Source organism: Rhodococcus sp. SB1D, assembly GCF_048573875.1.
In the GTDB taxonomy this organism is placed as follows: Bacteria; Actinomycetota; Actinomycetes; order Mycobacteriales; family Mycobacteriaceae; genus Rhodococcus_F; species Rhodococcus_F qingshengii.
In genome coordinates, this window is sequence record NZ_JBMAIQ010000012.1 from 1 (window position 1) to 230686 (window position 230686).

Consider the following 230686-nt stretch of genomic DNA (forward strand, 5'->3'; position numbering starts at 1 on the left):
AATCCGCATCGGAGTCGACAACAAACCCTGGTTCATTCCCCCGCCCTCGATCGACCCCGGGCAGCAACCGCGCCCAGCGAACACCACATTCAAAACCTGAGAACGAACCTCAGGCACAACAGAACACGGCCGAGCACCGCATCGAAGGGATCCCCCCGATGCGGTGCCAACAGGCCGTGGCGAACCCGTCAGACGGCCTGCGCAACCTTGGCGGCTCGCGGGAATCGCTCCCGAATCTCCGCTGGCGTGACAACTCTCGGGTCCAGGGGTTGCTCGTCACGCAGGTGGCGCTCCAACACCTTGCCCGTCATCGGCGCAATGACTTTCAGAGCAGTGGTCATGTTCTTCGGTGAACTACCCAACCGGACTGCCGTTCGCACCGCGGGCGCAATTGCTCTGTCCAACAACGCTGGCTGATCGAACCCACCCATCGTTCGCATCCAGCCGGGCAAAGTCGCGATAGTGGCCGGCGCGACCAATCGGCTGAATGTCGCGAACTTCGTCTTCCCCTGTGCTCTCGGTGTTCTCAACAAGTAGTGCATCGCCCGGTTGGCACGCTCGGAGGTACACAATCTGGGCCTGACTTCAGCGAAGTACTCACGTACCTCGTCTCGGGAGCGTGGAACGTCGGAGGTCTTGCATGTCTGTAGTTCGGCAGCGATCACGCATTCTTCCCAGTACCGCTGCTCTTCGACAGCTGAAAGCGGGCCCGGCCCATACATCTCGTAGCACTTGAGCACCGAATGCCAACCCGTCACGTGGATCCAGAGTTGTGACGCCGGATTGTTTGCGCTGTAACGAGTTCCGGTGATCGGTTCAATGCCCGTGGCCTGAGCATGAACTGTCATGAGGTGGTCGGACAAGGCCAATGCCGTCCGCCCGTCGGCAGTGGCGACGGTCAGGAAGTACGCCAAGGTTCGGTCGAGTCGCCCGGCCGGATCGCTGTAAATCCCGCTCATGTCTGCCACTGCGGCAGCCAAGAAGGGGTCGAAGTGCTCGAGCACCACCGACCGCTGGAACCCGATCAGCGCTGTCGGCGCGGCCCAGATCTTCCAACTGGGTGATCCTGGGCCGAAGAAGCCGTAATCCTCACGCGGTCGATTCATCGTCAGTTCAGACATTTCATTCCTCCCCGTTCGTTGAGCCGGCACCGTTCATTTCGTAGGCACCAGACAAGGCGACTACTTGCTGCCAGACGTACTCGAATCGCTCCGCCGCGAACGTGGGGCGCCGAATAGATGCGAGTGCCAACCGTTGCTGATCTTCACTGGCGCTGGGTTTTCCGTACAACTCCACCGCTGCAGCACTGAAGTCGCGGACCAGGACATCGAAGATCTGATCCAGCACCCCACCGTTCCGCTGCTCCTCGTCCAATCCCAAGATCTCGGCTTGTTCGAGGATCAACTGGCCGTAGACGACGAGGGTGAAGAGTTCGGTGATCGCAAGGCCGAAGTCCAAGTCGACCTGCTGCGCCGCATCCGGTGCAGCTTCGGCTAGAAGGGTCACGAGCGCTTCTGCCTGGTCCACGAACAGTGCAACGTTGGGAACATCCGCAAACTTCGCGTACACCGCTCGCCAGTCGTCGAATCGAACTTTCGACAACCCCCGTGCCGGACCCTGACGGAACAGGAACTCGTCGTCGGCTGCGTCGTTGCGCGTCGGAATCGCCGGAAATGACTCGGGGGCAAAGAGGTACGCCGGCATGAACTTGGCGATCAGGGCGAGATTGACGGCGACGGTCCCCTCGAGCTTGGGCAGCCCGTCGACATCCATCTTGGCCACCGCGAGGTAGCTGTCCTTCTCGAAGCCCTTTGCCGCAGCGATGTCGGAGAGCAGTCCGATCACCTTCTGTGCCTCGGTTGTCACCTTCATCTTGGTGACGGGATTGAACAAGAGGTAGCGGCGGTCCTCGGGCGATGCGGTGCGGAAGTAGTCCACCGCACGATCCGAGAAGAGCCTCATCGCCAGCAGGCGCGCGTACGCGTCGACGAATTCACGTCGTACGTGTGGGAACGCCGTGACGGGATTGCCGAACAGGATTCGATTGTGCGCGTGGGTAATCGTCTCGTACAAGGCATGAGTCGACATACCGATTCCGCCGAAGCACAGGTTGAATTTTCCGATGTTCACGGTGTTGAGTGCGGCACTGAATGCTGCCTCGCCGGTATGCAGGATATCCTCTGCCGCAACGGGATAGTCGACGAGTGAGAACTCCGCTACGTACATCTGGGCCGGAACGATGTTCTTCACCACGGTGAATGCCGGATGGTCCGAGTCGGCGTAAAAGAAGACGTACTGATCAGTGCCCTCCACTCCGTCGACACGGCCGAAGACAGAGACCGTGTTGGCGCAGTTGCCATTTCCGATGTAGTACTTCGAACCGCTGGCCAGGTACCCGCCGCTGCCGTTGGGCGTCAAGACCATGTCCGTGGAGTAGACGTCCGCGCCATGCTCTTTCTCGGACAGTCCGAATGCCGCAACGCCTCCGGAAGCCAAAGCGGAAGCTGCTCGCGCCCTTGCCGTCTCGTTGTCGCTCTGCCACACCGGCCCGAGACCGAGGATGGTCACCTGCCACGGGTACCAGTAGTTGAGTCCGTAGAAGCCGAGGATCTCGGACAGCGCGGCGATACGACTGGTATCCCAGCGCTTGTCAGAGTCGCCACCACTGTCGCGGGCGGGCGTCAGAAATGTGGCGAACAGACCTTCCTTCGCCGCGAAGTCGAGGAAGTCGGAGTAAAAGGTCTTGTCGTGATAGTCGGCCAGGAGTCGGTTCTTTCCACGCGCCTCGAACCAGTCGACGGTCGCGCCCAGCAGTCTCCGCGTGGTCGCGTCGAACTCCGGCCGATCGTACGTGGAGGGATGGAGCAGCAGATCATTCGGCACTAAAGAGGTCGACGCTGTCATAGCGGTTGTTCTCCTCGAGATCTCGGCAGAGGCGCCTCACTGAGCACCATTCGAATACAACGCCACCGTAACAATTGCAGACGATGAATACAACGGTTGCGTATTATTCACGAAGAAGTGGCAGGCAGATTAGGGTGAGACCGGAGGTGATGCACACGATGACCAGGTCACAAGCTGACGCAACGGATACACCGCGGCGCAAGTACGCCCCTCGCATGGCGCCGGAGCAACGTCGCGAGCAGCTCCTCGACGCAGCATTCGAGGTCACCGGCCGCGTTGGCCTGCACAACCTCAGCATGGAATCCGTCGCTGCCGAAGCCGGTGTCGGCAAGCCCGTCCTCTACACGATTTTCGATACCAGGACCGATCTCGTCGCTGCACTGCTGCGCCGCGAGCACGAGCGAGCCATCGCTCAGGTGCTCGAAACCATGCCGACAGATCTGAGCGAACTCGGCCCAGCGGCGTCGTACACCGGGACCGTCGGCGCCTTCGTCGACGCCGTACTGGAGAACCCGACGCGCTGGCGCCTGATTCTGACGTCTGTCGAGAACGCCCCCAGCGAGTATCACGGCTTGTTGAAGCTCTCTCGCGGAGCTGTCTTCGCCCGCGCCGAAGAACTGGCCCGCGCCGGGATTGCCCTCGAGTCGAAGCTCGAAGGCCTTGATCCGGTTCTCCTCGCACACACCATGATGTCGTTCGCCGAAATGCTCGGACGACTGGCCGTCAGTGATCCCGAAACCTATACCCGAGAACGACTTTCCAGTTTTGCCGTGGCTCTCGCACAATCGGTCGGGCGTTAGCGGCCGACTGAAACCTGTCGGTCGGATCTGCTTCAATACACGCATGACATCACCATCGATCGAACCGCTACAGCTTTTCGAAACGTCTCCGGGCAACTGGTCACTGATGCTCACCGACCAGCATTTCGGCAAGGTGGCATCGACATTCGAGCAGGTAGAGGGTTTCGAAGGCTCCGGTTACGACTGGGCGTCGGTCGCCCACGCAGTGGTAGGCCGCGATGCACCGCATCTGGAGGGCCGCTTCGGCACCGATCCCGAAGCGGGCATGTTTGTTGCGTACGGCAGCGACACCGAAGCTCTCGGTGAGCTCGGAGTGCTACTCGCCAAAGCGTATTCGGATGCCGAGTACCTCGGTGGCCTGGTCGCCATTTCCGAACTCGACTAGAGCGCCGGTCGAAACGACACCGGCCCCACACCTAGGTGCGGGGCCGGTACCGAACGAAAGATCTAGCCGACCAACAACTCGGCAATCTGAATCGTGTTGAGCGCGGCACCCTTACGCAGATTGTCGCCCGAAACGAAGAGCGCGAGTCCGCGTCCCTCCGGGACACCCGGATCCTGACGGATACGACCGACCAGCGACGCGTTGCCACCGGCAGCGGCCAGCGGCGTCGGAACCTCGACAAGCTCGACGCCCGGAGCGTCGGCGAGGATCTCCTTGGCGCGAGCAACCGAGAGCGGGTTGGCGAACTCTGCGTTGATCGCGAGCGAGTGCCCGGTCACGACGGGAACGCGCACGCACGTACCCGAAACCAACAGATCGGGAAGTCCGAGGATCTTGCGGCTCTCGTTGCGGAGCTTCTGATCCTCGTCGGTCTCGCCGCTTCCGTCGTCGACCAGCGAACCTGCGAGAGGCAGGACGTTGAACGCGATGGGGGCGACGTAGTTGTTCGGGGCCGGGAAGTCGACGGCACTGCCGTCGTGAACCAGCTTCTCCGCGTCTCCGACTACGGCGCGCACCTGGCCGAGGAGTTCCTCGACGCCGGCGATGCCGCTACCGGACACGGCCTGGTAGCTGGAGACGATCAGACGCTGCAGACCCGCTTCGTCGTGCAGAACCTTCAGCACCGGCATCGCTGCCATGGTGGTGCAGTTGGGGTTCGCGATAATGCCCTTGACCAGGTTCTTCGTGTCCTGCGGGTTGACCTCGCTGACCACGAGGGGAACCTCGGGATCCTTGCGCCATGCCGAAGAGTTGTCGACAACGGTCGCGCCGGCAGCAGCGAAGCGCGGAGCCTGGGCGCGCGAGAGCGTCGCACCGGCTGAGAACAGGGCGATGTCGATGCCCTTCAGGTCCTCATCCGATGTGGCGGCCGCATCCTCGACGATGATCTCTTCGCCGCGGAAGGGCAGCTTCTTACCGGCGGAGCGTGCAGATGCGAAGAACCGCACCTTGTCCGCGGGGAAGTTCCGCTCTTCGAGCAAAGTGCGCATGACGATGCCGACCTGACCGGTCGCACCGACAACAGCGATAGTCGTCATGAGAAATTACCGTCCCGTTCCAGCGTGTACTACTGCTTCTTCTTCGCCACCGAGCCCGAAAGCGTCGTGGATGACACGTACAGCGTCGTCCAATTCGGTGTCCTTGACCAGCACTGAGATGCGGATCTCAGAGGTCGAGATGAGGTCGATGTTGATGTCTGCCTTGGCCAGCGCCTCGCAGAACGTGGCGGTGACGCCCGGGTGGCTCCGCATTCCGGCGCCGACCAGGGAAACCTTGCCGATGTGGTCGTCGAACAAGATCTGCGTGAAGCCGATGTCTTCCTGACGCTTGGTCAGGATCTCGACGGCGCGGGGGCCGTCGGCCGTCGGAAGCGTGAAGGTGATGTCCGTCTTGTTGGTCTCCACCTTGGAGATGTTCTGCAGCACCATGTCGATGTTGATCTCGGCATCGGAGACTGCGCGGAACACCTTGGCAGCGTGTCCCGGTGTGTCCGGCAATCCGACAACGGTGATCTTGGCTTCGCCGCGATCGTGCGCGACTCCGGTGATCAGGGCCTCTTCCACAGGAATGTCCTCCATCGATCCGGACACGATTGTTCCGGGCTTGGTGGTGTATGACGAACGGACGTGCACAGGCACGTTGTAACGACGGGCGTACTCGACGCACCGGAGCATGAGCACCTTCGCACCACACGCTGCGAGTTCGAGCATTTCCTCGAAGGAAACCGTCTCGAGGCGGTGAGCGTCGGGGACGATGCGCGGATCGGCGGAGAAAACGCCGTCGACGTCGGTGTAGATCTCGCAGACGTCAGCGTTGAGTGCAGCTGCCAACGCCACGGCAGTGGTGTCCGAGCCACCGCGTCCGAGCGTCGTGATGTCCTTGCTGTCCTGGCTGACGCCTTGGAATCCGGCGACCAGAACGATCGAGCCTTCGTCCAGCGCAGTGCGAACACGGCCCGGCGTGACGTCGATGATCTTGGCGTTTCCGTGGCTGCCGGTCGTGATGACTCCGGCTTGTGAGCCCGAGAACGAACGAGCTTCGGCGCCGAGGGAGTGAATTGCCATCGCTACCAAGGAGTTGGAGATGCGCTCACCCGAGGTCAGCAGCATGTCCATTTCACGGGCCGGCGGGGAAGGGCACACCTGCTGAGCCAGATCGAGCAGCTCATCGGTGGTATCGCCCATCGCTGACACCACGACGACGACATCATTGCCGGCCTTCTTGGTCTCGACGATCCGTTCAGCGACTCGTCGGATGCGCTCGGCGGTTGCCACCGAGGATCCGCCGTACTTCTGGACGACGAGAGCCACGCGTTTCTACCTCCAGGTCGAAATTGTTTACAGATACCAGAGGTCGAGCTTACCGAGGTGGTCCTGGGACTTCCCGATGCGTACTGCTGTTCGCCTCAGATCCGCGCGGGATCAGTTGCGAGATCCGCGATCGCATCAACGTCGCAGAACGCGAGCCACCGGCAACGTAACCGACCACCGTGACGGCAACTCCGCAGGCGAGAAGCACGCGGATACTGCTGACCAGCGAAACTGCCAGCGCGTCGTACACCGCGACTGCCGCCTCAGATGACGGTATGTCTGAATTCTGTAAATAGACTCGCCGCACGACGGCCAGCGCCACCAACAGGGCGATCATCGCCACCGCCGTCGCCAGCCCGACCAGGGACAGTGCGCGCATTCGCCTCGGCGCAACTGCGACGGCCGCGATCGCACAGGCCAGCGATACCCACGGCAGCCAGGCCGCTGCCCGGTCGAGAGTGTTCGAGAGGTCCTGGGCCCGCACCAGCTCGTCGGACTGCAGGATCTCGAACTGCGGATCGAACGTCGGAAGACGATCGACGACGGTGAATCCGCGATCGCGGAGGTTCGTCCGCAGTTCTGTCATGATCGGCTCGAGGGACAAGGTGACTGTTCCGCTGTCGTCGGACCGAACGATGCCGTCGGTGGCTCTGCCGGTCACCATCGCAGCAAGTTGCGCGTGCGCCTGACGGTTGGCCGCGGTCCAGAGCGTCGCGAACTGGTCGCTGGAGACCAACGACTGAGCCGCCTCCCGAACAAGTTTCTCGGCTTGTCTCGTCACCACCTGCGGAAACCGGTCCAACCGCTGCGTCAGTTCCTCGGTCAGCCGATCAACGACAGCCGCTTGGACAGCAGGTTCGGAAGCCAACGGGGCAACCGTCTCGACGTAACTGTCGGTGTCGTTCACCTGGGTGTGGACGAACAGCGCGAGCACCGAGCCGGCAGCACCGAGACCAGCGAGAACGATCAGCAGTGAACAGACGATCCAGCGGTCGAGCGCATCACGTGTGCTTGGCGCGCGCCGGTCGAATCTTCGCGGTGATGTGGTGAATGCGGTGATCGTCAGCGGGTATCCGGAAGGTCTCGGTAACCCGAACGGTCATCAGGTTCCGCCCGAACAACCCGGCGTCGAGGAGGTAGTCAGCCGTCAGGTCGTCCCCGTCGACCGTCCACTCCACCTCACGAATGTCGCGGATCACGCGATACTGAGGACCTCCGGAAAGGCTGCGCCGCAAATGATTCCCCGAAAATCCGGTCTTGAGCCCGACCTCGTGGCGTACCGCGTCCGGAGCCAGCGGTACGGAACTGCCATCGTGACTGCGGAGCGCGTCGAGGTACGTGCTCGCCACGGCGATTCGGGGATCCATGGACGACAGTCCACCATTTTCGGGGCCGAAACGGCAGCACAATTCGGCGACAAATTGGACATGAGGGCGAACCCCACCGATTTCTCGCGAAATCCAGGAGTAGAGTGCTGTGCATGCAGCGCGCACTCCTTCTTGGTTGCCGCGACGGGGTCTGATCCAGACTGGCCTCCCGCCGCGGGGTTTTTGTGCGCCGGTCGACCAAGCCTTCCGGACTCATGGTCTTGACCAACAGGTCAACAGGCCGGGTCCACAATCCTGGAGATCACACCCATGTCCCCCGCTGACGCATTCACCACCGGCACTCGCACCATCACCCCGCCCACGAAGCCGGCACCGTCCGACCAGCCTGCGTGGAACACGCAGAAGAACTCGTCGATGCCGACGTTCCGCTACCGCCCGTTCGCCGAAGAGGTCGAGACGGTCACGCTGCCCGACCGCACCTGGCCGGACAAGATCATCGACCGAGCACCCCAGTGGTGTGCCGTTGACCTGCGCGACGGCAACCAGGCGCTGATCGATCCGATGAGCCCGGCGCGCAAGCGTCGTATGTTCGATCTCCTGGTTCGTATGGGCTACAAGGAGATCGAGGTCGGCTTCCCGTCCGCGAGCCAGACGGACTTCGATTTCGTTCGCGAGATCATCGAGGACGGCGCCATCCCGTCCGACGTCACCATCCAGGTGCTGACGCAGTCGCGTCCCGAGCTGATCAAGCGCACGTTCGAGGCCTGTGAAGGTGCCGAGAACGCGATCGTGCACTTCTACAACTCCACCTCGATTCTGCAGCGCCGCGTCGTGTTCCGCGCCGACAAGGACACGATCAAGAAGATCGCCACCGACGCCGCCGAACTGGTCCTCGCCGAGTCGAAGAAGTACCCGGACACGAACTGGCGCTGGGAATACTCGCCCGAGTCCTACACCGGCACCGAGCTCGAGTACGCCAAGGAAGTATGTGACGCCGTCACCGAAACCCTGGGTGCGACGCCGGCCAACCCGGTCATCCTGAACCTGCCCGCCACCGTCGAGATGGCTACACCCAACGTGTATGCCGACTCCATCGAGTGGATGCACCGCAACCTGGCCCGCCGCGATTCGGTCATCCTGTCGCTGCACCCCCACAACGACCGCGGCACGGGTGTCGCTGCAGCCGAGCTGGGCTACCAGGCCGGCGCGGACCGCATCGAAGGCTGCCTGTTCGGCAACGGTGAGCGCACCGGCAACGTCTGCCTGGTCACTCTCGCTCTGAACATGTTCACGCGCGGCGTCGACCCGCAGATCGATTTCTCGAACATCGACGAGATCCGTCGCACGGTCGAGTACTGCAACCAGCTGCCCGTCCACGAGCGTCATCCGTACGGCGGCGACCTGGTCTACACCGCGTTCTCCGGCAGCCACCAGGACGCGATCAACAAGGGCCTCGACGCCATGAAGGTCGACGCCGACAGCCAGAACTCCGACGTCGACGACATTCTCTGGCAGGTCCCCTACCTGCCGATCGACCCGAAGGACGTCGGCCGCAGCTACGAGGCCGTCATCCGTGTGAACTCGCAGTCCGGCAAGGGCGGCGTCGCATACATCATGAAGGCCGATCACGGTCTGGTGCTGCCGCGTCGTCTGCAGGTCGAGTTCTCGCAGTCGGTCCAGAAGATCACCGACGGCGAGGGTGGCGAGGTCTCGCCGAAGGAAATGTGGGACGTCTTCCACGAGGAGTACCTCGCTCCCATCACCCCGCTCGAGCGCATGAAGCAGAAGGTCACCGCGTCCGAGGAGGACGGCGGCACCGATGCGATCACCGCGATCGTCAAGGTGAACGGCAAGGAGCAGGAGATCTCGGGTACCGGCAACGGCCCACTCGCTGCCTTCGTCGACGCGCTGGGAAGCATCAACTTCGACGTTCGTGTCCTCGACTACTCCGAGCACGCGATGTCCGCCGGTGACGACGCCCAGGCCGCGGCCTACGTCGAGTGCGCCGTGACGGGCCCGGAGGGTCAGAGCACCGTCGTCTGGGGTGTGGGTATCGCCACGTCGATCACGACGGCCTCGCTGCGCGCTGTGGTCTCGGCAGTGAACCGCGCCAGCTGACACTCAGCTCCCGACTCGTGAACAATCCCTGGTCTCACCCGATTTTCGGGTGGGGCCAGGGTCGTTTTCAGAGCACTGAAGATTTTCGGTCGATGTTTTCGATTCGGCATGACATTGGTCCCGAAAGAGTCGGTTAGCGAAGTTAACAAAAAGAATTCACCCATCGAGGATGATGCAGACGCCACGTGCGCGTGAGATAGTCAGCTCAGACAAATCCGACTTGTGAAATGGAGCTCGACAATGGATTCCTTTTGGGACTTCCTCTGGCTGATCATCATCAGCTTCGCGTTCATCGCGTACTTGATCCTGCTCTTCTCGATCATCACCGACCTGTTCCGCGATCACAAGACCTCCGGCTGGGTGAAGGCAATCTGGATCGTCTTCCTGTTCTTCATTCCGCTGCTCACCTCGCTCGTCTACCTGATCGTTCGCAGTGACGGAATGGCACAGCGGTCCCTCGAGGCTGCGCAGCAGGTCAAGAACGCACAGGACAGCTACATCCGTGAGGTTGCCGGAAAGTCCCCGGCCGAATCCATCGCAGATGCAAAGGCACTTCTCGACGCCGGCACCATCAGTGAAGAAGAATTCGCAGCACTGAAGGCCAAGGCTCTCGCCTGATACCGGCCCTCACTAAGCGACCCTCACTAAACCGTGAGGATTGCACTACCGAAACGGGAGCGACACTAATCGTGTCGCTCCCGTTTTGTGTTCATTCACCAACAGCTGCCCATTCACCGACAGCCGTTCATTCACCAACGGCCCTTCATTCACCGACAGCACGCGCGACGTCACGAAAGGCGTCGAGCACGACTCCGATAGCCGGACTGCGGTTGGCGTGTAACCGAGTTGCCAATTCATAAACTCGTGCAGCGCGCACTCCCGCCACCGGTTTCCTCGACACTCCGGGATGCGTGATCGCGTATCGCGGCATCAAAGCCACGCCGTGGCCCGCCGCCACCAGTTCTTCGATGACGCGGAAATCGTTGATCCGATGAGCGACGCGAGGCTGGACGCCGGTTACCGACGCAACCGACAGCAGAACGTCGTCGACCGGAAACCCGCCGCGCACGCTTATCCAGTTCTCGTCGGCCAATTGTTCCAGCCGGACCGAATCCTGCTCGGCGAGTGGATGATCAGGCCGCAGCACCAGATCGATCGGTTCACGCATCAGCGGTTGCACGCTGACCCGGGGAAACGACGTCTCGGCTCCGCGTTCGTCACGGTGGGTGAGGATCACATCGTGATCGGCCAACAGTCCAGGGACGGCGGACGCCGGTTTGTCGACGTCGTAGGCGTCGATGTCCACGTCCGAGTTCTTCAGCGCCGTCAGGACACCGGGCAGCAGGAGCGCCGCGCCGGAGGGAAAGAACGCGACTCGCACCTTTCCCCGCGGCGAGCCTCGGTACGACGCCATCTCGTCCGCCGCCCGGTCTAGCGCCGCCACCACGTCGTCGGCGCGAAGCACCAGCGCTCGACCCGCGTCGGTGAGGCGCAGCGTGCGCCCGTCCGGTTCGAGGAGCGAGACCCCCGCTTCTCGTCCGAGGATCTTGAGTTGTTGCGAGACGGCGGACGGCGTCATCGAGAGGGCGAGAGCAGTAGCGCCGACGGTTCCTCGGTCGGCGAGCTCGCGGAGGATTCGCAGGCGCGTGGCATCCATACGGTGACGAATATCCATGTAGCAAAACTACATGGATAGTGCATCTATATTCGCTTGTTCTGATGCTTCGTAAGGCTCACGATTAACGCATGACCCCCCGCGACCGTCTCCTCGGCCTGACCGTGATCGTCTTGTGGGGTCTGAACTTCCTGGCCATTCGCGTCGGCCTGGATCATTTCCCGCCATTCTTCTTCGCAGCGCTGCGGTTTCTGATCATCGCGATTCCGGTGGTCATCTTCGTGCCGCGTCCACAGGTGCCGCTCCGTTGGCTGCTGCTCTACGGATTCGGTTTCGGATTCGGCCAGTTCGTCTTCCTCTTCTGGGCGATGCATTCGGGGATGCCGACGGGTCTCGCATCACTGGTCCTGCAGTCGTCAGCACCGTTCACCGTCCTACTCGGCGCGTTCCTGCTCCGCGAGAAGCTCAGCGTCTGGCAGGTCTCCGGTATCGCCGTCGCCGTTGGCGGGATGTCCTTGATCGGCTGGGACCGCTCGCACCACGCGGCACTGCTGCCCGTCGTCCTCACACTCCTCGGCGGCCTGTCCTGGGCGTTCGGCAATCTCGGCAGCCGCTTGGCTGCGGCGAACACCGTCGGCGAGCCTGCACCGATGCGCTTGATGTTGTGGATGTGTGTCATCCCGCCGTTACCGATGCTCGCACTGTCAGCCGTGGTCGAAGGCCCGACAGTCGGCTGGCACGCACTCGGCACCGCATTCAGCGCCGACGCCTGGCCGTCGCTGGTCGGACTGGCCTACATCATTCTGCTCGGCACCATCGCCGGATCCGGGCTCTGGACGATGCTCATGGGCCGCTATCCCGCCGGCATGGTGGCGCCGCTCTCCTTGCTGGTGCCAGTCGTGGGAATCGGCGCGTCCTGGCTGTTCCTGCACGAGGATCCGAGCCCGTTGTCACTGGTCGGGGCGGTCATCGTGATCGCCGGAGCGAGTGCCGCACAGATGAGGCGTAAGCCCGCGAACACTGTTTTCTCGGACACACCTGCAGCCTCACCACCGGCGCGACTCGGCGTCTGACGACGCCCTGTGCCAAACTCGGGCCGTGGGAACTGGACTATCGATCACAGCGCGCGGAAAGCTCGCCATGCGAGCTGCCGCAGCAGCATCTTGGGCATCGCAGAAGGCCGGTCGCGGCAAGGGTTCGATGATCGGCGGGCTGATCGCCCTCAAGATCGACCCGACGCTCATGACTCAGCTCGGACGCGGCAAGCGCACCGTCGTGGTCACCGGCACCAACGGCAAGTCGACGACCACACGTATGACCGCCGCAGCGCTCGCGACACTCGGTGACGTCGCCACGCAGGCCGACGGCGCCAACATGGATGCCGGGATCGTGGCCGCCCTGGCCGCGCGTACCGATGCGACGCTGGCGGCACTCGAGGTCGACGAACTGCACGTCCCCCACGTAGCCGACGCCGTGAACCCGGAAGTGATCGTGCTGCTGAATCTCAGCCGCGATCAGCTCGACCGGGTCGGCGAGATCAACATGATCGAACGGAAACTGCGCGCGTGCGTCAACGCGCATCCGAATGCGGTGATCGTCGCCAACTGCGACGACGTACTGGTCACCTCCGTGGCATACGACGCCACCAACGTCGTGTGGGTTGCTGCCGGCGGCGGTTGGGCCGGCGATTCCGTCAGCTGCCCGCGCACCGGCGAACCCATCGTGTGGGAGGGAAAGCACTGGCGCAGTACCGGTTCCGACTTCGCGCGGCCCGAGCCGACCTGGTGGCTCGACGACGACAATCTCTACGGCCCCGACGGCCTGAAGATTCCGATGACGTTGACCCTCCCCGGAAAAGCCAACCGCGGCAACGCAGCTCAGGCCGTAGCGGCTGCAGCGGCTTTGGGTGCAGATCCGGTCGGGGCAGTTGCCGCCGCATCGACGGTTCAAGAAGTCGCAGGTCGATACAGCACCGTCGAGGTCGGACCGCACTCCGTTCACATGCTGCTCGCGAAGAATCCCGCCGGCTGGCAGGAAGCGCTGTCGATGATCGATCCCACGGTGGACGGTCTGGTCATCGCGGTGAACGGTCAGGTGCCGGACGGCGAGGACCTCTCCTGGCTGTGGGACGTGAAGTTCGAGCACTTCGAAGGTGTCAAGGTAGTGGCCGCCGGTGAACGCGGAACAGATCTGGCAGTTCGCCTCACGTACGCGGGCGTCGAGCACACTCTCGACCCGGACCCGTTGCGCGCCATCGCTTCCTGCCCTCCCGGACGTGTGGAGGTACTGGCGAACTACACGGCCTTCCGTGACCTCAACACTGCCATCGCGAAGGAGTCTCGCAATGTCTGACTCGACAGTTCGCATCGGTCTGGTACTCCCCGACGTCATGGGCACCTACGGCGACGGCGGCAATGCCCTGATCCTGCGTCAGCGTCTGCGGATGCGCGGCTACGACGCCGAAATCGTGGACATCACCCTCAGCGATCCGGTCCCCGATTCGCTCGACGTGTACACGTTGGGTGGCGCCGAGGATTCCGCTCAGCGCCTCGCAACGCGTCACCTCGCGAAATACCCTGGTCTGCAACGCGCCGCAGAGCGTGGCGCACCGGTTCTGGCGATCTGCGCTGCCATTCAGGTGCTCGGCAACTGGTACGAAACCTCCAGCGGCGAACGCGTCGACGGTGTCTCGATGCTCGACGTCACAACCTCGCCGCAGGAGAAGCGTTCCATCGGCGAAGTCATCACGAAGCCGCTGATCGACGGACTCACCGCGCCCCTCTCAGGTTTCGAGAATCACCGCGGCGGAACAACTCTGGGTAGCTCAGCCTCTGGATTCGCACGTGTCACCCATGGTGTCGGAAACGGCGTCGGCGACGGATTCGAAGGCGTCGTGCAGGGTTCGGTGATCGGGACGTACATGCACGGACCCGCTTTGGCTCGCAACCCCGAACTCGCGGACCTCCTGCTCATGCGCGCCTTGGGTGTGAACGAGCTTGAACCCCTGCATCTGCCCGAGGTCGACAAGCTCCGCAAGGAGCGACTCGCGATTCGCTGAGCCAGTGTCGTCCGTTCGGACGACTGTTGACCGGCCACGTCAGCTCGTAGCCTCGTTCCATGCGTCTTCGTGTGGCGATCTGTATTGCGGCGACTGCGATCATTGCCGTCGGGTGTTCGACGCAGGGCAGTGGCGGGCCCAAAGAAGCAGGCGGGACCCAGCAGGTAAGTGTCACTGCTGATCCGGCTTCAGAAGCGAGCGCAACGGCGCCTACCGTCATCGTGCTGGACGCCTCGGGGTCGATGAAGCAGGACGACGCTCCCGGTCCTCGAATCGATGCCGCCAAGAACGCGATTCACACTCTCGTCAGTGGCCTCCCAGACGATGCTGCGCTCGGTCTGATCGCGTACGGCACCGCCACGGGTAGCAGCGACGCCGAGAAGGTCGCGGGTTGCCGCGACATCAAGACCGTCGTGCCACTCGGACCACTCGATCGAAATGCATTCGCAGCGGGAATCGACGGGCTGTCCGCGTCGGGATACACGCCGATCATGGCTGCGCTTCAACAAGCCGCCGCCGCACTCCCCGCCGATGGTGAGCGCACGATCATCCTCGTCTCCGACGGGGAGGACACCTGCTCGACCGAACCTCCGTGTGAGTCCACCCAAGCGATGCCCCACGATCCTGACCTGACCATCCACACCATCGGATTCAAGCTCGACGCCGCTGCGTCCGCCCAGCTGAAGTGCATCGCCGACGCAACCGGGGGCATGGCGATCGACGCTGCCAACGCGGCGCAACTCACCGCACGACTGGCGGTTGCCTCGGATCCCGAATCCGCACGGGAGCGACTCTCCACCAGCGGCTTCCGCAACCTTCGGATCGGCATGACGGAGGAGGAAACGCGGAAAGCCGCCGGCGACCTTGCGCCGGTATCGAAGACCGGAACAGTGGTCGTCCAGTGGCAGGACTGCGAATTGACCTTCACCGACGGCGTTCTCGTCGAAATCGCGCCCCGGACCGGCGCTGCCACACTGGACGGACTGACCGTCGGCCAGAAGATGCAGCGTGCCGCCGAACTTTACGGTCCCTTCACTGCCACAACCAATTCCGACGGGGAATCCGTCGCAGTCTTTCCGGCCGACACCGAAGCGGGAACCGGCTATCGCATCACCTTCACACCCGAAGGCAAGAAGGCGGATGAGGGAACGATCACCCGCATAGTCCTCTGCCGATGCTTGCCTGCGACTGCGGGATCATCGGCAGGCGGTACCCCGACCGAGATCGTGAATCTTGTTGCCGTCGACGGTTCCGGCAAACCCAAATCCGGTTGGAGCGTCCAAACGCCGGCCATGAAGATCAGCGAGTGCTACGCAGCATCACAGTCGGCTGTCACGCCGGGAGTCATCACCTGCGGAAGCACCGCAGACGGGGCGGACGCGTGTTGGCCCGGTCCGGAGCCCGATTCGATTCTCTGCCTGCAATTTCCCTGGGGAACAGAACTGATCACCGCTCGGGGAGTCGACGGCGTCGAGGCCTATCCGCCGCCCGCCGACCCGACTCCCTTCGGGCTCGAACTCGAGAACGGTCTTCTCTGCCGCGTCCGACACGGCGGTTCGTGGCCCTCTACCGAATCCGACCCCCGTCTGGCGGGCGCCTACTCCTGCCGAGGGCAAGGGGCGGATACCCCCATCGTGTGGGCCGAAAACACCTATCCGATCGATCGTTCCGAAGATCGGTGGACCGTGCTGGTCGGACCGTCGAAGGGACCGTTGGAAACCGTCGCCGTCACCAAGGCGATATTCCTTGCCGCCGAATGAGCGCTCAGACGGTTTCGGATTTGCCCTCGGTCAGAATCAGTTCCACGGCCAACAGCGCGGCGCAGGCCAGTCCCGCGACCAGTTCGGGCACCGCGGTGTAGGTACCACCGAGCACGACGACTATCGCGACCGAGAACGGCACGAGGGTGCGTACCGAGGAGTCGTGTAGTCGAATGTGGATGAACCACAAGGCGGCAAGGATGACCGCGACCGGAACGGTGACGGCAGCACCCGTCACCAACGCGCTGCCGTCACCGTGATGAGTCCAGAAGTCGACGCGCGAGGCCAACCCCGCACCGATGGCGGCAGCGGCGGCGAAGATGAAGTAGTGACCGAACCCCCAGACGAAGGGTGAGACGTTGTCACCGCCGATCACTTCGCCTGCATTGCGTTGGAAGTACAACCACCACAGGCTGAAGACAATCAGAATGCCGCCGATCACGACGTAGGTGACCTGCGCTGCCGGATGCTCACCGTCGACCGCGTCCTGAATCGCGATGGTGGTCGAAAGGATCGTCTCGCCCAGAACGATGATGAAGAACAACGAGTACCGCTCCGCGATGTGATGCGGGTGCCACGGCGTCATGCCCGGCTTCTCCGACCAGATCGGTACCGCGAATTCGCACAGAACCAACACCAGGAACGTCGGGACGTAAACGGCGGACGGCACGAAGTAGAAACCGATCCAACCGATCTGGACCAACACGATTCCGAGAGCGTATCGACGCGCCGTGAGCGCATGCTCGGGGTCGTTCCGCGAGACCCTGAGCCATTGGATGACCAGTGCTATTCGCATGATGACGTAGCCGACGATGATCAGCAGGGCGTCGTCGTTGAAGAAGCGGACGATGCCGGCTGCAAGGACCAGCGATCCGAGGATCTGGAATATGGTCAGCAGCCGGGCGATTCCGTCGTCGTTGTCGTACGCCGAGGTGAACCACGTGAAATTCAGCCACGTCCACCAGATCGCGAAAAACGCCATCGCGAAGTGCCCGACGCCCGAAGCCGCGTGCCCTTCGCTGATCGCGTGGTGCAGGCCGGTGGCCGCTTGAGCGACCGCCACGACGAAGCAGAGGTCGGTGAGCAGTTCGAGCGGCGTCGCCACCCGGTGCGGCTCGTGCGGGTCCCGCGGAACCAACGGCCTGATGAACGAACTGGTGCGATTCACGAAGGGCAGAGTAGCGCGATGATTGCCGGCGCGCTGCCCGTGACTGGAACCTGTCGTCTCAGATATTCACGCCGACGCCCCGATCTGGGCTCGGATCTCCAACTGATCGGCGAGTTCGGCGCCTATCGCCCCCGCGCTCCCCAAAGTGAAGGCGATCTGCCGTCCCCACAGGAAATAGCGGTGAATCGGATAGTCGACATCCGCGCCGATTCCGCCGTGCATGTGCTGGGTCGCGTGCACCACGCACAAACCGCCGCGCGACGCCCACCATTTGGCGACCAGCGCAGCCGCTTCCGCTTCACTCTCGACTCCGCTGTCCATCAGCCAGGCAGCGCGGTGGGTGGTCAATCTTGTGCTCTCGGTGTCGAGGTACGCGTCGGCGGCCCGGACGGCAACTGCCTGGTTGGTCGAGAGTGGACGTCCGAATTGCACTCGCTCGGAGGTGTATTTCGCCGTCATCGCCAGCGCTTCCTCGCAGACGCCGGTAGCCAGGGCCGCCAGAGCGACCCGCGCACGTCGTAACGTCCAGTCTCGAACCACCGCGCCGTCCGCGGGAAGTGCGTCAGCTGCAGTAACCGCAACCCCGTCGAACTGCACAGCGCTGTTGCTCTCGCGGTTCGTCACCGCAAGCGGTGTACGCACCAGCGCGTCCCGGTCCGTCGGCACGATCATCACGGTGACACTGCCGTCCGGCATCGTCACCGGAACCACCAGTGCGGCAGCGAACTCGGCGGCCGGTACGGAGTCGACGTGGCCCGACAGAACCCAGCCGTCAGGAGCCGGCTCGGCGCGAACTGCCGTCTCGGCGTTGTAGCCGGTGTCGAAGGCGCCGGTGACGATCACCGAGCCGTCGAGCAGTCCCGGAAGCCACGACGCTTTCTGCTCCGTACTGCCGAACTCGGCAATCGGCAGCGCTGCCGTCGAAATCACCGACCAGAGCGGCACCTGGGCGACCCGGCGGCCTTGTTGTTCGAGCACCGCTGCCAGGCCTAGCATTCCGAGTCCCGCTCCCCCGACTTCCTCTGGCAGAGGAATTCCCAGAACGTCGGAGTCGGCGAGGAGCTTCCACAGTTCGGCGTCGAAACCGCCGGCGCCCTCCACTTCCCGCAGGCGGTCCACTCCGGACTTCGCCGAGAAGATCGATTCACTCAGATCCCGCACGGCGGACAAGTTGTCGTCGAATTCGAATTCCATGTCAGCTCTTTTCGTTCTGTGCAGCGGGCCGGCGACGCGCAGCAAGCGCCATGCCCAGACATTTTGCGGCGACAATTTCACGCATCACTTCGTTGGTACCACCGCCGAAGGTGTTGTTCTGGGCGCGTCGACCCAGGTTCTCGACCCGCCCTTCCAATACCGCTCCGGGTGTGCCGGGGCGCAGTAAGCCCTTGGCGCCCAGCACTTCCTGCAGCATGCCGTACGCACTGACGACGGCTTCGGTACCGAAGATCTTGGCCGCGGCCGAATCCCCGCCGCCCAAGGTGTTGGCGGCGACGTCCGCCACCAGTCGCAGGTTCATCAGGTCGGCAGCACTGAGCAGCGCGTAGACTTCCGCCAATTTCTCACGTACCCAGCCGATGTCGTAGACGTGGCCGTCACCGGCGGGCTCCGTCTTTGCCCACTCGACCACCTCGGCGAAGAGTTCGTTGGCGATGCCACCGCGTGCGGCCAGGGCAACACGTTCGTGGTTGAGCTGGTTGGTGATGAGCTTCCACCCTTGATTGAGCTCACCGACGACATTGGTGATCGGTACCCGAACATCTTCGTAATAGGTGGCCGAAGTGCTGATTCCACCCACGGTGTGAATTTCGGTGACCGAGAAACCCGGCGAGCTGGTCGGCACCAGGACCACGGAAATACCCTGATGCGTCGGCGCGTCAGGATCAGTACGAACGGCAAGCCAGACCCAGTCGGCAAACACACCGGCACTGGTGAAGATCTTGTTGCCGTTGATGACAAGCTCGTCACCCTCGATGCGGGCGCGTGTTTCGAGTGCCGCGAGGTCGGTGCCCGCATTGGGTTCGGTGTAGCCAATGGCAAAGATCAACTCGCCCGCCAGGATCGGACGCAGGAAGAAGTCCTTCTGAGCTTGCGTCCCGTGCTTGATCAGAGCGGGTCCGACGGTGTTCAGCGTGACCAGCGACAGCGGCGCATTGGCGCGAATCACCTCGTCGTAGAACACGTACAGAGCTTCGGGGTTCTCGCCCCGACCGCCGAATTCCTCCGGCCACCCCAAGCCCAGCCAACCGTCTTTACCCATCCGGCGCAGGATGCGATCGAAGACGGGGCCGCCTTCGGTCTGATCCACGAGAGCACGGCGGTCTTCGTCGTTGATGATCTCCGCGAAGTACGCCCGCAATTCCTTGCGCAGAGTCTTCGACTCCTCCGACAAATCCAAGTACATGGTGAAACTCCTAAGATCTACGAACGCGGCAGGCCGAGTACGCGCTGCGCGATGACGTTGAGTTGAATTTCGACGGTTCCGCCGCCGAACAGAATCGAGGGAAGTCCGATGTGGTCTATCGCGTAATTCGCCGACGGGTCGACAACGGCGGCACGAGGTCCGAGCAGTCGCAACAGATCCCGCGAGCCCTCACGCTGCGCCAGGGCGTTGTACACCTTCGACACGCTGATCTCGGAGCCCGGTTCCTGACCCGCCAGTCGCGCCGACACCCCGCGTAGATTCATCGCGGACAGTGCCAACTCACGAGAGATACTGCGGCCGAGGCCCTCCACTGCGTCTTCGCGAGGGCAGTCGTGGCTCGCGTCGGCAATAACCTGACGGAACAGCCGACTCGAACCGTGGTGCAGCGTGCTGCCCATACTCAGGCGTTCGTTGGACAGCGTTGTCGCAGCAAGCTTCCACCCTTGCCCCGGCTCCGCCACCAGGCAGTCGTCCGGGACGAAGACGTCGTCGAGGAATACCTCGTTGAACTCCGACTTACCGGTGGCTTGTTTCAGCGGACGTACGTCGATGCCTTTCGAGGTCATGTCGACCAGGAAGTACGACAGCCCACGATGTTTCGGAGCGTCGGCGTCCGAACGCGCCAGGCATACTCCCCAATCGGCCTCGTGCGCGCCCGAGTTCCACACTTTCTGACCCGACAGGACCCAGCCACCGTCGACCTTGCGCGCTTTCGTGCTCAGACCGGCCAGGTCTGATCCCGCGCCCGGCTCACTGAACAGCTGGCACCAGATGATGTCGGCGCGCAGCGAAGGCTCGACGAACCTGTCCTGCTGCTCGGCGTTGCCGTGTTCGAGAATCGTGGGCAGCACCCATTCCCCGATCACCGTGGAGGGTTGAGCCCAACCTCGCATCGCGAATTCGTGTGCGATGACGGCCTGTTCTCTCGGTCCTGCTCCCAGCCCGTACGGCGCCCGATAGTGCGGGGCTACCAGTTTGGCGTCGGCAAATCGGGCGCGTCGAGCGCTCCCCTTGGCCGGCGCCCAACTGGCGCTGGTGGTTCCGTCGTCGGGCAGCAGCGCAACCTCGTCCAGAACCCTGCGAACCTGCTCTCGTAATTCAGGCAGCATGTCCGGGTCTACAAAGGAGAAATCCCGTTCCGAATCGGCGGACCGGTCTCCCAACGTGTGTGCCCACTTCACCTCGGAACCCGCCACCGCAGCGATACTGATTGCCCGGCGCCAGTACAGATGCGCGTCATGTTCCCAGGTGAATCCGATTCCGCCGAGCAACGTGACACATTCGAGGGCGTTCTCGATGCCGACCGGCAAAGCGGCCAACGCTGCTTGAGCCGAGACAAGTCTGTGCTGATCCTCGCCGTGCTCTTCGGACCGAGCCGCGTCCCACGCTGCGGCACAGGCAATCTCGGAGCGGACCAGCATCATGGCCGCCTTGTGCTGAACTGCCTGGAAGCTTCCGACCGGACGGCCGAACTGCTGCCGGGACTTCACGTAGTTGACCGCGGTGCGTAGCGCCCACCCGGCGATACCGCTCGCCTCCGCAGCCAACACCGTGTTGACGATCAGTTCGACTCGGTGCGCCTGGAGACCTTCGACGATCAGCCCAGCGTCGACCTTGTGGTCGGTCAACGTCAGTGTCCCGATCGAGCGTGTCAGATCCACTCCGTCTTCGACCTCCACCGCAGCGGAAGACGACTGCTCGAGCCGGAACCACAACTCGCCGTCTTCGCTGTTCGCTTGCACGAGAACGACATCAGCTCCGGGTAGACCTAGAGCCGGGTCGGCAGAACCGCTCACGGTCCACCCTGCATCGCTGCGAGCCGCGCGCAATCCCACGCCGGTGCAGACTGCTCCGGTTGCACCGGCAGCCAATTCGGTCAGCATTGATTCCGCAGCCGGGCCGGCAGCTTTTGCGAGGATCCCACTGGCGATGACCGTCGGAACGTACGGTCCCGGGTAAAGCGCATCACCCAATTGCTCGACTACCACCGCCAGTTCGGCAAGACCTGCCCCGTCACCGCCGTACTGCTCCGGCAGGTGCACTGCGTGCAGTCCCTGACGGACCAATCCATCCCACGAGTCCGGCCGATCACCGGCGGCGTACCGCTTGACGTTGCTGCGCGTGTCGGCGATTCCACCGAAGCGGTTCGCGAATGCGGCTACCGCTTCCGCCAGGTCACGGTGATCTTCGAGCAGGGGCAGTGCCATGGCAGGTTCCTCAATCTTCGGTTCTTGTCAGATGCGTTCGAGAATCAGGCAGGTGGTTGCGGCGGACGCGCAGATCGCGATCAGTGCGATGGACTTGTCCCGGCGCTCCAGTTCGTCGATGACATTGGCCAACAGTCTGATTCCGGTTGCACCGGCCGGATGGCCCAGTGCGATTGCACCACCGTTGACGTTCAGCAATTCGGGATCGACGCCGTGAACCTGCGCGAACGACATCGGTACCGAAGCAAATGCCTCGTTGACCTCGAACAGGTCGATGTCGTCGATCGTCAGACCGGTGCGGCCGAGCACGATGTTTGCCGCGTCCACGGGACCGTCGAGCATGAACTCGATGTCTCCGCCGATGACGCACTGCGCCAATATCTTTGCCCGCGGCCGCACGCCGAGCATCCTGGCTCGATCCTCGGACATCAGCAGAGCGGCACTCGCACCGTCCGAGACCTGCGAAGACGTTCCAGCGGTGTGCAATCCGCCCTCTTGAACGGTCCGCAGTTTCGCGAGTCCTTCGAGACTCGATTCGCGCAGACCCTGATCCCGATGAACCGGAGCGTCAGAGCCCGGAGCGACCACATCGATGATGTGCGAGTCGAAGCGTCCTGCCTCCCATGCTGCTGCGGCTCGCTGCTGCGAGCGCAGCCCGAAGGAGTCGAGATCCTCGCGGCTGAAACCGCGCTTGACAGCAATCCGATCGGCCGCGGTGTACTGGTCGACGGTATCGAGTGACCACGACTCCGGACGCGGTGTTCCGAGGCCGGTACCCACCTTGTAGGTGAGTGGTGCCCGCGACATCAACTCGACACCACACGCCACACCCACGTCGACTGCACCGATGGCAATCTGCCCGGCAATCAACTGCACCGATTGCTGCGCGGTTCCGCACTGCGCGTCGATCGTGGTGCAGCCCGCCTCCAACGGAAGGCCCGCATGCATCCAGGACGTACGCACGATGTTTCCGAACTGCTCACCGAGAGGCGTCACACAGCCGCCGATGACCTGGTCGACCGCGTCAGGATCCACGCCCACCCGATCCAGCACGCCTTTCTGCGCATAACCCAACAGTTCCGCCGCGTGGACTCCGGACAGCCAACCCTCACGCTTGCCGAACGGCGTTCGTGCTGCGTCCACGATGACGGGCTTCATGCCAACTCCTCGGTTCGTAATGCTGGGTTCTCCGGTAATGCTGCGCCGTCCAGACCACGCACGGTCAGGGACCACTCGTCGATCAGGTCCAAGCTGACGCTCGAGCGCGCGGTGAACTCGGTGTCGCAATCACACAGCGCTGTGACCGCTTCCACCATTTCTTCCATAGATTCGACCTGATCCGGCCGGATAGTCTCACCGACCAGGACTCTGGCGCCCTCACTGAGCACCGCTGCCCGCGGTTGAACCGTGTTGACGCGAACCCCCTGGCCGTAGAGTTCCACGCCCATGCCGTTGCTCATCCTGTTGAGCGCTGCTTTGGAGGCGCCGTACACGGTCATGGCAGTTCCCGGTTCGACCCACGTGAACGGCGGGCCATGCCACGGTTTGACGGTGCCACTGGACACGTTCACGATCCAGCCGTGTCCGTTTGCCACCATCCCCGGCACCACGGCTTGCATCAGATCGAGCGGTGCATGGACATTTGCCTCGAACATCAACCGTCGCCGCCGCAGTGGGTAATCCGAGAGCGGCTGATAGATCGCCGCTGCCGCGTTGTTCACCAGGATGTCGATCGTCCCGCCAAGCTTCTCGATCGCCAGCGGCACAACGGTGTCGCGCTGCTGCTCGTCCGTCAGATCTGCGACAACTATCTCGACTTTGTTTCCGTACTTGGCAATTCGAGCCGCAGTCTCTTCGAGACTGCCCGGCAGGGTTGCATGCGTGCCGAGCGTCCGGGCCACGAGAGCGACGTCAGCGCCTTCCGCTGCCAGCCTCTCTGCGACGCCTGCACCGATTCCGCGGCTGGAACCGGTGACAAGCGCTCGGCGTCCTTCGAAGCGATCGGTCATGCTACTTCCACTTCGCAGCGAAGCGATTGATGCTCTCCGCAATCCGAGCAACTTCGTCGTCACGCAAACCGTGGCTCATGCCGAGTGTCATGCCGCGGGCAAAAACTGCGTCCGCTTCCGGCAAACCTTCGGCCGGCTGGCGAAATTCGATGTTGTTCATCATGGGGTGACGAGTGACGTTGCCGCTCCACACAGTTCGGGTGTCGATGCCGTCGGCCTCGATGGCTTCCTGCAGGTCGCTGCGCGTGAAGGGGGCGTTCTCGTTGATCATCACCGGGTAACACAGCCACGCCGTGTCGAGACCGTCGAGTTCTACCGGCGTCGTGAAGAATTCAGGATGGGCGCCGTATGCCGCCGAGAAGGCCGCAAATGTTGCCTTACGCGTCTTGTAGTTCTGTTCCAGCTTGTCGAGCTGCACGACGCCGTATGCTGCGCCGAGTTCGGAGGGCTCGAAGTTCCACGACATGAGCTCGAAGATGAAGTCGTTGTCGTAGTCGACGCCGTCGAGTTCTTCACGGAAGACTCGGCCGGACTTGGTACTGCCGAACAGGTTCGGCTCGCTACGACGGCCCCAGCGGCGAAGCAGCAAAGCCTTGTCACGGCTGGCTTCGTCGTCGACGCACACCATTCCACCGGTTCCCGCGCACGTGATGATGTGTGCCATCGAGAAACTGGTGACGACGATGTCCGCCCGAGACCCGGTGGGAGTACCGCGGAGCGTGGCCCCGATCGCGTCACACGAATCCTCGATCACCTTGAGTCCATGGCGATCAGCGATATCACGAATGACGTCCCAGTCCGGGCAGTTGCCGGCGAGGTTCGGCATCAGGATGGCTCCGGTCTTTTCGGTGACCATTGCCTCGATCTTGGTGACGTCGACGTTGAACGTGTTGGGTTCCACGTCCACGAACACCGGCACCAGACCGGCACGCACGATCGGTGCGATATCGGTGGAGAACGTCAACGGCGACGTGATGATCTCGCTTCCCGCAGGCAGTCCGAGCAGCTCGACTGCCAAGTACAAACCCGAGGATCCCGAGTTGCACATGACGCCGAACTTCTTGCCGGCCAAGGCCGCGATACGTTCTTCCATCTCGAAGACGTTCTTGCCGATGCGCAATCCTTGATGCCCGCTGCGCAAGACGTCGACAACAGCCTGTATTTCTTCCTCGCCGTGGGTGGCCCTGGCGTAGGTGATCCGCTCGCTCATCTTGTTCCTGCTTTCTCGAATAGGCGGCAGATTCAGCGATCTGCCGAGAGGACGAGCGCACTGTGCGGGACGGGAGAGCCGCCGGTCACGAGCACGTTGTCCAGAGTTTGGGTCGGTTGATTGGTGGAGGTGCCGCGGATCAGGCGAACACCTTCGGCAATACCGTTGACGCCGTGGATGTATCCCTCACCGAGTTGACCGCCGTGGGTGTTGATCGGCAGGCGACCGTCCAGCTCGAGATTGCCGTCGGCGATGAAGTCTTTTGCCTCGCCCCGACCGCAGAATCCGTACTCCTCGAGTTGAAGCAGAACCATCGGGGTGAACGCGTCGTAGAGAATTGCGGCATCGATGTCGTCCGGCCCGATACCGGCCTGGTCCCACAGTTGGCGCGCCACGAGTTCGACTTCCGGCATGCTGTCGATGTCGTCTCGGTAGTAGCTGCTCATCGAAATCTGTTGCGGACCTACACCTTGCGCAGCGCCACTGATGACCACAGGTTTGTGCGGCAGGTCGCGGGCGCGCTCCGCACTGACGATCACCAGCGCCTGTCCGCCGTCACTTTCCTGGCAGCAGTCGAGCAGGCGGATGGGATCGGCGATCATGCGTGAGTTCTGATGGTCCTCGATAGTGATCGGGCGTTCGTAGAACCAGGCCTTGGGGTTGTTCGCCGCATGCTTGCGTGAGAGGACCGAGATCTGACCGAAGTCGGCGCTTGTTGCCCCGTACTTGTGCATGTACAGCTTGGCGAGGAAGGCTTCCTGCTGCGCCGGGGTCAGAAGCCCGTACGGGTTGATCCAGTTCCGATACTCCTGGTCCGTCGACGCGTTGTACGCAAAAGGTGGTGGCCCGGCGCCGAATCGGTGGCCGGATCTTTCGTTGAAGGCGCGGTAGACGACCACAACGTCTGCAACTCCGCTGGAGACGGCAAGCGCTGCTTGTTGAACCGGTGCACAGGCACCGCCGCCGCCGTGTGGAATACGACTGAAAAACGTCAGTTCCGGGATCCCGAGGGCACGTGCGACCGCAATCTCGGGATTGTTCTCCATGGTGAACAGCGCAAATCCGTTCACCTCTTCTGCCTCGATGTGCGCGTCGTCGAGTGCGGCGATCACAGATTCGCACGCCAACTGCCATTCGCTACGGCCGGAGTTCTTGGAGAACTCGGTGGCGCCGATTCCGGCGATGGCTGCTTGCCTCGAAAATCCTCGTGTCATGCGATTACCCTTTCCACCGGTTCGAGAGTCACGTCGGCCGTCACGTGTGTTCCGCGGGCGTTTTTCCCGAGAACCGTCACGGTGAGAGCCCGGCCGTCTGTGGCGGTGACCTCGCCGGTGAATGTCATGGTGTCTCCGGGAAAGTTCGGAACACCAAGCCGTAGTGATGTTTTGACGATCCGTGATGCCGGGCCGGACCAGTCGGTGATGTAGCGGTCGATGAGCCCGTTGGTGGTGTTGATGCTCATGAAGATGTCGGGAGTTCCGCGCTCCTGTGCCTTGCCCGGATCGTGATGCACGTCCTCGAAATCCTGAGAAGAGATCGCGGTGGCGACGATCAGCGTTCGATCCAACGGCAATTCGAGGCTGGGGAGGACCGAACCCACTTCGCAGTCAATCAGTTTCGTCATTGCACCGAACCCCGTCGCCTCAGTTGCGGCAGCATCTCGCCGTGAGCGTGCTCGGAGAAGGTCACTTCGAGTTCCATGCCGAAGTCGAGTTCCTCGTGATCGATCCCCGCGATGTCGGCAACCAGACGCGTGCCTTCTTCGAGATCGACGAGTCCGACGGCGAGTGGGTACTCGAAAGCAGGATCCTTCGGGTGATGGATGACCGTGAAGCTGTGCAACGTGCATCGCCGCGTGGATTCGACTGTGTCCCAACTGAACGAGCGGCATTCCGGGCACGCGGGTGCGGGTGGATGGCGCAGCGTCTTGCAATCCGCACACCGTTGGATCTCGAGGCGGCCCTCTTTGGCCGCGGAGAAGAAGAAATCGTTGTCGTCGGTGACGGTGAGTCTCGGAACAGCGGTGTTGCGGGAGCCAGTCTCGCTCATGCGATTACCTCCTGGACTTCGAGTTGGGTACCTGTCTGGGCATCTGGTTTGAACCTGAGCAATCGAAAACGCTCTTCGACCAGTGTCTTTCCGCCCTGGTCGACGTACTTCTTGAACAGAGTGATGAAGCACCCGTGACCGAGAGCCGTCTGTTTGAACGGCGAGATCGCTTCGATGGTGAAATGCGCGGTGACGTGGTCACCGGGGCTCAGCTCCGCGAAATACTCCTGCTCGACGTTGGTCGCGACAACGGAGGTGTATCCGGCCTCGTCCAACAGCGCCAGCAGTCGTGAATAGGCGAAGTCCTCGGAGACTCCGTCGGCACGAAGTTGCTGGACCTGCCGATAACGTCGGTAACCCGCCATCACCCAGGTCGAGATCATGGCGGGCGGACAGACGACGTCTCGACGACCGGTACTGCGGGCGGCCTCGGCGTCGACGTAGATCGGGTTGCGGTCGTCGTGCGCCTCGACCCAGTGGCGGATCATCGCCTCGTTGACGGCGTAGCGGGCGACGCGGGGTGGTTCGGCCTCTGCGCCGATGAAATTCGGAAACTGCGTCTGCAGGCTCTGCACTGAAATCCTCCGTGAACGAAAGTTGAGCAAGCGCTTGATTTTGAAGCTAGCATAGGAATCCGGAAGTGGAAACACGCGATCTCACCGACGAATTGGTTCGAGCCGGAGCTATCAGGCAGGATTGCGCTACGTTCGACGCCGGCAGCCCGGCACCCCCGAAACCCTGCCCTGAGCAGGACCGACAACCAGTGGAGATTTCAGTGGCATCACCAGATCGTCGGGAGAAGATCCTGGAGAGCTCAGCCGAGCTGTTTGCCAGAAAGGGTGTCGCCACCACGACCGTTCGCGAGATCGGCGACGCCGCCGGTGTGTTCTCGGGCAGCCTTTACCACTACTTCAAGTCGAAGAATGCGATAGTTGCCGAGCTCATGCGCGGCTTCATCACCGACATTCAGCTCCGCTTCGATCAGGTGGAGAAGACGGCAAACGACCCCGAGGAAGTCCTGCGCGGCTTGATCCGCGAGACGCTGGTCGTCATCGAACTACACCCGCACCCGACGGCGATCTACCAGAACGATCGGGCTTATCTTCGCGACAACGATCTCCTGCAATCCGTCGACGGGCCTTCCCGCCAAGTCCGCGAGCATTGGATGAAAGCGATTGCCGAAGGCGTCGATCAGGGAATCTTCCGCAAAGACGTGGCACCGGAAATTTTCTATCGATCGGTACGAGACACCTTGTGGTCGACAACGCATTGGCCGGATCGCCAGAAGTACACCACCGACGAGTTCGCGGATCTGATGATCACGCTCTTCCTCTCGGGATTCAGGGTCGCCTGACCAGATCCGGCAAATCCAGATGTTTCGGGGTTCGTCCCTGCGGCAACAGGATCGACACCGCGAACACGACCACCGCGCAGCCCGCGCACACCAGGTAGGCGACGGAGAATCCGGTCCACGATGTGGAATGTTCCGAACCGCTGATCACGAATGCAGCGAGAATGGTTGCCACCGTCGCACTGCAGATCGTGCTTCCGGACGTCCGCAGAAGTGAGTTCACCCCGTTGGCTGCCGCCAGTCGCTGACGAGGCACGGCAACCAGAATCAGCAGCGAGAGCGTGCTGTAGACGATGGCGGTCCCGACTGCTGTGATGCCCAGTGCTGCAACCACTCCCCACAGCGGCTTACCGGCAACGGCGTGAATCCCGTACCCGCCGGCGAGGAACACGGCACCGGTCAACATCGCGGTCCGTGAACCGAAGCGGTCGGTGATCCGCACCGCAACCGGTGAGAACAGCACCATCGCGATACTCGCCGGAATCTGGCAGAGCGCTGCTGCGATGATCGACAGGCCGTACCCGGCGCCCGGCCCCTTCATCCCCTGGAGGAGTTGTGTAGTGATCAGTGTGTTCCCGAAAAATGCGAACCCGACCAGCAGAGCCGCCAGATGCGGGATCAACACCGCACGTTTCACGAGAGCGCGGACGTCGACCAGCGGATTGACGTTGCGCCGCTGTTGAATTACCCAGAGCGTGAACAGCACCGCCGACGCGGCCAGCATGGAGATCACCGCTCCACTGGTCCACCCCCAACTCGACCCCTGAGTGATCGGCACAAGCAGAGCAATCATCGCGGCGCTCAGACCAACCGCCCCGACGCCGTCGAATCTTCCCGACGGATTCGGCTCGGACTCTCGAATGAACAGCACCGCAGCAAGAGTCACGGACAGCCCGATGGCGGTGGTTACCCAGAACAGGACGTGCCAGTTCGAGTACTGCGCGATCATCGCGGAAAACGGTATGCCCAAAGCGGTTCCGACGCCGAGCGTCGAACTCATCATGGCCACTGCGCCGTTGACCTTGTTGCGTGGCAATTCGTCACGGAGCATGGAGATTCCGATGGGGATGACTGCCGACCCGGCCCCCTGCAACGCTCTCGCGAAGATGAGGACAGCGATGTCCGACGACAGCGCACACAACATCGAGCCGAGAGTCATCATCGAGAAAGCAACCAGAAGCATCTTCTTCTTGCCGAACATGTCGGCGAGTCGACCGAAGATGGGAGTGACGACAGCGCCGACCAGCAGCGTGACGGTCACCAGCCAGGACACGGCCGTGCGTCCAGCGCCGGTGAAGTGCGGCAACTCCGGCAGCAGTGGAACGATGACCGTCTGCAGAACAGCCTGGAACACTGCGGCGGCGACAACGATGGGGAACAGGAAGCGGGAGCGCGGCTGCGCGAGTCCCGCATCGGAGGTGGTGACTGCAGGCGTGCCCGGCGGACGGTCGAGCGTCGTCACCCCACACCGCCTGTTCTCACTAGGTAAATATCCGTTCACCTACATTAGGTGAACGGATATTTACCTAGCAAGAATTGTGACGCCGCTCACCCGTCGAGCAGCTTTTGCACCAGCGGTGCGTACAGCGCAACCACCTCGTCCTGGGTGCCGGTGGCATGGCCGGCCATCATCCGTCGGCGCATGATCGCCACTCCGACCACCATCGACATCGCCAGTTCCGCGCGCAATCTCGCGTCGGGGCCGGACAGGCGAGCGGCGAGGGTGTCGATCATCTGCGTCGAATAGTTCTCGCGCAGCTTGCGGTTGCTCTCTTCACTGACGCCGCTCATGAACAACAAGCTCATGGACAGCGGCTTGTACGACTCCAACGGCTTGGTGAACAGCGAGACCATGCGCTCGCCGAGCGAGTCGTTCGGGGCATCGAAGACCGTGACCGCCGCTGCCCGGAAGTCGACCAACTCGTCGTACAACTGCTCTTTGGAACCGAAGTACTTGATGATCAGAGGCGCGCTGACGCCTGCGTCTTCGGCGATGTCCTTGAGCGTGATTTCGCGGTACGGCCGAGTCGCGAATGCTTTCCCGGCCGACGCGATGATCTGCGCACGCGTCTGCTCGGACGTACGACGCACCTGCTGACCTTGCTCCGTGCCGCTCATCAAGCGTTCCGCGACAATTCACGACGGCCGGACAATGCCCGACCCAGCGTCAACTCGTCTGCGAATTCGAGATCGCCACCCATCGGAAGACCCGAAGCCAACCGAGACACCGTCAGCCCCGGAATGTCTCGCATCATGCGAACGAGATAGGTAGCTGTCGCCTCACCCTCCGTGTTGGGGTCGGTGGCGATGATGACCTCGGACACGTCGACGCCGTCCTCCTGATTTGCGATGCGAGCCAACAACTCCCGGATACGCAACTGGTCAGGCCCGATCCCCGAGAGCGGATTGAGCGCACCGCCGAGCACGTGATAGCGACCCTTGAACTCACGGGTGCGCTCGACGGCCTGGACGTCCTTCGGTTCCTCCACGACGCAGATCACCGTGCGATCGCGACGTGCGTCGGCGCAGATGCGGCACTTCTCCTGATCGGAGACAGTTCCGCACACCGTGCAGAACTGAACGCCGTCACGGATGCGCTGCAATGCATTTTTCAAACGGTCGATCTCGGGAGGCTCCACGGAGAGCAGGTGAAAAGCGATGCGTTGAGCGCTCTTCGGCCCGACTCCGGGAAGCTTCCCGAGTTCGTCGATCAGATCCTGAACCGGACCTTCGTACACGCGTTCTCGTTTCTAGAAGCCGGGGAGACCGGGAAGGCCTCCGCCGAGTCCGCCGGCCAACGGGCCGAGCTTCTCAGCAGCGACTTCCTGTGCCTTGCGCGAAGCGTCCTCGATCGCGCCGATCACCAGATCCTGCAGCGTCTCGACATCTTCGGGGTCGACGACCTTGGGATCGATCTGCAGACCGACAACCTCGCCGGTGCCCTTGACAGTGGCGACAACCAGTCCGCCACCGGCCTGACCGGTCACTTCGGCCTGAGCCATTTCCTGCTGCGCCGCCATCAATTGCTGCTGCATCTGCTGAGCCTGAGCCAACAGAGCAGACATGTCGGGTGCTCCACCTGGTTGCACGAGCGGTCCTTTCTACAGAGTTATCCCCACCAGCGTAGTCGGTGCGCGCTACCGTGAGCGGGTGCGCCGGAACCAGTCAGACACCGTAAAACCGTCAAGAGGGTCAAACATGGCATCACGTGTGTTCCGCTCCACTGCCCTGATCGCCATGGTCGGGGCCGGGCTTCTGAGCGCTGCGTGCACGATTCCGACCGAGACTGCCGAGGCCACGACTTCGGTCGAGGTGTCTCCGCTGAGCACTGTCGCCGCTGACGTCCCCGCTGCGCTCACCGGCAAGGTCGTCTTCCTCGATCCCGGGCACAGCGGGGCGAACGACGACAGCATCAACACCCAGGTCCCCACGGGCCGCGGCGGCACCAAGAACTGCCAGACCACCGGCACCAACACCGATGCCGGGTTCCCCGAGCACACCTTCAACTGGGAAGTCGCGAGCCTGGTCAAGAGCGAACTCGAAGGCCAAGGCGCCACAGTGGTCCTGAGTCGACCGGACGACATCAGCGTCGGATCTTGCGTCGACGCACGCGCCGAAGCTGCCAATTCCTCCGGCGCCGACGTAGTGGTGAGCATTCACGCGGACGGCGCAGCAGCCGGAGCCGAGGGCTTCCACGTCTGCTACTCCGCGCCCCCGCTGAACACGGTGCAGGCCGGCCCGTCCGTCGCCTTTGCCGAAACCATGCGCGACTCACTCGTCACCGCCGGGCTCACCCCGTCGACCTACATCGGTGACGACGGGCTGGCACCACGCGCCGATCTGACGGGACTCAATCTGTCGCAGCGGCCGTCGATTCTGGTCGAACTCGGCAACATGCGAAATGCCGACGAGGCAGCGCGCATGACGAGCCCGGACGGTCAGCAGGAATATGCGTCCGCCGTCACCAGCGGAGTCACCGCCTTCCTCACAACCCCCTGACCTGTCTTCTGTGGAGAAATTCCACTTGTCCACAGGTATGTCGGCACCGCCGAGGTAGCCCGCTCACCTGGATACGGTTCTGCCATGGGGCCGATACTTCAGGTAGATTTCGCTGCTCTGCAGCAACTTTCAGCTGATCTGTCTCGAATTGCGGATCAGATCTCGGGGATCGATTCCGCCGGCCCGATTTTCGAAGCCGCGGCGGCCCTGAACTCGTCCGCTGTCGCGGCTGTGTCGACTGGGAATGCCGGCATCATCGCCGACGCGTACCGGCACCTGGCTACGCAATTGGGACTCATGGCGTCGGGAACCGCTGCCGCAGCACGTCTGTACGACGCTGCCGAGGGCGAAGTGGTGTCCGAACTGCGCGGAGCCTACTGATGCAGCCCACCGTCTCTCAGCTTCGAACGTGGTCACCGGAGAAATTGCGCACAAGCGCTTCGGAACTGATCGACATCGACCGGCAGATCGAAGTCCTCAGCAATGACGCCGGACGCAGCATCGACGCCGTCCGCGAATTCTGGCAGGGACAAGCGTCGAGCGCAGCCGCAGTGCAGTGGTCTGGCATCTCGCTTTCCTCGTCGCGGCTGTCGATTGCAGTTCGCGTAGTTGCGGATCTGTATGGCGGAGCGTCCAATACGATCGGTGCGGCGCGAAAATCAGTTCTGGACCTGGTCGAGGAGGCGACTCTCGAACACGGCTTGACGGTGTCAGACAGTGGAGCGGTATCGGCACCTGAGACGAAGCAGCCATGGAATCTGGCCGACGCCATGCAAGATTCCGAAAACGCCACGGCTGCAAAGGTTTTTCAGCAGAAGATCTCCACTGCATTGACGGCACTCGACGACGAAGACAACCGGGCCGCGACTGCTCTGCGTGCGGCCTTCCGAGAGATCGGATCACACCTTGGCAATCAGCCTGATCGCCTCGACCGCACTGTCGTCGACATCCTCGACGGGAGGTCGACACTCCCCGGGACACCAACGGAGCTACACCGACTCTGGGAATCGCTCACGCCCAACGAGAAAGACGCGTTGGCGAGGTGGGATCCGTCCATCGGTAGCCGCGACGGCCTTCCCGCCCTCGACCGGGACTACTACAACCGGCGGTACCTCTCTGCGCTCGAGCAGTTGCCGGATCGAACGGTAGCTGCCGGATACACGGCCGTGCGCGGCGAACTTCGACCGGACACGTTCCTTCTCTCGGTCACGGATGGGCATGCCGTCGTGGCAGTCGGTAATCCCGATGCCGCCGGCAACGTCGCAACACTGGTTCCCGGAACCGGCTCCGGGCTGTCGGGCGTCGGCGGAGACCTGCAACGAACCAAGGCCATGTACGACGCGTCCGTAAGGGCAGCACCGACGGAAGCCACATCAGTGATCCTGTGGTCCGGATACGACGCTCCCCCAGGCATTCCCGACGCAGCATCGGATCGGTACGCCACCTCCGCAGCGCCGAGGCTCGACAGCTTCCAGGACGGGTTACGAACCTCGCATGACGGTCCGCCTTCGCACAACGTGGTGATCGGTCATTCCTACGGCAGCACCGTCGTCGGTGCCGCGACTACCCGTGGCGCTTCTCTCGACGTCGACGAACTGGTTTTTGTCGCAAGCCCCGGCGTCGATGCCGAGCGCGTGAACGAACTGAGCCTGGACGGCGTCGACTCGGACGAGGTGGCGCGCCATGTTCATTCGACGACGGCCTTCTGGGATCCGGTCCAATTGATCCCCACGATCCTCGGAGTCCACGGGTTCGACCCGTCGGATCCGGAATTCGGCGCGCAGGTATTCACCGGATCTCCCGGGGAGCCTGGGTTCGGAGTTCACAGCGATTACTGGGAAAGCGGAAACCCCGCACTCACCGAATTCGGACGGATCATTACCGGCCCATGAAAGAAGGCGCCGTACCGGTGAAGGTACGACGCCATCTCGGTGATGCAGGATCGGTTAGACGAGTTCGCGCTTGAGGTTGTCCAGGACCTGGGCCTGGATGCGCTGCAGACCCTTCGGAGCGAACGTGCGCTCGAAGAAGCCGCCGATACCGGTGGCACCCTGCCACTGGGTGAGCGTCGTCACCGTCGTTCCCGTGCCGTTGGGGGCAACGGTCCAGGTGGTGACGAGGCTGGAGTTCGCGTCCTTCTCGGTGATGACGTTGCCGTCGACCGTCACTGTCGCCTTGACGTTGCGCGAGCGCTTTTCCGTCGCCTTGAGCGTCCACTGCGCGACGGTTCCGTCACCCTGGCCACCTTCGACGACCTTGTAGTCGAGGTACTGCTCGGACAGGATTCGCGGGCGAACCGTCTCGTAGTCCGAGAGCGCCGTGAGCACCTTGTCGGGTGCTGCTGTGACGACTGTCGAACTCATTGCATTGACCTGACCCATATGCCCTACGTCTCCTTGCTCGACCAACGCGGCTCGATACCGCGAATGACTACCCGAATCCGCACCTCGAACTGCGCAGATATTCCTTTCCATACTGCCTGCTGCGCCCGGGTATCTCGACCATCTACCCATTCCGTGTGAGCTGGTTCACCACTCGGAGCATTTACCGAGTTCGATTGCAACAACTCGATCAAATTCGGGCATTAATACCCCTCCGGATAGCTTGCACACGCAACTACCGATAGCGTCAGGGTGTGACTCTCTCGTTCAATGGGGTAGTTCAGAAGTTAGATCGAATCCGGACAAAGCAAGGCCCGGGTTCCGATGCTGCGCGTGAAATGGGGTTCGAGCAGCACAGAGAAGGCGTCGAACGCCTACTCGCGTCATACCGCGCCATTCCCGCCGATGCTTCTGTACGCCTGGCAAAGAAGACATCCAATCTGTTCCGCGCTCGCGCCAAGACGTCGGCCCCCGGCCTCGACGTCAGCGGTCTGGCAGGTGTCATCGCCGTCGATGCGCCGGCGCGCACAGCCGACGTCGCCGGCATGTGCACGTACGAGGACCTCGTCGACGCGACGCTGCCCTACGGGCTGGCGCCCCTGGTCGTGCCTCAACTCAAGACCATCACCCTGGGCGGTGCGGTGACCGGCCTGGGCATCGAGTCCACCTCGTTCCGTAACGGCCTGCCGCACGAGTCGGTACTCGAAATCGACGTACTGACCGGAAGCGGCGAGATCATCACCGCAACACCGGACGGCGAACACGCCGAACTGTTCTTCGGTTTCCCCAATTCCTACGGCACCCTTGGCTATTCGACGCGATTGAAGATCGCACTCGAACCCGTCAAGAAGTACGTCGCCTTGCGCCACGTGCGCTTCGATTCGTTGAAGAAACTCGAAGAAACGATGGATCGCATCGTCACCGAGCGCGAGTACGACGGGATCGCCGTCGACTATCTCGACGGGGTGGTCTTCACCGATTCCGAGAGCTACCTCACACTCGGCGTGCAAACCGACGAGGAAGGCCCGGTCAGCGATTACACCGACCAGGACATCTTCTACCGGTCGATCCAGCATTCGTCACTCACCCAGCCCAAGACGGATCGCTTGACCATTCGCGACTACCTGTGGCGCTGGGACACCGACTGGTTCTGGTGCTCACGAGCTTTCGGTGCACAGAACCCGAAGATCCGGCGCTTCTGGCCCAAGCAGTACCTGCGCAGCAGCTTCTACTGGAAGCTGATCGCCCTCGACCACAAGTACGACATCGGAGATCGCCTCGAAAAGCGCAAGGGCAAGCCCCCGCGCGAACGCGTCGTCCAGGACGTCGAGGTACCCATCGAACGAACCGCGGACTTCGTCTCGTGGTTCCTCGAGGAAATCCCGATCGAACCACTGTGGTTGTGCCCGTTGCGTCTTCGTGAGCCAAGCCCGGCCGCCGCTTCTGCATCACGGCCGTGGCCCCTCTACCCCCTCGAACCCAAGCGCACCTACGTCAACATCGGCTTCTGGTCTTCGGTGCCGATCGTTCCCGGTGAGCGCGAGGGGGCAGCAAATCGACTGATCGAAGAAAAGGTCAGCGATTTCGACGGACACAAATCGCTCTACTCCGACTCCTACTACTCGAAGGAAGACTTCGAGGAGCTGTACTACGGCGGCGACCGGTACATCGGACTCAAGGAACGCTACGACCCGAAATCCCGTTTATTGGATCTATTCTCTAAGGCGGTGCAACGTAAATGACCACGTTCAAAGACTCCAAAAGCCAGGACAAGCTCTCTATTGCCGAGATTCTCGAGACGCTTTCCGACGGCATGCTGCCGCTTCGATTCACCGCGTACGACGGCAGCACCGCCGGCCCCGAAGATGCCGACTACGGACTGCACCTCAAGTCGACTCGCGGAACCACTTATCTCGCAACAGCTCCCGGTGACCTCGGCATGGCCCGCGCGTACGTCTCCGGCGATCTCGAAGCCGAGGGTGTCCACCCCGGTGATCCGTACGAGATCCTGCGCATCATGGGTGACGAACTCCACCTCAAGCGCCCGTCCGCACTGACGCTCGCCAGCATCACGCGCTCCCTGGGCTGGGATCTGTTGCGGCCCATCGCCCCGCCGCCCCAGGAACATCTCCCTCGCTGGCGTCGCGTCGCAGAAGGACTGCGTCACTCCAAGACTCGTGACGCCGAAGTCATCCATCACCACTACGACGTCTCCAACACCTTCTACGAGTACGTCCTCGGCCCGTCCATGACGTACACCTGTGCCGCTTACGACAATGCGGAACAGACGCTCGAAGAAGCCCAGGAGAACAAGTACCGCCTGGTGTTCGAGAAGCTCGGACTCCAGAAGGGTGATCGACTTCTCGACATCGGCTGCGGCTGGGGCTCGATGGTCCGCTACGCGGCCAGGCGCGGCGTCAAGGTGATCGGCGTGACTCTCTCTCGCGAGCAAGCGGATTGGGCACAGAAGGCCATCGAGGACGAGGGCCTCGCCGATCTCGCCCAGGTCCGTTTCTCCGACTACCGCGACGTGGCCGAGACCGGATTCGACGCAGTGTCCTCCATCGGCCTGACCGAGCACATCGGCGTCGGAAACTACCCGGCGTACTTCGAGTTTCTCAAGGGCAAGCTGCGTGAGGGTGGGCGTCTGCTCAACCACTGCATCACCCGTCCGGACAATCGAAGCAGCGCCAAGGCAGGCGGATTCATCGACCGGTACGTATTCCCTGACGGGGAGCTCACCGGTTCGGGTCGCATCATCTCCGAGATCCAGAACGTCGGCCTCGAGGTGCGTCACGAAGAAAACCTTCGCGAGCACTACGCACTGACGCTCGCCGGATGGTGCCAGAATCTCGTCGACAACTGGGACGCGTGCGTCGCCGAGGTCGGCGAAGGAACCGCCCGCGTCTGGGGCCTGTACATGGCCGGCTCACGACTCGGGTTCGAGCGCAATGTCGTTCAGCTGCACCAGGTTCTGGCCGTAAAGCTCGGCCCCAAGGGTGAGGCGCATGTGCCGCTTCGCCCGTGGTGGAAGGCCTAGGGGCAAAGCCCCTGTGCGCCTTTTTGGTAGTCGGCACTACCAAAAAGGCGCACAGGTGCCGCAGGCACCCGACTGCGTCCTCACCCAACCTCCCCGCCGCAAGACCGTCTCCACCTCGTGCGCAACCTGGCACGGAGTCTTCATCACCTCGTCGAATCCGTAGACCAACCGCGGACGACCTGCCAGCTCTGCCGCATTGTCACGGCGGCGATCACGAAATGCCACTTCTGCCATGGAATGCGCCCACCGACCGTCGAGACGCACGATCAGCGGCACATTGACTTCGCTGTAATCGCAGTCCTCGTACAGCGTGCGGCCGTCGACGCGGACCGGAGACTGGCGTCTGGCCGACGGCAACCCGTGCGCCTGCTCCACGTCGACCGCATAGTGGTATTCGAGCGTTGACTGCACCCCGTCTGCCAGGAGTCGTACCGCATCGGAAAGCGCGCCCTTGAATCGATGTGGTGTTCGTTCGTCAATCCGACGACGCACATCGTTCAACGGAATTCGCGCATTTGTCACCGTGGTGATGAGTGAAACGTAGGCGCTTCGCGCTGTGGATTCGGCGGTCGCAAGATCAATCGCGGTATCCGCCCGCGACGTTCGAGGTATGACTGACGGCACGCCGATGTATCGGTGGGCTCGGGATCGGTGGACGACTACCCCGGGGTGAACCACGCCACCCACTCTGACAAGTGCACCCGACGTTCGCACTGGAACTCGGCGGATTGTCGCGGACTGACAGCGAGCAGACTTGCCGTATGGCACGGTGACATGGACTGGCTTGTCTGCGTCGATGCGACGCATTCCCCATTCCTCAGCTGCAGTGTCGTGGCTCAGAATCGCTTGCGGGCCACCATAAAGCCAAGCGGCGTTCAAGATCATTTCTCTGGTGAGCGGGCCAGCGGTCACTGCATACACGCCTTGTAGAACGCGCTGCCATTCGCCGCGGTCCAGAAAGTTCCGCAGCATCCCTCGGTTGTATCCGAATGACGAGAGTTGCTGTTGCCGTACCAGACCGGATTGCGCATCGAGAATCCGGAGAAACTCGCTTCCACCATGAGACGTAGTCATGGCACCAAGCGTCAGGCCGAACTCCGACAGGACTGACGTGAAATTCGCTGTCGGAGTTCGTCTGTGGATAACTCACAAGCTGGGGATAAACCCCTGTGCGCCTTTTTGGTAGCCGTAACTACCAAAAAGGCGCACGGGGGCTATGCCCCTAGCGAAGCCGGCGGGGTGAACCGCGGGCCGTACTGCGCAGCGAGTTCCTTTGCGCGAGCGACGAAGCCAGCCGTGCCGCCCTCGTAACCGACGATGAACTGGTGAACGCCACCGGTCCAGGCCGGGAATCCGATACCCATGATGGAGCCGATGTTGGCGTCCGCCGTGGTGATCAGGACGTTCTCGTCGAAGCACTTCTGCGTCTCGATCGCCTCGATGAACAGCATGCGGTCGATGAGGTCCTGGATCGGGGCGTCGGAGGTTCCGGAGTTGAAGTTCTCGCGGAGTCCGGACCACAGGCCGGTGCGCTTGCCCTCGGCGTAATCGTAGAAGCCGGCTCCACCGAGCTTGCCCTTACGATCGAACTTCTCGACGAGGGTGTTGATGACCTCGCCGGCCGGATCTGCCGGCAGTTCCTTGCCTTCGGCCTTGGCGGCGTCGGCAGATTCCTTGCGGATCTTCTGCATGAGGGTGAGGTTGAGCTCATCCGAAAGCTGAAGCGGCGCAGCCGGGTAACCGGCCTGCATACCGGCCTGCTCGATGGTGGCGGGCTCGACGCCCTCGGCGAGCATGCCGATGGCCTCGTTGATGAAGGTTCCGATGACACGCGAGGTGAAGAAACCACGCGAGTCGTTGACCACGATCGGCGTCTTGCGGATCGCCTGGACGTAGTCGAACACGCGAGCCAGAGTCTCGTCGGAGGTCTTCTCACCGCGGATGATCTCCACCAGCGGCATCTTGTCGACGGGCGAGAAGAAGTGGATGCCGATGAAGTCTTCCTGACGCTTCACGCCGGTGGCGAGACCCGTGATGGGCAGCGTCGAGGTGTTCGAGCCCAGCAGTGCCTTGGGATCGACGATGTCCTCGATCTCCTGGAACACCTTGTGCTTGAGTTCCTGGCTCTCGAAGACTGCTTCGATGACGAAGTCGACGCCGGCGAAATCTGCCGGGTCAGCCGTCGGGGTGATCTTGGCGAGGAGTGCGTCGGACTTCTCCTGCGTGGTCTTGCCGCGCGAGAGCGCCTTGGCCTCAATGCCTTCGGCGTACGCCTTGCCCTTGTTGGCAGCCTCGATGCTGACGTCCTTGAGCACGACGTCGAAGCCTGCCTTGGCGGAGACGTACGCGATGCCCGCGCCCATCATGCCCGCGCCGAGGACGCCGACCTTCTTGATGGTGGACTTCTCGATGCCTGCCGGACGTGAACCGCCGCCGTTGATCGACTGCAGGTCGAAGAAGAACGCCTGGATCATGTTCTTCGCGACGCGGCCGGTCACCAGCGAGGTGAAGTAGCGAGCCTCGATGAGCAGCGCGTTGTCGATGTCGACCTGCGAACCCTCAACGGCTGCGGCCATGATGGCGCGCGGAGCCGGCATCGGAGCGCCCTTGAGCTGCTTACGCAGGTTCGCGGGGAACGCCGGAAGGTTGGCAGCGAATGCCGGAGTGGACGGAGTTCCGCCAGGGATCTTGTAGCCCTTGACATCCCACGGCTGAACGCCGCCTTCGGGGTTGGCCTTGATCCATGCCTTCGCAGCCGGAACCAGTTCTTCTACCGAGCCGACGACCTCGTCGATGAGGCCGACTTCCTTGGCCTGAACGGGTCCACGCTGCTGCCCCTGGAGCAGGACGCCCATGAGCGCGTTCTGCAGGCCGAGCATCCGCACGGTGCGCACGACGCCGCCGCCGCCGGGCAGCAGGCCGAGGGTGACCTCGGGCAGGCCGATCTTGACGCCCTTGACGTCTGCCGCGATGCGGTGGTGGGTCGCGAGAGCGATCTCGAGACCGCCGCCGAGTGCCGCACCGTTGATGGCGGCGACGACCGGCTTGCCGAGAGTTTCGAGGCGACGCAGGTCTGCCTTGATCTCGACACTGTGGTTGTAGATCTCCTCGGCCTGCTCGGGGCCGACCTTGATCATGTTCTTGAGGTCGCCACCGGCGAAGAAGGTCTTCTTGCCGGAAGTGATGACGGCACCGGTGATGGAGTCCTTCTCGGCGACCAGACGGTCGACGGTGGCCTTCATCGACGCGATGTACGCGTCGTTCATGGTGTTTGCGCCCTGGTTGGGATCGTTGATGGTGAGCACGACGATGCCGTCGGCGTCCTGGTCCCAGTTGATGATGTTCTGATCAGTCACTTTGCTTGACTCCTGGTAAGCCTCGTTGGAAGGACGGACGCCGCGTCAGACGCGCTCGATGATGGTGGCAACGCCCATACCGCCGCCGATGCACAGGGTGATGAGGGCGCGCTTGCCGCCACGACGCTCGAGCTCGTCGACCATCGTTCCGGTGATCATCGCGCCGGTTGCACCGAGGGGGTGGCCCATGGCGATAGCGCCGCCGTTGACGTTGAGCTTCTCGTCCGGGATGTTCAGGTCCTTCTGGAACTTCAGGACGACGGAAGCGAATGCCTCGTTGATCTCGAAGAGGTCGATGTCGTCGACCGTCAGGCCGGCAGCTGCCAGAACCTTCTTCGACGCCGGCGTCGGGCCGGTGAGCATGATGGTGGAGTCGGCGCCGCTGGTGGCGGTGGCGACGACGCGAGCGCGCGGCGTCAGACCCATGTCCTTGCCGGCCTGCTCGCTACCGACGAGCACGAGGGCAGCGCCGTCGACGATTCCCGAGCTGTTACCGCCGTGGTGAACGTGGTTGATCTTCTCGACCCAGTGGTACTTCTGCAGCGACACGGCGTCGAATCCGCCGATTTCACCGATCACACCGAACGCGGGAGCCAAGCCGGCGAGGTTCTCTGCCGTGGTGCCCGGACGCATGTGCTCGTCGTTGTCGAGGATGGTGATGCCGTTGATGTCCTTGACCGGCACTACCGACTTGGCGAAGTATCCGCCGGTCCACGCCTTGGCGGCGAGGTCCTGCGAGCGCACGGCGTATGCGTCGACGTCGTCACGCGAGAAGCCCTCGATGGTGGCGATGAGGTCTGCGCCGACGCCCTGCGGCACGAAGTAGTTGTCGTAATTGGTGGCGGGGTCGAGTGCCCACGGTCCACCGTCGGATCCCATCGGAACGCGGGACATCGACTCGACGCCACCGGCAATCACCAGTTCGTCCCAGCCGGACCGAACCTTCTGAGCAGCCATGTTCACGGCCTCGAGGCCGGAAGCGCAAAAACGGTTGAGCTGAACGCCGCCGACGGTGTCGGGCAGTCCCGCATCGTTGACTGCAACGCGGGCGATGTCCATTCCCTGATCGCCAACGGGGGTGACGACGCCCAGGATGAGGTCGGAGATCCGGTCCTCGTCGAGGTCGGGAAAGCGCACGCGCAGTTCCTGGATCAGACCCGTGACCAGCGAGATCGGCTTGACCGAGTGCAACGACCCGGTCTTCTTGCCGCGGCCTCGCGGGGTACGGATGGCTTCATAAATGAATGCCTCTGTGGTCACTGTGAGGTGTTCCTTCCGTGTAATTCGTCGAACCGGTCTGCAGATCGTCCGCGCCACCGTCGGTGGTGGCGCATGGCCGAGGTACAGACCTCAGCCCTTTCACTGTAGAACGTGTTCCAAATTCATGGGAAGGACCGAAGCGATCCTGCTAGGTGACCGAGGTGATCAGGTGCGCGAACGCCTGCCCGCTTCGGTTCATTTCGGGTGCGCCCCCGGAAGCACTCACGGCACGATGCGATACGGCAACATCATGTCGTGATCTTCGTGATCGAGTAGATGGCAATGCCACACGTATCCCTGGAGTCGACCAGAATCAGCCATATCGTGGCGCCCACCGCCCGTCATCCCACTACCCGTCATCACACCGCTCGGAAGACGATCGAACATCGCGTCGGGATCGAAACCCAGCTCATCCGCGGTGGGGAATCGCACGATGATCCGGGTGACAGTGCCGCCGTCCACCCTGACGGTGTCCTTCATCCCCGCTTCCCACGGCGCCGGCGCGATCATCGGCCCCGCCTCGAACCCGTCGGGCGACGGAGTCCACTTGTTGCCGATCACCGGCTGAGGATGGCGGATCAAGTACTCCAGCGTCCGCATCGGTGTTCTGCCGAGAATCCGGAAATTCACCAAGTGCAGGTGTATCGGATGCGGGTCCGGCGTGGTGTTGACGATGTTCCACTGCTCGACGGTGCCTTGCCGCGGCCTCTCGACGTCCGTGGTGCTGAACGTCAGGTTGTTCAACGTCATCTGAGCCGGTGGATTCCGCAGTTCCAGTTGCTGGCTCACCGTCACCGTGCGAATTACCGTCGGCTGCTCCAACGGGGCGAGAACGTCACGTTGCCGGCGCCCACCGCGCAGTTGCGACGGAACACCACCGGTGAATCCGCGCCTGGCGTCACCGCGGAACCGGCAGAACAGCGGCATAGTCACTTCACCGATGACAGCGGCGGGTAGCGGGGGCGCCTCGTCGTTGCGAAGCTCCACCGTCGAACCCTCCGACAGTCCGGTGAAATCGACGAGGAGGTCGTACCGCTCCCCCGGTGCGCAGCGGAAGGCATTGACCGCGACGGGTGCGTCGAGCATTCCGGCGTCGTTGCCGATGACCCAGAACGTCATCATGTTCGAGAAGTGAAGATTCCACACACTTGCCGACGACGCATTGACGATGCGGAGGCGGTAAAGGCCCCGAGCCACGGACAGTTCCGGCCACACCTTGCCGTTGACCAAGCCGACGTCGCCCACCGCGCCGCCTTCCCACGATCCTTCCGGGATCAAGATGGTGGATCGGCCGTTCTGGGCGCCTGTCGGCGTGAATATCTTCTCCTGCAGGATCAACGGGATCTCGAATTCCTCGGCCGGCAGCCCCAACGGGTTTCCCAGTTCGCCGGTGTCGAATTCATCCCTGATCAGGTAGTTCCCGATCAGACCGGCGTAGACGTTGAGCCGGGTGATGCCCATCGCATGATCGTGATACCAGAGGTGGGCGGCTTCCTGACCGTGCAAAAAGTGATGCATCGCAGCCTGTCCCGGCATCACCAGCAGTTCCGGGTGGCCGTCGCTCTCAGGTGAAGTGACTCCACCGTGCAAGTGCAACGACGTCGGCGGGTGCGCACGAAAGTCGGCATGCATTCCGTGCAGCGTCATATCCATGTCCGCTGCCAACGGATGTCCGGTCAGATCGTTCTCGAACGTCAACATGATCGGCTCGCCGGAATGCGCCTCGACGGTAGGGCCCAGATAACCGCCACCGATCTCTCCGCTGCGGTACGACAGTGCTGGGGACGGGGGAAAATCCCGATGAAAGGCATGTTGCCCCACTTGCGCTGTCAGTGTGATCTCGTTTCCGGAAAGCGTTGACAACGAATGTAGTTCGTCACAGAACGGCTCGAACTCCGGCGAATGAAAAATCAACGGAGACTCGATATCCACACTCCCCGCCGGAGCAGCACCTGCCTTTGCGCCCAAAGCAACAGCCGCTGTGCCGACTACCGACCCTTTCAGAACCGATCTTCTGGAAACCCCGATACCCATACATTCCCCTCCCCATCGAAACGGGTTGCGTTCTCCCGCAAGGAAAACGCAACCCGTCTCTCCACTTCGATCTCGGAAAATCCCCCGCCTACTTTCCGTCGATCGCCTCCAGCACCGAATCGATCAGCGACTGTGGAAGTTTCGACGGCGGAGAGATTTCCAGTTCTCCCGGAGCGCCCGGCATCGTCCAGACAGTTCTGTGCCGAGCGATCGCGAGCTTCTCCCGTGATCCGTCCTCATTGACCTTGAAGTACTCGAACTCGAGGTCGATCCCCCTCTCGTAGAGGGCAGACAAGGACATCGTGACCAGGACGTCGTCGAACGGCATGACCTCGCGCAGATGCTCAACCCTGGTGTGCACACAACGAAGTTCCCCGAGAGCGCCTCTGGCCGCCATGGCCTCACGCTGAGAACGGACCAGGAACTTGTCCCGAACCCTCGACTGCCAGATGTAATAGTTGCCGAAGTAGATGTTGCCCACGACGTTTCCGTCCTGCAACGTCGTCGAGAACACCTCGGATTCGAGCAGGTACGGATTGCGCGGCACCATCGGAGCCGAGCGGATCACGGAACCACGATCGACGTTCTTCGGTTCGGTGGGAACAGCGATGTTCTTCGTCCCCGTCGGAATCGTCATCGGCTCGATGAAATCGTGGAAGTACTGCGGCATCGGCCGTGCCGCCACCACACCGTGGGAGAGGATTTCCACCCACGTCGTCTGCATCGCACTCCACCCGATGTGAGTGCGCGTCTCGCCGTCGACCCGGCACCATTCGACATGCAGATTGGTGGTTGCCCGATCCGGACCGGTGAGTTCGGTGATCCAGATCGTCCCCTCGACAATGTCGTCGGTATACAGGTTCGCATCGATGAACACCTCGGAGTTGTTGGTCACCATGCCCCAACGACCCGTCGCCATGTCCTCCACGATCTGCTTCGAGATCGGTCCGGTTCCCCTCTCTCGCAAAGCGCCCAACCACAGCGCGAAGCTCGCGAACCCCACTGATCCACCCACGTTGCACGCGTCCCGGAACCCGACGGGGAACCGGATCGTCACCGCCGGATAGCCGCTCCGGGCCACCACATGCACGTCGGAGCCGTAGGCCATCGGATCGAACTGCGCGAGAGACTTCGCCGACAACGGGCCGGAGTCGAACTGTGGTGCCGAGTCCTGCGCCGGGTCCTCCGCATCCTCCTCATGAGTCACAAACGCGAGAATCCGCTCCTCGTTGTCCGTCAACAGAGCTGGAAAAGTCAGAACCACCACGCTTCCGTCTGCGCCGCCGCGGAAGGTCACTGCGTCGTCCTCCCTGGCGCCCATCGCCAGAGAAACCGACCTCTGCCCCGTGGCCTTTCGGATCGCCTCGGCCGCCGCCCACAGCCTGGTTCCCGCACGATCGAGTGATTCGCCGCCCGCGATCAACTCGTCCAGCAGCGGAATCCGCGCCGAACCCAGAAGCGCCTTCCACTGCATGACGGTTCGGGCGCGAATCGGTTCGATGTCACATCCCTGAGGCCAGTCGCCGGCCGAACTGAGTGACTTACTGCCGTCGTGCGAGAGCGAGACATCCACAGAGGGTGGAATATCACCGACGACGACGGGCTTTCCGGTTTCCTGCCATTCGATGGCAAAGGCATTACTCATTTGATCACCACATCCTCATCGAGATGAATGTTCACGGCCGCCTCGGCGATCGGTTTCTCCTGCTCGTGGCGTTCCGACTTGGTCAACTCGTGAATCCCCGGGGTATGCGCGACCACAACCCGCGGGCTCTTCACTCCCAACGCCCGGCTGTGTTGCGCGAGCTTGTCGAGAATGATCTGTGCGTCGCGCGCAGTCGGATCCGCGATTTCCTCAGCCGTAGGACGGCTTTCGTCGTGGGAGAGAATCTGGGAGCGATATCCCTCGAGCTGCATCACCACTCGTCCGTCCTTCACCACCGCCACGTCGGCTTGCATGTGGGTCTCGGTCTGCACCTTGTCGTAGGCGTACGCGGTGAACGAACGAGCCTCGAATCGTCCGTCGTACATGTCGATTCGCGCAATGTTGACCGGAAGGCAGATCTCCCGCGGAACCATGATCTGACCCGATTGGAGCAGGGAATCGAGGAAGTAGGGATCACCGAGGAGGTGCTGCTTACGGTCGGCTCGCGAAATAGCGCTGAAGAGAATGTGCTCGGAATCGAGGCTCGAGATCTCTTCGAGTCGGCGGAAATCGCCCTCCTGGAACAGCAACCACGAGTAGAGATCGTCCAACGGATCGATGTCGAGCACCGGTCGCGGCAACTCCTTCTCGAACTCCGGCAGTGTTTCGTCCAGCCCGAAGATGAAGTCGGCCGAGAAATGGGGCCGTCCGTACCCGGTCCGTTCGGTGCCGATCGTGACATGCACCCGCGTTCCTGCAGCATCACGATCCTGCTCCACGACGCTTGCCTTGATCTCGACTCTGGTGCCCTCGACCGTGTCGACGACGATCGGTCGATCCAGCTTGATGTCGTCGATGCGGACGCGGCCCAGAGTCACGCGTCCGGTGACATAGGCCGCCGCCTGCGACATCGCCTCGAGCCCGAACACCGTCGGAAGCAGCGCCGATCCCTTCCAGACATGATCGAGGACAAAGGGATCCGCCGAGGTGGACAACGTCGTCCGGGTCACCAGTTCTACCTGCGGCTCGAATGTCACCACTTGGTCGATGTAGCGCGACACCGCCGGCAGAGCCGGTGCTGCCGGCGCCCAGGTGTCCAGACCGCCGAGTCGACTGGTCACGACGATACGACTCGCCTCGGGTCCGCTGTCGACCAGGCGAAGGAAATGATCCACTCCCGCAGCCGTCGAAATCGGCATGACACCCATCTTCGCGAGGTGGTTGACACTGCCCATGCGGGCGCCCATTCCGGTCTCTCCCCACACGCTGTACGCGAGCGAGAACGTCCGAGTCTTCGGGTGCCCGGCGGCATACCGCACCACCATTTCGTCGAGAAGCTCGTTTCCGTATGCATACCAGCTGTTTCCGGGCATACCTGTGAATCCGATGATGGAGGAGAAGCCCACGAACAGCTTCAAGTCGCGATCAGCGAGCGCTTCGACGAAGTTGGCTGCGCCCAGGACCTTAGGTGCAACCTCCTTGAAAGCCGCAGCGCTGTCGACTCTCTCGAACCGCCGCGGAACATTCGCCCCCGCACCGTGGACAAACCCGGTGATCGGCCCAACCTCGACCTCGATCTGGGCGACGACGCCGGCCACCGCCGCAGCATCCGTGACGTTGCAGCGATAGTAGTGAGCGCTCAATCCGGCAGACGTGAAGTCCGCAAGAGTGGAAGCGATTTCGTCACCCGCTTGTCGCTGAGAGCTTCCGATCAGCACTAGTTCGGCGCCTGTCTTTCGACCGAGAGCCAGAGCGCATTGCGCCATGATGCCTTTCGCGCCACCGGTCACGACCACTACATCCGAACTCCCCAACCCGCTCTCGCGGACGGTGTAGTCGCTCGAGGCGAGAACCCGCGGTTGCAGTGCCGTGCGTCCCATCTCGGTGCCGTAAGTCGCGAACACATAGGATGCAACCGAATCCAACTCGGAGACGACGGTGGTTGCCACCACCGCGTCCGCAGTCGAGCCGTCGAATCCTATGACGCGGACATCCAGTTCGGGGCGCTCGTGATGCACCGAAGCGGCAAAAGCCGCCGCACTCGATACCGGCGCCGGATTGCCCAACTCGACATCGGTGAACTGAATCACTGCCAATGTGGTTCGTGCGCCTCCGCTTTGCTGCGCCGGAACCATCTTGTACATGTGTTCGATCCCACGGCGCAAGCCGATTTCGGTGACGGAATCATCGGTCACACGCGGCATTACGGCAACCACGTGCTGTGCATTCGCAGGAGCGCCGTCGGAGAATGTGCGAATGTCGACCTGAGCACCACGCCCTCGCAGTTCGGATTCCAACCTTCCGACCAAACCGGCGTCGTCACCGATGACGACAAACGTCGTGTCCGTGAGGTCTCGGACTCCGTGCAACGCTGTCTCGCTCCGAACCTTTTCCAGGGTGTAATCGCGAACCCAGGTGAAGCTGTCGGCTGATAGACCCTTTGCCTTCACCGGCAGCGCCCGCGCAACCGGCTGCTGCTGCCCCGACTTCTCTTTCGCGGATCGATCGAGCACTTCGATGAGTTCACCCAGGCTGACGTTGACGAGTTCGGCCGGATCCAGATCACCCTGAACACCCAATCGCGTTGCCACAGTTGCTATCGCATCGGCAGCCTTGATCGAGTCCATGTTCAGGTCGTCGAGCAGGTGGAGATCCACATCGAGAGACTCCACCGGAAATCCGGTGTCCTCCGCGATTACCTCGAGCAGTATTCGCGACACGTCCGACTGCACCGAACTCGCTGCTGGAACGGCAGAACCGGGATTCGGTGATGCCGCAAGGATCAGCGATGCTGCTTCTCCGATCGTGGCATTGGCCAACTCGGCAGGGTCGAGGTCGACAACCTCGAACTGATGCGCAACCTTCGAAATAGCCTCTGCCGCACTGATCGAGTCGAGATTCAGATCATCGAGCAGACGCAGATCCGTCGTGATCGACTCGGCGGGGAATCCCGTCGTATCGGCGAGGATCCTGATCAGCTCACTTTCCACGGACCCAGCGCCCGCGTCAGCCGGCTCTTCGACTACCGGAGCCGAAACCGGCGAAGGAGCTTTCGCTGCCACGGATTCGTGGCCGTTGGTGACTGCCCGCGAAGTCGGAGCAGATGGAGAAGACGGAGAAGTCGCTCCACTGCCTACATCAGCACGAATCACGTCGACGAGGAAGGTCCCGCGTCGGCTCAGGTAATCGGCCAGCGCCGCAGCCGGATCCCCGCCGGACGTACCAAGTGCGAGCGGTTCGGGAGCAGAGGTAACCGTCAGCTTCGCCTCGGCCAGGTTCTCGATGAACACCTTCTGATCGGCAGGAACGAATTCGCGCACGAACCGGCCGTCGAAAAGTTCGTTCCATCGGACCTGAGCGCCGTGGACGTACATCGCGGCCAGTGCGACATTGAAGTCCTCGTCGCGTCCGGACTTGGACGCAACGGGGAAGCAGCGCACGCCGTCGGTCCCATTGATCGCCTTGGTGAGCCCGGTCAGCACACGGCCGGGTCCGACCTCGACGAGCAGGTCCACGTCCTGCGAGATTCCACTTACCGTCTTGACCCAGTCGACCGGTGAGACAACCTGTTTGGTGACCAATTCGCGAAGTGCCAGTGGCGTCTGTACGCGTTTCCCTTCGACGCAGGAATACACGGGGCAAGTCAGCGAATCGACTTGCTCGTCAACGGGCGCAGTGGACTTCAGCTCCCGCTCGGCCTCGTTCATCATCTCGGAGTGGAAAGCATTCGACACGGCAAGCGCCTGAGCCGACACTCCGCGCGTCTTCGCGATGGCAACCACATCGTCGACCGCGTCTTTGGTGCCCGAAACCACGGTCTGTGTAGGCGTATTCAGATTCGCGACGGTCGCGTAACCCTTTGTTTCCGCGATGATCGCCTCAGCCGTCGATCGGTCGCAGGTCAGGCTCGCCATCGCGCCGTTTCCACCACCACTGACAGCCATGGCCGCACCCTTCGCCGCAGCCAAGGTGATCAGCGTCTTCTGGTCGTAAGCTCCTGCCGCGTAGAGCGCGGTCAACTCGCCGAGACTGTGGCCGGCGACAGCACTGGGTGTGACACCCAATCGGCGGAGGTACTCGAACCAGAGCAGCGAAGCCAAAGCGACGGCAGGCTGGGTGAACTGCGTCTGGGTGAGATCCCGCTTCCACTTCGCCAATTCCGCAGCGTCAGCGCTCTTGACCGGGTTCCGCAGAATTCGAGGCGTGATCGCCTCCGCTCCAACTCCCTCCAACCAGCCGTCCGCCTGGGTCGCCAGTTCGCGTGCCCACTCGAAGCGCTCGATCAGCACGCGCGCCATCTCGAGTTGTTGGGATCCCTGTCCCGGGAACAGGAATCCGATGTCATGGTGGACGGCGTTCGAGATCGAGATCTCGTTGCTCACGACCTTCACCTGGCCGGATGCAGGAGCGGAGTTCTCGCAGATCACGGCAAGCTGACGCATGCGTTCGGCCAACTGCGCGGGACGTCCGGCCACCACTGCAGCACGGAAGGGCGCGGTCGGCGAGATCACGCGAGAGAGCTTCGCCGAAAAGTCCAGCAGCTCGGCAACACTCAACGGAACCGCCAGATCTGCAACATCCCGCGCTCGGGTCGCCAAGTCCATCGCAGAATCTGCAGAAAGTACGAAAACCTCGGTGTCCTGATACGACGCCATCATCGTGCGGACGTCTTGCGAGGGTGTCAGCTTGCTGGATGGTGCATCAGCCGATTCGATCGCGACGTGGCAGTTGATACCGCCGAAACCCATGGCTTGCGCACCGGCACGCATCTTCTCGGACGGATCTCTGATCTCACCGTTGACGAGCGGAAAGAGTGCCGGCGCTTCGGTTCCGAACGCCGGGTTCGGGTCGGTGCAACCGGCGAGCGGCGGAAGGATTCGTTGATTGACGGCCATGGTCGCCTTGATCAGCGCAAGGATGCCCGACGCCGCCTTCGTGTGCCCGATCAACGACTTCAGTGACGTCATGCCGATGCTACGAGCCTCGACGGGCCCGTCCGTCTGAGCGGCCTGCTGGACGCCGGCCAGTTCGACGGGGTCTCCGACGGGAGTACCAGTTCCGTGTCCTTCGACGAAGGCAACCTCGCTGGCCGCGAATCCCGCTCGCGAGTATGCGCGACGGATCATCTCGGCCTGAGTTTCGGCGCGGGGCTTGGTGATTCCACCCTTGCCATCGGTGGAGATGCCCCAGCCGCGAATCGTCGCGTACACGTAGTCGCCGTCCGCCCTGGCGTCCTCGAGTCGTTTCAAGGCCACGAATCCGCAACCTTCACCCGGGATGAATCCGCTTCGGCTTGCGTCGTACACGTTCATGTCGCCACGGGTCAGTGCACCCAAACGGGCGAATCCCACCAGTTCCAAAGGATCCAAGCTGACGTCGACTCCCCCTGCCAAGACGAAGTCGGCCGCGCCGGACGCCAGCTTTTCGGCTGCAGTCGCCACCGCGAGCATTCCGGACGCGCACGCACCGTCCACGACGTACCCGCCGCCGTTGAAGTCGAGATAATTGCAGATCCGGCCGGCAATCGTATTCGACAACATGCCGGCGAGAGTGTCTTCACTCGGCTCCACCAATGGGCCCTTGTAGACCTCTTCCATCGTCTCGGCGAGAGCATCGGCGACGGAACTGTCCAACTGGCGCGCTTCGGCTGCGACAGCGAGTGCGCGCTTGACGTAAGGCCAACGCAAACGCATCGACCACATCCGGGATTCTTCACCGGTGAGGGAGTTGCCGACGATTGCGGCGCTGCGTCCAGTGGGTACCGATCCTCGGCTGTAGCCCGCGTCGGTCAAAGCCCCGAGTGCTGTTTCCAGAGCCAACCAGTGTGTGAGATCTGTCGACTTGAAGGTCCGCTCCGGTATCCGGCGACCGACCCAGTCGAATTCGAAACCATCCATGAACGCGCCGCGATCGGCGTATGTCTTGTCGACGTCGTCAGGGCTCGCGCTCCAGTAGTCGTCGAGGGACATCCGTGACTCCGGAAACTTTCGGAATTGCATCCGACGCGCGAGGACGTTCTCCCAAAATCCTTGCAGATCATGTGCACCGGGGGACCACATGCTCATCCCGACTATCGCAATCGCAGGATTAGTTGAATCTTCAGTCATCTTACACTTCCTATTTTCGCGCGCATCCACGGGAGACTCAATCGACCGAAGACTAACCACGCCCTCATCGGTGTGTAAAACGCAGATTCACCTCAAGGCATAAACAAATAACAAGGGTTGTTCGGCGCAATGAACGTGTTTCAGCAATTTGACAGCAATCGAGAGTTAGCTGTAACTCGGAGTTACTTATTTGCTTCGCAACCGGTCATGCTCCTGCTTGAACATCCGTACCGGATCCCGGTTTCACGGCCGCCATTTTCTCGCGATCGGCAAATATTCAGTTGAATATGCACCGAAATGCCGCAATGCCGAATATGTGGCCAATTCGCCGAATGTCCCAAATTGGTCGATCCCCGCAAATCAAACATCCGACAACTATCAATCTGAACATTCGTGACACACCGAAATTTAACAGCAGCACTCGAATGCCCATCAGACAACGAGAAATTCCAGATATTCTTCGGCGACCATCGTCCGAATCGACGTTTCGTTACACCGGAACTGAGCGAACGAATGTGCCAGCAAACCAGCCACATACAATTCAGCTTTGCGAGGCCGAGCCGGCGCGCTTTCGAGACGCGCGCGCACAAAGGGAACGGCACTTATAACAATTCGATCACACAGTGGTGCAGCTGGATTCCGACCGCTGTTTCACGCACACGGACCGACTCGGCAACTCAGCTTTCGAGGCGGCGAGCTCCGAGGACGTCCTTGAGGAGTTCCTTTGCAACATCCTCGGGATCACGTCTGGCAGTCGGATCAGCGGGCTCCGCCGCCTCCGCAAACATCTCGTCCTCATCCTCCGGCGTTGCAGGCGGAGGAGTTGCCTCGTAGTCGACCTCAGGAGCAGGGGCCGGTCCAGGGTCTTCCGGATAGTCGGGGGCCTCGGGCGGCGGAATGTCGTCCGAATCTCCGCGCTGGGGCTGCGGGGCCTTGGGCTGCTGCGCTGCGCGCTCCTGACTGGGGCGAGAGAAGCGGGGCGCAGCGGCAGGGCGGCTCGGAGCTTCCGTCGCCTTGGTTGCGCTCGATACTGTCGGCGCTGTAGGCGCACCTTCTTGATACTCGACCTGCCAAGTGCCACCGAACATTTCGGCAAGGACCTCGCAAATGACCGCCGCGTTGTGCGGTTGCGTCACACGAGCACCCAGGACCGGTGAGCCGTGAGCGATGACAACGACATGTCCACGCACGTCGTGAACCGTCGCAGCGGACAGCATGGCCGGAAGAACCTTGTTTCGTTCACCGACCTTGTTGCGCAAGGTGTTCCACGATTCACGGAGAGTCTCGACTGTGGGGCCTGCCGAGACCGGCGCAGCTTCGGCAACCGCCGGCTCGTCGAACTCGGGCTCGGGCTCGTAGTCGGGTTCCGGCTCGGCAAGCCCGATCAGCTCTTCCGCCTCGACAGGAGCAGTAACCGGTGGTTCAACCACAGGAGCTTCAACTATTGGAGCTTCGGCAACCGGAGCTTCAACCACCGGAGCTTCGGCAACCGGCGGTTCCACGATCTCGACAGTGGGAGTCTCGACGACGGGAACTGCCGCTACCGGAGGTTCGACGACAGGAGCCTCCACAACCGGCGGCGCCGCAGCTGGAGCAGGCGCGGCTGGTTCCGGCCGTGCCTCAGGCTCGGCCTTGCGTTGAGAGGGCCGTTGGAACTTGGAAGCAATCTCCGGTTCGAGCGGCGGCACGGTGGGTGCCGGCGTTGCTGCCGCGCGAGGAGCAGCCGCGACTCCGGCAGCCGGAATACCTTGTTCCAGGCGCTCCAGCCGCTGCAATACAGCTGACTCGGTGTCGGAGGCCGACGGCAGCAGCATTCGCGCGCACATCACTTCGAGCAGTAGCCGCGGCGCCGTCGCACCACGCATTTCGCTGAGTCCGGCATGGACAGTCTCGGCGAAGCGGGTGAGCGTGGCCGGGCCGACTCGTTGAATCTGCTCACGCATCGTGACCAGCTCCGCTTCCGGAGCGTCGACCAATCCTCGTTCGCTGGCGTCGGAAACAGCCTGCATCAAGATGAGATCACGCAGGCGCTCGAGAAGATCGAGCGCGAATCGGCGTGGATCGTGACCGGCGTCCATCACGCGATCGACAGTGCCGAACAACGCGGCCCCGTCACTGGCAGACAGGGCGTCTACTGCTTCGTCGATGAGCGCGACGTCGGTGACTCCGAGAAGAGAGAGCGCGCGCGGATACGTGACACCTTCTTCTCCTGCGCCCGCGAGCAGCTGATCGAGGACACTCAACGAGTCACGAGGGGAACCGCCGCCGGCCTTGATGACCAGTGGATACACCGCAGGCTCGACCGGTACGCCCTCCTGGGCGCAGATCTTTTCCAGGAGTCCGCGCATGGTCGACGGCGCCAACAGGCGGAACGGGTAATGGTGTGTACGCGAACGGATGGTCGGGAGAACCTTTTCCGGTTCCGTCGTCGCAAAGATGAAGATGAGGTGTTCCGGCGGCTCTTCGACGATCTTGAGCAACGCATTGAAACCCGCCGCCGTCACCATATGTGCCTCGTCGATGATGAAGACGCGGTAGCGAGAAGCAGCGGGTGCGTGGAACGCCTTGTCTCGGAGTTCTCGGGTGTCGTCGACGCCACCGTGACTTGCGGCGTCGAGTTCCGTCACATCCAGGTTGCCTGTGCCGCCCGGGCCCAGCGAAACGCACGAGTCGCACACGTTGCACGGCGTCGACGTCGGTCCCTGCTCACAGTTCAGCGAACGCGCCAGGATTCGCGCCGACGACGTCTTTCCGCAGCCGCGCGGGCCGGAAAACAGGTAGGCATGGTTGATGCGTCCGGTGTCGAGGGCCGTGCTGAGCGGTGCGGTGACATGCTCCTGCCCCACCACCTCGGCGAAGGACGCGGGTCGATACTTCCGGTACAGGGCCACGCGCAAAGACTACCGGCGACCCACGACAGGTGGTCCGGTGCGGGTGCAACGCCGACTTCTCCCGAAACATGTTCGCAACACAATCGCAGTGCGGAGGAAACCGCACGCACTCATCGTGGGTTCCGTGCACGCGGGCTGGTCCGCGTGCGTGAGGAGAAAACTGTGCCCGCCACCATCGATGCCGGAGCAACTGCCTGGTTGCTCGTCAGTACTGCACTCGTACTTCTGATGACGCCAGGACTCGCACTGTTCTACGGCGGCATGGTCCGCTCGACGGGCGTACTCAACATGATCATGATGAGTTTCGTCTCGATCGCACTCGTCACGGTTGCGTGGTTGTTCGTGGGCTACAGCCTCGTGTTCGGCGACGATCACGGTGGCATCATCGGCGGACTCGAGCACATCGGCATGGCGGGCATCGACCCGTCGACGGTGCACGGGAATGTCCCGGAAGTGTTGTTCGCAACCTTCCAATTGACGTTCGCAATCCTTACTGCAGCGCTCATCAGTGGTGCGATCGCCGACCGCGCGAAGTTCTCCGCCTGGATGATCTTCGTCCCCATCTGGTCCTTGCTCGTCTATGTCCCCGTCGCTCACTGGGTGTGGAATCCGCAGGGATGGCTCGCCCAGATGGGCGCACTCGACTACGCCGGTGGCCTCGTGGTCGAAATCGTGTCCGGAGCGTCGGGTCTGGCATTGGCACTGGTCCTCGGCCAGCGGATGGGTTTCAAGGCCGAGTCGATGCGTCCGCACAATCTGCCGTTCGTCCTGCTCGGCGTAGGCCTGCTCTGGTTCGGTTGGTTCGGATTCAACGCCGGCTCGGCCCTTGCGGCCGACGGTATGGCCTCGCAGATCTTCCTCAACACACTCGTCGCCGGTTGCACCGGACTACTCGGCTGGCTGTTCGTCGAGCAGAATCGTGACGGACACCCCACCACGTTCGGCGCAGCTTCGGGCGTCGTCGCCGGTCTGGTCGCGATCACCCCGTCGTGCGGAACGGTGAACATGTTCGGTGCGCTCGTCATCGGTCTGATCGCCGGCATCGTCTGCTCGTACGCCGTGGGATGGAAGCACAAGCTCGGCTACGACGACTCCCTCGACGTCGTCGGCGTGCACCTCGTCGGCGGAATCGTCGGCTCGTTGTTGATCGGACTCCTCGCGACGGCCGTGATGACAGGCGGTCCGGAAGGTTTGTTCTTCGGCGGTGGATTCGCGCAGTTGGGCAAGCAGTTCGTCGGCGTCGTCGTGGTCGCGCTCTATGCCTTCGGTGTGACCTACGGTCTCGGAAAGCTCATCGACAAGACCTTCGGCTTCCGCATCTCGCGTGAAGACGAGGCCCGCGGAATCGACGTTGCCCTGCACGCGGAGTCGGCCTACGAGCACGGAGTCCTCGGCCACGGTCCGATCGGCGGACAGAACCCGAGCCCGTTCCTCCAGCGTCAGCGGGAGGAACGGGAGAACCGCGAGCGGGACTGACCGCCCTCACCGGTTCGCGATTTCCTCCATCAGGATCGGAACGCCGACATTGCAGGAATGAATCCCGACGACGGTGGTCAGTTTCAGCACCTCGAGAATCTCCTTCGGGGTCACTCCCATGTCGAGCGCGGCGCGAATATGGCGTCGTACGCCGGGTGCGTACATGTGTGTGCTCGCCGCATCGACGGCTATGCACAGCAACTGGATCACCTGAGGTGACAGCACCCCACTGTTCCAGGGCTGCATTGCTGTCTTCATGTACAGCTCGGTCCACTCGGGATCCAGCTCCGAAAGGCCGTCCCACAACGGATTCCAGCCACCCGAATCCTTCATGGCCTGGGTCACGGGAAAAGCTTCACTTGCTCGAACGTCAGTCATCGATCTCCTCAGACCATCGAAAATGCTTGATTCAGTTCACGTTTGAGAATCTTTCCGGTTGCCGTCATCGGCAGCGACGGCACGAACTCGATGCGACGCGGATATTTGTAGGCGGCCATCTGTTCCCGCGTCCATTCCACGAGATCCGATTCGGAGATCTCTTCACTCGGCTCTCGGATCACGAACGCGACAACTTCTTCGCCGAGGCTCGAGTCCGGCACCCCGACGACGGCGACGAGTGAGACGGCTGGGTGAGTGAGCAGAACCTCTTCGATTTCGCGTGGGTAGACGTTGAATCCGCCCCGCACGATCATGTCCTTCGCGCGATCGACGATGTAGTAATTTCCGTCGGTATCGACCCGTGCCAAATCCCCGGTGCGAAACCATCCGTCGCGCATGACTTCCGCCGTCGCCTCTGGTCGGTTGAAATAGCCCTTCATGACGTTGTGCCCGCGAATGGCCAACTCTCCCACTTCATCGGGGCCGGCGATCGTGTGCCAAGAGTCGTCGACAAGCCGCGCTTCGACGCCCCAGATCGGCACGCCGATCGAACCGGGCCGGGGGTCGCTCTCCGGGGCACTGAACAAGGCCAGCGGAGAGGTCTCGGACAACCCGTACCCTTCGAGGATCTGAACACCGAAGCGTTCCCTGAACTGTGTCAATATTTCCACGGGAAGCGCTGCGCCACCGGAGATCGCGCACCGCATGTTCTGTGCAACGGTCTCGATATCCACCCCGGATTTCACTACCTCGTCCAGCACGCCGAGCAGTCCCCAATACATGGTCGGGACGCCCGCGAAGACCGAGATCTTTTCGCGTTCCATGATCTCGAGTGCCGCGGTCGCGTCGAAGCGCGGCATCAACACCAAGGTGGCACCGACGCAGATTCCCGCATTCATGGTCACTGTCTGGCCGAACGAGTGGAACAACGGCAAAGTCAGGAGATAACGCTCATGCATGGACGGAACGCTCTCGAACAACCGGTTGGTCGACAGTGCATTCAAGACCATGTTGCAGTGAGTGAGTTCGGCGCCCTTGGGCTTTCCGGTCGTGCCGCTGGTGTAGAGGATGACCGCGGTGTCCGTCGGTTCACGAACAACCGCGACTGCAGGCGTTTCCGTGCCGGACACGGACGCCAGTGCTTCGCCTAGAGTCTCGACTCCGAGGATCGACGACGGTGCACCCGACTCGGCGCTGATCACGATCAGGGCCGAACAGGTCTCGCTCTGCTCGAACCCGGCGATGGCGTACTCGGCGATCGGCAATTCGGGACTTCCCTCGAAACAGAAGTACAGCTTTGCTTCCGAATCAGCCAGGTGATAGGCGATTTCGCGCCCCTTGAGCAGAATGTTCAGAGGAACGACGACGCCGCCGGCCTTGAGAATGCCGTAGTAGACGATCGGGAACTCGAGAACGTTCGGGCAGGACAACGCCACCTTGTCACCTGGCTCGACACCCCGCGAGACGAGCAGATGGGCGATGCGATTCGCGTACGCGTCGAACTGCGCATACGTCAGCCTCGCTTCCCCGAGAACCAGCGCATCCCGTTCCGGGTACCGCCGGGCCGAGTCTTCCAGCAGAGCAGCAAGATCAAGCATGACTGTGTTCCTCCTGCGCATCGGAATCCGTGGCATGAGACGAGGCAGCGCGCGACACCGACTCGAGCAGTTCCCGCACCAACGATTCCGCCCGCGGCCAATACCCGTATCCGGACGCCGGATTGAGATGTCCGACCTCACCCAGATCCAGCAACCGACTCCCCCATCCTTCAGCCAGACCCACAACTCGGCGATACCCGGCGAGCGGATCGTTCCGACTCGCCGCGACCGTGCTCGGAAACGGCAGACGCTGACGCGGTATCGGTAGCCACCCGTGACGGTCGAGATCTTCGAGAGACGGATAGGACTCGGGCAGCGGAAGTTCGAGATCCGCCGGCGTGACCAGAAGTGCGCCCGCAACCTCTCGATGATGCGCCCTCGCCCAGTGAGCAACTGTCATGACTCCGGCGCTGTGCCCGACCAGGACCACCGGCCCGCAGACACTTGTCAGCACCTCGTTCAATGCCGCAACCCGCGCATCGCGGCTGAGCTTGTCGGTCTCGAGGGGAGGAACCGTCAGAACGTTGTCGAGCCTGCGCGCGAGGTGAGTCTGCCAATGATCTTCGACATGATCCCGCAGACCGGGAACCATTACTACCGTAGTTGATTCATTCATCATGAGCTCCGAACGTCTGTTACTTCAGTGGCGCCGGGGATCTCGGGCCGATTCTGCAACGTCGCCAGCCGCCTCATCCCGGCGGGATAGGCACGCTTGCCGGCTACCAACGCGAGGGCCGCGACGACATAGACGAAGGGCGAAAGCTGTAGAGCACCGAGAAGACCCAGGTGATCGGCGAGGATGCCGACAACGAAGGGGCCGAGCGCCAGCCCGAGAAGGTTGTTGGCAACGGTGAGCGTCCCCATGGCCGACGCTCGAATCGAGTAATGGGTAAGGTTCGCGACCATAGCTGCCGTCAGCCCCGACGAACCGGCGGAGAAGAATGCACCGATACCGAGCAACACGAGTTGTGCTGTCCCCGTGCCTAACCGGAGCCCGATGCTCAGCGTCACCAACGAGATGGCGCAGTAAACGATGGCGGTGGTCCATTTTCGCGCCGAATCGTCGCGGCTGAATCGATCTGTGATGAAACCGCAGACCACCATCCCGCTTCCGACCAGGAGGACGAATACGGAAGCTGTGACGCCGGCCTTGTCCGGGGCCAAATCGTAGTAGCGATTGAAGAAGCTCGGCAACCACGCCAGAAGTACAGCGGCGGTGAACATCTGGAGACCACCACCGATGTAGGCGAACAACACGGCGGGATTGGTGAACAGCGAGGACACCGGCGCACGAAAACCGTCGTGTCTCACCGCTTCCCCGGCGGCATCCGGCGCGGCCTCGACGGCGTAAGCGGTGAGCTTCTTCTCGGTGACGAGGGCACGGAAGAGCGCGACCAGAATCAGACCGAAGATTGCCATGGCGGCAAAAGACCACCGCCAACTGAACTGGACTGCGATGAACCCACCGATTGCCACACCGATGACCGAACCGAACGATCCACCGGCCATGAAGGCACCGGCAAGAGCTGCGTGCACGCGGGGCGCAAACACACTGAGGACCACGGCGATACCCACGCTGCCGTACGCCGCTTCACCGACACCGACCAGGAACCGGGCGCCCAACATCTGTTCGTAGGTCTGAGCGATTGCGCACAGCAACGTCGCGACACTCCACAACACCGCCATCAAGATCAAGCTCTTGACGCGGCCCCAGCGGTCCGCGAGCAGCGACAACGGGAACGTCAACAGCCCGACCATCAATGCCACCACGCTGCTCAGGGAGGCGAGGTGCGAATCGGAGAGATCCCAGTCCGCTTTCAGGATCGGGAAGACTGCACTGAGCACCTGCCTCGACATGTAGTCCGAGAGCAGAAGACCGAAAGCCAGGGCGAAAACGATCCACGGGTATAACTTTCGTCGTCCGCCGATTCCGAGCGCGGTGTCCACACGTGGCGTGGCGGGAGCTTGCAGTCCCATGACTCTCCTAGGAAGTACTCGAGGTAGACGGGGGGATTCGGGGGTACGAACCGTCGCGGTTCGTACCCCCCCGGATACGAGAGGGTGCGGACTCAGGCGTGCTGCGTGAATCCCAGCTGGCCGATCCGGCGGTTGGGCGCGTAACCCAGCTTCGCCAACGTCTCGTCGGTGTCGGCATACGTCTCACCGATCCGGTAGATGTCCCGAGCTTCCTTCGCGGTAGCCACCTCGCGGCCCAATTCGCCTGCAATGCGCACCAACTGCTCGATCTGCTGCACCGACGTCATCTTCTCGCCCTTGCGGCCCCAGATGGTGTCCTCGTTGCCGCAGCGAGCGTGCAAGCCCATCGCGATGGCCATCGTGTTCACCGGCAGGACGCTACGCATCAGCGTTTCCAGCGTCAGGCACGCACCGTCGGGAACACGCTGGACGAAGTTCATCATGTTGTATGGGTTGGGTCCGTCGAAGCCGCCGCCGATTGCGACCCACGTGAGGTTGACCGGACCCGTGTAGATGCCGCGTCGGATCAACCGCTCCACCGTTTCGAGCTGCGGAATACTGGACAACTGGAAATGCGGCTGGATTCCGGCGGCCTGCAACCGGCGCAGGTGCTCTGCCACCCACTCCGGACCGGCGGGCACAGTCATTTCCCGATACGTATCGGCCAATTCCGGACGCTGCATCGACGTACCCGCGATGTCGTCGTCGGTCATCAGTTCCATGATGTTCATCTGGCTGGTATTGATCGCGATCGTCACCTGATCGGGAGCCGGCTCCAATTCCGCCAGCATGTGACGCACGTCGTCGGACAACCACTTCGCATCGGCACCTTCCCCCTCCGGGGCAAACGAAATCGACCCGCCGACCTGCAGAATCATCTCGGGAACGGCCTCACGCAAGCGACCGAGAAGCTCGTTGAACTTCGACAGACGCTTCGAGCCCTTGCCGTCGAGTTCACGCACGTGGATGTGGAGAACTGTGGCACCGGCGTTGAAGCAGTCGACGGCTTGCTGGACGTGCTCGTCCATCGACAGAGGGAGGTCTTCTGCAAAATCGTCCGGCTCCCACTCCGGTCCGTAGGGAGCAACGGTGATGACAAGCTTGTCCTGGGTTTCGGGGAACAGTGAATCGTCGTGGAAATGCATAGCGTGACTCCGATCGAGTGAATGAATTTATCTTCGGGGCTGGGAAGAGAGATCAGAACGGTGCGTCGCCGATGATTCCGGCGCGCTCCATCTTTCGAACCGCGGGCCAGTAGTCCTGCACCGCGTAATGCTGTGTCGAACGGTTGTCCCAGATCGCGACGCTGTTTTCGGTCCAACGCCACCGAACCTGGTACTCGGGAATCTGAGCCTGGCTCGCCAGGTAAGTGAGCAGATTCCCGGCGCCGGGGGCGTAATCGATTCCATAGCGGACGTTCTCGGGCGTGTGATAGTTCACGAGGTGTGTGGCGAACGAATTGACGAAGAGAATCTTCTCGCCGGTCTCCGGATGTGTTCGTACCACGGGATGTTCGGCGTCGGGAAAGCGTTCCTTCAGCTGGTGCCGCTGTTCGATCGACATCCGAGCGCCGAAGGTCGACTCGATACTGTGCCTGGCACGCAGATCCTTGATCTGCTCCTTGACCCGCGCCGGCAGATTTTCGTAGGCGAGTGCCATGTTCACCCAAATCGTGTCGCCGCCGACAGGAGGTGTTTCCACACAACGCAATACACATCCCATGGGCGGGTTAACGCGCCAGGTGGCGTCGCAGTGATATGCATTCTCGAAATGCTCCGGCGGGCTGTCCAGATCCTTGTAGATGCGGACCAGGCCCGGGTGGTCGGGGTCGCTGCCCAGAGCCGGATGATCCTCGAGTTCACCGAATCGCTGGGCAAGTTCTACGTGCTCGGCTTTGGAGAAGGTCTGGTCGCGAAAGAACAGAACCTTGTGTTCGAGCAACAATGCCTTGATTTCGGCGAAGAGTGCATCATCTCGCGCGACCTCGCCGAGATCCACCCCGGACAACTCTGCCCCGATCGAACAGGTCAATTTCTCGACGCGGATCGTATTCCTCGACGAGGGAAGGTTTTCTGTGAGCGTTGCGGTGTTGGTCATGACAATTCCTCTGGGAAGTACTGTTTCGGTTCAGACGGAGAAGACGGAGGAACCGATACTGCGACCGGACTCCATGTCGTGGTGCGCACGCACCGCATCTTCGAGGGGGTATCGCTGGTTGATCTCGATCTTGATTCGCCCGGACTCGACGTGTGAGAACAGTTCGCCCGCCAGTTCGGCACGTTCTTCGGGATCCGCGATGTAATCGGCGAGAGCCGGACGTGTGAGGAAGAGTGATCCCTTGACTGCCAACTGCATTGCCTGAATCGGCGGAGTCGGTCCGGACGCCGTTCCGAAGCACACCAGCAGCCCCCGCCTGGCAAGGCAATCGAGAGAGATGTCGAACGTGGATTGCCCGATACTGTCGTAGACAACCGGCACGCCGACGCCCCCGGTGATCTCCTTGACACGCGCGACGACGTCCTCGCGGGTGTAGATGACGACTTCATCGCAACCGTGAGCTCGGGCAACGCTCGCCTTCTCGTCGCTCGACACCGTTCCGATCACTTTGATTCCCAACAGTTTTGCCCACTGGGTGAAGATCAGTCCAACCCCGCCCGCCGCAGCATGTAGCAACACGGTGTCTCCCGCTTTCAACGGGTAGATGCGACGCAGAAGGTAGGCGGCAGTCAGTCCTCGCATGGTCATGGCGGCCGCGGTGTCGAAGGCGATGCCGTCGGGTAGCGCGATCAGGTCGGACGACGCCATGATCCGCTCGGTGGCGTACGCACCCAGCGGACTGCCGGTGTAGGTCACACGGTCCCCCACTGCAAAATCGACTACTCCCTCGCCGATCTCTTCGACCACACCGGCGCCCTCGACGCCCATCCCGGCAGGCAATTGCGCAGGATAGAGGCCACTTCGAAAGTAGGTGTCGGCGAAGTTCAACCCCACCGCTTCATGACGAACCCGAACCTCTCCGGCGCCCGGTCGTCCTACCTCGATCTCTTCCCAACGCATGACGGACGGTGTGCCGATCTCGTGGAACCGAATGGCGTTTGCCATCAATGCTCTCCAATTCTGTGGGCGGGCTCGACTCGATTACGGTCGAGCTGTATTCGTACGCAACAACTTCCAGAAGTCGGTGCTCGGCTTCGTGGTCGTGCCGAACTGATGTGAACAAACTATGTGAGATCCGGCTCACATGCTTAACTTGACGAGACACACAACACAACATTTCGGGACATCGAGTAAAGGGGGCCCTATGAAGCCACTCGCCCGCTACGCGTCACTGAACCGATACGTCGACCTGTGCCGAACAGTGGATGTGGACGCTGTTGCCCTCATGAGAAGTGTCGGCCTGAGCCCGGCAAGCCTGGCGAACCCCGACCAATGGGTACCGGCCGCCTCCATCGCATCGCTCCTGGAGCGATCGGCAGCGGAGTCCGGACACGAAGACTTCGGGCTTCTACTCGCCGGCCTGCGTCGACTGTCCAATCTCGGCCCCCTCAGCTTGGTCATCAGGGAAGAACCAGACGTCAGGAGCGCACTCGACGTATTGATGCGATACGAGCACACGTACAACGAGTCATTACGCATTCGATTGAACGAGGTCAACGGACTCGCCACCCTGCGAATCTCGCTCGAGGTCGGCGAACCGGTCGACACCAGACAGAGCGTCGAACTCGCAGTCGGCGCGACACTGCAGATCCTGCGGAGTTTCCTGGGTTCTCGATGGCAACCGGTCAGCGTGGGATTCACGCACAATGCCCCGAAAGACACGAGCACGCATCGGCGAATCCTCGGCGAGACGGTGGAATTCGATCACGAGTTCACCGGTATCGTTTTCTTCGCCGCCGACCTGGATGCGGCTAACCAACTTTCCGACGAGTTACTCCGGCCGTACGCTCGCCAGTTCCTCGACTCGCTTCCCGCCTCGGAAACCTCCGATACCCTCAGCCGCACCAAGGAATTGATCGAAGTTCTGCTTCCGACCGGCCGCTGCTCTGTCGAGCAAGTGGCACGCAGTCTCGGATTCGACCGGCGGACACTGCACCGTCATCTCGCCGAATCCGGAGATACGTTCACGGCCGTTCTCAATTCGGTTCGAAGCTCCCTCGCGGAACGATTTGTCTCCAACCCTCGCTATTCGTTGACCGAAGTGGCTGTGCACCTCGGGTTTTCGACGCAGGGTAGTTTCTCGCGCTGGTTTCGCACTCAGTTCTCGATGAGCCCGAGCGCGTGGCGGACTCAGCGCTCGATCAGCTGACCAGCACGACTCCGACGTAGGCGATCGTTGCCACCCACACAGTGGAAATCGCGGCCAGCACGAATGGCCGGGCGCCAACTCCACGAATGACGCTCAACCGCACCCCCAGCCCGAGTGCGAACATCGCGGCGGCCAACAGCGCCGTCTGCACCGTCTTCGCCAGCCCCAGAAGCTCATCCGGCAAGATGCCCGTGGAGCGCAAGCCCGTACAGCCGATGAACGCCACGACGAAAAACGGAACCAACGGAGGACGCTTGGTGGCGGTGCTGTCGACCATCCTGCGTTGCCGGATGCTCAGAAATGCCATGACCGGCGCCAACATCAACACGCGCGCAAGTTTCACCACGGTCGCGACACCCAACGCGGTGGCGCCGAGAGCGCTGCCGGCAGCCACCACTTGCGCCACTTCGTGGATCGACCCACCGGCCCACATGCCTGCACCGACCTCGTTCATACCGAAAGCGTTGGCCAACAGTGGGATTGTCGGAATCATCAGAGTTCCGAAGATCACCACCAACGCAACAGCGGTGAGCAACTCTTCCTCTCGCGCATTCACCACACCGTCCGCAGCAGCCACGGCGGCAGCGCCACAGATCGAGAAGCCGCAGGCAATCAGAATTCTCTGCGACCAACTCAATCCGAGAAATTTTCCGGCATACATGGTCCCGGCGATACCGAGGAACACAATCGCAACCACAACGGCGATCACTCCCCAGCCCAAACCGACGATGTCGGAGAACATCAATTGCAGCCCGAGCAGAGCGATACCCACCCGAAGTAGCCGTTTCGCCGAGAATGCCAGGCCAGGTTGGAATTTCGCCGGCAAAGAGACGGTATTCGCCAACACCGCACCCGCCACGATCGCAATCAGCAACGGACTCACGGCGGAGGTGAACTGACCGGCTATCAGCGCGACCGTGGCCCCCAAGGCGCACAACGCAACTCCGGGCACCAATGCAGCCACACTGGACCACCGTCGTACTTCTGACGAAGGGGCGACTGCGGGTTTCTCGGCCACGGACTTCACATCACGGTTCACTCATCCAGCGTCCTTGAGCCACCATCGCTCCGGTAGGGCGATTTCTACCATCACGGCATATCAAATCGATATGAACGTGAAGTTGGGTATAGCCTGTTTGCATGACCAGACGGTGGCCCGACCTCACCACTCTCGAGCTACTCATCGGCATCGATGATCACGGAAGTCTCAGTGCGGCAAGCCGTTCAGCAAACATTGCGCAGCCGAATGCCAGCCGCGCCGTCAAAGCACTCGAGCGGCAGCTCGGGATGCCACTCATACACCGTAGGTCGACGGGGGCGGCTTTGACTCCGCAGGGGACCGTAATCGTCCACTGGGCGCGCCGCGTCCTCGCCAACTCGAGGCAGCTTCTCGACGTCGCCGAAGGGATGCGGACCGAACGATCCGCGGAATTGACCGTGTGTGCCAGCATGACCGTCGCCGAACATCTGATTCCGGCCTGGCTCGGTATCTTTCGGTCACTACATCCTGGTGTCACCGTCCACCTTCAGGTCTACAACTCGACCCGCGTCCTCGAGGCTGTCGAGGTGGGAATGTGCGACCTCGGATTCGTCGAGTCACCGACCGTTCCGAAGAGCCTGTCCAGCGTCACCGTCGCGCGTGACTCGCTGGTCGTGGTCGTTCATCCGGATCATCCATGGGCGCGTCGACGAAAGCCGCTGACCGTCGCCGAACTGGCAGCGACGCCGCTGCTGGTGCGCGAGCCCGGATCGGGAACCAGAACGACTCTCGACCTGGCGTTACACGAATACGAGCGCGGTGCACCGTTGTTGGAACTGGGTAGTTCGGCCGCGATTCGAACCAGCGTGCTCGGTGGCGTCGGCCCGGCGGTACTGAGCACGCTGGCCGTCGAGGACCAGGTGAAGCAGGGAGAACTTCGGGTCGTAGCCGTCGAAGGCTTGGAACTCGACCGATCCCTGCGTGCAGTGTGGCGCCCGCCGCGTCAGCTCGAGGGCCCCGCAGGCGACCTGATGAAAGTAGTGCGTGCCAGCGGGTCCCGGAAATCCTGAAAGCGGCTTACTTCTTGTCGGCCTTCGCTGCTGCCTTTGCGGCCTTCTTGAACTCGCGGACCTCGAGCAAAGACTGTTCGTCGACCACGTCTGCAATCGAGCGCCTCGAACCTTCGAGCCCGTAGTCGCCGGCCGCTTGGCGCCAACCTTTCGGCTCGACGCCGATCTGTTTTCCGAGCAACGCCAGGAAGATCCGGGCTTTCTGATCCCCGTAACCGGGTAGGGCTTTGAGCCGCTTCAGTACTTCCTTGCCGTCGGGATTTCCCGAAGTCCAGATCGCCGCGGTGTCGCCGTCGTAGTTCTCGACGATGAACTGGCACATGAGCTGGATACGCTCGCCCATCGACTTGGGGAATCGGTGCACAGCCGGAGGCTCGGCACAGACGGCGATGAACTCGTCGGTGTCCATGTCGGCGATACGCCTGACGTCGATACCGCTGAGCCGATCCGCCAGCTTCTTCGGACCGAGGAAGGCCGTTTCCATCGGAACCTGTTGATCGAGAAGCATTCCGATCAACAACGCCAACGGGTCCTCGGCGAGGAGAGCATCAGCTTCGGGGTCACCGACAAGGTTCAGTTGAAGTGCCATGAGTCCGATACTGCCACGTCAGGCGGCAGTTGTGACCGGCGCCGACGCATCCGGGGCCGGAATCTTCCACTTCTTCCAGCCGAACAGAACCACCGTCGAGACCGCGGCAAGCGTGAAGACCCAGAGGTAGACGCCGACGGTCGGAATCCGCAGATACTCGGGCGGCACGAACATGAACAAGCCCATTCCGATGAAGCGATCCGTACCCGGAATGACCGACGGGTCCCACCAGGTGTGAGACCAGTTCAAGACCGGGAGCAGGAAAACGAACGGCGCCACCCACGCCCAGCGCTTCTTCGACACCATCGCGTAGTGCGCGGCGAGGACGACCAGCGGGACGAACCACACCCAGTGATGGCCCCACGAGAACGGCGAGACAGTGGTCGCAGTCAACCCCGTCATGGTGAGGCCGAGCAATTTCTGATCATGGCGGTGAGCGACCCACGCTGCCCCCAGCCCGAGGCACGCGGCGACTGCACTGCACGCGAGAACCAACAGTCGTGACGGAGTCGGTGTGTGGGTTAGTTGAGCGATCAGACCGGACACGGACTGGTTGCTCGGAGCGTCCGTCGGTCCGACGCGTTCGCTGTCGACAAGAGTGCCGGTCCAGTACGTGTACGCATCGTGGTACATGACGATGAAGCCGAGGGCGACGGTCGCTGCAAACGTCACGACTGCAGTCACCAGCGCGCGCCATTGGCGCGTGATGAACAGGTATACCCAGAAGAAGGCCGGAGTCAGCTTCACACCCGCGGCAATGCCGGCTCCGATTCCCCGAAGGCGACTCTTCTCGTCCCGCCCGAGGTCCCACACGATCAAGAGCAGCAGGAAGATGTTGATCTGCCCGAGCCAGAGCGTCGTACGTATCGGTTCCATGAACAGAAAGATCGTCGTCGCCAACGCACTCACGGCGTACGCCTTCACGTCGAGCCGATAACCGAGGTACTTCCAGCACAACAAGATCACTGCGAACAACGCAGCGATGTTCAAACCCGTCCACACGACAATCGCCTGTTTGAACGAGAGCACCGCCCACACCGTGAACAGCAAAGCCGCAAACGGGGTGTACGTGAACATCATTCCGTCCAGGACTGGCCCGTCGTACAACGGAAGGCCCTGAACCACAACGCTGCCGCCGTGGCGGTAGACGTCGAGATCGAGGAAATTTTCGAAGATCCCCCAGTACCGCGTATTCATCGGCACGGCGAAAAGAACCATCAGCACGGACGCGACTGCCAGAACACCGAGTACAGAGAATCCGAGAACACCGACACGGAGGGTGCGTCGCGGTATGTCAGCTTCGATGACCGACTCTGATTTCGCGGTGTGCGCCTCGAAAGAAGGCCCATCCGAAGCGTTGATCGCGCCCGTCACTACAACCTCCGGGATTTACACCCTATGTCGGGAATTGATGCTCCGAACGGTACAAGACAAGACCGAAAAGTACCGACCGGGCACGCCGCTTCGAGAACTCAGATCTCGGAGAGACGCGATTCGGTAGCTGCGAGCAGAACACACGTAGCCACGCCGTCCATGGCAACTTCGAGTTCAGCCTTGGACGGGAAGCTCGGGGCCAACCGGATGTTCCGGTCGTCCGGATCCGTGCTGTACGGGAAAGCCGATCCGGCAGCGGTGAGCGCGATACCCGCGTTCTTCGCCAGTTCGATGACCCGCTTGGCCGTGCCGTCGACCACGTCGAGGCTGATGAAGTATCCGCCCTTCGGCTCGGTCCAAGACGCGACCTTCGATGCACCGAGACGATCCTCGAGGATCCGCAGTACGAGCTCGAACTTGGGCGCGAGGAACGCGCGATGCTTCTCCATGTGCGCACGAACGCCGTCGGCATTGCCGAAGAAACGCAGGTGGCGAAGCTGATTGACCTTGTCCGGTCCGATGCTCTTCTTGCCCAGGAACTTCTGGTACCAGGCAAGGTTTTCCGCCGAGCTACCGAAGAAGCTCACACCAGCGCCGGCGAAAGTGATCTTGGACGTCGACGCGAACACGAGCGGACGGTTGGGGTGTCCGGCCTCCGCTGCCATCGAGAGAATGTCGTAGGAAGGCGCAGTCTCGCCGACAAGCGGATGTACGGCGTACGCGTTGTCCCAGTACAGGCGGAAGTCGGGCGCGGCCGTCGGCATCGACGCGAGCGTACGGACAATTTCTTCGGAGTACACGGCGCCCGTGGGGTTCGCGTAAACCGGAACCGCCCACATGCCCTTGATCTGCGGATCTGACGCAACAAGTTCGGCGATCTTGACGACATCCGGGCCGTCGTGGTTCATCGGCACCGCGATCATCTCGATGCCGAGGGACTCGGTGATCGCGAAGTGGCGGTCGTAGCCCGGCGCGGGGCAGAGAAACTTGATCTTCTCTTCCTGTGCCCACGGCCGGGCCGAATCCGGAGTGCCGTGGAGCAGTGAGAACACGACGTTGTCGTGCATGATCTCGAGGCTCGCGTTGTTGCCGGCGAGAAGGTTCGCAACGGGGATACCCAGCAGCTCACCGAAGATGGCGCGCAGTTCCGGCAGACCGGTGAGTCCGCCGTAGTTACGGCAGTCGGTGCCGCTTCCGTCACGGAAATCACCGTCGCCGGGCAGCGTCAGCAGCTCTGCGGAAAGGTCGAGTTGTTCCGGGGAAGGCTTACCGCGGGTCAGATCGAGTGCGAGCTTCTGCGCCTGGAGCTGCGTGTACTTCGCGCTCTGGCTCTCATGCTCGGAGGTGAGTTCTTCATGGCTCATCAACCCGATCTGGGTTTGGATAGGCATCCGGAGCGGCCTTTCACCGACGAGGCGGGGTCGGGTATGTGAAAAAATAGAGGACCCCGCGCACCCGGCAGAGCCCGTTGACCCTTGCTGCCTTCCGGCCCTGGGGGAGTTCACAGGATGCGCGCCGCGCGGGATCCAATGAACAGTGTAGACGGCTTTCGCCGGCCGCTGCACACCACCTACCGGGGCCGAGATGCAAACCTCGAGTTCCACCGGTTCTTCGCAGGTCAGGTACCCGTTTAACGCTTCGCGCCCGCAATTGGGTATGCTGCTCCACGGAGGATTCGCCTAGTGGCCTATGGCGCTCGCCTGGAACGCGGGTTGGGTTAACGCCCTCAGGGGTTCAAATCCCCTATCCTCCGCCAAAGGAACCCCTGTGAACTGCTGAGAAGCGGTTCACAGGGGTTCTTTTCTGTCCTCATGCAACGAGTAATGCAACAGGGTCTCGGTTCAGCTCGATGTTCTGCGAGCTCAGACGGTCTGCCGACTCGTGGTGGTTTCGATCCCGCAGCGCGCCGAATCGGAATGCTGCTGCGTGATTTCGAGTGGCCCGCCGATGGCCCGAACCCGATTCGGGAAGCTATGGCCACATCTGCTCCTGCAGCCCGCGTTGGTCATGAAATGACACCCGCGCCGCAAGTCTTATTTATCCAGATCCCATTCTGGATAAGATAGGCATGGAAAGCAAGGCGGCAATATAGCGTGGATACGGGGAGAGACCAGATGGCGTACAGGACGTTGAAATCGATCTTTCACCAACGAGATCGTGCTGGTGCCGATGCTGAGGAGCGAGCGCGACGCGATTCTCCCGCCGCCGTCCACTGGGACCTACTGATCGGCGAACACTCGACGTTCGCACTGATGACACCCGAAGTCGCAGCGCTGATCGAACGGATCATGAGCTTCGAGCCGAAGATCCGGGCTGAGTGGAACGGGCTGCCGGCCCTCGCGCGCACCCACTACCTGCATCGCATGGTGATCGACGAGATCCAGGCAACGAACGAGATCGAACAGGTCCGCTCAACCCGGAAGGAGATCAGCGAGGCAATCGAGATGGTGTGGGCGGAGCAACCCCTCGCGAACAAGCGGTTCGCCGAGATGGTGCGGCTCTATCTCAATATCGGCAACGACCAGGCCGAGAGTCCGCAGACGCTCGACGACATCCGAGACGTCTACGACGCGGTAACTCGGGGCGAGATTCGCGACGAGGACGCCCCCGATGGGAAGCGGTTCCGGCAAGGGCCAGTATCGATCACGTCAGGAATCAAGGTCGTGCACACCGGTGTGGTACCCGAGTCAGCGATCGACGACGCGCTGACCCTCATGCTGAGCCAGGGGGGCGACGACTCGATTCCACGACTGATCAGGGCAGTGGTCGCGCACTTCATCTTCGAGTACACGCACCCGTTCTACGACGGCAACGGCCGAACCGGACGCTACCTCCTCGCGCTGGACCTTCGACAGGTGTTGGCTCCGTATGCGAGCCTGGCATTGTCGGCGACCGTCGCCGACAACAAGGATCGTTACTACAAAGCATTCTCTGACGCGGAGAATCCATTGAACCGCGGAGATCTGACGCCCTACCTGATCGATATGCTGGAGATCATCGCCGAGGCGCAACATCGACTGCTGCTCGACCTCTCCGAGAGGCGGCATAAGATCGACACACTCGAGGCGCGTATCCGCGTTCTGGTGGAGGATGAGGAATTTCCGCTGAACTTGGGACTCGATCGCGAGTCGACGCCGCCGGTTGATAGCAACCACATCGGCGCAGTCCTGTTCACCCTGGGTCAGGCCCACTGCTTCGAGGCGAACCGCGCCATCAAGTTGAACACCCTGGTCGAGGTGGTGGGTCGATCCAGCCAGTTCGCCCGCCCGCGACTTCAGCGCCTGGACGATGCCGGGATCATTGAGACGGTTACGAAGAGACCGCTGCGCTTCCGGCTCACGGCACGGGGGGTATCGCTCCTCGATCTGGATGGGGAGTGATTTTCGCCAGGTCGCAGATGGGCTAGGTGGCGATTGGGCGCACGATCGACGTTTCCATTCCCACTCGCGAATGGAGTGCAGTGGCCGCAACATTTGTGGTCTTCGTCGGCGCACTGGTTCTGCCGCCGGGTACCGCACGACGATTGGTTGCAGCGAGCTGGGCCGTCCACCCGATTTTCGACCTACTTCACGAGCGTGGTCCAGAATCACGTCTGCCGGATTGGTACCCCGCAATTTGCGCGGGATACGACCTCGGAGCCGCTGGACTTCTTGCTGCCGAACCACGCAATTTCGTTTGACAGACTCACAAACCCGAGGACAGACTTTCCGTCCAACCCAACCATCGGGAGTACGCGTGATTGCCGGCCAGACCAATCTGCTCGCAGATTGCAGCAGTTGCTTCGGTCTGTGCTGCGTCGCACTCCCCTTTTCCAAGTCCTCCGACTTCGCGACCAACAAGAATGCCGGCGACCCCTGCAAGAACCTGCAGCAGGATTTCCGTTGCGGCATTCACACCGGATTGCGAAAGAAGGGCTTCACCGGTTGCACCGTCTACGACTGTTTCGGTGCGGGACAGAAGGTTTCACAGCAGACCTACGACGGCGTCAGCTGGCGTGATGCCCCGGAGACCGCGTCAGACATGTTCGAAACCTTCCCTGTCATACGCCAGTTGCACGAACTGCTCTGGTATCTCGCCGAAGCCCGCTCGCTGAAGCAAACCCACTCGATACGAAAGGAACTCGACGCTGCACTCGTAGAGACGGAAAGCCTGACCAACGGCACACCTTCGCAGATTCGAGCCGTCGACGTCTCAGCACACCGAGCGGCAGTCAACACACTGCTCTTGCAGACGAGTAACCTTGTGCGCTCACCGATCTCAACCAAGAAGGGTCGAAAACTCGACCACCGCGGCGCAGACCTCATCGGCGCCAAATTTCGTGGTTCCGATCTACGTGGGGCCAACTTTCGCGGGAGTTACCTGATCGGTGCAGACCTCCGCGACTGCGAACTCGATCGAGCCGATCTGATCGGTGCAGACTTACGCGGCACCGACATTCGCGGCACAAAACTCCGCGGCAGTATCTTTCTCACTCAGTTCCAGATCAACGCGGCGATCGGCGATTCGGCTACCACGCTGCCCGATTCACTGACCCGCCCCGGCCACTGGGCCTGAGCCAGACGACTGTTGGCGACTGTCAACTCCGTCGACTGTTGACGACTGTCAACCCCGTCGACGGAGAACGACCTTGTTAGCTTCCGGATCGACAGACACCCACGGCGGGTCACCATCCGTTCCGTCCTCACGATGCATCAATGCGCTCTGACGCTGTTCGAATTCATGATGCTTGGACCCCTGAAACAGGGCAGCAACCTCTTCGAAGCCCGCGGCCGAGACCGGACGAGTCGTACGTCCCCGAGTCCACGGCAGTGCCCGGCCGCCGGTGAGCCGGTTCCAGAGAGTCTCGGCGAAAGCGAACAGGACCAGCAGCACGAGCAAGCCTGGCAGCGTCAACGCGAACAGAGTGCCCATGAAAGAAGTCTAGCGACGAACGCCCCCGGTTCCCTCGACTTCCGATCGGCCGCCCTATGTCTGGTCCCGCGGTCGATGATCTGCCAGAATGCAAGCTGTTACGACTAGTAACACCTTCGGGGGGAGGATTTCACATGAGCTTGATACTTGCAGCTACCGACCGTTCGGAGCTTGCCCAGACACTCGGTACCGAATTAATACATTTCGGGCACCAGATACAGCTCGTCCGCACCGGGCGCCGCCTACTCGATGACCTGGACACCGACAGTTTCGATATCGCCGTGATCGATCTCCTGTTGCCGGACATCGACGGCTACGAGATCGCACGGCAGATCCGCTTGCGCAGTTCGATGCCGATCATGATGCTGGTGGATACCTACGAGGACATCGACGAAGCACCACATCGCGCTGTCTCGGACTTTGTGCTGAACCCGATCGATTCTCACGCGCTCGATCTTCGGGTCACCGAAATCCTTCGTGAAACCGCACATCCCGCCCCCGGCAAACACCAACGTCACGGTGACCTGCTCCTCGATCGACGTGCGATGACGGCGACGATGGGCGGAAAGCTGCTGGTCCTCAGTCGGACCGAATGGCGGGTACTCCTGGAGCTGTCGACCGAGCCTGGGCGCGTGTACTCACGTGATCACCTGATCCGAAACGTGTGGGGTTCCGACCACGAAAGAACGCGTGTGGTCGACGCAACCATTCTCAGCCTGCGGTCCAAACTCGAATCCGATCCCGCGAAACCGAAGTACATCAAAACCATCAGGGGATTCGGATACCGCTTCGGCCCGGTCGACTGAAGTCGCCTTCGTGTCGGTGCCGCTCGATAAGCTCTTGTCATGGGTTGGTACACACCACAATCGGTCGCCCCGGATCTCTCCGACATCCTGGTGTGTGGCTGGACGGCGTGCGCAGAAGGAGAACACCTCCTCGTGCCCGATGCTTGCATGGACGTGCTGTGGATACGCGGCGTCGGCATACGCGTCTGTGGCCCCGAAACCGCTGCATGGTCATTCACTCTTCCGCCCGGAACACGCTCCGTGGGTGTTCGATTCCGCCCTGGATCGGCATCGCCGATGTTGCGAACCTCGGCGTCCGAGCTTCGGGATTCTCGCGCCGATCTCAGCGATGTAACCGACGCACGCACGGAACGAATACTGTTGAACCGCTTGGAAAATTCCGAAGACCACGAACAGGTCTCCATCCTCGAAAGCGCTGTTCGGAGTTGGGTAAGTTCGAGTTTCCGTCACGATCCGGTGATCAACCACGTTCGCACCGCACTGTCCGAACATTCGTGGAATGTCAGCTCTCTCGCCGACGCGGCGGCACTGACTTCGCGCCAACTCCAACGTCGATGCAACGACGCCTTCGGATACGGCCCGGCAACGCTGCGCTCGATCCTGCGCCTCCAGCGCTTCATGGCGCTCGCTCGCAGTCGACCCGCGCTGGGACTCGCTGAATCCGCCGCCCACTGCGGATTCAGCGATCAGGCCCACTTGACCCGTGAATGCCGCCGAATCTCGTCGCTGACCCCGGCGGCTCTACTCCGCACCCAAGCCCCCGACTGGCACGGGTCGGATACCGTTGTCGCGCTGGCGGAGGGAGACGCGGTCGCGTAATCCCGACCGCGCTCCCCCGCCGTCACTTCTGGCTGAAAAGCGTCCTTGCCGACCACAGCCCACCGAGGGAAAGAACTGCGACCGTCATGTAGTAGTAACTGGGGGCGTCGAGCGAGCCTGTTGTACTGATCAACCAGGTCAAGACCAACGGCGCGATTCCGCCGAGCAAAGTCACTCCGAGGTTGTACGACAATGACATTCCGGTAGCCCGGATCTCTGCCGGGAACAGCGAACTCATCAGGGCGGGCAAGGGACCGAAGGCAAACGCCATGATGACACCCAGGACCGAAACAACCAGGACGAGGGTCAGAGTCGACGGGTGATCGACCATCAATTTGAAGAGCGGCCAGGCCAAGACGATTGCCGCAACGGCGGCCCAGGTCATAACTCTCGCCGGTCCGACCCGGTCTGCAAGATGCCCGATCAACGGCACGGTGATCAAGGTGACCAGTCCGGCGACGATGCCGCCGAGATAGCCGGCCGAGGCGGAAACTCCGAGGTTCTTCACGGCAAACGTCGGCATGTACAAGATGAGGTAGATCGAGATAGTCGCGACGCCCACTACTGCGGCACCGGTCAGCACCCGGCCGAGATGCCTGGTCAGCGTCGTCTTCAGCGGAGCCCTTTCCGGGACGCTCGTCTTGAAATCGTCCGTTTCGTCAAGCTTGGCACGGATATAGAGTCCGACCGGCCCGACGATGATGCCGAAGAAGAACGGAACGCGCCAGCCCCACGAGTAGAGCGCTTCATGCGAAAGGTGGGTGTTGAGCACGTATCCGAACAGCGATGCCAGGAAAACCGAGGCACCCTGGCTGGCAACTTGCCAGGAAGAGTAGAACGCCTTCTTGTGTGGCGCAGTCTCCACGAGGAAGGTTGTAGCAGTACCGAATTCACCGCCGGCGGAGAATCCTTGAATGAGACGCGAAACAAGGATGACGACGCCGGCCCACGGTCCGATCATCGAGGTCGTCGGCGCCACGGCCATGATGAGCGTGCCGATCATCATCAGCATCATCGTCAACGTCAAGGCGTTCTTGCGCCCGCGACGATCGGCGTAGCTACCGAGAACCATCCCGCCAAGCGGCCGGATGACGTACGAGATCGCGAACGTCGCGAACGTCAGTATCAAACCGAGCGTGTTGTCGCCGCCGGGAAAGAAATTATGGGCGATCACCACTGCGAATGATGCGTAGACGATGACGTCGAACCATTCGAGCGCAGCGCCGAGCGAACTGCTGATCACCGCCTTGCGAGCAGCGGCCAGGCGTTCCGGGGTGACTGTTCCGGAGGTTGGCGTAGTTGCCGTGGACATGGTTTTCCTTAGGGGGTCAGGGTGGGTCAGGTGCGGGCGTGAGCGATGACGTTCCGAACGAACTGCTCGCACTGTGCCAATTGGTCAAGTGTCACGTACTCGTCAGGTGCATGCGCCTGAGTGATGCTTCCCGGCCCACACACGACAGTGGGGATACCGATAGTCGCGAACATCCCGGCCTCGGTGGCGTACGCGACCTTTTCGTCCGAGGCCCGACCACCCCATTGTTCGACCAGTGCGGCCGCCGAAGCATTCGCATCCGTCTCCAGGGGAGGAACCGAGGCCGACACGTGCATCGTCACGGAGGCTGACGGGTTTTCTTCTTGCATCAGGTTTTCGATCCGATTCGCCTCGGCGGCAAAGCGTTCGAGCAAATCTGCGGCGCCAGCTGAGCTGATGCTCCTGAATTCGAAAGTGATGGAGCAATCCTCGGGGACAGTGTTCACTGCGATCCCGCCGGATACGAGATTGACCGAACACGTCGTCCAGGCCACGTCGAATGCGTCGTCGTACGGGCCGGACGCACGGAGCTCGTCGGCCGCGCTTCTGACGAATCGAATCAACTCCGCGCCGTATTCGATCGCGTTGACTCCTTGCGGAGTGAGCGACGAGTGCGCCGAAACACCATGCAGATCAACACGTATGACGTTCATCGACTTGTGTGCGCGAATGACCCGCATCTCCGACGGCTCTCCGACGACGCACACATCAGGGCGCAGGTTCCGGGAAACAACCTCCTCGACCAACCCGGCCGCACCGATGCAGCCGACTTCCTCGTCGTAGGAGAATGCAAAGTGAATCGGCTTCGCCAGCGGCCGAGCAACGATGTCGGGGATCGCAGCGACGACGATCCCGATGAACGACTTCATGTCGCACGTGCCACGTCCGTACAGGCTTCCGTCGCGAACGTCGGGCGTGAAAGGCTCGCTACTCCAGTCTTGATCGTCGACCGGCACTACGTCTGTATGGCCGGAGAACATCACACCGCCGGCAGTACTTCCGTCAGGAGGAGTGAACGTTGCCAACAAGTTGAGCTTCGTTCCCTCGTCATCGGCAACAAGTACCGGCTCGACCCCATGGCGACGTAGTTCCGCCGCAATGAGATCGATCAACGGTCGATTGCTCACGGCACTCGTCGTATCGATTCCGATGAGGCGTTGCACCCACTCGAGGCTTCTCTCTGTCGGAACAGCGGGCAACGTGGTCGATGACATCTGGTTTCTCCTTTCACAGCATGAACGCAGTGGGCACTCGCCACCGCGTTCTGCCCTTCGAGCATGAATGAAGTGATCCCAGACACAGTGAAGATGCACGATACTTGCACCATGATCGAAGAAACGCAGGATTCCGCCGTACTGGACGACGTCGACCTCGCCCTGATCAATTGCCTGCAACTCGACCCGCGAGCGTCGTGGCGCACGGTTGGCGACGCGCTCAAAGTGGATCCGGTTACCGTGGCTCGCCGCTGGCAGCGGTTACAGGATTCCGGCACCGCCTGGGTCTCTGCCAGGGCAACCGGCCATGGCCGTCCGGAGTCGTGTCTGGCTTTTGTCGAAGTCGACTGCACGACTTCGAACGCGTTGACGATTGCAGAACGACTTGCCCGCTGGCCGCACGTACTGAGCGTCGAACACACAAGCGGCCCAGGCGACTTGACACTTCTCGTCGAGGTCAGAGACATGGCTTTCCTGTCGCGCTTCCTGCTTCGGTCGCTCGCGTCGGTACCCGGGATCGTCAGTTCGCGTGCACACCTCGTCACCGAGGTCTTCGCGATCGGAGACGACTGGAAATTGCAGGTACTCGATGCCGCGCAGCGAGCGACGATGACAGACCGGCCTGTGCGATACAAATACGCGCCGACGGATCAGCGCCATCACGGGAAGACGTTCGACGCTGTCGACCGCCAATTGATATTGAAACTGGGTGAGGACGGTCGATCCTCGATTGCCGAGCTCACGGTCGGTACCGGCCTCAGCGAAAGTACGGTCAGGCGGCGACTTGCCGAATTGACGTCGCGCAACCAGATCGTGTTCCGCTGCGACGTGTCTCTGCCACTGTCCGGCTGGCCCCTCGTGACCTGGGTGTGGGGATATGTCGATCCCACGGACCGGTCGACGATTCGTGCCCTGGTGGAGCGAGTGCCGGGAACGCGGGTGTGCATGCGGATATCCGGTGGACGCGCCAACACACTGCTCGCGATCGCCGCACACTCCCTTCGCGAAACTCCCATTACCGAAGTACAACTCGCACAAGAGGCACCGGGCCTGGTGGTGCTGAACAGGTCAGTGGTGCTGCGATCGATGAAGAGGGTGGGCCGACTTCTCGACGACGAGGGCAAGAGTGCCGGGGTTGTACCGATGGACATCTGGGCGGAAGCCCCGGAGATCGAGTGAATGTCCGAAATAATCAATCACGATGCGCTGTGGCGGTGAAGGATTGTTGTCATGACTTCAACAGAGATCTCCCCCGCCCAGCGTTATCGGGATCTGGCCGCCGGATTCACGGCCCGGATCGACGCCGTACCCGCCGACCGCTGGGACGACGATTCCCCCTGCGAGGGCTGGACCGCCCGCGACGTGGTGAGACACGTGCTCGACAGCGAACGAGACATGGTCAAGGTAGTCGGCCTGGAATTGGCACCCGGTCCGTCGGTCGACGACGACCCGTCGGCAGCCTGGGCGGCCGTCCGCGATTCGATGCAGGAAATTCTGGACGATCCGGCAAAGTCCACCCTGGAATACGACGGACACTTCGGCAGGACCAACCTCGGGGCCACGGTCGAAGGGTTTTTGTGTTTCGATCTGGTCATCCACGGTTGGGACCTCGCGGCCGCAACCGGCACCGATACGACGATGCGAGACGCGGACGTGGAGTGGGTGTCGGAGATCGCCGCGGGCCTGGGCGAGTCGATCCGCATGAGCGGTGTGTGCGGCCCGGAAATACAGGTTCCGGACAACGCTGACAAAGCGACGAAACTCCTTGCCTTCCTCGGCCGGAAGGCGTGAAAAAGCACCCCTGACGTGGGCATTACTTCCATACGCATGTAATGTCGCGGTATGCCGGAACGCCGAAAATCCTCCACGAGTCCAGACCTGCTTGCGGCGGCATTGTTCGATGTCGCCGCGGAATCCGGACTGGAAAATGCCAGCGTTCGCGAGGTCGCAAAACGGGCGGGTGTCTCGATCGGCGCAGTGCAACATCATTTCTCGACCAAGGACGAGATGTTCGCATTCGCACTGCGAACACTCGTCGATCGATTGTTGACGCGACTGGCCGAATCGTCCGCCGACGCGGACCCGCATACCGCCCTGTTCCAGGCACTCTCGCAACTCCTGCCCCTCGACGAGCAACGCACGCGCGAGGCACATGTGCTCGCCGCGTTTGCCGTGCGTGCCGCAACCAGTGAGTCACTCTCCGAAATCCGCCGGACAACCCTGTTCACAATCCGCACCGGCATCTCGACAGTTCTGATCGGCATCGGAACTCCCGAAGCGGAAACCAGAGCGGCACTTCTGCTTTCAACCGTCAATGGATTGGCACTCGACGCACTCGGAAGCCCCGCCATGTATCCGCCGCAGTACCTCGATCACGCTTTGGAAACCCAGATCCGCCTCACCCTGCACGACGCCGAGAACCCGCTCGCCTCCGTCGGGCTCGCCAGCTGACGTGGAAGGAGCAGGACGCTTCGCGCCGAGCCCGTCTGGCGATCTCCATCTGGGAAACCTCCGAACCGCCCTCTTGGCTTGGCTTTTCGCCCGCACCAGCGGGCGCGACTTCCTCATTCGGGTAGAGGATCTCGACCGTGTCCGCCCCGGCGCGATGGAACGACAACTCGACGATCTGCGCAGGCTCGGCCTCACGTGGGACGGCCCAGTCGTATTGCAGTCACACCGTCTTCCCTTGTACCACAAGGCTATCGACCAATTGCGCGAGCGTGACCTGACCTATCCCTGCTTCTGCACACGCAAGGAGATCCTGCAGGCACCGTCAGCGCCCCATGCTCCAGACGGCGCCTACCCCGGCACGTGTCGGAACCTTTCGGAGGCCGAACGCGCCGAGAAATCGGCAAGTGGCCGATCTCCCGCGCTGAGGCTACGGGCCGGCATCGACTCGTTCACCGTCCATGACGAACTGTTCGGCGAGGTGACGGGACCAGTCGACGACGTCGTCCTGCTCCGCGGAGACGGGGTGCCCGCTTACAACCTTGCCGTTGTCGTCGACGACGGTGCACAGAACATCGACCAGGTGGTTCGCGGCGACGACCTCCTGACCTCGGCTCCACGTCAGGCATACCTTGCCCAGCTGCTCGACATCGAACCACCGTCGTACGCCCACGTTCCTCTTGCCTTGAACAGTGAAGGCAAGCGACTCGCGAAGCGCGACGGCGCAGTGACTCTGGCAGATCAACTCGAGGCCGGACGCAGTACCGAGCAGGTTCTGACGATGATCGCGTCGAGCATCGGTCTCGCCGAACCCGGCGAGGTTGTCACACCACCCCAATTGGCGGATCGATTCGACTCTCGCAAGATCCCCCGGACCCCGTGGATTTTCCCGGCGAAGTAAGTGACGTATCAATCGGTGCCTCGTCGGAACAAAACTACGATTGTCCGATATGACAAAGCCGTCCGCAATAGCTATTCGTTGGCAATTCTCGAATAGTGAAGTACGGTCGAGACTGGCGAAGGAAATTCAGGGCGAGTTGTTCCTGCAAAACCACGCCCGGGATCTGAACCTGGAATCCGACCACAGTACCCACTTGCAGCATCCACGCTGACACGCACGTGCGGCACGGGCGACTCAGGACGAAAAGGAATACGCATGGTCCGCGAGCTTCGCGAGGCACTCGACGACCATCAATTCGAGGTGTTGTATCAACCCCAGGTCAATCTGAACTCGTCAGCAATTATCAGCTATGAAGCTCTTTTGCGTTGGCGCCATCCGCTGCGAGGGTTGATCGAACCTCAAGATTTCATGCGCTCCGCCGAATCCTCTGGGCTCATCATTCCCATCGGGCTACAAGCTCTGGAAATGATTTGTGCCCAAACAGCGTCGTGGCCTGAGCACATGATGGTCGCGGTCAACTTTTCGCCTCGCCAACTCGCTACCCCGCACGCCGCTCACGAGATCCTCGGAGCGCTCGACAGTTCACAAACACCACTGAGCAGAATAATCGTGGAAGTCACCGAACTCGGCGTCGTAGGCCGGCATGCCGCCGAGACTCTTCATGTCTTGCACAACGAGGGAATTCGAATCGCGCTGGATGATTTCGGGGCGGGCTTCGCGTCCTTCTCCGCATTGTCGGAATTGCCGCTCGACATTCTCAAGATCGACCAATCCTTGACCTGGGCCGTCAGCGCAGCGGGTCGTGCTGGAGACCGTGCCTTCATGGTCATGGAGTCCATCGCCGACATCGCTCGGAAGCTAGGGCTTGATTCGATCGCAGAGGGCGTCGAAACCGCGGAACACGCAGCCAACGTCTTGCGGGCCGGCTGCGACATGGGCCAGGGCTATTACTTCGGCAAGCCACTTCCTGCGTCGTCCGTCGTCACTCCCGTGTGAGCGCTCGCCACTTCAGCACGACGGCACTTCAGTACGACGACGATGCACTCGCTATGAGTGCGACTACGAGAATCACGGCAAAAATTGCCAAGAAGGCCGCGCCGACCGCAATTCCGGCTATCGCAAGCCCGCGCCCCTGTTGACCTGTCTGCTTGATCTGATTGAGCGCGACAATTCCCAGAATGATTCCGACGATTCCGCCGAGACTGTAGAAGCAACCACCCGCAAGCGATACAACCAGCGATGCAATTGCGAGACCATTGGTGCCGACCGGCTGCATCGGCGGTGCGTACCCACCCGCGAATTGATTCGGTTGACCGTACGGGTTCGGAGGTTGGCCGTACTGAGGCTGTCCGTATTGAGCCTGTCCGTATTGTCCGGGTTGCTGATATTGATTCTGCTGATATTGATTCTGCGGTCCGAAATTCTGCGGCGGCAGGTACGGGTTCGGTTCACCGATTCCGCCCGGCTGGGGGTTATTACCGGGCGGGTTGTACGACGGCGGTGGATAACCCGGGTACTGCTCGTTGGGAGTGGTATATCCGGGAACTTCAGGTGAAGACTGCGTTTCGGACGGGGACACGCCGTACCCCTCAGGAGGCAGGCTCGGAAATTCTCCGTACCCAGGTTTTGCCTGGTAATCGCTCGAAGAATCGTCGTTGTTGCCCCCGGAACTCGTCATACAACGCAGCCTAAACCACAGGTGACCTCCGAATCCAAGTGAGCAGATGTCATCCACATCGCTCTTTGATCCCAGTAGGGTCATATCCACTGTCACACTCGAGCGCGATATTTACGACTGAGGGGAACACATGACAACCGGTGGGTACGACCCCAACCAGAATCCAGAAGGCGGGAAGCAATTCCCACCCCAGGATCCATATGGCCAGCAGGGAACACCTCCTCCCGGAAGTTACCCCCCTCCCGCCGGCCCCCCGCAAGGCGGAAGCTACCCGCCCCCGCAGGGCGGAAACTTCCCGCCCCCTCAGGGTGGCAACTACCCGCCTCCCGGTGGATACCCGCCGCCGCCCCAGGCCGGAAACTTCCCGCCGCCTCCGCAGTTCAACGACCAAGGTGCGTACGGCGGAGGAAACCGGCTGCCTTCGGGTGCTCAGCCGGGCGATCTGTGGATTCGACTCGGTGCCCGCATCATCGACGGCATCATCGTCGGCGTCATCGCCGCGATTCTGGCTCTATTGGTCAGTGACTCCGACAGCTTGATTCTGGTCTCGGGACTGTTCTCGGGAATTCTGACCTTCGCTTACTTCATCGCAATGGAAGTAACGCAGGGTCGGACTTTGGGAAAGATGATTCTGGGCCTTTCAGTACACGGTCCGGGTGGCGCACCTCGCCCCTCCGTCCAGCAGTCTGCGATTCGCAACGCCTTCACGTTGCTCTCGATCATTCCGATCATCGGCGGAATCCTCGCGTTGGTCGCCTACATCGTCATCGCGGTCACGATCAACAACAGCCCCACCAAGCAGGGCAAGCATGACGAGCTCGCTGGTGGAACTCAGGTAGTCAAGGGTTAGGTGCGCATATGACAACCGGTGGGCACGACCCCAACCAGAATCCCGAGGACGGAAAGCAATTCCCGCCCCAGGATCCCTACGGCCAGCAGGGAACGCCTCCTCCTGGGAGCTATCCCCCGCCGGCGGGGCCTCCGCAGGGTGGAAGTTATCCCCCGCCCGGCGGCTACCCGCCGCCCCCACAGGGCAACTTCCCTCCACCCCCGCAGGGTGGAAGCTATCCCCCTCCCGGTGGCAACTACCCACCGCCCGGTGGATACCCGCCACCTCCCGGAGGCGGCAACTTCCCACCGCCGCCCGCCAATGACTACGGCGCAGGATTCGGTGGACCGCAGCTTTCCGTGGGCGCCGCAATTACCTACGGCTGGAACAAGTTCAAAGACAACGCATTGGTTTGGATCGGAATCTCGATCATCGCCTTCTTGATCGCCGGACTGATCCAGGGCGCTTTCAACGGTTTCGACTACACCAATACCGAATTCAGCGCGCTGTCCATTGTGGGTGGATTGGTCACCGCTATCGTCGGCTACATCATCCAAGCCGCATTCCTTCGTGGAGCGTTGAGCGAATTGGATGGAATCAAGCCGGCTTTCGGCACCTTCTTCCAATTCACCAACATCGGCGCAGTTGTTCTCGGCGGTTTCCTGGTAGCAGTGGCAACTTACGTCGGTTTGGCTCTCTGCATCCTTCCCGGCATCATCGCGGCGTTCCTGCTCTACTACACGCTGACCTTCATCGTGGACAAGAATCAGGATGCGATTTCGGGCATCAAATCGAGTTACGCGTTGACCTCGTCGAACGTCGGAACGTTGGTCCTGCTGGCGCTCGCTCTGATCGGTATCAACATCGTCGGTGCGCTGCTGTGTGGAATCGGTCTTCTGGTGACGGCGCCCGTCGCGTTGATCGCCAGCACCTACGCATACCGCGTGCTGACCGGCGGCCATGTAGCTGCCTGATCCGTTCGTTTGCATCACCGAAGGCCCTGCGGTTCCACGTGAAACCGCAGGGCCTTCGGTGTGTTCTGCGCAACTGGACGGTCGCCAACTCGCATCCGAGCGCCTTGTGGTGCTTGGATGACGGACGTGACAGCTCAGGATCAGCAAGACGAATCGACCCACGAAACCAAATTTGCGCACGTCAGCCGGGGTTATTACCCGACGATCGTCGCGCTCTTCACCGCAACGCTGCTGATCTCGAACGTGGCGGCGACCAAGGGGGTCGCCTTCTTTGCGGATTCCGACTTCTCGCTCGGTCCCTTGCAAATTCTGCCCATCATCACCGATGGTGGATTCTTCTTGTTCCCGCTCGCCTACGTCCTCGGTGACGTGCTCAGCGAGGTCTACGGCTTCAAAGCGACCCGACGCGCGATCTACCTGGGCTTCGGCGCACTGATTCTTGCCGCTGCGTGCTTCTGGATTGCAGTGCAACTCCCGTCGGCAGAGTTCTACGAGAACCAGGCCGCCCTCGAAACCGTGGTCGGTGTCATTCCCCGGCTACTGGTCGCGGGCTTGGCCGCCTACCTCGTCGGACAGCTACTGAACTCACTGGTTCTGGTCATGATGAAAAAGCGCATGCAGGAGAAGCATCTGTGGGCGCGGCTGATCGGCTCGACCGTCGTCGGCGAATTCGCCGATACCCTCATCTTCTGTTCCATCGCGGCCGGTGTCATCGGCATCAGCACATGGGAAGACTTCATCAACTACGTGCTGGTCGGCTTCCTGTGGAAGACGCTTGTCGAGGTTCTGGTCATGCCGATCACCTACCGCGTCATCGCATACGTGAAGAAGCGCGAACCGACCTACGCCTGAGGTGCAGGCGTCTTCGCCGCGTAGAACTTTCCGAGCATGTCCGCCTTGAAGTCGTGGAAATACCCACCTTCGATGCTGGCTCGGATATCGTCGACCAACTTCACGGTGAATCGCTCGTTGTGGATGGTGCAGAGCGTCGACGCGAGCATTTCCTTCGCCTTGAACAGGTGATGGATGTACGCGCGGGTGTAATTGGCGCACGTGTAGCAGTCGCACTCGTCGTCGATAGGCGTGAAGTCACGACGGAATCGGCTGGTGTTGATGTTGAACCTGCCGGAGCGGACGTAAATCGCAGCATTGCGAGCAACACGCGACGGGTTGACGCAGTCGAAGGTGTCCGCACCGTTCTCGATTGCGACGAAGAAGTCGTCCGGTTCACTGATGCCGAGCATATGACGCGGCTTGTTCTCGGGTAGTTCCTCGTTACACCAACGCACGATCGTTCCGAGGTTCTGCTTCTCGAGGGCGCCGCCGATGCCGTAGCCGTCGAAGCCGTATCCGTTCTCGCCTTCGATCGACTCGAGTCCGCGGCAGGCTTGACGTCGCAGATCTTCGTACTGCGCGCCTTGGATCACGCCGAAGAGAGCCTGATAGGGCTTGTCAGCGCGTTCGGCGGTGAGCTTCTCGTGTTCATTGATACAGCGGATCGCCCACGCCTGCGTGCGCTCGACCGATCGCTCCTGGTAGCCGCGGGTGTTGAGCAGCGTTGTGAGCTCGTCGAACGCGAACATGATGTCGGCGCCGAGCTGATGCTGGATCTGCATCGACACCTCGGGGGTGAAGCGATGCTTACTGCCGTCGAGGTGCGATTTGAACGTCACGCCCTCGTCGTCGACTGTCGCGAGACGCTCCTTGCCCTTCGCGATGACGTCGTCGGACTGCACACCGACGGCCTCCATCGCGAGCACCTTCTTGAACCCGACACCAAGCGACATGACTTGGAAGCCACCGCTGTCGGTGAAGGTGGGCCCGTCCCAGTTCATGAACTTGCCCAGCCCGCCGGCCTCGTCGACGATGTCGGGTCCCGGCTGCAAGTACAGGTGGTACGCATTGGCGAGCAACGACTGCGCACCGAGTTCCTTCATGGACTCGGGCAGCACGGCCTTGACCGTGGCCTTGGTTCCGACGGCCACGAACGACGGCGTCGCGATATCGCCGTGCGGTGTGTGGATGGTTCCGGTTCGTCCGAGCCGGTCCTCGAGCCTGGTCCCTATCGTGAAAATCGACTCGGGACGCTTGTCGACGACGGGCTCGGGCGGTGTCGGTACTGCAGAAGTCACGGGCTCAATCCTGTCACAGGAGCAAATATCGCCGTGATCACAGCGAAGAAAGTTCCTACGCGATCAGCATCCGCATTGGTCTACTGACCGAACCCGAGCGGTACCGCCGCGTGAGGGTCCCCACCATACTTCCCACTACACATCCCCCGGCTCGACCGGTTTACCCCGCCAACCCGCTGACAGGAGCTCACTTGACGAGACAGACCGGCCAGACCTACAACTTCGTCACCGTCGACGTCACAGACTCGATTGCCACCGTGACTATCGACAAACCTCCAGCCAACGCATTCAACCCCAGCATGATCGCCGAGCTTCTGGAGATACTGCCGGTACTCGCGTCGGACCAGACCGTCCGCGTCATTGTCGTGACGGGCACTGGACGGTTCTTCGTCGCCGGTGCGGACATCACCGTGATGCGCGAGCTGACGGAAGAAACTCAGCGCGCGATGCGCCCGTGGGTCGACGTACAGCGGATCCTCGAGTCGGCTCCCAAACCTGTCGTCGCGAAGATCAACGGGCACGCACTCGGCGGCGGAGCAGAACTGACGTTGGCCTGCGACTTCCGCATCATGGCGCAGTCGGCGACCATCGGCTTCCCCGAGATCGGACTTGGGCTTTTTCCGGGTGCCGGTGGCAGCCAGCGACTTCCACGCCTCATCGGGGCTCACCGAGCCAAAGTGCTCATGATCGAAGGCAAGCGCCTCAGCGCCGAGCATGCACTCGATATCGGCCTGGTCGACACCGTCGTTGCGGACGCCGACCTCGATGCGCATTGCGCTGACCTCGCACGCGAACTCGCGACGAAACCCACTGCCACCATCGGAATGATCAAACGCATTGTCGACGAGGGCATGTCGTTGCCGCTCGATCAAGCGCTGAATCTCGAATTCGAGGCAGTGCTCGACCTGATCAAGACGGACGACGCTGCTGAGGGACTTCAGTCATTCCTCGACAAGCGGTCCCCCACCTTCACGGGACGCTGACAGCTCCCATTTACCGAGAGGCCATCATGCTCAACAAATTTCAGAAGAAATGGGTGGGCGCAGTCGCTTCTCTCGCCGCCCTGACGATCGCGGTCAGCGGATGCACCCGGCCCGCTACCGACAACTCCGCGGAAAGTGGTGGCCTGGTACGGATCGCGGTGGGTGTAGACCCGTCGTACGCCCCGATTTTCCTGGCCGACCACGAGGGCATGTTCGAGGCCGCCGGCCTCGACGTCCAGGTCATCCAGACGGAAGGCGGGGCGGCGGGCGCCCAGAACGTCGTAGCCGGAACTTCGGAACTCTCCGGCAATGCCGACTCGACGGCACTGTCCGTCATGGCCGCCAATCCGAGCCTGCGGGCGCTGGGCGTATTTCAGGAATCCGACCGATACTTCCAGGTTGTACTGAGGAATGGCGTCGAGCCGAAGTCGATCAAGACCATGGGCGTCTTCCCCGGCATCGGCCTCTACTTCACGAACCAGTACCTGGCCAGTCTCGGCATCGACCCCACGACGGTCACACTCGTGAGCACAAGCCCGCCCGAACAGCCTGCTTTGCTGGCGCGCGGTGACATCGACGGCTTCCTGTCCTTCGACCCCTGGGTGACGCAGAGTGTCAATACCGGCGGGCGCGTTGTTGCCACGACCGGCGACTTCGGCGCCAAGTACGCCCAATGGATCATCGCTTCGGACAACTGGTTGTCCGCGAACGAAGAAACCGCAGGCAAGGTGTTCAAGGTGATCTCGGAAGCGTCGGCAATCGTGAACTCGGATCCGGATCGGGCTGCAACCGCAATTGCCGCGTCTATACAGATGGACCCAGCCGAGGCCGCAGACCGGGTGACCCAAATCGATTTCGGTGGACGCGGATTCACCGAGGACGACGTGGAGCGCGCAAACGAACTTGTTGCATTCTTCCGCGAGCAGGGCAAGATCTCCGCGGACATCGATCCGTCCGCTGTCCTCCTCTCGGGATGGTTCGAGCAGAACGCCGCCTGAGCGGAGAGTGAGAACGGGTCCGGTGTGCAGACCGAAATCATGTCGCCCACCGGGCCGCAGAACTACGTTCGACACCAGTCGGTTCGGCGATATCTTTCGATTGAAACGGAGTAGTTGTGGTGCATCCCCCGGTACGGGTCGTAGAGATTTCCAGTCCGTTTGCGCGATTCGCCGGGCGCATCCTGGTCGGGCTGGGTTTCGAAGTCATTCTGGTAGAACCACCCACCGGTGACCCCAGTCGCACCGAGTCCCAGGGTGATTCGTACTTGCATTGGCATGCGGGCAAGAAGTCCGTTGTCCTCGATATCGACGACAGCAACGATCGCCTCGCTTTCGAAGCACTGCTGCGCAGTGCCGACGTCCTGCTCGACGGCAGCGCGACCGGCGCTCTACGCGACAACCGAGGATCTCTCGTTCACGTACGAGTGACACCCTTCGGCACAACCGGACCGCGAAGTGACTGGAAGGCAACAAATCTGACCGTCGCGGCACTCGGCGGGATGATGGCCCAGGTCGGCGATCCCGAGCACCCTCCGCTGCTGCTCCCCGAACTCCAGGCTGAGCAGCTCGCCGGAATCAATGCCGCAATCGGCGTGCTTCTCGGACTGCGTTCGCGATCCAAGGGCCACAACCCGTTGCTGGAGATCAGCGCTCAGGAATGTGTTGCCGCCGCGCTGGAAGCGGGCACTCTTGCCTACATTCACGAGGACCGCGTCCCGCCGCGTCCGGGCCGGGTACATCCGCTCGTTCCGCACGGACTGTTCCAGGCCGCCGACGGTTATGTCGGTGGCGGCCTCGGCGGTAGCCCCCGCATGTGGGACGGCATGTTGGCCTGGCTGATCGACAACGATGCTCAGGACGATCTCGATCAACCGGAGTGGTCCGACGCGGTCTACCGAAAGACGCATCAGGAACACATTTTCGACGTTCTGTCCGCCTTCATCGCGAAGTGGCCGAAGGAAGAATTCGCGGTCAGCGCGCAGTCACGCAAGTTGCCGTGGGCAGCGGTCGACCGGCCCGAAGAACTGCTGCGTAACCCGCAACTCAACGACCGGGACTTCTTCACCGACGTGACCGGAGATCACGGTACCTACCGCGATCTCGGGTTCGGCTTCGCTTTCCCCGAAGGCCGGCGCATCGGAACGCTCGAGGCTGCCCGGTTGGGCCAGCATCAGGAACTCTTGAAGGCCACCTCGCCTGTGGCAGTGAACGAAACCCACGAGTTCAGCGGTGGCAGCACGCCCAGCCTCGAAGGTGTCCGCGTCCTGGATCTCACGTGGGTGTTGGCGGGCCCGTACGGCACCAGAATCCTTGCCGACCACGGTGCCGATGTCATCAAGGTCGAGTCGATCGGACGCCCGGACCCGACTCGCTTTGCACCGTTCATGCATCTCTCGCGAGGACCGCACGACAATCCGAACACCAGCGGGTACTTCAACGACGTCAACCGCAACAAGCGCAGCATCACACTCGATACCCGATCCGCAGAGGGCCTTTCGGTACTGCGCGACCTGATCAGGAACTCCGACGTCGTGGTCGAGAATTTCAGCTCGTCGGTCATGGACAAGATGGGGCTCGGCTACGAACAACTCCGGGAGCTCAACCCGGACATCATCTACGTGTCGATGTCCGGGATGGGTCACACCGGTCCTCGCAAGGACTGGGTGTCGTATGCCGACATCGTTTCGGCAAGTGCCGGTTTGACCGCACTGACCGGCTGGAACGCCGATGACGTTGTCGGAGTCATCTACGGCCATGGCGACATCGTCGCCGGACTGCAAGCCGGCGTCGCGATGCTGGCAGCCCTCGACTACCGCGACCGGACCGGCCGGGGACAGCACGTAGACCTGTCACAACTCGAAGCCATGGCAGCGCACATGGGTACCAGCGTTCTCCGAGCCGCCCGGTCACAGTCCCCCGATCCGATCGGCAACAGCCATCACGAACTGGCACCACACGGCGTGTACCCGTGCCTCGGCAGCGACCGGTGGTGCTCGATTGCCATTCGCGATACCACGGAATGGAATGCATTGTGCCGCATCATCGAAGCAGAGAAATGGATCGGCAATCCTGACTTCGCGAGTGCAGAAAGCCGCCAAGCCGATCACGAACGTATCGACGACGCCATCGCCGACTGGACCAGGACTCTGTCACCCGAAACCGTCATGGAACGCTTGCAATCGGCGGGTATCGCGGCCGGCACCGTCCAGGACGGACGCGACCTGGTCGAGAGCGATCCACATCTTCGGGCACGCAGTTTCTATTCGGCACAGGAACATCCCCTCGCCGGAACATTCCTCCACGAAGGCATCCCCGTTCGCCGGAACTCCGAACCCGGCTCGATCCGACGCGCTGCGCCGGTGCTGGGCGCGGACACCGACGACGTCCTCGAGTCGGTGCTCGGATACAGCGACGAACTGATCGCCGGACTTCGCGACCAGTCGATCCTGTCCTGACCGCACTCATATTCAGTACATCCATTCACAGATCGCTACTAGGAGACACAATGCGCGCGGCCCGACTCCATCAGTTCGGCACTTCACCGGTCATCGACGACATCGACATTCCCACACGTGAATCCGGTCAGACGCTCGTGCGCATCGACGCTGCCGCGCTCGGCCATCTCGACATCACCGTCGCGAGCGGAAACTTCGGAGTCAAGCCGAACCTGCCACATATCGGTGGAACAGACGGAGCGGCGACGGTAATCGAATCCGACACCTATGAGCCTGGCACCCGCCTTCTGGTCCGAGGCGGCGGAGTCGGCCTGTTCAAGAACGGTTGCTGGGCTGAGTATCTGGTAGCGGCAGACAAGGCGTTCACACCCTTTGATCCCGCACTGTCGCCGGCCGTCGCCGCAACCTTCTTCCTGCCCAGCACAACCGGCTATGTTGCCGTCAACGACATTGCAGCCGTCGCTCCCGGCGAACGAGTTGTTGTCGCCGGAGCATCCGGCGCTGTCGGATCGATGGCAGCACAGTTCGCTCTGCTTGCCGGAGCGTCCGAGGTAATCGGTGTTGTACCGCGCGAAGATCAGGCTGCCTTGCTTCCGGAGGGTGTGCGTCCCGTCGTCGGGCAAGGCGACGAACTTGCCGGAGTGGTGGGATCCGAGCCTTCCGTCGACGCCGTGATCGACACGCTTGGCGGCGACGGCTTGCCGCACCTTCTGGCGAGTGTTGTCCCCGGTGGCCGGGCTGCCCTGATCGGATATACCTTGGGTAAGAGCCTCACCCTGGACTTACCGAACTGGTTGCTCAGCGATGTCCGGATCCTGCCCGTCAACATGATTCGCAAGACTGCCCGGCAAGCCGAACTGGCACCTGAAATGATCCGGCTGCTCATCGAAGGCAAGATTTCCGTTGCAGTGCAGGAGTTTCCGCTGGATGACATCGCAACGGCACTGCAGTTGATGGGTGAGGGCAAGGTTGCCGGCCGGGCCGTCGTCGTACCCTGAGGGATACAATTACCCATGTACCACGACGCACATGCCATTCCGCGCTCGCTTCCGGATTTGATCCGGAGGCGAGCTTTGGAGCGTCCGGAGCACCCGGCGCTCGTCGTCGACGGGATCACGGTCACCTACCGCGAATTGCGGGATCGTGCAGCGTCGATGGGGGCGGATCTCCGTAATCACGGTGTCGGCCGTGGGGAGCGCGTGGCGGCACTGTCCGGCAACAGGATCGAACTGGCAGACCTTGTTCTCGGATGCGCGTGGATCGGTGCGGTTGTCGTCCCACTCAATACGGCCCTCCGAGCCGACAGTGTTGCCAGCGCACTCGAACAGGCTGGTGTACAACGGATCCTGGTTTCACCCGAATACTCAGGCGCTGTAGCCGGATTCGACGGCACCGTGTGGGTCATGGGTGAACAGTGCGTCCCCACTGCCGGTTCGCATCCGGGCTGTGAGCCCGAGACCCTCGATCCGCTCGACCTGGCCGCGATACTCTTCACCTCCGGCACCACCGGTCTGCCCCGAGGCGTCCGATGCCCGCACGCGCAGTTCCTGCAGTGGGGCAAAGGCGTCGGCGCCTCACTCGGGCTCACCGGGGACGATGTGCTGTACAACTGCCTGCCGCTGTTTCACACCAATGCTCTCAATGCCTTTGTTCAGTCCCTTTGGGCCGGGTCTACTTTTTTCCTGGGACAACGCTTTTCGGTCCGCAATCATTGGCGCGAAGTTCGCGAGATCGGCGCAACTGTCGACTACCTGCTGGGTGCGATGGTGGCCATGTTGATGAACGCGGACCCATCGCCGCAAGACCGACAGCATAGCGTCCACGTGGCACTTGCCCCCGCAACGCCGGCTCATCTGATCGAACCGTTTGCCCAGAGATTCGGCGTAGAACTCGTGGACGGATTCGGAAGTACCGAAACCAATCTCGTGATCGGCACACTTCCGGGAGATCGGCGGGCCGGGTACATGGGGCGGGTGATGAGTGGCTACGACGCCGCAGTCGTCAACGACGGTACTGCTGCCGCAGACGGGGAGCCCGGCGAACTGGTGGTCCGCAGCACGATCCCCGGCGCCTGTTCACTGGGCTATCTGGGCGAGGAGATTCCGGCGACGGAGAGTTGGATACAGACCGGTGACAGGGTGATTCGGGAAGCAGACGGCTGGTTCCGATTTGTCGATCGCATCAAAGACGTGATTCGGCGCCGCGGTGAAAATATTTCCGGGGCCGAAGTGGAAACCGTTCTGGCGTTGCATCCGTCGGTCGGTCAGGTTGCCGTCTTCCCGGTACCGTCGGATCTGGCCGAGGACGACGTCATGGCAACTGTAATACTGCGCCCCGGAGTATCTTTCGACCCCATTTCGATTCTGGAGTTCTCCCAGCAACAGCTGCCGTACTTTGCACTTCCCCGGTACATCGACGTCGTGGACACGTTGCCACTCACCGAAACCGGCAAGGTACAGAAAGCAGTGCTATGTGAGAGGGGCGTCGGCCCACACACCTGGGACTGCGAGAAGAGCGTGTTCCGCGCCCGGCGATAGACCGCGCCTCGCTACTTGCCGCAACCGTTGAACGAACACATCACCGGACTGCAGATCGTGCGCAGAGCCAGCGGGTCGCTCGGCGAATGTGTGCACTTCATGGCATGAAGTTTTCGGGTGATTCCGGCGCCGGCAGTGCGCAGGGCCCCGGTGATGCGGCTGACGTTGAGGCGAGCCGTCGGCGCTGTCACAGACAACGCGCCGGCCAGAGTGCGCGGGCCGCTGAACACCGGCACTGCGACGCTCATGTACCCGAGCCGTGTCTCCTCGACCTCCACCGCGAGTTGTTCCTTACGCATCCGCTCGGTTTGCTGGCGCAGCACGCTGACGGACATCGTCGTTCGACTGGTCAAGGCGGTGAAACCCTGCTCGACTACCTCGTCGAAGACCGATTGCGGGGAGAAGGCAAGGATGATCTTGCCGGTGGCGGTGCAGTACAGCGGGAGCCGACCGGCCACCCGCGACTGCTGATTGAGCCCGCGGTGTCCGATGATCTTCTCGATGTAGAGGACGTCGATGCCGTCACGAACCGCAAAGTGAACCGTCTCCTGCGTCGCCAGCAGTAGGTCCTCCATGTACGGCAGCGCCGCGTCGCGCAGAATCCGCTGACGCGGCACCAATTGGCCCAGCTCGAACAATCGCAGGCCGAGCCGGTACTTGGTACCCGCGCGCTCGAGCAATCCCCACTCGACCAGCTCGCCGGCCAACCGGTGAACCGTCGCTTTCGCGACCCCACTGCGCCGGGTGAGCTCCGTCAGAGACAGGTCACTGTGGTCGGTATCGAAAGCGTCCAAGATCATTCGAGCCTTGCCCAGGACCGAGGACAGTTCACCTGCAGGCTGCGATGCAGCGGTCGTTTCCGACGCGATGGGTAGTACGGATCCGAACCCGACGGATTGCTGTGGAGCGGCCATGAGTGTCCTCCTGAACGATCTGTGACAGCCTGCCGAGACCGAGTGCCACAACGACCGAGATCGGTCGGGGTCCTCGTTAGGTGCAGGTGCTTCGAGACTGACACTATGGTGACGACACGATGAGACGCACGCCACACGGTCCGCTCAGTGAACCCGTCCCGCAGAGTTTACACGGGGCGCCTACCTGCGTAATTCTCCAGAAACATGCGGACGGCGGATGCAATCTGCGGAGCGTGCTCCTCGACGAGTGCGACGGTCCCCGATTCGACGATCTCCGTTTCCACCACTGCCGCACCCGTCAGGTGTGCACGCAACGGCGCAATGTTAGGCATCGAGAAGGGATCCTTCTGCGCGCCGATCAGCAAAACCGGCGCAGTCACCGAACCGACTCTCGCCTCCATGACGTAGCGGGCGCAGGCTTTGTGCCCCTCCGCCGGATCTACCCGGTAGGCAAGCGCGTCTCGGATGAACCTGTCGAGCAGTGCGGTGCCTGGTTCGGAGTAGTAGGGGCGACGCATCTCCCACAGCCTGGTGAGATGGCTACCGTCTGCGGCCCGGTCGACGCAGTCGATCCCACCGGGTCCCGAGTGCCCCTCGCGGTAGTTGCGGTCGGTCCACGGGCACGACGAGAGCACGGCAGCGTGCACCCTCTCGGGGCGTGATGCCGCCATCTCGAGCGCCACTGCCGCACCGGTGTGGTGACCGATGACCGTGACTCGATCGACGCCCAGGGTGTCGAGCAATTCCCACGCGCCTCGCGCATAGGTCTCGATGGTCTGCGGGCCGGGCACCGGAGCACTGTTGCCGTACCCCGGCATGTCCATCGCGACAACGCGGAAGTCGTCGGCAAGGAGTGGAATGAACTCGCGGAACTCGTCCCACGACCGGGGCGCCTGATGAAGCAGGAGAATCGCCTCACCCGAACCTTGCTGCGCGTAATGCAATTGCCCGAAAGACGAATCAACGTATCCGAGTTGCAGGCCGCCAGCCATCAGAACGCCGCAACCATCGGGGTATCGACGCCGACGATGTCGATCTTTGCCGAACCACCCGGATTTCCGACGGGCTCGCTACGGGTAGGCAAGACCTCGAGGAAGAAGCGCTTGTTGTCTTCCTTGAAATCCGGGTCTGCTTTCCGGTCGACGGTGATCGCCTCCACCGGGCAGGCCAATTCGCAAGCGCCGCAATCGATGCATTCGTTCGGGTTGATGTAGAGCTTGCGATCACCCTCGTAGATGCAATCCACGGGGCATTCTTCCATGCATGATCGGTCCGTGTAGTCGATGCATGCTTCACCGATGACAAATGCCATTGCCTAGCTCTCCTGTTCGGTGGAGTGTCCAGGGAAGATTTCTGCTTCCGGATCCAGCACTGCCGCAGCGTTGTTCACCGCAGTCGCGGCCTCGCCGAAACCGACGGCGATCAAGCGGACCTTGCCGGGATAGTCCGTGATGTCCCCGGCGGCATACACACGCGGAACATTCGTCTCCATCCGTGTGTTCACCGCGATGTGGCGATTGTCGATCTCGATTCCCCACTCCATCATCGGACCGAGGTCGGCCGTGAATCCCAATGCAGCGATGACGGATTGAGCGAGCAGCGTGGACGTGCTCTTGTCTTGTTTGTGGGTGATGTCGACCTCGCCGATCCACCCGTTTCCACGTACCGCCGAGACATCGGCGTTGACGAGAACCTGGACACTGCTTTCCTGCACCTTGGCGACTGTGGATTTGTGCGCGCGGAAACGATCTCGCCGGTGAACCAGGGTGACGGACTTGGCAATCGGTTCCAGGTGAACGGCCCAGTCGAACGCGCTGTCGCCGCCACCGACGATGACAACGTCTTTCCCGGTGTGCGCCGACAAATCCGGGACGAAGTAACTCAGCCCCCGATCCATGAACTCCGAACCCTTCGCCAACGGACGCGGGGTGAAGGTTCCGATGCCGCCGGTGATGACAACCGCGCCGGCCACCACGACCTGGCCCGTGCTGGTGGTGATCCGCACCCGGCCGTCGTCGTCATGCGACAGCTCACGAGCCTGCATGCCCAGAAGGTACACCGGATCGAACGGGGCAGCCTGCGCCATCAAACCCTCGATGAGGTTGCGTCCCTTGACCGAAGGGAATCCCGCGATGTCGAGGATCGCCTTCTCCGGGTACATCGCACTGACCTGTCCCCCCGGTTCCGCAAGGGCATCGATCACGGCAACCGAGAGGCCGCGGAAGCCTGCGTAGTACGCGCCGTACAGCCCGGCGGGGCCGGCACCAATGATCAGAATATCGACGCCGATCTCGTTGTCGGTCGCCGTGGAAGACGTTTTGTTCACACTCGATACCGTATTGCGCCGACGGACTCACGCAAATGAAACCGGTCCGCTCAACAGACCTCGGTAACAGTTGCGGGACAACACGAAAAGGGCCCGCCGACCTCTCGGTCGACGGGCCCAATGCTCGCAGGAATTCAGTGCGCGAAGAATTCAGTGCGCGAATACCTCGGGTTCGTCTGCTGCGATCTTCTGGATGATGGTCGAGTACGCAAACCACCCCACCTTCTCGGTGCCGACTGCTTCGTAGGTCTGCGCCGCGATCTTCTCGTGCAGGACAACCGGATCACCGGCGGCTCGCGCCGTCAACTCCGCCTGCATCGACCGCTCCATCGACACATACCACCACACTGCGCTCTCCACGGAAGTTCCGACGGTCAGATGACCGTGGTTGGTGAGGATCACGGCCTTGTTCGATCCGAGGGCATCCGCGATGCGAATCCCCTCCTCTTCGTCCAGCGCCACCCCGTGATACTCCTCGTAGATCGAGTGATCCTCGTGAAAGGCGCACGCGTCCTGAGTGATCGGCGTGAGGCGGGTGTGCAGCGAGGAGAACGCCTTACCGTTCAAACCGTGAGCGTGAACAGCTCCGATGACGTCGGGACGAGCCTCGTGAACCTTGCTGTGGATGACAAACGCTGCTCGGTTGAGCGGTCCGTCTCCGGAAATGACCGCGCCGTCCGACGCCACATGCAGCAATTCCTCCGGCTGAACCTGGGAGAAGTGCCGCCCGAACGGCGCAGTCCAGAAAGTCTCCGGATCTTCTGGGTCTCGGGCGGTGATATGTCCCGAGATTCCCTCGTCCAAACCGAATTTCGACAAAATCCGATACCCGCCGATGACAGCGGTCTTGCGACGTCGCCGCTCACTCTCGATATCGGTGAACTCGGGCGGTCCCGGAATTCCGGCCTGCTCGGCAATGCTCAGCGGGTGATTCATGCTGCGCTCCTGACTATTTGACGCCGTAACGGGCGAGGTACCGCGAGGACAGAATGCGGAGAATCCGGTCGAAGATGAAGCCCATGATGCCCAGGACGATGATGCCGACGAACGTCCAGTCGATCCGGCCGTAGTTTCGAGCCTGCCAGATCATCGAACCGATACCCTGGTCGGCGGCGACGATCTCCGCCGACACGATGGTGAGGAAGCTGTTGCCCATCGCCAGGCGAGCGCCCGTGACGATGCCGGGGATCGACGACGGCAAGACCACCGTCTTCATGATCTGAAGTTTGTTGGCACCAAGATTTGCCGCTGCCTGCAGTTTGTTCTCGCTGATCGCTACAGTCGCGGCAATCGTGCTGACCGTGACGATGAATACCGAGGTGTAGAAGATCAGAACAACCTTCGACGTCTCACCGATGCCGAACCAGACGACGGCGAGAGTGACAAACGCAATAGGCGGAATGAACCGGAAGAACTCGATGTACGGATCGAGGAGCTGTCGCACGATGGAAATGCGGCCCATCAGAATTCCGACGGGAGCACCGATCACGACACCCAGGAACCAGCCGATGAGAATTCGCTGACCCGATGCGGTGATCGACGACCACAGAACGCCGCTCTCCCACAGTTCCTGTGCCGCCGACCATACTTCGGCCGGTGATGCAATGGTGGTCGGCCCGTACCACCACGCCAGGAACGACCAGATGCCCAAACCGATTGCCGCTGAGGCTGCATACATCAGCGTCGCTTTGACAATCTTGGATCGCCGCGCCGACGAACGCTTTTTTGTCTCCGCCACCTTCGCTGTTCTCACACCGGCTGAACCACCGGTCACTACAGCCGTCACAGCTCGTCCTCCTCAATGCCTTGGTTCCGCAGCGACGCAACCACTTCTGCCCGAATGTCGTCCCGCAGCTTCTCGTAGAGCTCGATCACCTCGGGATCGTTGCGGTCTCGCGGACGAGCCGCATTGACCTCGTAGACGCTCTTGATCCGGGCCCGCGGGCCGGCCGACATCACGATCACACGGTCAGCCAACGTCAGCGCCTCGTCGATATCGTGAGTCACGAATACCACGGTGCAGCGGGTGTGCCGCCAGATACGGTCGAGTTCGGTCTGCAGAACCTGACGAGTCTGAGCGTCCAACGCACCGAACGGCTCGTCCATGAGAACCAACGACGGCTGGTTGGCAAGAACTCGTGCGATCTGAACACGTTGCCGCATACCGCCGGACAGCTGCGAGGGGAACTTCGCACCCGCGTGGGGCAAGCCGACCATCGCGAGGTACTCGGCCGCGATACTCGCCTGCTCGCTGCGGTTCGCTCCACGCATCCTGGGGCCATAGGCCACGTTCTGGCTCACGGTCATCCATTCGAACAACGCTTCGGAGCTCTGAAACACCATGCCGGCGTGGCGGTTACTGCCGGCGACGACATCTCCGTCGCACACGATCTCGCCGGCGCTGGGTTCCACGAAGCCGGCCATGGACGACAGCAGCGTCGACTTGCCGCAGCCACTCGGACCGAGCAGACAGACGAATTCACCTGGCTGCACGTGCATGTCGATTCCGGCGACGATCTCCGCCGCGCCGAAGCTGATTCCGAGGTCGACCACGTCGATGGCAACACCGGTGTTCTTCTTGCCGGGGCCGGCTGTCCCCGCGCTATTCGTCGAGCTGGTCGTTGAACCACTTGTTGCGATACTCACTGTGCACCATCCTTGTACCAATCCAGAAGCATTGCCGATTCGAGATCCGGCTGGTCGCTGAGAACACCGATCGACTTGTAGAAATCTACGATCGACTGAGCCGACTCGACATCCGCAGCTTCGAGATTCACCACGGCGAAGTCGATCTCGTCCACCGCGGCAATAGTCTGATCCTCGCTGACGTTCACAGCCGCCTTGGTCGCGGACGCTGCCACGCCCGGATCCGACTCGACCTTGCGCGTTGCCTCGTCGAGCACCTTCGCGACGGTTCGCGCTGTCTCTTCGTTGGCCGACAACCACGGAGCCGTCGTGATCGCCCAATGATGATAGAACCAGCCGTAGTCTCCGGTTACTGCCACCACGTGGCCGGTTCCCTGATCCAGGGCGGTGGCCGGCCACGGCTCCCACAGGACAAACCCGTCGATGTCGCCGCGACTGAGCAGTGCGGGCATGTCCGTCGGGGTCGCCGAGATCATCTCGACCGAACCGGGGGCAATGGAATTGGCAGCGAGGTACTTGTCCGTCGAAATCTGGCTGAGACCCGGGACGATGCCCATCTTCTTGATCGCAGCCGGTGAGTCGACACCGTTACGCAGCACGACCTTGATGTAGTCACCCGACGCCTCGTACGAGTACATCGCGCGCAACGACGGATTCTGACGCAACTGGGCGATCGTTGTCGTATCGGAGCTACCGGCGATCTGGACCTGCCCGGTCGAGAGTGCGTCGACGGCCTCGCCACCACGACCGAACTGGACGAGTTCGACGTCCAAACCGGCAGCGTCGAACATGCCTTCCTGATCCGCTACGAAGAACGGAGCGTAGGAAGCATCGATTCCGACTGCGATACGCAGTGGTCCACTTCCGGCGGAATCAGCTGTGCTTTGCGTCGCCGGGCGGCTGCATGCGCCGGTTGCAACGGTCAGCAGCAGCGCAGCCGAAACAAGAGCAGTCCTTCCAAACTTTGACAGCGAGGCCATCTACTCACACCTTTGTTTGTGATCTGTGCCGCAGTTGCGGGTCGTGGAGAGCAAACCTAGCTGTGTGTACCTACACCCGAGAACCAACCGGGTCCACCGTGCGGACCGGGGACAGGAACTTACCTCGGCGAAACACTGCACCTGGAGGAACGTGCGGACCGAAATACTTCGGTAACACGGCCCTCGATCACAATGTCCACCGAATCACAATGTCCACCGAATTGTCTGCGAGCGCAGCGCACTGGCGACATTCTGCGCCGTCATCGAATAGACCGACGCACGCGCTCCGGCGCTGCCGCCGGCGACGTGCGGGCTCAGGAGGGTCGAATCGAATCCACGGAGCGCGCTCGAAATCGGTAGTGGTTCAACGTCGAACACATCGAGGGCAGCGCCGCCGACATGCCTGGAACGCAAGGCACGCGCCAATGCCGCGTCGTCGACGACAGCGCCGCGCGCCACATTGACCACGATCGCTCCGGTGGGCAACTGCGCAACTCGATGGGAATTGATCAGTCCCCGAGTTGATTCCGTAAGCGGGACGGCCAGCACCAGGACATCCGCGAGAGGCAGTAACTCGTCGAGTGACACAAACGTCGCAGCCACAGTGTCACGCGGTCTCGAACGCGCGGTGACGTAGACGTCGCAACCGAAGGCGGCAAACAATTCTGCACACCGGCGGCCGATCGAACCAACACCTACGACGCCGACCCGGCGCTGCGCCAGATCGCGGCAATCGCGCGTCAGGATGGATTCCTGTGGCCATCGACCATCGGTAACCTCGTTGTGCGCCCAGAACATGGAGCGGCACAACACACCTGCCGCGAGCACTGCCCACTCCGCAACCGAGTTCGCGTTTGCACCGGGAGTATTCGCCACCGGAACTCCGGCGGCGCGCCAGGCTTCGGCATCGATGAAATTGGTTCCGGCACCAGGCTGTTGGACGAGGAGCACATTCCGGCCGAGCTCTGCTTCCTCCTTGCCCAGTGGCAGATCACCACTCCAGTCCCCCACCACGACGTCGCATGTCGGCAACTCCGCACGGAGCGCCCCCGTGGTGCGCTCAGGTAATCGAACTACCTCCGCCTCACCCCTGACGGCGTCACGGATTGCGGTACCGAGTCCGTTGTCGGCGTCGGCCGTCAGCAGAAGTACTTTCTTCACGAGAACTCCTTCGCTGTAAGACGATGACTGTACCTTCGAAAACGCGGAAGCCGGCCTCCCAATCGAGAGACCGGCTCCATTACGCAGCAGCATATTTGGCAGGAACTTCTCAGATAGCTGCCTTCGCGCTGGCTGATGCCTTTGCCAAGAACTCGAGGCTCAGCGGGTTGTACTTCGCTGCCTGCTCGTGCTGCGGCCAGTGACCGCACTCCGAGTAGAGTTCGAGCTGAGCGCCCGGAATATCCTCGGCCATCTTCTTCGCTTCCGGAACATCACCGAACGGATTTTCCTGACCCCAGACCACAAGAGTCGGCGCCTTGATGAGTGCCATTCGATCCGGGCGCAGCAGGTTCCGCTGGCGAACCTCCATCTCCTGCAAGGAAAGGAGGTTGTGGATGTTGGCGACAAAGTCAGGCTGATGGTAGATCCGGTGACGAGCCTGAACCAATTCCTCGGTTGCATCGGCGGGATCATGCATGAGCAACTGCATACGTGCGCGGGTCAATTCGATGTCGTCACTCTGGACGGCCTTCGCGGTCGACGTCTTGATGCGCTCCATGACTACCGGGTTCGCGACTGTTCCGCCTGCTGCCAGCAACTGCAGCGACAGAACACGTTCGGGCTGCTCGCTGGCCAGGTAGGCAGCGACCCAACCACCGAGGCTTTCACCCACCAAGTGCACACGGTCCAGTCCGACCGCGTCGAGGTAGTTCACCAAATGCTCGACGTAGCGCGGAATCTCGTACGGGTAGTCAGGCTTGCCGGTGTAACCATGGCCGAGCATGTCGATCGCGTGAACCCGGTAAGACTCGGCGTGCGGTGCAATATTGCGTGCAAATGCCTCGAGGTGTCCGCTGGTGCCGTGCAGGAAGATCACGGCCTCGTCACCGGATCCTGCCTGCAGAGAGCGCGTGGGCACACCGCCGGCGTCGACGGTCGTCAACTCGAAATCGAGCCCGGCAAGTTCGTTCCAGATTGTCATCAGAGAAACTTCCTTTACTGAAGGTGCAGATTATGTTGTTGCGCTGTCTGTTCCAGCTGGATCGAGAATCGTGACACCCATACCGGTGAGCCACTCGGGAATCGCTTCGTAGGCAAGGCGTTCACCCGGAACGTAGTCGAGCATCGCGGCCATCATGAGCCAGGTCCGCAACTCCTGCGCACCGTTGCCCGCCTCGTCTTCGATCTGCTGCGTCGTGAACTCGGCAAGCTCACTTGCCTTGCCGCTGGCAAACAGATCAAGAATTCGGTCATCGAACTCCGGAGTGATCGCGGCATCGGCTGCGCGGATGATCTGGCGTCGCCGGACGTCGTAGTCGGACCAGTTCTCCCGGCCGTCCAGCCAGGCTTGAACCATGAAATCCTCGTCCTCACCGTGCGGATCCCGCCAGTCCGGCCAGGGCAGACGATGAGACAATCCACCGGACGCGATCACCACGACCCGGGTATCCGCCGGATACGACGCAACGGCATCCCGCAGGGCCTTCGCCACTTCCTCACATCGCTTGAACGTCGGGAGGGGCGGCGCGAATACGTTGACCACCAACGGAACTATCGGAACATCGATTCCGTCGAGAAGGTACTGAATCGCGTGAGACTGACCATGATCGATCTGCAATCGCGCCGAGTAGGCAAGATCGAACCGGCCACCTTCGATCAGCTCGTTTGCAAGGTGCCTGGCGAACTCCACGTCGACCCGTTGCGGCCCCTTGGGTGTTCCTGACTCGCCACTGGAAATGCACTCTCCGACGCCGAGAGTGAACGCCGGAATCAGATCCAGCCAGAAACCGCGAAAGTGGTTGGAGCCGAGAATCAAGACAACATCGGGTTTCGACGCCGCGATCTTCTCCCGGCTCAGATACAGCGCGTCCCGGAAGCGTTCGGCCTCCGCCTTGTGCGTCGTCTCTTCCCAATGGGTGTTCATCAAGGTGCTGTGGGAGGCACCGATACCCAGAACTATCTTCGCCATCAGTCGATTCCTACTTCCTCGAGCGAGCGGGTGACGGTGTCGAGGGCCACTCGGATCAGATACTTCGTAAATCTCTCCGCCGCAGCCAGGTCCACAGTGTTCATCCCCATCGCGAAGTCCACCTCGAACGGTGCGTCGACCACCTTGGGCATACCCACCCGAATCGTCGGGATGCCGCGGCTGCGCAGGATGTTTGCGTCGGTGGCTCCACTCGCGTCGAAGAAGTCCTGATGCGGCTCTCCTTCGGCAGCTTCCCACGCGTGGACTGCGGCGCGGCGCAACCACATTCGAGGGTCGGAACCCTCACCGGGGATGGCAAGAACCTGTTCGATGTCGATCTGCAGATCCAGCGATTGTGCGATCTCCGCAACGACGGCTTTGAGTTCGCGCTTGGCCGCGGTGGGCGTCGTCCGCGGGCTGAGCCGTAGATCAACGGTAAGGCGCACCTGCTCGGGGGTGAACGACGCTGTTCGCTCCCACCCGCCGCGGATGTTGGCAACGATCCCCTGAGGCGCAACCAAACCGTCCTGATGCGCCGCCGAGTACTTCGGGAACCATTCCTCCAACTTGGCGACCACCTCGCCGGCTGCGGTAATCGCGTTGCGGTACGGCAACCGGTGGCGCGAGCCGACGTAGGTGTGCAGACCGTGCACCGTGATCTCGAACCAGGCCAGTCCCACTTCTTCCCAGGAAACCGTCCAGCCGGGCTTGGCGATCAACGCGCAGTCCGCCCACACTCCCTGTTCCAGGAGGAACGAGCAGCCGACGCCCTGGCCGGTGTTGCGTCGGGGGTTTCCGACACCGGGGCGGGCATTGGTCGGCATACCACCGGCGCCGAATCCGAGCACCAGGTCACCGCGGAGCGGAATACCGGCTGCGGCAATTGCTTCGGCCGCCGCGACAATGCAGACGGCGTGGCCTTTGGGGTTCGACGCACCCAATCCGATCACGTAGTTCTCGTCGAACTGGGCGTGCGGCGTCAGATCCGCTCGCAGCTCATTTCCCACCCACGGCAGGTCTTCCGCCGGATCGCCGGTCGTGACGGTGTCGATCGGCGCATACAGCAACAGGTCCGGTCCGGACCCGTCACCGCGGAGCCTTCCCCACGAGTTCGCCTGCCGATCATCGAGATCCATTGTGTGGGCCTCGATGCCCGACGCTGCCAGGACCGCCGTGATGTGGCGGGCCAGCGGTGCTTCGTCACCCGTCGGACTGGGAATGTTGACCACCGAAGTGGCGAGATCCCGCAATCGCGCACGATCGACATGGGCGTAGGCTCGCTCGACCCATTCCCGGCGCTCGTCGCCTAGGCCTGCGAGAGCATCGGCCCTCGCAGTGGTCATGGATTGACCTGATGTACCTGAGTATTGCTGCGCTCGCCGGCCAGCTGCCACAGCTTGGGAACTGCCACTGCAACAGCGGCACCGATAGCGACAGCCGTCAGAATCTTGAACATGTATCTCTCCTATTCGCTGGTGCCGGTGGGAATCTGAGCGTCGGCGACAGGGGCCGAGCGGGGCGTTGGCGTCCGGCGCTCTCGGGTGGGCCTGACCGGCGCCTTGGGGGTGTGCTTGGCCGCGTCGGCGATCTTCTCGGCGTACTCTTCCTCTGCCAGATTTCGCCACGTCGTCAGCGACACGTCCGGTCGGTACAGCTTCTCCGGCGGTGCGTCGGTGACCTCGACCATCCACGCATCCTGACCCGAGAACTGACCGTGGAACAGCCAGCGGATCGCGCCGAGGTACTTGGCGTAGAAGCCCAATTTTGCTGCGCCGGAGACGAAGTTGACCATGAGGCCGACGTACTTGTGGTTGTCTTCGTCCACCGGGACGTAGAACTCGTAGTGAATGAACTTGGGGTACGCGATGCGCAGGACACCCGGCATGGACAGTGAAGCAAAACCGGGGAAGTTCTGAGCTGCGATCACAGGATTGACGTCCAGACCGGCGCCGACGTTTCCGATCTGCGAAATCTGGGTCTCGTCCGGCTTCTTCTTCCACCACCGCTTGTTCGTCCAGGTTCCCACGCCCGGGAATTCCGCCTCCCAGTACACCTCTTCCTGCACGCGGTAGATCCAGCGTCCCTCCGGAACGATGCTCGTGATGTTCCACGTCGGCATCGGCTTGAACAGACGCCACAATGCGGTGCGGTGCAGGTACTTCGCATGTCCCTCGTCGAAACCGTTCTCACATGCGAAGCGCCAGTTGCCTTCTCGGGGCTGAATCCGACCACCGACGATACCCTTGTTCTCCACCAGCTCACGCGGCAACTGGTCGTCGATGGACGGCGCCGGCTCGTTGGCGATCGGGATGTACACCCACACCAGACCGAGTCGCTCCTCGATCGCATAGGTCTGGACGTTCAGCTTGCCGCAGATCTTGGAATCCGGACCGTCGGTGATGACCGCGGCCAGCTTGCCGTCAGTGAGCCGGTACGTCCAGCCGTGGTACGGGCAGCTGACAGTTCCCGGGAACTGCTGATCGCCCTCGGACAACGGAACGCCGCGGTGCGGGCACCGATCGTGCAGGGCATATGCCTTGCCTGCGTCGCGGATGATCGCCAGCTTTTCGCCACAGATGGTGAAGCTCTTGGGGTCTTTGGTGATGTGGTTCGACCACGTGACCGGGTACCAGTAACCGCGGTATCCGCTGCCGGCTGCGTTGTAACCCGGCCATGCCGTCCAATCCTGCCGACCGGCCGCTCGTGGCCGCTCGGGCAGCGCGAACGTGGCTTCCGACGCCTCGACACCAGTCATGTGAAGTCCTCTCGACACTGAACGTTTGAATGAAACAGATCTTGGGTGAGATTGCGGTCTACGCCAATGGATTCGGTTCGCTCAGCAGACCCGGACCACCACAGCGGTTCCGACGGCACACAGCACGCCATTGTCCGAATGCTCCCGCAATGCCAAAGTTAGTTGGTCACTGTTGATTTGGGACACTTCACCCGACACCTCGAGTGTGGTTCCGACGGGCGCGGGCGCACGATTCTGCCAGGAGACGGACACAACTCCTTCGTATCCACCGGCAAAGTGTGACGCGGCACGAAAGAACAGCGTGCCCTGCAACTGGGCCATGACCACCGGTGCGGACAACCCCTCCGTCTGCGCATAGGAGGCGTCGTAGTGAATACGGTGCGAATTGTGCGTCGACGCCCCGAATCGAAGGATCCGAACCGGATCGCAGACCAAGGTCACCGATTCGATCGGCGTGCCCACGACTACTGTTTCGGTCATCGGACGATGAACTTCTCGACGACCTCGGCGAATGCGCCGGACTGCGCACCCCGGTAAGTCTTGGTGACCGAGAGCAGCAGAAACTCGTCCGGAGCCCGGCCCTTGGTCGTCACGGTATCGAGTACTCGCCCTACGACGACAGCCTCACCCAGCGGGGCAGGTCGCAAGAAAGTCACACTCTGCCCGCCGGCCATCAAGCGCACGTCGATACCGTCTGTGCCCGGCACTTCGTCACGGAACATGCCGTCTGCTCGGTACTCTCGATCGGAGCCACCTTGCGGTCCTCGCAAAAGCGAAGGCAGATACATCGGATGGACGGCAAATGCCGGGTGCTCCGGGTCGAGAAACCGGGGGTCCGTCTCGGCGGTGGCAACCGCAAACGCAACCGACTCCGCCGGACGCACCGTTCCCAACTCTCGCGTTTCCCGCGTACCGATCATCGCCTCCGCGCGATCACGCGCGTGCTCGAGTTCTGTTCTCATGCCAGCACGCTAGGCATTCGGAAGTCTCACAGCCACGAACCGGGTTCGCCTGCCGGACCGCGATACTTCCCATACCGCTCACCTCGAGGTCAGGTATAGCCATGGCTGATCAACCGAAGAGCTTGTACGCCAAAGCAGATGGCGTCACATTCCATTACTACGACCTCGGCGAGGGCGACCCCACGATTTTCCTGCACGGAGGCGGCCCCGGCTGCACTGCGTGGTCCGACTTCGGGCCAGTGGCACCGCTCTTCGCCTCGGATCGACGAGCGATTCTCGTTGATCTGCTGCAATACGGTCGGTCCGACAAGTGCACCATCGCCGGCCCAATGTGGGACTTCCACGCCGCCAAGGTGGTTGCCCTGCTCGACGAACTCGGAATCGAACGCGCAGACTTCGTCTGCAACTCGTGGGGCGGCACCATAGCGCTCAATCTTGCGGCAAAGTACCCGGAACGCGTTCGCTCCCTGGTGATCACGGGCAGCATGCCCGTCTTCTACGGTCCACTCGCGCCGCTCCCCGAGGATGGCCGTCGTGGCCGCAACGCCCGCGACGTCTACTACGGCGGCACCGGCCCCACCCTCGAAAAACTCCGCACCTTGATCACCAGTCTCGAATGGTTCGACGGATCGAAGTTGCCCGCCGAAACCCTCCAGATGCGATACGAGCAAAGTCTCGACCCCGAAGAAATGGCCCTGGCTGCCTCGGCGGACTCACCTCGTGGCGATTGGCAGGATCTCACAGCTGAACTCGGCCAGATCCAGGCGCCGACGCTCTTCGCCTGGGGCATGCACGACGCATTCCTCACCCCGGACTACCCGCTCATGCTTGCGCGGATGATTCCCCATGGCCATCTCTACATCATGGACAAGGCGTCGCATCATCTTCAGGAAGAACGACCATACGACTACTACAGTGTAGTTTCGGGTTTCCTTGACCAACAGCACAACTGAACGAACAGTGATCGCCCCGACGGGCGGTGCACGGATCCGATTGGTACTGCTTCTCGGAATTCTCACCGCCCTCGGGCCGTTCACCGTCGACATGTATCTTCCTGCGCTGCCACAGATCACGCAGGAATTCGGCACGTCGGACACGATGGTTCAGCTGACCCTGACGGGCACACTGCTGGGTCTGGCTTTCGGCCAGTTGCTCATCGGCCCACTGTCCGACATCTACGGACGTCGACGTCCCCTGCTCGTGGGCACAGTAATTCACGTCGGCGCGTCGTTGGCCTGCTTCTTTGCTCCGTCCATCGAAGTCCTCACTGCGCTGCGAACCCTTCAAGGTTTCGGCGCCGCCGCGACAGGCGTGATCGCGATGGCAATCGTTCGTGATCTATTCACCGGACACGATGCGGCAGTTGTACTTTCGCGGCTGATGTTGGTCATGGGCGTAGCGCCCATCCTGGCCCCCTCCATCGGCGGGGCACTGATGTCCGTAACACAGTGGCGCGGAGTCTTTCTCGCTCTCTTCATCCTGGGCATCGCGATGATCGCACTCGCGGCAGTATCGCTGCCGGAAACACTTCCACCCGAGAATCGGTCGGGCAAGGGCATCGGCGCCATCGCGCGAAACTACATTGCGCTCGGCAAGGATGCCCACTTCATGGTGTTGGTGCTCGTGTGCGGTCTCGGCCGCGGCGTTTTGTGGTCGTACATCGCCGCGTCGTCCTACGTGATGCAGGAACAGTTCGGACTGAGCCCCACCGCATACGGATTTGCCTTTGCCGGCGGCGCCGTCGTTCTGATCGGTTCGTCCCAGCTCAACGTCGTGCTTCTCGGCCGGTGGTCGCCGAATTCCATCACGATCTGGGCAATGTGGGGCAGTAGTGCCGTCGGCGCTGCATTTGTTGTTGTTGCCGCCACCAACTCGTGGGGATTCGTCGGGTTTGCCGTCCCCATCCTGCTGATGCTCTGCGCAACGGGTTTTGTCATGCCCAACGCACCGGCGGTTGCACTGTCCCGTCACGGAGAAGCCGCAGGCTCAGCAGCCGCGCTGATCGGATTTGCGCAGTTCGGCGCTGCCGCTGTGGTTGCGCCCATCGTCGGCCTTCTCGGCAACACCAGTCTTGCCGTGGCCATCTCCATGACCGGGGCTTCGGTTCTCGGCGTGATCGCGCTGCTCTGCGTGCGTCGATAAAACGGTTATGCCGAGCGTTCGAGAACCGATACCTTCCGGCTGATCCCTTCGGCCGCCGCGCGCAACGGTTCGGCAAAACGCTCGGTGTCCATTCGATACCGCGGACTCGACACACCGATCGCGGCAACTGCTTCACCAAGTCCACCGAAGATCGGGGCAGCGATACTCGATGTTCCCAGGCGAACCTCCTCGGTCTCGACCGCCAACTGCTGCGAACGAACAGCGTCGAGTTGCCTACGTAACCCGTCTTCCGAGTTCACCGTCCGATCGGTGAACTCGACAAATCCGTTGCCTGTTACCGCTCGAAAAACGGAATCCGGTGAGTACGCGAGTATCGCTTTGCCGGTTGCCGTGGCATACATCGGCAGCCGGCCAGCCACCCGCGACGGCAGGTCCACCCCGTGATGACCGGAGATCTTGTCGATGTACAGAACATCGAGGCCGTCGCGAATCGCGAGGTGAACCGTCTCCCGGGCCGCCGCGTGAAGATCCTGCACATACGTCAAGGACACCTCGCGCAGAATACGTTGACGAGGAACCAACTGCCCCAGTTCGAAGAGCCGTAACCCCAACCTGTACTTGGTTCCGACCCGTTCCAGTAGACCAAGAGACACCAGTTCACCGGCTATTCGATGCACCGTCGCCTTCGCAACACCACTCCGATTCGCAAGTTCGGTCAGCGACAGCGCACCCGAATCCGCATCGAAGGAATCGAGTATCAGGCGCGCTTTCCCCAGCAACGAATGCATCGCCGAGCGCCTCCAGTACACAGAATGTGGTCCACCCAGCGGACCAAGTCTGCTCCAGTCTACTGAGGCATCAGATCTCCGCGCCCACGAATTGGCTGTTGTACAGACGGAAGTACGCGCCGCGGGATTCGAGCAGAGCCTCATGGCTCCCCTGCTCCACGATCCGGCCTTCCTCCATCACCACGATCAGGTTCGCATCACGAATTGTCGAAAGACGGTGCGCGATGACAAAGCTGGTGCGGTCGTTGCGCAGAACCGCGGTGGCGCTCTGGACCAGCAGTTCGGTGCGTGTGTCCACCGAACTGGTCGCCTCGTCGAGGATCAGGATGGACGGCTGCGAGATGAAGGCGCGGGCGATGGTGATGAGCTGCTTCTCGCCGGCACTGACGTTGCTGCCTTCCTCGTCGATGACCGTGTCGTAACCCTCAGGCAGAGAGTGCACGAACTTGTCGACGTAGCTCATCTCGGCCGCGCGACGAATCTCCTCGTCGGTGGCACCAGGCTTGCCGTAGGCGATGTTCTCGCGGATGGTTCCACCGAACAGCCATGCGTCCTGCAGAACCATGCCGATCCGTGAGCGCAGATCGTCTCGCGTCATGTCGGCGATGTCGATGCCGTCCAAAGTGATTCGGCCCGAATTGAGTTCGTAGAACCGCAGGATGAGGTTGACGAGGGTGGTCTTGCCTGCGCCGGTGGGTCCGACGATCGCAACCATCTGGCCCGGCTCGGCAGTCAGGGACAGGTCCTCGATCAGCGGCTGTTCCGGCTTGTAACTGAAGGTGACGTTCTCGAACTTGACGCGACCCTTGTCGACAGTGGGCGACTTCGCGCTCTTCGGGTCCTCCGACTGCTCGTCTTGGTCGAGCAGCGCGAAGACCCGCTCGGCCGAAGCGACGCCGGACTGCAGCAGATTGGTCATCGACGCTATCTGCGTGAGCGGCTGGGTGAACTGCCGCGAGTACTGGATGAACGCTTGCACATCGCCGAGCGTCATCGTTCCGGATGCGACGCGCATGCCACCCACCACTGCGATGGCGACGTAGTTGAGGTTGCCCAGGAACATCACGGCCGGCATGACCAGACCGGAGATGAACTGCGCCTTGAAGCTGGACTCGTACAGATCCTCGTTCTGCTTGCGGAAGCGCTCCTCGACCTCCTGCTGGCGACCGAACACCTTGACCAACTCGTGGCCGCTGAATGCTTCCTCGACCTGCGCGTTGATTCCGCCGGTGCTCTTCCACTGCGCCACGAAGTGCTTCTGTGAACGCTTCGCGATAAACGCCGTCACCATGATCGACAGCGGAACAGTTGCCACCGCGATCAAGGCGAGCAGAGGTGAGATCCACAGCATCATCACCAGAATGCCGAGGACGGTCATCACCGACATGACCAACTGGCTGAGCGTCTGCTGCAAGCTCTGCGCGACGTTGTCGATATCATTGGTCACGCGTGAGAGAACATCACCGCGGGCATGGGTATCGAAGTACCGCAAGGGAAGTCGGTGAATCTTCTGCTCGACGTCCTCACGCAGACGACGAACGGTTCGCTGGACCACGATGTTGAGCAGATACGCCTGCAGCCAACTGAACAGCGACGCGCAGACGAACAGCAGCAGCACGATCATCAAGACCTTGCCGACTGCGTCGAAATCGATTCCGGTACCAGGCACAACTGCCATGCCGGACACCATGTCGGCGAGCTGACCCTGCCCCGAAGCGCGCAATCCTTCGACAGCCTGTTCCTTGGTCGTCCCCGGCTGGAGTTGCTTGCTGACGATTCCGTCGAAGATCAGGTTGGTGGCGTTTCCCAGGATCTTCGGAGCGATCGAGGAAAGTACGACGCTTGCGGTCACCAAAGCGAAGATCAGGACGACGATCGGCTTGTCGGGGCTCAAGCGACCGAGGAGACGTTTGAGCGAAGGGCCGAAGTTCATGGCCTTCTTTGTGGGATCGCCGCCGCCGGGCGGGCCGATGGGAGGCGAGGAAGTCGGTCGATTGCTCATGATGCGTCCTGTACGGCTAGCTGAGAGGCGACGATTTCGCCGTAGGTGGGACAACTGACCACGAGTTCGTCGTGCGTGCCGATCCCCACGATGGCGCCGTCGTCGAGCACGATGATCTGATCGGCTTCCACGATGGTGGAAATACGCTGCGCGACAACGACGATGCAGGCGTCTTGCGTGACCGGCCGGAGCGCCGCACGCAGCCTCGCATCAGTAGTGAGGTCGAGTGCCGAGAAGGAATCGTCGAACAGATAGATCTGTGGCTTACGCACCAACGCTCTGGCGATGGCGAGTCTCTGACGCTGACCGCCCGATACCGTCGTACCGCCTTGTGCCACCGGTGTGTCCAGGCCTTCGGGCATGGCGCGGACGAAGTCGGCAGCTTGGGCGATCTCGAGGCACTCCCACAGCCATTCGTCGGTAGCTTCGGGGTTTCCGTAGCGGAGATTGGTGGCGACAGTGCCCGAGAACAGATACGGCTTCTGCGGGACGAGACCGATCACCGAGCAGAGCAGTTCCGTGTCGATGTCGCGGACGTCGACTCCTCCCACCGATACCGATCCGGAGGTGGAGTCGATCAACCGCGGAATCAGGTTAAGCAGAGTGGTCTTTCCCGATCCGGTGCCGCCGATGATCGCCGTCGTCTTGCCGGGTTCGGCACGGAACGTGATGTCGCGCAATACAGGTTCCTCGGCTCCGGGGAACTGGAACTGAGCGCCACGAAGTTCGACGACTCCCGGGTCCTTCAGTTCTCGGACCGGGTTCTCGGGCGGAATCACCGACGAATCCGTGTCGAGCACCTCGGAGATACGTTCGGCGCACACCGACGCACGCGGCAGCATCACCGCCATGAAGGTGGCCATCATGACGGCCATCAGGATCTGCATGATGTAGCTGAGCATCGCGGTGAGCGAGCCGATCTGCATCGAGCCCTCGTTGATCTGATGGCCACCGAACCAGATGACCGCGACGCTGGTGACATTGCTGATCAGCATCACGAGCGGGAACATCAGTGCCATGAGGCGGCCGACGCCGAGTGCAGTCTCCGTCAGCTCACGGTTGGCATCGCCGAAACGCTCTACCTCGTACGGTTCCCGTACAAACGCTCGGACGACGCGGATGCCCGTGATCTGTTCGCGAAGAACACGGTTGACGGCGTCGAGGCGGCCCTGCATGACCCTGAATCCGGGGACCATCCGGGCAATCAGGAAACCCATCGAGACTACGAGAAGCGGGACGCTGATCCCCAGGATCCAGGACAGATTCAGGTCCTGACGCAGAGCCATGATGATGCCGCCGACGCACATGATCGGCGCCATGACGAGGATGGTGCAACTCATCACGACCATCATCTGCACTTGCTGGACGTCGTTGGTGTTGCGGGTGATCAGCGAAGGCGCACCGAAGTGCCCGACCTCTCGGGCCGAAAAGGTCCCGACCTGATGCAGCACCGAAGCCCGGAGATCGCGTCCGACGCCCATGGCGACTCGCGCACCGAAGAAGACGGCACCCACCGAGCACAGGATCTGCGTGAGCGTGACCATCAGCATCATCCCGCCGGTGGAGAGGATGTAGCCGGTGTCGCCTTTCGTCACGCCGTTGTCGATGATGTCGGCGTTGAGACTCGGAAGGTAAAGGGCCGCCATAGTCGAAATAAACTGCAGGACGACAACGCCCGTGAGTTCACCCCGGTACGGCATCAGATAAGTGCGCAGCAGCCTGATCAGCATAGTGAGCGAAGGTTACCAATCCTGGCCGACATGTGCCGCTGGATATTTCGATACACAAAAACTGCTGTGCGCCTTTATTAACCGCGGGGGGTTAATAAAGGCGCACAGCAGAGATCAAGCAGATGCGGACTGAAGCTCCGCTTCCTTTTCTTCACGGAGGGCCTTGCTGAGCTTCTCACCCTCGATGTCGACGTTCGGCAGAATCTTGTCCAGCCACTTCGGCAACCACCACGCCTTGTCGCCGAGCAGTGCCATGACGGACGGGATGATCACCATGCGCACGATGAAGGCGTCGAAGAACACCGCCGCGGCAAGCGCGAAGCCGATCGACTTGATGAACGAGTTCGGTTCCGCGATGAAGGCACCGAACACGGAGATCATGATGACCGCGGCCGCACTGACGACCCGGGCGCCATGGTTGAAGCCGATGGTCACGGCCTCCTTCGCGCTCGCGCCGTGGACGTACTCCTCACGCATACGCGTCACGAGGAACACCTGGTAGTCCATCGCGAGTCCGAACACCACACCGATCAGGAAGATCGGCATGAAACTCACGAGTGGTTGCGGGTTCGAGATGATGCCCAACCAACCGTGCTGGAAGATCGCCACCGTCGCACCGAATGTCGCGAGCACGCTGAGCAGGAAGCCGAGCGTCGCCGTCAGCGGAACCAGGATCGAACGGAACACCAAGAGCAACAAGATGAATGCAAGGCCGACGACGACGGCCAGGTAGGGCACCAATGCATCCTTCAGCGTGTCCGAGACGTCGCCTTCGAGTGCGGTCTGACCGGTGATGCCGTAGCTGACGCCGATCGAATCGTTGAGTCCGCCTTCGGCTCCACGAAGGCTGGACACCAGATCCATCGTGGCGGGGTCGGTCGGACCACTCTTCGGAGTGATCAGTACCTGCGCGGTGTCGCCGGCCTCGTTGACCCCGACGACCTGTGCGTTCTGGACGTCATCGAAGCCCGAGATGGTCGAGACGACCTCCGCAAAGGCCTCCCCGGCGGGAACGCTGGCCCCCTTCGCGTCGACAACGGCGATGAGCGGTCCGTTGCGACCGTCACCGAAGCCCTCGTCGATCAGGTCGTATGCCTGACGCGCACTGGTCGCCGGGTCACCGGTGGCCTCCGACGGCAGTGCCAGGCTCAATCCCGTTGCGGGCAGAGCCAATGCGCCCAGAAGCACTACTCCACCGATCAGCGGCACGAGCGGACGACGGACGACGGCACTGATGAAGCGCAGAGCCAACTTCGGCTTGCCCGAATCTTCGTCTTCGGACTCCTCTGCGCGCTTGCTGAGGAAGGGAATCTTGCCGGCAAAAGCCTTGCGTCCGAACATACCCAGGATCGCAGGCAGCAAGGTCAAGGCGATCAGAACCGCGATCAGCACGGTAAAGGCCGCTGCCGCACCCATATCGGAGAGGAACGGGATGCCGACGACGCGCAATGCAACCAGCGCGATGATGACCGTCAAACCAGCGAATACCACTGCGGAACCGGCAGTTCCGACAGCGCGACCTGCTGCTTCGGCACGGTTGTCGGTGAGGGTGAGCTCATGCCTGAACCTGGACATGATGAACAGCGAGTAGTCGATCGCCACGGCCAGACCGATCATGATCGCCAGCGTCGGAGTCATCGAACTGAGATCCATGAATCCGGTGGCAACCGTGATTCCGAGGCTGCCGATAGCGATACCGATGATCGCGGTGAGGAGCGGAAGCCCTGCGGCCACAAGCGAACCGAACGTGATGGCCAGAACGACTGCGGCAACGGCGATACCGATCAGCTCGGTGACACCACCGGGCATCTCCGCTTCCTGAGCAGCAGAACCACTGACCTGGACGTTGAGTCCCTCGGCCCGACCGACATCGGCTGCGGAGTTGATCGAATCACGCAACGCCTGATCGAGATCGGCGAAGTCACCGCTGAACGGAACCTCGACGTACCCGACTGTGCCGTCGGCACTGAGCGGCGACAACGCACGCGCGTCGTCCACGGCCTGTGTCTCGGAAGATCCAGCCGCAGCAGCCTTTTCCTTGAACATCGCAACCATGGAGTCGTTGCCGGTAACCGGATTGACCAACGCCTTCGCGGCCTGTTCCGGAGTGGCAGTCGCCGGGTCCACCTTGGCAGAGTCGGCGACCTTGTCGATGCCACGAATACTCGCGAGCATGTCGTCCATGGCCTTGACGTTCGCCGGATCGGCCAGCGTCGTGCCTGCCGGAGCTTGCACTACGTATCGCGCGCTCAGCGAATCCATAGGATTGGGCGCGTCTGGAAAACGCTCCGCCATCAGGTCTTGCGCCTGCTGCGCCGGGGTTCCCGGAATGGAGAACGAATCCTTGGTGGGGCCGGACAGAGTCGCTGCCCCGACGCCCATCAGGACCAGGATTATCAGCCAAACGCTGAGGACCGCGCCTTTTCGCCGGTAGGCGAACTTGCCGATCCGATAAAGATAGGTGGCCACGACGGGCTCCTTGCTGTTTCGGTGCGTGTACGTGGACAGGTATTACGTGTGGGGCTCAGAGACGAGACATCTCAGGGACGCGACATCTCAGGGGCAGGCGGCGGCGCGGGCAACCCGGCACGAATCTGCCTAAAAGCGTCGTGAACCAACTCTTCCGGACTGGAAGCCTCCGACTTTCCGCCAGTCCAGACGTCGATCACCGATTTAGCGGCTCCGCCCACCGCTCCCAGGAGGAGCGTCGGGTACAGGTCCTTCTCGGCGTCGGTACCGGTGCGTTCCGCCAATGCCTGAACTACTGCACGGTTGATCCGCTGATGCATGTCTGCGGCATCCCGGTAGAGCGCGGGACTCGAATCCGACAGCAGCCAGATACTTGCCTTCTCACTCCCACTCGGACCTGAGTCGTTCACGATTTCGACCACAAGTTCTTCGAGGACGTCGAGAATAGGTTCGTCCGCGGGCCGCGACGCAAGCGCCTCGATCCACAGGTTCACCGATTCCTCGAAACTGGCGAGCACTGCCTCCTCCTTGCTGGAGAAGTAGTTGTGGAACGTCCTCGTCGACACTCCGGCCTCGGAGGCGATTGCGTCAGCGGTGACGCATTCGATCCCCAGCGCACGAGCGAGCCGTGCTGCCGCGCCGCTGAGTGCGGCACGGGTTGCTGCCTTCTTGCGGTCACGAAGGCCTTGTTCGATGATCACCCCAACACGGTACCGAACTTGCAGAGCTCTGCAACTTTGCAGAGGTCTGCAATATTGTGCGATCGAACACACGGCACGGAAACTCGAGGCGTACCTCACACTCACGCACGGCAAATGCCTGAACAGCGCGACGGAGAGAGTTGCGAGCAACTCCGCAGCCTGACGCCGCCTGCCAAGTTGACGCGTGAATCAACATGGCCTGACATACTTTGCGGTGAATTAACCGTAATTTGCTCGGCGAAGGAATCTGATGGACCCGCTCCTGCACACCTGGCCGGTTTCGTCCACGGTGATGCTGTGGGGATCGAAGTCCGGACGAGGCTCCGTACTACGTCTCGTCCGTCTCACCATCGGGTTCTGCTCACTCAATTTCTCGATCGTGGCGTTCCTGTTTCTCCTCAGCGGAGAGGGCCCGGACGGACCGTTTGCGCGCAGTTGGCTCGTCGGCATTGCGGCCGTCAACCTGATCCCTACGATTCTCTGGTTTGTCGGCCGAATCAGAGGTTCACGCATGCTCAAGCTCTACGGACTGTGGGCGGATCTCGGAACTGCCTCGGTTCTCATCACCTTCACCAGCCATAACGCCGCCCTCTTCGGCGCGGCACTCTTTGTCGCCACCGGCGCCTACTTCACCTATTTTCTCGATTACCGCTGGTTGGCCTTCCATCTCGCCTTTGCCACGACATTTGTCATCGCCCTGACGGTGCTCGGCCTGACGAACGGCGACTACTCGACAACCAGCGTGATCGCACGCACGGACGTCGTCCTGTGTGCCGTGATCTTCATTCCGGCCACAATTCAGTTCACTTGGCGGCAATTACTCGCGCGCGCAACGGGATCCAAAGTGGATGCGCTTACCGGCCTGTTGAACCGACGAGGACTGTGGGACATGTCGGAGCGCATCTGGTCGGTCGCGTCGGCAAATCGTGCCGACATTGCTGTTGCCGTCGTCGACATCGACAAGTTCAAGGCGGTGAACGACACGTTCGGCCACGAAGTCGGTGACGCCGTCATCATCCGGACCGGAACGCGCCTGCAGGCGCATGTGAACGGTTTCGGTTACGCCGCGCGCACCGGCGGCGAGGAGTTCACCGTTGTGATGATCGGTACTCCGTACGGACTTCGCAAACGAATCGCGACGCTCCCCAAAGCCGTGGTGAACGCCTCCGACGACCCCCTGGCCACGGTCAGCGTCGGCGCAGCGACGCTACCTTTCATCCCACATCAGGAAGAGTTCGACTACAACGAGTTCTCCCGAGCAATCGTTGCAGCCGATCATCTGATGTACGACGCAAAATCCGCGGGAGGCAACACCGCGAACACTGCTCCTATGGCAGTTCCGCGTCGACGAGCACACTGAAACCGGGCTGTATCAGCGCCGATTCCACGCCTCGGGATCTGCCGTCAGTTCGTGAATGAACTCGGGCAACTCTCCACCTGCAACATCGGTGAGTGTGACATTTTCGAGCACAGCACGGAGGTTGACTCGCACTGCAATCCACACCTCCTTGAGGGGCGTTGCCGGTCCCCCGTAGTCGACGTCTTCCGGTCGCTGACCCCGAATCGAAGCCAGCGGTCCTTCGACAGCTCGTATGACGTCGGCAATCGTGATCTCGTCCGCGGACCGAGCGAGCCAGTATCCCCCGTCCGGGCCTCGACGGCTGTTGACCAAGCCGCCCCGCCGCAGGTCCGAGAGCACCGCTTCCAGGAACTTGTGGGGTATTACCTGGGATTTGGCGAGAAACTCGGCCTTGGCCGGGTCAGGACCGACTGCCGCGAGCTCGACCAGAGTCCGCACGGCGTAGTCCACCTTCGCGGTGATATGCACCGGCAATTCCTACCATCGTTCTATGAATAGTCGCAACAAACCTGCGAGTTCTTCGCCGCAAAGGGTTCCATGACGTTACATTTTGATGCATGATGTAACGATCGGAGCTAAAGAACAGGACAAATCGCGTGTGGGAAACCCTTCTCGAATCATGGAAGTCACTGCTCGAACCGCTCCATGATCCCGTTACGCTCGCAATCCCCGCGTTTGTCATCTTCCTCGCAATCGAATGGTTCGCGGCCCGTGCGCTCGAAGATCATCCCGACGACGCCGACGGACGCGCACGGCCGGCACAGGGCGGCTACCGAAGCGCCGACGCCAGAACCAGCGTTCTACTCGGACTCGTGTCGATCGCAACGAGCACCTTCTGGAAAGTGCTGGCGCTGATCGGCTATTCCGCAATCTGGGTGTATCTCGCTCCCTGGCACCTCTCGCCGACTGCCTGGTACACCTGGGTGATCCTGCTGCTCGGAATCGACGTCCTCTATTACGCGTATCACCGCATCGCACACCGAGTTCGAGTCATCTGGGCCACACACCAGGCTCACCATTCGAGCGAGTACTTCAATTTCAGCACCGCACTGCGGCAGAAGTGGAACAACAGCGGTGAGATCATCATGTGGCTGCCGTTGCCGTTCCTCGGGATCCCGCCGTGGATGGTGTTCGTCGGCTTCTCCGTCAGCCTCGTCTACCAGTTCTTCGTCCACACCGAACGTGTCGGAAAACTCTGGCGGCCCATCGAATTCATCTTCAACACGCCGTCACACCATCGCGTACACCACGGCTCCGACGCCGAGTACCTCGACCGCAACTACGCCGGAATCCTCATCATCTGGGACCGGATGTTCGGAACCTTCGCAGCCGAAACCCACCGGCCCACCTACGGACTCACGACGCCGGTCGGAACGTACAACATCTGGAAGCTCCAAACGCGCGAATATGCTGCCATTGCTCGTGATTGGAAGGCGTCGACATCGTGGCGGCAGCGAGCCGGCTACGTGTTCGGCCCGCCCGGCTGGGCGCCGAAAGCCGAGGTCACTTCAGCAGAATCCACAGCCCCGTCGCACTGAGCAGGAGCAGAGCGACCGCGAGAGTTGCTCCCATACCCAAAGCGGGCGTTGCCTTTTCGGCCGAAAACTGGGCCAACCGCCTGGGCCGCGACCGACGTTCGTAGACCGTCACCGCGACGACGAGCACGGCAGCGACGGACGGGCCGATCAGGGCCACCGACCCGAACGGCGGCAACCATCTCAGACAGGCGGCAGACAAGCCGAGGATCGACAGACTCGTACGCACGAACGAGAGCGATGTGCGCTCGGACTGCAAGCCCTTGTCCGGAGGCTTGACACCTTCCGACGGTTCCAGCGCGGTCAATCAGTTCACGACCTCGACCACCAGGACGGTCGCGCAGATCACCAGCACGATGCCGACGACCGGCGCCATGAGCGGCACCGGCAACGAGCGCTCAGTTCGCAGTGCACGCTCGGCGCTGATCCAGTGGACAAAGGAAGTGATGGCGATCAGAGCACCGCCGACGAGCAACAACGCGGCCAAGCCGGATCGAACCGTCGGATTGAGAATGTCGCCGCCGAACGCTTCGAGTCCGACGCCCGACGCGACGAAGGCCGTTGCAGTGCGGATCCAAGCCAGATATGTCCGCTCATTGGCGAGCGTGAACCGTGGATCGGGGTCTTCGCCCGTTCGGAACGGTCTCCACCGGGGCATCACCTGTTCATTCCGTCCGGGCAGAGATCGCACACTGCCTTCGGAACGGACAAGAAGAAAGGAAGGTCATGTCCTTAATCTTCCCTGCCCGCCCCGAAGCAGTGCGAATCGGGTGGACGTAATTCAGCTCGCGGCGAGTGAGACCAGGAAGTCCACCGAACCGCTGCCGTCGACGGTGACGAAACCGAGGGACGGAGGCTCGACTCCGAAATCGGTCCAGGTGACCGGAATCGAGCCCGATGCGATCAGCGAATCACCCGAATGCAGCACGGTCATGTCGACCGACACCGGCTTGGACTGACCCTTGAGCGTCAGCGTTCCTGACACCGTGACCGTCGCCGTTGTTCCGTCCGTCGGTACAGCAGACAAGTCCACCGGCGAGTCGATCGTGAACGTCGCCGTCGGATACGTGCTGGTATCCATCACATTGCCCGTGAACTGGCCGTCGCGCCGATCCGAGTCGGTCTTGATGCTTGCCACCTGCACCGTTACTTCGCCGGAAGTGAGCTTTTCACCCTCGACAACCGCGTTTCCGCTCACCTCGCCAGTGGTTCCGACGACGGTCACACTCGATCCGTTGAGAATCTCGTGCACGGTGTACCCAGCTGCCGTCTGGTTGTCCCCCTGCCCGGCGACGACGGTCCACTGCCCGTCGATCGATCCGGACGCCGCCTCCGCGCCCTCAGTGGACACCACGGCCGCCGGTGCATCGTCTTCAGCGATGAACTTCCCGTACGCCCACGGCCCCACGAGCAGGGCGAGTACGACCACAACTACTGCTCCGCCGATCCACCAGATCTTTTTCATGGGCTCGACGATAGTTGCAGCTTCAACAGTTGTCAGGACTTACGACCTGGGAGAACCCTGTGAAAGTGCTCCACGACCACCGAAGGGTGAGCCGCGTCTACAGCCATTAGTAATCATTTGGTAAAGTCGACTGTGCATTCCGGCCCCCAGCCTGGAATGCCTGGGCCGTGCGCATCGAATCATGCATCGATCCCGATGCGCACGGTCTGCCCGAAACACGAATCACACCGATCGAGGGAGCTCGCGATGGCGGACCTGACGCTCCTGACCGACGACGAGTTACGCGAGCGTCGGATCGCCCTCAGTCGATCCCTCACTACCGCAGCAGATTTGATCCCCACCCCGCCACCTTCGTTCTTCGAGAAGCTGAAGCAGGACATCGATGCCGCCGCTGCAGAGTGGATCGCCCGCCGCTCCTGAATGTTCGAATTGCGCACACAGAACCGGTTTTCGATTTCCTCACCGGTTCACCCCGCAAGGGTGATGATGCAGCGGACGGTCACCGGCACCATGACTTCATGGACTCCCCGACCGACTCAATCGCACAAGGTTTCACGCCGGCACACGCTCAACTGGCGAGATCGGCCGGAGTTCCAGCAACGCTCGCCGCTGAGAGTTACGTGGAAGCCCTCGCCCGGATCGTCTATTACTGGGGCTATCCAGCTGTGGACACCTTCGGCCGTACAAACATGTGGGAGATCATGGATGGCAAGACCGGACTCCAACTCGGCCTTCTGCCAGGCGCCGCCAAAAATTACACAGGTGCCCTCACCGACTACATGAGCCCGGCGCAGCGGTGGGTCGTCTCACCCAACAACGACACGATCTACGGCGCAGGATTCGCCGATCTCACCGACGAAACCGCAGTGATACAGACCCCGACCGAGGTACCCGACGGCCATTACTGGACTATCCAGATCGTCGACGTGCTGACCAATGTGACTCACCAACTTGGTTCGGCGACAGGCACTCCCGGCGGAAAGTTCCTTCTGGTCGGACCTGATTGGGATGGCGAGTTGCCGGAAGACTTCCTCGATGTGCTTCGATCACCGACGAACGTGGCTGGTGTCTTCCCTCGCAGTTTCGCAGCACGTTCCGAGGCGTCCAAGCAGCAGGCGCGGTCGGTGCTCGACCAGATCGGCATGTACCCGTTCAGCGAGGATCGACCCGGCCCGCGGTCCTTCGGCTACGAGGCCCACGCCGCGAACTCGATCTACCCTCAGGGCGTCACCGCCGAAATGTTGGCGGTCGATCCCGACGCCAGTCGACCTCAATGGGTGAAGCCGGAATCTTTCTGGACTGATCTTGCAGCAATGCTCGACTTCAACCCGACCATGGGCGCAGCAGACACCCCGATGGCTGATCAAGCCAAGACGCTTGTCGCACTGTATCGTTCGGACAAGTCGTACCGAGCGCTGCTCGACCGCGCCGCACTCCGCGCCGACGTCGCCCTCCATCAATCGGCGAGCTACGTCCAAACCGGGGTCGACGCAGGCAACGGATGGCAACGGCAACGCAACAGTGGCCTGTGGGGCACCGACTGGTTCGGACGGGCGCTCGCGGCCGTCATCTACATTTACGTCAACGACTTTCACGAGGCTGTCTACCTCATCCGGGGTACCGACCACGACGGAGCGTTACTCCACGGCCGCGAGCGGTACACCATGACCTTCACAGAAGACGCGCTCCCACCCGTCGACCGCAGTCGCGGCGGCTTCTGGTCTCTGACCATGTACGACAAGGACGCATTTATGCTCGCCGACGCACCGGGTAACCGCGTCAACCTCGGCACCGTCAATCTCGACGCGGGCGATCTCGTCTGACGCGGGCGATCTCGTCTTTCGTGACGGGAAGCTCACCTTGCACCTGTCTCACGACGAGCCGACCGATCCGGATGCTCGTGCCAACTGGCTACCCGCTCCGCACGACAAATTTCGACTGATCATTCGCAGCTATGTCCCCGACAAATCAGTCCTCGATGAAACCTACCGATTCCCCGACGTCGTCCGAGCAACGGGACTATAGGCGCCACCAAGCACAAAAAAGCTCCCCACCTGCGTGAACAGGTGGGGAGCTTTGGCGGTGGCGGAGGGATTTGAACCCTCGGACGGGGGTTACCCGTCACACGCTTTCGAGGCGTGCTCCTTAGGCCGCTCGGACACGCCACCGTTGGTGACTTTACCGGATGGAGTGCCCGTGGCTGAAATCGCCAGGTGGAGCGGTATTACGTGAGCTTGTCCTTGATGCTGGAAGCGGCGTCCTTGACCTTCTCGCCTGCATCCTTGACGGCCGATTTCACCTGGTCGCCCTTGCCTTCGTTTTCGAGGTCCCGGTCACCGGTAGCGCTGCCAGCAGCTTCCTTGGCCTTGCCCCCGAGGTCTTCGGCCTTGTTCTGAGCCTTGTCTGCGATTCCCATGAGTACTCCTCTGTGAACGCGAACGAATCGCCTTCCGACGATCCGCCGATGCCCTGACGGCATCTGCCTCCACCATGCCCTCGATTGATGGATCCGGCTACCCGAGTGTGCGATCACTCTCGATGGGGAATACCGAATTCAGGCCCGCTGCTCGCGGAAGAAATCTTCCAAAAGCCCAGCGCATTCGTCCTCGAGGACCCCGCCGCGCACCTGCGGCCGATAGGTCAATCTTTTATCTCGAACTACGTCCCATAATGATCCGACGGCTCCGGTTTTCGGCTCCCACGCCCCGAAAACGACCCGAGAAACCCGGGCGAGGACCAGAGCGCCCGCACACATCGTGCATGGCTCGAGGGTCACGGCAAGCGTCGCACCTTCCAGGCGCCAGCCGTCACCGTAGGTTTTTGCGGCAGCACGCAACGCGAGGATTTCGGCGTGCGCGGTCGGATCGGACGACGCTTCCCTGGCATTGGAGGCCCGAGCAACTTCAACGCCGTCTGCGTCGAACACCACTGCCCCGACCGGGACGTCTGCGTCGGAGGCGGAACGTGCGGCCACGATGGCCGCACGGATCATGCGCTGGTCGTCAGCGAGAGTCATCTAGCGCGGGAGCTTGTCGAGCGCTGCGCCGAACTCGGATGCGAACCCGAGTCGCTGCGCGATCATCCCCAACTGCTCGTCCGGATAGAGATCGGTCTCGGCCGCAATGACGGCGAGCACGGGTTCCGGCAGGCCCAGATCGGCCAGCACGGACAGATCGCCCTCTTCCCAGGGTTCGACATCGTCGAGGTCGTCCGGGTCGATGTCGGGGATCTCGATGTGCAAGGCGTCGAGGACGTCGGCTGCGATGTCGTAGTCGATGGCGGCGGTCGCGTCGGAAATCAGCAACTGCGTGCCCGACGGCGCCGGACGCAACACGATGAAGAACTCGTCGTCGACGTCGAGAAGACCGAAGACGGCACCCGAACTTCGCAGCTCACGCAGCTGCGTTTCGGCGGCCGAGAGCGAGGTCAACGCGTCGGGCGTCAGTGCCTTGACCGTCCAACGCCCCTCTTCACGGACCACCGCGACACCGAAGCCTTCAAGCTCCTCCGACTGGTTCGAAGAGGCGCTCTTGTTACCCGCGCGCTGTGCACCCATGGCGCAACGGTAGCCCGCCTGGTGCCAGTGAGTGAAGTCCGAGCATCGATGTGCCAACCTGAACTCGTGTCTGCGATCGATTCCGCCCCACCAGTCTGCGTTCTCGGCCTCGGATTGATCGGCGGTTCGCTACTTCGCGCCGCCGTCCGATCCGGCCGCCGGGCGTGGGGTTACAACCGTTCCAGCGAGTCCGCCGACGCGGCCCGAGCCGACGGTTTCGACGCCGACACCGATCTGGTTTCAGTGCTGCAGAGAGCAAACGAAAGCGGCGCGATCATTGTGATCGCCGTGCCGATGCCTGCCGTCGACGCCACCTTGGAGGCAATCGCCGCGCATGCGCCCGACAATCCGATCACGGACGTCGTCAGCGTCAAGGGTGAAGTGAAGGCCGCGGTCGAACGAGCGGGCTTGAGCGCCAAGTTCGTGGGCGGTCATCCGATGGCGGGGACGTCAGCTTCGGGTTGGGCGGTCGGGGATGCCGATCTGTTCGTCGACGCGGTATGGGTCGTTGCCACCGACGAGGGCGTCGACGCAGACGTGTGGTCGCAGGTCGCCGACCTCGCGCTCGACTGCGGCTCGGTCGTCGTGCCGGCCGAATCTCTGGAACACGATCGAGCAGTCGCGCGAATCTCGCATCTGCCTCACCTGCTCGCGGAAACGCTTGCGATCACCGGAGCTGCCGGAGGCGAACTGGCTCTCGGGCTGGCTGCCGGATCATTTCGCGACGGCACTCGCGTGGCCGGGAGCGCTCCTGGCCTGGTGCGGGCGATGTGCGAGGGCAACCGCGACGCCCTGCTGGTCGCGCTGGACGAGGCGCTCGACCTTTTGCAGGGCGCACGTACCGATTTGCTCGACAACGGCTCGACGGCACGATTGGTGGACGCAGGGTTCGCGGCGCGCGGCGCCTACGAGTCGCACGAGCGGTGGGACATCGAAGACGTTCAGGCCGGAGAACCCGACTGGATCAACCGGATGCGAGACGCCGGTCGACGCGGCGGCGTCATCCGGCGATCCGCAACCTAGAACTACGCAACCTGGAGATACGAAACCTAGATACGAGTTGCCAGACCCGGGTAGTCGAGGACAAAACCTTCGGTGTCGACGGACAGCGTCGAACTGGACACCGGGGACAGCACACTGATTCCGTCGGCGCCGGAGCTGTAGGTGATGGTCGCACCCTCGACGCGCAGGTCGAGGAGATTGACGTAGACGACCGGGACCTCGGCGTCTTCGATGTCGTTCTGCAAGCCGACGCGGCGGATGGGCAGCGTGTTGAAGAACGGGCTGAGGATCACGTCGACATCGAGTGCGCCATCGAACGCAGAGCGCTGGTGACTGGCGCCGTTCTCGACCATCCAGGTGCCTTCTTCGTCCCGGCTGATCGACATCTGACGCTCACCGGCGGCCAGGGCGGTCCGCACGGACAACCGGCGGGTGATGCCGGCCTCGTCGGTGACCAGGTCGTACGACGCGCTGAATGCCGGGTGCTCACTGCAGGCTCCACCGATGATCCGGCCGGAAGCCTTGATGCGATTTCCGTTCAGCTGCACACGAACAGACTCCATACGAGGAGCGTTGTGGGCCTGCCAGGTCAATACCGCGGGCCAGGACGCGTCACCGGAAGGTTGGATGCTCACCCGACCACGGTAATGGACGAACGGGCACGGAGCACCGCTGGTTCGGGTTATTGCTTCGATCAGGGACCTTTTAGGGACTTCGATCGGCCCCGAAGATCTCGATGTAAGGCGTTTCACAACGGTTCTTCCGTAAGGAGCACGCCGCGGACCGAATAGTTGGCAAACGGTGTCGGAGTTCTCGAGTACCGTGCTTCTAGGTCGGTTCGTGAGGAAGGGTGCTGTGACGTCGTCGCGGAGCATGGTGGGTTTGTTTGCCGGTATCGGTGGTCTCGAGTTGGGGCTCTCGGAACATGGGTGGAACACCGAACTGCTGTGTGAAATCGATCCGGGCGCGCAGGCAGTTCTCCGTTCGCGTTTCGCCGACGTGCCGTTGCACGGTGACGTCACCAAACTTCGCGCGCTGCCCAGTGACATCGAATTGGTGGCCGCCGGTTTCCCCTGCCAGGACCTCTCTCAGGCCGGCAAAACGGCAGGCATCACCGGCGCACGCTCAGGCCTGGTGGACGAGGTGTTCCGTCTGGTCAAGCGTAAGAGGGGCCCGCGCTGGCTGTTGATCGAGAACGTTCCGTTCATGCTCCAGCTCGGCAAGGGCGCCGCCATGCGGCACATCACCGACGCCCTCGAAGACCTCGGATACACCTGGGCGTACCGGGTGGTCGACGCCCGCGCCTTCGGACTCCCCCAGCGTCGCCAGCGAGTCATCATGCTTGCCTCGCGCACAGACGATCCCCGCGAAATCCTGTTCGGCCAGGACGCCGGCGAGCGCCTGGGTGGCGATCCCGCGGACTACCCCTGCGGCTTCTACTGGACCGAAGGCACTCGCGGTCTCGGATGGGCCGTCAATGCCGTGCCGACGCTCAAGGGCGGCTCGTCCGTCGGCATCCCCAGTCAGCCGGCAGTCCGGTTGCCGTCAGGTGAGATCGTCACTCCCGGTCTAGTCGATGCCGAGCGACTGCAGGGTTTCGATCCCGACTGGACGCTGCCGTCCGTCGAGGTTCCCGGCCTACGCCACAGCCATCGCTGGAAGCTCGTCGGCAATGCCGTGAGCGTGCGGATGGCGTCGTGGGTCGGTGGCCGGTTGAGCGATCCCATCGAATACGACGCCGCGGGCGAGACGCCACTCGAACCGGGCGACGCCTGGCCGAGTGCGGCCTGGGGCCGTAACCGCCAGGCCTTCCGCGTCCATACCTCGACCTGGCCGGTCCAGTACGACTACGAGGATCTGAGCGGCTTCCTCGAAGACACGCGGTTGCTGTCGGCTCGGGCCACCGCCGGCTTCCTCAAGCGCGCACGCATGGGTAATCTTCGGTTCATCCCCGGTTTCATCGAGGACGTCGAAAGCCATCTCGAGCGGATGGGCGGATACCCCGAGGCCGCAGCATGACGGACTCGCTGTTCCCCGAACCTGAAACGCTGTTTTCCGAACCGGAACACGAACCACTGTGGAGTGCACTGCAACTCGCGGGCGACAAGCCCCCGGCCGACGCCGATCGCGGCGAGAAGAAGAACTACGCCCAGCGACTGTCCAATCAACTGGCACAGACGGTGGCCGACGCTCTGCGTCCGCTGTATCCCAACATCACCCCGACGGCGTCCGGTGAAGGCCAGGAGGCAACAGTCGATGTCGCCAAGGGCCGAAAGCGCTTGGACGTCAAGGCACTCGACCCCACTCTCGGCCTGATCCTCTGCGTCTCCATCAAGACGTACAACTTCCAGGACTACAGTCCCCGCAGCGGCAAGCTGGGACGGTGGACCAAGAACATAGTCCGCAACGACCACGAATTGCGTGGCGAGGCAATGGTTCTGCATCAGCGTCAGCCGTACAGCGTGTTGGTCGCCGTCATGTTCGAGCCGTACGCCACGTGCGACGACGGCGACCCGACCAAGACCAGCGACACCGGCAAATCCTCTTTTGCACACCACGTCACGACGCTCTCGAAGCGCTCGGGCCGGGGCAAGCGCGCGGTGGTCGGCGTTCCCGGAAAGGCCTGGGTGGATCTCGGCGCCGAGGACACCCGCTACGACCTCTTCGAGAAGGTCTACATCGGACTCTACGAACCCGATGGTGCAGTCCGGTTCTTCGACGTCGACGAACCGCCGCCGCGCAACGGCCGCCCCACCGAAGCTCAGACGCTCTCGTTCACCGACTTCGTGACCGTCGTGCACGGTGAAGTGGAGCGTCGCAACAGGTTTGCGCCTACCTGGTCCGATCCCGAAGACAGCGACGATTCCGACGGCTGAGAGAACCACGGTGCCTGCGACGGATCCTGCCACCAGCGCTCGGATGAGCGCTCAGCGTCGGCGCGACACCAAACCCGAAATCGCACTTCGACGCGAGCTGCATCGACGCGGACTCCGGTACTTCGTGGATCGGGCGCCTGTCAAAGGTGTTCGCCGACGGGCCGATCTGGTATTCCCACGCCGCAAAGTCGCGGTGTTCGTGGACGGATGCTTCTGGCACAGCTGCCCGCAGCATGCGACGTTTCCCAAGAACAACGCGCAGTGGTGGACGGACAAGTTGGCCGCTAACGTGGTTCGAGACCGCGACACCGATGCACGTCTGGCAGAGCAGGGTTGGACCGTCATCCGCGTCTGGGAGCACGAAGATCCGCTGGTAGCGGCCGAACGCGTCCAGAAAGCCCTGCTCGGTCCGTAAGCTCGATTTCGTGAAGGAACGCAACGTTGCGCGGTGGGGTTTGGTGGCTGCGCTGGCTCTGGGCGGAATCGTCTACTCGTCGTGGATTCTCGAATTCTTCCTGGACACCGGCCTCGACCCGGTGACATCGTTCCTCAGCGAACTCGATGCCGAGAACCAGAAATACCGCGATGTCTTCGGTAACGCCGATGTCCTGTCCGCAATCTTGATGTTGATCTCCGGAGCGCTGGGTCTGCTGATCACGCCCCGGCGAAGGCTCTACGTCACGGGCTGGATTGCGCTGGCGGTGTTCGGCATCGCGACCATCGCCGACGCGTCGTTCCCCCTCGAATGCTCGGGCGAGGGTTGCCCGTCGAGCGCACCCGACGGTCTACTTCCGCAGCTCCACCATGTTCACGCGTTGACGAGCAGCGTGGCGGTCTTCGCGATCTTCACCGCGATGATCGCATTCACCGTGGGAGCGTTCAGGTATCGCGAGCACCCTTCTTTGCGGACGACGGGTCTGACCATTCTGATCCTGACTTCCCTTGCGACGGTGTGGATGTTGACGACCAACAGCATCGAAGTCTCCGGCGGCGGTAATCTCGGACTGGGTATCGCTCAACGTGCGCAGGTGCTGGGAATGTCGTTGTGGTTGTGCACCCTGGCATTTGCGATGTCGAGGCCGCCATCCACCGGGCTCCCGGCGTCGCCGCGCTGACAGGTTTTCCGGCAAGCGATTCGGGCGATCCTGGAACTACAACTGAAAATGGCTGCCCCGAACTAGCGAAGGTGTGCCCATGTCTCTCGCGTCGTCGTTCTTCGCCCATCCGCACCAGGCGTTCACTGCTGGTTTCTATCGCAACGAGTCCTTCGACTTCGAGCTACGAGTCGTTCTCGGGCAAGCCACCTTCGGCGCGGCAGATACCGGCGAAGTGCTCTCGGCCATCGCTCACGTCGGCGAGAAGGACCTCGAAGGCTGGTACGAGGCCTGGTTCGACCTCGGCACACGGGTATTCGGGCAGGCCGATGAGGCAGCCGAGGCCGGGCATTCGCGAAGCGCGTCCAACGCGTACCTGCGGGCGGCGTCGTACTTCGGTGTGGCGATCAACGCAGTCGACGGTCTCAGCGACGATTCGGTTCTGGTCCCCACTTTCAAACGTCACCGACAGGCGTGGGACCGCTTCGTCGACACCACCTCCCAGCCCGTCGAACGCGTCCGGATCCCTTACGAGGACACCTACCTGCCCGGGTACTTCTTCCGGCCGCCCGGGGACGTGCGACGGCCGACGTTGATCATGGTGAACGGTAGCGACGGCCCGATCAGCGGGCTGTGGGGCAGCGGCGGTGCCGGGGCGCTCGAGCGGGGCTACAACGTGTTGATGTTCGACGGTCCCGGTCAGCAGTCGATGCTCTTCGAGCGCAACATCCCGTTCCGTCACGACTGGGAAGCCGTCATCACGCCCGTCGTCGACTATCTCGTGGACCGGCCGGACGTCGATGCGTCGAAGCTGGCGATGTACGGGATCAGTCAGGGCGGGTACTGGGTGCCGCAGTCGTTGGCGTTCGAGCATCGGATCGCGGCAGCGATCGCCGATCCGGGGGTCGTGGACGTGGCCGCGTCGTGGCTCGCCCACATCCCCAAGAACATGCAGAAGCTGCTCGACGAGGGGAAGTCGGAGGCCTTCGACCGCGACATGGCGATAGGGCTGGGAATGAAATTCTCCAAGGACAGCGCCCGAATCTGGCGTTTCCGAGCGCGTCCGTACCTCGCCGACGGCTACTACAACACTCTCGCCGAGGTTCGGAAGTACCACCTCGAACACGTCGCCGGCTCGATCTCCACTCCCCTGCTCATCACCGATCCGGAAGGCGAGCAATTCTGGCCCGGTCAATCCAAGCGGCTTGCCGCCCTCGCCGGCGGACCGACGACGGTGGTTCCCTTCACCGCTGCCGAGGGCGCGAACTTCCACTGCCAGCCCATGGCGAGGCGTCTGACGGATCAGCGGATGTTCGACTGGCTCGACGAGCAGTTGGATCTCTGAATCAGGCCCTCGAATCAACGATCGAATGATGGCGTATTTGCTGTGCGCTCGATGGAGTTCGGCATTCGTCGGGTATCGATCTGTGGAAGCGTGCGAGTGTGCCTACCTATCACGACTATGTGTGGATTCAGCAGTACCTCAACACGAGCCTGTCTCTCGGGTACTGCGCTGCACTCATCCCTCGGTCCACTCCCGCACAGGTGTTGAGTGCCCTCGGCGCCGACGAGAACACACAATCGGAGGCAATCGGGATCGCCGAACTCGGCGAGGTGATGTCCGATCTCACTGAACAGCCCGAGACAGCCGGGGCTGGGCAGGTAGTCGCAGTCGCGGCGGTGGGCGACGACAGCACACTGTTGATGCAGATCAACGGCGGTTCCTTCGCTATCTCCGAAGAATTGATGCGGCCCCTTCTATCCGATCGCGAGGTGGCTTCGCACTATCTCAGCGTCAATGCCGACAGCCAGTTCATCTGGTGGTCGAACGGCACACGCGTGGCTGAATTCGAACTCTTCGGATCCAGCCCGGTGGTCGGGGACGATCGGATGGTGGATTTGATTCTCGATGTCGGCGGAATCGGAATCGACGATGACGCCCAAGGCTATGCAGGTGAGCATGCGTTGGAGGGCGCCTTTGCTCTCGCCGAGCAGATCACCGGCGTCGCAGTCCCCGCCTCGCTATTCGTGGAAGGCCAATTTATGGTGGCCGTTGTCCCCAAGTCAGGACAGTCCCCCTCGGCAGATGTGCCATCTGAGGCTTCTCCGCGAAAGTCGCCCGCTGCGTGGAGCGAGGTAGCGCGACGTTACAAAGCGGCGGAACGGATTCCGCTACATGGGGTGATGTTCCGCGGGCGACCCCCCGGCGGTCGTCCCTCCGTGCGACTCGAATTCTGGTTCAAGCCGCGCACCTGCATCCGTCTCGAAGACGAGCAGGGAGTGCTGTTTCTGCAGAACCGACAGAAGCAGACGTGGTTCCGCACCGACGGGGTCCTCGAACGACGAAACGGCGGATACAGTCTCGACATCCATATCGAACAACTTCTCCAGATACACAGAACCTGGCCGTACACACCTTTCGCCGACCTACGCCCACCCGACACGACAGGGCGGGAAGTAGAGGTCGACGGGCGGAGAGCGTGGGAATTCGCGATGCCACCGGATTGGGCCGGCCGTGATGCCACGGTGGCGTTCGACGCGGAAACCGGGATCCCTTTGCGGTGGGCGGACCGAACGGGCAGCCATGAGATATCGGCGCTGGAAACCGGTATCGACGTCGACGACGGCTTTTTCTCCGGCCCCTGATAATCGAAGCAAGCGAGGCGTCTGACGGATCAGCGGATGTTCGACTGGCTCGACGAGCAGTTGGATCTCTGAATCAGGACACTTTCTCCTTTTTCGTCAAGAGAGTGGCGAGCATCGGCAACAGCAGAACCGTGATCGCCCCGGCCGCGACAAGAATCGACGCGTTGTCCGAGGACATCTGATGCGCGTCGACGGCCGCGCCCGTGACCGCCACGATCATGGGCAGGCCGGTAGCCCCGTACAACGCGACTTGCGCACTTTCGCGCGTGGTGAAGGGTGGTTCGACCTTCTCGAACTTGGTCACGAAGAACACCGGCACGCCGCGGACTACAACGATCAGGATCAAAAACGCAATCAGTATGCCGGGACTGGCGGCGACCGCCGAGACGTCGATCGCCATGCCTGAAGTGATGAAGAAAATCGGGATGAGGAACCCGAAGGCGATCCCGTCGAGCTTGATCTCGAGGCGCTCGTCGCCCTCTGGCATCAATCGCCGCAGGATGAAGCCGGCCGCAAATGCACCGAGAATGACGTCGAGTGAGAACACGGCCGACAGCACTCCGAGGCTGACCAACAACAGAACGGTGAGGCGGACCGTCGTCTGCGCCGTCGTGTCCGCCCCTGCCCGCACCAGGCGATGTGTCCACGAGCCTTCGTGAATCAGCTTGCCGGGCAGCACCGCAACGATGACAGCGATCAAGGCGAAGACGGCAAGAACGATCAGCGACAGTACGGCACCACGGGCACTCAGCAGCACCGCCATCGCGACGACCGGCCCGAGCTCGCCGACGGCCCCGTGGTTGAGGACGGTCTTACCCAAGCGTGTGTCGAGGAGTTTGTTGTCCTTGAGGATCGGCAGCAGCGTGCCCAGAGCGGTCGACGTCATCGCGATGGCAACAGCGGCTTCGGCGGAGATCACGTTCCTCATGCCAAGCAGCGCGACCACCGTGAACGCCAGCGCGAGGCAGAACAGCCACGTGTAGAGCGCTCGACGTCCGCCGCGCCCACTGAGTTCCTGTCGGTCGATCTCGTAGCCGGCGAGCAGGAACAGCATGCCGAGGCCGAGTTCGCGCAGGATGCCGACCGCTTCGCTGTCAGCTGCGATGTTGAGGGCGAACGGCCCGACCACTGCGCCCGCGACCAGTAGCAACACCACTTCGGGAACCAGTCGACGCGGGATCAGGCCCGCGACTATCGGCGCAATGGCCGCGATCAGCGCAATCCAGAACAGCGAGGAGGCAATTGAAGGCACGGATCATTATCGGACATAGGTGACGGATCTGCGCTCAGTACAGGTACTTGCGGTACGCCTCCTGCCGAGCCGGCTCCAGATCCTCGACCAGCAGGCTGTGCTGCTCGGCCATCATGTCGCGCAGACTCGGTACGTCATCGGATGCGGGCCACGTCGACGGATCCCACAGCTTCGCCCGCAGAATTGCTCTCGCGCAATGCAGATACGCCTCGTCGATCTGCACGATCACCGCAAGCTGTGCAGGCTTGCCGTTCATCGCCATCGAATCCAACAGATCAGGATCGGTGGACAGAGTCGCCGTGCCGTTGACGCGCACGATCTCGTCGTGCCCGGGCGCGAGAAAGAGGATCCCCACGTGAGGATTCTCGATCATGTTCCGGTACGAGTCAGCGCGCCGGTTGCCCGAACGATCCGGGAGCACGAGCGTCTTCTCGTCGGGAAACAGAACCTGACTGACCAAGTCTCCGCGCGGCGAGCAATCGCAATTTCCGGCCGCATCGGATGTCGCGAACACAAAAAACCGTGCCTGCTCGATGAATTCACGGATCAACGGAGTCGTGTGAGCGGTCTGCTTCTCCATGATCGTCGGATGGGGCTGTCCGAGAATCGCATTGAGTTGTTCCACGGATTCGATCCGCCCGCCCGGGGCGTTCGACGCCGTCACGTCGACACGTCGTCGAGCACGTGGTGGCGCCCGAGCGGCAACACCAACGGCTTACCCGAGATGGGGTCGGGGATGATTCGGCTCTCGAGACCGAAAACGGTGCGGACGTTGTCGCTCGTGAGCACCTCGGCAGGATCACCCTCCGCGTAGACCCGGCGATCGGCCATGGCGACGAGGTAGTCGGCGTAGCGGGCGGCGAGATTGAGATCGTGCAGAACCATGACAATCGTTGTACCCCGAGTCCGGTTCAGGTCGGTGAGCAGGTCCAAGACCTCAACCTGGTGGCTCACGTCCAAGAAGGTGGTCGGCTCGTCGAGTAGAAGCAGATCGGTTTGTTGGGCGAGCGCCATCGCAATCCACACACGTTGGCGCTGACCACCGGAAAGCTCGTCCACCGATCGTTCGGCCAATCCGGTTGTGTCCGTGGCCGCAAGCGCCTCGGCGACAGCTGCGTCATCCTCGCGGCTCCACCTCGACAGCACCCGCTGATGTGGATGACGACCACGGCCGACGAGATCGGCGACAACTATCCCTTCCGGTGCGATCGGTGACTGCGGCAGCAGACCGAGCGTGCGAGCGAGCTTCTTCGCAGGCAGGCGATGAACATCCTTGCCGTCCAACAGAACATGACCGCTTCGGGGACTGAGTAGCCGCGACATCGACCGCAGCAGTGTCGATTTGCCACACGCGTTGGCGCCCACGATGGTCGTGATCTTTCCCGGCGGCACCGCGAGGTCGAGCGATTCGACGACGGTCCGTCCTCCGTAACCGAGTTCGAGGTTTTCGGCAGTCAGAGTATGGGATTCGGTCACAGCGAACCTCCCGTTCGGTTGGAGCGAATGATGAGGTAGACGAGATACGGCGCTCCCAGCGCGCCAGTCACCACGCCAACGGGGTAGCGGGTGCCGAAGGCGTACTGTCCGCAGAAATCGGCAACTAGCACCAGCAGCGCTCCGACCAGCGCCGACGGAATCAAAAGTGATGTTCCCGGACCGACGATGCGGGCGGCGATGGGCCCTGACAGAAATGCGACGAAGGCGATGGGCCCCGCAGCGGCAGTGGCAAAGGCGATGAGTCCGACGGCCGCAATGATCGTCAGAATGCGCGTTCGTTCCACTCTGACGCCGAGCGCTTGTGCTGCGTCGTCACCGAGCTGGCTGGTCGAAAGGTTGCGCGATTGGCTCAGCAGCACCGGTCCGAGGACAACCAGCGCCAGGAGTACGGGAACCGTCGAACCCCAGTTGGCACCGTTGAGACTGCCGGTGAGCCAACGCATCGTCTCCTGCAGATCCCATGCGGCGGCGGTACTGAGAAGGTAGGCGGTGACGCTGTCGAGCATCGCGGCGATGCCGATACCGATCAGTATGAGCCGAGTGCCCGCCACACCGTCCCGGAAAGACAGAACGTAGATCAAGACTGCGACGCCCAGACCGACGGCGATAGCAAAAACCGATACCTGTGAACCGCCGAGTGAAAGCGAGATGATCGCGAAAGCCGCTGCAGCGCTTGCGCCGGAGCTGATTCCGATGATGTCGGGGCTCGCGAGCGGGTTGCGCAGCATCGTCTGGAACGTGATGCCGCCCAAGCCGAAACAGATTCCGGCGACCACAGCGAGGACAGCGCGAGGCAGACGGAGGCGACCGACGGTGAACGAGGCACCAGGCACGTTCTCCCCCAGCACGACGCGAAGCACATCTGACGGCGGGTAGAAGGTTTTTCCCACCATCAGAGTGACCGCGAAAGAGGCGACGGCGAGGACCGTCAGCACGGCAATCACGATGCGGCGGCGTCTACCTCGTCGGATACGGCTTGCTCCGACTGCGTCGACCTCGACTTCGGGAGTAACGAATGTAGTGGTCACAGCTCACGTATCTTCTGACGGCGGACGATATAGATGAAGAAGGGCGCTCCGATGAGCGCGGTGATGATGCCGACGTCGATTTCGCTCGGCCGGGCGACAATTCGTCCGAGAATGTCGGCGGCGACGAGAAGGCCGGCACCTGTCAGCGCAGAAAACGGTAGTAGCCAACGGTTGTCGATACCGATCAGCAGGCGGCACAGATGCGGGACAACCAAACCGACGAAGCCGATCGGTCCGGCAATGGCAGTGGCTGCACCGCAGAGCAACACTGCACCGAGCGCTGCCACTGCACGAACCACCGCGACGCGTTCGCCGAGACCTGACGCAACCTCGTCGCCGAGCGCAAAAGAGTTGAGACTGCGCGCTGACAGCAGACAGATCACGAAGCCGACAATGAGGAAAGGCAGACCCTGCCGGATCACCTCGAAACTCGCGCCACCGACGCCGCCGATCTGCCACGAACGAATGTTGCCCGCAATATCGTTTCGCGGCAGCATGATCGCAGTGATGAACGAAGCAAACGCAGCCGATGTTGCGGCCCCGGCAAGAGCCAACTTGAGTGGCGTGGCTCCACCTCGCCCGAGTGACCCGACTACGTAGACGAACAATGCCGCCCCGGCTGCACCGAGTACGGCCACCCAGATCATGCTGGTCTGGGTCCACAATCCGAACCACGCCATTCCGATCACCACGGCGAGCGAAGCGCCCATGTTGACGCCCAGGATTCCGGGATCCGCCAAAGGGTTTCGGGTAATCCCCTGCATCACAGCGCCGGCAAGACCGAGCGCAGCTCCCACGATTATCGCGAGCACCGTCCGCGGAATGCGCTTGGCAATCGCACCCTGACCGATGTTGTCCGTTGAACCGCCCAGTGCGGCAACAATATCGGACCAGTCGACCTCACGAGAGCCGATGACGATCGAAGCGCACATGAGCACCGCGAGGACAACGAGAAGGGCGATCAACCACAGCGAATTGCCGAACGTCGGGCGCCGCGTATCGCGAGCGCCCGACGTCGAATCCTGCGAGGTTACAGTCACTCCGACTTTCCAGCGGCCCCGGCGAGCAGATCGACGTAGTCGCCGAGTACCCACGAAATTGCGAGTGGAGTCGGGTTGGCCGCCGTTCCCATCGGCCCGGTTCCATTGAGGAACACGATCGCGTTGTTGGCGACGGCAGGCATCTGCGAGAGCAGCGGGTCAGCCTTGAGTGCGTCGACAAGTGCCTGGTCACCGTAGGTGACGATCAGTTCGACGTCGTCGAAGACGTCCACACGCTCCGCACTGACCTTCTTCGAGAACTCACCACCCGTCGAGGCGTCGGCAACGCTCTTCGGCGTCGAAAGTCCGAGGTCCTCGAAGAACGCGGCGCGCGTGTCGTTCGCCGTGTAGAAGCTGACCTGGCTCAGATCAGCGGTGTCGACGTGCGTCAGGAACATGGTTGCCTTGCCGGCAAGCTGCGGATGCGAGGCAACCTCGTCGGCGATCTCCTTTTCGATGGTGGAGATCAGTTCCTGCCCTTCGGATTCCATGCCGAGGCCCATGCTGTTGAACTTGATGACGTCGCGCCACGACGTCGCCCACGGCCCCTCGGGATACGCCACAACCGGAGCGATCTCACTGAGAGTGTCGTAGTCCTCCTGCGTCAATCCGGAGTACGCGGCAAGAATGACGTCAGGGTTCGTATCGGAGACGGCTTCGAAGTCGATGCCGTCGGTCTCGTCGAAGAGCACCGGCGGCTTCGCGCCAAGGTCATCGAGCTTTTCCTCGACCCACGGCAGCATTCCGTTGCCGTTGTCGTCACCGAAAGTCGCCGCTGCCATTCCGACGGGAACCACGCCGAGAGCAAGGGGCACTTCGTGATTGGCCCAGGCGACGGTGGCAACTCGCTCCGGCTTGGCGTCGATCGTCGTAGTTCCGAAAGCGTGCTCGATCGTGACGGGGAAGGAGCTGGATCCGCTTCCGGCGTTGCCGCCGTCGGCGGTCTCCGAGGAGTCGGAACTGCAAGCTGTCACGCCGAGGGCGACTGCGACCGCTGCTGCGGCCACCGCCAAGAAGCGTTTTGAACGCATGAAAACAGAACTCTCTCGAGAAGGGGTACGGCCCTCAACCCGGCTCAATCAGGCACTTAGGTGAGGTTTGCCTAAACCATATACGGGAGGGCAATGTGGCGCAATCGCGTGTTTGGGACACCCCGTGTAGCGATCGAGACAAGGTGTGATGGCCGATCAGCTAGCCCGGAACATCCCTGGTGTAGCGCCTGTAGTGCGCCGGAATGCCGCCCCGAATGCGCTGGTCGAGTGGTAGCCCACACGCTCGGCAACCTCTTGTAGATCCAAGCCGTGGGCAAGAAGGGTCACCGCTCGTTGGGCGCGCACAGCCGAGACCCACTGCCCGAAACTCATCCCGGTCTCCGACCGAAATACCCGGGTGATGGTTCGCGGGCTGACACCGAGGAGCCTTGCCCAGTCGGACAGCGTTCGCATGTCACTCGGATCGTCACCGATCGCATCGACGATGGGTTGCAGAAGTGGCGAGTCCGGCACCAGCACCAGCAACTCGTTCGGCGACGGTGCCAGCACGTCGATCACCATCTGCTCCGTGAGCGAGCGCGAAGGAGCTCCGAGTGACTCGTCTGCCAGTCGCTCGAGGAGGTTCCGCAGCAGCGGAGTGACCTCGATCGCCACCGGCACGTCGGACAGAGAAGGAACCGATGCGATGTCGAGCTGAGCGGCGCGATACCAGGTGCCGGCCGGCGCGATCGCCGAGTGCAGGACGCCGGCGGGCATCCACAGACCGACGGTCGGCGTAATGGTCCACGTGCGCGATCCCACCGTGGCGCTCGACGCTCCCCGCTCGTTCCACAACAATTCGTGAGTCGGGTGCGAGTGCGCATCCCACCGGGTCTCGCGGGAGACAAGTTCGTCCATGCCCGCAATGACAAAGGGCACCTCGACCGCCCCGGCCGAGTAGACCGGGAGCGTCCGACTGTCGACGGTCTCCAACGGGTTCTCCTCGGTTCGCGTGGCTGCTCCGCAGAAAGCATAGGTCGCGGGGATCGGTTGTCGGTTCCCACGATCGCGAGGATCACCGCCCGAAATCGCCGAGGTGACCTCACACACATTCAAGAATTGCGTATGCACCACAACAAAAAGAAGGTCACAGACCTGAAGTCTGTGACCTTCTTTCTTGTGCGCCCGAAGGGATTCGAACCCCTAACCTCTTGATCCGTAGTCAAGTGCTCTATCCGTTGAGCTACGGGCGCATGTTCTGTTGTCTTGCTGGTCTTGCGTGTCTTACCGTCGTAATTTCTATCATTTCTAACCCGCCGGTCAAAATCACCGGCTTGGCGGAGGCGAGAGGATTTGAACCTCCGGTCCCTCGTAAAAGGGACAACTCATTAGCAGTGAGTCCCATTCGGCCGCTCTGGCACGCCTCCCTGGGGGTTCCGATCCTTTCGGACCGCCGGATCGAAAGATTACACACCCTTCGCCACCAAAGGCAAAACGTGTGGTCAGCGGGCTGTTTTGTGGACTTACCGCAGGTGGCTGTCGAACCAGTCGAAGATCCGGGTCTGAGCTTCGATGATCGAGGCCGAATCAGGGTCGTCGAGGTCAGCGTCCTCGGACAGCTGTGGCGGCTCGTCCGCCCGGTGAGCCAGTCCGGCGTAGCTGACCACCAGTGTCGCGACGTCGGCCTTCGCGGTCGCTTCCCGGAGCAGAGTCACGTGTTCGCGAGGCGTGCTGGGATCGTCCTCGCCGTACAGCGCCAGCCACGGCGCCTGCAGGGAAGTGGCCGCGTCGACAAGCGCCTGAGCATCCACCGACAAGGCTTCGACGATTCCCCGGGCGGCGACGCTCACCGCGGCGCCGACCGGACGGCTGGTGGCCACGAGCATCGCGGCGGTACCGGCGTCGTCGAATCCGAGCACCCCGATGGTGTCTGCGAGAACTTCGCGTCCGACGAGCCAATCGAGGGTCGCGTCGAAGTCGGCGAAGAGGTTGTCACCGAACACCTCACCCTGCATGTGTTCGGGTTCGCGGTGAAACAGGTGAGGTGCGACGCTCACCCACCCTTCGCCGGCAAGCGCGCACATCAGATTCAGCAGAGCCGGGCTGAACTTCCGGGCTTCATGCAGGACGACGATCCCGCCCCGCGTCGGGCCGTCCGGCTCCACCACGGTCAGCGGAACAGCCGTGGCGACCTCCCCTTCGGCTCCGCGCAGATACGCGGTGGCTCGGAAGATTTCCGACATCTTCTAACTCTGACACGCAGACGGCCGCTACGCACCAAATCGGTGCGCGCATAATCGACTCGTGACCGCACACATTCGCCCTGACCTCGCCTCCATCCCCGCCTACGTTCCCGGACGCAATTTTCCGGGTGCGATCAAGCTGGCGAGCAACGAAACGACAGTAGGGCCGTTGCCCGGTGTGCGTGACGCCGTCGCCGACGCGGTCGCCAATGCCAACCGCTACCCGGACAATGCTGCGGTTGCACTCATCGAGGCGCTGGCCGCCTTCCTGAAAGTCGAGCCGGCCAACGTCGCCGCTGGTTGCGGCTCCGTGACACTGTGCCAGGAACTCGTGCAGATCACGTGCGATCAGGGTGACGAGGTCATCTACGCGTGGCGTTCGTTCGAGGCGTACCCCGTGGTCACCCAGGTCGGCCATGCCGTCTCGGTCAAGGTTCCGCTGACCGAGGACTTCGGCCACGACCTCGACGCGATGCTGGCCGCGATCACGGATCGCACGCGGTTGATCTTCGTATGCAACCCCAACAACCCGACCGGCAATGCACTGTCGAAGGCAGAGCTCGAGAGCTTCCTCGACGCGGTCCCGGCGCACGTCGTCGTCGCACTCGACGAGGCGTACTTCGAATACTCACGCTCGGACGCCGACGGCATCGAGCTGTTCCGCAGCCGCCCCAACGTGGTTGTTCTGCGCACCTTCTCGAAGGCGTACGGCCTCGCGGGAATCCGCGTGGGTTACGCGGTCGCGGATCCGGAGATCATCGTGGCCCTCGGCAAGGTGCACACCCCGTTCACCGTGAGCGCTGTCGCGCAGGCCGCCGCAATCGCTTCCCTGGCTGCAGCAGACGAACTGCTTGCCCGCACCGAAGGTGTCATCGCCGAGCGGACGCGAGTTCGAACCGCTCTGATCGAAGCCGGGTACACCGTCCCCGAGTCGTCGGCGAACTTCGTCTATCTCCCCCTCGGAGAACTCTCTCCCGCTTTTGCCGAGGCGAGTACCGAAGCGGGCATTCTGATCCGCCAGTACGGCGTCGAGGGCGTCCGGATGACCATCGGCGATCCACACGAGAACGACGCGTTCCTCGCTTTCGCGAACACCGACGTCGCGAAGCAGGCCGCGGGCATCGGCGTCACCGCGTGACACTCGATACATAACTGTTACGCCGGGGACTGGAATTCGTTTCGGCAGACGGGCACACTCAGGGAGGTTCGAAGCCGGTCCGAGTGAGGGAGCACGACGCATGACGCGACGCATGACACGAACGTGTGCCGTGCTCGCAACGACCCTTCTCGCCACCACCGCGACCTCCCTGAGTGGCGTCGCCAACGCAGAGTCCCAGGACACGGTGTCGGTACGTCTGTTGGCGTTCAACGATCTGCACGGCAGTCTCCGCCCGCCGGAAGGTGTTCGCAGCGAGATCAGGCAGGCCGACGGCTCTCTTACCCCCGCAGGTGGCGCGGCGTATCTCGCTGCTTACGTGACGCAACTTCGCAGCCAAGCCACCAACTCGCTGCTGTATTCGGTCGGTGACAACTGGGGATCGTCGGCGCTCGAGTCGGCGATGTTCAACGACGAACCGACGGTCGAACTCCTGAACCGGATGAAGATCGACGCTTCCGCGATCGGCAACCACGAACTGGACAAGGGACTCGCCGAGTTCCGTCGCATGCAGTCCGGCGGTTGCTCCGCCGTCGATGCGTGCACGTTCAGTCCGTCCTTCGACGGCGCCAACTTCCCACTGATGGCCGCGAACATGACGTACACCAACGGCACCCCGGCCACATTGCCCTTCACCGTGAACATGGTCGACGGCATTCCGCTCGGAGTCATCGCGATATCCCCCGCCAACACATCGCAGATCGTGACACCGGGCGGGATCGCCGATCTGCAGTTCGGCGACGAGGTCGAAGCGATCAACCGCACCGCCGACGTCCTCGACTTCTTCGGCGTCAAAGCCATCACCGTCCTCCTGCACCGTGGGGACGAACCGGCCGTCGAAGGTGGGCCCAACGACTGCAACGTCGAGTCCGGGCCGGCCCGCGACATCGCCCTTCGTGCGTCACCGAAGGTGGACGTCATCTTCACCGCCGACAGCCACCAGCAGTACAACTGCGAATTCCCTGATCCCGCAGGCAATCCCAGAGTCGTGATGCAGGGCGCTTCGCACGGCCGGATCGTGTCCGTCGCAGACGTCACCATCGATCGCAACACACGCGAGGTCGTTCGCGATCAGACGTCCGCGTTCAATCAGATAGTGACACACGATATTTCGCCGGATCCCGATATTCAGGCTCTCGCCGACCGGGCCTGGTCGGAGGCGTCGGACAGCGCTCAGCGGCCGGTGGGGACCATTACCGCCGATCTGACACGCGACCGCGTCCCCAGCGGCGAATCGACACTCGGCAACCTGGTCGCCGACGCTCAACTCGCCGCCGGATCGACACGAGGCGCCCAACTAGCGTTGACGAACCCCGGCGGCATGCGCGAGGACTTGGACTTCGGCACTTCCGGCCAGGTCACCTACCGCCAGGCCTACGGTGTTCAGCCATTCGGTAACAGCCTCGAGGTGCTCTCCGTCACAGGAGCGGTGTTGAAGGACGCTCTCGAACAGCAATTCCAGATCGACCTCGACGGCACCGCTACCGAGCGCATCCTCTCCCCGTCCGCGGGCTTCACCTACGCCCTGGACCGGCGGGCGGCACCAGGCGCGCGAATCTCGGAAATGCGTCTGAACGGGCAGGACATCGCGCCCGACGCCGTCTACAGCGTCGTGGTGAACAAGTTCCTCGCCGAGGGCGGGGACGGCTTCACCGCGCTGAAGAACTCCACCCAGATGACCGGTGCCGGCAACGACCTCGACGCCTTGACCGCCCTGTTCGCAGCCGGGTCGCCGGTCTCGCCACCTGCCACCGACCGCATCCGCACCATCGGCTGACTAGGCATCCCCGCGCTCGATTGCCTAGTCTCGACGGGTGATCATCGCGACCCATAACGGCAAGTTCCATGCAGACGACGTCTTCGGCGTATCGCTGCTCAAGCAGCTGTACCCCGACGCCACCGTCGTTCGCAGCCGTGACGAGTCCGTCCTGGGCAGCGCGGACATCGTGCTCGACGTCGGCGGTCGCTACAACCCTGCCAAGGGGCGCTTCGACCATCACCAGCGTGATGCCGGCGAGCGCAGCAACGGCATCCTGTACTCCGCCTTCGGTCTGCTCTGGCAGGAATACGGCCTGCAGTTCTGTGAAGGCGACGCCTCCGTGTTCCGCCGTATCGACAGCCGACTGGTCGAGGGCATCGACGCCGTCGACAACGGCCAAGAGATCTACACCCTCAACGACTACGGCACCAAGCCTTTTGATCTGTCGTCCGTGCTGGACCTTTTCAATCCGATCTCGTCCACCGACGAGGAGTTCGACACCCAGTTCGAGCTGGCCGTCGTTCTCGCAACCCAGGTCTTGATTCGCCTGCGCGCCAAGTACGCCGGCGACGCGGCCGCCGAGCGCGAGTTCACCGAGACCTACGAAAAAGCAACGGATCCGCGCTTCGTCGTCCTGGAACGCTTCGTTCCCCACGGCCGCGCCGCGTCGGCCCAGCCGGAACTGCTGTTCACCATCTTCCCGAACACCAACGGCGGCTGGTCGATTCAGACGGTCAAGCCTGCTGACTCCAAGTTCGGTTCACGAAAGCTGTTGCCGGAGCCGTGGCGCGGCCTGAACGGCTCGGATCTTGCCGCCCAGACGGGCGTCGACAGTTCGGTCTTCTGCCACAAGGCCGGGTTCATCGCGGCTGCGCAGACCCGTGACGGCGCCCTCCAATTGCTCGAACTGGCACTGGCCGAGTAGTTCTCAGCTCACATTCCCAGCGCCGTCTTCACCGTCGGCCAGGAATCGTGAAGCGCGTCTTGCCAGTACGGCCACGAATGGGTGCCGTCGTTCCGATACGCGAACACTGCGGGAATCGACAACTCCCCCAACCTCGCTTCGAACAGTTGTGTGCACGTATTAGCGAGCGCCTCGAGCGGTCCGCCTTCGATGGCAGTCTGCAGTCCACTCGGGGTGAAGACGTTGTCGTATTCTCCGGGCGCACCTGTACCGGAGGACACGTAGATCGTCTTCCCACGCAGCGTTTCCGCGTTGGCGGACGGGTCGTGCTTTTGCCAGTCGGGGTCCGACGCCGGGCCCCACATGTTGGTGGCGTCGCCCGCCTTGCTGGCCACGGTGAGCCGTACGGAGTCCTGCGAGGACGATTCGGAGTTGTCGAGACAGCCACTGTACGAGGCCAATCCGGTGTAGAGCTTCGGGTGATGTGTGATGAGGTTGGCCGCGCCGAGCGCACCCATGGACACCCCGCCGACCACGTTCGTCCCATTTCCGGAAAACGCAGAATCGATCAACGTCGGAAGTTCTTCTGCGAGAAACGATTCCCACTTGTTCACACCGAGGTTCGGATCGTCGTTCTTCCAGTTGGTGTAGAAACTGCCGGTGCCGCCCACGGGGAGAACGACGTTGACGTTCTTGTCGGCGAAAAACGTTTCGATGTCGGTCTTCTGGGTCCAGGTGCTCTCGGAGTATCCGGATTCCGAACCGGCACTGACTCCGTCGAGTAGATAGAAGGACGGACGTGAACCGGCGCTCGACGCTGGATGCAGAACCTGCACTTGTACCTCGCGTCGCATGGCCGGCGACTCGACGAACACGGCACTGCGTGTGGGCGACAACTGCTCTATGCGATTGATGTGAGCCCCGGCCTGACCGGCCGAATCTCCTGGTGGGTTTTCAGGTGCCGGTTCGGCATACGCCACTCCGCCCACGACAAGCGCGAGCACGACCAACACAATCCCGACAAACCCAAATCTCCGCATCCGTCAAGCGCCCCCTGAGCATCGCACGACTACCGCTGACCCTCGATTGGACAGGACGAACGTCCCGGGGTCAACCCACTGGTTGGGATTTATTACTCGCGGGTATCCAATGGAGTTGGACAGTTCTCCACCGATGCACACACAGGTGTGGATAACTTCATTCACATCCGCTTCCCAGTTGTGCATAACCTGTGGACAAAAGGATGAATTACAACATAGTTATTCCTTCTACCTGCAACGATTCGTTTCCCCACAGTGTGCATAACTTTGTCGAACAGGGCTCGCGAGACGCCGGTTTCCGGGCGTGTCCATGCAGTTCACACCGCCGCGCCACTCTTTGTTCACAGGCACGACACCACCGGCCGACAATGCTCCCCACCCCGACTTCATACTTGTTGCATGCTGACCGCTCTGCTCGCCGCCACAGCTGTGCTCGCCCTACTGACTCTGGTCCCCGGGCCCGACATGGCCGTCGTGACGCAGGCTGCTCTCGGCGCGGGCAGATCCGCCGGTTTCCGGGTAGCTGCCGGCATCGTCTCGGGCCTTCTGGTGTGGGGTCTGTTGACCGTCCTCGGGCTGTCGGCGATCCTCGCCGCGTCGGCCGAGGCGTACACGGTGGTCAAGCTCGCCGGCGCGGCTTACCTGATCTATCTCGGTGTGCGAGCACTGTGGGAGAGCCGGACGTCGCGGATGCAACACAATGCCGACGCTCCACGATCGCAGAAGGCCGGGACATGGAAGACGGGCTTCACCACCAACCTGCTCAACCCCAAGATCGCCGTCTTCTACACCGGACTGTTGCCGCAGTTGGTTCCGGCCGGGTGGCCGACGGGACCGTCGCTTGCATTGCTGGTGCTCATCCACGCAGCCATCACCATCGTGTGGCTCAGTGGCTACGTGGTCCTTCTCTCCCGAGCGCGTAGCACCTTCGAGAAGCCCCGAGTGCAACAGGCACTCGAGCGCATAACCGGAACAGTTCTTCTAGGATTCGGAGCGAAGATCGCGCTCGAAGCGCGCTGAGACGGCAATCGGAAAAGAGTAGACAGTGGGCGCGTGGGGATCGGGACCGTTCGAGAACGACGGTGCAGGGGATTTGATCGCGTCCATCGGACACGGTGACTTCACCTTCGAATCGGTGGAGTGGGCATTCGAGGACGACTACCTAGAGGTGGACGGCGGCCAAATCGCCGTCGCCTTGCTCGAATTGGTACTGATCGTGCGCGCCGATCGCAAGCGCGACCCCGCCACCCAAGACCTCGATCTCGATTCCTTCACCGCGGCCCTGACCAGCGAGCGGCTCACCTGGCTGATCGAAATGGTGGAGCGCACCATCGCATCGACCGATTCGGAACTGTTCGAACTGTGGGACGCGCAGGGACCGGAAGAGCTTGCGTCGTGGAGAGTTCCCGTCGTGGACGGTCTCGAGGATCTGCGCGTTCTGTCGGTCTGATTCCGTCGCCGCTCCATCACGTTTGCTTATCGGGCCACAACGGTTCGGTCTTGGTCAGATGCCCTGGTAGGACCCTATGGTCGAACGGATCACCGAGTGAGAACTGTGGCTCGTCGACGACGGGAATCCACGCTCACCCCGGACCCAGGAGCAGACCATCATGGCGACTTTCGTTCCGGCTGCGCGCGTCGACAGAATCAGGGAGTCGCCGAGTGTGGCTGCCGCACAACGAGTGCGCGAGCTGAAGGCCCAGGGCCGTGAAATACTCGACCTGACCGTCGGGGAGCCCGATTTCGACACACCCGACAACATCAAGTCTGCGGCGATCACTGCGATCAACACGGGTCAGACCAAGTACACCGCAGTCAACGGCATCCCGGCTCTACGCGAGGCAATCGCAGCACGCGCGGCTTCGCGAACCGGAATCCAGTACGCGGACAACCAGATCACCGTCGGCGGCGGCGCGAAACAGGTCATCTTCCTCGCTCTCATGGCGACGGTCGAAGCCGGCGTCGAGGTTATCGTTCCCGCCCCTTACTGGGTTTCGTACCCGGATATGGTCCTCGCTCACGACGGAACTCCGGTGATCGTTCAGTGCGAGGAGTCCGACAACTTTCTTCTCACAGCCGAAGCACTATCCGCTGCAATCACTTCGAACACCAAGTGGGTCATCCTCAATGCCCCGGGCAACCCCACCGGATCTGTGTACACCCGCGAGCAGCTGCAGGCCCTCGCCGAAGTGATAGAGGCCAATCCCCATGTCAGTGTGTTGGTCGACGAGATATACGACGAGATCAACTTCGGCGACGCTCCGATCCCGAGTCTGCTGCAGGTCGCTCCGCACCTCCGTGATCAGGTACTGGTCACCAACGGAGTCTCCAAGTCTCATGCCATGACCGGGTGGCGACTCGGATACGGACTCGGAAATTCCGGATTGATCGGCGCCGTCAACAAACTGCAGGGTCAAAGTTCTTCCTGCCCGTCCTCGATCAGCCAGGCCGCAGCCGTGGAAGCCCTTACCGGCGACCAGAGTTTCCTCACCGAATCCGTACGAAGTTACCGACGACGACGCGACCTCTCGGCTCACCTCCTCAGTGTTGTCCCCGGGCTCGAGCCCGTCGTGCCGCAGGGTGCGTTCTACCTGTTCGTCAACTGTGCCGGCTTGATCGGCAAGCAGACCCCGGATGGCACCGTGATCGAGTCCGACCAGGATCTCGTCCTCTATCTCCTCGACGAGGCGTCGGTTGCCACCATTCAGGGTTCGGCTTACGGCGCATCGCCGTACTTCCGTATCTCCTTCGCCACCTCCGAGGCCGTCCTCGAAAAGGCCGCGGCACAGATCGCCGCGGCAGTCGAACGCCTTTCCTGATCTTTCATACTTTCTGGAGTACAAGATGATTCACGTCAAGACGAAAATTGATCGCGCGGACAAGGACCTGATTGCCGAACTGGGGACGTTCTCCGCGGCCACGATTCACGAGGCACAGGGACGTAAGGGGTCGCTGCATCCGGCGATCAAACCGATCGACCGCGACATGAGGTTCTGCGGCTCCGCCTTCACAGTCAAGTGCCATCCCCGTGACAACCTCATGCTGCAGGTTGCGATCAGCTACGCACAGCCGGGTGACGTCCTGATCGTCTCTTCAGGTGATCAAGCCGCCGGCCAGTTCGGCGATGTCCTCGCCAATGCCTGTGTTGCGCGCGGCATTACCGCACTGGTCACCGACGGCGGAGTGCGCGATACCCGGGAGATCCGCGAACTCGGATTCCCCGTCTTCTCCAAGCACGTGTACATCGAGGGAACCGTCAAGGAATCTCTCGGCCCGATCAACCATCCCCTGGTCTTCGGAGAACAGGTCATTTATCCCGGTGACGTCGTCAAGGGTGACTGCGACGGCGTTGTCGTGGTCCGCCGCGAGGAGGTTGCCGAGGCAATCGAACTCTCGCGTGCCCGTGACGAAGCCGAAGCCGGGTACATCGAGCGTTACAAGCGAGGCGAGACCCCACTCGAGGTGAGCAATCTGACTGCCCTGCTGGAAGCCAAGGGCCTGGTGGTCGAATAACCTGCTGTGCGCCTTTATTAACCGCCCGCGGTTAATAAAGGCGCACAGGGTCGAAGGACTCAGAACCGCAACAGCACCTTCCCCGACACCGAAGCATCCTTGGCGACTGCGAAGGCTTCCAGAGCTTCCTCGACCGGATATTCGTGTGTGAGAACAGCATCGACAGCAAGCGAACCGTCGGCGAGGGCGAGCAGCACCTCGTCGATTTCGTCGTTGAAGCGGAATGAGCCCACCAACTCCAACTCTCGCGTGATCGCCAGCGAAATGTGTACCGGTTGAGGTCCGGACGGAAGAAGCCCGAGCATGACCACCCGTCCACCGCGCGTCGCCCCGCGAATAGCGGATTCGAGCCCGCGATGATTGCCGGTGCACTCGACGACCACGTCGGCATCGGATGCGGCGACTGCCTCGGCGTCGGTGGCCTCGAGAACCCGATCCGCACCGAGCGTCGACGCGATCTGCAGCGGAACGTCGTGCACGTCGACCGCGGTGATCGACTGCGCGCCTGCTCGTCTGAGCACAGCCACGACCAGTGCGCCGATGGGTCCGCAGCCGACGACCAGCGCCTTCTTACCGCGTACGTCTCCCGCTCGCGAAACAGCGTGCCAGGCAACGCTTGCCGGTTCGGCTACCGACGCAGTCCGCAGGTCCAACCCCTCGGGCAGTTCCCGGAGCATGCGCGTCGGGAGCACTGCGTATTTCACGAAGGCGCCCTCGGTGTGTGGGTACTGCGCTGCACTTCCCAGGTATGTGCAGCAGGGCGAGAGGTTGGGCCGATCGCTCGGGAACCGAGGCGCGGTCCCACCGGGCGTTGCGGGGTGTACGGCCACGGAAGTTCCAACTGCCGGCCCCGTTCCGTCCGCCGCGGCCGTCACGACCGTGCCGACCACCTCGTGACCGAGCAGCATCGGTGCCTTCAGAATCGACTCCCCCGCCGCGCCGTGCGTCCAGTAGTGCAGATCTGATCCACACACACCGCCGTAAGCGATCTCGATCACTGCCTGCTCGGCGGTCGGCGCAGTCAACGCAACATGCTCGACCCGCAGGTCACCTGCCGCATGGGCCACCACTCCGAGCGTCGTTTCCGGTAGTACAAAACTCATGATGCGCTCTCTCAGTCGTTGCGACGGATGAAGTCGAGGCCACCGGGCACCTGGAAGGTGGGGAGCACCTCGATGAGACCAAGATTGACGTGGCCAGGGGCGTCGATCGCGAACTCGATGGTATCCGCGATGTCCTTGGTAGTGATGGATTCGTAGCCTTCGTAGAAGGTCTCCCACGCTTCCTTCATGGCTTCGGGCGTGCCGCCGAGGTTGCGACCGAAGATCTCGGTCTCGACCCGGCCAGGGCAGATCTCGGTCACTCGAATCCGCTTGCCGATGCAGTCGTTTCGCAGCTGGCGCGAAATCTGGTGCACCGCAGCCTTGGTCGCGTGGTAGGCAGTGTGGCCGTAGAAGTTGTACAGGCCGGCGATGGAGCTGATGTTGACGACATGACCTAGATCGCGCTCCACCATTCCCGGCAGCAGAATGCGGCACAGGTGCAGCACCGCACGAAGATTCACGTCCACCATCGCGTCGACCGATGCTTCTTCGGCGTCGAGAATGTTTCCGGTTGCGGACACCCCCGCGTTGTTGACGAGGATGTCGATCTCCAGTCCGCCGACAGCTTCGGCGAGCGCGGCGGTGTCGGTGATGTCCACGGGCAGAGGGATCATTCCGGTGCGATCGGCAACCTCACCGAGCTTGTCGGCATTGCGGGCGACGCCGTAGACCGTCAGTCCGCGCTTGGTGAACATCTCGGTGACGGCGGCACCCATTCCGGTGTTGGCGCCGGTGACGAGAGCTGTGCGGTAATCGGAGAAAGGCATTGTGTGCTCCTACAGGAAGAAATTGGTATGACCCGGCGGCCGCCGCGGACTGCAGGCGGCCACCGGGCCGGATCAGGAGTGACTCACGCGAGAAGTCACAGAGTGTCGCGTAGCGGAACGTGGGCGCGATCGGTGATGGTGCTGACCGCGATCAGCGTGCCGATTGCAGTGATGACCGCGTAGAAGGCGGGAACGTAGATACCGAATTCGGGGATCAACCAGGTCATCAACAACGGTGCGGTACCACCGAAGAGTGCGGACGAGATGTTGTAACCCAAACCGTAGGCGGAGTAGCGAACCCGCGTGGGGAACAGTTCGACGATCAGGACGTGGATGACGGCTGTGTGCCCGGCGAAGATCACTGCCATGAGGCAGGCACCGAGAACGGCGAGGCCGACGTTGCCGGTCACGATCATGGCATAGCAGGGGATCGCTCCGATCGCCATTGCCGCAGCTGCACCGGCGATGACCTTCTTGCGACCGATCCGGTCGGAGAGAGCACCCATGAACGGAATCGCGAAGCAGATCGCGACCAGGCTGGAGGCGGTGACGAGAAGCGCTGTCCCGGTCGAGAATCCGATCTGATCGCCTTTGAGGAACGTGGGCATGTACGAGAACAGAACGTAGTAGCCGGAACCATTCATCAGGGGAATGAACAGGGCGAGGATCATGGCGCGACGGTGCTCGGGAGTGGAGAATGCTTCCTTGAGCGGATTGCGCGACAAACCGCCGGATTCCTTGAGCCGCTCGAAGTTCGGGGTATCGGAGATCGCGCGGCGGATGTACCAGCCGATGATTCCCATCGGAATGGCCATGAGGAACGGGATGCGCCACGCCCACGATGCGAGTCCGCCGCCGTTGATCGCGTCGGCGTTGAGCCACGGCGACATGGCAAACGCGATCATCGTTCCGGTCAGCAGTGCGAGGAACGACGCGATCTGCGCGTAGCTCGTGATCAAGCCGCGCTTGCCTTCCGGGGCGTGTTCGGCGAGGAACGTCATGGCGCCGGCAGCTTCACCACCGACGGAGAATCCCTGCACGATCCGCAGAAAGATCAGCAGTGCCGGTGCCGCGATACCGATGGCCGCGTAGGTGGGCAGCAAGCCGATACCGGCGGTCGCCACGCTGATCAGCATGATGACGAACACCAACATCTTCTGTCGACCGATCCGGTCGCCGAGGATGCCGCAGACCACCGCGCCGAGGGGTCGAACGAAGAACGAGACCGCGTAGCCGGCGAACACCAGCATCAGCGCGTCGCTCGACTTCGATACGTCGAAGAACACGATGGCCAGTGCCGTCGCCATGAACGCGAAGACACCGTTGTCGTAGAGCTCGACGAAGATGCCGACGCAGCCCGCTGCGACGACTTTCCGGACCTTGCGCGGGTCGGCTACCTGGCCGTCTACCGCTTCGATGGTGTTGGTCATGCTGTCTCCAAAATAGACGCGCGGCGCGGAGCGCTCGCGGGGCGTGTGGTGCCGACGTGGCTCGGTACTCGGGCTTCCGAGGTGTGAAGAGGTATCCGGAGGGTGGTGAATACGTTCTCCACACGCCGCCTCAGCAAGGCGATGCGGTGCTGCTGTTCGCGGTGCTCTGCAACCGCCGTTGCGACGCTGCAGTTCCGGAATCGGACGCGGTGCCCGGGTCGGGCCTGTCCCAGCTGTGAGAGTGAAACGGTGGTGACGACTGCCAGCACCGGATAACCGGCGGTGACGCCTCTACCTCGATGCAGGACCAGAAGTTCGTTGCCAGCGGGTACTTCGACGGCACCGATGGGGACGCCGCGCGAGAGGACCTCGCCGGTGCCGGTGCGCTGTGGGAGCGGCTGCTCATCGGTAGATGCCAGCCGAAGCCCGATGTGATTACTCTGATCGCCCACCACGAATTCGGTGCCGAACAGCGCGGCTGCACTCTCCCCGAAGTCGTCGATGTCGGGGCCGTCGGTCACGTCGAGCGTCCACACGTTGCCGAAGGACGGTCGGTCGGGCAACAACCGGAACAGCGGTAGCCGGAAGACCGGGTGGTCGATCGGCGGGCAGTCGGTGTCGACGACCAGCGTCTCCCCCGCGGTCAAGTGACGGCCGAATCCGAGGACCTGGTCGGGAGCGCAGCTGCCCAGGAGGTAGTCGGCCGTCAGCTCTCCGTGGACGGCGACGTAGACGCGCAATCCGTCGTGGATTCCGGTGACGGCAAGCCGCTGACCGGCTCGCCAGACGATCGGTTCCCACTGCGGTTGCCGATGTCCGTCCACCGTCACCGTTGCGGGTGCACCCGTGAGGGCGATCAGCAGATCCGTGGACGCCGACGCTGAAAAGTCGAGGGCCGTCAACTCCAGTAGCGGGGCCTCGCGCCTACTACCCACCAACGCGTTGGCGATCTCCGCGCTGATCTGGTCGGCTGCGCCGCCCGTCGCCTGACCGAACTGTGACGCCGATCCACGCCCCAAATCCTGGACGGAGCTGATTCCGGGAGTCAGGACGGTGACGGTCTCAGCCATGGGGATCACCCCCTACGGGCAGGAGCGAGCGTCCGTCGAAGTCGTCCCAGCGATCGGCGTCGATCGCACGGAAGACGAACAGATCGCCCGGGCGGTAGGCAGAAATCTGCTCCGACGCCGGATCGACCAAGATGAGCGGGGTCCGGCCGATCACTGCCCAACCGCCGGGCGCAGGCCTGGCCGAAACGACTGCCTGACGTCCGGCCACCGCAACGGAACCGGCCGCGACGTGCGGTCGCGGGCTCGATCGGCGCGGGATGGGAAGGCCGAACGCCGGGCCGTCGAGCATCGGGGCGCCGCCGGGTGAGCCGTAGCAACGCATGACCAACGGGGCTGCGGAGTGAAGGCGCACCACTTCGGCTTCGGTGACGCCGAGAAACCGCGCTGTATCACCCAGGTCCGGGCCGTGTTCGCCCCCGTAGACGACGGGGATCTCGAACGTCCTAGGTTCACCTTCCAGCGGTCGGGGGATAGTCGTTGCTTCGCGAACCAGGCCGCGGACGGCGTCGTGGTCGGTGAGGAGGTTGTCGAACTCGACCAGCAGGGCGTCGTATGTCGGGATGACGCTGACGATGCCGTCGGCACCGAGATCGAAACGTGCAGCGATCGATCGAACGGTGTTCCAGTTCTGCTCGGCGGTCCCGCCGCTGACACTGACGCGAACGGCGGCGTCACCGCAGTCGGCGACGTAGGTCTTCACGCGGGACACCCGACATCACGGGCCCGCCGTGACGCCACGACCCGGGTCAGCGGCGCAATGGTGACACCGGCGGCCTCGAGCGCGGCGCGAATCGCCTTCGCGTTCGCGACGGCACCGGGGTTGTCACCGTGCACGAGGACCGTATCGGCGACAACCGGGATCAACGTGCCGTCCACAGCTTCGACGACTTCCTCGACCACCATCCGAACGGTCCGCTCGACCAGAACGTCGACGTCGTGAATCACCGCTCCCGGCTCGCTGCGGGGCACGAGAGTTCCGTCGGAGTTGTATGCGCGATCCGCGATTCCGACGATGCCGACGCTCAATCCGCGGGCAGTCGCCTTGTCGGCCAACGCCCCGTCCTGGGCGAGCACGATCAACGACGGATCGAAGGCCGCGACCGCATCGACGACGGCGCGCGCGTAATCCTGGCGTACAGCAACAAGATTCCCGAGCTTGCCGTGGGGAGCGATGTGCGACAACGACGTTCCGCTCGCGACCGCAAAGGCGTGAAGGGCGCCGAGTTGGAACAGCACGTCGGTTCGGACCTCGTTCTCACTGAGATCCATCGCGCGACGTCCGAATCCGGCGAGGTCCGGAAAACTCGGATGCGCGCCGATGCCGATACCGCGCGATACGCACCCCCGCACGGTCGCATCCATCGTTCGTGGATCGCCTGCATGGAATCCGCAAGCGATGTTGGCCGAAGTCAGCGTGTCGAGCAGAGCATCGTCGGCGCCCATGGTCCACGTGCCGAAACCTTCGCCGAGATCGGCGACAAGATCGATGCTGGTTGCCATTTCGGTCCTTCCGGTTCGTTTACTTGTTCGTACGGGCGCCGTTGCCCGCGGTTGGTCCGACTGTCGAAATTCTGTGTGTCGACTTCGGTGTTTCTGGGACGCTACTCAGGAACGCCAAAGGGTTGTTAATACCGTTTCGCGTTGGGGTGATCGGAATTCGATATGTCCGTTGAGCTGGTAGTTTGCACAGCATGGACACGAGAAGGCTCTACTCGTTCGTACGAATTGTCGATGCCGGCAGCATCACCCGAGCCGCCGACATCCTGCACATCGCACAACCCGCCCTGAGCCAACAGATGACGTCGCTGGAAACGCAGTTCGGTCAGCAACTTCTGATCCGCAGCAAACAGGGTGTCGAGCCGACCGATGCGGGGCACGCACTCTATCGGCATGCTCAGGTGATTCTGCGTCAGGTGGAGAGTGCTCAGGCCGAGGTGTCCGTGGTCGGAAGGGCGCTGGCGGGTGGCGTCTCGGTCGGCCTCGCCCCGTACAGCACCGCGACGGCAATCGCCTTGCCGCTCTTGGCCCGTGTGCGCGAGCAGCACCCGAATATCTTGTTGCACATCAACGAGAACTTCGGTGGCGTGCTCAGCGAAGCGATGATGACCGGTCGCATGGATCTGGCGTTGTTGTACGACGCCGGCCCGATCAAGGGTGTGACGTTCGAACGCTTGCTCACCGAGGAGCTGGTGGTGGTTGCCCCGTTCGGTACCGGACTGGCAGGCGAATCGGGATCCGACATCTCCCTGCCCGAGATCGCCGAACTGCCACTATTGCTTCCAGGTCGGATGCACACCATCCGCAAGGTGGTGGAGCAGGCTTTCGACCGTGCAGAGCAGCAACCGAACGTCGTGGCCGAAGTGGAATCGGTGATGACGCTGTCCGAGGCCGTACGCACCGGATTGGGCGCGACGGTTCTGCCGTGGTCGGTGGCCCGCAGGGTCATGGACGTCGAAGCGCTCGAGCTACGACGCATCGAGCCGGGCATCGAAGTGCATGTCTCCCTTGGCACCCCGGCCAATCAGCCCCTCTCCAAACCGGCCGAGGCGGTGCGCGATGTTCTGCGCACCGTCGTTGCCGATTACGTGAAGGGAACCAACGCGAGCGGTCAGTAGCCCGCCGACGGATCGATCACGGCGGCGAGGTCCTCACCTGCGGCGAATCGGGCGACGTTGGCTGCAACGTGATCTGCCAGGACGCGGGTGAGCGTCGTAGCCGGGTTGGCGACGTGTGGAGTGATGATCGCGTTGGGCAGCTTCCACAACCGATGCCCGTCCGGCAACGGCTCGGGATCGGTGACGTCCAGTGCCGCCCCGCCGATCGAACCGGCTTCCAGTGCGTCGACCAATGCGTCCGTGTCGACGAGGGTGCCACGCGCGATGTTCACGATCCAGCTCGACTCCGACATCTGGTCCAGTTCGGCCTTGCCGACCAGATGCCGCGTCGCGGATGTCGACGGTGCTGCGATCACGAAGTGATCTGCCTTGGACCAGATTTCGCCGGTGCGGTCGGCCGAGAGCGTTTCGGAAGCACCCTCGACAGGGGTCCCGGAGCGGGTGATCGCGATGACCTTGACTTTGGACGCGGCGAGGTACGGGATCAACGCACGGCCGATTCCGCCGCAACCAATGATCGCCACTGTCGAGCCCTGCAAAGTGCCCACCCGCGGGTCGAACTCTTCCTTGCGCCACGACTGCGCCGCCAATTGTTCGGGGAGAGAACGAACTCCGGCGAGGAGAAGCATCATCGTATGTTCGGCAACATTGCCCGCGTACACTCCGGCAGCAGACGTCCAGACCCGCTTGTCGTCGATCACCCCGGCGTCGAACCAGGGCTCGATGCCGGCGAACGGCAACTGCACCCAGCGAACCGAATCGGGTAGCGACGACGGGAACGTCTCCGGCCCGTGTACCCACACGACGCCCTCGGCGTCTGCCAGTGGAACGAGAACTCCACCGGCTCGGCGTATTCCGTCGGCGACGTGAGGATCCTCGACGGGACCGAGGTGGATGCGAGGGGCGCTGGCGTCTGTCATGTGGGTGCTTTCTGTTCGAGTAGCGGACGATCTAACAGCGGACAATCAGACGACGGCCGTCATTCCGCCGTCGACGTAGAGGATCTGACCGTTGACGAAATCCGAAGCCGGGGAGGCCAAGAACAGTAGCGACCCGATCAGCTCCTCGGTACGGCCCCAACGTCCGGCGGGTGTCCGCTTGGCGAGCCACGCGGTGAACTCCGGATCGTTGACCAGCGCAGAGGTCAGTTCGGTGTCGAAGTATCCCGGTGCGATCGCGTTGATCTGCAAACCGAAGGGTGCCCAGTCGGCGCACATCCCGCGGGTGAGCATCTTGAGCCCGCCCTTGCTGGCCGCGTACGGTGCGATTCCCGCTCGGCCGAGTTCGCTCTGCACCGAGCAGATGTTGACGATCTTCCCGTGTCCGCGCTCGACCATGCCGCGGGCGAATTCACGTCCGACGTAGAACGCACTGGTCAGGTTGGTGTCCATGACACGCCGGAAGTCGTCGTCGCCGAACTCGAGAAGCGGGGCGCGGTGCTGCACGCCGGTGTTGTTGACAACGATCTCGACCGGGCCGACCTCCGCCTCGATGCGTGTCGCCGCATCCCGGACGGCGGCCGAATCGGTGACGTCGAACGCGTATGCGTGCACCGTTGCGCCGGTCGCGTCGGCGATGCGTCGACGCTCGGCTTCGAGCACGTCGGAATTTCGGCTGTTGAGCACCACCACCGCACCCGCCTCGGCGAGACCAGTCGCGAGGGCCGAGCCGATGCCTCGGCTCGAACCCGTCACCAGCGCGACCTTCCCGGATATGTCGAACGGGCCGGGGCTTGCGGTGCTACTCACGCTGTGACGCTCCTCTGAGATGTATGGATGTAGTCGACTGCCTCGCCCACCAGTGTGCTCGGTTCGGAGACGACATTCAGCGTGATGCCGCGCTCGTCGTCTGTAAGCGGTTCGAGAGCCTCGAACTGGGAGATGAGCAGACTCTCCGGCATGAAGTGCCCGGCGCGGAAACGCATACGTGCGGAGATAGTCTCGAAATCACCGGAGAGGTGGACGAACTGCACGTCGAGACCGTCCGGGCGCAACCGGCCCCGATAGTCCTTTCGCAGAGCCGAACAGGCAACGACGCCTGTTCGTCCCGCATCGGCACGCTCGGAAAGCCAGGCCGCGATCGCGTCGAGCCACGGCACACGGTCTTCGTCGGTCAACGGTGTCCCCGAACGCATTTTGGCGACATTGGACTCGGGGTGCAGATCGTCACCGTCGACGAAGTCTGCCCCGAGAGACGTGGCGAGACCCACTGCCACGGTGCTTTTTCCAGCACCGGCCACACCCATCACAACTACCTGCACGGTCATGCTTCGACCATGCCCGACTACCGGAGGCCAGACAATACTCGAGCGATACCGGTTCGCGAGGGTGCCATAGCGGAACGATCTAGGAACTTCTGCGCGTTCGAGCCCTATCCGTTCGCCTTTGCGATCGAATCCTTGCCCTCGGCCGCTCCACCCTCGATGGTGTCGTGCTGGATGGGAACGAACTTCTTCTTCGGCAGCAGGAACAGCCACGTCGCGAAGACGAACGGGCCCGTTCCGGCCGGCAGGCTGATCGGAGCAAAGGCAGACACCAGCGTGCCGTGGATGACAACAGTCACCAGTACTCCGAAGACGGTGTAGACGAACACACGCCACGACGGGTTGTAGAACACCGATCCGAGAGCAATTGCCGTCAGCACCGAACTGAGCCCGTAGAGACCATTGCCGATGTCGACGGTGTTTGCGCCCAGCGCCAGTACCGAACCCATCGCTATCGCGGAACCGATGAGCGCGAACAACGCCGCCCAACGCGACGCGACCAGCAGCGCGATCACGAAGATAATGCCGGTGACGGTGTTGTTGATCAGAAAGATCTGGGAGACGTTGCGGAACAGCGTGTCCCACAGGAAGCTGAAAGTGATGTCGGCATGAACTGACGCGTCCCCGATGTGCTGGGGAAACTGGCCCGCGCTGAGGTCTGACGTTTCGATCCGCAGGAACTGGAACGCCGCAAGAAGGAAGAACCAGTTGACGAGGTTGAACGGAAAGGTCAGCGCCGGTACGCCCCACGTCTTGAAGACATTGGCAACGGCCAGGAACGCGATCGTCGACGCGGCAGCTCCCACCACGAGGTAGATCCACAGCATCACGCCCCCGGCAAGGAACGTCGGAAATGCAGCTCCCACAAGAATTCCGTTGTATCCGTACAGGCCGATACGCATCGAATCGTCGTCGGAGTGCAGCATCATGCCGGTGACGGTGGATACCACCAGACCCACCACGGCACCAATTGCGACGGTGATCGTGTCCGCGGCTATCGCTCCCCAGAAGATACCGACCAGAAACAGCAGGCCCGTCAGCGCATTGCCCTGGAACATCACCTGCCCGGAGCCTTTGAGATTGGTGTCGATGAATCTGAGCACGACGTTCTTGTCCGCGACGTCGTCCCAGGGTTTGGTGATGGTGGTCATCGCACGTCCCTCGATCCCTATCAGGCGATCCGCGTCATCCCCAGAGCGGGACGGGCGGAATGGTGGTGTCCAGAACTGCCTTTCGCACCAGAGCCCAGAAATCACGAACCTTCGCCTTGACGGGTTCGCTCTCCGGACCGAGGACTTTGAAGATGAGACCGGCGTCGTTCGGTAGCCGACTCGCTCCGGAAACGACCTTGCCGTCACGGCCCGGAACTACCTCTTCGAGAATCGCGTCGGCGTGCTCCTTCGGTGTCAGCAGGATGACATTGCCGAACACGTCGTGGTCACCCATGATTCCGCCGTATCGCACGGGGAAGCGTGCCGGTTCGATCACCAACTTCTCGGTGAAGAGATTCTTCCCGTCCGGGCGCTTTGCCTTGATCAAGGTGGAGTACAGGTCGTAGACGAACATCTCTCCGCCGTCGTGATACTTGCGACCCGGCATCACGATCTCCGAGAACAACAGCGTTGCAGTCGGATCCACCGTGATGTCGGTGCGCGCGTAGTACCTCGCGTTGCGGTGTGGGATCGTCACTCCCGGCATCAGTTCGAGATACGAATTCTCGGCCAGCACCACTTTCTGGAGTTGTGACGCGTGATTGGCATCCATCCGGTGGACTTTGGTGGCCGACTGGGTGGTCACGTGTGCGAGGGAACCCGGCTCCATTTCGATGGTCAGGAACAACCGATCGCCTTGCAGCACACTGCCGGACGTCGAGATCATGTAGACGCACGGCATGGTCGGCAACGCTTCGTCCCAGTACAGCGCCTGCTGAACCAGCAGCGGTGTCTTGCGGTACATGTCCCGCAGAATCGTCTTGTCGCCGCGGTCGACAAATCGCATCTCGAGAACGCCAGTCTTCCCGACTTTGCCGGCCGGGGCCTGCTTCGGCTGGTCCTGGTACTGGTCGAGTTCCGGGATGGTCGGGATCGGCCCCGGGAGCGACCGCGATGCTCCCGGGACGGACGTTGCGCTCACGGTGCGCTCGCTCCCACTTCCTCTTCGTCGAAGAGGACTCCGTGCACGATGAGGTCCACCACTTCCTTGATGCCTTCCCCGGTCATGCAATTGGTGAAGACGAACGGCTTGTCGCCGCGCATCCCCTTGGAGTCGCGATCCATGACTCCGAGATCGGCGTTGACGTACGGTGCGAGATCGGTCTTGTTGATGACCAGGATGTCGGACTGCGAGATTCCCGGACCGTTCTTGCGCGGAATCTTGTCGCCTGCGGCCACATCGATGACATAGATGAAGAAGTCGACGAGAGCCGGACTGAACGTCAGTGTGAGGTTGTCGCCGCCACTTTCGATGAACACCACGTCGGTGTCGGGGAACGTCTTCTCCATGTCCTCGACCGCCGCGAGATTCATACTCGGGTCTTCGCGGACGGCGGTGTGGGGGCAGGCTCCCGTCTCTACGCCGACGATACGTTCCTCCACGAGAACACCTTTGAGAGCCTTGCGCACATGCTTGGCATCTTCGGTGGTGACCACGTCGTTGGTGATGATCAGAACGCTGGTGCCCCGCTTGATGAACTCCGGTGTGATCGCCTCGATGAGCGCGGTCTTACCCGAACCCACGGGTCCGCCGATTCCGATGCGCGTTGTCTTCTTCATCGTTCTCCTTCTAGTTCATGAACATTCGGACGTGCGCCTTGACGTGCACCGCAGCCAGAATGTCGATCATCGGGGCGAAATTGGACATGTCGTCGAGTCCGTAGTCACGCACTGCGGCGTACTCATGGCCGGCAGTCTGATTGACCTCGAACAGAATCTCTTGCGTCGCGAGGTGATCGACTCGGACGATACGAAGGGCAGCGCCGAGCAACGTCATCGCGACACCGTACTGATTGACCGTGAAAGCGTCCTCTTCCGGAGAACCCATCTCCGCGAAAGCAATTCCGAGGCCGACGGGGTAGGTACCCGGCGTCTCCCCCGATGCGATCGCGGCCAACCACTTGTTGAACAGGGTCTCACCGGCCAAGCGCCCGCCGAGTTCGGCCAACTTCTTACCCATGCGGGTACTCATCGTGCGTGCTTCTTCGTTGAGTTTGCGTTCGATCACTGCATGATCAGCGGCGAGGATCGCCGAGAAATCACCGGCTGCCGCACCCCGGTGCGCCGCGAGTACGGCGATACCGTCGCACGTCGCGCCCTGATGGGCGGCCGAGAGCACAAACTCCCGCAGCGACGGACCACCCGTGACAATTCCCTGCGCCACGGCCGATTCCAAACCGTTGGAGAACGAGAAGGAACCGACCGGGAACATGGAATCGGAAAACTGCATCATCCGCATCGCGCGGTTGATGCTGAGCCCGGATCCCTCAGACGAGAGGGTCATGGGTATGCCCCTCGCCCTCACGCGCGGCCGCACCGAACAAACGGCGTGCCTCGTGTGGAGCGATGTAGGGAATGACCTCGGCGCCCGGGATGAAGGTGTACTCGATGCCCTCGAAAGCATGTGTCCGCATCACCGAGCCCATGACCGCCTTGTCGACGGTCAACGGAACGTAGACCTTCATTCCCTTCACCACCGCAGGCCAGTGCTGGTTACCCACGGCATGTCCCAACTCCAGGCACGTCTGAATCATCTTCTCGGGCGTGACGTCGACCAGCGCGCTCAGGTCGATCTCCAAAACGTCCTTGAGGTTGATCCTGGCCACGACCACGGTGTTCGCCGGCTCGTCCCACAGCAGAATGTCGCCGTCCTGCAACTGAATACCCCGATCGAGCGAGACGGCCAATTCACGGCCACCGATCGTGGTGCGTCGTAACCGACTCTTCTGCGCTTCCCACTGATCGAGCGACAAGACGTCGACTACCGCATTGTCGAGTCGACCGGCCCACTCCTCGTCGGTCTCCTTCCCGAGCAGCGCGTCGACTCGCGTCGGCTTTCCGCTCGGCGCGGTCATCTCGCCGTGCGTGTGTGGCGTCGCATCGGCGCCGTGCGTGTGTGTGATTGTTCCCGACACTGGAGACCCCTAACTGAAGAAGTAAAGTTGGTTCAAGCGAATGGATTCGGCAGGTTCGACGTATGCGTGGACGCCGTCCGCAGTCACCGCGAAGGTCTCCGGGTCCACCTTGATTTCCGGAGTGGCCGAGTTGCGAACCAGATCACGCTTGGTGACTGTTCTGGTCCCCTCGACAGCAACAACTTGACGTTCGAGACCGAGCCGATCCTTGATACCGTCGTCGAGTGCCGCTCGCGAGACGAACGAGACCGAACTCTGCGGCAACGCCTTGCCGAATCCACCGAACATCGGCCGGTAGATCACCGGTTGTGGTGTCGGGAGCGACGCATTCGGATCTCCCATGGCGTGCCAGCTGATCAGACCGTTCTTGATGATCGTCTTCGGCTTCGCGCCGAAGAATGCGGGCTCCCAGAGAACAAGATCCGCCATCTTCCCGACACCGATCGACCCGACCACATGCGAAAGACCGAACGTCAACGCTGGATTGATCGTGACCTTCGCGACGTAGCGCAACACGCGGAAGTTGTCGTGTGTCGGTGAATCCTCTGGCAGCTTTCCGCGGGACCGCTTCATGCAGTCCGCTGTTTGGATCGCGCGAAGCCAGTTTTCTCCGACGCGGCCCATCGCCTGCGAGTCACTCGAGAACATCGAGATGACGCCCATGTCCTGCAGTACGTTCTCGGCACCGATCGTCTCCGCGCGAACGCGAGACTCGGCAAACGAAACATCCGAGGGCACTTTGGGATTGAGGTTGTGACAGACCATGATCATGTCGAAGAGCTCGGCCTGAGTGTTGATGCCGTACGGCAACGTCGGATTGGTCGACGCCGGAAGTACGTTGTCCTCGCCCGTCACCCGCAGAATGTCGGGTGCGTGACCACCACCCGCACCCTCGCTGTGATAGGTGTGAATGGTACGGCCTTCGAAGGCCGCGATGGTGTCCTCGACGTATCCGGCCTCATTGAGGGTATCCGTGTGAATGGCGACCTGAACGTCCATTTCGTCTGCCACCCGAAGAGACTCACGAATTGTGGCCGGTGTCGCGCCCCAGTCCTCGTGGACCTTCAGACCGGCCGCACCGGCCTTGATCTGTTCGACCAGCGACTGATGCCCGGACGAGTTCCCCTTGCCCAACATGCAGACGTTGACCGGCAAACCCTCGTTGGCCTTGAGCATCATCTCCATGTTCCAGATACCGGAAGTTATGGTGGTGCCGTTGGTTCCGTCGGTCGGGCCGATGCCGCCACCGATCAGCGTCGTCACTCCCCCACTGAGCGCGTGGTACGCCTGCTGTGGTGACACGAGGTGCACGTGCGGATCGATGCCGGCTGCAGTGAGGATCATCTGCTCACCGGAAATCGCGTCGGTCGCCGGACCGGTGGTCAGCCCCGGGGTGACGCCTTCCATCGTGCTGGAGTTTCCCGCCTTGCCCCAGCCGACGATCTTGCCGTCTTTGATTCCCACGTCTGCCTTGACGACACCGATGGTTGCATCGACGATGACCACGTTGGTGATCACGAGGTCGAGGGCACCGTCGATGCTGCACGACTCCGGATCCTGGCCCATGCCGTCGCGCAGCGTCTTGCCGCCGCCGTAGATCAACTCGTCGCCGATCGTTCGAAGATCTTCCTCGACCTCGATGTACAGGTCGGTATTACCCAGCCTGATCTGGTCACCCGTGGTGACCCCGAACAGACCTGAATACTCTTGTCTCGAAATGCTTGTCATGGGTGTTGCTCTCCTTCGTCCGCCGTGAACGAGAATCAGTCGGTTTGAGGTTCGGACAGGAAGCCGAGTTCTTCGGCACGCTGGACGGCTCCGGGGAGCCTCGGCCGGTAGGCGGCGTGGGTCGGCGCCCAACCGTCGACAAGTCCGTTGAAGCCTTGCACTCGTTGCTTGCCGCCGAACGGCACCAACGTCACTTCCTTCTCGTCGCCCGGCTCGAACCTGACCGCCGTGCCCGCGGGAATGTCGAGGCGCCAGCCGAAGGACTGTTCACGATCGAAGGACAACGCGCGATTGACTTCCATGAAGTGGTAGTGCGAACCCACCTGGATGGGACGGTCACCGGTGTTTCGGACTCGCAACTTCAAACGTGGACGGCCCTCGTTGAGTTCGATCGGCTCGTCCCGCAACACGTATCCGCCGACCGGTACTTTCTTCTCGCCGCCGGAATCCTTCTTCGTCGATTTGCTTGCCATCTTGGAGTGCTCCTGACATCTCGGTCGGGCTACTGGATCGGAGAGTGCACGGTGACGAGCCGGCTACCGTCGAGGAACACCGCCTCGACCTGCACACGTGGAATCATCTCCGCCACACCGTCCATCACGTCGTCGACCGTCAAGGCGTGCGATGCGTCGGCCATGACCTCCTCGAGAGTCTTGCCCTCCCGAGCTCCCTCCAGGGCGGCTGCAGTGATAACTGCGACGGACTCCGGGTGATTGAGTTTGAGCCCCTTTGCCTTTCGCCTCAGTGCGACATCCGCCAACATGAGGATTGTCAGCTTGTCGAGTTCTCGCGGTGTCAGATGCATTCTGAACGCTCCTTGTCGATCATGCGGTAACTCCCTGTCGTCGAATACATGTCAGCTCCCCTGTTCCGTCGCTTCGGTGAGAGGTTCGGCCGCTTGCTGGACGAAACCGCTCCTCCTGCCGCCCGAGTACTCGTTGATCGCGTCCAGAACCGCCTGTGCATGTTCCGAGGCGACCAGCACCTCGACACGCAACCGCTCGGTGAACACGACGTCGTTGCGTTGTCCGCGGAACTTGAGCGAGGCCGAGTCACTCGCGGAGACATGCGCTTCCGATACGACTATCGACTCCGCTCCGGCGGCCAGCAGCGCCTCCCGTAGCTTCTCGGACTCGATGGTCTGCAATACCGCGGTGATGAGTTCGTGCTTCGGGGCGCCGAGGTTCGGAACAAGTTTTGCCCCCTCGACCAGGACCCCCGAGTCGAACCCGCTGGTCTGCGGCGCACCACCCGCGTCCACGAATGCGGCGTTGTAGCGGTATGCGTCCATGCCTTGCTGACGACGGTCGATGTCCACCTGGTCTTTCGGGGCCAGCTTGAGACCGATGGTCTTCTCGATGCCCGTGGCGATCAGCCAGGTCACCACGAACGAGAAAGCAATGACGACGATCAACGCCAGCGCCTGCTCGCCGAGTAGTCCTGCCCCGCCGCCGAAGAAGAGTCCGTCGCGGCCGATCGAATTGATGGCTTTTTCGCCGAACAAACCGAGAAGGAGTGAACCGAGGATGCCGCCGATGAAGTGGACCGCGATGACGTCGAGCGCGTCGTCGAACTTGAAGATCGACTTGAGCGCGAGCGCGAAGTGGCAGACCAGTCCGGCAAGCGCGCCGATCGCCAACGCGGAGAAGGTGCTGACGAAGCCGGCGCAAGGGGTGACGGTCGCGAGACCGGCTACCGCGCCGGTGATTCCGCCGATCGCCGTGGCCTTGCCCTCGGTGTACCTTTCGATGACGAGCCAGACGACCATACCGCCCGCTGCGGCGATGTGAGTGTTCATCAAGGCTTGTGCCGCAACACCATCGGCGGCCAATCCGTCGCCTGCGTTGAATCCGAACCAGCCGAACCACAGGATGCCTGCGCCGATCAACGCCAGAGGCACCGAGTGCGGGACTGCCTCGGCGTTGGGCCATCCCGGACGTTTACCGACCACCAGCAAGATTGCCAGGGCGGCGGCGCCGGCGGATGCGTGGACGACAATTCCGCCGGCCCAGTCCTGAGCTCCGCGGAGCGCCAACCAGCCTTCGGGATTGAAGAGCCAGTGCGCAATCGGGGGGTAGACGATGATCGACCACAGCACGAGCAGAACGGCCCAGCCCAAGGGCTTGAGCCGGTTTGCGGTCGCACCGGTGATCAGCGCAGGCGTGATGATCGCGAACATCATCTGATAGACCACGAACGCCAGAGTCGGTACCGCGACTGCACCTTCGATCAGGTGGAAGCCCGGGGCGGCGGCAGTGTGTATGTCCTGCAAGCCGAACAATTTGAGGTCACCGAGGAAGCCGGAACCCCAGTCTCCACTGAACGCGAAGCTGTATCCGAACACGACCCAGGTAATCGAGACGAGTCCGAGTGGGACGAGGTTCTGCTGCAACATGACGAGCGCACTGCTACCACGCACCAGACCGGCGTAGAAGAAGGCGAGTCCGGGAACCATGAAGAGAACCAGACCCGCGGAGATCAGCACCCACGCCGTGTCCCCACTGTCTATCACTGCTTCGGCTAACACCATTTCCATCGACATCGACGACCTCCGAGCATTATTCGGACCTGAACAAAGTCATTGGTTAGAGCAGCAATTCGCGATGTTCCGGTTCGCTGCGACAGTTACGCTACGCCCCATAGTTGCACCTTCTCAGCAAAATCGGGGGAACATCCGGTTTTCACGTTTAGTAGAGCATTGTTCTGGGAAAAGATGGGACTTTGCCTAAACATTGCGGACGCTCCACAACCTACAATTGCGGGACTAATTCTCGCCGAAAGTGGTTTAAATCTTGCAAAATGGGGAACGTAGCCGCAGGTAAGCGCCACTTTCGGAGCAGAAATGCCGTTTCCAGCTCGGGACTTAGCTCCCTAACCAAGACAGCTGCGAGCGCCTTATTTGATTACCAACGTCGGTGACCCGCCTATCCAATCGGGTAGGTAATTTCACCGAACATCTTCTCACCTGTTCAGATGATTAACCTTCACCGCAGTGAGGGCAATCCTGTCGTTAATATGTTCTTCATCCGTACTGGATATTTCGACCGGAAAGTCGAAGATCACCTTTCGATAACCTTTAAAGGTGAAATAATTTTCGCTGTAACTATTTTGTTATGCAGAACCTAGAGGGGAGGATTGATCCCACCAGGCGAGCACTCGGATGCCGGACAAAGTCAGCCACTTCGACGGCTCCCCCGCCTTTGTGTCGACCTCGAACCACACCCGCCCCGGTTGGCGACCGGCCTGGAGCCACGTCCCATCCGAGGCTCGAGCGGCCCGGATCATCTCGATCGCGTCCGCCATTCGCGGATCAGGCTCATTTCCATCCGACAACGACGCTTCGCGGAAGTAGTCGGCTGCGTTGAGCACGTTGTAACGCCACCGGAACGGGTACGCGAACCGGCCGATCCAGTCCCCCACCGGTTCCCCGGTCGAGAGTCTCCGGAACAGACCGCGCTGCAGCAAGAATTCCTCACCGGATCGTCGAGCCGCGCGCGTCTCAATTGTTCCCCCGGTCGCGATCTCGTACGCGAGAAGCCCTTTGAGTGAATTGAGGGTCGAATGGAACGACGATCGGGTCGAACCTTCGATCCACTCGCAGTTCCAACCACCATCCGGAAGTTGATGCCGCACAAACCAATCAGCCAGTTCATCAACGCGCATGTCGAGCCACACACCGTTTGCCACCGTCCAGGCGTTGATGCAGCAATCGACCTCACCGTCCCAGTACGGCCGGCCCTCGTACTCCCAGCGACAGTTCTCCGCGAGCAGTTCTGCGGTACGACGCTCCCGCAGAACACTGGCGTCGAGGCCCCACTCCCGCAATGAGTTGAGCGTCCAGGTTGTTGCCGTCCAGGGTTGCGAACTTTGTTCTGCTGCTTCGGGTCCCGCAAAGTCGAATTCAGCCGGGAAGAACGCCCCACCCGCCCATTGGCCGTCTCGGTCCTGCAATGAAAGCAGGCGTGCACCAAATCCTTCGGTGGCGATCGACGCGCGCGTCGCCGCCCACACAGTGGGCGCTTCGTTCACCAGGTCGCGCTCCACCTGCCACCGAATCGCTGGATCCGAATCGAGGAGCCACGCGAGCAAGTCGATTCGGGATGCCATCTGGCAATACTATCGAAAGGCGAAGCAGGCCATCCGGTTAACACATTTCTCGCCGTCTGATGCAATGGTGAATTCCAGACCCGTTGCGGGGCCTACACCGGGTAACCCAACGCCGCCCGCACCGCCACGATGTCGGCGGCAGCGACCTCCATTGGCTTGTCCCCCAACCGAACCAACGTGCCAATGGGCAGTTCCTCCACCACCGCAGATTGGGGGAGTTTGCTGCGATCGAACGTAACTCCTGAATGGAAGTATGTTTCCCATCCCACCTCCACCTCACCTTTCGACCGATTCTGAAGGTGCCGGTAGTCGCCGATGCTCCACCGAGCCCGATCCGGATCCCAATGCTTGACGATCACTCTCACGATCACGTCTCCGATATCCGGGTCGAGCAACCGCCGGGTACTGTCGGTGAGCTGCTTCTCCGTCGGCAACGACACCCGGACACTGTTGGGAGCACTGGTTTCCAGCCCGCCGACCCAGGCACCGACCCGGCGCGCGGTCCCGTCCTCGGGCGACAAGTCGATGTCGTAACCCGGTCCCGGGGTGTCCGAATACCCCATCTCCTTCGAGCGGGAATACTCGAAGATTCGCACCAACCCGTCCACACTGAGATCTGCTGGCACCTTGTCGAACTCGGCAGTCGAGACCCACGGCAACGCCAACCCCGGGTCGACCGCTTCCAGATCATCGAGGAAAGCCCGCATCGTCTGCGCCACCTCCTGACTCGACTGCACCCGCGTGCCCCAATATCCGGCTACCGTCGGCCGCCGCCCGAACATGCTCATCGCCCCGTCCTTTCCAATCCGACCTGATCTCCATAGCCCGACACTGCGCGCACTGCCACGATGTCGGCGGCATGGACGTGCATAGGCTTGTCTCCCAACCGGATCAACGTGTCAGTGGGTAGTTCCTCGATCACGGCGGCTTGGGGGAGCGCGCTGCGCTCAAGGCATGCCATCACATAGTTTCACCACGGCAAAGCATATGTAGGGCAAGTTGGTTCAGCCGAGCCATTCGGAGATGGTGGCGTTGTCGATGCCGCCACCGAAAGAGTGGAATACCAACAACGCTTGCCCCGACATCACCAGGCGGCCGTCCTCGGTGAGGCCGATATCGAGCATCCCCGCTTGCCCATGCACCTGACACCACACGAAGTCGGGAACCCGCAACAACCCCGACGCCGGGTCCGTATCGAGGTCCGCCGGATGAAGGGACACTTCACCGAAGACGTTGTCCTCGAACGCTTCCGCGGTCTCACGGTCCACCAACACCAGCGGGCCGGCACCGATCAGTCCGTCGGTAGGTTGCCGGGTCAACACGAAGTGCGCCCTCTCCACGGTCGGCGGCGAGGTTGCGGTATCGACAACTGTGCGATCCCCGACAAACCCTGGCTGTTCCGGGACGACGACCCAGTGGTCCATTGATTTCTCCTCTTGAAGTGTTGTGGTCGAAGTAAATTCGAGATTCTTGTACTCACATGGCTAGCCGTTGCCCAGGTCTTCGAGAACGTCGGCGAACACCGCCGGTAGCGCGCAGTGCTCACGTACCGTGGCACGTCGATGCTCGTCGAGCCACCGCAGTGTCCTCTCTCGATCACCGGCAGCAGCGACCTCACGAAACTGTTCCCAGAACATGACAAGTGGACCTGCCGGGTCGGCAGCCCGGCCGCGGAAGTATTCAATCGCGTTGTCGATAACCTCGAGCGGTGAACCGGTGTCAGTGATCACACGCAGCCCCGCCAAGATTGTCCAGCGTGCTGGACCCGACTGATTGCGCTCAAGGTACTGCTTCTCACGGAGTGGGGTGAGTGCCTCCACCGATCGTGCGTCGAACAGCTCGGATGCTGGCCCCTCAGCCCACCAGATCACTAGCTCGGCAGCGGAGACGGTATCAAAGATATCAATCTGGCGGCCATGGTAGTCGTGTCCGCTATGCCTGCTGTCGTAGTGGTCCTGCCACTCAGTGAGTGTTCCGGGATCGAGGGGTTCGATGAGTGGTAGGTGAGTAATCGTCAGTTTCTCACGGTTGGGAATCGGATCGATCCCGACGGTGTCGAAAAACCATCGCACCGGAGTGTGCAGCAGCTTGGCTCGCAACCCGCTCCCGATGATCGTCCAGTTCGGCCCGAGCTTCTCAACCGCCGCTCCCAACACCTTCTCCCACGCAGCGCCTCTCCCCTTTTTCGGAGTCAAGTCTGCGATCGCATCTTTCGCCATCTCCCGCAATTGATCCCGGTCCATTCCCAGGGACTCAAGGACCTCAGTGACCGATTTCGGTGGCTTAGGCTTGTCATCGCTCATGTGCATGCTTGCCATAAAGGACCATTCGTATTATTTGGTAGACGAAAAGGAGCGACTGTGCGCACCGCCAGCGGTTCTCCGACGCGGCGCGCGATCCATCCGATTCCACTCCCTCACGCCTACTTCCCTCGGCTACGAGTCCTCAGTACGGAAAATCACATCGGCAAACGCAGAATCCCGAAGCCCGTATGCATCCTTTACAGAACGACGTCGTTCTTCGTCCAGCCACTGCAATGTCGCTAGTCGGTCTCTGTTTTCCGCGACCGCGCGAAATTCTCGCCAGAAACTTTGGACGTGGCCACCGACATCACGGCGAGCCAACTCCCAGAGGACGCTGTCGATGACCTCGATTGGCGAACCGGTGTCAGCTATCACCCGCAGTCCAGCCGAAATCATCCAATCCCGGCAAGGCTCTTCCTTGCGGTCGGCATAAGCCTGCTCGGCTGCAGCTACCGAGTCGGGAAGCGGCGATGAAGCAAAGAACTTGGTGGACGGACCGAGCGCCCACCAGCGCACGATCTCCGCAGCACCGCGGGTATCGAAGATGTCCATCTGAATATTCGGTGGTTCAGAATCTGTGGGACCAGGTTGATATGAACTCTGTCGAAAGGTGATAGTGCCCGGCGTGAATTCTCTCATCAGGGGCGCATGACTGAAGGTCAGCTCTTCCCGATTCGGTTTGGGATCCAACCCAATGGAATTGAACCACCATCGCACTGGTAGATGGATCAACTCCGCCTGAGTGCCAGATCGTGCCACAACCCACTCTGGGCCAAGGTTGCTCGCCGCAGACTTCAACACCCGCTCCCATGCAGAACCGCGCCCCTTCCTCGGGGTCGACATGGCCAAGCCATCGATTCCCTCGAGGATGGAAGCCAACTTCGCTCTCCGGTGTATCAAACGATCGAGCGCTGCCAGTGGCTTTCTCCAGGTAAATCACGATAACGCAGCAAGAAGTCGGAAATATTCCGCCCCACGATAGGCCAGTCCTCACGTCCGTCGAGAGTTGAAGCTAACAGAACATTGAAGTCGTTTTTTCTTGTGTCGAATACAATGAAATCTGGCTCGACCACCATTGTGCCGATTATTATGTCACTCTTCAAGAAGCGCCCATCCTCGTCATCCCAGAATTCCAGCTCGCGTTCCGTAACTTCTCGAGCTTTAGGCGGAGAAAGGAGTGTTATTCCGTCCTTTCCTAAGCCCCTATCGTGGTGAAGTCTGCATTCTCTCGCACTTCTCCATAAATCGAAGAGATCTCTCGGCAGGGTATCTAGGTTCCAATACTGAGACACCTCTTCAGCCTCTGCCGGCGGGTCGTATGTGTTGTAGACGTCGAATGATCGGCCTGGATGCGTCGGGACTAGGACCCGCTGGATGTCGGGATAGGACTCCAGCGCATCAGTTATAGATATCGGCATAAAATTCCCACCATCGAGTGAAGAGTGCATGTATAGAAGTGGGCAGGGGAACTAGATTCCAGAATTCATTCGTACCTCCGTACTTTCGGGGAAGTATGTGATGCACCTCCCAGCGCCTTCGACCGCGCCGGAATCTCCCACATCGACTGGATCGCCGAAGGGTTCGACGCCATAGACAAAGGCCGCAGCCGGCCGCCCGCCTTCGAAAACGGTATGGTCTCCGCTGACCGCCTCACTACCGACCCACGAATCATCCGCACAATTAGCCCCGGCCTACCTGGCAGTCCGGACATCATCCCTCAGTATCAAGCACTATCTGCGAGGGTTCCGGAATCGCGGGATCCGGGCGTGCAGGTTCATTCACGGACGGAACAGAGGGTTGATCATGCTCGGCAGGTGGAACGGTACCGTCGATGGCGGGTATGCCGCGCGGTGGCACTCCACCCGGAGCGTCGATCAGCTGGTGCGTAGCCGGATCGGGATCGCGGCGCGGTAATTGCGGGCAGGCTGGTCGGTCCGCGCCATCCCTACCTGCAGGCAGCCCCGAGTGCGCCCAACGTAGGGCTCACAGCCGTCTGAAACCTTTGGGTAGAGGAATCTCCGGTCGTTCGGTCGGCAGTCCTGCTGCTGCGCGGATGCTTCGGATGTCCTCGACGGTTACCGGCGTGGACAGATTCTTCTGGATGACGATTGTGCCGTCATGGTAGGGAAATGCCTCCACGCTGGGCGGGAGCTGCGTTTCCTTGATCGGCAACTCAGGACCGAAGTAGGTGCAACTGCCCACGATTGCGTCACCCGGTACGTTGCGCTGAGGCGATGATTCGGTTCGGCGGTAGAGCACGGTGACACGCGAGTCCCAGATGTCGGCTAGTCCCTGTACGAGCTTCGATGCCAGCGAAATCAGTGATTCGTCGGCAAAGGCACATGCGAATGCGCCGGACCCTGAGGTGCCCCCGAAACTAACAACGACTTTGACGTCTCCAGCGGGTGAATACAGGGTCATATGTCGTCCCAATGAGAGGGGATACATACCGCCGGTGGCATCAGGGGATCGTCTGCGCTCGATCAATGCGGCTTCGATCGATTTTTCCGTCGGAGGCACAAGGATCTGACGGATATTCGACGCCAAGGCTTGCTCGACTCCGGCACCGTCGGGGAGTGCATCGCCTACTGTTTGGTACAAGTCGACGTCGAAGACAGGATCGATGTCGCGAAGCAATCGTAGCGAACGTGCAACGAGCGCGGCCGTGACGGCCTCGCTTTCAGGCGAACCCTTTCGTGGAATGACCTTCACTGTCAAGCCCGCCGTAGGATTGCGGCGCAGTGATGACGTAGGCACTTTCACTCCCCTCCAAATACGATGATGTTGATGTTCTCCATCCCGATGACCTCGTCGAACGCATCCTCCATTATCTGAGCAGCTTGTTCTTAAGAACACCATCACCTGCGGACGTGAGCTTGGCCGTAACTTCTGGTGTCACAGCCGACGCGAGCCTTTCGGTAGGCGAACCTCCGGTCGTTCGGCCGGCAGGGCGACTGCTGCGCGGATGCTTCGGATATCGTCGGCAACCAACGGGGCGCGTGGATCACGCTGGATGACGATCGTTCCTTTCTTGTACGGAAAAGCTTCGACAGTGGGTGGGATCTGCGTTTCGTTGATCGGCATCTCAGGGCCGAAGTAGGTGCAACTGCCCACCGTTGCGTCGCCGGGCACGTTGTACTGAGGTGTGAGTTCCGCATCCCGGTAGAGCACGGCTGTGTGAGCGTCCCAGATATCGGCCATGCCCTGGACGAGTTTCAATGACAGTGAGATCAGAGATTCATCGGCGAAGCCCCCTGGGTACGGCCAGATGAACGTGCAAAGTAAGGAACCTGCTCCCGCCGTACCCCCGAATCCGATGAGAATTTCGATGTTTCCGTTGTCGATGAACAACCTGAGTTGATGCCCGAAGGAGAGTGGGTAAATCCCGCCTGCGGCATCAGGAGACTTTCTGCTCTCGATCATTGCGGCCTCGAGGGAGTTCTCTGCCTGAAGCGTGAGGATCCGTCCACCATTCGATGCAAGCGCCTGCTCGACCGTAACGCCGTCGGGAAGGCCATTCCTCACGGAGCGATACATGTCGACGTCAAAGACTGGGTCAAGCTCTCGAAGGAACTGCTGCGACCGCGCTGCCAGCACTGCGGTGACCGATTCGGCTTCCGGCGGCCCCTTTCGCGCCATGACTTTCAAGGTCAATCCGGACGCCGGATCGCGACGTAAAGATGAAGCAGACAACGTCACTCCTGCTCGAAGACGATCGACCAATTGGACAGGCTCTGGCGCTACACCGGGTAACCCAATGCCGCCCGCACCGCCACGATGTCGGCGGCAGCGACCTCCATTGGCTTGTCCCCCAACCGAATCAACGTGCCAGTGGGCAGCTCCTCTACCACCGCAGATTGGGGGAGTTTGCTGCGATCGAACGTAACTCCTGAATGGAAGTATGTTTCCCATCCCACCTCCACCTCACCTTTCGACCGATTCTGAAGGTGCCGGTAGTCGCCGATGCTCCACCGAGCCCGAACTGCCCACGATCGCGTCGCCGGGTACCTTGCGCTGAGGCGATGATTCGGTCCGGTGGTAGAGCACGGTGACGCGAGAGTCCCAGATATCGGCCAGCCCCTGTACGACCCTGAACGCCAGCGCAATCAGCCATTCGTCGGCAATGGTGCAGGAAAACGAGTCGATGCGTGAGGTACCCCCCGAAACCGATCATGACCTCGAGATCCCTTTTGGTCAGACAAATTGATCATCTGCTCTTGGGAGACTGGATCCCAGGCACGTGCCACGTGGGGCAAGACCGCACACAAATTTCTTAGACTGTCTCCAGTCTGGATATCCAAGGCGCAGGCTCTAGGCACCGAGTCCGACGTTGGTCCAGATATCAAGGTAAGTGGAGTAATCGACCAATTCAGGGGGTTCCGTCGATGACCACACAACACCCCTTGTCGATTCCTCACCAAAGTACAAGCAAAGATAACCGCCGCCGCCCGATCTGAATGTCGCGATGCAACGAGCCGGATCTGGGTACTCTTCAGGGGACAGCCCGTACAGAATAGACCATTCAAAGCTGTCAATTCGAAACATATCTTCAAGAGGCAGTGGCCCGACAGTCTTACCGGCAATATAGTACCAACCGTTGTGCAAATTTGAATAGAAATTCTTTAGACTGGGGGGAAATTTATTCCAATACCCTGGAAGTTCATCACCATCCACTACCGGTGGCGTACCCAAATAGTAGAGATCGGTCCCGTCTGCCATTTTAATTTTATATAGAAGAAAAAACCTATTTTCAGACCTGAGCAACCGAACATCAGATAGATTCTCTTTAATGTTTCTGTAAGTGTCGCCCAATATCGGTCGCCCAAATACATCCCATTGGTCCAATATCCCCGAAATTCGAGCTGCAAGGTCACCATTTAGCGCATCCAACCAATAATTCGGAAGCGCCGTACGTTCAAGTGGTGTCAAGTCGTCAATCTCCACAAGCACGGGCGAGTCGATATACCGCGAAATCTTGACCAGATCCACTACTGAACTCCATTCAATATACTAGATATCATTTGACGAATTTCCTCAGTAAGATGAGTTTCGATTTCGATCATAGCATCCCGGAATTCAGGGGAAACCGGGATTCCGCCCTTCACATAGCCCCACCAGTCTGCCCAACTCTTGGCGCCCTTTGACGTATTCGCAGTCGGGCTCAAACCCAGGAAGTTATCGACGTAGTTCAATACTTGAATTTGCTGCTCGAAGGTCAACTGCGTAAAGCCAGGCATGTCGAATATGACCCTCATCGGTACGGTGTGATCCGCCTCGAGGACGTCGGGCAATGTGAGCCCGGGAAGAACCGGGTCCGGTCCGCCACCTTCGTGATCGAGGTTAACTATGTCGCGGATCACATTTGTCGGCGTTTTTCGACGCAGCGACGCATACAATTGAGCTAAGTCAGCGGCCGTCAGCGGGTTGCCTTCGGAATCCAAGCGAGAATCCTCGGGTGCAGCCTCACCCGAATCAGATGACTGCTGCGGAGGTGATTCTGGACTTGTCTCGGCACCATCGGTGAGTGAATCTACGACTTCTTGCACCGCGTGAATGAAGTTCGACGCTAGTACCCGCTCGACGGATGAACGTTCGGTGGGATCTGGGCGGACCGTCGGATCGGCGATCGTGCTCGGGTCGGGATCAAAGGGGTCGAACTCCGGGGGTCCGGGCTGGGTCGGCGCACCGGGAGTCTCGGGATCGACCGGAATGTGGCCTGGGTTGACCGGATCGACGGCCGGTTGCTCGCCAGGTTCGGGAGCCGAAGGTTGTTCGGGGTCAACTAATCCAGGTGCGGTGGTGCCGGGGTCTACTGGTGGTTCGAAACCCGGATCCGACGGTGTTGCCGGATCGCCTGAATCCGGCTCGCTGGAGGGATCTTGCGGCTGGGTCGGATCGTGATCACCAGGCAGACGCGGTACAGGCCGCGGCGTGGGCCTCCGAGGCGGCGGCTTCGCGGCAGGTCCGGCCGGCCCGGGCTGGGCGTGGCCGGGAGTGTCCTGCTCATGCGCTGGGGGCAGCTTCACGAACGGAGAAAGGACAGTGCGAAGAAGTGCCTGATCCTGCGGAGAAAGCAGGGCCATAGCCTTCACGAGCACTTCGGCGAGATCTACTCCGGCCTCGAGCGCCCATTCCTCGAGGCTTTCCATGCGGCCGAACAGTTCCGAATCCCCCAGACCCACACCTGCAAGGATTTGCGCGAACAAAGCTGCGATTCCAGCGGTGAGCATGAGCCCGGCTTCGGCTGCACTGAAGATGCCGCCGATGATCGGAATTCCTGCCAATTCTGCTTGGGGTGTGTCGGTTTCGTTCGGTGTAGCGGGCGCTGGGTCGATGGATGGGGATGTCCCGGCACCTGGTCCGTCCCCGCCGATGTCTCCGCTGATGTCCTCGGCCGGCGACCGCTGCGGGATCTGCTCCGGCACTTGCGCCGGAGCCTGCTCAGGGACTTGTGGTTCGGGCTCGACCGCGGGTGGGACCGGTGGTTGAGTGGGTATCGGTTTCTGGACTGGTGGATTGGGGGCCTTGTGGCCTTCGACCTGCGGTGTCTCGTTCCAATGTGGACCGTCATCTGAGCGGGTGCCGTCGTCCTCACCGGAGATCTTGGTCGGGCGCGCCGGTGCAGGCGATTTCTTGCCGCTCTGTGTGCGATCCTGCGGGTCCGCCAAAATCGGATACAGCACGTTCTCGATACCCGTGGTGTCGACGACCTGGACGAGTTGCCCGTCCCGGATCTCATAGTGCGTCGGAATGGGTGTGCCGTTGGCGTCGTAGGCCCACGGGGCATCGATTGTCGAGACCGGGTTTCCGTCGGCGTCGAAGACCGTGACCGTGCCGTCTTGGTTGACGCTCATGTGACCGCCGGGCGGCACCGCCACCGGAATCACGGATTCGTGCGACGACGTTTCGTCGTGGATCAGGAAGAAGAACCGGCTTCCGCCGGTGATCGGATCGAACACCCGCAACGAGGACTGTCCGCCAGGTGCGTACGCAGTCAACGGCGACGCGGCAGTCCCGACCGCCTGGGAGAGTACTGATTCGGGCGTGCGGGGGCTGAAAGGTCCCGGCCGCCCGCGCACTCCGATACCCGCGGCGGTGAACGCCGCAGCGCCGATCAGGGTGAGTTCGAGATACCGGTCACGGCCCGAGTCCTCCCCGGCGGTGGAAACATCTGCTGCCGGGACCGGAACCGTTTGAGCCGGTGCGATATTCGAATCCGAATCCGCGGGGATCGGTCCGGGACCACGATCGGTGGTGGTTCCCTCACCCGGGGTGGGTGTGGGTGAGGGAACCGCTGATGCCGATGCATTGGGGAATGCACCGACACCAGTTTCCGAGGCCGGGGACTCGGAAGCAATGGGCGGAACCTCGATCGTCGGCACAGGGACGATGGGGGTGCCGTTGTAGGTGGGAAAGTTCGTCGGAGCATTGGCCCCGACATTCGGGCCACCGCCTGGAGCCTGTGCACCGGGGAGCCCGACGGTGGTCGTCGGCGCAGCTGTCGCCGTCGTGGACGGCGCGCTCAGGCACGGGTTGATGATCTCTGGCGGGATGGGTGCGCCAGGTGGCAGTGAGGCGATGAGATTCAGGTAGATCTGATGATCACGTGCCCGCACCGCCGCGCAGTCTTCTTCCGGCGTCGCGTTCGCCGGAGCGGCGGAGAGTGCAATTCCCGCACCGATCGCTCCGGCCGCTCCGGTCAACAGCGCCCCAGCGGCAAGCACTCCCGCGAGAGTCCGGCGAAGTCGTCTACCGGACTTCACCGGTGCGCACCACGATTGTCACTCTTCTTCGTTCGGAGTAGCGCGATGAGTTTGTCTGCGCCCCACCAGAACAACCGTCCGGAGATCGACATCCACAAGAAGAACGCCAGGTAAACCAGGACCGTCCCGTAGTCGTTCGCCCAGCCGGCAAGCTTCCCGATCACCGCGAATGCCGCGATCAGCAACCCCAGTCCGACTGCCGTAGCGATCACAGCCTTGGAGAGTGGACTGAGTTCACTCTCCGGATCCCAGTCATCAACGTCTGCAACGTCTTTGCTATCGACGGCAGCGGGTTCCGGTTGGACACTGCGACGTTCGGCGTTGTTGACGGTCATGGCTGGAACTCCAAACAGGATGGGAGAGCGGGGACAACGAGTCGCCGGTACTGGGCGTGTTATCAGTTCCAGTACTGCTCCGTCAGCACTATGTGCCCCTCACTGGCGGGGTGATTCGGGTCGGAGACAAAGACATTGGCATGCCCACCACGCGCGGCTGCTTCACCGAGCACAGCTCCTTCGAGGGCGTCGACCTTGCCATCGGTAACAGTTATCGCGGAACCAGGCGCCAACCAGACCCCCCTCAGCGAACCTGGAACGATGTTCGCAATCGCATCAGGAATCGGGCTCGCCGCCAGCGCCGCCGTTTCGGCATTCGAAAGTGAAAGTCCGATCCGGCCATGTTCCGGTTGCACGATCGGAGTTGCAGCAGATGCCACGCCGGCGCCGAGAACACCGATCAGGGCGATACCTGCGGTGAGGGTTCCGGCAGTGGCCAAGGTACGAATCTTCATGATTTCTCCTTTGTGAGCGTGATGAGTAACCACCCCGGGACGGGACGGATCAGGAATTACTCGCCAGCAGCGCCGGCGAAGTCTGCGAGGGTCAGAGCCAGGTGGGATCGGAGTACACGAACAACGTGTTGTCGGACGTCGCCGTCGACACCGAGAGTTGTGCGTACGAGCGGATCGTCACCGGCCCCATGCACGCATCAACCTTCACGTGCACGTTCTCCGCGGTGATCGACGCCTTCGACGACTCGAGATCCTTCTTCCCCAACGGAATCGTCGTGATCGTGCCCGGCGCAATCGTCGACTGAATACTCGGATTCACCGACGCATTCACACCCACGTTCGCCGACGGGACACCCGAAATACTCACACCGACAGACGGACCGAGCGAAAAGCCAAGCCCCAAGCCAAGTCCGGAGGAAACATCGATCTGGCAGCCGATCTGCAATCCCTGCTCGACATAACCGGTCTTCACTGCCGAATCACCCTGACCGCCGATCGTGCCGGTCACCTTCGCCGACACGAACCCCTCACGGGTGAACGCCGTCGTCGCCAGATTCGGCACCGGGTTCGCCGACAGTTTCGTGGCGGCAAGATCCAACGACCAGCCGTCATCGGTGACCGTGCTCGCAAATTTGTCCACCAACGCCGTCGGCGTTGCCGATGCGCTCCCTGCGAAGACCACACCAGACGACAGCGCGGCAACCGCACACGCCGCGAGCCCCACTGCGGCCCTCGATCGACGATGGGATATGCCGTTTTGCGATTCGATCGACATGAACTGCTCCTCCACGTGACACAGCAACCAGAGCGGTAGCCGACAACTAACTGAATTAGTTACCGGACGGTACCAATCGTCCTGTTTGCCCGCCAGTGCGCCATCTCCCCCATCTTGGATTTAGGGTGAACTTTCGGTAACAGATATATATCGACAGGCTTATCAGCAGCGAAAAGGACCTAGGTCCCACTATGAGCAAGGTCACCGTTTACGGACGAGAAGACCCCTCAGAAACAGTGCGGCAAATCGGATTCGACCCGCATCCCGCGGGCCTCAGAGCAGCTGAAGGCAGAAAGTGCGGGCATCAAGCCAGTGTGCGTACTTGAATATGAAACTAACAGGCATTACCTGGCAATCAATCGTGAAGTACGGCGCCCAAGCGGGGCCTGGGAGCGCAACGCTGCACAGCTCCCGCGGAGATACTCACTTCATGGTCGGCGCGAAATCGTCGGACCCACGGGCATCGCATCGTTAGCTTGTCAATCACTGATAGGCGCAGACGACGCACACAAGTAGTACGCAAGTACGAGAAAAGGCTCTGACCAAGACCGAAGTCCTTGATCAGAGCCCTACCAACTCAGGGTCGAATGTTATGCCGGTTCTCTCATGATGCCGAGATGCCGTGCAGTCCCGGACACCCCAGGAACCTCTTGCACAGGAGACCAGGTGTTCAGCCCGTCCGTGCTGTCGGAGTAGAGATACTTTCCTTCGGTATAGGCGTCGAGATAGATCCGCCAGTCGCCGCTCGGCAACTGAACCACGGCCGGACCTTCGACAAGCGAACCCCAATTCCCGGGCGGGACAAACGAATAAGGTCCCGTCACCGAAGGAGCGACCGCATGCTCGACGACCTTCCTCGTCTCGTTCTTGGTGAACGCATGATAGGTCGATCCGACTTTGACCACGGTGGTGTCGATGTGGTCCGCACCGATCCCGGCGAGCGGAACAGGCGGGCTCCACAACCGGAGCGACGGTTCCAACGCCGTCATCAGATACGGCACAAATCCTCCACCGGTCGACATCGACAGGATGACGTTGACGCGATCGCCGTCCACAAACCATTCAGGCGCCCAGGCCTTGGTGACGAATGGTGACAGCGACGGTCCGTCGCTGAAACCAGCCGAACCCGAGAAGCCCGGGGGGCTCGCAGAACCGGTGCCATCTCCCGTACCAGGCATCAAGGCGCAGCAAAACGGAACCGGATAGTTCCCCAGCGGCGTCCAGTTGATGCGGTCGCTGCTGCGTGCAAACCCGATGTTCGCCCCACCACCCGTCGTGTAGGTGAGGTAGTACAACCCGTCCGTGTTCCGGAAGATGCTCGGATCACGCACGAGCCCAGACGGCGGCCTGTACGCCGACTGCTGGACGAGCTGAAAGCCGGTGCCGTCGGCCGACTCGTAGACATCCATGTCACGGTCGCTGGCATTGCTGAACGCCACCATTGTGTATTTCCAGTCAGGCGGCGGCGCGGCGCTACTGGCAGGGGCTGCGACCAGCAACCCCGCGACGACGAGGATCACCAGCGATACAACAGAAAGGCCGGTCCGTTTTGTCGGAATCACCGATGAAGTATGTACGACAGCCGGCCCACCATGGGTAACTTCGGTCGGAGGCAGAGCAGGATCGTTACCTGAGGCGATTCGTCCCGTAGTGACGGCGGGACGCCGGCAAGGTCAGCCGTTAGCATCACGCCATGGAACTTGGGGTGCATTTCGCGCTGTCAGACAGCGTGGCAGCGGAACTTCTGGACGCGCGCGGCGACGACGACAAACTCGGCGCTGTGGTCGAGGACATCGAGGAGACGGGCCGATCCGAGTTCTCGTGCGACACGGACAAGGCGTGGTATCCGATCCTGTGCGCCCTCTCCAGCACGGGGTACGAGCGCGTGTCCGAGAACTGGCCGGCCTACGGCGTGATCTTGGGGGACGAAGATCTCAACACCGACACCGACGACCAACTCGTCACCTACCTCGCACCCGATCGGGTCGCCGAAGTCTCCTCGTACCTGGCGGAAATCACCGAATCCGAGTTCGGCGTGCGCTACGACGCGATGCCGCTCGACGACCGCAACCCGGAATACGGCTCCGACGAGCGCGGGTACGCCTGGGGCTGGCTTCAGGAAGTGGCGGACTTTTTCCAGCGCGCGGACCGAGAGCATCGCCACGTGGTATTCACCGTGCGGTTCTGATGCCCACTACCCGAGCAGTGTGACTCCGAAAACAGTAAAGGCTCTGACCTGGACCGAAGTCCGAGGTCCGAGCCTTTGCTTTGGCGGAGGCAAGTGGATGGCATTCAAACTTAACTGTCCAGACAAGGCGGATGCTCGAAAAGTGGGATGAGCTGCAGGTTTAGGTGGCGTTGCCGTGCCGGTCGCTCTGCTCCATTACGTCCAGTTCGTCTGAAACGACGTCACGAGCGCTTTCGAACACTGAAAGTAACTTCTTCTGTTCCGAAGACAAGGTGACACGCCAGGCAGGCATACGGACTCCTGCGCTGCTGTACAGGTAGTCGGTATTACCTGGAATCATCAGGATGTGGTCGTGTTCCACCGGGATGCGGTAGGCGAGGTAGCCGTGATCGGTGATCAGGGCAAATGGATGGCCGCCCTCGAAGGCGTAGACGTCTGATCCGTCAGCCTGCGGAGCTTGTCGCATCGTAGAGGGCGTAGTTCGTTGGTCATCAGGAGACGGAGGACTCGTTGCTTCGTCAGCTGGATCGACAGCAGACACAGGTAGTGATGGTAGTTGGTCGAGCTCGTCTGACTCCGGTATGCAACTAGAAATGGCGAGGTGTGCTCGCGCAATGGAGCGGAGGTTACGATTCGCTCGTGCCACTTGACTACGTTTACGGTGCCGTTCTAAACGTTCTTCGTCACGTATTTGATATTCGGGTTTGGTCATAGTGTGCCTCCGTTTTATGTGTACTCTGTTTGTAGAACAATCGCGACTATTGTGAAATCAGACAAACGCTCATTAGAACCACGGTAGCCGTGATGACATGCAACGGCTAGGTTAGTTACGTTCTACATCAGTGATTCGGACTTGATTGTCATTAGTGGGTGATAGTTTCTTTAAGTTAGTTCGTTGCCTTTGCATGGCAATATGTACTCCTTGAGGATATATAAGCATGAAAAGATGAATAAATCTATATTCGAATGAGCGGTAGGGAGTCGATGGGGTTGACCCTCCTTCACGCCGGAATGAGTGGAGTGAGGCAATCCTCTAACAGTGACCGAAATATCTGCATTTGAGATAAAGAAATAGCCCGAATTCCACACGAAGTGGAATACGGACTGAGTGGTCACCTAGCCTAGGTAAGTTCAGACCTTAGGCCTAGTCAAGCTCTTGCTCCAACATGCGAAGATATTCCGCATTCTCGCGGTCGCGCTCCACTTGAAGTACGATACTTGCTGTCAGCATCCCGGCGATCCAGGTGCAAAAAGCAAATGCGGCACCGAAGAGGCACAAACCTATAAGTTCGTATCCGGGAGCAACTAGACGTACGACCGACATCGTTAGTAGCGTGACTGCTATTGACCAGCCTGCAGCAGTGGCAACTATAGAAGGCCAACTTAGGCCAACTGTCCGTGGCGCCATAATCAAGCTCCTTACCTGCATTCCTTATCCAAAGGGTGTGGGGGCGCTCAATTAAGGCGACCGAGATAGCTACAATCGATTTATAGACATTTCGGTATACTTATTTAAACATATGGTTGACTTAACGTCAATATCATAAAATAGAGCACTCCAAAAAGAATGTAGGAAGATTTTTAACATAGCCTACGACGTTACTGAGTCATTTAGATAAAGCCTGCTTCTACATCGGGGTGGTGGTTTTTTACTTACAAAGAATGCTAGAATATACGCATGAGTGATAGCAGTCGACCGATCCGGGATTATGTTCTTCCGCTTGTCGAAGTCTCCAAAGAGGGTGAAATCTACAGCCTCAAGAGGTTCCATGGCACATGTTTTCTTGTGGGATCTGATGGAATTGCCCTCACAAATGCTCACCTCTTGGGTGTTGACACGGGCAATCATTTAGCAGTACTTACAGCCGACGATGATGGCTGGCATGTTCATCGAGTAAGCGACCAAGAAACTCACCCCTCCGAGGATGTCGCCGTACTACGAATACCGTCGATAAATTATCCATCAATTATGCGCATATCAGACACTTGGGAGGGGTCGTCGTTCGAATACAGGCAATGGTCATATCCCGAAGAGACCGCGCAAGAGCTTGAGAAGGACGGGGTCATCGCACTCAGACCTGACCTAGTCTACCTTCAGGGATATATCCGCAGAAGGATGCAAGATATCCCGTTATTCGCGATACGAGGACACTCATTCTACGAACTGAGCGAACCAGGCGTTTCTGGATGCTCGGGAAGTCCCGTTATTTCACGAGAGCCCTCCGAGATATGGAAAGTTGTAGGGATCTTTGCTGGCCATAGGCATTCTGCACAAAATGGTAACGCCAGCTCAGTTGGATACGCAGTGCGAGCAGATGCAATACACAATTGGTCGCCATCACTGCTCGGACGTTGCATTTCCGAATTGTGAGACATTTTAGCTGTGAAAATTGAATCAATTATGACACAGTAACGAGTAAACAGAAACCGATTGTACGGCTGCGGACTAGACCAGTCTAACAATGGTCGTGTGCAAAACACTCGCTCAACCAAACGTCACTTCAACTACGTTCACTAGATGCTAAAATAAGAAATATGACAGAGTCGTTCAAGTACAGCGATGGATTCTCAGGCCAACTAGCAATGATTACCTCTATTTCAAGTGACAGTATGAGGGTTAATTTCCGCTTTCCGAACGGAAATTCTGGTTTCATGACAAGCGAGAACGACGTCGCTCTACACCCTGGTGAAGTAATTCTGATCAGCGGCAACGAATTCCGTGTGGCTGACCCATCCATGTGGATAGAAGAGAAAAAAATCGGTGTCATTCGCAAAATAATCAACAAGCAACTACTTATCGAGGACGGATACTCATTCCATCTCATACCTAACAAAAAGCCGAAGGAGACTGTCGTCGGTCAAACCGTTACCTATGACGAGAGTGGTGTCCATGAAGTCATCGCCGATACGCCACTCCATCCGCGTGACGTGAACTCAACAGACATGAAACCGGACAGATACCTATGGAAGTCACAAGGCAAGAAGCTTACCTTTGACGACTTTGGCGGCTATCCAGATGTGATTGCGCGAGCACGCGAATTGATCGAAACTCCACTACTCAGAGCTGAGGAACTAGCTAGTATTCGAGCCAAGCCCATCAAAGGAGTTCTGTTCACAGGGCCACCAGGAACAGGCAAAACTCATCTTGCTAGAATCATCGCCGATCAATCCAAAGCTGCCTTCTACTCAATCAGCGGTCCCGAGATTGTCAGCAAATGGGTTGGCGACAGCGAAGGGAACTTGCGAACATTATTTGAGGACGCCGCCGCCAAGCCTCGCGCCGTCGTGTTTTTCGACGAGATCGACAGTCTCGCAGAAAAGCGGAGTGGAGAATCGCACGAATCTTCTAAGCGAGTTGTCGCCCAGCTACTGACACTCATGGACGGATTCGAGGAGAAGAGCTCCAACATAATTGTCATTGCTGCAACGAATCGCCCTGACGATATCGACCCGGCGCTACGTCGACCGGGCCGATTCGATTGGGAGATTGAATTTCCAATGCCAACAGCAAATGATCGGCTTCAGATCCTAAAAGTGTCAATGAAGCGTCTTAATGTTGTAGATCCCAGCTCTATGCCGCTAGAAACGATCGCAGAGCGTACTGACGGCTGGTCTGCTGCACGAATTGCCTCAATATGGACTGAGGCAGCTCTACTGGCTGCTACCGATCGTCGAGGATCACTTCGCGTCGAAGACCTAGCTGGAGCTTTTGAGCGTTTGCGTAATAGATCACAGTCATCAAATGGGGGAATCTAACATGAAAATAGTACCAAACTGGGTGAAACGACTTTGGGCATGGATAATGCGGAAGAAAGCTCGGGCCATTAAGAATTCGCCTTTTATGGAGTTTGTCTACCTTGACGAGATTAGCGTTCTTAGCCTTCTTGTCTCTAGAGAAGGAGAGCTGACCGAACAAATCCAAGAAGGACGCACCCAAGAAGAGTCCGTAGGAGGTGAATTGGGAAGTAGTATCGGGGCAAAAGAAACGAGCGTGAGTTCGAAGTCCTCGTTCCAAACCAAAAGCAGTCAGTCAGTTCAGGCAACGCGAAAAGCCAGTATTCAGTCCCAGTTTAAGCGGCTTCATCAACGTGTGAAGGAGGCTGACCTTCTGTTTCCTGTAGGGACCTCTGAGAATATCGACAGTATAGAGAAGCTCCTAGAGTCTAAACAAGTCAGCATCAATGTCTCCCAGCTCACCCGCGGCAGCCTTATCGAGCTAGAAGTTAAGCTACAAGCCGATCCGCTATTTAGTATGGGGTCGATCATCACTGAGGTCGCCGAGATGAGTGCCGACCATCCTGAGATTTTTGGTACTAATCTAGGAGGAGTGCTCCCGGCAGAGATGAACTCTTATGGCAAATTGTTGGATCGTTTCATGGCCGGCCTCGTTCCTATCAGGTCGATAGTAACGAACGTCAGGCTTTATGAAAAAGACAATCGACAATATCTGGTGGACACAGACCTTGCCAACAGTCTTGGCCTGCAAACCAAAGAGATTGAATTAGTGGGCGTGCTTGAAAAGGACAGATTCTGGAAAGACATGCGACGTCTGCTCTTTTCAGACGCAACAGTCACCGTTCTCGGGCGAGTGAGTATCGACGGCATCCGTAAGACCTGGACTCCCGTTAAACTACTTGATCTATTTGCAAAGACCATGCCGGGCGGCCAGCAAATCGTCGATACATTCCAAAATATTTCGTTCGATGAGGCAACTCCTAATAACGATCACGAAGCGCGTGTTTTCGAGGGCGCGCTCCGCGAATACAGTCGATTGCTGGTAGGAAATTCAAGCGCTAGCATCTCGGACGAGCAACAAAGCAATATAGATCAGATTGTTGCAATAAATCGTATTGAATGGACATCGACGGAATCACAGGTGCAAGCGTTTCAAAAGATTGCGGACCGGCTAGGCGAGTATGGTATCACTGCCACACCGGACGACCTCGCTACATTTAGAACGCAGGCGCGCACTCACGCAGGCATCACTGCGCTAGGCGACATACCCTCCATTCAGATTCCATCCACTCCATCGACAAACAGACAACCGGATGCAAATCTAATCGAAATTGAAGTCGTCGCAATGTATTGGTAATTTTTCAACAGATCAAATGAGATTTAAACCCGTTTTACCTCCATAAAACAAAGAGCGCCGAGTTGAACGATAAAGGTTCAAACTCGGCGCACCTCTGTTATTGAAAATGGAAATCATTTTGGTGGAGGCCAGTGGATGGCATTCACTTGACTGTCCAGACGAGACGGATTCTCGAAAAGTGTGATGATCTGCAGGTTTAGCCGGCGTTGCCGTGCCGGTCGCTCTGCTCCATTACGTCCAGTTCGTCTGAGACGATGTCACGAGCGCTTTCGAACACTGAAAGTAACTTCTTCTGTTCCAAAGATAAGGTGACACGCCAGGCAGGTATGCGGACGCCTGCACTGTTGTACAGGTAGTCGGTTTACCTGGAATCATCAGGATGTGGTCGTGTTCCACTGGGATGCGGTAGGCGAGGTAGTCGTGATCGGTGATCAGGGCAAATGGATGGCCGCCCTCGAAGGCGAAGACGTCTGAACCGTCAGCCTGCGAATCCTAGTCTGCTACCACATCACAATAAGCAACTGCTGGCCAGTGTCACTTGACATGACACTGGTCGCGCAAGTGAGTCAAAGCCTGCCTTGATTAGTCGCCCCTGGACCGAGAAAAGAGACTACGGAAGCAAGTCCAAGAATTCTTGAATAACTTCTCGCACCTCCGACTCATTTTTGCTCGAATTCGAAGGATCATCCTGGTTAATTGCATTCATTATTTCAATTTGACCCCAGGCCCCCCTCAGGGTTTCGGAATCTGATGCACGCTCCGATTCGCGTTCTCTGACGTACCTCTCGAATATTTCAACTAGCGCATGCAAGGATATTTTTCCGTCACAATAATCGCGATTAACCTGCTCAGCTTCCAGGCGGTAAATTGATTGATCCGTCATGTTTTTCACTTTCCCGATAAATTGCCAAATGAGGTGGTCACAACTCTGCCCGTTTCATTGATGATAACTGATAGGTTGTTTATCGAATCATAGATCACGGTCGTGTTTCCTCTGCTCGGGGTCGCCAACCCTTCACGAATGGCCTGTTCAACCAGGGATGGGAGTATGCCGCGCTCTTGCATTCGGTCGAACGCATGCCCCGTATATTCACGACCGTTGACTATTCCAGGACGATTGGTTCCGGGCTTTACATTTATTTCGCGATCTCCGCGCCCACCCACAGGTGTCGAGGCCGGTCTGTCTCCGACGGGAATAGTCGGATCGCTAGGGGCTCTATTCCCGGCCTCACCGTCGGTGGCGGCTGCCCTGCGACCTGCGGCTTCGGCGTCTGCGGCGGTTCCGCCGCGCCGCAGAACAGCCTCCACCGCTTCTTGCACGGCAGCTCCGCCGACTCTGCCTCCTGTGCCTACGATCGGAATGAGGGAGACGATATTTGCTGCTGCGGCAGCGATCTCAGCCGGGGAATGCTCGGGTGAAGGTTGTGCTCGTTGACCGCGATTGAACCCGAACGGATCGACGGCGGCATCGTGCACGGGGACTACTAGGAAATTTCGCCACGCATCCCCGAGCGTTCCGACACTATCGACTGTTGTGTCGACCGCGCTTTCCCCGACACCCCACGCGCTGTCCCACACTTTTTGCGGGAACGATCGATCGTCGGGCGCGTTCGGATCTGGCGGGATCGGCACATTGCCGGTGAACCCGGCAGGCACGTCCCCGTGAGCTTCGGCAAGCTGGTTCGCAGCTTGTTGACGTGGACTGACAGTGGGTTTGGGGCCCCGACTGGTCACCAAACTTGGACCATCCGCCCATTGGTGACAGTCGAGCAAACGTGCAAACAAGGCACGATCCGGAGCATTTCAGCAGATTGAATGCAACGTGGTCTCTGGCGATATGGCCACGCAAACTTATTGAACGGTCAACAGTTAATTGGTGGCGCGCAGCTCATTCGGACACCAAGCGCAAGGAGGCCGCGTAAACCACGAGCCCATCTAGCCAAGGAGGGAATCGAATTGACCACCAGCCGCACGATGCGATCACCTGGAACTCTCGTCGCCGAGCGCCGCAATGGCTGATCGTTCACCACAGCACAACGAGAACCGGCAGATTGCCGCAACATCGGACGTAGCACCGAAGTGGCGAAGCCATTGCTTCACCCGGCGACCCCAGGGCGGCAAAGATTGCTACACATCCGACTCCTCGACGCTCCTGCGCTTCGTAGGGCACGAAAAAACCCAGCCCACGCTTTCGCGCGGGCTGGGTTTGAACAACGAACATTTGGCGGAAGCGGAGGGATTTGAACCCCCGGTGGGTTTAACGCCACGCTCGCTTTCAAGGCGAGTGCATTCGGCCGCTCTGCCACGCTTCCGTGGGCGATCCTATCGGGTGTTCCCACGGACCGCGAAAACGGCTCCAGAAGTCAGCGCTCGCCGATGGCTTTGTCGACCTTCTCGAAGACGTCTGCCAGCACGTCCAGTTCCTGGGGAGTCAGCAGATCGACCAGATTGTTCCGCACCCCGGCCACGTGAGTAGGCGCTGCCTCGGCGAGGCGACGCCTACCCTCTTCCGTGATCCGCGCGAGCACGCCGCGACCATCTTCGACGCAGGTGTCTCGCACGACGATGCCCTGAGATTCCATCCGCCTGATCTGGTGCGTGAGGCGACTCCGCGAAGACAGCACGCCGTCTGCCAGGTCACTCATCCGCAACGACCCGTCAGCTGACTCCGAGAGCATGACCAAAATGCGGTAATCGGCCAACGACAGGTCGTGTGAATCCTGCAGTTCGCGGTTGAGCACCTCCATGAGGCGCTGATTACCGTCCATGTAGCCGCGCCATGCACGCATCTCGCATGGCGTCAGCCACGGTGTCTCACCGTGCGCCGCCTGCGATGTCTCCTCGGTTGTCGCTTCAGCTGTCACAGGTTCCAAGTTTAGACCTGTGTCCGCCCGTCACAGTAAGACTCACCCTAAAGTCACGAATTGGACATCAGGATCGAACGATCGATTTCGGCGACCGATGCCAGCCCCGCCAGTCCCATGGTGAGATCCAGGTCGGCCAAGAGACTCCGGAGCGCATGACGCACTCCGTCCGCTCCGGCCAATCCCAACCCGTACACCCACGGCCGCCCGTACAGCACTGCATCGGCACCCAAGGCCAGAGCCTTGATTACGTCTGCACCACAACGAATTCCGGAGTCCATCAGGATGTCCACCTCATCCCCCACCGCATCAGCGACGGGACCGAGAGCATCGAGTGCCGAAATCGACCCGTCGACCTGACGCCCACCATGGTTGCTCACGACGATGCCGTTGGCGCCGGCCGCGACGGCCTCACGTGCGTCGTCGGGATGGACAATTCCCTTCACTGCGATCGGAAGTGTCGTCCACTGGCGAAGTTTCGCGATATCCGCGATCCGCACCGCATGGTTACCGAACAACGACACCCACGTGAGAACCGCGATCTGCAGCGCTTCTGCGCTCTCCTCGGGCGGCGTCGCCAGTTTGGCGCGGAACACCGGATCCGACAGATAGTTGGCAATACCCTTCGCCTGCAGGAACGGAAGGTGGCCGAGCTCGAGATCCCTTGGACGCCAACCCATACCGGGAGTGTCGGCAGTCAGGACGATAGCCTTCGCGCCCGCCGTCTCCGCTCGACGGACAAACGACTCGGCAAGCTCGTCGTCGGCCGGCCAGTACAGCTGGTACCACCAGTTATCGCCCGAGGCCGCCGCTACGTCTTCGATGGTCGAGGATGCCGCCGTCGAGAGAATCGATCCGATCCCCAACTCGGCAGTGACCGAACCGACCGCAACCTCGGCGTCGTCGTGGACCAAGCCGAGCACGCCCACCGGAGCCGTCAGGATCGGTGCAGCCAACCGCGTCCCCAACACCTCGACGCTCAGATCACGCGCGTCGGGCGCCGCAGTCCCCCGCAACATCCGCGGCACGATCGCATGCTTGTCGAACGCCCGCAGATTCGACTCCGCGGTTCGTTCGGTCGACGCGCTACCGGCGATGTACCCGAAAGCCTCCGGTGAGAGTTGCTCGCGCGCGGCATCTTCCAAGCCTGCCGCAGTCATCGGCAAAGCCGGCTTCGCGCCGCTCAGTCCCGTCAGATAGATCTCGTTCTGCATGTTCCCGAAGTAAGTCACGTCCGCGACGGTAGCGGCAAAACACCCGTCAGCGGGGAGATTCGCTAGCGTCGTATCCATGTACGCCATAACGATCGATCAGCCCGGCGGTCCCGAGGTCATGAAATGGGCGCAACAGCCCGATCCTGAACTACCTCGCGGGCACGTACTCGTCGAGGTCGCCGCGACCGCAGTCAACCGCGCCGACCTGCTCCAACGTCAAGGCTTCTACCCGCCGCCGCCCGGCGCGAGTGACATTCTCGGCCTCGAATGCTCGGGTGTGATCACCGAACTCGGCGAAGACGTCACCGGTTGGTCCGTCGGCGACGAAGTCTGCGCACTGCTGGCCGGCGGCGGTTACGCCGAGAAGGTCGCGGTCCCGGCAACACAACTTCTCCCGGTTCCCGCGGGCGTCGATCTCCGTGTCGCAGCGTCTCTGCCGGAAGTTGCGTGCACGGTGTGGTCCAACGTCGTGATGCGCGGCGGTCTCCGACGCGGACAGGTCCTCCTCGTCCATGGCGGTGGCGGCGGAATCGGCACCCACGCCATCCAGGTCGGCAAAGCCCTCGGCGCCCGCGTCGCAGTTACCGCGGGTTCGGAGGACAAATTGAACCGCTGCCGCGAATTGGGCGCGGATATTCTCATCAACTATCGCGACAGCGACTTCGTAGCATCACTCGCCGAAGCCACCGACAACCACGGCGCCGACGTGGTTCTGGACAACATGGGAGCGTCGTACCTCGGGCGCAACGTCGACGCACTCGCCATGGACGGCCACGTCGTGATCATCGGAATGCAGGGTGGCCGCAAGGGCGAAGTCGACATCGCCAAGCTGATGGGAAAGCGCGGAAACATCACGTCGACGGGCCTGCGTGGGCGTCCGCTCACCGGCCCCGGCGGTAAAGCGGACATCGTCGCCGACGTCCGCGCGAAGTTGTGGCCGTTGATCGCAGACGGATCGGTTCAACCGATCGTGTCGACCGAACTTCCGATCACCGAGGCGCCATTAGCCCATCAGTTGCTGGATTCGCCGGAAACCGTAGGCAAGGTCATCCTCACCGTGAAGTGAGCCGAGCGGGATCGATCAGCCCAGGGCGCCGAGTTCGGCGACCAGCTGATTGATCTCGTACCGCGTCGTGTACGGCGCAAGGCCGACGGTGACCGCGCCGCCTTCGTCGTTGACACCGAGGGCGTCGAGCAGCCTGGAACCGCCGTGCGTACCGCTGACCGTCGCGATGCGCTTGTCGGCCAGATGCGCGGCGACCTTGTCTGCCGCCATGCCCTCGAGCGTGAAGCTGAGCGTCGGCACCCGCGTGGGTGCGCCGCCGATCACCATCACGTTGGGTAGGGCTGCGAGAGAACGCATGAGGTGATCGAACAGACCGTCCTGGTAGTCCTGCAGCGAGCTGATCGAGGTTTCGAGGCGCTCACGCCTGGTTCCCGTTGCCGATTCGTCCAAGCCCGCCAGGAAATCGATCGACGACGTGAGACCGGACAGCAGCGCGAACTGATGACCGCCCACCTCGAGTCGCTCGGCGCCACGCGCGTACGGGTTGAGCGACACGGCCGGAATTCGGTCGAGCAGTCCGGGATCGCGGAAGACGAGTGCGCCCACCTGCGGACCGCCCCACGACGGCGCGCTGACGGCAACGATGTCCGCCCCGAGATCAGCCATGTCCACATGCGCATATGGCGCTGCACCGACGGCGTCGACCACCATCAGTCCGCCGAATTCGTGCAGACGATCAGCTGCGGCGCGGACGTTCGGAGCCGAACCGACGACCGGTGATGCGGCCGTCAAGGCCACCAATCGAGTGGTCGAGGTGATGAGATCGTTGAACTGCCAACTCGGGAGCTCACACGTTTCGATTTCGACCTCTGCCCATCGCACCTGAGCGCCGTAGCGACTGGCCACACGAAGCCAGGGCGCGACGTTCGCCTCTTCGTCGAGGCGCGAGAGTACGAGACCGGTTCCGAGGCCCAACCGCGAACTGAGCGACTCGGCGAGCCAAGCCAACAACACCGCTCGGTCTGATCCGAGAACGACTCCCGCAGGATCTCCGCCGACCAGATCGGCGACCGCGGTGCGCGCACTCTCGAGAATGGCAGCACTACGACGGTTCGAGACGTGGCGACCGGAGGAAGAAGATGCAGAGGCACGGAACGCGGTGGAGACCGTCCGCGAGACGGCGTCCGGGATCTGCATTCCGGCCTGCGGATCGAGGTGGATCCAGCCGTCACCGAGTGAGGGAATCAACCCCCGTACGCGGGCAACGTCGTAAGCCATGCTCGACACTCTAGGTGCAGACGCCCGCTTAGTCGAAGGCAGTCACCCAATTACCCGTCAGTACAGTTATTCGATAGCTAACTTTTTGGGGGTTACGCGGCGTTTGTCGCCCACACACGACAAGATGGAAGCATGACGAACCCCGACAAAGAGCAGGTACTCGTTATCGGACCCGACGGTCGACCCGTCGCGATGCCGGCGGCCGAGGCAGAGGCCTCCACCTCCGGCACCACCGAAGGCGCGGAATCCGAAGCCGAGTCCGTCGCCGAGATGGTCGAGCAGCCGGCGAAGGTCATGCGAATCGGCACGATGATCAAACAACTCTTGGAAGAAGTGCGCGCCGCGCCGCTCGACGACGCCAGCCGCAAGCGCCTCAAGGACATCCACACCTCGTCCATCCGAGAACTGGAACAAGGCCTGGCACCCGAACTCCGTGAAGAACTCGAGCGACTGAGCCTCCCGTTCACCGACGACTCCATTCCCTCCGACGCCGAACTGCGAATCGCGCAGGCCCAACTCGTCGGCTGGCTCGAAGGACTGTTCCACGGAATTCAAACCGCACTGTTCGCGCAGCAGATGGCAGCGCGCGCTCAGCTCGAACAAATGCGTCAGGGCGCACTGCCTCCCGGCATGAGCATCGGGGCTCCGCATTCGCCTGCACATCCGGACCAACAGAGCCCAGGAACCGGCCAGTATCTGTAACTCGGACCACCGCTAGGTCCGAGGGAAATCCGGCGCCGACGCCAGGCCGGTAGGCTCGACCTCCGTGTCAGCATCCGCAATCGAATCCGAGACGCCGGACGCACCTGCGCCCGTGTCCGACTCCCAGACGTTCCGTCGTGCGTTCAAAGACCTTCGCGACGGTCTGAATCAGCGTGAGTTGTGGCTCAGCCTCGGCTGGCAGGACATCAAACAGCGCTACCGCCGGTCGGTGATCGGACCGTTCTGGATCACGATCGCCACCGGCGTTCAGGCCGCCGCGATGGGTCTTCTGTACTCCGCGTTGCTGAACATTCCGCTCAAGGAGTTCCTGCCGTACGTCACGGTCGGGCTGATCGTGTGGAACCTGATCAGTGCAAGCATTCTCGAAGGTTCCGAGGTCTTCATCGCCAACGAGGGCCTGATCAAGCAGTTGCCGTCGGCGTTGAGTGTGCACGTATATCGCCTGGTTTGGCGTCAGGTGCTGTTCTTCGCGCACAACTTCGCGATCTACATAGTTCTTCTGTTCGCGTTCAGTATCTGGCAGAACATGAGCTGGACGGCGCTCGCGGCAATACCGGCATTCGTGCTGATCGTCGCGAACACGCTGTGGGTCTCGATCGTCTTCGGTATCTTCTCCACCCGGTACCGCGACATCGCCCCCATCCTCGGCAGCCTCACCCTGCTGCTGTTCGTGCTGACGCCGATCATGTGGACAACTCAGGCCCTCAAGGACCAGGGTGGGCAAGCCATGGAACGGGTCCGGCTCGCCGAACTCAATCCGCTGTACCACTACCTCGAGATCATCCGAGCACCACTCATCGGGGCCGACCAGCAGGCATACCACTGGTACATCGTCATCGCCTTCACCGTCGTCGGCTGGGCCGTCGCGATTCTGGCACTCCGCAAGTACCGGGCACGCGTGCCCTACTGGGTCTAGAGGAAACACATGAGTCAGCCAGTCAGCATCCACACGCAGAACGCGTGCGTCGACTTCCCGATCTTCGACGCGAAATCCCGCTCGCTCAAGAAGGCCTTCCTCGGCAAGGCCGGAGGATCCATCGGCCGCAACGACTCCGATGTCGTCGTCGTCGAAGCGCTCCGCGACATCACGATGACGCTCAAGGAAGGCGACCGCATCGGGCTCGTCGGCCACAACGGCGCCGGCAAATCCACCCTGCTGCGCCTGCTCTCCGGAATCTACGAACCGACCCGGGGATCCGCCAGCATTCGCGGACGCGTCGCACCCGTCTTCGACCTCGGTGTCGGCATGGACCCGGAAATCTCCGGGTACGAGAACATCATCATCCGCGGCCTGTTCCTTGGTCAGACCCGCAAGCAGATGCTCGCGAAGATGGACGAGATCGCCGAATTCACCGAACTCGGTGAATACCTCTCCATGCCGCTGCGTACCTACTCCACCGGTATGCGCGTTCGCGTTGCCATGGGCGTCGTTACCAGTATCGATCCCGAGATCTTGCTTCTCGACGAGGGCATCGGTGCCGTCGACGCGGAATTCATGAAGAAGGCCCGCATCCGGCTGCAGAAGCTGGTGGAACGCTCCGGCATCCTGGTATTCGCCAGCCACTCCAACGAATTCCTCGCTCAGCTGTGCAACAGTGCGATGTGGATCGACCACGGCCAGATCCGCATGCAAGGCGACATCGAAGACGTCGTGCGCGCCTACGAAGGTGACGACGCCGCCGAACATGTGCGCCACGTGATCAAGGAAATGGAACGGGAGAACACCCCGTGAGCGCACCCGAGAAAATCATCGGGGTCGTCGTCACTCACAAGCGTCGTGAACTGCTGGCCGAATCCTTGAAGGTTCTCAGCACCCAGTCGCGTCCGCTCGATCATCTGGTTGTCGTCGACAATGCCGACGAAGCCGATGTGAAAGAGCTCGTCGACAACGCTCCACTGCCGACCAGTTACATCGGTTCTCAGCACAACCTCGGCGGTGCCGGAGGATTTGCTCTTGGCATTCTCTACGCGCTTTCACTCGGCGCCGACCGCGTCTGGCTCGCCGACGACGACGGCCGCCCGGACGGCCCCGAAGTCCTGGAAACACTGCTCGACTGTGCAATTCGGAACGACCTGGCCGAGGTCTCCCCCGTCGTCTGCGACATCGACAACCCCGACCGCCTCGCTTTCCCACTTCGCCGCGGCACGTCGTGGCGCCGGTTGCGTTCCGAGCTCGGCGACGAGGATCTCCTGCCCGGTATCGCGTCCCTCTTCAACGGCGCACTGTTCACCGCCGACGCGATCGATGCCGTCGGAGTTCCGGATCTACGCCTGTTCGTCCGCGGCGACGAGGTCGAGGTACACCGTCGCCTCGTGCGCTCCGGCCTGAAGTTCGGTACCTGCCTGCAAACTGCTTATGTCCACCCCAACGGCGCGGACGAGTTCAAGCCGATCCTCGGCGGACGCATGCACACGCAGTACCCCGACAACGACACGAAGCGCTACTTCACGTACCGCAACCGTGGATACATCCTCTCCCAACCGGGAATGCGGAAACTGCTTCCGCAGGAATGGGTTCGGTTCGGCTGGTACTTCCTGATCACACGCCGCGATCCGGCCGGACTGCGCGAGTGGATGCGATTGCGCAAGCTCGGCCGGGAAGAGAAGTTCGAACGTCCGAGTTAAGTCGGCCGCCCCGAGTTAATTCAGTTGCACAGTCGCGTCTGCGGCTGAGACGATTCTGATCCGACGCATGGTGCGTCCTGAGATTTTCGAGGAGTGAGTATTGATGACTGTCGTGTTCCGCAGTTTCAGCACCGTCAACATTCACACTTCTTCGTACTCGAGGACACACTCACCATGCCGGAAAACAGCGCGCCCCTGACCGAATACGGTTGGAACGCAACACTCTCGAACACATTCACTGCCCTGGCCCCACCGGACTCCGCACCCGGGCGCGTTCTTCGCGTCGACCGGGGGCGGTGTGACGTGGCCGTCGCCGAAGGCACAGTTCGCGCACTCAGCGGCAGCGATCCACTCTGTACGGGTGACTGGGTCGCCGTGGCCGAGTTACGGGACTCACGCGAACCCGAGATGCACACGGTCACTTCGATACTCCCCCGATCAAGCAGCATCGTTCGATCCTCGGCATCCGGAAAATCGGAAGGCCAGATTCTGGCGGCCAATGTCGACACCGTCGTCATCGCCACGGCTTCGGACGGCGACGTCGATCTCGGGCGCATCGAGCGACTACTCGCACTCGCCTGGGAAAGTGGTGCAACCCCTGTCGTCGCACTCACCAAATCGGATGCAGCTCACTATATCTCCGACACTCTCGCCGAGGTCACTGCCATTGCGCCCGGCGCAACAGTGCTGGCCGTCAGTGCCGAGACCAACGAAGGAATGGATGTACTCGATGCAGTTCTGGACGGCACCGTGGCGATACTCGGTCCATCAGGCGCCGGTAAGTCGACGCTCGCGAACGCCCTCCTCGCGGACACCACAGACGCCGATCGACTCGAGACCGGTCGCGTTCGGACCGGTGACGGAAAGGGACGCCACACCACCGTCACCAGAGAGTTGATCTCATTCTCCGGCGGCCGGACACTGATCGACACACCCGGCCTGCGAGGGGTCGGCATGTGGAACGCGGCGGAGGGGATCGAGAAGACGTTCCCCGAGATCGAGGAGCTGATTGCAGAGTGCCGGTTCTCCGATTGCGCACACAACTCCGAGCCGGGATGCGCAGTCCTGAGCGCACTCGGGCGTGGCGATATCGATGAGCGGAGGCTCGCGAGCTACCGGAAACTACAGCGAGAGAATGCATGGAACGCCGCGCGAAGCGATGCTCGTCTGCAGGCAGAGAGGACGCGGGAGATCAAGGTGATCTCCCGACAACTCAAGAGTCACTACCGCGGTCGGGACCGGTAGCGAACAAAGCCTGGCAGCATGGGGGTGATCCCGACGAGAGGTTGCCATGTTCGAGCAGTTCCGTTCCAGCGCCAGAACCAAGCTTCAGCGTGCGGTATCCGAGGTGGTCGAGGCCGCCGACCGGCGCAACGCAGATCGCACGCAACAGATCCTCGACGCGCTGGCACTCTCACGTGACGAACTGGCCGAGGCCCGCGGTGACATCGCGGGCCTCCGGTCCAGGATCGACGAGCTGGAATTTCGCCAGCGTCGGGATCTGGCCTACGCCGTGGATCTGGAAGCGACAGCGTCGACTGCCGAGTTCATCCTCGAACACCTTCGAGTCGCGGAGACATTCGGCCACCCGCACGACACGCTGCGCCACGCATTGGGCTTGATCGAAATACCCGGCATGGCACTCGAATTCGGCGTCGCCAGCGGAACCACACTCAGGATCGTCGCGGAGGCTTTCACCGAACGCGAGGGGACCGTCGCAGGTTTCGACGTGTTCTCCGGCCTTCCGGAGACCTGGCGCACCGGGTTCCAGGTCGGCGAGTTCGCACAGGAATCCATCCCCGAAGTGCCTGGAGCGCAACTTGTTCCGGGCCTCTTCGAGGACACCTTGCCCTCGTTCCTGAACGACGAACCCGGCCCCGTTGCGTTCCTGCACCTCGACGCCGATCTCTACTCGTCCACCAAGACGGTGCTCGATCTCCTCGGCGACCGCCTGGTACCCGGGTCGATCGTCGTCTTCGACGAATTCTTCAACTATCCCGGGTGGCAGCAGCACGAGTACCGGGCGTGGACGGAGTTCGTCACACGCACCGGCATCTCGTTCGAATACCTCGGGTACACCGTCGACAACGAGCAGGTCGTCGTCAAGATAGTGCGCTGAGGCTCACTTCTCGTACAGTCGAGCCCAGTTCTCCCGACTCGTGAGCTGCGGAAACTCGCGAGCGAATGCTTCAGCCACACTTGGTGCTTCGGCGAGGAACCTCTTCATGACGCCGGCGAGGCGGCCGCTCATCTCGGCGGCCTTCTCGCTGTCGAAGCGGCGTTCACGCACGCCTCCCTGCGAAGCATCGGTGACGAAGACGTGATCGAAACGTCCGACGTGCCACCACTGCGCGTCCTCGTACGAAATCGCCACCGGACCTCGCTCGAGGTGATTGCGAGCCTGCATCACAGCGCGTTTCGCCAGAACGAGGTCCGTCCACAAACCGGGTTTCGGGCTGGGCGCAACGCGGCGGATCGGCAGCCTGCCCGGCAGCTCCGACGCCGGGCGGGTCACAGTCTCGGGGAAGCGCTTACGTTCCTGGTTGATCGCGGCAAGCGCCTTCTGCCCACCGTCCGCCAAACCTGCCGGCCCCTCGAGGAATCCCTCGATCGCCCGGAGTTGCGTATGTGCAAGGCCGTACTGCAAACCCACGATCGAGTGCGAAATATCCCGGGAGAGCTGCTTCGCGAGGGTTTTGGGTGCAAACCCTGGGTCCAGCGCAGCGGTGATCAGACCGTTGCGCGTACTGAAGTAGTGCGCGAAACCGTCGACGTCCTTCCAATAGAAGTCCGCATGCCACACAGCAGCCGACGGCAACGTGATGGTGGGAATCCCGGCCCGCCCGGCCCGCAAGCTGTACTCGACGTCGTCCCACTGGAAGAAGACCGGCAGTGGCAAGCCGATCCGCTCGATGGCTTCAGCAGGAATCAGGCAAGACCACCAGCCGTTGTATTCGGCGTCCACGCGACGTTCCGGCAGTTTCTCGAGCACACTCCGGTTACGAACACCGTGCTCATCGGTCGGTACACCACGCTGAAGCGTGCCCAGATCCACGCGTTCACCCGAAGCCAGCAGGTAGTCGGGGTTGAACAGGAAGAGCATCTGGGCACCGATCAACGCCGGCTCCGTCGTCATGTTCGCGAACGCACTCAGTCGAAGAACCGATTCGGGTTCGCACAGAATGTCGTCGTCCATCAAGATCACGTCGGCGTGCGGCCCGGCCGCCGAAGCCTCGTACAGGCCCCGGGTGAATCCGCCGGCACCACCCAGATTCGCCTGCCGCAGATATTGCAACCGCGAACCGAACTTCTTCGACACTTCCTGGAACAGCTCACGGCTCTCTACCGGATCCGTTCCCTGATCGACGACGTACAGAGCGTCGAGCAACGCGAGTACACGCTCGTCGGACGCGAGGGCCTCGACCGTGCGCGCACAGTCGTCCGCACGATTGAACGTGCAGATCGCCACGGCTACCGGGCGAATCGACTCCGGCGAGACGACGGTCCATTCCACATCGTCGACCACTGCGACGCCACCCTGCGCTTCGAACTGCAGCCACAGTGCCCCGCCGTCGACGAAAGTATCGAGCGGGGCGGTCATGGACACTCGCTCGTCGCCGGTCACGACGACGTTCGTCACGATACGACGGTGGCCACCGATGTCCGAGGCCTGGATCTGGATGCGGCAAGCGGTATCGGCCACGACATGTGCAGTGACGGTGACCTCGGTGACATTGGTCCAGCGCTGCCAGTAGCTGGCCGGAAAACGACCGAAGAAGGTATTGGTGTGCGCGACCGCGCCCGGCTGAAGCCGCAACTCGAACCGCGATCGCGTCGACATACCGACCTTGGTCACCGCATACAGTTCGTCACTGGCGACGGGCGAAGTTCCGGTGAACAACGTCCGCTGCGCCAGCAGTCGATCCGACGTCGCGCTGCGTTCGATCAACTCGACTCCGGAATCGGACTGGTCATCGGTCGTGTTCACGGTATCCACGCCCCGCAGGGTATCGCGAATCCGCACCTCGGCGCCCCGGGCACCGAGTCACACCAGGTCTACCCGTGATTACTCACTGCAGCGGCGGAGCGCAGCTCGGTCTTTCGCCGACGAAGCGACAACAGACCCTTCGCCATCTGGACCACGTCCTTGGGCGAGATACGGCTCGCGTGCGCCAGATGATCGTCGCTGAGTCGGATCGGGACCTCGACCGGGCGCACCCCAGCCAATTCGAGCGCGTAGTCCAATTCGGTGGTGAAAAGGAATCCACGCTCGGTCAGCGAGGGTGCGATTCGACGCAGCAAAACGCCGTCGACGATGAATGTCCCCTGGGGGTCGCCCGTGCGGGTACCCAGCACCACCCGTCGCAGCGTCGCGAATCCACCCGTCATCACCGAACGCAGCAAGCCACGTTCCACCTCTGAGTCCGAATGAGCCTTTGAACCGATGACCACCGGCGGGACGGACCCTAGATCCGCCATCACGCGGTCGGCGCCTTCGATGTCACCGAAACCGAACGGAAGGTCGTCCGCGGTGAGCAACACGCGTCGTCCACGAGAAGCAAGCGTCCCGGCGCGAAGCGCTGCGCCCATCCCTTTGTCGCTGCTCATCGGCAGGAAGGTCACTCCAGGCCAAGACCAGGAAGCTGCCAGAGCAGCACACACGTCGGCAGTGTTGTCCGTCGAACCGTTCTCCACGACGATGATCTCGACCTGACCGGCGCTCTCGGCCGGGCGGCTGGTGAAGTACTCGGCGAATTGACGCACCGTCGACTCCAGCACCTCGCCTGAGTTGTATGCGGGGATGATCACCGAGAGTTCCGGCGTAGCTGGTTCCCCACGAACGGGTTCCGTTCGCGATGTCGCCACGTCCCGATCTCCTTACTTCCCCGACTGCAGTTCGAACTCGTCGGAATACTACGCTCCGAGAAACAAGGCGCAGCCCAGGCTCCGAGAAAAAGAGCACGACCCAGGCTCCGAACAACAGCCATCGACTCGAAGACGAAAGCACATCGTGAAATCTGACTTACCGCTCGCACAACGCGTGGTGCCGCCAATTCTTCTCGCCGCTCTGGTGTCGATCGTCGCCGCCATCCCACTGATCTCCAATCGGTGGTTCTACTACTGGGACGACAGCGCAGCAGCTTTCACGCCTGGTTGGCACACGATCGGCGAGCGAATCCTGTCCGGGTCATGGCCGACGCTCATCCCCGAATTGTGGGCCGGCGGCAATGTCACAGCCGAAGCCCTTTACGGGACATACAATCCCGTGATCCTTCTGGATTCGGTTGCCATTGCACTCATTCCGAACCTGGGAATCGGAATCACCCTGGTCAAGATGCAATTCATGGCGATTCTCGCGGTAGGCGTTTATCTGGTGGCCCGCCAGTACGGCGCCAATCGGTCGATGGCTTTCATCGCCGGATTTGCCATGCCGTTCGCCGGATACACGCTCTATTTCGACGCCTCCAGTTGGGCGTCCGGGCTGATCGCCTTCGCCTGGATCCCCCACGTCTGGTGGTCTACCCGCGCCAGCGCCCTCGGCCGAGTGAACCCCCTGGTACCGATCGTTTTCGGCTATCTTGCGATGACCACCGGAAACCCGTACGGCGCTGTCGGTGTCGCGGTCGTCTACCTCGCTGTCATAGCGGAATGCATCGCAATCAAACGCGCAGGCAGCATCAAATCACTGATGATCAGCGCGGCAGCGATCATCATGATGTCGCTGATCGTGTATCTACCGTTGCTCTTCACCACCGGCGTGTCGGTGCGTACTCAGTCCGGAATCGCGAACGACGGTTCGCTTCGACCCGATCTCGGTGACCTGCTCAATCTCTCCGGCCCGTCGAACCAGCCGTACGTCACCGCTTTCGCTTCGCCTGCCATGACGATTCCACTGGTGTACCTGGCCTGGTTCCTCATACCGCTCGCACCGTGGATTCAATGGAAGTCACTGAAGAAGTTGGGCCGCCACAGCGTCTCGCTGTTCGTCTTCGGCGGAATTTACGTCGTACTACTTCTCGGACCGTCGAATCTGTGGCTTTTCCGTTGGCCCGCGCGACTGCTCGAGTACGGTCAACTGCCCGCCATCGTGGTCACGGCGGTCGCCCTCTCTGCCGGACTGCATCGTGATCGAATCCGGACAAGATCAATCATCACCGCGGGATTGTTGGCACTTCAGTTCTATCTTGCCTGGTCGAATGTCCCGGAAGACATCGGTATTCACTCGGCATCACTGATAATCACCGTGGTTCTCACCGTCTTCGCGTTGGTCGTGGCCTACCGAAAGCCCCGCTACCTCGCCGGTGCACTCGCTGTCGGCATCGTCGTCGTGCTCAGTGCTCAAGCCAATTTCTGGTTCACCGGAAACTACAACGTGACACCGTGGAAGTTCCCCAGGCAGGTGGCATTCCTGGAGTCCAAGTTCGAGGACCGTTACCAGGGAACCACTTTCGCGATTGCCGACCCCGTCAACATCCCGCCGGACAACGAAACCGGGCAGTGGGGTGACCTCCTGTTCGGCAACGCCTGGCAGCCTGCCGGAGTCAATGCCGTCAACAGCTACGCCGGAATCAGCTACAACGATTTCGTTCAAGCACTGTGCTTGAACTACTACGGCGGCGTCCAGTGTCCGGACGGCGTCGACCGACTGCTCGCTGAATCGCCGGGAACGGGTGTGTCCTGGCTCGACGCGATGCGAGTCGACACGGTCGTCGTTCAGAATTCCGGACCGTACGGCGGAAAACGCGCCCTCGACGCCCTACCCGAGGGCGAGTGGACCGTATCGCCGGATCGGGTGGTCACGGTCGGCCATCGCACCACCGAGCATCAGTGGCCCGACGGTCGCGTATCCGCAGCGACGCCTGGTCTCGACGTACGTGGCGATGCCGCCGCTACGGACACCAGGGAAACCGTCGAATACACCGGATCAGGCACGGTCACATTCGCCCTACTGGCCTGGCCGGGCTGGACGGCGACTGTCGATGGTCAGACGGTCGAGACGAAGGCCAGCCCCGGCGGGTTGTTGCAGGTCGATCTACCGCCGAGTGCCACGTCCGGATCTGCCCTCACCATCGAATTCAGTCCACCCGGAAGCACTTTCGGCTGGACTGTCGCCGGCGTCGGATTGCTCCTGGCACTGTCTCAAGGAGCGTGGGCCTTCCGACGCCGACGCAGCGGTCAGGACGACAACGCTGCAGCCAACGCAGATTCCGTCACCTCGTGAACCGCGCGGTGAGCGGGCAGAATCGACGCTCGCTCACCGTCTGCGTCACCGGTGCCCTGCACCAATCCGAGGAAATGCGTCAGCTGCGCGGCAAGCGGTTCCTCGCTGTAGCGGATCGTCGGAATTTCGATGACCGTCTGCTGCTGGTAGCCGTCCCGATCGGTGGGCATGTTGTCGTCGATGTGCCGGTAGATCGTGATGTCGCGACGCAGGAGATCGATCTCGATGAGTCGATCGGCCTCGAGCAACGACAGCTGGCGAATCTTGCGCTGACTGATCCGGCTCGCGGAAATCGTTGCAACAGCACCTGATCCGAAGCGCAATACGGCGTCGGCGCAATCTTCCGACCGGTTCTGCACGGACGTCGGGTGGAAGTAGCCGAACTCCCCTTTTGCCAAACTGGGTTCCGAGCCGGCAAATCCGATGGCAAGGTCGATATCGTGAATCAGCAGGTCCGTCGCGACACCCGTCGGAATGCGGGAAACGAACGGCGAGTGGCGGATACCGTTCACCTGCCACACATCGCCGGAGAACTCACGGGCGGTGCGGACAGCGGGATTGAACCGTTCGAGCAGTCCACACATCAGGGGAACACCGGACGCGCGCGAACGATCGACCAGGTCGACGCTCTGCTCGTACGTCGCAGCCAACGGCTTCTCCACCAGGACAGGCTTCCCCAGATCGAGAACCCGCCCGGCCAACTCGTAGTGCGCCGGCGTAGCAGCGGCGATCACGACGGCGTCGATACCGTCGAGCGAGTCGAAATCGGCGGCCCAACGCGTATCGAACCGCGCAGCAACAGCTTTGCCCTGCTCCTCGCGCGGCTCGATCAGCAGATCCAACTCGCACAGCGGCGACTGCGCGATGACCCGCGCATGCAGCGAGCCCATCTGACCGGATCCGACAAGAGCGATACGTGGCTTGCTAGCAGTCATTTTTCAGGCCTCCATGGCGCCGCGAACCGCGGCAACGATCTGATCGACGTCGCCGGCGGACAACGCAGCGTGGACGGGGATGCTCAGGCACCGCGACGCGACCGAAGTGGCCACCGGCGTCTCGTCGATGACGACGCGCGGATGTTCGCGGTAGCACTCGTAGTCGTAGACGGCCTTCGGGTAATAGATGCCGCTACCGATGTCCTTCGCGGCCAGACGCTCACTCAACTGGTCGCGAGTGATCGGTGCGTCTTCGGCCAGCAGCAAGGTGAACTGATGCCAGACATGTCCACGACCGGACAGTTCGCTCGGCAGGATCAGTCCTTCGACGTCCTTCAGGCCGACACGCAAGGCCTCCGCATTCCGGCGGCGCGCCTCGACCTGCTGCATGTACGTCGCCATCTGGGGCAGAGCCAAGCTCGCCTGGAGGTCAGTCATCCGGTAGTTCTGGCCGACCATCTCGTACTGGTAGCGCGCCCGCATGCCCTGGTTGCGCAGGACCCGAAGTCGATCGGCGATCGCGTCGTCGTCGGTCGTGATCATTCCGCCCTCGGCGGTCGTGAGGTTCTTCGTTGCATAGAACGAGAAGCAACCCACACCGAAACTGCCGGCGCCTCGCCCGTCGTACGTCGCTCCGTGGGCCTGAGCGGCGTCCTCGACGACAGTCAGACCGTTTTTCGATGCCAGCGGCATCAAGGCACCCATGTCAGCCGACTGTCCGTACAGATGAACCGGCATCAGAACCTTCGTGCGGTCACCGATTCGATCGGCAGCGACTGCCGGGTCGATGTTGAAATCGGACTCGGAGATATCGGCGAACCGCGCCGTCGCGCCTGCCTCGAGAATCGCATTGAGGGTGGCCACGAACGTGAACGGCGTGGTCAGAACCTCGTCACCTGGCTGAAGATCCTGGACCTGGAGAGCCGCGATCAATGCGGTCGTGCCGTTGTTCACCGCCACCGCGTGTCGCGTTCCGACCAGCGCCGCGAACTCGTCCTCGAGCCGCTTCACCTTGGGTCCCTGCGCGACGATTCCCGATCGCAGAGTGTCCAGCACCTCGCGCTCGACTTCTTCCCCGAACGAGATACTGGATATCGCGATCACTGAGTTACCTCCGATAGATTCATCCGACCGTCGTCGGAACGAAATACCCCGACAACCCAGGAAGCGTATCGAAACACGATTCGATACTTCGAGAGGATTCCGGAACCTGCATGTCTGAACGAACCGACTGCCACATCCATCCGACCGCCGTGATCGGCGCCGACGTACTGATCGGGGCGGGAGTCACGATCGGACCGAACGCGGTACTCACTGGCCCGCTCGAGATCGGCGACGACTGCTGGATCGGCTCGGGAGCGGTCTTGGGAGCTCCCCCCGAGATCCTCGGCGCTCTACATCCGACGTCCTGGTCCGTCAGCGCCGGTCTGGGAATTCGAATCGGTGCTCGAACGACGATTCGCGAATTGAGCACAGTCCATCAGGGAAGCGAACGCCGCACCGAAATCGGCGAAGACTGCTTCGTGATGAACAGAGTGGGAATCGAGCACGACGTGCAGATCGGTGACCGCTGCGTCGTGTCCTCCGGTACGACGCTTGCCGGGCACGTCAGCGTCGGAGACGGCGTCAACCTGGGCATGCACACTGTCGCGCACCAACGACGCGTCGTCGGCTCCGGATCCATGATCGGCATGGGAACCGTCGTGGTCAAGGACGTCCCGCCCTTCTCCAAGGCCTTCGGCAACCCGGTGTCGTTGCACGGTGTCAACCGGGTCGGAATGAGTCGGTCGGGAATCGCGGAGGAGGACATCGCCGCGATCGAAGCCGTGTACGCCGCGGGAAGCTTCGGCACGTCACCGGCCATTCCGGACTCGCTGTCGGAGGCCTTCACCTGGTGGCGGGAACGCGCCGACAAACCGCTCGTGGTTTAGCGAGACAAATCCTGGTTGGTATCGTCTGCGAAATGACGAACGGGCGGGATGCAGGCGCGTGAGTACCTCTCCCGAATCTGAACAACCGGTCGAAGACGTCGAACCGGCCGCAGAGCCGAACGCTCTACGCGGCCTTCTCGTCAACGGATTCAAGGTCCTCGTCACCCTCGCGATCGTCGTCGCGATCATCTTCGCGGTGAAGTCCCAATGGTCCGAGGTCAAGAACACGATCACCGAGCTGAACTGGTGGACGCTTGCCGCCTCGTCGGTGTTCATCTTCCTCGGTATGGGTGCCGCAGTGCGGGCCTGGCAACACGCACTCGGCGCCCTCGAACAACCGATTCCGGCCTTCGACGCCGCTCGCGCTTATCTGGTCGGCCAACTCGGCAAGTACCTTCCCGGCAGTGTCTGGGCCTTCGTTCTGCAAACGGAACTCGTGAGGCGCGCCGGTGTGTCCCGTGCCGCAGGCTTTGTCGCAGTGCTGGTCACGGTGGGGTTGAGCACAACTTCGGCGCTGGTCGTCGGCCTCTTCGGTCTACCTGCCCTGTTCGAGGTCAGCACGGCGGCAGCGGTCGGCGTGATCATCCTCGTACCGATCGCATTGGTCTGCGCCTACCCGCCGGTGCTCACACGCCTGGTGAACCTCGCGCTGAAACTGCTCCGCCGCACGCCGCTGCACAAGCCGCTCACGATGCACAAGATTGCGCTCGCGTTGGGCTGGTGCGCAGCAAGCTGGGTGCTCTACGGCATCCAGTTGTGGCTGCTCGCGTCCAGTTCGGCCGGCTTCGAAATCCGTGGGCTCGTCCAGTGCATCGGCGCTCTCGCCCTCGGTATGTGCGCGGGGGTCCTCGTCTTTGTCGTCCCGTCCGGAATCGGTGTCCGCGAAGCCGTCATCGTCGCAGCGCTTTCACCGTTCATGGATGCCGGCGTCGCGCTCGGCCTCGCACTGGCGTCGAGGCTGCTGTTCACCCTCTGTGAGGTCTTTGCCGGCGTCGTGGCTGCACTGTCGGGATCACGAGGCCTGCGCAATGCACTCGTGCACGAGCGCTCGCGGGTGCCGGACCCCACCAAAGCCTGACGTTCGGTCAGACCACTTTCTCGGACGCGGAATACTGCGTCTCGACGCCGGCCTTCTGCGGACGCCACCACTGCTCGTTGTCGCGATACCACTCGACGGTGGCTTCCAGTCCGCTTCGAAAATCGCGGTACTGCGGCTTCCACCCGAGCTCCTGCTGCAGTCGCGTCGAATCGATCGCATACCGCAGATCGTGACCAGGGCGGTCGGTGACGAAGTCGAAATCGTCCGGCTTGCGTCCGAAAATTTCGAGCAGAGCCGCAATCACCGTCCGGTTGTCGGTTTCACCGTCGGCGCCGATCAGATAAGTCTCGCCGGACTTTCCGCGGTCCAGAATGTCCCAGACGGCGCGGTTGTGGTCCTCGACGTGAATCCAGTCGCGGACGTTGCGGCCTTCCCCGTACAACCGTGGACGCACTCCGTCGAGCAGATTGGTGATCTGGCGTGGGATGAACTTCTCCACATGCTGGTACGGGCCGTAATTGTTGGAGCAGTTCGAGATGGTCGCCGCGATCCCGAACGAGCGCACCCAGGCGCGCACGAACAGATCACTCGATGCCTTGGACGCGGAGTACGGGCTCGACGGGTTGTACGGTGTCGTCTCCGTGAACTTCGCCGGATCATCCAGTTCGAGGTCGCCGTACACCTCGTCGGTCGAAATGTGGTGATAACGGACCCCGTGCGAACGCACAGCCTGCAGGAGCGAGAAGGTTCCCATGACGTTGGTGCGCAAAAACGGTTCGGGGTCGGCGAGGGAATTGTCGTTGTGGCTTTCGGCCGCGAAGTGCACGACTGCGTCGGAGCGCGAGACAAGATCGTCGACCAGCGGCTCGTCGGCCACGTCGCCGTGGACAAACGTGATCCGGTCCTCGACGGACGCCAGGGACTGGCGATTTCCGGCGTAGGTCAGAGCGTCGAGAACCGTGACTTCCACGTCGGGACGCGTCGCCACCGTCTGATGAACGAAATTGGCACCGATGAAGCCGGCACCCCCGGTGACCAGTAGTCGCACGTCATCTCCTCAGGCTCATCGGACGAACCCCACTTTAGCGGCCGGGCGTGTCATGTCCGTTTGCGTCGGCAGGCAGGAGTGCAGGACACTGCACGCATGCGCGGAATCATTCTGGCCGGTGGCACCGGGTCGCGGTTGCACCCGATCACCCTCGGAGTGAGCAAGCAACTCTTGCCTGTCTACGACAAGCCGATGATCTACTACCCGCTCTCCACTCTCATGCTCGCCGACATTCGCGACATCTTGATCATCACGACCCCACACGACGCCGAACAATTCCGCCGGGTTCTCGGCGACGGCTCACAATTCGGCGTCAACCTCACCTATGCAGTGCAACACGAACCGAACGGCCTCGCAACGGCATTCACCCTCGGCGCAGAGCACATCGGATCCGACTCCGTGGCGCTCGTCCTCGGCGACAACATCTTCTACGGCCCCGGCCTCGGAACCCAACTCAGGCGTTTCTCCGACATCGACGGCGGAGCCGTATTCGCTTACTGGGTCTCGAATCCGACCGCCTACGGCGTCGTCGAATTCGACGACTCGGGTCGCGCCGTGTCCATCGAGGAAAAGCCGACGTCGCCGAAATCCAATTACGCAGTCCCCGGCCTCTATTTCTACGACAGCGACGTCGTGGACATCGCACGCACTCTGAAGCCCTCTGCGCGTGGCGAATACGAAATCAGCGACATCAATCAGCACTATCTCGAAGCTGGCAAACTTTCTGTCGATGTCCTCCCCCGCGGAACCGCGTGGCTCGACACCGGCACACCCGATTCCCTGCTCGAGGCAGCGAACTACGTGCGGACCATCGAACACCGCCAAGGCCTCAAGATCGGTTCCCCTGAAGAGGTTGCGTGGCGTCAAGGATTCATCAGCTCCGACCAATTACACACTCAGGCAGAAGCATTGGGAAAATCCGGGTACGGCAACTACCTACTCGAGCTGCTCGAGCACGGCAAGGAATGGTGACGTGGAAATCCGTCCACTGAAGATCGCCGGAGCTTGGGAAATTACACCGAAGCAGTTCGGCGACAACCGCGGTGTCTTTCTCGAATGGTTCAAAAGCTCCGCCTTCACCGCCGCGACCGGCCGCACTCTCGACCTCGCGCAGGCCAACTGCTCGGTTTCCGAAGCCGGTAGCCTCCGCGGGATCCACTTCACCGACAATCCGCCCGGACAGGCGAAGTACATCACCTGCGTGAAAGGTGCCTTCCTCGACGTTGTCGTAGACCTGCGCGTCGGATCACCGACCTTCGGCGAGTGGGATGCGGTGGTGATCGACGACGTCGATCGACGAGCGGTGTTCCTGGAGGAAGGCCTCGGCCACGCGATCCTTTCACTCGAAGACGGATCGACAGTGATGTACCTGTGCAGCATCGAATACTCGCCCCACCTGGACCGCGACCTCGATCCCTTCGATCCGGAACTCGCGATCGAATGGCCGAGAACAGACCGTAAGGGCAACCCTCTGACCTACGAGCTCTCCGCAAAGGACGCTGCCGCGCCGTCCCTGGCAACGCTCCGCGCGGACGGCATGTTGCCCGGTTTTGTGGCCGAAGATTCGCCGAATCGGTAATCTTCACCTTTCACGACTCGATGGCATGACACCGGCGGGACGGACGGCTGGATGACCAAACGTGCGAGCAGACGCGGCCTGTGGACGGCCGTCGTTCTCGCAGCCGGCCTCGGTGGTCTCGCGCTGGTCGCACCGCCCCTGACTCCGGGAACGATCGAGTCCGCACCGGTCACCGTCATCACGACCACCCCACCCGCGCCGGTTGTTCCACTCACGCCGGAGGAGCTCTCGGCCCGGGTGGTCCCCACCATCGTCACCATCACGGCGCCGGCCGGATTCACCACCACTGCTGGGACCGGGATCGTGCTCTCCCCTGACGGAGTGGTGCTCACGAATCACCACGTCATCAGCGGAGCTTCGGACGTCACTGCCGTCAGCATGTCCAACGGGCTGATCTACGACGCCGAGATCCTCGGGTACGACAGCGTCAGCGATCTTGCCGTCCTTCGACTCGCGGGCGCTGACGATCTGCCGGTGGCTGTGGTCGGCAAATCAGCAGAAGCCGCTCGCGGGGACTCCGTCACCGCAATCGGAAATGCGGAAGGCGGCGGAGTACCCGTCCCTGCTCCCGGCGTCATCACCAACCTCGGTGTCACCGTCAACACCCGCAACGTGTCCGACGGATCGCGAAACCAGTTGAAGGGCCTCATCGAGGTCGACGCGGACATCCGGCCTGGCGATTCCGGTGGCCCCCTGGTCAACGCCGTTGGCGAGCTGATCGGCGTCAGCAGCGCGGGCAACGCCGTCACCGACCGCACCGAAACCTCACCGGCGCCTCAGTCCTACGCGATACCAATCGACACCGCACTACCGATCGTCGAGCAGGTACTCGGTGGCCGCTCCTCCGAGACCGTGCGTGTGGGACCGACACCCGTACTCGGTGTCGCGGTGAAGGATCACGCGGACATGCCGGCCGGCGCCGAAGTTGTTGCCGTGAGCTTCGATTCGCCGGCCGAGCGGGTGGGGCTGACCAAAGGTGCGGTCATCACCGAGTTCGGTGGCAGCCGGATCGCGTCGTCCGCTGATCTCAACGCGGCGATGAGCTCGCGCCGCCCCGGCGACACCGTCGCGGTGACGTGGGTGGACGCAACCGGGCAACCCGGGACCGGTTCGCTGGTCCTCGACGAGGGGCCACCTCGCTAGTCGTACAGGGCGCCAGCCGTGAAAGCATCGTGGCATGACCACGGTTCTCCTGCTCACCTGTGACGGCGCCGCCCGCGAGGCGGATGTCGAAAGCAAACTCGTCATGGAAGCTCTCACCTCCTACGGCATCGCGTCGACGATGGCGCCGTGGTCGAGCCCGTCCCTCCTCGATATCGACGCCGACCTGGTTCTGATCCGGTCGACCTGGGACTACACCCAGCGCCTCGACGAATTTCTCGCCGTTCTCGATCAGCTGACCGCTCCGATCGCCAATCCACTCTCGATCGTGAAGTGGAACGCATACAAGGGATACCTCACCGAACTTGCCGCGGCCGGCGTACCTATCGTCCCCACCGCTGTGATCGCTGCCGGACAGAGCGAAACACTCACCCTCCCTTCGTTCGAGGGTGCCGACGTCATCGTCAAGCCGGCAGTGTCCGCCGGCGCTGTCGGAGTGGGAAAGTTTGCCTCGGGGTCCGCGCAGGCCCACGCTCACCTCAGCTCGATCCTCGACGGCGGTAACGACGCGTTGGTCCAGCCATTCGTCTCGGACGTCGTCGACGGTGAGCGCTCGATCATCCACATCGGCGGACGCTACTCGCACGCTGTCCAGAAGATCCCGGCCGCCCACGACTTCCGCGTGCAGGAATTTCACGGCGGAACCAACCACCTCCACCAACCGTCCGCCGCCGAACTCGCGGTGGCCGACGCAGCACTGGCCGCGACCCCATGCGGCCCCGGCGAATTGCTTTATGCACGTGTGGACGTCGTGGGCCCGGTGGATCAACCACTGCTCATGGAAGTGGAATTGATCGAGCCAGAACTCTTTCTGCCATTCGCCCCTGGATCTGCCGACGCCCTCGCACGGGCAGTTGTCGCGTCACTAGGTCGGTGACGCGCCACGGAGTGCCTTCTTGTCGATCTTCCCCAAAGCAGTGAGCGGCAGCGCTTCCAGAATCGAAATCTCCTTGGGCGCCCAGATCGGACCCTTGTGCGATCTCACGTGCGCGATGAGTTGATCGGGTGTGACCGACCATCCCGTCTTCAGTACGACTGCGGCGGTAACAGCTTCTCCCCATTGAGAATCGGGGACACCGAATACCGCACATGCTGCCACCGCGGGATGATGTCCGAGTGAGTCCTCGACTTCGCGCGGGTAGACGTTGAATCCACCACTGATGATCGTGTCTTTGATGCGGTCGACGATCGAGATGAGCCCACTTTCGTCGATTCGAGCAACGTCGCCGGTGTGCAACCACCCATTCGCGAGCGCTGCAGCGGTTTGTTCAGGTTTGTTCCAATAGCCGTCCATCACGAGCGGACCTCGCACACAAAGCTCGCCGGGTACGCCCGTCGCCGTCTCGTTTCCCTGCTCGTCAAGCAACACCACTTCGACACCTGGCATCGCGCGCCCACAACTCCCCAAAACTGCGGGATCGTCCGTGTGCTCACGTGTATCGAGTACCGTCAACGCATTCGGGGCTTCGGCCTGACCGTAATGCTGGCTCAGGATCGGCCCGAACACCGCCCCTGCCTGCTCGAGCCTGGTGGGGTCGATGGGTGCAGCACCGTAAAGCATCCAGTTAAGCCCAGACAGATTCGCATCCGACAGGCGTGGATGGTCGAGTAAGGCATAGAGCATCGTGGGAACCACGAATGTAGCTGTGACTCCGCCATTTTCGATGGCGTCGACAACTCTGTCCGGGTCGAACGACCTGTGCAACTCGAAGCTTGCACCTCGCAGCAGACCGGGTGCGACGAGCAGACCGGCAGCATGAGACATCGGCGTAGTGAGCAGCATGGTGGTTTCAGCCGGCCACTCCCACGTGGTGCAGGCCCAGGCATTGGCGACCAAGGATCGGTCCCTGAGCATGACGCCTTTCGGCTCACCGGTGGTTCCACCGGTGTAGAAGAGATACAAAGCTCGACCCTGACCGCCTAAGCCTGAACCTATTCCCGCCGTACCCAATTCACACGCTGATTCGAGGGCTGACAGTGACATCACTCGAGTCTGTGCCGCTTCGGCGCGTACCTGGAACTGTCCGTCGGCAACCAACAGGAGATCGGTACCACTGTCTTTCAGCACCATCCTGTCGTTCTCTTCGGTCGCGAGCGGATGGAGTGCCGTGTAGCGCACGCCCGCCAGACACGCCGCGGCCATGACCGTGAATGCTTCAGGACACGGCCCCGCAAGCAGGGCGACCCCGGCTCCGTCCGGCAGAGCGAAGCTACTGAGGACACCTGCAATCCGCTCGATCTGTTCCGCAGTCTGCCAATATGTCAGCTCGGCCCGATCACCGTTCCGATCCGTGAATCGAAACGCGATGTGGTCTGGTCGGCGTCGCAGCGCCGACAGAATCAGATCCGCATATCCCGCTTGCACCTGCAAGCCTGGCGCCATCGGTTCATCGTTCATGATGTCCGCGTTCATCGTGGCCCTCCCAAGATCGTGACCGCGGCGACGGCTTCCTCGATGCCGTAGAGACCTCCGCCGTTCTCTGCGACCGCGATTCGAGCACCCGGAACTTGTCGCCGCCCTGCTTGTCCACGCAACTGCGTGACAAGTTCGAAGACCTGCGCCAGTCCCGTTGCCGAGACCGGATGACCACGGGACTCGAGCCCACCTGACGGATTGACCGGACGCACGCCTCCCAACGAACTCGCACCGGACGCCGACCACGCGCCGCCCTCACCGATCGGGCAGAACCCCAGATTCTCGACCTGCTGCACTTCACCGAAGGCCGTGGCGTCGTGGACCTCTGCCACATCCACATCGCCTGGCCCGACTCCGGCTTCCTCGTATGCGCTCATTGCTGCACGGCGACCGATGTGACTCTCCACGTCATCTGCGGTCCGATCCGTGCCTGACACCAAGCTGCAACCGAGTACCTGCGCCGCCCGCCGAGAGGAATCGTGCCTTCGAGCAAAGTCCGCACTGGTCACAATGACCGCCGCTGCACCGTCACTGACGGGCGAGCACATCGGAACTGTCAGAGGCCACGCGACTCGCCTTGCGGCAAGCACCTCTTCGACGCTGAAGAGTTTGCGAAAGTGCGACCGCGGATTGTGCACGGAATGCGCATGATTTTTGGCTGCTACGGACGCGAGCTCGAACTCGGTGGTTCCGAATCTCTCCATGTGCGCCCGGGCAAGAGAAGCGTAGATCTCCATGAACACCGACCGCTCACCCTGCGATCCGAGTGCATCCGGCAGCGGAGCGGACAGCGAAGCAAGGCCCGCGAGCGTCTCGTCGCGATGCGCAACGTCGAGTGCACCGTCGAACACCTCCAGACTTCGAGCCGGATCCGAGCACACCAGCTTGTCCACCCCGACCGCCAACGCGACCTCGGACAGACCGGCGCGAACGTGGGCGATCGCCAGCCAGAGTGCAGTCGCGCCGCCGGCGCAGGCATTTTCGACATTGACGACCGGGACTCCCCCGAAACCGTATGGCCTCAAGGCAATCTGGCCTGGGATCATGTGCTGCCGGTCGATCGCCTTCTGGCTGACTGTCGCGTAGAAGACCGCACCGACGTCACCGCGGGTCAGGCCCGCGTCTTCGACGGCATCGATCGCCGCACGCCCCGCCAATTCCGAGGCCGCGGTATCCGCGTGCCGCCCGAAGAGAGTCGCGCCGACACCGAGAACCATGACTTCGCCGCTCACGCCACCACTCGATTCCTCAATACACCGAGGCCGGTGACCTCGAGTTCGACTACGTCTCCCGGTTCCAGGAACCGCCCGTGCTCCAAGCCGCATCCACTCGGCACGGTGCCGGAACAGAAGACTTCACCCGGGTACAGCCGCGTGGAAGTCGAAGCGAACGAAATCACGTCCTCGAAACGATGGTCCATGTCGGCGCTGGTTCCTCGGCTCACCTCGTCTCCGTTGATTCTCGCGGTCATCTCGAGTTGGTAGGGGTCACCGACTTCGTCGGCCGTCACGATCCAGGGCCCGAGGACATTCGCGTTCGAAAAGTCCTTGCTCTTACTGAGACCGAGTCCGGTGGAGATCTCCTCGAGCTGAGTATCGCGGGCGCTGAAATCGTTGAAGATGGTGTAACCGAAGATATGCGCAGGGGCATCCGCGCGTGAGATGTCGGTTCCACCGCGCCCCAGCACACAGGCGAATTCGAGTTCGTAATCGCGCAGGCTCGAGTACTCGGGCCACACGACGTCAGATTTGTGTCCGGTCACCGCCAATCGGTTCGCTATGTAATACAGCGGGCGCTCCAACTGGATCTTCGGCAGTTCGACGTCCTCGAGTGCGACCCCTTGAATTCGGGCGCGAGCGTTGCGGAAGTGATCCATGAAGCAGCCGAAGTCTCGGATCTGGACCGGCTGAGGAAGCGGCGACATCCAGCGCACATCACCTGCGTCGACGATTGCACTTGCCGGCGGCTCGTCTGCGAGCCGATCCAGGGTCTCCCGTGCCGCCGGACCACCTTCGATGATGGTTTGCATGGTTTCCAGTTCTGGAGCCGGTTTTCCCGTCACATCATGATGAGCTCGCTCGAGTAACAACAGTTGCTCGCCGCTGCCCGTCACCAGAGCCGTCTGCTGAGTCTTTTCGTATTCGACGGTCGCAAGTTTCACTGTGAGTCAATACCTTTCACTGAATTGTTCGTTAGGTGAGGCAGGAATTTTGCTCAGACGAACGCGACCACACGAGCCGGGGCAGCGCTGGCTCGCGCAAGCTTGATCGGGAAAAACGCCACGTGAAATCCCGAGGGCGGAAGCGCGGCGAGGTTCGCCAGTTGCTGAACGATGAATACTTCACGTTCGCGTCCGGCCCGGTGCCCGTCCCAGAGAACCGAGTTGTCCCCGGTGTCACGAAATTTCTGCGCCATGACTGCAAAGCTCAAGTCCCAGCCGGCAGCGTCGGTGCCCAGCACCTTCGCGCCTTGCTCGGCGAGAAACAGCGTGCCTTCGCGACTCATCCCTGGATACTGAAAGAACCCTGGATCAGCCAAGGTGAAGCTCTCTTGTCCGGTACGGAGCAACACGGCACCACCCTGGGGAACGGACGCACCGTTTTCCGCCAGGGCAGCTTTCAGCGCGTCCACCGAGATCGGCTGATTCGCCTCGCACCGGCCGCGCAGGTCGAGCACCACTGTCTCGCAGAACAATTCATCCAACGCGATGTCTGTGATCGTGCGAGAAGGCTTACCCTCCGAGGTTGATCCGTAGTGCAACGGCGCGTCGACGTGTGTGCCCAGATGGCTGTTGAACTCACTCAACATCTCCGATCCCCACCCCTCACCGTCCGGAAGATCATGAACTCCGCACTGCAGTGCTGCCGCGAACTCGTCGCGTCCGGCACCTGCGGGGTGCGAGTAGGTCACCGAGGGGGCAACGACGGAAGCCAGTGCCTTCAAACCCTCGGGGAGCAATTCCCGATCGGCCGGATCGAGAGTTCTAGTCAGATCGATGAATTCCATGTCCGCCCATTCCGTTAAGTTATTGGACGCTCAGCATAGAACTGGACGATCAACATAGGCAAGAGGGTGTCGCGAGAGGAATACGGCCGGCCGATGGCCGGCCTCGTAGCATGAGTGCGGTGCGCAGGTCTCGGCCCCGACGGGCGCGTCGACGTCACCGCGTGCCGGAATTGGCTGCACTCGAGAACGAAAGAAGGCAGGAACACCGAATGGCGTCGACACGCAAGCAGGAGATTTCCGAGGAAACCAGACGGCGACTGGTGAAAGCCGCGGCCGAACTGGCTGCCGAAGGCGGGTCGACCGCGATGTCCGTACAAGCCGTGGCAGAAAGATCCGGTATCAGCAGAGGGTCCGTGGCCTGGCACTTCGGATCGAAGGACGGGCTTCTACGAGCCGTCGTCGAGGACGCATTCCGGTGGGGCATGGAAAAGCTACGCGCAGAGTTGGCATCATCCTCGGCGACTGGAATCGAAGCATTGATCGAAGCCAACTTCGTACTGATGTCATACCCCGAGGCACGAATTTTCTCGACCATCTTGATCGAAGCCGTGATTCCCGGGTCCACCATCCGCGAGACCTACGCAGAGCAGTACGTCGCAATGCGAACGCTGTACGCGGACTACCTGCGTTCGATCGACACCCCGGTCACCAATCCGGAGTTGGTTGCCGTCACCCTTCTGGCCGGCACTCTCGGGATCAACCTCCAACATCGCCTCGATCCCGACAACGTCGATCGACGTTCAGCAGTAACCGAGCTCGAATCGATCTATGCCCGCGCGATGGCACCTACCACAACGTCAGGACACGAGAATCCCTAACCGGACCGGAAGTTCAACTTCCCGAACAACTTTCGCCCGCGACCTGGGGCGGGACCGCATCCAGCCTGGCGCGAATGAACCTGGCAACGTCACGTAGCGCAGCCCGGCTCTCCGGCAAGCCAGGCCAGACGGCGGGAAACGCGTGAACCTGGCCGTTCCAGATCTGCAGCGAGCACGGCACCCCCGCGGCGGCGAGCCGTTGCGCCATCACCTCCGAATCGACTCTGAGCACCTCGGATTCGGCGGCGATCAGCAACGACGGCGGCAGAGCGGCCAGATCGCCGTCGACGGGTGAGTTCGTCTGTCCGCCAAGCTTTCCGATCGCCATCAATGCCGACACCGGGGCGATCACGTCGCGTCGAGCGTTGGCATGGACCGATTTGGTGGTGCAATCGAGATCGAGGAGCGGTGAGAGCCCGACCAGACCGGCCGGAACCTCGAGCCCCGCGGAAACAGCTGCAAGTGCCGTCGCGAAGACCAGGAAGCCTCCGGCCGAATCGCCAACGAAGACAACCTTTTCCGGCAAGGCTCCCTGTTCGAGGAGCCACCGGTATGCATCGAGACAGTCGTCGACGGACCCGCTGATGCTCGTGCTCGGCAACTGTCGATATGCGATGTGCAGGACCGGAAGGCCGGTTCGCTTGGCGATGCTTGCAACGACCGGCCGATGCGTGTTGAGCCCGCAGCACATGAACCCGCCGCCGTGCAGGTAGAGAACAACACCGTCGCGCAGATCAGCCGTCGAGCCTGCCGTCCGCACGAGTTCACCGTCGAAACCTGGAAAGCGAATCGCTTCCCGATCGATCCCGGACGGAATGCGTACACCCGCGGCCGAGTCCAGCACTGCGGCGCGGCGCATGGCGCCAGGCGTCAGCGGCGCGATCCCGACCACGGGCCGAAGCATCCATCGACACGCGTTGTAGAGGACCTGCGATTCGATACTCGGCCTGCCGTATCGAGTTCCGGTCCTTCGACTGACTGTCGGCAACAGAGACATCTGTCCAGATTAGAAGCGATCAGGCACCGAAGAGGTCGACTTCGTCGAGATCGTCGACGATCGTGACCTTTCGTTTCCGCCCGCCGATGACCTTGCCCAGACCGCGCAGTCCACCGGACTGAGCTTTCGGGGCGGGTTCGATGCGCTGCGGCGCAACTCTCGTCCGCGCTGCGCGCTGAACAGGCTTGGGGGCGGGGGCTGCTGCAGGTGCCGCGGGTTCGGGAACCTCGGCTGGAACCACCGCTTCCGGCTCCACGAAGCCCTGAGCAACCGGGGCCTCGGGCGCGACCTCAGCGGCTTCCTCGACCTCCGCCACTTGCTCCACCTGCACCGGTCCGTCGATCACCGGGATGTCCGACGCCCAGCGGACCCGATACTCCAGACCGCGCGACGCCAGCTCACGCGCGAGATCGCCGTGCCAGACCCCGTCTTCGCCGTCGCCGTATGCCCGTGCGTCGGAGCTCACCCAGATGACGTCGACGCCCGGGTTGCGGTCGGCGAGATCGAGCACGGTCAGCCAGTTCAGCGTCGCCGGATATCCGTCTCGCTTCTTCTTGTCGGTATAGGGCCGACGCAGCGAGATCGCCCTCTCGGCCACCTCGACATGCGACACGTCGACTGGATCGACCACTTCGACGCCGATCGCCACGAGGTCTTCGATCACGTCGTCGACGTAGCCGTCGGCCTTGTCGTGAGCAGCGTCGACGAACCTCGTGAGGTCGCGCCGCAATCCCAGTCGGTCGTACATGCGCGCCTGGACGCTCAGGGCCGCGATCATCTCCGCCGATTCCTCGCGGTAGCGACTCGCAACCTCGAGGACGACCAATCGCGGCACGACGACGCGGTGTCCGAGTGCGCGAGCGTCGGCGATGGCAGTGTCGAACCGTGCGCCCCTGGTCAGGGCCGAAGAATCGAGAACGATGATCATGCGCTCGATTCTCTCTCGAGAAACCGGACGAATGCGCTAATCCACCCCGAACCGTTACTTGATCTTGAAGATCACTGCCCGCTGAACGATGAAGTTGATGACCGTCGCGGTGCCCTGCGCGATGACGAAGGCCAGCGGTGTCCGCCACCAATGCTCGTCGAAGACATGGACCATCAGTTCGTTGAGTCCGACCTGAACCGCAAAAGTGACCGCGTACAGCGCGACTACAGCGATGAAGCGGGCGCGAGAAGGCTCGGCCTTGAACGTCCACCGACGATTGATGAGGTACGCCGTCGTGGTGCCCGCAACGAAGCTCAGCGATTTTGCGGCGACGCGCGGCAACCCCAACGCAAAGAGCAGCACGTACAGCCCGTAGTCCACGACCGCCGACAGCCCACCCGTCGCGACGAACCGGACGATCTGCGTTTTCAGGTCCAACGCGTCGTCGGCGATGTCCGTCGTGACAGGAATCTCGACGGGCAGCGGGACGTGGGGTTCGTGCTGGTGACTTGCAGGTGTTTCGGGCACGACGACGAGAGTAACCACTCGAGTCGGAGCCGTCGGCACTACTCCCAGGTAACCTCTACCTTGATGTCCACGACAGCAGAAGAGACGCCGCAGCCGGCTCTCCACACCCAAGCCCGCACCCTCACCGGTTGGGGACGCACCGCCGCCACCACTGCACAGGTGCTGTCCACCCCCGACGTGGAAGTGATCGCCAACGCGGTCGCCCAGGTTGCGGAACAGAACGATTCCAAGCCCTCGCATCTGCGACGCGGCGTCATCGCGCGCGGCCTCGGCCGCTCGTACGGTGACCCAGCGCAGAACGCCGGCGGCCTGGTCATCGACATGAATGCCCTCAGCCGCATTCACCGCATCGATCGCGACACCGCTCTGGTGGACGTCGACGCCGGCGTGAATCTGGATCAGCTGATGAAGGCTGCTCTGCCGTTCGGCCTGTGGGTTCCGGTCCTGCCGGGTACTCGTCAGGTCACGATCGGCGGCGCCATCGGCTCGGATATCCACGGCAAGAACCACCACAGCGCGGGCAGCTTCGGCAACCACGTCGTGTCGTTGGATCTGCTGACGGCCGACGGCAAGGTTCGCACGCTCACCCCCAAGGGCGGGCGCAACGACCCGAAGGCCGCACTGTTCTGGGCCACGATCGGCGGCATGGGCCTGACGGGCATCATCTTGCGGGCAACCATCAAGATGACACCGACCGAGACGGCGTACTTCATCGCCGACGGCGACGTCACCAACAGCCTCGACGAGACCATCGCGCTGCACAGCGACGGCAGCGAGGCCAACTACGAGTATTCGAGCGCCTGGTTCGACGCGATTTCCGCGCCCCCGAAGCTCGGTCGTGCGGCAGTCTCGCGCGGATCTCTGGCGAAGCTCGACCAGCTTCCGGCCAAGCTGCAGAAGAACCCGCTCGCCTTCGACGCACCGCAGTTGCTGACGTTCCCCGACGTCTTCCCGAACGGGCTGGCCAACAAGTTCAACTTCACCGCGATCGGTGAGGTCTGGTTCCGCAAGTCCGGCAAGTATCGCGGCAAGGTCCAGAATCTGACGCAGTTCTACCACCCGCTCGACATGTTCGGTGAGTGGAACCGCGCGTACGGATCCAACGGATTCCTGCAGTACCAGTTCGTGGTTCCGCCGGAGGCCGTCGACGAGTTCAAGAAGATCATCGTCGACATCCAGCGCAGCGGGCACTACTCGTTCCTCAACGTGTTCAAGCTCTTCGGCGAAGGCAATCAGGCGCCGCTGAGCTTCCCGATCCCGGGCTGGAACATCTGCGTCGACTTCCGCATCAAGCCGGGCCTGAACGAGTTCGTCACCGAACTCGACAAGCGTGTCCTCGAATTCGGCGGACGCCTGTACACGGCCAAGGACTCGCGGACGTCCGCGGAAACCTTCCACGCCATGTACCCGCGCATCGACGAGTGGATCGCGACGCGCCGCAAGTACGACCCCACAGGCGTTTTCGCCTCCGATATGTCCAGAAGGCTGGAACTGTGATCAACGCTGTAGGTAACCCGCAAACCGTTTTGCTTCTCGGTGGAACCTCCGAGATCGGCCTCGCCATCTGTGAGGAATACCTGAAGAAGGCGCCGCTCCGCGTCGTTCTGGCGGCACTCCCTGGCGATCCGGGACGCGAAGCTGCGGTCAAGCAGCTCGAAGCGAAGGGTGCCACCTCGGTGGAGCTCATCGATTTCGACGCCGTTGATTTCGAATCGCACCCGAAGGTGATCGACCAGGCGTTCTCGAACGGTGACGTCGACGTCGCCATCGTCGCCTTCGCACTGGACGGTGACTCCGAAGAGCTGTGGCAGAACCAGCGCAAGGCCGTTCTGGTGGCAAACGTCAACTACACCGCTTCCGTCTCGGTCGGTGTTCTTCTCGGCGAGAAGATGAAGGCTCAGGGCTTCGGCAAGATCATCGCGATGTCGTCGGTTGCCGGCGAGCGCGTCAAGCGTGCCAACTTCGTCTACGGATCCACCAAGGCGGGCCTCGACGGTTTCTACCTCGGACTCGGCGAGGCTCTCGCGGAATTCGGACCGCAGGTCACCGTCGTTCGCCCCGGCATGGTGCGCACGCAGTTCAGTGCCCACGTCAAGGAAGCTCCGCTGACGGTCAACAAGGACATCGTCGCGAAGCTCGCTGTTGCCGCCTCGGACAAGGGCAAGGAAATCGTCTGGACTCCCGGCCCGTGGCGCTTCGTCATGATGGGTCTTCGCCACGTGCCGCGCCCGATCTTCCGGAAGTTGCCGGTTTAAGCTCCTCCCGTGCCAGAAACAACAACTGCTCCGAGTACAGACCTTTCGACCCCGTCGCCGTGGCGTAATGCCGCGGCGACGGTGGTGGAAATGGCCCTCGGAGCGCTGGTCGCCGCTGTTGTAGCCGCTGTCGGGCTCTTTGCTTTCGGCCGAGTGCAGTGGCCGGCGTTCACCTCTTCCAATGTCACGCAGGCAGTCACGACGGTGCTGCAGGTGCTCTGCATCGCAGTGGTCGGTGTTGCGGTTCTGATGTTCCGCGCCCGCAAGGCCGAGCGGGTCGCAAAACTCCTCTCGTGGGCCGGGCTCTCCGGCTTCGTCACCACGACGCTCGGACTTCCCCTGGCCGCGACGAGTCTGTATCTGCACGGCGTCTCGGTCGATCAGCAGTTCCGGACCGAGTACCTGACCCGGCTGACGGATTCTGCTGCGCTGCAGGACATGACGTACGTGGATCTGCCGCCGTTCTACCCGGCCGGCTGGTTCTGGATCGGTGGACGCGTCGCGAACCTGCTGGGAATGGACGGCTGGGAAGCCTTCAAGCCCTACGCGATCGGCTCGTTGGCTGTCGTCGCCGTCGTTGCACTCGTGTTGTGGACCAAGCTGATTCGACGCGATTGGGCCGTCGTCGCGGCATTGGCCGTCACTGCCGTCGTGTTGGCGTACAACTCCCCCGAGGCGTACGGCGCCGTCATCAACCTCCTGATCCCGCCGGTGCTGATCCTCGCGTGGGGCGCATTGGACCGGCCGGGGGCATCTCGATTTGCCGGAGCCGGCGCAATACTCGGGACGGGCCTGTTCCTCGGTCTCGCCGCAACGGTCTACACGCTCTATCTCGGATTCGCCGCGTTCGCAGTGACTCTGATGGCCTTGGTTGCCGCAGTACTTGCCGCACGCGCCCAGAACACGTGGAAAGCCGCACTGGGACCCCTCGTCAGGCTCGCCGTGATCGCGGTGATCTCCGGCCTGGTGGCTCTGACCGTCTGGACGCCGTACCTGCTGAAGGCACTCTCCGGTGCCACCGCAGAGTCCGGCACCGCAATGCACTACCTCCCCGATTCCGGTGCGGTGCTGCCCTTCCCGATGCTGAGCTTCACCCTCGTCGGCGGACTGTGCCTACTCGGCACGATCTGGCTGATTTCGCGGTTCCTGTTCTCCCGCCGCGCCCGAGCACTCGGTATCGGTGTCATTGCCGTGTACCTGTGGGCATTGCTGTCCATGACGTTCACCGTCGCCGGCAGTACGCTCCTCGGTTTCCGACTGGAGCCGGTCCTGATCGGACTCCTTGCCGCCGCCGGTGTGTTCGGTTTCTTCGAGTTCGCCGGTTGGATCGTGCTGGCCACCAGCGAAAATCCTCGCGTCAAAGCGGTACTGGTTGCACTCGGTGTCATCGGAGCCATCGCCTTCGCGCAGAACATCCCGCAGGTGCTGGCGCCGGATATCGCTGTGGCATACAGCGATACCGACGGCAACGGCGAGCGCGGGGACAAGCGACCCCCGGGTGCCGAAGCCAATTACGCCGACATCGACCGGATCATTCGCGAGCAGTTGGGACGCGAACCCCATGACACGGTGGTCCTCACTGCCGACATCGGCTTCCTCAGCTTCTACCCGTACTTCGGCTTTCAAGGACTGACGTCGCACTACGCGAACCCGCTCGCCGATTTCCGTGCGCGCGCTGCGCTGATCGAGCAGTGGTCGGAACTGAAGACGCCTGACGAACTGATAGCTGCGCTGGACTCGGCGCCGTGGCGCAGCCCCGACGCCTTCGTCTTCCGCCAGGGCGCCGACGGGTACACGCTGCGGTTGGCAGAGGACGTCTACCCCAACGACCCGAACGTCCGCCGCTACACGGTCACGTTCCCCAAGGAACTGTTCGACGATCCTCGTTTCACCGTGACCGAGCAGGGGCCGTTTGTGGTCGTTACCCGCTCTGACGCAATCTAACCAGGAGATACGTCACAAAAGGCTTACCGTCGAGGTCGTTGACGCGACCCCGACGCACCCCTAGCTTCATACCGTGCCCCGAACCGATGCCCGAGCGGCGATGATCGATGCAGCCGAGCGTCTGGTTGCCGAGCGAGGTCTGGCCGCTCTGACTCTTCGTGATGTTCAGACCGAAGCCGGGCAGGCCAACAAATCGGCTGCGCAGTATCACTTCGGGTCACGTGAAGGTTTGCTGGCGGCCGTCGTCGAGTCCAGAATGCGACCTGCCGGTGAGCGTCGTCGTGAGTTGCTCGACACGATCGATCTCGACGCGAATCCACCGACGATGCGTGCCCTCGTCGAGGCTCTCGTCCTGCCGTTGGCGGAACAGACCATCTACCGTGAGGGCACGTTGTACGCACGGTTCCTGGTGCAGTCGATCTTCGACCCGGCGATGTCGTCGACCATCCGTGACCACATGCAGGCCGAGAGTTTCCGCGAAGTTCAGCGGCGGATCGTTGCTGCGTCCTCCTTACCGGCAGAGATCGCCGAACTTCGGGCGGGAACTCTGACCGTGCTCACCGTCGTCACTTTTGCCACGTGGGAAGGCCGCGTCGACAGCCGAGAACGTGCTCACGTGATCGTTGCCGACCTGATCGAAAGTTGCCTCGGAGCACTCTCGGCCCCGGCTGCGCAAATCTGACACGCTGTCCGGCGAGTTTGTTTCCGAAACTGCCGGGGTACTCAGCCCCTCCAAGCGCAGTCGAGCAAACGGCCGCATCAACCACCGGCGGGGTAGGTGATGACAGTGAGCGAACTCGTTGCGCAAAGCCGCGAGCTTGTACCGCATCGTGCAGTTCTCGATTCCGCAGAGCATGTTCTGGTCATTGCGCGCGGCAAACCGTTCGGGCGCGAACAGGCTTTCCATGAAGTGTTGAGCGTCGCGATTCGCAATCGCATCGAAGTACTCACTCTGGCAAGGGCTCTCATCGACGTGTCCGAGTCCCGCGACTACCGCGCGATCCCGACCGACACCGCGCACACCGTTGCGGTGCTCGAATGGGGCGAGCTACTCGAGATCCCCACCGAACACCACCAGAAGTCCAGGGCCGAGTCATCCGAGGACGTCGATGAATCGAGTGAACCCGACGATCCGATCGAACCCGAATATCTGGTCGAGACCGACGTGGGCGGACGGGTCGTCTTCGTCGCCCTCGCGTTCACGATCGGCGGGATAGTCGGATTCTTCGCGCACGACTGGGCACTTCTGCTTCTGATCACCGCCGTGTACCTCGTGTGGATCGCGGCACGGTTGGTCGCGAAACTCGTCAGTGTTTCCCGTAGTGCCCACTGGGCGGACGCTTCGCCGATTCGTGGCGCCGATTCGACCACACGGAACGCGGAAAACTCCCACCATCACGCTGTTGCAGCGTGACGGCGGGAGCATCCGCTTTCGCTAAAGCCTCTGCGGTACACCGTAAGTGACGACGGTATCGCCATTCGACGTGACAGCCTTCGCGTACGGCCTGATGGTCACCGGACCGATTGCTCCCTGTACATAACCGTGAACTCCGGACAGACGGACAGCGGCTTCGGGACCGTCGAACTCCTGATCTTCGAGCAGCGCGACGTCGGTGATACCGCCCGGCGCCAGGTCGACGTCCAGTTCCTGCGACGGAATGATGTCGCCGCCGATGACGAACCCATTGGAAATATCCAGGCCCAGTTCGAAATCCGGAACCAGACCGATCCCGAGGTTCGTTCCGCTCTCGACTGCCCAGTCGAGACCAGGACTGTTGAGAACGACCGTCGCGCCGGTCAGCGCGATCGGGTAACCGATCTGATAGCCGATCGTCAGCTTCGTTCCGGTGAAACTTGCTGCATCCGGGCCGTCGATCTTCACGCCGGCAACCCCGTCGTGGAAGAACTCGACACTCAGCGGTGAGCTGTCGAGAGGTGGAAAGACGTGGATAGCGGTATCAGCCTGGAAGACTTCTATCCGATTTCCTTTGACGTCGGTGATCGAACTGGTGTTGTCGACGCCTGCCGACGCCGTCCCACCCCCCAGGACAACGGCCAACAGGGCCACTGCCCCCACTGCGCTACTGCGAACTGCTGTCTTCGACATGCACAAGCACCATCCCATCCGGTATAGGCCCCGGACGTAGGTTCCAACTCTTCGTCGAGGATGGGATTCGTCGGGGCTGCCTGAACAAACGCGAGCAAGATCCTTGTTGCGATACCCCGGTCACGAACCCGTCAAACGATGCACGAAAACATTACTTTCCGGACAAGTCGGGCGGACCGGTTTGTCCCGCTGAGTGCGCCCGCTCGCGGACGCGAACCGTTTTGTTCGTTACTCTGACAGTGGAAGTTATCGAATCGAGACCTAAATAGGCCACCCCGAACTTCTGAGAACTGCCACTTCAGGGATGGGCGCCAGAACCGAAAGGCACCGACTGCATGACCGAGACCTTGCCCGACGTCCAACTGCTCGAAGAAGCACGTCCAGGGCGAGTCCGTTCAGCAGTGCGGCGCTCGGTCGTCCAGCGCGGGCGTCTTGTCGACCTCGCGATCATGGCGACGTTCACCGTTGCGGCGATCTACGTGATGTCGAACCTGTGGAGCGATCTGCAGTCCGGCTATCTGTTCAACGCGGGCCGCGACCAGGCCATGTGGGAATGGTTCTTCGCCGATACCGCTCACGCCCTCGCCCAGTTCCGCAGCCCACTGTTCAGTGACCTGCAGAATTACCCACTCGGCGTGAACCTGATGGCCAATACCGCGATGTTCGGCATCAGCATCCCGTTGGCCCCGATCACGCTGATCTTCGGACCGACAGCCACGTATGCGATCGGACTGACCGCCGGCCTCGGCGGCACCGCCATCGCTTGGTACTGGGCATTCTCGCGGCACGTGCTGACCGGCGTCTCCGTCCGCTCCAAGGTCGCCGCCGCCGTCGGAGCGGGCTTCTGCGGATTTGCGCCCGCCATGATCTCGCATGCCAACGGCCACCCGAACTTCGTCGCGTTCTTCGTACTTCCGTTCATATTCTTGCAGGTAGTGCGCATTTCGAACGGCAAGCGTCCGGTTCGCGACGGTGTCGTCCTCGGCCTACTCGTCGCCTGGCAGATCTTCCTCGGCGAAGAACCGCTCCTCATCTTCACGATGTCAGCCATGGTGTTCGGCGCCGCCTATGCACTGCCCGACCTGGCCAAGTCGCGCCAGGCGATCAAGCGCGCGATGCCCGGCCTCGTGATCGGCGGCGCGGTCACACTCCTGATCACCGCGGTGCCGCTGTGGTCGCAGTTCTTCGGCCCAGCGAGCTACGACGGCGTCTCACACGGTCAGGCCGGCAACGACACCGCTGCACTCACCACGTTCCCGACCGAATCGGTTGCGGGCGACCCCGAGGGCGCGGAGTTCCGAATGAACCCGACCGAGGAGAACGCGTACTTCGGATGGCCGCTGGTGCTCCTGCTTCTCGGTGCAACAGTGTGGTTGTGGCGCATCCGCCTGACCCGCGCGGCTGCCGCGGTGATCGTGGTCATGGGTGTGCTCTCACTCGGTTCCGAACTGACCATCGACGGTGACAAGACCGGCATCACCCTGCCGTGGAAACTCCTCGCCGACCTGCCGTTGTTCGAATCGGTGCTCGAATCCCGATTCGCGATGGGCGCGATTCCGGCGATCGGGCTGCTGCTCACCCTCGGCACGTACCGCGCTTTTGTCGAACTTCGTGGACCGCGCCGCACGGCAGCCGGTGTCTGGCTGGTGGCTCTCGCCGTCGCGATGATTCCCCTGATCCCGACCCCCATCGACGCCGATCAGCGATCTGCGACGCCCGAATTCATCACCAGCGGCTCGTGGGAGAACTACGTCAGCGACGGCACCCTGGTGACGGTCCCTGTCGCGAGCGCCGAAGACGCCCGCGCACTGAGCTGGCAGGTCGACGCCGACTTCGGCTTCCCCATCGCCGGCGGGTACTTCGTCGGCCCGGATTCGAAGACCCGCGCCGGAATCTACGGCGCCGAGTCCCGGCCCACCTCGACCCTGCTGGTCAATGCCAAACAAACCGGCAAGGTCCCGTTGATCGACGTGGGCACCAGAGCGAACGCACTGACCGACCTGCGGTACTGGCACGCCGACGTACTGGTGCTTCCCCGATTCTCCGGCGACGACGCCCTGCGCCACACGGTCGACGAGCTGGTCGGCTTCGACGCCAAGCGCGTCGACGACGTGTGGGTGTGGGACGTACGAGACCTCGTGAGCGGCAAGACCTCCAACCAGAGTTGAACGGGTTGATCAGCGGGTCATGATCACCGGACCGTCTTCGGTGATCGCGACAGTGTGTTCACTGTGCGCAGCCCGGGCGCCCGAAACGGTGCGAAGGGTCCACCCGTCGGCGTCGTGCCGGTAGTCGTCGGTTCCGTCGGCGATGAGCATCGGTTCGATGGCGATGACCAGGCCGGGACGCAGCCGGAAGCCTTTGCCTGCTCGACCTTCGTTGGGCACGTCCGGGCCTTCGTGCATCTCGCGACCGATGCCGTGCCCACCGTGATCGGCCAGCATGCCGTACCCGCGGCCACGCGCGTACTGTCCGATCGCGGCACCGATGTCGCCCAATCGGTTTCCGGGCTGGGCAGCGGCAATGCCACGGGCAAGTGCCTCATCGGTCGCGTCGATCAGTGCCTGATCCTCACTACTCCCCCGCCCGACAGTGAAGCTGATGGCGGAGTCACCACACCAACCGTCGAGTCTCGCGCCGCAGTCGATGCTGACCAGGTCACCGTCGCGAAGCCGGTACTCATTCGGGATACCGTGCACCACAGCATCGTTCACGCTGATGCAGGCCACACCGGGAAAGGGTATCGGCGCCGTCGCCGGCCGATAATTCAAGAACAGCGCCGAGGCGCCGGCAGCCGAAATGACCTCCGCGGCAACGGCGTCCAATTCGAGCAACGTCACTCCGACGCTCGCCGCCTCACGCGCCGCAGCCAGCGCCTGCGCGGTGATTCTCCCCGCCGCCGCCATCGCGTCGATTTCCCCTGCGGTCTTGATTTCGACCATTTCGAACACCTTCCTTGTCGAATAACTATACCGGTATTACTATAAGCACATGGTGCGCGTGCCGCTGACGGCGGAAGAACTCGAACGAGGACTACGACTGGGTGAACTCCTGCGATCGGCGCGGGGGGACCGAAGCATGGTTCAGGTAGCGCTCGACGCCGGCATCTCGGTCGAAACTCTGCGCAAGATCGAAACCGGCCGCATCGCGACACCCGCCTTCTTCACCATCAGCGCGGTCGCGGAAGTGTTGGGTATTTCACTCGACACCATCGCCCGAACACTTGAAACACCACAATCCGAACAGGAAGTTGCATCCTGAGTAGTTCTCTCAGGATGTGCGGGCCCG

At 61.7% G+C, this 230686-nt stretch carries 217 protein-coding genes, 5 tRNA genes, 1 other RNA gene and 2 pseudogenes; 84 read left to right on the forward strand and 141 right to left on the reverse strand.

The genetic code is table 11. The annotated features are described in order from the left end of the window. Positions 1–188: 188 nt before the first annotated feature. Together ACN50D_RS23820 and ACN50D_RS23825 are read right to left on the reverse strand one after the other, a co-directional pair. Positions 189–1121: an oxygenase MpaB family protein gene (locus tag ACN50D_RS23820; RefSeq protein ID WP_080961232.1), complete on the reverse strand. Its 933-nt coding sequence runs from the start codon at positions 1119–1121 to the stop codon at positions 189–191. 1 nt (position 1122) lies between these two features. Continuing rightward, positions 1123–2904: an acyl-CoA dehydrogenase gene (locus tag ACN50D_RS23825; RefSeq protein WP_193604650.1), complete on the reverse strand. Its 1782-nt coding sequence runs from the start codon at positions 2902–2904 to the stop codon at positions 1123–1125. Between the two features lie 149 nt (positions 2905–3053). Between ACN50D_RS23825 and ACN50D_RS23830 the strand changes: the two genes are divergently transcribed. Then, the gene (locus ACN50D_RS23830) at positions 3054–3704 is read left to right on the forward strand and encodes a TetR/AcrR family transcriptional regulator (protein ID WP_007731498.1); all 651 of its coding nucleotides are present in this window, start codon (positions 3054–3056) and stop codon (positions 3702–3704) included. 43 nt (positions 3705–3747) lie between these two features. Beyond that, entirely contained in the window at positions 3748–4089 is a 342-nt protein-coding gene (locus ACN50D_RS23835; protein WP_065351821.1) for an Imm51 family immunity protein, read from the forward strand. A gap of 62 nt (positions 4090–4151) precedes the next feature. On the opposite strand, the gene ACN50D_RS23840 is transcribed toward ACN50D_RS23835, so the two are convergent. From ACN50D_RS23840 to ACN50D_RS23855, 4 genes are all read right to left on the reverse strand, one after another. Next, positions 4152–5186 (reverse strand): aspartate-semialdehyde dehydrogenase, encoded by a 1035-nt coding sequence (locus ACN50D_RS23840; protein WP_042447794.1) that lies wholly within the window; start codon positions 5184–5186, stop codon positions 4152–4154. A 6-nt stretch (positions 5187–5192) separates the two neighbouring features. Beyond that, positions 5193–6458 carry an aspartate kinase gene (locus tag ACN50D_RS23845; protein ID WP_003943494.1) on the reverse strand — a complete coding sequence of 422 codons (1266 nt, stop codon included), beginning with the start codon at positions 6456–6458 and terminating at the stop codon, positions 5193–5195. 49 nt (positions 6459–6507) lie between these two features. After that, positions 6508–7392 carry a hypothetical protein gene (locus tag ACN50D_RS23850; RefSeq protein WP_307850554.1) on the reverse strand — a complete coding sequence of 295 codons (885 nt, stop codon included), beginning with the start codon at positions 7390–7392 and terminating at the stop codon, positions 6508–6510. 67 nt (positions 7393–7459) lie between these two features. After that, positions 7460–7825, reverse strand: coding sequence for a hypothetical protein (locus ACN50D_RS23855; protein WP_003943492.1), 366 nt, complete (start codon positions 7823–7825; stop codon positions 7460–7462). A 270-nt stretch (positions 7826–8095) separates the two neighbouring features. On the opposite strand from ACN50D_RS23855, the gene leuA reads away from it, so the two are divergent. Both leuA and ACN50D_RS23865 read left to right on the forward strand, forming a co-directional pair. Beyond that, positions 8096–9904 (forward strand): 2-isopropylmalate synthase, encoded by a 1809-nt coding sequence (gene leuA, locus ACN50D_RS23860; RefSeq protein WP_003943488.1) that lies wholly within the window; start codon positions 8096–8098, stop codon positions 9902–9904. Positions 9905–10144: 240 nt separating this feature from the next. Further along, positions 10145–10522: an SHOCT domain-containing protein gene (locus ACN50D_RS23865; RefSeq protein WP_003943489.1), complete on the forward strand. Its 378-nt coding sequence runs from the start codon at positions 10145–10147 to the stop codon at positions 10520–10522. A gap of 145 nt (positions 10523–10667) precedes the next feature. On the opposite strand, the gene ACN50D_RS23870 is transcribed toward ACN50D_RS23865, so the two are convergent. Continuing rightward, a complete protein-coding gene (locus tag ACN50D_RS23870) occupies positions 10668–11561 on the reverse strand; it encodes a LysR family transcriptional regulator (protein ID WP_003943476.1) in 894 nt (297 codons plus the stop codon). Between the two features lie 89 nt (positions 11562–11650). Here ACN50D_RS23870 and ACN50D_RS23875 point away from each other — a divergent pair, with 89 nt between their 5' ends. Genes ACN50D_RS23875 through ACN50D_RS23890 form a run of 4 tightly spaced genes read left to right on the forward strand, consistent with a single transcriptional unit; the run spans position 11651 to position 16337 of the window. Then, positions 11651–12592: an EamA family transporter gene (locus tag ACN50D_RS23875; protein WP_003943484.1), complete on the forward strand. Its 942-nt coding sequence runs from the start codon at positions 11651–11653 to the stop codon at positions 12590–12592. Positions 12593–12617: 25 nt separating this feature from the next. Next, entirely contained in the window at positions 12618–13871 is a 1254-nt protein-coding gene (locus tag ACN50D_RS23880; protein WP_003943457.1) for a Mur ligase family protein, read from the forward strand. Continuing rightward, the gene (locus ACN50D_RS23885) at positions 13864–14577 is read left to right on the forward strand and encodes a type 1 glutamine amidotransferase (RefSeq protein ID WP_007731510.1); all 714 of its coding nucleotides are present in this window, start codon (positions 13864–13866) and stop codon (positions 14575–14577) included. The genes ACN50D_RS23880 and ACN50D_RS23885 overlap by 8 nt, the downstream gene beginning before the upstream one ends. Before the next feature lie 59 nt (positions 14578–14636). Continuing rightward, complete coding sequence (locus ACN50D_RS23890) at positions 14637–16337, forward strand: vWA domain-containing protein (RefSeq protein WP_007731512.1); 1701 nt, start codon at positions 14637–14639, stop codon at positions 16335–16337. Between the two features lie 4 nt (positions 16338–16341). Here ACN50D_RS23890 and ACN50D_RS23895 read toward each other — a convergent pair whose 3' ends face one another. The 11 genes from ACN50D_RS23895 to ACN50D_RS23945 form a co-directional block, all read right to left on the reverse strand. Next, on the reverse strand, positions 16342–17505 hold the full coding sequence (locus tag ACN50D_RS23895) for a low temperature requirement protein A (RefSeq protein ID WP_047271595.1): 1164 nt from the start codon (positions 17503–17505) through the stop codon (positions 16342–16344). Positions 17506–17571: 66 nt separating this feature from the next. Then, complete coding sequence (locus ACN50D_RS23900; protein ID WP_212633858.1) at positions 17572–18699, reverse strand: acyl-CoA dehydrogenase family protein; 1128 nt, start codon at positions 18697–18699, stop codon at positions 17572–17574. A 1-nt stretch (position 18700) separates the two neighbouring features. Continuing rightward, positions 18701–19906: an acyl-CoA dehydrogenase family protein gene (locus ACN50D_RS23905; protein ID WP_047271591.1), complete on the reverse strand. Its 1206-nt coding sequence runs from the start codon at positions 19904–19906 to the stop codon at positions 18701–18703. Positions 19907–19923: 17 nt separating this feature from the next. Next, entirely contained in the window at positions 19924–22134 is a 2211-nt protein-coding gene (locus tag ACN50D_RS23910) for an acyl-CoA dehydrogenase (RefSeq protein ID WP_212633857.1), read from the reverse strand. Between the two features lie 27 nt (positions 22135–22161). Then, complete coding sequence (locus ACN50D_RS23915) at positions 22162–23292, reverse strand: steroid 3-ketoacyl-CoA thiolase (protein WP_125050230.1); 1131 nt, start codon at positions 23290–23292, stop codon at positions 22162–22164. After that, entirely contained in the window at positions 23289–24143 is an 855-nt protein-coding gene (locus ACN50D_RS23920) for an SDR family NAD(P)-dependent oxidoreductase (RefSeq protein WP_058227091.1), read from the reverse strand. The genes ACN50D_RS23915 and ACN50D_RS23920 overlap by 4 nt, the downstream gene beginning before the upstream one ends. A gap of 1 nt (position 24144) precedes the next feature. Further along, positions 24145–25353: a DegT/DnrJ/EryC1/StrS family aminotransferase gene (locus tag ACN50D_RS23925; RefSeq protein ID WP_047271586.1), complete on the reverse strand. Its 1209-nt coding sequence runs from the start codon at positions 25351–25353 to the stop codon at positions 24145–24147. A 32-nt stretch (positions 25354–25385) separates the two neighbouring features. Continuing rightward, positions 25386–26567, reverse strand: coding sequence for a lipid-transfer protein (locus ACN50D_RS23930; protein ID WP_212633856.1), 1182 nt, complete (start codon positions 26565–26567; stop codon positions 25386–25388). Next, positions 26564–26977 carry an acyl dehydratase gene (locus ACN50D_RS23935; protein ID WP_054831314.1) on the reverse strand — a complete coding sequence of 138 codons (414 nt, stop codon included), beginning with the start codon at positions 26975–26977 and terminating at the stop codon, positions 26564–26566. Before ACN50D_RS23935 ends, ACN50D_RS23930 begins: the two co-directional genes overlap by 4 nt. Next, on the reverse strand, positions 26974–27402 hold the full coding sequence (locus ACN50D_RS23940; protein WP_030535713.1) for a Zn-ribbon domain-containing OB-fold protein: 429 nt from the start codon (positions 27400–27402) through the stop codon (positions 26974–26976). The genes ACN50D_RS23935 and ACN50D_RS23940 overlap by 4 nt, the downstream gene beginning before the upstream one ends. Next, entirely contained in the window at positions 27399–27977 is a 579-nt protein-coding gene (locus ACN50D_RS23945) for an FAS1-like dehydratase domain-containing protein (protein WP_212633855.1), read from the reverse strand. The genes ACN50D_RS23940 and ACN50D_RS23945 overlap by 4 nt, the downstream gene beginning before the upstream one ends. Positions 27978–28042: 65 nt before the next feature. Between ACN50D_RS23945 and ACN50D_RS23950 the strand changes: the two genes are divergently transcribed. After that, a complete protein-coding gene (locus tag ACN50D_RS23950; RefSeq protein ID WP_172827063.1) occupies positions 28043–28756 on the forward strand; it encodes a TetR/AcrR family transcriptional regulator in 714 nt (237 codons plus the stop codon). Here the strand turns inward: ACN50D_RS23950 and ACN50D_RS23955 are convergent. The 4 genes from ACN50D_RS23955 to ACN50D_RS23970 form a co-directional block, all read right to left on the reverse strand. Continuing rightward, on the reverse strand, positions 28743–30215 hold the full coding sequence (locus ACN50D_RS23955; protein WP_007731537.1) for an MFS transporter: 1473 nt from the start codon (positions 30213–30215) through the stop codon (positions 28743–28745). The two genes, ACN50D_RS23950 and ACN50D_RS23955, sit on opposite strands and share 14 nt — an antisense overlap. An 86-nt stretch (positions 30216–30301) precedes the next feature. Beyond that, positions 30302–30871, reverse strand: a complete 570-nt coding sequence (locus ACN50D_RS23960; protein WP_007731538.1) for a TetR/AcrR family transcriptional regulator — start codon at positions 30869–30871, stop codon at positions 30302–30304. Further along, positions 30871–31491 (reverse strand): recombination mediator RecR, encoded by a 621-nt coding sequence (gene recR, locus ACN50D_RS23965; protein WP_003943917.1) that lies wholly within the window; start codon positions 31489–31491, stop codon positions 30871–30873. The genes ACN50D_RS23960 and recR overlap by 1 nt, the downstream gene beginning before the upstream one ends. Positions 31492–31503: 12 nt before the next feature. After that, entirely contained in the window at positions 31504–31842 is a 339-nt protein-coding gene (locus ACN50D_RS23970; RefSeq protein WP_003943929.1) for a YbaB/EbfC family nucleoid-associated protein, read from the reverse strand. A 109-nt stretch (positions 31843–31951) separates the two neighbouring features. Here ACN50D_RS23970 and ACN50D_RS23975 point away from each other — a divergent pair, with 109 nt between their 5' ends. The 3 genes from ACN50D_RS23975 (at position 31952) to ACN50D_RS23985 (ending at position 34644) form a co-directional block, all read left to right on the forward strand. Continuing rightward, positions 31952–32752 carry an Rv3717 family N-acetylmuramoyl-L-alanine amidase gene (locus tag ACN50D_RS23975; RefSeq protein ID WP_212633854.1) on the forward strand — a complete coding sequence of 267 codons (801 nt, stop codon included), beginning with the start codon at positions 31952–31954 and terminating at the stop codon, positions 32750–32752. Positions 32753–32836: 84 nt separating this feature from the next. Further along, positions 32837–33133, forward strand: a complete 297-nt coding sequence (locus tag ACN50D_RS23980) for a hypothetical protein (protein ID WP_030535717.1) — start codon at positions 32837–32839, stop codon at positions 33131–33133. Continuing rightward, positions 33133–34644 carry an alpha/beta hydrolase gene (locus tag ACN50D_RS23985; protein ID WP_212633853.1) on the forward strand — a complete coding sequence of 504 codons (1512 nt, stop codon included), beginning with the start codon at positions 33133–33135 and terminating at the stop codon, positions 34642–34644. Before ACN50D_RS23980 ends, ACN50D_RS23985 begins: the two co-directional genes overlap by 1 nt. Before the next feature lie 54 nt (positions 34645–34698). Here ACN50D_RS23985 and ACN50D_RS23990 read toward each other — a convergent pair whose 3' ends face one another. Beyond that, positions 34699–35133, reverse strand: a complete 435-nt coding sequence (locus ACN50D_RS23990; protein WP_212633852.1) for an SRPBCC family protein — start codon at positions 35131–35133, stop codon at positions 34699–34701. A gap of 338 nt (positions 35134–35471) precedes the next feature. On the opposite strand from ACN50D_RS23990, the gene ACN50D_RS23995 reads away from it, so the two are divergent. Continuing rightward, a complete protein-coding gene (locus ACN50D_RS23995) occupies positions 35472–36875 on the forward strand; it encodes an FAD-binding oxidoreductase (protein ID WP_212633851.1) in 1404 nt (467 codons plus the stop codon). Continuing rightward, complete coding sequence (locus ACN50D_RS24000; RefSeq protein ID WP_003943932.1) at positions 36872–38173, forward strand: class I SAM-dependent methyltransferase; 1302 nt, start codon at positions 36872–36874, stop codon at positions 38171–38173. The genes ACN50D_RS23995 and ACN50D_RS24000 overlap by 4 nt, the downstream gene beginning before the upstream one ends. A gap of 36 nt (positions 38174–38209) precedes the next feature. Here ACN50D_RS24000 and ACN50D_RS24005 read toward each other — a convergent pair whose 3' ends face one another. The 7 genes from ACN50D_RS24005 to ACN50D_RS24035 form a co-directional block, all read right to left on the reverse strand. Continuing rightward, positions 38210–39247, reverse strand: coding sequence for a type IV toxin-antitoxin system AbiEi family antitoxin domain-containing protein (locus ACN50D_RS24005; protein ID WP_209921645.1), 1038 nt, complete (start codon positions 39245–39247; stop codon positions 38210–38212). A gap of 140 nt (positions 39248–39387) precedes the next feature. Continuing rightward, a complete protein-coding gene (locus ACN50D_RS24010; protein ID WP_003943799.1) occupies positions 39388–41529 on the reverse strand; it encodes a 3-hydroxyacyl-CoA dehydrogenase NAD-binding domain-containing protein in 2142 nt (713 codons plus the stop codon). Between the two features lie 45 nt (positions 41530–41574). Continuing rightward, on the reverse strand, positions 41575–42789 hold the full coding sequence (locus tag ACN50D_RS24015) for an acetyl-CoA C-acetyltransferase (protein ID WP_007731553.1): 1215 nt from the start codon (positions 42787–42789) through the stop codon (positions 41575–41577). A gap of 222 nt (positions 42790–43011) precedes the next feature. After that, entirely contained in the window at positions 43012–44823 is a 1812-nt protein-coding gene (locus ACN50D_RS24020) for a multicopper oxidase family protein (RefSeq protein WP_212633850.1), read from the reverse strand. A gap of 88 nt (positions 44824–44911) precedes the next feature. Beyond that, positions 44912–46468: a hypothetical protein gene (locus tag ACN50D_RS24025; RefSeq protein WP_212633849.1), complete on the reverse strand. Its 1557-nt coding sequence runs from the start codon at positions 46466–46468 to the stop codon at positions 44912–44914. Next, the gene (locus tag ACN50D_RS24030) at positions 46465–52575 is read right to left on the reverse strand and encodes a type I polyketide synthase (RefSeq protein ID WP_212633848.1); all 6111 of its coding nucleotides are present in this window, start codon (positions 52573–52575) and stop codon (positions 46465–46467) included. The genes ACN50D_RS24025 and ACN50D_RS24030 overlap by 4 nt, the downstream gene beginning before the upstream one ends. A gap of 677 nt (positions 52576–53252) precedes the next feature. Continuing rightward, the gene (locus tag ACN50D_RS24035) at positions 53253–55466 is read right to left on the reverse strand and encodes a DNA polymerase III subunit gamma and tau (RefSeq protein WP_047271569.1); all 2214 of its coding nucleotides are present in this window, start codon (positions 55464–55466) and stop codon (positions 53253–53255) included. Positions 55467–55628: 162 nt separating this feature from the next. Between ACN50D_RS24035 and ACN50D_RS24040 the strand changes: the two genes are divergently transcribed. After that, entirely contained in the window at positions 55629–56942 is a 1314-nt protein-coding gene (locus ACN50D_RS24040) for an ammonium transporter (RefSeq protein ID WP_003943791.1), read from the forward strand. Positions 56943–56948: 6 nt separating this feature from the next. On the opposite strand, the gene ACN50D_RS24045 is transcribed toward ACN50D_RS24040, so the two are convergent. From ACN50D_RS24045 to ACN50D_RS24075, 7 genes are all read right to left on the reverse strand, one after another. Next, the gene (locus ACN50D_RS24045; protein ID WP_020905896.1) at positions 56949–57320 is read right to left on the reverse strand and encodes a carboxymuconolactone decarboxylase family protein; all 372 of its coding nucleotides are present in this window, start codon (positions 57318–57320) and stop codon (positions 56949–56951) included. A gap of 8 nt (positions 57321–57328) precedes the next feature. Continuing rightward, on the reverse strand, positions 57329–58918 hold the full coding sequence (locus ACN50D_RS24050) for a long-chain-fatty-acid--CoA ligase (RefSeq protein ID WP_212633847.1): 1590 nt from the start codon (positions 58916–58918) through the stop codon (positions 57329–57331). Beyond that, positions 58911–59534: an RBBP9/YdeN family alpha/beta hydrolase gene (locus ACN50D_RS24055; RefSeq protein ID WP_050656466.1), complete on the reverse strand. Its 624-nt coding sequence runs from the start codon at positions 59532–59534 to the stop codon at positions 58911–58913. Before ACN50D_RS24055 ends, ACN50D_RS24050 begins: the two co-directional genes overlap by 8 nt. Beyond that, positions 59534–60895: an MFS transporter gene (locus ACN50D_RS24060; protein WP_212633846.1), complete on the reverse strand. Its 1362-nt coding sequence runs from the start codon at positions 60893–60895 to the stop codon at positions 59534–59536. Before ACN50D_RS24060 ends, ACN50D_RS24055 begins: the two co-directional genes overlap by 1 nt. Positions 60896–60987: 92 nt before the next feature. Then, positions 60988–62040 (reverse strand): 3-keto-5-aminohexanoate cleavage protein, encoded by a 1053-nt coding sequence (locus ACN50D_RS24065; protein ID WP_003943988.1) that lies wholly within the window; start codon positions 62038–62040, stop codon positions 60988–60990. Between the two features lie 52 nt (positions 62041–62092). Continuing rightward, positions 62093–62992, reverse strand: coding sequence for a TauD/TfdA dioxygenase family protein (locus ACN50D_RS24070; protein ID WP_204855045.1), 900 nt, complete (start codon positions 62990–62992; stop codon positions 62093–62095). Between the two features lie 30 nt (positions 62993–63022). After that, positions 63023–63997, reverse strand: coding sequence for a quinone oxidoreductase family protein (locus tag ACN50D_RS24075; RefSeq protein WP_003943928.1), 975 nt, complete (start codon positions 63995–63997; stop codon positions 63023–63025). A gap of 199 nt (positions 63998–64196) precedes the next feature. Here ACN50D_RS24075 and ACN50D_RS24080 point away from each other — a divergent pair, with 199 nt between their 5' ends. Further along, complete coding sequence (locus ACN50D_RS24080; protein ID WP_007731570.1) at positions 64197–65201, forward strand: AraC family transcriptional regulator; 1005 nt, start codon at positions 64197–64199, stop codon at positions 65199–65201. Here ACN50D_RS24080 and ACN50D_RS24085 read toward each other — a convergent pair. Next, complete coding sequence (locus ACN50D_RS24085; RefSeq protein WP_231782850.1) at positions 65194–66240, reverse strand: YeiH family protein; 1047 nt, start codon at positions 66238–66240, stop codon at positions 65194–65196. The two genes, ACN50D_RS24080 and ACN50D_RS24085, sit on opposite strands and share 8 nt — an antisense overlap. A gap of 101 nt (positions 66241–66341) precedes the next feature. Between ACN50D_RS24085 and ACN50D_RS24090 the strand changes: the two genes are divergently transcribed. After that, positions 66342–67250, forward strand: a complete 909-nt coding sequence (locus tag ACN50D_RS24090; RefSeq protein ID WP_007731572.1) for a LysR family transcriptional regulator — start codon at positions 66342–66344, stop codon at positions 67248–67250. A gap of 7 nt (positions 67251–67257) precedes the next feature. On the opposite strand, the gene ACN50D_RS24095 is transcribed toward ACN50D_RS24090, so the two are convergent. From ACN50D_RS24095 to ffs, 4 genes are all read right to left on the reverse strand, one after another. Continuing rightward, positions 67258–67839: an HhH-GPD-type base excision DNA repair protein gene (locus ACN50D_RS24095; RefSeq protein ID WP_003943868.1), complete on the reverse strand. Its 582-nt coding sequence runs from the start codon at positions 67837–67839 to the stop codon at positions 67258–67260. Between the two features lie 18 nt (positions 67840–67857). Continuing rightward, the gene (locus ACN50D_RS24100) at positions 67858–69213 is read right to left on the reverse strand and encodes a glycosyltransferase 87 family protein (RefSeq protein ID WP_212633845.1); all 1356 of its coding nucleotides are present in this window, start codon (positions 69211–69213) and stop codon (positions 67858–67860) included. Between the two features lie 98 nt (positions 69214–69311). Further along, on the reverse strand, positions 69312–70604 hold the full coding sequence (locus tag ACN50D_RS24105; protein WP_003943985.1) for an aminotransferase class I/II-fold pyridoxal phosphate-dependent enzyme: 1293 nt from the start codon (positions 70602–70604) through the stop codon (positions 69312–69314). Between the two features lie 41 nt (positions 70605–70645). After that, positions 70646–70745, reverse strand: an RNA gene (gene ffs, locus ACN50D_RS24110) — signal recognition particle sRNA small type. A gap of 136 nt (positions 70746–70881) precedes the next feature. On the opposite strand from ffs, the gene ACN50D_RS24115 reads away from it, so the two are divergent. The 4 genes from ACN50D_RS24115 (at position 70882) to ACN50D_RS24130 (ending at position 73767) form a co-directional block, all read left to right on the forward strand. After that, positions 70882–70969 (forward strand) — tRNA-Ser (locus ACN50D_RS24115). A gap of 532 nt (positions 70970–71501) precedes the next feature. After that, the gene (locus ACN50D_RS24120) at positions 71502–72593 is read left to right on the forward strand and encodes a Fic family protein (protein WP_249343164.1); all 1092 of its coding nucleotides are present in this window, start codon (positions 71502–71504) and stop codon (positions 72591–72593) included. Positions 72594–72673: 80 nt separating this feature from the next. Next, a complete protein-coding gene (locus ACN50D_RS24125) occupies positions 72674–72892 on the forward strand; it encodes a hypothetical protein (protein ID WP_230359431.1) in 219 nt (72 codons plus the stop codon). A 56-nt stretch (positions 72893–72948) separates the two neighbouring features. Next, a complete protein-coding gene (locus ACN50D_RS24130; RefSeq protein ID WP_047271565.1) occupies positions 72949–73767 on the forward strand; it encodes a pentapeptide repeat-containing protein in 819 nt (272 codons plus the stop codon). Positions 73768–73815: 48 nt separating this feature from the next. Here ACN50D_RS24130 and ACN50D_RS24135 read toward each other — a convergent pair whose 3' ends face one another. Next, positions 73816–74124 (reverse strand): DUF6191 domain-containing protein, encoded by a 309-nt coding sequence (locus tag ACN50D_RS24135; protein WP_047271563.1) that lies wholly within the window; start codon positions 74122–74124, stop codon positions 73816–73818. A 134-nt stretch (positions 74125–74258) separates the two neighbouring features. On the opposite strand from ACN50D_RS24135, the gene ACN50D_RS24140 reads away from it, so the two are divergent. Both ACN50D_RS24140 and ACN50D_RS24145 read left to right on the forward strand, forming a co-directional pair. Next, entirely contained in the window at positions 74259–74930 is a 672-nt protein-coding gene (locus ACN50D_RS24140; protein WP_064112112.1) for a response regulator transcription factor, read from the forward strand. A gap of 39 nt (positions 74931–74969) precedes the next feature. Next, a complete protein-coding gene (locus ACN50D_RS24145; protein WP_003943809.1) occupies positions 74970–75749 on the forward strand; it encodes a helix-turn-helix domain-containing protein in 780 nt (259 codons plus the stop codon). Between the two features lie 22 nt (positions 75750–75771). On the opposite strand, the gene ACN50D_RS24150 is transcribed toward ACN50D_RS24145, so the two are convergent. Further along, the gene (locus tag ACN50D_RS24150) at positions 75772–77061 is read right to left on the reverse strand and encodes an MFS transporter (protein WP_030535736.1); all 1290 of its coding nucleotides are present in this window, start codon (positions 77059–77061) and stop codon (positions 75772–75774) included. A gap of 26 nt (positions 77062–77087) precedes the next feature. Further along, positions 77088–78275: an acetylornithine deacetylase gene (argE, locus tag ACN50D_RS24155; RefSeq protein WP_212633844.1), complete on the reverse strand. Its 1188-nt coding sequence runs from the start codon at positions 78273–78275 to the stop codon at positions 77088–77090. Positions 78276–78386: 111 nt separating this feature from the next. On the opposite strand from argE, the gene ACN50D_RS24160 reads away from it, so the two are divergent. The 5 genes from ACN50D_RS24160 to ACN50D_RS24180 all read left to right on the forward strand — a co-directional run bounded on the left by ACN50D_RS24160 (position 78387) and on the right by ACN50D_RS24180 (position 82620). Further along, positions 78387–79454, forward strand: coding sequence for an Lrp/AsnC family transcriptional regulator (locus ACN50D_RS24160; RefSeq protein WP_064073653.1), 1068 nt, complete (start codon positions 78387–78389; stop codon positions 79452–79454). 51 nt (positions 79455–79505) lie between these two features. Further along, positions 79506–80066: a TIGR03086 family metal-binding protein gene (locus ACN50D_RS24165; RefSeq protein ID WP_007731584.1), complete on the forward strand. Its 561-nt coding sequence runs from the start codon at positions 79506–79508 to the stop codon at positions 80064–80066. Between the two features lie 51 nt (positions 80067–80117). Next, positions 80118–80726 (forward strand): TetR/AcrR family transcriptional regulator, encoded by a 609-nt coding sequence (locus ACN50D_RS24170; protein WP_019746515.1) that lies wholly within the window; start codon positions 80118–80120, stop codon positions 80724–80726. 1 nt (position 80727) lies between these two features. Beyond that, on the forward strand, positions 80728–81624 hold the full coding sequence (gene gluQRS, locus ACN50D_RS24175) for a tRNA glutamyl-Q(34) synthetase GluQRS (RefSeq protein WP_042447725.1): 897 nt from the start codon (positions 80728–80730) through the stop codon (positions 81622–81624). A gap of 255 nt (positions 81625–81879) precedes the next feature. Continuing rightward, positions 81880–82620: an EAL domain-containing protein gene (locus ACN50D_RS24180; protein WP_003943863.1), complete on the forward strand. Its 741-nt coding sequence runs from the start codon at positions 81880–81882 to the stop codon at positions 82618–82620. Between the two features lie 28 nt (positions 82621–82648). Here ACN50D_RS24180 and ACN50D_RS24185 read toward each other — a convergent pair whose 3' ends face one another. Continuing rightward, the gene (locus ACN50D_RS24185) at positions 82649–83302 is read right to left on the reverse strand and encodes a DUF4190 domain-containing protein (protein ID WP_030535740.1); all 654 of its coding nucleotides are present in this window, start codon (positions 83300–83302) and stop codon (positions 82649–82651) included. Between the two features lie 130 nt (positions 83303–83432). Between ACN50D_RS24185 and ACN50D_RS24190 the strand changes: the two genes are divergently transcribed. The 3 genes from ACN50D_RS24190 (at position 83433) to ACN50D_RS24200 (ending at position 85957) form a co-directional block, all read left to right on the forward strand. Next, on the forward strand, positions 83433–84152 hold the full coding sequence (locus ACN50D_RS24190; RefSeq protein WP_306665695.1) for an RDD family protein: 720 nt from the start codon (positions 83433–83435) through the stop codon (positions 84150–84152). 8 nt (positions 84153–84160) lie between these two features. Then, the gene (locus ACN50D_RS24195; protein ID WP_249343163.1) at positions 84161–85105 is read left to right on the forward strand and encodes a hypothetical protein; all 945 of its coding nucleotides are present in this window, start codon (positions 84161–84163) and stop codon (positions 85103–85105) included. 117 nt (positions 85106–85222) lie between these two features. Continuing rightward, positions 85223–85957, forward strand: a complete 735-nt coding sequence (locus ACN50D_RS24200) for a queuosine precursor transporter (RefSeq protein ID WP_030535741.1) — start codon at positions 85223–85225, stop codon at positions 85955–85957. Here ACN50D_RS24200 and tgt read toward each other — a convergent pair. Beyond that, positions 85948–87237 carry a tRNA guanosine(34) transglycosylase Tgt gene (tgt, locus tag ACN50D_RS24205; RefSeq protein ID WP_030535742.1) on the reverse strand — a complete coding sequence of 430 codons (1290 nt, stop codon included), beginning with the start codon at positions 87235–87237 and terminating at the stop codon, positions 85948–85950. The genes ACN50D_RS24200 and tgt overlap by 10 nt on opposite strands. Positions 87238–87428: 191 nt before the next feature. Between tgt and ACN50D_RS24210 the strand changes: the two genes are divergently transcribed. From ACN50D_RS24210 to ACN50D_RS24230, 5 genes are all read left to right on the forward strand, one after another. Continuing rightward, a complete protein-coding gene (locus tag ACN50D_RS24210; protein WP_212633843.1) occupies positions 87429–88220 on the forward strand; it encodes an enoyl-CoA hydratase/isomerase family protein in 792 nt (263 codons plus the stop codon). Between the two features lie 26 nt (positions 88221–88246). Continuing rightward, positions 88247–89218, forward strand: coding sequence for an ABC transporter substrate-binding protein (locus tag ACN50D_RS24215; RefSeq protein ID WP_007731596.1), 972 nt, complete (start codon positions 88247–88249; stop codon positions 89216–89218). 119 nt (positions 89219–89337) lie between these two features. Further along, entirely contained in the window at positions 89338–91674 is a 2337-nt protein-coding gene (locus ACN50D_RS24220; protein ID WP_307850550.1) for a CoA transferase, read from the forward strand. Positions 91675–91724: 50 nt separating this feature from the next. After that, positions 91725–92672: a quinone oxidoreductase family protein gene (locus tag ACN50D_RS24225; protein WP_007731598.1), complete on the forward strand. Its 948-nt coding sequence runs from the start codon at positions 91725–91727 to the stop codon at positions 92670–92672. A 15-nt stretch (positions 92673–92687) separates the two neighbouring features. Continuing rightward, entirely contained in the window at positions 92688–94211 is a 1524-nt protein-coding gene (locus ACN50D_RS24230) for an AMP-binding protein (RefSeq protein ID WP_212633841.1), read from the forward strand. A gap of 11 nt (positions 94212–94222) precedes the next feature. On the opposite strand, the gene ACN50D_RS24235 is transcribed toward ACN50D_RS24230, so the two are convergent. The 15 genes from ACN50D_RS24235 to ACN50D_RS24305 all read right to left on the reverse strand — a co-directional run bounded on the left by ACN50D_RS24235 (position 94223) and on the right by ACN50D_RS24305 (position 107924). Further along, positions 94223–95125: an IclR family transcriptional regulator gene (locus ACN50D_RS24235; protein WP_007731601.1), complete on the reverse strand. Its 903-nt coding sequence runs from the start codon at positions 95123–95125 to the stop codon at positions 94223–94225. Between the two features lie 167 nt (positions 95126–95292). Then, on the reverse strand, positions 95293–96117 hold the full coding sequence (locus tag ACN50D_RS24240; protein ID WP_212633840.1) for an alpha/beta fold hydrolase: 825 nt from the start codon (positions 96115–96117) through the stop codon (positions 95293–95295). After that, on the reverse strand, positions 96117–96437 hold the full coding sequence (locus ACN50D_RS24245) for a DUF362 domain-containing protein (protein ID WP_007731605.1): 321 nt from the start codon (positions 96435–96437) through the stop codon (positions 96117–96119). The genes ACN50D_RS24240 and ACN50D_RS24245 overlap by 1 nt, the downstream gene beginning before the upstream one ends. A gap of 3 nt (positions 96438–96440) precedes the next feature. Then, entirely contained in the window at positions 96441–97451 is a 1011-nt protein-coding gene (locus ACN50D_RS24250; protein ID WP_007731607.1) for an NAD(P)/FAD-dependent oxidoreductase, read from the reverse strand. Positions 97452–97601: 150 nt separating this feature from the next. Further along, the gene (locus ACN50D_RS24255; RefSeq protein WP_054188628.1) at positions 97602–98387 is read right to left on the reverse strand and encodes a class II aldolase/adducin family protein; all 786 of its coding nucleotides are present in this window, start codon (positions 98385–98387) and stop codon (positions 97602–97604) included. A 13-nt stretch (positions 98388–98400) separates the two neighbouring features. Further along, a complete protein-coding gene (locus ACN50D_RS24260; RefSeq protein ID WP_019746502.1) occupies positions 98401–99237 on the reverse strand; it encodes an ABC transporter permease in 837 nt (278 codons plus the stop codon). Continuing rightward, the gene (locus ACN50D_RS24265) at positions 99234–100097 is read right to left on the reverse strand and encodes an ABC transporter ATP-binding protein (protein WP_007731623.1); all 864 of its coding nucleotides are present in this window, start codon (positions 100095–100097) and stop codon (positions 99234–99236) included. The genes ACN50D_RS24260 and ACN50D_RS24265 overlap by 4 nt, the downstream gene beginning before the upstream one ends. Continuing rightward, a complete protein-coding gene (locus ACN50D_RS24270; RefSeq protein ID WP_007731624.1) occupies positions 100094–101077 on the reverse strand; it encodes an ABC transporter substrate-binding protein in 984 nt (327 codons plus the stop codon). The genes ACN50D_RS24265 and ACN50D_RS24270 overlap by 4 nt, the downstream gene beginning before the upstream one ends. Before the next feature lie 204 nt (positions 101078–101281). Beyond that, positions 101282–102238 (reverse strand): NAD(P)-dependent oxidoreductase, encoded by a 957-nt coding sequence (locus ACN50D_RS24275; RefSeq protein WP_212633839.1) that lies wholly within the window; start codon positions 102236–102238, stop codon positions 101282–101284. Positions 102239–102347: 109 nt separating this feature from the next. Continuing rightward, the gene (locus ACN50D_RS24280) at positions 102348–103220 is read right to left on the reverse strand and encodes an alpha/beta fold hydrolase (RefSeq protein WP_019746500.1); all 873 of its coding nucleotides are present in this window, start codon (positions 103218–103220) and stop codon (positions 102348–102350) included. Positions 103221–103250: 30 nt separating this feature from the next. After that, complete coding sequence (locus tag ACN50D_RS24285; protein WP_007731630.1) at positions 103251–104207, reverse strand: 3-(2,3-dihydroxyphenyl)propionate dioxygenase; 957 nt, start codon at positions 104205–104207, stop codon at positions 103251–103253. Continuing rightward, positions 104207–105550 (reverse strand): M20 family metallopeptidase, encoded by a 1344-nt coding sequence (locus ACN50D_RS24290; RefSeq protein WP_050655585.1) that lies wholly within the window; start codon positions 105548–105550, stop codon positions 104207–104209. Before ACN50D_RS24290 ends, ACN50D_RS24285 begins: the two co-directional genes overlap by 1 nt. Positions 105551–105672: 122 nt before the next feature. Continuing rightward, positions 105673–106962 (reverse strand): aromatic ring-hydroxylating oxygenase subunit alpha, encoded by a 1290-nt coding sequence (locus ACN50D_RS24295; protein WP_007731634.1) that lies wholly within the window; start codon positions 106960–106962, stop codon positions 105673–105675. 81 nt (positions 106963–107043) lie between these two features. Then, positions 107044–107442, reverse strand: coding sequence for a hypothetical protein (locus ACN50D_RS24300; RefSeq protein ID WP_007731636.1), 399 nt, complete (start codon positions 107440–107442; stop codon positions 107044–107046). Continuing rightward, entirely contained in the window at positions 107439–107924 is a 486-nt protein-coding gene (locus ACN50D_RS24305) for an FAS1-like dehydratase domain-containing protein (RefSeq protein WP_007731639.1), read from the reverse strand. Before ACN50D_RS24305 ends, ACN50D_RS24300 begins: the two co-directional genes overlap by 4 nt. Before the next feature lie 101 nt (positions 107925–108025). Between ACN50D_RS24305 and ACN50D_RS24310 the strand changes: the two genes are divergently transcribed. Both ACN50D_RS24310 and ACN50D_RS24315 read left to right on the forward strand, forming a co-directional pair. Continuing rightward, positions 108026–108877 (forward strand): alpha/beta fold hydrolase, encoded by an 852-nt coding sequence (locus tag ACN50D_RS24310; RefSeq protein WP_007731641.1) that lies wholly within the window; start codon positions 108026–108028, stop codon positions 108875–108877. 7 nt (positions 108878–108884) lie between these two features. Further along, positions 108885–110066: a multidrug effflux MFS transporter gene (locus ACN50D_RS24315; RefSeq protein WP_054780783.1), complete on the forward strand. Its 1182-nt coding sequence runs from the start codon at positions 108885–108887 to the stop codon at positions 110064–110066. A gap of 5 nt (positions 110067–110071) precedes the next feature. On the opposite strand, the gene ACN50D_RS24320 is transcribed toward ACN50D_RS24315, so the two are convergent. The 5 genes from ACN50D_RS24320 to ACN50D_RS24340 all read right to left on the reverse strand — a co-directional run bounded on the left by ACN50D_RS24320 (position 110072) and on the right by ACN50D_RS24340 (position 117717). Continuing rightward, positions 110072–110815, reverse strand: a complete 744-nt coding sequence (locus ACN50D_RS24320) for an IclR family transcriptional regulator (RefSeq protein WP_212633838.1) — start codon at positions 110813–110815, stop codon at positions 110072–110074. A 70-nt stretch (positions 110816–110885) separates the two neighbouring features. Further along, positions 110886–112817: an ABC transporter ATP-binding protein gene (locus ACN50D_RS24325; protein ID WP_007731644.1), complete on the reverse strand. Its 1932-nt coding sequence runs from the start codon at positions 112815–112817 to the stop codon at positions 110886–110888. Continuing rightward, positions 112814–114547 carry an ABC transporter ATP-binding protein gene (locus ACN50D_RS24330; protein ID WP_054188631.1) on the reverse strand — a complete coding sequence of 578 codons (1734 nt, stop codon included), beginning with the start codon at positions 114545–114547 and terminating at the stop codon, positions 112814–112816. The genes ACN50D_RS24325 and ACN50D_RS24330 overlap by 4 nt, the downstream gene beginning before the upstream one ends. A gap of 114 nt (positions 114548–114661) precedes the next feature. Then, positions 114662–117016, reverse strand: coding sequence for an MMPL family transporter (locus ACN50D_RS24335; protein ID WP_212633837.1), 2355 nt, complete (start codon positions 117014–117016; stop codon positions 114662–114664). 71 nt (positions 117017–117087) lie between these two features. Further along, positions 117088–117717, reverse strand: a complete 630-nt coding sequence (locus ACN50D_RS24340; protein ID WP_007731646.1) for a TetR/AcrR family transcriptional regulator — start codon at positions 117715–117717, stop codon at positions 117088–117090. 250 nt (positions 117718–117967) lie between these two features. Between ACN50D_RS24340 and ACN50D_RS24345 the strand changes: the two genes are divergently transcribed. After that, the gene (locus ACN50D_RS24345; RefSeq protein WP_020968182.1) at positions 117968–119077 is read left to right on the forward strand and encodes a GGDEF domain-containing protein; all 1110 of its coding nucleotides are present in this window, start codon (positions 117968–117970) and stop codon (positions 119075–119077) included. Between the two features lie 12 nt (positions 119078–119089). On the opposite strand, the gene ACN50D_RS24350 is transcribed toward ACN50D_RS24345, so the two are convergent. Continuing rightward, positions 119090–119545: an RrF2 family transcriptional regulator gene (locus ACN50D_RS24350; RefSeq protein WP_003943908.1), complete on the reverse strand. Its 456-nt coding sequence runs from the start codon at positions 119543–119545 to the stop codon at positions 119090–119092. 128 nt (positions 119546–119673) lie between these two features. On the opposite strand from ACN50D_RS24350, the gene ACN50D_RS24355 reads away from it, so the two are divergent. Further along, positions 119674–120615, forward strand: coding sequence for a sterol desaturase family protein (locus tag ACN50D_RS24355; RefSeq protein WP_047271543.1), 942 nt, complete (start codon positions 119674–119676; stop codon positions 120613–120615). On the opposite strand, the gene ACN50D_RS24360 is transcribed toward ACN50D_RS24355, so the two are convergent. From ACN50D_RS24360 to ACN50D_RS24370, 3 genes are all read right to left on the reverse strand, one after another. Next, complete coding sequence (locus ACN50D_RS24360; protein ID WP_003943794.1) at positions 120581–120919, reverse strand: DUF202 domain-containing protein; 339 nt, start codon at positions 120917–120919, stop codon at positions 120581–120583. The genes ACN50D_RS24355 and ACN50D_RS24360 overlap by 35 nt on opposite strands. Further along, positions 120920–121270, reverse strand: a complete 351-nt coding sequence (locus ACN50D_RS24365; protein WP_003943804.1) for a YidH family protein — start codon at positions 121268–121270, stop codon at positions 120920–120922. Positions 121271–121393: 123 nt separating this feature from the next. Next, complete coding sequence (locus ACN50D_RS24370; RefSeq protein ID WP_003943876.1) at positions 121394–122077, reverse strand: YceI family protein; 684 nt, start codon at positions 122075–122077, stop codon at positions 121394–121396. Between the two features lie 246 nt (positions 122078–122323). Between ACN50D_RS24370 and ACN50D_RS24375 the strand changes: the two genes are divergently transcribed. The 3 genes from ACN50D_RS24375 (at position 122324) to ACN50D_RS24385 (ending at position 124102) form a co-directional block, all read left to right on the forward strand. Continuing rightward, positions 122324–122497: a hypothetical protein gene (locus tag ACN50D_RS24375; RefSeq protein WP_003943953.1), complete on the forward strand. Its 174-nt coding sequence runs from the start codon at positions 122324–122326 to the stop codon at positions 122495–122497. Positions 122498–122595: 98 nt separating this feature from the next. Next, positions 122596–123900, forward strand: coding sequence for a DUF1254 domain-containing protein (locus ACN50D_RS24380; protein ID WP_249343162.1), 1305 nt, complete (start codon positions 122596–122598; stop codon positions 123898–123900). 37 nt (positions 123901–123937) lie between these two features. After that, complete coding sequence (locus tag ACN50D_RS24385) at positions 123938–124102, forward strand: DUF1214 domain-containing protein (protein WP_249343161.1); 165 nt, start codon at positions 123938–123940, stop codon at positions 124100–124102. A 52-nt stretch (positions 124103–124154) separates the two neighbouring features. Here the strand turns inward: ACN50D_RS24385 and ACN50D_RS24390 are convergent. The 4 genes from ACN50D_RS24390 to ACN50D_RS24405 form a co-directional block, all read right to left on the reverse strand. After that, a tRNA-Ser gene (locus ACN50D_RS24390) sits at positions 124155–124245 on the reverse strand. Between the two features lie 56 nt (positions 124246–124301). Then, positions 124302–124493, reverse strand: coding sequence for a CsbD family protein (locus tag ACN50D_RS24395; RefSeq protein WP_003943869.1), 192 nt, complete (start codon positions 124491–124493; stop codon positions 124302–124304). Positions 124494–124631: 138 nt separating this feature from the next. Next, positions 124632–125093 carry a nucleoside deaminase gene (locus tag ACN50D_RS24400; RefSeq protein WP_003943976.1) on the reverse strand — a complete coding sequence of 154 codons (462 nt, stop codon included), beginning with the start codon at positions 125091–125093 and terminating at the stop codon, positions 124632–124634. Then, positions 125094–125633, reverse strand: coding sequence for a tRNA adenosine deaminase-associated protein (locus tag ACN50D_RS24405; RefSeq protein WP_003943823.1), 540 nt, complete (start codon positions 125631–125633; stop codon positions 125094–125096). A gap of 48 nt (positions 125634–125681) precedes the next feature. Here ACN50D_RS24405 and ACN50D_RS24410 point away from each other — a divergent pair, with 48 nt between their 5' ends. After that, positions 125682–126656 (forward strand): prephenate dehydrogenase, encoded by a 975-nt coding sequence (locus tag ACN50D_RS24410; protein ID WP_031332706.1) that lies wholly within the window; start codon positions 125682–125684, stop codon positions 126654–126656. 26 nt (positions 126657–126682) lie between these two features. Here ACN50D_RS24410 and ACN50D_RS24415 read toward each other — a convergent pair whose 3' ends face one another. Further along, entirely contained in the window at positions 126683–127270 is a 588-nt protein-coding gene (locus ACN50D_RS24415; RefSeq protein ID WP_073512852.1) for a putative glycolipid-binding domain-containing protein, read from the reverse strand. Between the two features lie 238 nt (positions 127271–127508). Between ACN50D_RS24415 and ACN50D_RS24420 the strand changes: the two genes are divergently transcribed. From ACN50D_RS24420 to ACN50D_RS24445, 6 genes are all read left to right on the forward strand, one after another. Continuing rightward, complete coding sequence (locus ACN50D_RS24420) at positions 127509–128654, forward strand: DNA cytosine methyltransferase (protein ID WP_178377331.1); 1146 nt, start codon at positions 127509–127511, stop codon at positions 128652–128654. Next, positions 128651–129511: a hypothetical protein gene (locus tag ACN50D_RS24425; RefSeq protein WP_054831521.1), complete on the forward strand. Its 861-nt coding sequence runs from the start codon at positions 128651–128653 to the stop codon at positions 129509–129511. Before ACN50D_RS24420 ends, ACN50D_RS24425 begins: the two co-directional genes overlap by 4 nt. A 10-nt stretch (positions 129512–129521) precedes the next feature. Next, on the forward strand, positions 129522–129926 hold the full coding sequence (locus ACN50D_RS24430) for a very short patch repair endonuclease (RefSeq protein WP_042921136.1): 405 nt from the start codon (positions 129522–129524) through the stop codon (positions 129924–129926). A gap of 10 nt (positions 129927–129936) precedes the next feature. Beyond that, a complete protein-coding gene (locus ACN50D_RS24435; RefSeq protein ID WP_007731663.1) occupies positions 129937–130626 on the forward strand; it encodes a DUF998 domain-containing protein in 690 nt (229 codons plus the stop codon). A 79-nt stretch (positions 130627–130705) separates the two neighbouring features. Then, a complete protein-coding gene (locus tag ACN50D_RS24440; RefSeq protein WP_054827395.1) occupies positions 130706–131950 on the forward strand; it encodes an alpha/beta hydrolase family protein in 1245 nt (414 codons plus the stop codon). A 98-nt stretch (positions 131951–132048) separates the two neighbouring features. After that, positions 132049–133251 (forward strand): DUF6461 domain-containing protein, encoded by a 1203-nt coding sequence (locus ACN50D_RS24445; RefSeq protein ID WP_030535753.1) that lies wholly within the window; start codon positions 132049–132051, stop codon positions 133249–133251. 73 nt (positions 133252–133324) lie between these two features. Here the strand turns inward: ACN50D_RS24445 and ACN50D_RS24450 are convergent, their stop codons facing one another. The 10 genes from ACN50D_RS24450 to ACN50D_RS24495 form a co-directional block, all read right to left on the reverse strand. Beyond that, complete coding sequence (locus ACN50D_RS24450) at positions 133325–134503, reverse strand: cation:proton antiporter (protein ID WP_073512856.1); 1179 nt, start codon at positions 134501–134503, stop codon at positions 133325–133327. A gap of 34 nt (positions 134504–134537) precedes the next feature. Continuing rightward, a complete protein-coding gene (locus ACN50D_RS24455; RefSeq protein ID WP_212633836.1) occupies positions 134538–135167 on the reverse strand; it encodes a pyridoxamine 5'-phosphate oxidase family protein in 630 nt (209 codons plus the stop codon). Further along, a complete protein-coding gene (locus ACN50D_RS24460) occupies positions 135164–135979 on the reverse strand; it encodes an ABC transporter ATP-binding protein (protein ID WP_042447705.1) in 816 nt (271 codons plus the stop codon). Before ACN50D_RS24460 ends, ACN50D_RS24455 begins: the two co-directional genes overlap by 4 nt. Next, positions 135976–137028, reverse strand: coding sequence for a FecCD family ABC transporter permease (locus tag ACN50D_RS24465; RefSeq protein ID WP_003943885.1), 1053 nt, complete (start codon positions 137026–137028; stop codon positions 135976–135978). Before ACN50D_RS24465 ends, ACN50D_RS24460 begins: the two co-directional genes overlap by 4 nt. Then, the gene (locus ACN50D_RS24470; RefSeq protein WP_054781379.1) at positions 137025–138068 is read right to left on the reverse strand and encodes a FecCD family ABC transporter permease; all 1044 of its coding nucleotides are present in this window, start codon (positions 138066–138068) and stop codon (positions 137025–137027) included. Before ACN50D_RS24470 ends, ACN50D_RS24465 begins: the two co-directional genes overlap by 4 nt. After that, positions 138065–139099, reverse strand: coding sequence for an iron-siderophore ABC transporter substrate-binding protein (locus ACN50D_RS24475; protein ID WP_081557225.1), 1035 nt, complete (start codon positions 139097–139099; stop codon positions 138065–138067). Before ACN50D_RS24475 ends, ACN50D_RS24470 begins: the two co-directional genes overlap by 4 nt. Positions 139100–139255: 156 nt before the next feature. Beyond that, a complete protein-coding gene (locus tag ACN50D_RS24480; protein ID WP_007731681.1) occupies positions 139256–140173 on the reverse strand; it encodes a helix-turn-helix domain-containing protein in 918 nt (305 codons plus the stop codon). Between the two features lie 46 nt (positions 140174–140219). Further along, positions 140220–140292: transfer RNA gene (locus ACN50D_RS24485), tRNA-Arg, on the reverse strand. 82 nt (positions 140293–140374) lie between these two features. Beyond that, positions 140375–140466, reverse strand: a tRNA-Ser gene (locus ACN50D_RS24490). 96 nt (positions 140467–140562) lie between these two features. Then, the gene (locus ACN50D_RS24495; RefSeq protein ID WP_003943860.1) at positions 140563–141282 is read right to left on the reverse strand and encodes a dienelactone hydrolase family protein; all 720 of its coding nucleotides are present in this window, start codon (positions 141280–141282) and stop codon (positions 140563–140565) included. 61 nt (positions 141283–141343) lie between these two features. On the opposite strand from ACN50D_RS24495, the gene hisC reads away from it, so the two are divergent. From hisC to ACN50D_RS24510, 3 genes are all read left to right on the forward strand, one after another. Next, positions 141344–142420, forward strand: a complete 1077-nt coding sequence (gene hisC, locus ACN50D_RS24500; protein WP_118604835.1) for a histidinol-phosphate transaminase — start codon at positions 141344–141346, stop codon at positions 142418–142420. A gap of 100 nt (positions 142421–142520) precedes the next feature. After that, the gene (locus tag ACN50D_RS24505) at positions 142521–144215 is read left to right on the forward strand and encodes a bifunctional metallophosphatase/5'-nucleotidase (RefSeq protein ID WP_007731686.1); all 1695 of its coding nucleotides are present in this window, start codon (positions 142521–142523) and stop codon (positions 144213–144215) included. Positions 144216–144252: 37 nt separating this feature from the next. Next, positions 144253–145122 carry an MYG1 family protein gene (locus tag ACN50D_RS24510; RefSeq protein ID WP_212633835.1) on the forward strand — a complete coding sequence of 290 codons (870 nt, stop codon included), beginning with the start codon at positions 144253–144255 and terminating at the stop codon, positions 145120–145122. A gap of 8 nt (positions 145123–145130) precedes the next feature. Here ACN50D_RS24510 and ACN50D_RS24515 read toward each other — a convergent pair whose 3' ends face one another. Next, a complete protein-coding gene (locus ACN50D_RS24515) occupies positions 145131–146141 on the reverse strand; it encodes an alpha/beta hydrolase (protein ID WP_249343160.1) in 1011 nt (336 codons plus the stop codon). Between the two features lie 399 nt (positions 146142–146540). Between ACN50D_RS24515 and ACN50D_RS24520 the strand changes: the two genes are divergently transcribed. The 4 genes from ACN50D_RS24520 to ACN50D_RS24535 all read left to right on the forward strand — a co-directional run bounded on the left by ACN50D_RS24520 (position 146541) and on the right by ACN50D_RS24535 (position 149654). After that, positions 146541–147161 carry a LysE family translocator gene (locus ACN50D_RS24520; RefSeq protein WP_193595717.1) on the forward strand — a complete coding sequence of 207 codons (621 nt, stop codon included), beginning with the start codon at positions 146541–146543 and terminating at the stop codon, positions 147159–147161. 25 nt (positions 147162–147186) lie between these two features. Next, on the forward strand, positions 147187–147591 hold the full coding sequence (locus ACN50D_RS24525) for a DUF4259 domain-containing protein (RefSeq protein ID WP_065455083.1): 405 nt from the start codon (positions 147187–147189) through the stop codon (positions 147589–147591). Between the two features lie 160 nt (positions 147592–147751). Beyond that, on the forward strand, positions 147752–148960 hold the full coding sequence (locus ACN50D_RS24530) for an aspartate transaminase (RefSeq protein WP_007731694.1): 1209 nt from the start codon (positions 147752–147754) through the stop codon (positions 148958–148960). A gap of 25 nt (positions 148961–148985) precedes the next feature. Then, positions 148986–149654 (forward strand): 4-carboxy-4-hydroxy-2-oxoadipate aldolase/oxaloacetate decarboxylase, encoded by a 669-nt coding sequence (locus ACN50D_RS24535; RefSeq protein ID WP_058038194.1) that lies wholly within the window; start codon positions 148986–148988, stop codon positions 149652–149654. 59 nt (positions 149655–149713) lie between these two features. On the opposite strand, the gene ACN50D_RS24540 is transcribed toward ACN50D_RS24535, so the two are convergent. The 6 genes from ACN50D_RS24540 to ACN50D_RS24565 all read right to left on the reverse strand — a co-directional run bounded on the left by ACN50D_RS24540 (position 149714) and on the right by ACN50D_RS24565 (position 155524). After that, complete coding sequence (locus ACN50D_RS24540) at positions 149714–150757, reverse strand: L-idonate 5-dehydrogenase (RefSeq protein WP_030535776.1); 1044 nt, start codon at positions 150755–150757, stop codon at positions 149714–149716. Positions 150758–150768: 11 nt separating this feature from the next. Continuing rightward, positions 150769–151524 (reverse strand): SDR family oxidoreductase, encoded by a 756-nt coding sequence (locus tag ACN50D_RS24545; RefSeq protein WP_007731698.1) that lies wholly within the window; start codon positions 151522–151524, stop codon positions 150769–150771. Between the two features lie 95 nt (positions 151525–151619). Continuing rightward, the gene (locus tag ACN50D_RS24550; RefSeq protein WP_212633834.1) at positions 151620–152954 is read right to left on the reverse strand and encodes an MFS transporter; all 1335 of its coding nucleotides are present in this window, start codon (positions 152952–152954) and stop codon (positions 151620–151622) included. Beyond that, positions 152951–154024: a biotin-dependent carboxyltransferase family protein gene (locus ACN50D_RS24555; RefSeq protein WP_065455082.1), complete on the reverse strand. Its 1074-nt coding sequence runs from the start codon at positions 154022–154024 to the stop codon at positions 152951–152953. Before ACN50D_RS24555 ends, ACN50D_RS24550 begins: the two co-directional genes overlap by 4 nt. Next, entirely contained in the window at positions 154017–154724 is a 708-nt protein-coding gene (locus ACN50D_RS24560) for a 5-oxoprolinase subunit B family protein (RefSeq protein ID WP_172403470.1), read from the reverse strand. Before ACN50D_RS24560 ends, ACN50D_RS24555 begins: the two co-directional genes overlap by 8 nt. Continuing rightward, entirely contained in the window at positions 154721–155524 is an 804-nt protein-coding gene (locus ACN50D_RS24565; RefSeq protein WP_212633833.1) for a LamB/YcsF family protein, read from the reverse strand. Before ACN50D_RS24565 ends, ACN50D_RS24560 begins: the two co-directional genes overlap by 4 nt. A 191-nt stretch (positions 155525–155715) precedes the next feature. Here ACN50D_RS24565 and nac point away from each other — a divergent pair, with 191 nt between their 5' ends. After that, complete coding sequence (gene nac, locus ACN50D_RS24570; protein WP_030535780.1) at positions 155716–156639, forward strand: nitrogen assimilation transcriptional regulator NAC; 924 nt, start codon at positions 155716–155718, stop codon at positions 156637–156639. Here the strand turns inward: nac and ACN50D_RS24575 are convergent. From ACN50D_RS24575 to ACN50D_RS24715, 29 genes and pseudogenes are all read right to left on the reverse strand, one after another. Then, positions 156633–157559, reverse strand: a complete 927-nt coding sequence (locus ACN50D_RS24575; RefSeq protein WP_065455081.1) for a D-isomer specific 2-hydroxyacid dehydrogenase family protein — start codon at positions 157557–157559, stop codon at positions 156633–156635. The genes nac and ACN50D_RS24575 overlap by 7 nt on opposite strands. Positions 157560–157604: 45 nt before the next feature. Further along, positions 157605–158387, reverse strand: a complete 783-nt coding sequence (locus ACN50D_RS24580; protein ID WP_007731708.1) for an SDR family oxidoreductase — start codon at positions 158385–158387, stop codon at positions 157605–157607. Further along, positions 158384–158905: a gluconokinase gene (locus ACN50D_RS24585; protein ID WP_209921595.1), complete on the reverse strand. Its 522-nt coding sequence runs from the start codon at positions 158903–158905 to the stop codon at positions 158384–158386. The genes ACN50D_RS24580 and ACN50D_RS24585 overlap by 4 nt, the downstream gene beginning before the upstream one ends. Positions 158906–159009: 104 nt before the next feature. After that, entirely contained in the window at positions 159010–160053 is a 1044-nt protein-coding gene (gene yut / locus ACN50D_RS24590; RefSeq protein WP_134998575.1) for an urea transporter, read from the reverse strand. A gap of 34 nt (positions 160054–160087) precedes the next feature. Further along, positions 160088–161035, reverse strand: a complete 948-nt coding sequence (locus ACN50D_RS24595; RefSeq protein WP_073512868.1) for an urease accessory protein UreD — start codon at positions 161033–161035, stop codon at positions 160088–160090. Continuing rightward, positions 161032–161673, reverse strand: coding sequence for an urease accessory protein UreG (gene ureG / locus ACN50D_RS24600; protein ID WP_007731713.1), 642 nt, complete (start codon positions 161671–161673; stop codon positions 161032–161034). Before ureG ends, ACN50D_RS24595 begins: the two co-directional genes overlap by 4 nt. Before the next feature lie 10 nt (positions 161674–161683). Further along, entirely contained in the window at positions 161684–162397 is a 714-nt protein-coding gene (locus ACN50D_RS24605; protein WP_042921156.1) for an urease accessory protein UreF, read from the reverse strand. Next, positions 162381–163028, reverse strand: coding sequence for an urease accessory protein UreE (gene ureE, locus ACN50D_RS24610; protein ID WP_007731715.1), 648 nt, complete (start codon positions 163026–163028; stop codon positions 162381–162383). Before ureE ends, ACN50D_RS24605 begins: the two co-directional genes overlap by 17 nt. Before the next feature lie 9 nt (positions 163029–163037). Next, positions 163038–164756 (reverse strand): urease subunit alpha, encoded by a 1719-nt coding sequence (locus tag ACN50D_RS24615; RefSeq protein WP_212633832.1) that lies wholly within the window; start codon positions 164754–164756, stop codon positions 163038–163040. A gap of 35 nt (positions 164757–164791) precedes the next feature. Continuing rightward, complete coding sequence (locus ACN50D_RS24620) at positions 164792–165229, reverse strand: urease subunit beta (protein ID WP_003943812.1); 438 nt, start codon at positions 165227–165229, stop codon at positions 164792–164794. 29 nt (positions 165230–165258) lie between these two features. Further along, positions 165259–165561 (reverse strand): urease subunit gamma, encoded by a 303-nt coding sequence (locus ACN50D_RS24625; protein ID WP_007731718.1) that lies wholly within the window; start codon positions 165559–165561, stop codon positions 165259–165261. Between the two features lie 51 nt (positions 165562–165612). Beyond that, positions 165613–167292, reverse strand: a complete 1680-nt coding sequence (gene amt, locus ACN50D_RS24630; RefSeq protein ID WP_228117877.1) for an ammonium transporter — start codon at positions 167290–167292, stop codon at positions 165613–165615. Between the two features lie 575 nt (positions 167293–167867). After that, positions 167868–168863 carry a squalene cyclase gene (locus ACN50D_RS24635; protein ID WP_209448258.1) on the reverse strand — a complete coding sequence of 332 codons (996 nt, stop codon included), beginning with the start codon at positions 168861–168863 and terminating at the stop codon, positions 167868–167870. Between the two features lie 92 nt (positions 168864–168955). Next, positions 168956–169651, reverse strand: a complete 696-nt coding sequence (locus tag ACN50D_RS24640; RefSeq protein ID WP_230359418.1) for an Imm52 family immunity protein — start codon at positions 169649–169651, stop codon at positions 168956–168958. Then, positions 169648–169824: a hypothetical protein gene (locus tag ACN50D_RS24645; protein WP_155277918.1), complete on the reverse strand. Its 177-nt coding sequence runs from the start codon at positions 169822–169824 to the stop codon at positions 169648–169650. The genes ACN50D_RS24640 and ACN50D_RS24645 overlap by 4 nt, the downstream gene beginning before the upstream one ends. Positions 169825–169867: 43 nt before the next feature. Beyond that, positions 169868–170287, reverse strand: a complete 420-nt coding sequence (locus ACN50D_RS24650) for a hypothetical protein (protein WP_030535789.1) — start codon at positions 170285–170287, stop codon at positions 169868–169870. 60 nt (positions 170288–170347) lie between these two features. Further along, a complete protein-coding gene (locus ACN50D_RS24655; RefSeq protein WP_419970240.1) occupies positions 170348–171106 on the reverse strand; it encodes a hypothetical protein in 759 nt (252 codons plus the stop codon). A 192-nt stretch (positions 171107–171298) separates the two neighbouring features. Beyond that, positions 171299–172045, reverse strand: coding sequence for a hypothetical protein (locus tag ACN50D_RS24660; RefSeq protein WP_212633830.1), 747 nt, complete (start codon positions 172043–172045; stop codon positions 171299–171301). A 17-nt stretch (positions 172046–172062) separates the two neighbouring features. After that, positions 172063–172614, reverse strand: coding sequence for a hypothetical protein (locus tag ACN50D_RS24665; protein ID WP_128637879.1), 552 nt, complete (start codon positions 172612–172614; stop codon positions 172063–172065). Then, positions 172565–172717: pseudogene (locus tag ACN50D_RS24670) on the reverse strand (HNH endonuclease signature motif containing protein); the annotation flags it as partial. The pseudogene ACN50D_RS24670 and the gene ACN50D_RS24665, both read right to left, overlap by 50 nt. A 432-nt stretch (positions 172718–173149) precedes the next feature. Beyond that, complete coding sequence (locus tag ACN50D_RS24675; protein ID WP_307850547.1) at positions 173150–173923, reverse strand: hypothetical protein; 774 nt, start codon at positions 173921–173923, stop codon at positions 173150–173152. Between the two features lie 138 nt (positions 173924–174061). Next, positions 174062–174859, reverse strand: a complete 798-nt coding sequence (locus ACN50D_RS24680) for a hypothetical protein (protein ID WP_249343159.1) — start codon at positions 174857–174859, stop codon at positions 174062–174064. Between the two features lie 47 nt (positions 174860–174906). Continuing rightward, a pseudogene (locus ACN50D_RS24685) lies at positions 174907–175146 on the reverse strand (hypothetical protein); the annotation flags it as partial. 331 nt (positions 175147–175477) lie between these two features. Further along, on the reverse strand, positions 175478–176155 hold the full coding sequence (locus ACN50D_RS24690) for an SMI1/KNR4 family protein (RefSeq protein WP_047272172.1): 678 nt from the start codon (positions 176153–176155) through the stop codon (positions 175478–175480). Beyond that, positions 176155–178929, reverse strand: a complete 2775-nt coding sequence (locus ACN50D_RS24695; RefSeq protein WP_230691771.1) for a hypothetical protein — start codon at positions 178927–178929, stop codon at positions 176155–176157. The genes ACN50D_RS24690 and ACN50D_RS24695 overlap by 1 nt, the downstream gene beginning before the upstream one ends. Continuing rightward, complete coding sequence (locus tag ACN50D_RS24700) at positions 178926–179264, reverse strand: hypothetical protein (protein WP_047272170.1); 339 nt, start codon at positions 179262–179264, stop codon at positions 178926–178928. The genes ACN50D_RS24695 and ACN50D_RS24700 overlap by 4 nt, the downstream gene beginning before the upstream one ends. A gap of 62 nt (positions 179265–179326) precedes the next feature. Then, the gene (locus tag ACN50D_RS24705; RefSeq protein WP_029254241.1) at positions 179327–179719 is read right to left on the reverse strand and encodes a hypothetical protein; all 393 of its coding nucleotides are present in this window, start codon (positions 179717–179719) and stop codon (positions 179327–179329) included. A 91-nt stretch (positions 179720–179810) separates the two neighbouring features. After that, positions 179811–180494: an MspA family porin gene (locus ACN50D_RS24710; protein ID WP_054188735.1), complete on the reverse strand. Its 684-nt coding sequence runs from the start codon at positions 180492–180494 to the stop codon at positions 179811–179813. A gap of 590 nt (positions 180495–181084) precedes the next feature. Continuing rightward, positions 181085–181936: a glycoside hydrolase family 43 protein gene (locus ACN50D_RS24715; protein WP_003943973.1), complete on the reverse strand. Its 852-nt coding sequence runs from the start codon at positions 181934–181936 to the stop codon at positions 181085–181087. A 251-nt stretch (positions 181937–182187) separates the two neighbouring features. Here ACN50D_RS24715 and ACN50D_RS24720 point away from each other — a divergent pair, with 251 nt between their 5' ends. Then, positions 182188–182682, forward strand: a complete 495-nt coding sequence (locus tag ACN50D_RS24720; RefSeq protein ID WP_054188643.1) for a DUF1877 family protein — start codon at positions 182188–182190, stop codon at positions 182680–182682. Positions 182683–182842: 160 nt separating this feature from the next. Here the strand turns inward: ACN50D_RS24720 and ACN50D_RS24725 are convergent, their stop codons facing one another. Further along, positions 182843–183148, reverse strand: coding sequence for a hypothetical protein (locus tag ACN50D_RS24725; RefSeq protein WP_054188644.1), 306 nt, complete (start codon positions 183146–183148; stop codon positions 182843–182845). A gap of 1212 nt (positions 183149–184360) precedes the next feature. Between ACN50D_RS24725 and ACN50D_RS24730 the strand changes: the two genes are divergently transcribed. From ACN50D_RS24730 to ACN50D_RS24740, 3 genes are all read left to right on the forward strand, one after another. Then, positions 184361–185053, forward strand: a complete 693-nt coding sequence (locus tag ACN50D_RS24730) for a S1 family peptidase (RefSeq protein ID WP_116057441.1) — start codon at positions 184361–184363, stop codon at positions 185051–185053. Between the two features lie 164 nt (positions 185054–185217). Then, complete coding sequence (locus ACN50D_RS24735; protein WP_054188645.1) at positions 185218–186438, forward strand: ATP-binding protein; 1221 nt, start codon at positions 185218–185220, stop codon at positions 186436–186438. A 1-nt stretch (position 186439) separates the two neighbouring features. Further along, positions 186440–187774 carry a DUF6414 family protein gene (locus ACN50D_RS24740; protein ID WP_142006286.1) on the forward strand — a complete coding sequence of 445 codons (1335 nt, stop codon included), beginning with the start codon at positions 186440–186442 and terminating at the stop codon, positions 187772–187774. A 2222-nt stretch (positions 187775–189996) separates the two neighbouring features. Here the strand turns inward: ACN50D_RS24740 and ACN50D_RS24745 are convergent. From ACN50D_RS24745 to ACN50D_RS24755, 3 genes are all read right to left on the reverse strand, one after another. After that, positions 189997–190086: transfer RNA gene (locus ACN50D_RS24745), tRNA-Ser, on the reverse strand. A 51-nt stretch (positions 190087–190137) separates the two neighbouring features. Then, on the reverse strand, positions 190138–190563 hold the full coding sequence (locus ACN50D_RS24750) for a MarR family winged helix-turn-helix transcriptional regulator (RefSeq protein WP_020968140.1): 426 nt from the start codon (positions 190561–190563) through the stop codon (positions 190138–190140). Between the two features lie 128 nt (positions 190564–190691). After that, positions 190692–191930 (reverse strand): lactate 2-monooxygenase, encoded by a 1239-nt coding sequence (locus ACN50D_RS24755; protein WP_054188648.1) that lies wholly within the window; start codon positions 191928–191930, stop codon positions 190692–190694. Between ACN50D_RS24755 and ACN50D_RS24760 the strand changes: the two genes are divergently transcribed. After that, complete coding sequence (locus ACN50D_RS24760; RefSeq protein ID WP_007731765.1) at positions 191929–192918, forward strand: NAD(P)H-quinone oxidoreductase; 990 nt, start codon at positions 191929–191931, stop codon at positions 192916–192918. The genes ACN50D_RS24755 and ACN50D_RS24760 overlap by 2 nt on opposite strands. Before the next feature lie 15 nt (positions 192919–192933). Here the strand turns inward: ACN50D_RS24760 and ACN50D_RS24765 are convergent, their stop codons facing one another. Next, positions 192934–194136, reverse strand: coding sequence for a cysteine desulfurase-like protein (locus ACN50D_RS24765; RefSeq protein ID WP_007731767.1), 1203 nt, complete (start codon positions 194134–194136; stop codon positions 192934–192936). A gap of 132 nt (positions 194137–194268) precedes the next feature. Here ACN50D_RS24765 and ACN50D_RS24770 point away from each other — a divergent pair, with 132 nt between their 5' ends. The 6 genes from ACN50D_RS24770 to ACN50D_RS24795 all read left to right on the forward strand — a co-directional run bounded on the left by ACN50D_RS24770 (position 194269) and on the right by ACN50D_RS24795 (position 199603). Then, positions 194269–194838 carry a bacterial proteasome activator family protein gene (locus ACN50D_RS24770; RefSeq protein ID WP_003943894.1) on the forward strand — a complete coding sequence of 190 codons (570 nt, stop codon included), beginning with the start codon at positions 194269–194271 and terminating at the stop codon, positions 194836–194838. Between the two features lie 64 nt (positions 194839–194902). Further along, complete coding sequence (locus ACN50D_RS24775; protein ID WP_064442976.1) at positions 194903–195775, forward strand: ABC transporter permease; 873 nt, start codon at positions 194903–194905, stop codon at positions 195773–195775. Positions 195776–195784: 9 nt separating this feature from the next. Further along, on the forward strand, positions 195785–196591 hold the full coding sequence (locus ACN50D_RS24780; RefSeq protein WP_007731776.1) for an ABC transporter ATP-binding protein: 807 nt from the start codon (positions 195785–195787) through the stop codon (positions 196589–196591). Continuing rightward, on the forward strand, positions 196588–197484 hold the full coding sequence (locus ACN50D_RS24785; protein ID WP_054825477.1) for a glycosyltransferase: 897 nt from the start codon (positions 196588–196590) through the stop codon (positions 197482–197484). Before ACN50D_RS24780 ends, ACN50D_RS24785 begins: the two co-directional genes overlap by 4 nt. A 174-nt stretch (positions 197485–197658) precedes the next feature. Further along, a complete protein-coding gene (gene rsgA / locus ACN50D_RS24790; RefSeq protein WP_020968136.1) occupies positions 197659–198729 on the forward strand; it encodes a ribosome small subunit-dependent GTPase A in 1071 nt (356 codons plus the stop codon). A gap of 46 nt (positions 198730–198775) precedes the next feature. Then, positions 198776–199603, forward strand: a complete 828-nt coding sequence (locus tag ACN50D_RS24795) for a TylF/MycF/NovP-related O-methyltransferase (RefSeq protein WP_212633829.1) — start codon at positions 198776–198778, stop codon at positions 199601–199603. 3 nt (positions 199604–199606) lie between these two features. On the opposite strand, the gene ACN50D_RS24800 is transcribed toward ACN50D_RS24795, so the two are convergent. After that, positions 199607–201472, reverse strand: a complete 1866-nt coding sequence (locus ACN50D_RS24800; protein WP_212633873.1) for a glycosyltransferase — start codon at positions 201470–201472, stop codon at positions 199607–199609. 68 nt (positions 201473–201540) lie between these two features. Then, positions 201541–202350: a glycosyltransferase gene (locus ACN50D_RS24805; protein ID WP_054827093.1), complete on the reverse strand. Its 810-nt coding sequence runs from the start codon at positions 202348–202350 to the stop codon at positions 201541–201543. 145 nt (positions 202351–202495) lie between these two features. On the opposite strand from ACN50D_RS24805, the gene ACN50D_RS24810 reads away from it, so the two are divergent. Next, a complete protein-coding gene (locus tag ACN50D_RS24810; protein ID WP_007731788.1) occupies positions 202496–204706 on the forward strand; it encodes a hypothetical protein in 2211 nt (736 codons plus the stop codon). Here the strand turns inward: ACN50D_RS24810 and ACN50D_RS24815 are convergent. Together ACN50D_RS24815 and ACN50D_RS24820 are read right to left on the reverse strand one after the other, a co-directional pair. Further along, on the reverse strand, positions 204661–205641 hold the full coding sequence (locus ACN50D_RS24815; protein WP_007731789.1) for a Gfo/Idh/MocA family protein: 981 nt from the start codon (positions 205639–205641) through the stop codon (positions 204661–204663). The two genes, ACN50D_RS24810 and ACN50D_RS24815, sit on opposite strands and share 46 nt — an antisense overlap. Positions 205642–205644: 3 nt before the next feature. After that, the gene (locus ACN50D_RS24820; protein ID WP_042950324.1) at positions 205645–206745 is read right to left on the reverse strand and encodes a DegT/DnrJ/EryC1/StrS family aminotransferase; all 1101 of its coding nucleotides are present in this window, start codon (positions 206743–206745) and stop codon (positions 205645–205647) included. 110 nt (positions 206746–206855) lie between these two features. On the opposite strand from ACN50D_RS24820, the gene ACN50D_RS24825 reads away from it, so the two are divergent. Then, positions 206856–207572, forward strand: coding sequence for a DapH/DapD/GlmU-related protein (locus ACN50D_RS24825; RefSeq protein WP_054831530.1), 717 nt, complete (start codon positions 206856–206858; stop codon positions 207570–207572). Positions 207573–207630: 58 nt separating this feature from the next. Then, entirely contained in the window at positions 207631–208650 is a 1020-nt protein-coding gene (locus ACN50D_RS24830) for a lysylphosphatidylglycerol synthase transmembrane domain-containing protein (RefSeq protein WP_058038039.1), read from the forward strand. A 7-nt stretch (positions 208651–208657) separates the two neighbouring features. Here the strand turns inward: ACN50D_RS24830 and rfbB are convergent, their stop codons facing one another. Continuing rightward, positions 208658–209659: a dTDP-glucose 4,6-dehydratase gene (gene rfbB, locus ACN50D_RS24835; RefSeq protein ID WP_042921217.1), complete on the reverse strand. Its 1002-nt coding sequence runs from the start codon at positions 209657–209659 to the stop codon at positions 208658–208660. Between the two features lie 96 nt (positions 209660–209755). Here rfbB and rfbA point away from each other — a divergent pair, with 96 nt between their 5' ends. From rfbA to ACN50D_RS24855, 4 genes are read left to right on the forward strand one after another with little or no spacing between them, the layout of a single operon-like run. Continuing rightward, positions 209756–210631 (forward strand): glucose-1-phosphate thymidylyltransferase RfbA, encoded by an 876-nt coding sequence (rfbA, locus tag ACN50D_RS24840; protein WP_212633828.1) that lies wholly within the window; start codon positions 209756–209758, stop codon positions 210629–210631. Between the two features lies 1 nt (position 210632). Continuing rightward, on the forward strand, positions 210633–211238 hold the full coding sequence (locus ACN50D_RS24845; RefSeq protein WP_042921219.1) for a dTDP-4-dehydrorhamnose 3,5-epimerase family protein: 606 nt from the start codon (positions 210633–210635) through the stop codon (positions 211236–211238). A gap of 51 nt (positions 211239–211289) precedes the next feature. Then, complete coding sequence (locus ACN50D_RS24850; protein ID WP_003943984.1) at positions 211290–212381, forward strand: S1C family serine protease; 1092 nt, start codon at positions 211290–211292, stop codon at positions 212379–212381. Between the two features lie 34 nt (positions 212382–212415). Continuing rightward, entirely contained in the window at positions 212416–213276 is an 861-nt protein-coding gene (locus tag ACN50D_RS24855; protein ID WP_064113905.1) for an ATP-grasp domain-containing protein, read from the forward strand. Here the strand turns inward: ACN50D_RS24855 and ACN50D_RS24860 are convergent. The 4 genes from ACN50D_RS24860 to ACN50D_RS24875 are packed head-to-tail and all read right to left on the reverse strand — an operon-like array spanning position 213265 to position 217821. Beyond that, the gene (locus ACN50D_RS24860; RefSeq protein WP_058038043.1) at positions 213265–214812 is read right to left on the reverse strand and encodes an AMP-binding protein; all 1548 of its coding nucleotides are present in this window, start codon (positions 214810–214812) and stop codon (positions 213265–213267) included. The two genes, ACN50D_RS24855 and ACN50D_RS24860, sit on opposite strands and share 12 nt — an antisense overlap. Beyond that, positions 214809–216047 carry a thiolase family protein gene (locus ACN50D_RS24865; RefSeq protein ID WP_030535807.1) on the reverse strand — a complete coding sequence of 413 codons (1239 nt, stop codon included), beginning with the start codon at positions 216045–216047 and terminating at the stop codon, positions 214809–214811. Before ACN50D_RS24865 ends, ACN50D_RS24860 begins: the two co-directional genes overlap by 4 nt. Further along, the gene (locus ACN50D_RS24870; protein WP_030535808.1) at positions 216044–216976 is read right to left on the reverse strand and encodes a fumarylacetoacetate hydrolase family protein; all 933 of its coding nucleotides are present in this window, start codon (positions 216974–216976) and stop codon (positions 216044–216046) included. Before ACN50D_RS24870 ends, ACN50D_RS24865 begins: the two co-directional genes overlap by 4 nt. 53 nt (positions 216977–217029) lie before the next feature. Beyond that, positions 217030–217821, reverse strand: coding sequence for a cyclase family protein (locus ACN50D_RS24875; protein WP_065351774.1), 792 nt, complete (start codon positions 217819–217821; stop codon positions 217030–217032). Positions 217822–218030: 209 nt separating this feature from the next. On the opposite strand from ACN50D_RS24875, the gene ACN50D_RS24880 reads away from it, so the two are divergent. Further along, positions 218031–218639 carry a TetR/AcrR family transcriptional regulator gene (locus ACN50D_RS24880; protein ID WP_158170230.1) on the forward strand — a complete coding sequence of 203 codons (609 nt, stop codon included), beginning with the start codon at positions 218031–218033 and terminating at the stop codon, positions 218637–218639. A gap of 13 nt (positions 218640–218652) precedes the next feature. On the opposite strand, the gene ACN50D_RS24885 is transcribed toward ACN50D_RS24880, so the two are convergent. Genes ACN50D_RS24885 through ACN50D_RS24895 form a run of 3 tightly spaced genes read right to left on the reverse strand, consistent with a single transcriptional unit; the run spans position 218653 to position 221092 of the window. Then, entirely contained in the window at positions 218653–219636 is a 984-nt protein-coding gene (locus ACN50D_RS24885) for an alpha/beta hydrolase (RefSeq protein WP_030535811.1), read from the reverse strand. Between the two features lie 19 nt (positions 219637–219655). Further along, the gene (locus ACN50D_RS24890; RefSeq protein ID WP_007731798.1) at positions 219656–220564 is read right to left on the reverse strand and encodes a PIN domain-containing protein; all 909 of its coding nucleotides are present in this window, start codon (positions 220562–220564) and stop codon (positions 219656–219658) included. A 54-nt stretch (positions 220565–220618) separates the two neighbouring features. Beyond that, positions 220619–221092 (reverse strand): GtrA family protein, encoded by a 474-nt coding sequence (locus ACN50D_RS24895; protein WP_003943798.1) that lies wholly within the window; start codon positions 221090–221092, stop codon positions 220619–220621. Positions 221093–221155: 63 nt separating this feature from the next. Between ACN50D_RS24895 and ACN50D_RS24900 the strand changes: the two genes are divergently transcribed. From ACN50D_RS24900 to ACN50D_RS24920, 5 genes are all read left to right on the forward strand, one after another. Beyond that, entirely contained in the window at positions 221156–222589 is a 1434-nt protein-coding gene (locus ACN50D_RS24900) for an FAD-binding oxidoreductase (RefSeq protein WP_003943934.1), read from the forward strand. Continuing rightward, positions 222586–223347: a decaprenylphospho-beta-D-erythro-pentofuranosid-2-ulose 2-reductase gene (locus ACN50D_RS24905; protein ID WP_007731800.1), complete on the forward strand. Its 762-nt coding sequence runs from the start codon at positions 222586–222588 to the stop codon at positions 223345–223347. Before ACN50D_RS24900 ends, ACN50D_RS24905 begins: the two co-directional genes overlap by 4 nt. A gap of 90 nt (positions 223348–223437) precedes the next feature. Further along, entirely contained in the window at positions 223438–225291 is a 1854-nt protein-coding gene (locus tag ACN50D_RS24910) for a galactan 5-O-arabinofuranosyltransferase (protein ID WP_054188738.1), read from the forward strand. A gap of 73 nt (positions 225292–225364) precedes the next feature. Continuing rightward, the gene (locus ACN50D_RS24915; RefSeq protein ID WP_003943927.1) at positions 225365–225973 is read left to right on the forward strand and encodes a TetR/AcrR family transcriptional regulator; all 609 of its coding nucleotides are present in this window, start codon (positions 225365–225367) and stop codon (positions 225971–225973) included. A gap of 99 nt (positions 225974–226072) precedes the next feature. Continuing rightward, positions 226073–226705 carry a hypothetical protein gene (locus tag ACN50D_RS24920; protein WP_231915915.1) on the forward strand — a complete coding sequence of 211 codons (633 nt, stop codon included), beginning with the start codon at positions 226073–226075 and terminating at the stop codon, positions 226703–226705. A 21-nt stretch (positions 226706–226726) separates the two neighbouring features. Here ACN50D_RS24920 and ACN50D_RS24925 read toward each other — a convergent pair whose 3' ends face one another. Next, positions 226727–227398, reverse strand: coding sequence for an MspA family porin (locus tag ACN50D_RS24925; protein WP_003943954.1), 672 nt, complete (start codon positions 227396–227398; stop codon positions 226727–226729). Positions 227399–227733: 335 nt separating this feature from the next. Here ACN50D_RS24925 and ACN50D_RS24930 point away from each other — a divergent pair, with 335 nt between their 5' ends. Next, positions 227734–229566, forward strand: a complete 1833-nt coding sequence (locus tag ACN50D_RS24930; protein ID WP_149357860.1) for a glycosyl transferase — start codon at positions 227734–227736, stop codon at positions 229564–229566. Between the two features lie 9 nt (positions 229567–229575). On the opposite strand, the gene map is transcribed toward ACN50D_RS24930, so the two are convergent. Further along, a complete protein-coding gene (map, locus tag ACN50D_RS24935) occupies positions 229576–230340 on the reverse strand; it encodes a type I methionyl aminopeptidase (protein WP_212633827.1) in 765 nt (254 codons plus the stop codon). Positions 230341–230389: 49 nt separating this feature from the next. Between map and ACN50D_RS24940 the strand changes: the two genes are divergently transcribed. Further along, complete coding sequence (locus ACN50D_RS24940; protein ID WP_003943854.1) at positions 230390–230659, forward strand: helix-turn-helix domain-containing protein; 270 nt, start codon at positions 230390–230392, stop codon at positions 230657–230659. Positions 230660–230686: the final 27 nt, after the last annotated feature.

Excerpts from the sequence above, each read along its gene's own strand:
- ACN50D_RS23820 (WP_080961232.1), bottom strand. The coding sequence starts at position 1,121 with ATGTCTGAACTGACGATGAATCGACCGCGTGAGGATTACGGCTTCTTC.
- ACN50D_RS23825 (WP_193604650.1), bottom strand. The coding sequence starts at position 2,904 with ATGACAGCGTCGACCTCTTTAGTGCCGAATGATCTGCTGCTCCATCCC.
- ACN50D_RS23830 (WP_007731498.1), top strand. The coding sequence starts at position 3,054 with ATGCACACGATGACCAGGTCACAAGCTGACGCAACGGATACACCGCGG.
- ACN50D_RS23835 (WP_065351821.1), top strand. The coding sequence starts at position 3,748 with ATGACATCACCATCGATCGAACCGCTACAGCTTTTCGAAACGTCTCCG.
- ACN50D_RS23840 (WP_042447794.1), bottom strand. The coding sequence starts at position 5,186 with ATGACGACTATCGCTGTTGTCGGTGCGACCGGTCAGGTCGGCATCGTC.
- ACN50D_RS23855 (WP_003943492.1), bottom strand. The coding sequence starts at position 7,825 with ATGGATCCCCGAATCGCCGTGGCGAGCACGTACCTCGACGCGCTCCGC.
- leuA (WP_003943488.1), top strand. The coding sequence starts at position 8,096 with ATGTCCCCCGCTGACGCATTCACCACCGGCACTCGCACCATCACCCCG.
- ACN50D_RS23865 (WP_003943489.1), top strand. The coding sequence starts at position 10,145 with ATGGATTCCTTTTGGGACTTCCTCTGGCTGATCATCATCAGCTTCGCG.
- ACN50D_RS23870 (WP_003943476.1), bottom strand. The coding sequence starts at position 11,561 with ATGGATGCCACGCGCCTGCGAATCCTCCGCGAGCTCGCCGACCGAGGA.
- ACN50D_RS23875 (WP_003943484.1), top strand. The coding sequence starts at position 11,651 with ATGACCCCCCGCGACCGTCTCCTCGGCCTGACCGTGATCGTCTTGTGG.
- ACN50D_RS23885 (WP_007731510.1), top strand. The coding sequence starts at position 13,864 with ATGTCTGACTCGACAGTTCGCATCGGTCTGGTACTCCCCGACGTCATG.
- ACN50D_RS23890 (WP_007731512.1), top strand. The coding sequence starts at position 14,637 with ATGCGTCTTCGTGTGGCGATCTGTATTGCGGCGACTGCGATCATTGCC.
- ACN50D_RS23900 (WP_212633858.1), bottom strand. The coding sequence starts at position 18,699 with ATGGAATTCGAATTCGACGACAACTTGTCCGCCGTGCGGGATCTGAGT.
- ACN50D_RS23905 (WP_047271591.1), bottom strand. The coding sequence starts at position 19,906 with ATGTACTTGGATTTGTCGGAGGAGTCGAAGACTCTGCGCAAGGAATTG.
- ACN50D_RS23910 (WP_212633857.1), bottom strand. The coding sequence starts at position 22,134 with ATGGCACTGCCCCTGCTCGAAGATCACCGTGACCTGGCGGAAGCGGTA.
- ACN50D_RS23915 (WP_125050230.1), bottom strand. The coding sequence starts at position 23,292 with ATGAAGCCCGTCATCGTGGACGCAGCACGAACGCCGTTCGGCAAGCGT.
- ACN50D_RS23920 (WP_058227091.1), bottom strand. The coding sequence starts at position 24,143 with ATGACCGATCGCTTCGAAGGACGCCGAGCGCTTGTCACCGGTTCCAGC.
- ACN50D_RS23925 (WP_047271586.1), bottom strand. The coding sequence starts at position 25,353 with ATGAGCGAGCGGATCACCTACGCCAGGGCCACCCACGGCGAGGAAGAA.
- ACN50D_RS23930 (WP_212633856.1), bottom strand. The coding sequence starts at position 26,567 with ATGACACGAGGATTTTCGAGGCAAGCAGCCATCGCCGGAATCGGCGCC.
- ACN50D_RS23935 (WP_054831314.1), bottom strand. The coding sequence starts at position 26,977 with ATGACGAAACTGATTGACTGCGAAGTGGGTTCGGTCCTCCCCAGCCTC.
- ACN50D_RS23940 (WP_030535713.1), bottom strand. The coding sequence starts at position 27,402 with ATGAGCGAGACTGGCTCCCGCAACACCGCTGTTCCGAGACTCACCGTC.
- ACN50D_RS23960 (WP_007731538.1), bottom strand. The coding sequence starts at position 30,871 with ATGAGCGGCACGGAGCAAGGTCAGCAGGTGCGTCGTACGTCCGAGCAG.
- ACN50D_RS23975 (WP_212633854.1), top strand. The coding sequence starts at position 31,952 with ATGGCATCACGTGTGTTCCGCTCCACTGCCCTGATCGCCATGGTCGGG.
- ACN50D_RS23980 (WP_030535717.1), top strand. The coding sequence starts at position 32,837 with ATGGGGCCGATACTTCAGGTAGATTTCGCTGCTCTGCAGCAACTTTCA.
- ACN50D_RS23985 (WP_212633853.1), top strand. The coding sequence starts at position 33,133 with ATGCAGCCCACCGTCTCTCAGCTTCGAACGTGGTCACCGGAGAAATTG.
- ACN50D_RS23990 (WP_212633852.1), bottom strand. The coding sequence starts at position 35,133 with ATGGGTCAGGTCAATGCAATGAGTTCGACAGTCGTCACAGCAGCACCC.
- ACN50D_RS23995 (WP_212633851.1), top strand. The coding sequence starts at position 35,472 with ATGGGGTTCGAGCAGCACAGAGAAGGCGTCGAACGCCTACTCGCGTCA.
- ACN50D_RS24000 (WP_003943932.1), top strand. The coding sequence starts at position 36,872 with ATGACCACGTTCAAAGACTCCAAAAGCCAGGACAAGCTCTCTATTGCC.
- ACN50D_RS24005 (WP_209921645.1), bottom strand. The coding sequence starts at position 39,247 with ATGACTACGTCTCATGGTGGAAGCGAGTTTCTCCGGATTCTCGATGCG.
- ACN50D_RS24020 (WP_212633850.1), bottom strand. The coding sequence starts at position 44,823 with ATGGGTATCGGGGTTTCCAGAAGATCGGTTCTGAAAGGGTCGGTAGTC.
- ACN50D_RS24025 (WP_212633849.1), bottom strand. The coding sequence starts at position 46,468 with ATGAGTAATGCCTTTGCCATCGAATGGCAGGAAACCGGAAAGCCCGTC.
- ACN50D_RS24030 (WP_212633848.1), bottom strand. The coding sequence starts at position 52,575 with ATGACTGAAGATTCAACTAATCCTGCGATTGCGATAGTCGGGATGAGC.
- ACN50D_RS24045 (WP_020905896.1), bottom strand. The coding sequence starts at position 57,320 with ATGACTGACGTTCGAGCAAGTGAAGCTTTTCCCGTGACCCAGGCCATG.
- ACN50D_RS24050 (WP_212633847.1), bottom strand. The coding sequence starts at position 58,918 with ATGCTTGATCTTGCTGCTCTGCTGGAAGACTCGGCCCGGCGGTACCCG.
- ACN50D_RS24055 (WP_050656466.1), bottom strand. The coding sequence starts at position 59,534 with ATGAATGAATCAACTACGGTAGTAATGGTTCCCGGTCTGCGGGATCAT.
- ACN50D_RS24060 (WP_212633846.1), bottom strand. The coding sequence starts at position 60,895 with ATGGGACTGCAAGCTCCCGCCACGCCACGTGTGGACACCGCGCTCGGA.
- ACN50D_RS24065 (WP_003943988.1), bottom strand. The coding sequence starts at position 62,040 with ATGCATTTCCACGACGATTCACTGTTCCCCGAAACCCAGGACAAGCTT.
- ACN50D_RS24070 (WP_204855045.1), bottom strand. The coding sequence starts at position 62,992 with ATGACCAACACCGCAACGCTCACAGAAAACCTTCCCTCGTCGAGGAAT.
- ACN50D_RS24075 (WP_003943928.1), bottom strand. The coding sequence starts at position 63,997 with ATGGCAAACGCCATTCGGTTCCACGAGATCGGCACACCGTCCGTCATG.
- ACN50D_RS24080 (WP_007731570.1), top strand. The coding sequence starts at position 64,197 with ATGAAGCCACTCGCCCGCTACGCGTCACTGAACCGATACGTCGACCTG.
- ACN50D_RS24090 (WP_007731572.1), top strand. The coding sequence starts at position 66,342 with ATGACCAGACGGTGGCCCGACCTCACCACTCTCGAGCTACTCATCGGC.
- ACN50D_RS24095 (WP_003943868.1), bottom strand. The coding sequence starts at position 67,839 with ATGGCACTTCAACTGAACCTTGTCGGTGACCCCGAAGCTGATGCTCTC.
- ACN50D_RS24105 (WP_003943985.1), bottom strand. The coding sequence starts at position 70,604 with ATGCCTATCCAAACCCAGATCGGGTTGATGAGCCATGAAGAACTCACC.
- ACN50D_RS24120 (WP_249343164.1), top strand. The coding sequence starts at position 71,502 with ATGAGCTTCGAGCCGAAGATCCGGGCTGAGTGGAACGGGCTGCCGGCC.
- ACN50D_RS24135 (WP_047271563.1), bottom strand. The coding sequence starts at position 74,124 with ATGGGCACTCTGTTCGCGTTGACGCTGCCAGGCTTGCTCGTGCTGCTG.
- ACN50D_RS24140 (WP_064112112.1), top strand. The coding sequence starts at position 74,259 with ATGAGCTTGATACTTGCAGCTACCGACCGTTCGGAGCTTGCCCAGACA.
- ACN50D_RS24145 (WP_003943809.1), top strand. The coding sequence starts at position 74,970 with ATGGGTTGGTACACACCACAATCGGTCGCCCCGGATCTCTCCGACATC.
- ACN50D_RS24150 (WP_030535736.1), bottom strand. The coding sequence starts at position 77,061 with ATGTCCACGGCAACTACGCCAACCTCCGGAACAGTCACCCCGGAACGC.
- argE (WP_212633844.1), bottom strand. The coding sequence starts at position 78,275 with ATGTCATCGACCACGTTGCCCGCTGTTCCGACAGAGAGAAGCCTCGAG.
- ACN50D_RS24160 (WP_064073653.1), top strand. The coding sequence starts at position 78,387 with ATGATCGAAGAAACGCAGGATTCCGCCGTACTGGACGACGTCGACCTC.
- ACN50D_RS24165 (WP_007731584.1), top strand. The coding sequence starts at position 79,506 with ATGACTTCAACAGAGATCTCCCCCGCCCAGCGTTATCGGGATCTGGCC.
- ACN50D_RS24170 (WP_019746515.1), top strand. The coding sequence starts at position 80,118 with ATGCCGGAACGCCGAAAATCCTCCACGAGTCCAGACCTGCTTGCGGCG.
- ACN50D_RS24180 (WP_003943863.1), top strand. The coding sequence starts at position 81,880 with ATGGTCCGCGAGCTTCGCGAGGCACTCGACGACCATCAATTCGAGGTG.
- ACN50D_RS24185 (WP_030535740.1), bottom strand. The coding sequence starts at position 83,302 with ATGACGAGTTCCGGGGGCAACAACGACGATTCTTCGAGCGATTACCAG.
- ACN50D_RS24190 (WP_306665695.1), top strand. The coding sequence starts at position 83,433 with ATGACAACCGGTGGGTACGACCCCAACCAGAATCCAGAAGGCGGGAAG.
- ACN50D_RS24195 (WP_249343163.1), top strand. The coding sequence starts at position 84,161 with ATGACAACCGGTGGGCACGACCCCAACCAGAATCCCGAGGACGGAAAG.
- ACN50D_RS24200 (WP_030535741.1), top strand. The coding sequence starts at position 85,223 with ATGACGGACGTGACAGCTCAGGATCAGCAAGACGAATCGACCCACGAA.
- ACN50D_RS24215 (WP_007731596.1), top strand. The coding sequence starts at position 88,247 with ATGCTCAACAAATTTCAGAAGAAATGGGTGGGCGCAGTCGCTTCTCTC.
- ACN50D_RS24225 (WP_007731598.1), top strand. The coding sequence starts at position 91,725 with ATGCGCGCGGCCCGACTCCATCAGTTCGGCACTTCACCGGTCATCGAC.
- ACN50D_RS24230 (WP_212633841.1), top strand. The coding sequence starts at position 92,688 with ATGTACCACGACGCACATGCCATTCCGCGCTCGCTTCCGGATTTGATC.
- ACN50D_RS24235 (WP_007731601.1), bottom strand. The coding sequence starts at position 95,125 with ATGGCCGCTCCACAGCAATCCGTCGGGTTCGGATCCGTACTACCCATC.
- ACN50D_RS24240 (WP_212633840.1), bottom strand. The coding sequence starts at position 96,117 with ATGGCTGGCGGCCTGCAACTCGGATACGTTGATTCGTCTTTCGGGCAA.
- ACN50D_RS24245 (WP_007731605.1), bottom strand. The coding sequence starts at position 96,437 with ATGGCATTTGTCATCGGTGAAGCATGCATCGACTACACGGACCGATCA.
- ACN50D_RS24255 (WP_054188628.1), bottom strand. The coding sequence starts at position 98,387 with ATGAATCACCCGCTGAGCATTGCCGAGCAGGCCGGAATTCCGGGACCG.
- ACN50D_RS24270 (WP_007731624.1), bottom strand. The coding sequence starts at position 101,077 with ATGGCCTCGCTGTCAAAGTTTGGAAGGACTGCTCTTGTTTCGGCTGCG.
- ACN50D_RS24280 (WP_019746500.1), bottom strand. The coding sequence starts at position 103,220 with ATGACAATCTGGAACGAACTTGCCGGGCTCGATTTCGAGTTGACGACC.
- ACN50D_RS24285 (WP_007731630.1), bottom strand. The coding sequence starts at position 104,207 with ATGGCGAAGATAGTTCTGGGTATCGGTGCCTCCCACAGCACCTTGATG.
- ACN50D_RS24290 (WP_050655585.1), bottom strand. The coding sequence starts at position 105,550 with ATGACCACTGCGAGGGCCGATGCTCTCGCAGGCCTAGGCGACGAGCGC.
- ACN50D_RS24295 (WP_007731634.1), bottom strand. The coding sequence starts at position 106,962 with ATGACTGGTGTCGAGGCGTCGGAAGCCACGTTCGCGCTGCCCGAGCGG.
- ACN50D_RS24300 (WP_007731636.1), bottom strand. The coding sequence starts at position 107,442 with ATGACCGAAACAGTAGTCGTGGGCACGCCGATCGAATCGGTGACCTTG.
- ACN50D_RS24305 (WP_007731639.1), bottom strand. The coding sequence starts at position 107,924 with ATGAGAACAGAACTCGAGCACGCGCGTGATCGCGCGGAGGCGATGATC.
- ACN50D_RS24310 (WP_007731641.1), top strand. The coding sequence starts at position 108,026 with ATGGCTGATCAACCGAAGAGCTTGTACGCCAAAGCAGATGGCGTCACA.
- ACN50D_RS24320 (WP_212633838.1), bottom strand. The coding sequence starts at position 110,815 with ATGCATTCGTTGCTGGGGAAAGCGCGCCTGATACTCGATTCCTTCGAT.
- ACN50D_RS24325 (WP_007731644.1), bottom strand. The coding sequence starts at position 112,817 with ATGAGCAATCGACCGACTTCCTCGCCTCCCATCGGCCCGCCCGGCGGC.
- ACN50D_RS24330 (WP_054188631.1), bottom strand. The coding sequence starts at position 114,547 with ATGCTGATCAGGCTGCTGCGCACTTATCTGATGCCGTACCGGGGTGAA.
- ACN50D_RS24345 (WP_020968182.1), top strand. The coding sequence starts at position 117,968 with ATGGACCCGCTCCTGCACACCTGGCCGGTTTCGTCCACGGTGATGCTG.
- ACN50D_RS24365 (WP_003943804.1), bottom strand. The coding sequence starts at position 121,270 with ATGCCCCGGTGGAGACCGTTCCGAACGGGCGAAGACCCCGATCCACGG.
- ACN50D_RS24370 (WP_003943876.1), bottom strand. The coding sequence starts at position 122,077 with ATGAAAAAGATCTGGTGGATCGGCGGAGCAGTAGTTGTGGTCGTACTC.
- ACN50D_RS24375 (WP_003943953.1), top strand. The coding sequence starts at position 122,324 with ATGGCGGACCTGACGCTCCTGACCGACGACGAGTTACGCGAGCGTCGG.
- ACN50D_RS24380 (WP_249343162.1), top strand. The coding sequence starts at position 122,596 with ATGGACTCCCCGACCGACTCAATCGCACAAGGTTTCACGCCGGCACAC.
- ACN50D_RS24395 (WP_003943869.1), bottom strand. The coding sequence starts at position 124,493 with ATGGGAATCGCAGACAAGGCTCAGAACAAGGCCGAAGACCTCGGGGGC.
- ACN50D_RS24400 (WP_003943976.1), bottom strand. The coding sequence starts at position 125,093 with ATGACTCTCGCTGACGACCAGCGCATGATCCGTGCGGCCATCGTGGCC.
- ACN50D_RS24405 (WP_003943823.1), bottom strand. The coding sequence starts at position 125,633 with ATGGGTGCACAGCGCGCGGGTAACAAGAGCGCCTCTTCGAACCAGTCG.
- ACN50D_RS24410 (WP_031332706.1), top strand. The coding sequence starts at position 125,682 with ATGTGCCAACCTGAACTCGTGTCTGCGATCGATTCCGCCCCACCAGTC.
- ACN50D_RS24420 (WP_178377331.1), top strand. The coding sequence starts at position 127,509 with ATGGTGGGTTTGTTTGCCGGTATCGGTGGTCTCGAGTTGGGGCTCTCG.
- ACN50D_RS24425 (WP_054831521.1), top strand. The coding sequence starts at position 128,651 with ATGACGGACTCGCTGTTCCCCGAACCTGAAACGCTGTTTTCCGAACCG.
- ACN50D_RS24440 (WP_054827395.1), top strand. The coding sequence starts at position 130,706 with ATGTCTCTCGCGTCGTCGTTCTTCGCCCATCCGCACCAGGCGTTCACT.
- ACN50D_RS24475 (WP_081557225.1), bottom strand. The coding sequence starts at position 139,099 with ATGCGTTCAAAACGCTTCTTGGCGGTGGCCGCAGCAGCGGTCGCAGTC.
- ACN50D_RS24495 (WP_003943860.1), bottom strand. The coding sequence starts at position 141,282 with ATGTCGGAAATCTTCCGAGCCACCGCGTATCTGCGCGGAGCCGAAGGG.
- ACN50D_RS24505 (WP_007731686.1), top strand. The coding sequence starts at position 142,521 with ATGACGCGACGCATGACACGAACGTGTGCCGTGCTCGCAACGACCCTT.
- ACN50D_RS24515 (WP_249343160.1), bottom strand. The coding sequence starts at position 146,141 with ATGCGGAGATTTGGGTTTGTCGGGATTGTGTTGGTCGTGCTCGCGCTT.
- ACN50D_RS24520 (WP_193595717.1), top strand. The coding sequence starts at position 146,541 with ATGCTGACCGCTCTGCTCGCCGCCACAGCTGTGCTCGCCCTACTGACT.
- ACN50D_RS24530 (WP_007731694.1), top strand. The coding sequence starts at position 147,752 with ATGGCGACTTTCGTTCCGGCTGCGCGCGTCGACAGAATCAGGGAGTCG.
- ACN50D_RS24535 (WP_058038194.1), top strand. The coding sequence starts at position 148,986 with ATGATTCACGTCAAGACGAAAATTGATCGCGCGGACAAGGACCTGATT.
- ACN50D_RS24540 (WP_030535776.1), bottom strand. The coding sequence starts at position 150,757 with ATGAGTTTTGTACTACCGGAAACGACGCTCGGAGTGGTGGCCCATGCG.
- ACN50D_RS24545 (WP_007731698.1), bottom strand. The coding sequence starts at position 151,524 with ATGCCTTTCTCCGATTACCGCACAGCTCTCGTCACCGGCGCCAACACC.
- ACN50D_RS24550 (WP_212633834.1), bottom strand. The coding sequence starts at position 152,954 with ATGACCAACACCATCGAAGCGGTAGACGGCCAGGTAGCCGACCCGCGC.
- ACN50D_RS24555 (WP_065455082.1), bottom strand. The coding sequence starts at position 154,024 with ATGGCTGAGACCGTCACCGTCCTGACTCCCGGAATCAGCTCCGTCCAG.
- ACN50D_RS24565 (WP_212633833.1), bottom strand. The coding sequence starts at position 155,524 with ATGGCAACCAGCATCGATCTTGTCGCCGATCTCGGCGAAGGTTTCGGC.
- nac (WP_030535780.1), top strand. The coding sequence starts at position 155,716 with ATGGACACGAGAAGGCTCTACTCGTTCGTACGAATTGTCGATGCCGGC.
- ACN50D_RS24575 (WP_065455081.1), bottom strand. The coding sequence starts at position 157,559 with ATGACAGACGCCAGCGCCCCTCGCATCCACCTCGGTCCCGTCGAGGAT.
- ACN50D_RS24585 (WP_209921595.1), bottom strand. The coding sequence starts at position 158,905 with ATGACCGTGCAGGTAGTTGTGATGGGTGTGGCCGGTGCTGGAAAAAGC.
- yut (WP_134998575.1), bottom strand. The coding sequence starts at position 160,053 with ATGACCACCATCACCAAACCCTGGGACGACGTCGCGGACAAGAACGTC.
- ureG (WP_007731713.1), bottom strand. The coding sequence starts at position 161,673 with ATGAAGAAGACAACGCGCATCGGAATCGGCGGACCCGTGGGTTCGGGT.
- ACN50D_RS24605 (WP_042921156.1), bottom strand. The coding sequence starts at position 162,397 with ATGACCCTCTCGTCTGAGGGATCCGGGCTCAGCATCAACCGCGCGATG.
- ACN50D_RS24615 (WP_212633832.1), bottom strand. The coding sequence starts at position 164,756 with ATGACAAGCATTTCGAGACAAGAGTATTCAGGTCTGTTCGGGGTCACC.
- ACN50D_RS24620 (WP_003943812.1), bottom strand. The coding sequence starts at position 165,229 with ATGGCAAGCAAATCGACGAAGAAGGATTCCGGCGGCGAGAAGAAAGTA.
- ACN50D_RS24625 (WP_007731718.1), bottom strand. The coding sequence starts at position 165,561 with ATGCATCTGACACCGCGAGAACTCGACAAGCTGACAATCCTCATGTTG.
- amt (WP_228117877.1), bottom strand. The coding sequence starts at position 167,292 with ATGGAAATGGTGTTAGCCGAAGCAGTGATAGACAGTGGGGACACGGCG.
- ACN50D_RS24635 (WP_209448258.1), bottom strand. The coding sequence starts at position 168,863 with ATGGCATCCCGAATCGACTTGCTCGCGTGGCTCCTCGATTCGGATCCA.
- ACN50D_RS24640 (WP_230359418.1), bottom strand. The coding sequence starts at position 169,651 with ATGAGCATGTTCGGGCGGCGGCCGACGGTAGCCGGATATTGGGGCACG.
- ACN50D_RS24645 (WP_155277918.1), bottom strand. The coding sequence starts at position 169,824 with ATGGCATGCCTTGAGCGCAGCGCGCTCCCCCAAGCCGCCGTGATCGAG.
- ACN50D_RS24650 (WP_030535789.1), bottom strand. The coding sequence starts at position 170,287 with ATGGACCACTGGGTCGTCGTCCCGGAACAGCCAGGGTTTGTCGGGGAT.
- ACN50D_RS24655 (WP_419970240.1), bottom strand. The coding sequence starts at position 171,106 with ATGGACCGGGATCAATTGCGGGAGATGGCGAAAGATGCGATCGCAGAC.
- ACN50D_RS24665 (WP_128637879.1), bottom strand. The coding sequence starts at position 172,614 with ATGCACTCTTCACTCGATGGTGGGAATTTTATGCCGATATCTATAACT.
- ACN50D_RS24700 (WP_047272170.1), bottom strand. The coding sequence starts at position 179,264 with ATGACCGTCAACAACGCCGAACGTCGCAGTGTCCAACCGGAACCCGCT.
- ACN50D_RS24705 (WP_029254241.1), bottom strand. The coding sequence starts at position 179,719 with ATGAAGATTCGTACCTTGGCCACTGCCGGAACCCTCACCGCAGGTATC.
- ACN50D_RS24710 (WP_054188735.1), bottom strand. The coding sequence starts at position 180,494 with ATGTCGATCGAATCGCAAAACGGCATATCCCATCGTCGATCGAGGGCC.
- ACN50D_RS24715 (WP_003943973.1), bottom strand. The coding sequence starts at position 181,936 with ATGGTGGCGTTCAGCAATGCCAGCGACCGTGACATGGATGTCTACGAG.
- ACN50D_RS24720 (WP_054188643.1), top strand. The coding sequence starts at position 182,188 with ATGGAACTTGGGGTGCATTTCGCGCTGTCAGACAGCGTGGCAGCGGAA.
- ACN50D_RS24725 (WP_054188644.1), bottom strand. The coding sequence starts at position 183,148 with ATGCGACAAGCTCCGCAGGCTGACGGATCAGACGTCTACGCCTTCGAG.
- ACN50D_RS24730 (WP_116057441.1), top strand. The coding sequence starts at position 184,361 with ATGAGTGATAGCAGTCGACCGATCCGGGATTATGTTCTTCCGCTTGTC.
- ACN50D_RS24735 (WP_054188645.1), top strand. The coding sequence starts at position 185,218 with ATGACAGAGTCGTTCAAGTACAGCGATGGATTCTCAGGCCAACTAGCA.
- ACN50D_RS24740 (WP_142006286.1), top strand. The coding sequence starts at position 186,440 with ATGAAAATAGTACCAAACTGGGTGAAACGACTTTGGGCATGGATAATG.
- ACN50D_RS24750 (WP_020968140.1), bottom strand. The coding sequence starts at position 190,563 with ATGCGTGCATGGCGCGGCTACATGGACGGTAATCAGCGCCTCATGGAG.
- ACN50D_RS24760 (WP_007731765.1), top strand. The coding sequence starts at position 191,929 with ATGTACGCCATAACGATCGATCAGCCCGGCGGTCCCGAGGTCATGAAA.
- ACN50D_RS24755 (WP_054188648.1), bottom strand. The coding sequence starts at position 191,930 with ATGGATACGACGCTAGCGAATCTCCCCGCTGACGGGTGTTTTGCCGCT.
- ACN50D_RS24765 (WP_007731767.1), bottom strand. The coding sequence starts at position 194,136 with ATGGCTTACGACGTTGCCCGCGTACGGGGGTTGATTCCCTCACTCGGT.
- ACN50D_RS24770 (WP_003943894.1), top strand. The coding sequence starts at position 194,269 with ATGACGAACCCCGACAAAGAGCAGGTACTCGTTATCGGACCCGACGGT.
- ACN50D_RS24780 (WP_007731776.1), top strand. The coding sequence starts at position 195,785 with ATGAGTCAGCCAGTCAGCATCCACACGCAGAACGCGTGCGTCGACTTC.
- rsgA (WP_020968136.1), top strand. The coding sequence starts at position 197,659 with ATGCCGGAAAACAGCGCGCCCCTGACCGAATACGGTTGGAACGCAACA.
- ACN50D_RS24795 (WP_212633829.1), top strand. The coding sequence starts at position 198,776 with ATGTTCGAGCAGTTCCGTTCCAGCGCCAGAACCAAGCTTCAGCGTGCG.
- ACN50D_RS24815 (WP_007731789.1), bottom strand. The coding sequence starts at position 205,641 with ATGACTGCTAGCAAGCCACGTATCGCTCTTGTCGGATCCGGTCAGATG.
- ACN50D_RS24825 (WP_054831530.1), top strand. The coding sequence starts at position 206,856 with ATGTCTGAACGAACCGACTGCCACATCCATCCGACCGCCGTGATCGGC.
- rfbA (WP_212633828.1), top strand. The coding sequence starts at position 209,756 with ATGCGCGGAATCATTCTGGCCGGTGGCACCGGGTCGCGGTTGCACCCG.
- ACN50D_RS24850 (WP_003943984.1), top strand. The coding sequence starts at position 211,290 with ATGACCAAACGTGCGAGCAGACGCGGCCTGTGGACGGCCGTCGTTCTC.
- ACN50D_RS24855 (WP_064113905.1), top strand. The coding sequence starts at position 212,416 with ATGACCACGGTTCTCCTGCTCACCTGTGACGGCGCCGCCCGCGAGGCG.
- ACN50D_RS24860 (WP_058038043.1), bottom strand. The coding sequence starts at position 214,812 with ATGAACGCGGACATCATGAACGATGAACCGATGGCGCCAGGCTTGCAG.
- ACN50D_RS24875 (WP_065351774.1), bottom strand. The coding sequence starts at position 217,821 with ATGGAATTCATCGATCTGACTAGAACTCTCGATCCGGCCGATCGGGAA.
- ACN50D_RS24880 (WP_158170230.1), top strand. The coding sequence starts at position 218,031 with ATGGCGTCGACACGCAAGCAGGAGATTTCCGAGGAAACCAGACGGCGA.
- ACN50D_RS24885 (WP_030535811.1), bottom strand. The coding sequence starts at position 219,636 with ATGTCTCTGTTGCCGACAGTCAGTCGAAGGACCGGAACTCGATACGGC.
- ACN50D_RS24890 (WP_007731798.1), bottom strand. The coding sequence starts at position 220,564 with ATGATCATCGTTCTCGATTCTTCGGCCCTGACCAGGGGCGCACGGTTC.
- ACN50D_RS24900 (WP_003943934.1), top strand. The coding sequence starts at position 221,156 with ATGTCCACGACAGCAGAAGAGACGCCGCAGCCGGCTCTCCACACCCAA.
- ACN50D_RS24910 (WP_054188738.1), top strand. The coding sequence starts at position 223,438 with ATGGCCCTCGGAGCGCTGGTCGCCGCTGTTGTAGCCGCTGTCGGGCTC.
- ACN50D_RS24920 (WP_231915915.1), top strand. The coding sequence starts at position 226,073 with ATGACAGTGAGCGAACTCGTTGCGCAAAGCCGCGAGCTTGTACCGCAT.
- ACN50D_RS24925 (WP_003943954.1), bottom strand. The coding sequence starts at position 227,398 with ATGTCGAAGACAGCAGTTCGCAGTAGCGCAGTGGGGGCAGTGGCCCTG.
- ACN50D_RS24930 (WP_149357860.1), top strand. The coding sequence starts at position 227,734 with ATGACCGAGACCTTGCCCGACGTCCAACTGCTCGAAGAAGCACGTCCA.
- map (WP_212633827.1), bottom strand. The coding sequence starts at position 230,340 with ATGGTCGAAATCAAGACCGCAGGGGAAATCGACGCGATGGCGGCGGCG.
- ACN50D_RS24940 (WP_003943854.1), top strand. The coding sequence starts at position 230,390 with ATGGTGCGCGTGCCGCTGACGGCGGAAGAACTCGAACGAGGACTACGA.